Consider the following 230,686-nt stretch of genomic DNA (forward strand, 5'->3'; position numbering starts at 1 on the left):
CGCCGTCGCGCTCGGCGCCGCCGCGGCACTGGCCGCGTTGACCGCCTGCACGACGCTGCCGCCGTATTCACCGCCCGCGGTCGCCGTACCGGCGCACTATGCGGGCGCACCGACCGCATCGACCGCACCGGCTGCGCAAGCAGGCTGGCAGGTCGCGATGCCGGCCGACGCCGCCGCGCGCGGCGCGTGGTGGACCGTGTTCGGCGACGCCGACCTGAACGCCCTCGAAGCGCGCGTCGACGTATCGAACCAGACCGTCAAGAAAGCGCTCGCCGATTTGCAGCAGGCCCGCGCGATGGTCGACTACCAGCACGCGGGGTTCCTGCCGACGATCACTGCGGGCGCCGCGCAAAGCCGCGCCCGCGTGTCGCAGAACCGGCTCGGCTCGTCGCTGGCCGGCAAGACCACGCCCGACTATCAGGCCGGCGTGGCCGCGAGCTGGGAGCCCGACGTATTCGGTCGCGTGCGCGATGCGGTGGCCGGCGCGCAGGCGAACGCGGCCGCGAGCGCGGCCGACCTGCAGGCCGTGAAGCTGTCGGTGACGGCCGAGCTCGCGACCGACTATTTCGCGCTGCGCTCGCTCGACACGCAGAAGCAGCTGCTCGACGACACGGTGCACGCATACGCGGATGCGCTGACGCTGCTGAAGCAGCAACTCGCGGCCGGTGCGATCGACGCGTCGGCGGTCGCGCAGGCCGACACGCAGCTCGAAGCGACGCGCACGCAGGACACCGACATCGACGCGTCGCGCGCGCAGCTCCAGCATGCAATAGCGACGCTGGTCGGCGAAAGCGCGTCGACGTTCGCGCTGCCGCCGCGTGTGCAGTCGTACGACGTGCCGGCCATCCCACCCGGCGTGCCGTCGCAACTGCTCGAGCGTCGGCCCGACATCGCGGCGGCCGAGCGCCGCGTCGCAGCCGCGAACGCGCAGATCGGCGAGGCACGCGCGGCGTTCTTTCCGGACCTCGTGCTGTCGGCGAGCGCCGGGCTCGAAAGTTCGTTCTTTGCGCCGTGGCTCACCGCGCCGAGCCTGTTCTGGTCGCTCGGCCCGCAGCTCGCCGGCACGCTGTTCGACGGCGGGCGCCGCAGTGCGTCGCTGCGCGGCGCGCATGCGCAATACGACGGCGCGGTCGCCGATTACCGGCAAACCGTGCTGGTCGCGTTCCAGCAGGTCGAGGATCAGCTGTCGTCGCTCGATGCGCTCGCGTCGGAGGCACGCAGCCAGCAGCGCGCGACCGATGCCGCCGACCTGTCGCTGCGGCTGACGACGAACCGGTTCAACGCGGGCGCCGTCAGCTACCTGGACGTGGTGACCGCGCAGACGATCGCATTGACGAACCGACGTACGGCCGATCAGATCGACGCGCGCCGAATCGAGGCCGAAGTCGGGTTGCTGAAGGCGTTGGGCGGCGGCTGGCAGGCGAGTGCAGACACGGACGCGGATTCAGACACCGGCGCGAAGGAACACACGGTGGCCGTCCGGCCTGAACCCGGCGTCACTCAGCCGGCGGCCGGTTGAACCTGCAAGGAACGCGTGCCGCGCGCTACGCCCGCAAAAATCTTTTCGCGCTGCACTTACGATGCTGCCACTCCGCCTCGATGTCGGCCGTCTCTGCCGTTGCCAGCTGAAATCGAGTGGTTGAGCGACAACGGTTCCGGCTACACGGCCGACGAAACGCGCAGGTTTGCCGTGGATATCGGTCTGAAGCCATTGACCACGCCCGTGTGCAGCCCGCAAAGTAACGGTATGGTTGAGAGCCTCGTGAAAACAATGAAGCGCGGTTACGTGGGTTTCACACCGCGAGCGCAGCGCGCAATCTCGCTATCGCGTTCGAGCATTACAACGAGAAGCATCCGCATAACGCGTTGAAGTATCGCTCTCCACGTGAGTTCAGGCGAACCTTGGCCCGAGAGGGAATCTGATGCAACCTGATGTGGTACTACGTCTCCGTCTCAGAACCACGGCCGAAGGAGGCCGAAATGGGCCGGTGTTCATAAATCCGGGCATGCACTTCGGTTGCCCGCTGGTCATCGAAGGCCAATACTTCGATTGCCGCTGGTTGACAGACGGTCGAGTTCTCGAACTTGGTCACGAACATGATGTACCCGTAACGTTTCTGTCCTTCGCCCTGGTTGCCCCGCTTCTGGCAGTCGGAAAAAAAATCCAGATGTGGGAGGGCGAGGTCTTCGCAGATGGCGTCATTACGAACATCTGTCGAACAGCTGATTCGCAACATTGATGAGTTCGTTCTAGCGCGTGTCCGGAGATACAGGGGCAAGTCTACTGAGCAACGGCAGGCCGTTGGCGCTATGCTCTTGTCACGAGTCGCTTTCCTCATTACGCCGCTCATGAACCAAATCTGACATTGCAAGCTCTTGAAGGCGCATCAGCAAAATCTTCGCGCATACATCCCCCATTTTTTTGCGTGAGCGCAACGCGTGCAGACACGAAAAGAACGTCGCTCCCAGCCTTTGCTGACAGCACTACCACGAGTGTTCCCATTAGCAGTATCTGTGGTGACTGTTAGCAGAAACTCCAAACGGCAACAGCGATGGACCACGCTGTTGCTCGCCCCCGTTCAACTGGGCGTGACCGTCTGATGTGCGGCTTGGCTGGGCTGATTCGCTATGACGGCCAAGCGCCGGCGCAGGTCGAGCGGGTGCTCGCCATGCGCGAGCGACAACGGCATCGTGGGCCAGATGGCCGCGGCTTGTGGCATGACCAACACGCCGTGCTTGCTCACGACCGCTTGGCTTTACTCAACGCCGAGCATGGCGCGCAGCCGATGTGCAGTGCCGACCATCGTTACGTGCTGGTCTACAACGGCGAGATCTACAACTACGCTGAGCTTCGCCACGAACTGAGCGCGCGCTGGTCGTTCCGCACGAACACCGATACCGAGGTGGTGCTCGCCGCGTATGCGGTATGGGGCGAAGCGTGTCTTCGACGCTTCAACGGCATGTTCGCGTTCCTGGTGTGGGACACCCATCGTCAGCGAGCCTTTGCCGCGCGCGACCGGCTGGGCGTCAAGCCGTTCGTTTACCTGCAACAAGGGGCAGAATTCCTGTTTGCCTCGGAGGCCAAAGGACTGCTGCCTGCGATGCAGGCGCCGCGTGCAAATTTCGACGCCGTGCTTGAATACCTGGTGGCGCCGTTCTTCAGCGGCGTGGCGCGACCGATGTTCGACGGCATGGCCTACCTGCCGCCCGGGCATCTGCTGCGCCTGGATCGCGATGGCTTGCAGCTATCGCGCTGGGCGCCGGAGATTGCCGAAAACCCAGCTGCCAGGGCGGACAATATCGCCCACGCGCTGCGCGAGCGGCTGTCCGCAGCTGTCCAGCGTAGCTTGATCGCCGATACACCGGTCGGCCTATTTTTCAGCGGTGGCCTCGACTCCACGCTGATAGGCGGCCTGGCGCGAGCGGCAGGCGCGACACCGCCCTGCTTCACCATTCGCTTTGAAGATCACCATCGCTACGACTACACGCGTTCACTGATCGTGGCGTCCGATGATCAACCTTTCGCCGAACAGGCCGCAAATGAATTGGGCCTGCCACGCGAAGACGTCGCACCGACGCGCTCCGAACTGGCCCAGGATCTGCTGCAATTGGCCACGCAAAACGATGCACTGCCCGCGTGGGAACAAGAGCTGGCGCAACATTACTTGGCGCGAGCCGCCAGCACGCGCCTCAAGGCGGTATTGGTGGGCGATGCCGCCGATGAAACGCACTATGGTTATCACTTTCTGCTCGACCCGCACGCCACCCGCGATCCGACCCATATCCTGCAACGCTTGACCGCCGATCCCTATCTACGGCCCGGCTTGCTGGAGCAACCGTTGCAACACTACGGCGAGGTCTATCGCCAACTCGCGATCGCAGCCGGACATGATTGGCATACGCCCACCTCACGTTTGCGCGCCACGCAATGGCTGGTGCGCCATCGTTGGTTGCAACGGCTGTTGCATAACGGCGATATCCATGGCATGGCACATGGACTGGAAGCGCGCGTCCCCTTCAGCGATACCGAAGTTTTGGACCTGGCTGCCACCATTCCGGCCGAGCTGGCGCTACGTGATGGCGTGGAAAAGGCCATTTTGCGTGAAGCGGCGCGCGGTGCGTTGCCGGAAGCCGTGCGCCTGCGCAGGAAGTCGGCCTTACCCAAGGATCAAGGCAACGGCGAGGCATTGCGCCAGCACACCCGCGAAATACTGGCTACGGACGCCGACCGCATCGCCGGCTTGCTCGACGTACCCCGGCTGCAGCGCCGCTGCGCCGATCCATCCCCGCTGAATGAGCAAGAGCGCGCCGTCATGTTTCGGGCGTGCTCGTTGGCGCACTGGTCGCGGGTTCACGGCGTGAGCATGTCATGAGGCGAGCCTTGTTTTGCGTGGTGCCCGAGAAGGAGCATCTCGATCTTTGTATCGAACCTGACCAGCGCTTGCGAACCGGTAGGCTTCGAAGTGGCGTTCTACGCGCCCGCCATCCCAGCCTGGCCGGGTTGCTGGCGGCTGGCGGGCGAGCGCGGGCGCGAGCGCAGACGCGGAAATGAACACCGGCACGCAGGAACACGCGGTGGCCGCGCGGCCCGAACCCGCCGTCACGCTGCCGACGGCCGGCTGAACGTGAGCATGAAACGCGTGCCGGCCGCATCGCTTTCGACGCGCGCGTTCCCGCCGTGCAGCTCCATCACCGACCGCACGATCGCGAGGCCGAGCCCGGCCGTGCCGCCCGGCGCACCGCCGCTGCGCGCCGGGTCGCCGCGCACGAACCGGTCGAAGATCCGCGGCAGCAGCGCGGGATCGATCGGCTCGCCCGGATTCGCGACGACGACGCGCACCGCGTCCGGCGTTTCGTCGACGGCGAGCGTGATGACACCGCCCGCCGGGGTATAACGCAGCGCGTTCGCGAGCAGGTTGCCGATCGCGCGGCGAAACAGCTCGACATCGGCGGTCAGCTGCCCCTGCCCGTCGACGCGCAGCGTCGAGCCCGCTTCGTCGGCGAGCCCCTCGAAATACCCGGTGATGCGTTCGAGTTCGTCACGCACGTCGAACGCCCGCTGCCGCGTGACGAAGCTCGGATGCTCGGCGCGCGCGAGGAACAGCACGTTGTCGATCATCCGCGCGAGCCGGTCGTATTCCTCGAGATGCGATTCGAGCAGCGCCTGATATTCATCGGCCGGCCGCGGCCGTGCGAGCGCGACCTCGGTCGCGCCGCGCATGTTGTTCAGCGGCGTCCGCAGGTCGTGCGCGAGATCGGCGCTGAATTGCGACAGGTGCGAGAACGCCTGCTGCAGGCGGCCGAGCATCGCATTCTGCGCATCGACGAGTGCCCGCAGCTCGCGCGGCGCGCGCGACGCATCGAGGCGCGTATCGAGCTTGTCGACCGTGATCCGGCCGGTGTTGTCGACGATCTCGCGCAGCGGCTTGAGTGCCGTGCGGATCAGCCCGTAGCCGAGCAGCAACGCGAACAACGCGCCGACACCGCCGGCAAGCTTCAGCCGGTCGCGGTAACCGTCGAGCAGGGCGGCCCGGTCGCGCATATTGCGCGCGATTGCGATGTGAATCGGCGTGCGGTCGCCGAGCAAGGCCTCGATCACGACGCCGCGCATCGGCGTGCCGCCCGCCGCGATCCATGTGACGAGTCGATCGGCCGTGATCCGGTCGTCCGCGGGTATCGGCGTCGCCTTCGGCGCAAACAGCTGCGCGTCGGCCAGCGGCGCCGACGCTGCCGCACGCGTGTCGTCGAGCGCGGCGAGCGTGACGTTGTGGCGCACCAGCATGTCACCCCGCGCATCGGTGACGACCATCGACAGCGCCTCGTTGCCGAGCACCTGGCTCGTGAGCCGCTCCGTATGCGCGCGCACCGCGTCGAGCGATTCGAGCTCGCCCGCGAGCCGGCGCGTATGGCGCGCGGCGAGCACGATGTCGAGGTCGTCCTGCGTATTGACCTGCCGCTCGAGGCTCGCGTACACGTACACGCCGACGAGCGCGAACGCGGCCAGCGTGGTCGCGGCGATCGCGAGTGCGAGCGTCGCGGCAAGCGAGCGCGGCCGCGTCATGCGTCGTCCTTCGGTTCGAGCACGTAGCCGACACCGCGCACCGTGTGGATCAGCTTCACCGGGAACGCGTCGTCGATCTTCGCGCGCAGGCGCCGGATCGCGACTTCGACGACGTTGGTATCGCTGTCGAAATTCATGTCCCATACGTAGGACGCGATCTGCGTGCGGCTCAGCACCTCGCCCTGCCGGCGTGCGAGCAGTTGCAGCAGCGAGAATTCACGCGGCGTCAGGTCGATCCGCGTGGCGCCGCGCTTCACGCGGCGGCGCACGACGTCGATTTCGAGGTCGCCAACCGCGAGATGCTCGGTTTCGCGCGGCGGCCCGCGCCGCGCGAGCGTGCGGATGCGGGCGAGCAGCTCGACGAACGCGAACGGCTTCACCAGGTAATCGTCGGCGCCGAGCTCGAGGCCGTGCACGCGGTCCTGTACGTCGTCGCGCGCGGTCAGGAACAGCACCGGCGTCGTATGCGTGTCGCGCAGCCGCTTCAGCACGCCCCAGCCGTCGAGCACCGGCAGCATCACGTCGAGCACGATGACGTCGTAGCGCTCTTCCTGCGCGAGCATCAGCCCTTCGCCGCCGTCCTTCGCGAGATCGACGCTGAACCCCGATTCTTCGAGGCCTTTCTTCAGGTAGGCGCCCGTCTTCGGCTCGTCTTCAACTATCAGGATGCGCATGGCGGTTCCGTCGCGGTCGTGGTGGCATGCGGCGATGTTACCGGGAAACGGCGACGGCGCACTGCACGGTGCAAGCGAGAACGCGGTAGATGACAAAACGGTAATCGGGCGGTCAGCTAGGCGTGCGGTGGCGAACCCCCGAACCCCATTGGCGGCGCCGATTGGTATGCCGAAGGCGGGCAGCCCGGCGCACGCGGGCGCGGTGCGGACGCCGGGAACCGAGGACGGCCCCGACGACGATGTCCGCACGTCGCACGCGTCGCGAACGCGTATGCAACCGAAGTCGAAGGCGTCTTCCCGAGCCGCTGCCGCCGTTGTTGGGCGCCGGCCTGCGCGAACCCGCGCGTCGGATCGAACGCGTCGCGGATCGTCGCCGACGTGCCGGCCGTTCGCGTGGCCATCGCGTCCGGATTCTCGCGCGCGGGCCCTGCCGAAGCCGGTGCACCGCCGTCCACACCAGGCCGCCGCCCAGCACGGTAAGGCCCCCTTCCGCTCCGTTCCGATTCCTTCATGCCTGCACGCCGCACCCATTGAGCAACACCGAGCTTGCTGAGCGGCGTTTCGTCGAGCGGTTTCGCCACGGCCCGGACGAGCGCATCGGAACTGCCCCGAAAGCGAGGCCCGGCCGGATCAGGGCTTGCATCAGGCGGCATCGATAGCCCATGCCGGCACGGCCGCGCCCCGACCAAAAGTAACCGTCAGAACATCATATGATTGCATTCTCACATTTTATGTGATTTTATTATCGTATGTCGCACGCCGCCGCCGCCCACGCGCACGGCGCACCCCATACCAAGGAAGAGACGCAGATGGAGACAATCGCCGTCATCGGCAGCAACATGGTCGACCTCGTGACCTATGTCGCACGCATGCCCGCCCGGGGCGAAACGCTCGAGGCACCGAACTTCGAGCTCGGCTGCGGCGGCAAGGGGGCAAACCAGGCCGTCGCGGCCGCCCGCCTCGGCGCGCGCGTCGTGATGGTCACGAAGGTCGGCGACGACGTCTTCGCCGACAACACGATCCGCAACTTCGAGCGCGAAGGCATCGACACCACGCACGTGCGCAAGGTCGCCGGCGTGCCGAGCGGCGTCGCGCCGATCTTCGTCGAACCCGATTCGAGCAACAGCATCCTGATCGTCAAGGGCGCGAACCGCCATCTGACGCCGGCCGACATCGACGCGGCCGCGCCGCAGCTCGCCGCATGCAAGCTGATCGTGCTGCAGCTCGAGATCGAGCTCGACACCGTCTATCACGCGATCGAATTCGGCGCGCGCCACGGCATTCCGGTGCTGCTGAATCCCGCGCCCGCGGTGGCCGATCTCGATTTCGAGCGGATCCGCACCGTCGAATTCTTCGTGCCGAACGAGACCGAACTCGCGATCGTGTCGGGCATGCCGGTCGATTCGCGCGACACGGCAGCGCGCGCCGCCGAAGCGCTGATCGCGCGCGGGCTCAAGCACGTGCTCGTCACGCTCGGCAGCAACGGTTCGCTGCTGGTGTCGCGCGACGGCGTGCATCACGTGCCGGGCGTGCCGGTCGACGCGCGCGACACGACCGGCGCCGGCGATGCGTACATCGGCTGCTTCGCGCGCTGCTATGCCGCGTCCCGCGACGCACTCGACGCGATGCGTTACGCGTCCGCGTATGCCGCGCATTCGGTCACGGGCCTCGGCACGCAGAAGTCGTACGCCGACACCGCGACGTTCGAACGCTTCCTACGCGACGCCGGCTGCTGACCGGCGCCTTCATCGACGAGACAATTGGGAAGGAGACACCCATGGGCCGAGCCAGAATCGAACACACCCCCGACGGCTATTACCTGAACCGCACGCCGCTCTTCGCGTTCACGCTGCTGTGCTGCCTGTTCGCGCTGTGGGGCACCGCCGCGAACCTGAACGACGTGCTGATCGCGCAATTCAAGAAGTCGTTCTTCCTGTCCGATTTCGAATCGGCATTCGTGCAGTCCGCGTTCTATCTCGGCTACTTCTTCCTCGCGATTCCGGCCGCGACCGTCGTGAAGAAGTTCAGCTACAAGACGACGATCCTCGTCGGCCTGCTGCTCTACACGAGCGGCTGCCTGCTGTTCTTCCCGGCCGCGTCGATGGCGAAGTACGGGATGTTCCTCGTCGCGCTGTTCGTGATCGCGGCCGGCCTGTCGTTCCTCGAAACCGCGTCGAACTCGTATTCGACGCTGATGGGCCCGCGCGACACCAGCACGCGGCGGCTGAACATCTCGCAGACGTTCTATCCGTTCGGCGCGATGGCCGGCGTGTACATGGGCAGCTTCCTGATCTTCAAGGAAGGCGATGCGTCGCATGCGCAGCTCGCCGCGATGTCGGCGGCCGACGCGCACGTGCACCAGCTCGCGATGATCCAGGCCACGCTCGAGCCGTACAAGTGGCTGATCGTCGTGCTCGTGGCCGTGTTCATCGTGTTCGCGCTCACGCCCTACCCGGCCTGCAAGGGCAACGGCTCCAGCGTGGCCACGCACCGGATCGACGCGCGCGGCACGCTCGCACGCCTGTTCGGCAACCGGCGCTTCGTCGCGGGTGTCGTCGCGCAGTTCCTGTATGTCGGCGCGCAGGTCGGCGTGTGGAGCTTCACGATCCGGCTCGCGATGCAGATCGGCGGCCTCACCGAGCGCGGCGCGTCGCACTACCTGCTTGCCACGTTCTTCGCATTCTTCGTCGGCAAGCTGATCGCCACGCTCGTGATGAAGCGCGTCGGCCCGGCCAAGGTGCTGATCGTCTACGGCATCCTGTGCATCGCGCTGCTCGCCTACACGATCAGTGTGCACAACATCACGGCCGTCTATGCGGCCGTGGGCGTGAGCGTGTTCCTCGGCCCGTGCTGGCCGACGATCTACGGTCTCACGATCGACGGGCTCGGCAAGGACACCGAATATGGCGGCTCGATCCTCGTGATGAGCATCGTCGGCGGCGCGGTCGTGCCGCTGATCCAGGGGCTGATCTCCGATCACACGGGCGGCAACATGCAGCTCGCGTTCGTCGTGCCGCTCGCGTGCTTCGTCGTGATCGTCTACTACGGCTTCTACTGCCTGCGCCACCTGCCGGCCGCGACGCCCGACGCAGCCGCCGACGGTCAAGCGCCCTCGCGCTACGCCGCCACGCGCAACACGTCGGGGGCGTGATCATGCGAGGCGAAATCGAACTGCGGCGCGACGACTTCCGCGACACGCCGCGCACGCTGTACCGCACCGACGGGCTCACCGTTACCGCGTTCGCGTATCCGTCCGGCGTCGAGGCGCTAAGGCTCGAGAACCGCCGCGGCCACCTTGTCGTGCTGCCGTATCTCGGCCAGATGATCTGGGCCGCCGCGTTCGACGGCCGCGACCTGACGATGAAGCACATGTTCCGGCAGCCGAAGCGCGCGGCGTCGATCATCGATACCTACGGTTGCTTCATGTTCCACAGCGGGCTGCTGCGCAACGGCTGCCCGGGGCCGGACGACACGCATGCGCTGCACGGCGAGATGCCGTGCGCGCCGATGGATCGCGCGTGCGTCGTCGTCGGCGCGGATGCGCGCGGCGCGTTCGTCGAAGTAACCGGCGAATACGAATACGTGCAGGGTTTCGGCAGCCACTACGTGGCGCGCCCGTCGGTGCGGCTCGCCGAGCACGCCGCGCAGATGACGATCGCGATGGACGTCACGAATCTCGGCGGCACGCCGATGGACCTGATGTACATGGCGCACCTGAACTATGCGTACGTGCCGGGCGGCCGCTTCGTGCAAGCGTTGCCACGAGGCGGGTTGCGGCTGCGCGACAGCGTGCCCGCGCACGTCAGGCCGACCGCCGCGTGGCGCGACTACACGGCCACGCTCGCGCACGCACCGGAACGGCTTCACACGCTCGATGCGCCCGCGCTGTACGACCCGGAGATCGTGTTCTTCATGAACGGCGCGGAAACGGATGCGGACGGCGTCGCGCATTTCCTGCTCGAACATCCGGATGGCGGCGCATTCCACACCGCGTACCGCCCCGAGCAATTCCCGCATGCGACGCGCTGGATCCTGCACAACGCGGACCAGCAGGTCGCCGCGTTCGCGCTGCCGTCGACCTGCGAGCCGGAGGGGTATGAAGCCGAACGCCGCAAGGGCCATGTGGCGGCGCTCGCGCCGGGGGCGACGCGCCGCTTCGACGTCGTCACCGGCTACCTGAGCGCGGCGGAAGCCCGCCATGCGTGAAGCGATGCGCGGCCGCGCGGCGTCAGGTCACGAGCGCGATCCCGTGTTCGCGGATCGCCGTTTCGTAGCGGCGGCTCAGTTGCCCGTCCGAGATCACGTAGTTGAAGTCGGTCAGCTCGGCGAAATAGGCCGCGCGCACTTCGTCGAACTTCGTGTGGTCGACGAGCAGGAAGCGGTTCTGCGCGCGTTCCATTACCTTCTTCTTCGCGTCGACTTCGTGGAAGTTGAAGCAGGTCACGCCACAGCGGTCGCTCACGCCGGCGGCCGAGATGAAGGCCTTCGACACGCGCACCGTGTCGAGGATGCCCGTCTCGGCCACCGATTCGAACACCATGTTCTTGCGGTGGTACGCGCCGCCGCACAGGATCACGCTGCAGTGCGGCTTCTGCTGCAGCTTCGCGAACACGTTCAACGAATTGCAGACGGCGGTGAATTCGAGGTCGTCCGGAATGAAGTCGACGACGAACGGCGTGGTCGAGCCGCAGTCGACGAAGATCGTATCGCCGGTCGTCACGAACTGCGCGGCCAGCTTGCCGATGCGGCGCTTCTCCTCGGTCTGCCGGTTGTTCTCGGCGCTGACCACGTACTCGCCGATGTCGCTGCGCTGCGCGGCGAAGTGGCGCGTCACGTACCCGCCGATCAGGCTCAGGCCGTGCGGGTTGTCCGCGAGATCGCGGCGGATCGTCATCTCGGATACACCGAACAGCTCGGCCACTTCCTTCAGATGAATCGCGTTCTGCCCTTGCAGCACGTTCATCAATGTCTTGATCCGTTCGCCTTTCTTCGTTTCCATGCCAGTATCCTGCGTGCCCGTCGCATCCGTCGCTCGTCGTGCCGGGCGCAAGGGCCCGGCCGGAATGTCGTATTTGTAACAAACCGATGTGAAAACATCAACTTTACGTGTGCCCTTCCGGCACACGCTCCGTGGAGTCCTGAAACATGCCGCTTTCCAACGCCCAACTCGCTCAAACCATCGATCACACGCTGCTCGCGCCCGACGCGAGCGACGCGCAGATCCGCGAACTCTGCCGCCAGGCGGCCGAGCATCGCTTTTACTCGGTCTGCGTGAATTCGGCGAACGTGCCGCTCGCCGCGCGCGAGCTGGCCGATACCGGCGTGCTCGTGTGCGCGGTGGTCGGCTTTCCGCTCGGTGCCGGGTTGTCGGCCGCCAAGGCATTTGAAGCCACCGCCGCGATCGCGGCAGGCGCCGGCGAGATCGACATGGTGATCAACATCGGCGCGCTGAAGAGCGGCCGCGCCGACGACGTGAAAGCCGACATCGACGCCGTGCACCAGGCGTGCGGCGCGGTGCCGCTCAAGGTGATCCTCGAAACGGGGCTGCTGACCGACGACGAGAAAGTGCGCGTGTGCGAGATGTGCCGCGATCTCGGCGTCGCGTTCGTGAAGACGTCGACCGGGTTCGGCCACGGCGGCGCGACGCTCGCGGATGTCGCGCTGATGCGCCGCACGGTCGGCCCCGTGCTCGGCGTGAAGGCATCGGGCGGCGTGCGCGACCGCGCGGCCGCGCTGGCGATGATCGAGGCCGGCGCGACGCGGCTCGGCACGAGCTCGGGGGTGGCGATCGTCACCGATCAGGGCGGGAGCGCGGCGGCGTATTGACGGACGCCTCAAGCCGCCACACCCCGGCACGACGTCACGTCCGGCAACAACGGCAGCGTGAACATCTCGACGCTGAACACGTTCATCCGGGACACGTCCGATTTCGCACGCCGATGGCTGGATGACGGCTGCCGATCGGTGCTGTCGCCGAAACCCGGCACCCTCGCCCGAAAGAACACCACCCGCGAAGGCTGTGAAGCCCTCGCGGCTTTTTTGCCTTCAACAGCCCCGCTGTCGACCGCCAGCCGGAGGCCGGAAGCCTTCGTGCATCACTGACCGGCTCGCTCGTTCTGACGGACTGCAAGCCCCTCAAGCGGAACGGATGCCCATCGTCACGCAAGCATCGACGAACGGCGGGCGTCCATCCCGCTCCGCTCACCGGTCCGGCACGGCTTCTGCGTTGATGCGCCGGTTCTCCACTTCAGCGCGCATCGCTTGCGCACGGGCGGCCAGATGCAGACGCAGCGCCTCCGCCCGATCCGCATGGGCACGGGCGAGAAGTTGATCGCAATCGATCGGGCCCGTGGCCGGCAAACCCAGGCGCTCATACTGCTCGTCCGGTGCATGGCTGGCGCGCATCAGGTCGCGTGCAAGCGTCGCCATGCGATGCTCGACGGCGTCGTCGAACAGCGGGTGGGCCTGCCCAGGATCCGCGAGAAGATCGAATAGCAGCGTACCGGCACGATACGAGTATCCAATGGGCTGGCTGACGATCTTCATCATGCTCACGCCTTGCGAAAACGGGAACGGCCCGGCCAGCTCGATATCTTGCAGCTCTTCGACGCGGAACATCTCGCGCATGTGCGTGGGCATCAACGTATATTCATACAGCGGTGCATTGCGGTCCGGATCGGGCCCGGAGCGCATGTACACATAACGCCCGTCCGTCACGTTGACATGTTCGCCATGCATGCCGAACAGTGCCGCTTCCCGGACCGGACGATCCTCGTCGATGGTTTTCCCGAGCGCCACGCCCTGCATGCGCGGTGTCGCCGGCAAGCCGAAGAAATCCAGAAGCGTCGGTGCGATGTCGATCATCTGCACGAGAGACTGGCGCCGAACGCCCGCACGACCGGAGCGGGGATCCCAGATGAACAGCGGCGTATGCGCAAGCTCGTCGAACCAGGGTTGCGCCGTCTTGGCCCACCAACCGTGTTCTCCCAGCATGTATCCATGGTCCGTGCACACGATGAGCATGGTGTCCCGCCACAGATTCAGTTCGTCCATCAGGTCGAGAACCCGACCCAGCGAGTGATCGCACATGGAAACGAGCGCGGCATATTCGGCTCGTGCATCCCGGATGTCGTCGTCGGTTTCGTTGTCGGAAACGGGACCGTATGGCGGCCAGTCGAAATGCGCGTCCGTATTCTTTCGAGGATAAAGATCACGATACTTCGGATAACTGGTGAACGGTTCATGGGGATCGAAAGTCTCGATCTGAAGCAACCACGAATCGGCATCGTGATTTTCCCGGATGAACGCCTCGCCTGCATCGAAAGTCAGCGTTTGCGGATGGAGATCTTCGGTCGGGTAGTACTGGCGGTTGACGAAGTCCTGCCGTGCGGCTTTTTCGTTCAGCGCCCCCTTGAGCCGCACCGGCATCGGCGGCCGCCGGATTTGCCCCTTCCACGGGTCGCCCTCCTGCCCGCGGAAGCACTCCCAGCTGCTGTACCGCGTATGATAGGTCGCACCGCCATCTTCCCAGTAGTGCGGATGATCGCTGGCCAGATGCGTATGGATGCCCTTGCGTCGAAGCATGTCCGGCATCGAATCGTCGAACGGTTCGAGCGGCCCCCAGCTTCGATGCAGGAAGTTGTAGCGCCCGGTATGCAATTCCCTGCGGGCAGGGATACACGCCATGCTGCCGACATAGCAATGGTCGAACGTCGCACTCCGCTCGGCGAGTCGCTGGAAATTCGGCGCCTTTACCCATGCGTTGCCATATGGCGGAAGCATATGCCGATTAAGGCTGTCGTACATCACAAGAATCGCTTTCATGATTCGCTCATTTCGCTCCAGGATTAACGCTCATTTTTCGTACGTTCGGCGCGTCAGTTTCGTGCACGGATGCGAAGCTGGTTGCGCACCTCGCCGACACCCGGCACGCGTTGCGCCGTACCGATCGCCAGCGCGACCTGTTCCGCGTCCATCACATCGCCGGAGAGCGTGACGACGCCGCCACGCACGAAGATCAGCAAGCGGCTCGCGTCGAGCCGCTTCGTTCGCCCGAGCACACGCGCAACGCGCTTCCTCAACTGGCGATCCGCCGCCTTCTGCGCCTTGGACGGCGCCGCCGCGGGCATTGAAGAAGGCGCCGGCTCCGCTTGCTGCTCCTGCGCGGCCGCGGTCGCGGCCACCAGCGTCAGCACCGTGGCCGCAACCGCCCGGCACATCGTCATTCGAACCTGCATACATCCTCCCAAAAGTATCGATGCGCTGGCCATGCTGCGTCTCGGAGCCCGGCCGCACGTCGAATGTGTGCCTAGAATTGCGTGATCATCCCGATCGAAATACCGGTCACCGCGCGGCCGTCCGGACGAAGATTCAACGCCGACACGTTTGCGGGATCTTTCTTGTATGCACCGGAAAACCCGTTTCGGTCGAATTCGACATAGAGTTCGGAGCGCTTCGAAAGAAAGTATTCGACCATGGCATACGTCGTCATCTTCCGGCCGTCGGCACCGGCGACGTTTTTCAGATTGCTGGCGATGTCGTAGTAAGTCGCGCCTGTGAACTGCACCGTGGGCGTTACCCGATAGACGAGCCCGACTGCGGGAATATGATCGCGCCGCGCCGCCCCGGCCGCGGTCGCTGCGGAAACGTTCAGCGCGCTATAGCTCAAATACATCCGGGTCGGCCCGAGTTGCCATGTCGCGCCGCCCATTGCCGTCTCCGCCCGCTGCGAGGCACTGGCGTTGTAGGACTTCTGATACGCGGCGGCGAGCAGCAATGTCCGAAACTGGTAGCTGGTTCCGACGGCGAAGTTGGTTCCGGCGAGCGTGCTGCCAGCCACACCGCCCGGCGAATAACTCGCACGCAGCGTGAATCCTCCGCTACGCCCGACGTACTTGATCGTATTGTTGAACCGCGCGTCCAGCGTGAAGAAATTGCCGCCCCAGACAATGCCCGGCACGGTGGCCAGCGAAGGGCCATTGGCCTCGTTCGGATCGAGCTGAACGCCGATGTCTTCAGCCGCATTGAGTTGGCGACCCAGCATCACCCGGCCGAATCCACCCTCGAGCCCGACATATGCGCGCTGGGAAAAAAGCGTACTTGACGATTTCATGCCGCCCGTACCGCTGACGAATCCGCTCTGCAACATGAAGATCGCACGCCATCCCGCGCCCAGGTCCTCCGCGCCGCGCATACCGAACGAGTTGCCCGAAATCGAATTGCTGTCGAACCCGATCTGATGGCCACCTTTCACCCCATCGGTCCAGCGCACCCCTCCTCCCATCGTTCCGAACAGCGTCACGCTCGACTGCGCATACGCCCCTCCCGAGATCACCATGGCGATCACCGCTACAGCTCGTTTCCGCACACTCCCCTCCACTTAATCATTAGTTATGTTAAATAATTATCATGAAATTTCACTCGGAAAACTGCCTGGCCAATGCCGCCGCCGGCCTGAAGAGCGGAGCGCGGGGGTGTCGGCTTCGACACCCCCGCGCTCCGGCGCCGTCAACGCTCCTGCTGTTCGCGCCACTCTCCGGGGCGCGGCAAATCGACGACCGGGAATCGGGTTCCCTTGCCGGCCGGCAGAACATCCGCTGTCTCGACTTGCCATCTCAACAACGACGCGAGCATGCCGGCTTCGATCTCGGCGTATTCCGGCAGGCCGGCCAGATTCGTGGTCTCGTGCGGATCGGTCGTCCGTCGATACAATTCCGGCGCTTCGTACAATCGCCACACGTAAGTCCATTCAAGCGTGCGAACGACTGCCACCTTGCCAACCGACTCGGGATGTTCCTTTTGCTGCACGCCCTTGATGTCGTACGGGAAGCCGGCATTCTCGAAATGATCGGCTTCGCTGACGAGAAATCCGCCTTCGCTGAACACCTTCTCGCGATGCGCTGCGCCCGTCTCGCGAAGGCACCGTGCGAAGCTGCGCCCGTAGTGCGCGTGCGTGGCCTGGAGACCGGCCAGATCCAGCAAGGTCGGAAACACGTCGATCAGTTCGACCAGTGCGTCTGAAACCGTGCCTGCCACGCCGGGCGTCGATCCGCCCGACACGATCAACGGGTTTCTCAGCAGGCAGTCGTGCACACCGGATGGCCACTTTTCGGCGAGACCGAAATCGCCGAGATATTCGCCATGATCGGAGAAGAAGGTGGTGATCAGCCGTTCCGGCTCCGTCGCCTGCCCGGCCGCATTCATGATTCGCCCGACGTGATGGTCGAGTCTCGACACCATCCCGTAATACACGGCACGCAGTTCCCGCCACTGCGCGTCGGTCATGCGATCCCAGCCGTGCGCTTTCGCCAGCGCGTCGACGTAAGCCGGCATGCGTCCGGTTCCGCCGACGCGCTCCGGCACCGCCTCGCGGTCATACATCGAGAACCACGGCTCCTCGGCTTCGAACGGAGGGTGCGGCGCAAAGAGCGGGACATACAGCACCCAGGGTTCTCGCGGCGCATGCTTGAGCCAGTGCTCCGCAGTGCGGACCACCACTTCGTCATATTCGGCATTCGCCTGATCCTGCGAGCGCTGCCCACGATAGAAGGCGCGCACCATCGGGTCGTTCGGATCGCCCTGCGTCTTGCTGCGCAGAAATTCCGCCGCGCTGCGCCGCGTTTCCTCGGGCAGGAAACCGTGCTCATGCATCGACAACTCGGTCGCGCCGGCGGCAAACGAGTCGCCACGGCCGCCGGCCATGGCGACGTGGTAGCCGTTTTCCTTGAAGACGCGCAGGAAATTGGGTTCATGCGGCCCGAGCAGGTGGCCGAGTGTGCGATGACCGGCCACATGCGGATACAGGCCCGACAGGAACGACACGCGCGACGGCGAACAGACGCTGTGCTGCCCGAACGCCTGCGTAAAGGCCACCCCGTCGGCCGCGAGCCGATCCAGATTCGGCGTCAGGACGGGGGTTGACGGATGCACCGCATGCACGCAATCAGCACGCAGCTGATCCGCGACAATGACGATGAAATTGGGCTGCTTGGTCATTTCATATCCGATAGTGAAGAGACATTCGAGGTCAACGCACGGCCTTGACAAAGATGATGACGAGCGCACCGAGCGCCGTCGCACAACTCGCCGTCACGAACAACGTGTCGTAACGGATCGCACCTCCGGGTAGCGTCAGCCATGTCACGAGAAGCGACAGGACGAACTGCGGCAGCACGTTCGCGAGATGGAAGACGCCCATGTCTTTTGCCGCGGTATCGGGGTCGGGCAGCACCTCGGTCACCAGCGCCAGATCGACGGCCAGATACGCGCCCTGTGCAACGCCGATCCACACGATCACGTACAGCAGTTGCACGAGCGTCGTGCAAGCCAGCAAACCCAGTAGACCGAGCGCCATCCCCAGCCCCGCCACGAGGACGAATATCTTCCGGCGACGCAAACGATCCGACACTCGCCCGAACAGCAACGCACTGACCGTCATGGCCGCCGTGGCAACCAGCAGGCACATGAACATGGCATGAGGCGTTTCCTGTTGCGACAGGCCGATCCGGTCGCGCAAAAAGAACATCAGGTAGTGTTGCAGGCAGCTCACGCCGAACAGCACCAGCGCACGCGACAGCCACGCGACGGCAAAATCGGGGTGCTTGACCGGATTCGTCCAGAAACAGGCCGCCAGCCGTTTCCATTGCAACCGTTCAAGATGCCCCTCCTCGAGTCGCCGGTCGTTCGCAAATACGACAAAACACACTATTGCCGTAAAGGCGAGCGCACCTTGCAGCATGGCGACGGACACGAGATCGGGCGCCAGTTGCCTCACGATCCACACGCCCAGCAGGATGCCGATCGGCGGCGTGAATCCGACAATCGACGAAAAAAATCCGAGCCGCTCGGGTGGCACCTGATCCGGAAGAATCGCATTGAGACCGCTCAGGGTCGCATTGAACGACAGCGCCATCAGCGCCCATCCCAGCGCAAGCTGCGCCGGCGACCGAGCCGTTGCCAGAATCGCCATGGCGCCCAGGCCCGCCACCGCGCCTCCGAAGATCCACGGCTTGCGCATGCCCCACCGGGCGCGAGTGTGATCGCTCAGCACGCCGAAGATCGGTTGCGCGATCGATCCGACAATCGCGCCGACGGCGATCGCCTGGGCCAGCACGGTCGCCTTGGCCGTCGGCGCGATGCGCTCGGCGAGCATCGGCAGGATCATCATCGGATACGGAATCAACGCCAGCCAGACGCCGACGAAGGCCAGCGTCAGGGTAATGCCGAGATGTCCGCGGGATCGCCTGCCGGCCGCCGCAAGCACGAGTTCGTCCATAGTGTCTCCATTGCATCCGATTGGGCACGATAAAATCATCCGATCGGATAAATTATTGAGGCAGGGCGGCCACGTCAACCGCCTATGCCCGGTATGTGACCCCCCTTCCCGCTCCGAAACAGCGCGAACAGATCCAGCGCCATCGGCACAGCCGCCTGCTGCTTACCTGCCGAATTCACGATGCTCGAGCCGGACCGTCGCATCGACGACGTGATGCACCGCTGAACGGGCGAGCGCAATCCGATAGTCCCCTTCCCGGATGCGCCACCGCCCCGATGTTTCGTCGAAACAACCGAGCAAGCGTGGATCCGCGATCATGCTCACCCTGACCGACGCGCCGGCACGCAGCCAGACGCGCTCGAAACCGAGCAGGCGCATGCGCATCCCTTCGGCCGCATGGGTCAGATACAGCTGCGGAACGTCGTCGCCGTCGCGCGGGCCGGTATTGGTGACGGTAAAGCTCGCCGTTACCGTGTCGCCACCGCTCACCGCGAAATCGCTGTATGCAAAATCCGTATAGCTCATCCCGTGACCGAAAGCGAACATCGGCCGGTTGCCTCGCTGCGCGAACCAGCGGTATCCGACTTCGGCGCCTTCGTCATAGCGAACCTGAATCGGCGTGCCGAGTTCGACATCCGCGCCGGGCAAGCGCGGATGCGGTGTTTGATCGACGCTGACGGGGAACGTGACGGGCAGACGCCCAGAAGGGTTGACTTCCCCCGTCAACACTTCGGCAATCGCCTGTGCGCCGGCCTGCCCCGGGAACCAGGCCTGAACGATGGCGCGCACCTTGTCTCGCCACGGCATCGCGATCGGGTTGCCGGTCTGCAGCACGACGACGACATTCGGATTCACGCGCGCCACCGCATCGATCAAATCATCCTGGCCATACGGCAACGTCATGTCCGGACAATCGAAACGCTCCCCCTCGTGCCGGATTGCGTTCACGATCACGATTTCGGCCTTTGCAGCCAGCGCCACCGCATCGGCAATATGCGCACCGCTGTCGAAATCGATCGTGGTTCCGGGCAGGCGCGCACGCAGCTCGGCAAGTGGCGACGGCCCGGAAAAGCACATCGACGTCGCCCCGAGCAACGGATGGCTTCTGAACGGCACTTCCGCCGCGTATCCGCCGCGCGGCCGGACCTGGCTCGAACCGGACCCCGACAGGACACCGACCTGCGCGAAGCCACCGATCAGCCCGATCCGTCTCGTGTTCCGGGCGAGCGGCAACATCGCATCACGGTTCTGCAACAAGACGATGCCTTTACGGGCAATCTCCAGTGCCACGTCGTTATGCGCGTTCGCATCGATCGGCTCGGCGGCCGATTGCCGGTCGATGCCCACGGCAAAGTACGAACGCAACATGCGTTGCACCATCTCGCTGATCCGTTCCCGGGGAACACGGCCTTCGTCGAACGCGCGGCGCAACGGTTCATTGAACCATTCGCATTCGTCGAGCTGGGCGCCGGAATGCTGGTCCAGGCCCTTGAGCGCGAAATCCCAGCTGTTGACCGCACGCCAGTCGGACATCACCCAGCCCTTGAAACCCATCGCGTCCTTGACGGTGTCCTGCAGGAGCCGCTTGTTACCGCACGCATATTCGCCGTTGACGAGATTGTATGCAGCCATCAACGCGCCGGGCCGGCCATCCTCGATCGCGATCTGGAACGCGAGAAGATCGCTCTCCCGATGCGCGGCCGGATCGATGATCGCATCCAGAAAGAACTTGTTGGTTTCGCTCGCATTGAGCGATACGTGCTTCACCAACGCGACGACCCCTTCGGCCTGCGTACCGGACACCAGGCCGGCACCGAGCTTGCCCGACAGGAGCGGATCTTCCGACACGTATTCGAAATTCCTGCCGTTGCGCACCTCGCGCACCAGGTTGATGCCGCCGCCGAGCGCGACGTTGAAGCCACGCTCGCGCATTTCCTTGCCGATCAGCGACCCCGCCGCCCGCGCCAGCGCCGGATCGAACGTGGCGCCGAGCGCAAGGCCCGCCGGCAGCGCAGTGGCCGTGTCGTTCGCATCATGGGTCGCCCGCACGCCAAGACTGGTATCGGCAAGCAGCAGCGGCGGAATGCCCAGCCGCGGAACGCCCTGGACATATCCGGCGATGGCGGGAACGTGCGCCGGCACACGCGGTTCGCGCGCGTTCGTGCCGAAGATATGCATCATCAGGCTGTACAACATCGAGAACCGTTCGTCGTCCGTCATGCGGGCTTCGACTTCACGGGCGCGTTCGTCAGGATCGGCAATCGCCGCCATGGGTGAAGGCAAGGAGGATTGAAGCAACGCGTTCGAGGATTCGATGCCGGCGTCACGATCGATAAGCGTCATGGGGGGTCGTTTCATTCAATAACTATCCGAGTGGATAATTTATAGATATGCCCACGCCGCCGTCAAGCGCAATGCATATCCATCGCCCCTAGGGCTTTCCCCGACGCCCGTCGAATGCGTTGGCGATCGGGACTGACGGCGCACGCCGCCATGCATGCGGACCCGCCATGGCGTTGCGAACCATTCGGACGAAATGGCACAATCCGGATGACTCGACTCAGGAAACGTTGCGATGCAGATGGTCAGACAGGCTCAGCAGGAACGAAGCGAGCAGACGCGGGCAGAGATCCTGAGCATTGCGCTCGAGCAGTTTTCGACCCACGGCTTCGATGCGGTGAGCGTGCGCGATATCGCTGATACGGCCGGCGTCAATCACGCGATGATTCGCTACTACTTCGGTAGCAAGGAAAATCTGTGGCGGGAAAGCGTGACCTACCTCTTCGACCGCTTCATGGAACAGGCGAAGCCGCCCGGGGCGGATGTGGAGCGGATCTCCGTCGACACCGTGAAGGAATACATCCGGAACTACGTCCGGTATTGCGCGAAGTATCCGGAACACGCACGCCTGATGATGCAGGAAGCCAATCGCGACTCCGAACGATTGAAGTGGATGGCGCAGACGTTCATTCGCCCACGCCACGACCTCACCATTCCGCTGATCGAACAGGTGAGCGCGCAAACGAAGGGGCTCGAAAAGATCGATCCCGTCACGCTCCTGTACATGATCACCGCGATCGCGCAGATCCCGTATCTGCTGACCGCCGAAATCAAATACGCGCACGGCGTCAACGCGATGCGGGAAAAGGCCGTCGAAGCCCATTGCGAAGCCGTGCTGGCGTTCATCTTTCGCTGACGGCACTCCACCGGGCCCGACGGCAGGCCGTCGGGCCCGGCCTTACTTCGGCGCCGGATCGTAAGCCACGCGAAACCCCGTGTGCCCGGCGGAAGTATCCCTGGGCCGCCCTGTGCGGGCCGCGATCCGGTAGCGATAGCAATAGCTTCGATGGCACAGGTATGAGCCGCCTTTCAGCGTGTGCTCCCGATCCGAAACCGCCTGTCGATCCCTCGCCTTGCCGGCGCTCGACAACGACCTGACGCGGAACGGATCCGCGCACCACTCCCAGACGTTGCCGCTACAGTTGTAGAGGCCCGCCGAATTCGGCGCGAACGCATCGACCCGCACCGTTCCAAAGGAGCGGTCGCCGCCGCTATACCGATCGGGAAAACGGCCTTGCCAGATGTTGCAGTAGATCGCGTCTTCCGCCGGCTCCTCGTCTCCCCAGGGAAAGCGTCGGGCACCGGGGCCGCCTCGCGCCGCATGCTCCCATTCGGCCTCGGTCGGCAAACGCCCTCCGCACCAGCTGGCAAACGCGGCCGCGTCGTTCCAGGAAACATGGATGACCGGATGCATGCCGCGCCCGTCAAGCGACGAAGACGGCCCTTCCGGTGCGGCCCAGTACGCCCCCGGCACCGACCGCCACCAGGGCACGTGCGCCGGCGCCTCGGCAACGCAGTCCGGTTCGAGAAAGGCGTCGAACACGTAGCTCCATCCGAATCGCTCGGCATCCGTTTGATATCCGGTCGCCGAGACGAACGCCGCGAATCGCTCGTTCGTCACGGCATGCCGATCGATACCGAACGACCTCAGATGCACCTTCCGACGCGGCCCCTCGCCATCCGCCTTGATGACCGGCGCATCGGTGCCCACCCAACTGGCCCCGCCGTCGAACCAGACGGCGCTTTCTCCCCACGCACGCACATTCGCCGGCGCCGCATGCACCAGCCGCTCGGGCTCGGACACCGGGGCCGCAACACCTTCACATGAATTTTCACGCCGCGGCGCGCAACACGCGCGCGCGCCAGCGACCGGTCGATCCGATTCGCTCAAGTCCGTTCTCCTTCATCGGCGTCATTTATCCGATTGGATAAATATTCGCCGCGAGCACGCCCGCGGTCAAGCCGAAAAAATCGACGCAGCCCGCGGAGGAAGAAAATGGCTCGGCGGCAATCGAATGCGACAACCCGTCAACCGCCAGGCAATCTCGATGCGACGTCCACGCCGCACACTTTCGACGCCCGTCGCCTTCATCAAACGGCCGACCGTGCACCGCGCGACCTTCACACCGTCGCACAGCAACGGATGCCAGACCTTGCGCACGCCGACTACGCCATGGCGCTCGTACCGGACCGACGTGACGAGGGCCTTCAGCGCAGCACCTTGAAAGGACATGACGCACTCTGCTTTCAATGGCAAAACGGCACCCGCGTAACGATCGTCGGCCAGTGGCACTTCGTTGCCCGCAACGACTCGGGCATCGCGGCGTTCGTCGCGCAGGTCATCCACGATCTCTGACCGTCACAGGCGGACACTGACAGTTCCGACAGGGGCGCCGCGACGCCTCTTCCACCCGCTTCGCGCCACCGGCACAATGCCGCTCATGCGCCAAGACAACGCCTTTGTTTACCCATCCGCCGGCCCCATCGGCCGCCTCGTCAACCGGCTCGTCGCGAGCCGCCCGCTGCTGCGCACACGCCGCGCGCTGCTGTCGCGCCTGCCGTTTCTGCAGCTCGCGAGCGAGGTCGAGAACGTCGTGTACTGCACGTGGCTCGTCGACGTCACCGCGGTCGCCCACCTCGTGCCGCGCGGCGTCACGCTCGCGAGCCGCGACGGCCGCACGCCGTTCACGGTCCTCACCTATGCACACCGCCATTTCGGCCCGCGTATCGCGGGCCCGCTGCGACGCGTATTCCCGTCGCCGCTGCAAAGCAACTGGCGGCTTTACGTCGATGCGCTGCCGGGCGGTAGGCCGGCCGATCGCACGGTGCTGTTCGTCAAGAACGTGTTCGACCATCCGCTCTATGCGCTCGGCAGCCGGCTCTTCAGCGACGCGCTGCCGTCGCATCTTGCCGAGCGCTTCACGCATGCCGCGCAGGACGGGCGGTATCGAACGCTGCTGTCCGGCGGCAGAGGAAGCGCGCCCGATTTCCACTGCTCGGCGGCCCTGTCGGACGACTACACGCTGCCCGCGGCGTTCGCGCCTTTCTTCGAAAGCTGGCGCAACGCCATCGCTTACCTCTCGCTGCAGCACGCGGCCGTCGCGCATGTCGCGGACTGCGACGGCCTCGCCCATGCGTCGATCGACCTGCCGATCGACATCGACGCCGTTCGGCCGCTGAAGCCTGTCGAACCGATCGGCGGCGGCGAGTTCCTCACGCGCATCGGCGCGACCGGCGAACCGATGTGCTTCGTCGTCCCCGATGTCGCGTTCAAGGTATTGTCGGAACGGGTGTTGTAGCGCCCTGCTCAACCCGTGCGCCACGCGTGCGCGGGTTCGCTCCCGTCGCCCTCGTCCGCGAGCCGCCCCGCATAATCCCGCACGAACTGCGCGGCGATCCGCCCCGACCGAGCCCCCCGTTCCAGCGCCCACTGCAGCGCCGGTTCGCGCGCCGCACGAATCTGCTCCGCATCGAACCCGGCCTCGCGCAGCCGGCTGTCGACAACAGCCAGATACGCGTCCTGCGTGAACCCGTAGAACGTCACCCAGATCCCGAATCGCTCGGACAACGAAATCTTCTCCTCCACCGCGTCGCCGGGATGCAGCTCGCCGTTCTCCGCGCGCGACACATTCGCGTTGTCGCTCACCTGCTCGGGCATCAGGTGGCGGCGGTTCGACGTCGCGTACACGAGCACGTTCGACAGGTCGCTCGCGACCGAGCCGTCGAGCACCGTCTTCAGTTCCTTGTAGCCGGTCTCGCCCGCCTCGAACGACAGGTCGTCGCAGAACACGATGTATCGTTCGGACCGCGCCCGCACCAGCTCGACGATCGCCGGCAGATCGCTCAACTGCTCCTTGCCGACTTCGATCAGCCGCAGCCCGTGCGGCGCGAACGCGTGCACGCACGCCTTCACGATCGACGACTTCCCGGTGCCGCGCGCGCCGGTCAACAGCACGTGATTCGCCGCGAAGCCGCGCACGAATTGCCGCGTGTTCCGTTCGACGATCGCCACCTGTCGCTCGACGTTGCGCAGCGCATCGAACGCGATGAGCGCGGGCGCCGCGATCGGTTCGAGCGGCGCCGCTCGCGGCCCGCCATCGAAGCCGCGCCAGCGGAATGCAACGGCCGCGTCGAAGTCGACGGGTGCCGGCTGGCCGGTGCCTGCCAGCGCCTCGAGCGCGGTGGCAATCCGTTCGAGCTGATACGCGAGCCCCGGGCCGTCGACGGCTGCACGCACGTCCGGCAGCGCGCCCATCAGGTTCTGCAAATCGCGGTCGCCGCTCATTGCCGCACGCCTTGCGATGCACTCGCCTGGAACGGGAAGCGCTGCCCGATCGCGACGCCGACGAGCGCGATGCCGCCGCCGATCAGGTGATACAGCTTCAGCGATTCGCCGAGCAGCACGATCGCGCCGCCGGCCGTCATCACCGGCAACAGGTTCATGAACATCGCGCAACGGCTCGGGCCGAGCAGCCGCACGCCCTGCATCCACAGATACGGCAGCACCACCGACGCCAGCACGCCCGCATACAGGATCAGCGGCACGCTCGCACGCGTCGGCCACGCCGCCTGCGCGGGCAAGCGCAGCAGCATCGGCACCATGAAGACGAGCGCGGCAAGCGCCTGCACGTAGGTCGACTGCCACGCCGGCAGCGCACCGATACGCCAGCGCTTGAGCAGCACACCGTACAGCGCATAGGCGGCCGACGCGGCCAGCATCAGCAGGTCGCCCGTGTGCACGCCGCGCGCGGCGATCGTCGTCGGGTGCCCCTCGGCGATCAGGTAGACCACGCCCGCGAGCGACAGCACCCCGCCGCCCACCATGCCCGCGCCCGGCACATCGCCGAGCAGCAGCGAGCTGAGCAGCATCGTCATCAGCGGCACGAGCGCCGTGATGATCGCCATGTTGGTTGCGCTCGTCGTTTTCGCGGCCTCGTAGGACAGGCTCTGGAACAGCGCCATCGCGAGAAAGCCGAGCACCGCGAGCTTCGGCAGGTGCGCGACGAGCACCGCGCGATTGCGCCACGCGGAGCGCAGCGTGAACACGCTCATCAGCGCGACGGCGAGCAGCAGCCGGTAGAAGGTGATCGCCGACGGGTCGATCGTCGACGCCGACAGCTTCGACACGACCACGTTGCCGGCCCACAGCGCGATCGCGCAGAAGGGAAACAGAAAAGGAGACTTGTTCATCGCATTCGACGGATTAATATCCTGACAGGGGGCTGGCGTGGATGGGAACGCCATCGTGCCCGCCCGCCCAACTGCCTGTCTCACGCCAAAATGTCACGACTTGTCGCCAATCGGACACTCGAGTCCACTCCGCCCGGTGCCCACCTGCGCTTCGAATCGACGCCGATGCCCGTATCGGCGATGGCGGCGACGTACGCGCACGGCACGTCGATCGCGCCGCACCGGCATCGCCGCGCGCAGTTGCTCTATGCGATCGAGGGCGTGATGCACGTGCAGTCCGAAGGCGCGTCGTGGGTCGTGCCGCCGACGCGCGGCGTGTGGCTCGAAGCCGGTCTCGACCACACGGTGCAGATGAGCGGCGACGTGCAGATGCGCACCGTGTTCGTCGAACCGGGCGCGGTCGAGCACCTGCCCGCGCGGAGCTGCGTCGTGGAAGTGCATCCGCTGCTGCGCGAGCTGATCCTCGCCGCAGTGGACGTGCCGCTCGACTATGCGCCGGGCTCGCGCCACGATCACCTGATACACCTGCTGCTCGCCGAGGTGACGGTCGCGCCGCTGCTGCCGCTGTACCTGCCGTGGCCGCACGACCCGCGCCTGCGCACGATCTGCGACGCGCTCGTCGCCGCGCCCGACGACACGCGCACGATCGCAGAATGGGGCGACCTGCTCGGCCTGTCGGTCCGTACGCTGCATCGCGCGTTCCAGCGCGAGACGGGGCTCAGCTTCCGCCGCTGGCGCGAACAGGCGCGGCTGCTGCTCGCGCTCAAGCGTCTCGCGCACGGCGAGAAGGTGCTGACCGTCGCGATGGATCACGGCTACAGCAGCCAGAGCGCGTTTTCCGCGATGTTCAAGCGACATTTCGGCGTGTCGCCGTCGGCGTTCTATGCGTAGCGCATATCTCGCCCCCCGCTACCGCGCCGCGATCCCCGCGATGAAAAACACGCACGCGGCGGCCGACGCCACCGTGCGCACGTGATTCCACATCGTCCAGTCGTGCACGTAGCGCGTCCACAGCGCCGCGCCCTGCGCGGTCGACGGATCGGCCGCGGCGAGCGCATCGTTGAGCGGCACGTTGACGGCCATCGTCACCGCGAACATCCCGAACACGTACAGCACGCCGCCGGCGACGGCCAGCATCGCGCCCGGCTGCTCGCGATTGAACAGCGCGAGCACGACCAGTGCGAGCGCCATCAGCGTCGTGACAAGGAACAGCGGCATGAACGGCGAACGCACGATGTCGACGTTGATCGCGTTCATCGCGGCCACGCCGGCCTGCGGCGCGATCCGTCCGAGCGACGTCATCACGAACGTCGAGAACGCGAAATACACGCCGGCCATCAGCCCGCAGCCGATGGCCGAGCCCCACAGCAAGGCGGCGGTCGCGAACGCGATCATGATCGTGCGCTCCACACGCCGGTGGCGGCCGTCGCGCGCGCATAGTCGGTGAAATCGCGCGCCGGCCGCCCGAGCGTCTCTTCGATGCCGTGCGTCACCGCGCTGTTGCGCCCGTCGAGCACCACGCTGAACAGATCGTCGAGCAGCGCGACGACCGGTTCCGGCACGCCGACCTCGCGCAGTCCAGCGACGAACGCATCGGCCGGAATCTCGCGATAGACGACCGGCCGGCCCGCGGCCCGCGCGATTTCGGCGACCGCTTCGGCGAACGTCAGCGCGCGCGGGCCCGTGACCTCGATCACGCGGTTCGCGAAGCGCGCGTCGGTGAGCGCGGCCACCGCGACGTCCGCGATGTCGTCCGCGTCGACGAACGGCTCGCGCACCGCGCCGGCCGGCAGCGCGACTTCACCGGCCAGCACGCCGTCGATCAGGTAGCCCTCGGAGAAGTTCTGGTTGAACCAGCTCGCGCGCACCACGCCCCAATCCACGCCCGACGCCTGCAGCACAGCCTCGGCGGCCTGCGCGCGGGGCTCGCCGCGCCCGGACAGCAGCACCACGCGCTCGACGCCGCTTTTCCGCGCAAGCCGCGAGAATGCGGCGATCGCGTCCACCGCGCCTTCGACGGCCAGGTCGGGCTGGTAGGTCACGTACGCGGCCGATACGCCGTCGAGTGCGGCCGGCCACGTGTCGGGCGCCGTCCAGTCGAAGCGGACGGCCGACGTGCGCGACACGGGCCGGGTCGCGATGCCGCGCGCACGCAGCCGGGCATCGACGCGGGCGCCCGTCTTGCCCGAACCGCCGACGATGAGGGTGGGAAGTGCCGACATGACCGTCTCCTTTGACCAAAATACGAGAATGTCTCGCGTTTAAAAAACACGATAGACTCTCGCATTAGCACGGTCAAGTTTTTCTGGAGGCGGCATGGGCCGACAAAAATCGGGGCAGAACGACGGGCCTGCCGCAACTGCAGACACGGCGGATACGCCGGCACGTGCACGCCTGGTGCCGACGCAGCAGCGCAGCCGCGAGCGGTTCGAGCGCATCCTCGCATGCGCGTCGGAGGTGATGATCGAGAAAGGCTGCGATGCGTTCCGGATGAGCGACATCGTCGAACGCACGGGCATCTCGTTCGGCTCGCTGTACCAGTACTTTCCGGACAAGGCGGCCGTAATCGGCACGCTCGCGGAGCGCTACAACGAAGCCGGCCACGTCTGCGTGCGACGCGACCTCGCGACGATGAAGACGCTCGACGACCTGCACGCCACGCTCGCCCGCATCACGGACAGCTACTACCGGATGTTCGTCGACGAGCCGCTGATGCGCGACATCTGGCGGGCCACGCAGGCCGACCGCGCGTTGCAGGCACTCGACCGGGCAGACGGGGAATTCCTGGCGGGGTTGTTCGCGGATGCGCTGGGCGAAGTGGCGCCCGATATCCCGCATGCGCAACGAAGCGCATTCGCCGAGCTGATGATGATCCAGATCGCGGCGGCCGTGCGCCATGCGATCACGCTGCCGCCGAAGGCGGCGCGCGTGATTCTTGTGATGTTCAAGCGGACATTGCCGCAAGATTTATCGATGCTTGATGGCTAGGATGTGCTCGACTCTTCAAGTCGAGACATTCCGATTCATCACTCGAAATTAAATATTCGTTAATACGATTACAAAATCCATCACCGCGCAATCCGAGACCCTGACGCTCGAATCCCTGATTTTCCATCCTGATCGACTCGATAACCCGCTGCTCCCGAGAGTGCGGGTCTTTCACCGCTCGTGCGGGCAATCTACTTCGTGACACGATGCGCGTTTCGCCTTGGTGAACGCCCCTGGGCTTTATTCAGCGCCCCGGCGACCAAACGCCACCGCAGTCAACAAAGCGCATGATGGTTAACCGAAATCGATAATTCAACAAAGTGTCGACGATTAATGGAATCGATTTCAGCAAATAATTCAGATCACCAACCCCTTTGACCGTTTACTTTCCGATTTTTCTTCCGCTAAGCTTACGGCACGTTTTCAAACCCACCAAGTCGATCACCCAATTCAAAAACCCAAGCGATTTGAATTAAATCGATCGATTATTGATCATTTCCTTGAATCTAATGAGATGGAATAAATCCATAAAGACCGGCAAGCCATCATGTGATTGACCGGGCTCTCCGTGCGTCGCCCGGCGACCCGTGCCCGTCGCCCCGACCACGTCTCTTTGGCATCGCGATTCAGGTTGCGCGGGCCGGGCCCGATCCCAGGGCCCGGCCCGCGCAGCACCTCTATCGCGGACTTCACACTCACACTCTTGCGAGCGCTGACGATGGACGACTTTTGCCGCGCGAACCTGCCCCCTGCCGAAGACTGGCCGACGTTCGTCTTTGACTTGCCGGGGCTGCAGTTCCCGCCGTTTCTCAATTGTGCCGCCGCGCTGCTGGATACCGCAGTCGAGGAACGGGGCTGGGGCGATCGCGTTGCGATCAGGACCGAGTCGGGCATCACGTGGTCGTATCGCGATTTGCGCGATGCCGGTAACCGGATCGCGAACATGCTGGTCCGCGATGCGGGCCTGGTGGCCGGCAATCGGGTGCTGTTGCACGGCGCCAACCACCCGATGCTGGCCGCCGCATGGTTCGGCGTGGTCAAGGCCGGCGGCGTGGCCGTCGCGACGATGCCGAAGCTGCGCGCGGGAGAACTGGCGCCCATCATCGGGCGAGCCCGGGTCACGCACGTCATCTGCGAAGCCGGGCTCTCGGCCGAGCTCGACGCGGCGATGGCACGCACGCAGTGGCACGGCGACGTTCGGCGCTACGAGACGGACGACATGCATCCGCATGCGCGCTGGCTCGACGGATACTCGGCGGCATTCGCAGCCGCCGATACGCGCGCGGACGATCCTTGTCTCATCGCATTCACGTCGGGGACGACCGGGGAACCGAAGGCCACGGTTCATTTTCATCGCGACGTGATGGCGGCCTGCCACTGCTTTCCGCAGCACGTGCTCAAGCCCACGGCCGATGATGTCTTCTGCGGGTCGCCGCCGCTCGCGTTTACGTTCGGCCTCGGCGCGCTGCTGCTGTTTCCGATCAGTGTCGGCGCAAGCGTCGTGCTGTTGCAGAAAGCGAACCCGGAACGACTGCTGGCCGCCGTCGGCCGCCATCGGGTCAGCATCCTGTTTACGGCGCCGGCGGCCTATCGGGCCATGCTCGACCATCTCGACGGGCACGATGCGTCGTCCCTGCGCAAATGCGTGTCGGCGGGTGAAGCGCTCCCGTCGTGGACGCGCGACGCATGGCAGGCGCGCACCGGCCTGCACCTGATCGACGGAATCGGGGCGACCGAGATGCTGCATATCTTCGCGTCCACGGCCGACACCGGCGCAAAGGACGGCGCGATCGGCAAGGCGGTGCCCGGTTACCGCCTCGCCGTCGTGGACGAGCACGGCCAACGCCTGCCGCCCTACGAAATCGGTTATCTGGCCGTGCAGGGGCCGACCGGGTGCCGCTACCTGAATGACGCGCGGCAACGCGACTACGTCAAGCACGGCTGGAACCTGACGGGCGACAGCGCTTACCTCGATGAGGATGGCTATCTGTTCTATCAGGCGCGCGCCGACGACATGATCATCAGCTCCGGTTACACGGTATCCCCCGGCGAAGTGGAGCAGGCGCTGCTGCGCCATCCCGCTATCGCCGAGTGCGCCGTCGTCGGACAGATCGACGAACGGGGCGGCACGCTCATCTGCGCGCATGTGGTGCTGCGGCCGGGCGTCGATGGCTCGGAGGGGTTGACGACGCAACTGCAGCAGCACGTCAAGAGCGTGATTGCGCCGTACAAATGTCCGCATCGGATGACCTATCACGCCGGCGGCCTGCCGCGTAACGAATCGGGCAAATTGCGCCGCGCCGTGCTCCGGCAGGCCGGTCATGGCGCGACGCATCCCCTGAATCAAACCGTCCAGAACGAGCACGCCCTATGAAAATTCTCGGAGCCGCGGTGGCCATTCCGGACCCCGCGACCACCGCGCAATCCTGTGCCAACGATTACGCGATCAACGCCGCCAGGCAGGCGCTGCGGCAAGCCGGTTGCCTGCCGTCGGAACTGGATCTGATCGTCAGCCTGTCGATTTCGCCCAGCAGGATGGCGGACTCGCCAACGATCGCCGGGCCGCGGCTCGCGCACCCGGTGCAGCGCGACCTGCGTGCGCGGCATGCGGCCGTGTTCGATCTGCTCGACGCGGACTGGACGCTCGCACTCGATCTCGCGCAAAGCCATTGCAAGCAGCTCGGCTACCGGCGCGCGCTCGTCGTTCGCGCGGAGGCACTTGCGGACGTCGAACAGGCGGCCACGAGCGGCTTCGCCGACGGCGCGGGTGCGATCGTCCTGACGCCTGACGGCCAGCAGCGCGACCATCCGTGCCGCTACGCGGATCTCGACGCGCCCCCGTTCGCGACGCTCGACGCCCTTCCCCCGCGACGCGCGAACGGCGTCCTGTCACTGGCCCGCTTCGAGAGCCGGTTCAATCCCGCAACCGGTCGATTCGACGCTGAACCGGCCCATGCGGCCACCGTGGTGCGCACGATGGTCGACGCGATGCAGAGCCGCGGCGACCGGCGCGCCACTCCGCTGTTCTGCGAATCGTGGTTGAGCGGATGGCCATCGATCGCCATCGACGTGGGCCGCGATTTCCACGTCGATGTCGTCGCCGGTTCGACGGACATCCCGAACCCGTTCCAGTTGCCGGCGTGGCTCTCGTCCCGCGTCGCCCATTCGATGTCGTTGCGTGACGATGAACGTACGGTGGTCGCCATGACGCTGGATCCGTTCAGGCCGCGCATTGCCTGCAGCACGATGGAGGTCTGATAGTGCACAACGTCCGAATCGCAAGTCTCGCCTGCCGCCTGCCGGCACGCCAGGTGCCCAACGACGATCCCGTCTTCGCGGGCGTCGAGCCCATTCCGTCGGAATGGTGGCAATTCTGGGGCATCGAATCGCGCTACATGATCGATCCCGCCGCCGGCGAATCCGAGCTTGCGCTCGCCGAACGCACGGCCCGCGACGCGCTTGCCCGTGCCGGCGTGGAGGCCGCCGACCTCGATCTGGTGCTGTTCAACATGACGTCGCCGTTCGTCTCGCTCGCGGACGGCCGGCGCCGTTTCGCGCCGCGCCTGGCACGCACGCTGCGCGACCGGCTCGGCGCCACGCGCGCGCTCGACGCCGATGTCGAGATGGAATGCGCGAGCTTCGTGCTGCAACTGCAGATCGCCGCCAACCTCATCAAGCAGGGACGGGTGAAGCGTGCGCTGGTGTGCTCGTCGGAGCGCATGTCGGCGGTGGTCGACTACACCAGCAAATCGTCGACGAACTTCGGTGACGGCGCGGCCGCGGCCGTGCTCGTCGCCGAGCTAGCCGATCCCGACGGCGCCGACTGGCTGGATGCCGCGTATCGCAGCGATGCCACGCACTATGACCTCGTGACGATGCAGTGGCGTCACGCGCACGCCGCGACGGACGATGACGCCGTAACCGACGCCGACAACCCGTTCGGCGTGTATTTCACGCTCAAGCCCGAAGCGCAGGAAGCAATCGCCCGCTTCATGCCCGTGGCCATTCCCGATATCGTCGAGCAGCTGTTGCAGCGGAGCGGAACCCGCGTCGCCGATGTCGACGCGATGGTGTTCCATCAGCCGTCGGCGCTGCTCGTGCGCGCATGGGCACAACGGCTCGGGCTCAAGCCCGACCAATACGTGATTCGCGTGGCCGACTGCGCGTGCCTCGTGTCGGCCGCCGTGCCGTTTGCCCTGTACGAGTCGATCCGCGAAGGCGTGATCCGGCCGGGATCGTTGGTCGTGATTTCCGGGGCCGGCGCAGGCTGGGGCTTCGGCGCGCAATTGTGGCGCTGGGGCGAAACCGTCGTGACCGATGCGGGCGACGCCGTCGCCGCCGTGACGGAGCAGGAGGTGCAGGCATGACCGCCCGACTTGTCATCGCCGGAATGGGCCACGCGCTGCCCGACCGGATCGTCGGCAACGACGAAGTCGCCGGCATGATCGACACCAGCGACGCGTTCATTCGCGAACGCACCGGCGTCGTGGCGCGACGCTATCTCGCGCCCGATCAGGATCTGGCGGATCTCGCCTGCCCGGCCGCGGAGCGGGCGATGGCCGACGCCGGCGTCGCGGCGCACGACGTCGACCTGCTGATCGTCAATACGCTGTCGCCGGATCATCACGATCCGTCGCAGGCGTGCTACATCCAGCCCCGGCTCGGCTTGCGGGAGATTCCGTGCTTCGATATCCGCGCGCAATGCAGCGGCGGGCTCTACGGGATCGAGATCGCGCGCCATTTCCTCGCGAGCGGCCTGTATCGCAACGTGCTGCTGATCTGCGCCGAGGCTCTGTCGCGGCGAATCGACACCAGCAATGCGGGCCGCAACCTGTCGATCCTGCTGAGCGACGGCGCCGCCGCGCTGCTGCTGCAAGCGACGGACCACCCGGCGCACGGGCTGATCGACCTGACGCTCGGCGCCGACGGCACCCGGTTCGACCTGCTCAGCACCGAAGCGCCCGGCGCGCGACGCCCACGCTTCATCGACGAAGACGACATCGCGGCCGGCCGGCACCATTTCCGGATGAAAGGCGGCCCGATGTTCGAAGATGCCACGCGGCGCATCGTCGACGCGTGCCGGCAGATGCTCGACAAGCACCGGCTGACGCTGTCGGATATCGGCCTGGTCGTACCGCACCAGCCGAACCTGCGCATCCTCGACGCGGTCATCGGGCAACTCGGGCTGCCCCGCGAGCGGTGCATGATTTCCGTCGATCAGCTGGGCAACATGGCCAGTGCGGCGTTTCCGGTCGCGCTCGCCCTCGCGCGCGAGCAAGGCCGCATGCCGGCCGGGCAGCTCAACCTCCTCGTGACCTACGGTGCGGGCGCGACGTGGGCCTGCGCGCTCTATCGGAGCTGAACGACATGCTGAACGCTTCCACGGGATGGATCGAGCCGCGGCTGGCCGTCGCCGGCACGGCCGACGTGCCGCTGTACGTGATCGTCAACGACGAAGCCGCGACGCTGATCGAGGGCGGCCTGAGCGGCATGACGGAGCTCGTGTGGCAGCAGCTTCACGACCTGCTGCGGGACTTCGGCGGCATCCGGCATTTGCGCTACTGGCTGATCACCCACTCGCACTATGATCATTGCAGCCTGCTGATGACGCTCAAGTCGCGCATGCCGTGGCTTCATGTATCCGGTTCTCCCGACGCGTTCGATGCGTTCCAGAGCCCGTCGGCCTGCCGAACCATTCGTCAGCTCGACACGCACGCGTCGCGGTCTTGGCAGCTCGCAGTCGACGCGGAATTCACCGAGTTGTCCGACCTGCCGTTCTACCCGGTCAATCCGGGCACGCAGCTCGACATCGGCGCCGGGATGCAGATTCGCACGATCGCGCTGCCGGGCCACAGCCGTTGCCAGTTCGGCTACTACTGCCCGCAGCTGGACATCGGTTTCGTGTCGGATGCGCTCGGCGAGTTTCACGGCGCCACCCATTGGCTGCCGCTGGTCTTTCAGGACCTGTTCGCCTATCGGCACTCGCTGCACGTCATCGAGCAACTGCAACCGCCGCGGCTCGCCTTGGGACACCACGGCATCCTCGCCGGCGAGTTCGCCCGCTCGGCCGTCCGGCACGCACGCGCATGCCTCGATGCGCGCGAGGCCGACGCGCGGGCGGTACGCGGCAACGCCGCCGCCACGCACGAGCTGGCCCATCACTGGACTGCACGTTATGCGGCAAGGAGCGAACGGGTGGTACCGCATTTCCTGCATCTCAAAAGCATGATGCACATGATCGACCTGTTCCATCGCGCCGAATAGCCGCCTTCGGATTCCCGCCGCAGCCACGCGTGGGCGCCGCCCCGGCGCCGGGCCGCTGCTCGCTGTTTTCATTCCTCTTGCGACGACAACATGACCACTGCGATTTTGCCGACCACGCTTAGCGAACTGCTTCAGAACCGGGCCGCCGCACTCGGCGACAAGACCGCCTACGTGTTCCTGAGCGGCCCGCCCGAACAGGAACAGCCCGAATCGATGACCTTCGCGGAACTCGACGCACGCGCTCGCCGGGTCGCTGCGCTGCTGCGGCAGAACGCGATCGACATCGGCGACCGGGTCCTGCTGCTGTGCCGGCCGGGGCTCGACTACGTCAGCGCCTTCATGGGGTGCCTGTATGCGGGCGCCATCGCCGTTCCCGCCTACCCGCCGCGCAACCGGCAGCATATGGTGCGGATCGCCGGCATCGTCGAGAACGCGGGCGCGAACACGATTCTGTGTTCGGCCGAGGACCATGCGCGCTGCGCGACCTGGCTCGCCGATACCGACGCATCCGGCAGCACGCTGCTCGACGTCGGGGGCGCGCAGGTGCTGGATCCCTTGCATTCGCCCGCCAGCGTGCAGCCCTCCCAGATCGCCTTTCTGCAATACACGTCGGGAACCACGGGCAGCCCCAAGGGCGTGATGGTGTCGCACGGCAACCTGATGCACAACCTGGGGCTGATGCGCGAATGGCTCGCCTATGACGAGCAGAGCACGATCGTCAGCTGGCTGCCGCCCTACCACGACATGGGCCTGATCAGCGTGATCCTGACGTCGCTCTACGGCGGCTTCCGGAGCGTGCTGATGGCCCCGGAACGCTTCATCCAGCATCCGTACCTGTGGTTGCGTGCGATCAGCCAGTACCGGGCGGATCTGACCGGCGCGCCGGATTTCGCCTACCGGATGTGCTGCCGGCGGATCTCCGACGAGCAGCTGGCGACACTCGACCTGTCGTGCCTGCGGGTCGCCTACAACGGCGCTGAGTCGGTGCGCGCCAGCACCCTGACCGATTTCGCGCAGCGCTTCGCCGCCGCGGGTTTCGCCGCCGACGGTTTTCTGCCGTGCTACGGGCTGGCGGAGGGCACGCTGTACGTCGCCGGTCGCACGGAGCGGCATCCGATCCGGACGCTATGCGTCGACCAGGCCGCCCTCCAGCAACAATCCGTGGTGCTGCGCGGCGAATGCCTGGGCGTGTCGCAGCAGCCGCTGGATCGTCCGGGCGAACGGGTCCTGGTCAGCGTGGGCCGCACGGACGGCGAACAGCACGTGATCGTGCGCGACCTGGAGACGAACGAGCGTTGCGCCGATCGGACCATCGGCGAAATCTGCGTGGCCGGCCCGAGCGTCGCCGCCGGGTACTGGCGTCTGGACGAACAGACGCATTCGACCTTCCGGCACAGTCTGGCGGGCCATCGGGATCAGGTGTTCATGCGCACCGGCGATCTCGGCTTCATTCTGGACAACGAGCTTTACGTCACCGGCCGGCTCAAGGACATGGTGATCCTCGCCGGCCGCAACTACTACTCGGAAGACATCGAGTACGCGCTGATCGTCGGCGTGCCGGAACTCGTGCCGAACGGTTGCGCGGCCTTCATGGACGACCAGGTCGACGCGGAGCGCCTGATCGTCGTCGCGGAAGTCGAGCGCACGCAGCGCAAGGGCAATCTCGACAGCTTCATCGACGCGATTCGCCAGGCCATCTGGAACCGCCTCGACATCGGCCCGAGCGCGATCGTGCTGGTGTCGCCCGGCAGCGTGCCGAAAACGTCGAGCGGCAAGGTACGCCGCAGCACGTGCCGCACGCAACTGCACGACGGCGCGCTGACGATCCTCGCGCAGTGGGACGTCGAGGGCGGCGCACCGACACCCGCGCCCGATCGCCGGCAGCCCGCATATCCGGCAGCCGTGGCCGACCAGCCGGCAGCCAACGATCACCGGCGCGTCGACAGCGCCACCGTCGACGAACTGAACGACTGGCTCAGGCACTACGCCCGCACGCGGATCGATTCGCGAACCATCGACGAGCGTCGCACCATTCCGCCGCACGTCGTGCTCGATTTCGGGAATCGGGGCCTGCTCGGCATGCCGATCGACCGTTCGCATGGCGGTCTCGGCCTCGGCCAGCGCGACATGTCCCGCGTGCTGGCGCAGTTGGCGGCGATCGATTCGACCCTGGCTTTCTTCGTTGCCCTGAACAACACGCTCGGGATCCTGCCGATCATGCAGTATGCGCAGCCGCCATTGCGCGAGGCATTGCTGCCGAGCCTCGCGAGCGGACGGATGCTGGCCGCATTCGCGATCACGGAGCCGGGCGCGGGCTCGCATGTGCGTGCGATTGCCTCCCGCGCACGGCGCCTCGATTCCGGCGACTGGCTAGTCACGGGAAACAAGCGCTGGAGCGGCTCATCCGCATGGGCGGGAATCATCAACGTATTCGCGAAGCAGGCCGACGGTGCCGGCATGGTCGGTCTGGCGGTGCGCCCCGGCACGCCGGGCGTGCGGATCGGCGCCGAAGAACTGACGATGGGCGTGCGCGGCATGATCCAGAATTCTCTCCATCTGGATCAGGCACGAATCAGCGACGCATACCGGCTCGGCGACGTCGGGCAAGGGATGGCCGTCGCTCAGCATGCGATGAACATCGCGCGCCTTGGCATCGCCTCCGTCTGCGTGGGCGGAATGAAGCGCTGTGCGCAGCTGATGCATCGCTACGGCGCGCGGCGCCAGATCGGCACCGGCCTGCTGCTGGACAACCCGCTGAGCCGCCTGCGCCTGGGCGAGCTGCGCGACCGCATCGACGGGCTCAACGCGCTGGTCGAGCACCTGGCGACCGAACTGGACCTCGGCGTCGCGCTGCCAGAAGACTGCCTCCTGATCGCGAAGACGCTCGGCTCCGAGCTGCTGTCGCAATCCGCGGACGAGATGATGCAGTTCCTGGGTGGCCGGGGGTATATCGAAAGCAACCTCGCACCGCAGATTTTCCGGGACGCGCGCCTGACCCGCATCTTCGAGGGGCCGACCGAAACCCTGCTGGTTCACCTGGGCAGCCGCCTGCTCAACGGCGGCGACGATTTGCCGCGTTATCTCGAGGGTGCGCTGAGCGCCGGTGCGCTGGCCAGGGAACTGCGCGAGCTGGGCGCACGGCTGGCGCAGGACGGGCTCGTCAATGCGCCGAAACTCGACGGCGCCGCGCATGCCGCCGTCTGGGTCAATTACTGGCTCGGCACGATCGCGCAATGGGGATTGCTGCTGGCCGTGATCGAACGCGCGGCTGCGCAGCAGCGTATCGACGACGGCACGCTGCGCTGGGCGCAGCGCCAGTACGAACTCGCGATCGAGGCGGCGCAACGGCAGGTCGGCCGGCGATCCGCGTTGCCCACGACAGCGGAATTGAACGACTGGGCCGCGCGCACCGGGTTCGAGATCGGCTCGATCGAGCAAACGATCCCGGGCGCCAGCCAACTCGTCGACCCGTTGCTGGACGCCAATGCCGGCGCGCCCGACGCGCCCGCCGGCGACGACGCCGGTTCGGCCGCAACCCCGACCGTGAACGAACCGGCGAGCCTACTCGAGCGTCAGCAGATTCATGCCGTCGAACAATGGCTCATCGCGTGGCTGGGCGAGCGCCTCAAGCACCGCAAGCTTCGATTGACGCGCGAGTCGACGTTCGCCGAAATCGGCTTCGACTCGATCCTCGCCGTCGAAATGACGATCGTACTCAGCGAGACGTTCAGCGTGACTGTCGATCCGTCCGCGGTCTGGGACTACCCGTCCATTCGCGCGCTGGCCGCTCACCTCGCGCCGCGGACTCACGGCGCCGCGCCGGCGGTTGCCGCGGCGCACGCCGATCCGGATGCATCGTCACCCATTGCAGCCCAACCTTCGACCCTGTGAGACCGTCCACTATGCACGCCCGATTCAACCTTGGCGATTCCACCGCCGCACTGGCCCGGCAGCTCGAACACTATCTCGACGCCTATCCCGACGAAACACGCACGTTGCTCGGCCTGTCGGCCGGCACCCCGATCGGCGTCGAGGTACTCGACATGGAACTGCCGGTCAAGCTCGAGCAACACACCCACGCGGCCACGCTGCGCATCGGCCGGCACGACGCCCAGCGCGTGATGGCCTACACGCGCAGTTGCAACTGGGCGAACGGCATCGTGCTCGTGCCGACGCTGGCGCGCCTGGTGTTTGCCGGCGCGTTCCGCGGCCTGCGGGCCGGAGCGCCCCGCTCGATGCGCGCGTTCGCCACGTCCCGCCAGCCCGACCCGACCCGTAACCTGGGGATTCTGTGGGGCGCCCTCAACCTGTTGAGCCTGGCCGGCTGGCTGACCCTTGATCGCGGTGACGAAGACGCCGAATATGCGCTCACCCCGGCCGGCGAATATGTCGTCGCGTGCGTGGAGCGCGCCCGCCCGCTGTTCGAGCAACTGGCGAATGCCACGTCGGTGCTCCAGCATCTGCACGCCCTGTGTCACCGAACGCGCATGGCGGCTGAAGACAGCGTGCTGTACGCGCAGCTCGCGCGTATCTGCATAGCGGGTTGGCCGGAGCTTCCGCTCCCGGCCACCGATCTGGAGCGCCAGGTAAATGGACAGTTGCGCACGGCGATGGACGGCCTGTTGCTCGGCCCGACCTGGGTCGCACTCGACATGCCGGTGTTCGAACGGCAGCCGGATGGCCAGTACTCGCAATCGGCGCCCGGCATCCTCGGCAAGCTCGACGGTCAGCCCGACGGGGTCGCGGTCGGCGCTTGGACACAAGCCGATCCTGTCGTGCTGCACGCGGCGTGGTCGTTGATGTGCAAGTTCGGCATGGCGGAAACCGATCGGGAAAAGGTGCGCCTCACCGAGTCGGGCCGGATTCATCGTCCGATTGCAGCCCCTTACGCGGGGTTGCCCGCGTCCTATCTGCGTTCGTATGCGTTGCTCGACGAGCTCCTGTTCGGCAATCCCGATCCGCTCGATATCGATAGCGACGGCCACATCGATCGCGTGATGAACGTATATGCGTCGAGCGGTGCCGGGTCCGGGCCGGCGTCGCAGGAAATCACGACGAAAATCCTGCGCGCGTTGTTCGACGACACACCGCTGGACCGCCAGCCGGCCGGCATTGCCGACATGGGCTGCGGCGACGGCAGCGCGCTGAAGCGCCTGGCGGAATACGTCATCACGTCGACGCAGCGTGGCCGGCACCTCGCGGATTATCCGCTGCTCGTGATCGGTGCGGACTACAACGAATCCGCGCGCGGCCGCGCGGCCGCCACGCTGTCTGCGCTGAGGGACGTCTCCGGCGTGCAGGTCCGCGTGATCGCCGCCGACATTTCCCGGCCCGACCGCTACGACGAAGCCGTGGCCGAAAGCGGCCCGACCGTCAGGCAGCCGGACGGCAGCGTGCGCCCGGCGCGACTGAGCGACTTGTTGCATACCTTCATGTTCCTGGTCCACAACCGCCGGTTGAGCATTCGTCGCAAGGACGCCGCCGAAGCGATCCTCGAGCGCCATCTGCGCACCGTCGATCGCACACGCCTGCGCGCGGTTGTCGATCAGCACTATGCGGGCGTCCTGACGGTATCGGATCAGGCCGAGCTGCCGATCGCGCTCGACCCGATCAAGCGGGCGTTCAAGGTGGCATATAGCGATGCGGAAGGCCTCGTTCCCGGTTACGTGGCGGCGGCGGATCTCATCGATTTCCTGACCCGCTGGAAGCCCCACGCAAAGCACGGCTTTCTCATCGTGGAAGGGCATAGCCCGTGGGCGGAGAATCTTTGCGCGCGTGCGCCGGGCGGGCCGGACACGTGGTTGCGCACCGAGCAGCTTCCGTCGGTGTTCAACTGGGGCATGCATTTCGTGTCGCGTCAATTCATGGCGCCGTTCAACGAATTCACGCTTGCGTTGACCCTGGCCGGCCTGCGCCCCGACAGCCCGATTCACGGGCGGATTCATCCGGAGGGGTTCCCGGGGCCGGATCTGCTTGACGATTATCGTTTCTTCAGTATCGCAAACTATGTTGCCGATACCGGCACGAATCGCTAGCGCGGTGGCGGCACGTCAGGTCGACGCGCCGCGGCCCTCGAATTTCCGTTCGAGGGCCACTTCCTGCTCCCTGCTCCCTCTCGGGTGCGTCGGGCGCCACGGTGGCCGGCGCCCGATCACGCGGCGCCGGCCCGTGCCGGTCAGCGCTTCGCCGGCACCGGCGGCTCGCCCGCCGTCGTCGCGCTGCGCGCCCAGTCGGCGAACTCGGTGTCGTAGCGATTGCCGATGTACGCGACATAGTTTGCGTAGCCATCGTAATCGCCCGCCCGGAAGCGGGACACGATGGTGTCGACGTCCGCGCGATGGCGCTCGAACATGAAGCGCGTCGCCATGTAGCCCCACCGGTACGCGCGCGTGACGTAGTCGCTCGACGCGTAACGCGTGCCGAGCACGTCCGAGAACCGGTACGCGCCCGTGCGCACCGCGTCGATCGACTCCGGGTTGTCGTTCTTTCTCGACAGATACTCGGCGACGCCTTCGATCCACCACACGGTCGGCTTCGCGGTGCCCACCGAGAAGTCGCCCGCCATGTCGTAGCGGCCGTCGAGATAGTGCGTGAACTCGTGCTCGAGGTTCCACACCTTGAACTCCGGCCGCAGCCACGATGCCTCGTGCGCGATGAAGCGCGCCTGATTGCCGGGCGCGGACGGATCGCCGCCATTCGGACGCGACGGACACGCCCACCCCGGTTGCGCCGCGCGGCCGTCATGTCGGAGACGGGGCCCGACGGCCCCGGCCCCGACCATCCTTAACGCACCACGTTGATCCGGCCGCGCGAGTCCGCGAAGCAACCGATGCCGGGCCCGCAAGCGCGCGCGTTGATCGGGAACTCGCCAAGCTTGACGGCGCGAACCGAAAAGACCGGCTGGAACAGCACGACCCCGCCATTCGTATAGCCCGTAAAGTTGACGACACCGAACGGCTCGGAGTAGAGCGACATGGGCACGTTTCCGATCTGCGCCGTCGATACCCACAGGTGGACCGGCAAATCGGTGAATTGGAGGACATGAGCCAGGATCCCCGGCACGATGATCGTGATGCCCTGGTCGTTGGCGATCGCCTTCGCGGTCGCGGTCCCGCCGGCCTTCGCGGCGCGGGCGACCTCGGCCGGCATCGGGGCGGTGCTGCGGCACAGCGCGAAATCGAGGACCCGCTCGTCGATCGTCACGTCCGACTCGTCGGTCACATCGACCGCGCCGCGTTGCGCGCATTGCTGCTGCCGATGCCGCGTCGTCTCGGCCGACTGCTCGCCGCGCACGAAGCTCACGCGGCCCGGCGCGACCTGCTTCAGCACCTGTTCGACGACGACCGTCCTGCGCGCATCGGCGGGATCCGTGGTGCGGATCGAACGATAGATCTTGGTCACGCCGGCGGCATTGCCGACCGCCTGGTAATTGACGATCTCGTCCTGAGCCTTGGCGGGCGCGACGCCGTCCGCCTGCTGTGCATGAGCGGAAAGCGCGGCAACGGCCGTCGCCACTGCGATAACCCAAGCTTTGCGTTGCATGTATCCATCCTGAAGTGAGAGTGGAAACCACGCGCCCCTCATTGCCGACGGGCGCGCACCGCGGCGCCGTGGTCCGGACGACCGCGCCCCGCCGATTCGCACCGGCCTTTCACGTCCTTGAAAGCGAATAGGCGAACGACATCCGCACGATCAGAAACCGTGCTTTAATGGGTGGGATGGCAATGGATCGATTTTCAGAAAACCAGCGCAAAAATGGGCGTTGTTGCATAAATTGGACATGGGACGAGGCAAGGCCTATGTTCATGATTTCAAGTAATACGAACGGATTGCGGGCGCGCGAGGTCCGCCATGCGGTTGATCACGCCCACGCGAATGGCAATCTCAGTCGCCTGCGAGTCGATACGCAGTGCCCACAGGCAGTTACCCGTGAGCGTCTTGAAGCGATACATCGCGTTCTCCGCAAGCGAGCGTCGATGGTAGCCGCAGCCCTTCTTCCATTCGTGGCGGCCAACTCGGGCGATCGCATCGACCGCGCCGTTGCGCCATGTCGCCCCCGACGTCCTTGCCGGCCAATGAACTGCGCCCTCGCGTGGCGGAAGCGACGATGGCCGAACAGCGGCGGTTTTTTGAAGCCCCTCGTTTATTGCCACTTTATTTTCTCTCGATTGTTTTTAGGCAACCAAGATATAATATACACACTGAAACGTCAATTTAATCGATATGAAAGATATTCACCTTAATTGGTTTAATTATTTAACGATTAAAATCGATTTTCTAAATAATTCAACCGGCGGACAGAATTCGGCGAGCCACTTCCCTGAATGAAAAACGCGGGTGGCGAACCGCACCGGATGAACGACACCATCCGGCACGACTCGCCACCCGCGTTGAAGCTTTTCCAGCCCTCTGCTTACTTGCTGTAGTCGTACACCCCACGCCCGGTCTTCCGCCCGAGCCTGCCAGCCGTCACCATCTCGCGCAGCAGCGGGCATGCGCGATACTTCGGATCGCCGAAGTCCTTCACGAACACGTCCATCACCGCGAGGCACACGTCGAGGCCGACGAGGTCGGCCAGCGCGAGCGGCCCGATCGGGTGGTTCGCGCCGAGCTTCATCCCGGCGTCGATCTCCTCGGCCGACGCGATGCCTTCCGCCAGCACGAAGAACGCCTCGTTGATCATCGGCACGAGAATCCGGTTCACGACGAAGCCCGGCGAATTGCGCACGCCGATCGGCGACTTGTCGAAACGCTCGGTCAGCTCGCGCACCGCCGACGCGGTCGCGTCGCTCGTCTGCAGCCCGCGGATGATCTCGACGAGCGGCATCAGCGGCACCGGGTTGAAGAAGTGCATGCCGACGAAGCGCGCCGGATCGGCAAGCGGCGCCGCGAGCGCGGTGATCGAGATCGACGACGTGTTGGTCGCGATGATCGCTTCGGGCCGCGCGACGGCCTCGATCTGCTTCAGGATGCGCCCCTTCAGCTCGACGTTCTCGGTCGCGGCTTCGATCACGATATCGGCCGCTGCGAGCTTCGCGTAGTCGGTCGACGTCGTGATGCGCGCCAACGCCGCATCGCGCGTGGCGGCGTCGAGCTTGTCCTTCGACACGAGCCGCTCGAGGCTGCCCTTCAGCGTCGCGATGCCCTTTTCGAGCGCCGCGTCGCTGACGTCGATCATCACGACGTTGAGACCCGCAACGGCGGCGGTCTGCGCAATGCCGTTGCCCATGGTTCCGGCGCCCACGACGCCGACAATTTCGATGGCCATGAAATTTCCTGTGTGTTCGGGTGCTGAGCGTTCGATTATCAGATGTTCTCGAAGATCGCAGCAATCCCCTGGCCGCCGCCGATACACATCGTCACGAGCGCGTAACGCCCGCCGATGCGCTTCAATTCGTACAGCGCCTTGACCGTGATCAGTGCACCGGTCGCGCCGATCGGGTGACCGAGCGAGATACCCGAGCCGTTCGGGTTGACCTTCGCCGGATCGAGGCCGAGCTCCTGCGTGACGGCGCACGCCTGGGCCGCGAACGCCTCGTTCGCCTCGATCACGTCGAGATCGCTGATCTTCAGGCCCGCGCGTTCGAGCGCCTTCTGCGTGGCCGGCACCGGGCCGATGCCCATGTACGCCGGATCGACACCCGCGTGCGCATACGCAACGAGGCGGGCGAGCGGCTTCACGCCCTGCGCGCGCGCGGCGTCCGCGCTCATCATCAGCACGGCCGCGGCCGCATCGTTGATGCCCGACGCGTTGCCGGCCGTCACGGTGCCGTTCTCCTTCGCGAACACCGGGCGCAGCTTCGTGAAATCGTCCGCGCTTGCGTCGTGACGCACGTGCTCGTCGGTGTCGAACGCAACCTCGCCCTTCTTCGTGCGGATCGAGATCGGCAGGATCTGATCCTTGAAGCGCCCTTCCGCGATCGCGCGCGCCGCGCGACGATGCGATTCGAGCGCCAGCGCATCCTGCGCGTCGCGCGAGATGCCGTACTTCGCCGCGACGTTCTCTGCCGTCACGCCCATGTGGATCGTCTGGAACGGGTCGTGCAGCGCGCCGAGCATCATGTCGACGAGCTTGCCGTCACCCATGCGCTGGCCGAAGCGCACGGCCGGCACGGTGTACGGGGCGCGGCTCATGCTTTCCGAGCCGCCGCCGATCGCGATGTCGGCGTCGCCGAGCATGATCGTCTGCGCGGCCGACACGATCGCCTGCAGGCCCGAACCGCACAGGCGGTTCACGGTCAGCGCGGGCGTGTGCTGCGCCACGCCGCCGTTGATCGCCGCGACACGCGCAAGATACATGTCCTTCGGCTCGGTGTTCACGACGTGGCCGAACACGACATGCCCGACTGCGTCGCCCGACACGTTCGCACGCGACAGCACTTCGGCAACCACCTTCGCACCGAGGTCGGTCGGCGAGAAATCCTTCAGGCTGCCGCCGAAATCACCGATCGCGGTACGGACACCGCTCACCACCACGACTTCTTTCGCTGCATTGCTCATCGTCTCACTCCGGTTCGTTCGCGCCCGCAGGCGCGGGGATGCGTTGCGTTACATGTTCGGGTAGTTCGGCCCGCCGCCGCCTTCCGGCGTAACCCACACGATGTTCTGCGTCGGGTCCTTGATGTCGCAGGTCTTGCAGTGCACGCAGTTCTGCGCGTTGATCACCAGGCGGTCGCTGCCGTCGTCGTTCTTCACGAACTCGTACACGGCCGCCGGGCAGAAGCGCGCTTCCGGCCCCGCGTACGTGCGCAGGTTCACGTTCACCGGCACGTTCGCATCCTTCAGCGTCAGGTGCGCCGGCTGGTTCTCCTCGTGGTTCGTGTTCGAGATGAACACCGACGAGAGGCGATCGAACGTCAGCTTGCCGTCCGGCTTCGGATACTCGATCGGCTGGCATTGCGATGCGGGCTTCAACATCTCGTGGTCCGCGTGCTTGTGGTGCAGCGTCCACGGCACGTTGCCGCCCATCACCTTCTGCTCGAGCCCGACCATCAGCGTGCCGAGGTACAGCCCCTTGGCCATCCACTGCTTGAAATTGCGCGCGCGGTACAGCTCCGTGTACAGCCACGATTGCTTGAAGGCATCCGGGTACGCGTTGAGCTCGTCCGACTGGCGGCCGGCCTGCACCGCGTCGAATGCGGCGTCGGCTGCCAGCATGCCGGTCTTGATCGCCGCATGGCTGCCCTTGATCCGCGAAGCATTCAGGAAGCCCGCGTCGTCGCCGATCAACGCGCCGCCCGGGAACACCGTCTTCGGCAGCGACAGCAGCCCGCCGGCCGTGATTGCACGCGCGCCGTACGACACGCGCTTGCCGCCTTCCAGGAACGCGCGGATCGACGGATGCGTCTTGTAGCGCTGGAATTCCTCGAACGGCGACAGGTACGGATTCGTGTAGCCGAGGCCGACCACGAAGCCGACCACGACCTGGTTGTTGTCCATGTGATACAGGAACGAGCCGCCGTAGGTGTCCGACTTCAGCGGCCAGCCGGCCGTGTGGATCACGAGGCCCGGCTTGTGCTTGGCCGGGTCGATCTCCCACAGCTCCTTGATGCCGATCCCGTAGGCTTGCGGATCCGCGTTCGCATCGAGCTTGAACTTCGAGATCAACTGGCGGCCGAGGTGGCCACGGCAGCCTTCGGCGAACAGCGTGTACTTCGCGTGCAGCTCCATGCCGAGCTGGAAGTTCTCGGTCGGCTCGCCGTCCTTGCCCACGCCCATGTTGCCGGTCGCAACGCCCTTCACCGAGCCGTCGTCGTTGTACAGGATTTCGGCAGCGGGGAAGCCGGGGAAGATCTCGACGCCCAGCGCTTCGGCCTGTGCCCCAAGCCAGCGCGTGACGTTGCCCAGCGAAATCACGTAGTTGCCGTGGTTCTGGAAGTTGGCGGGCAGCGCCCAGTTCGGCGTGGTGACCGCGCTCTTCTCGGACAGGAACAGGAAGCGGTCTTCCGTCACCTCGACGTCGAGCGGCGCGCCGCGTTCCTTCCAGTCGGGGAACAGCTCGGTGATCGCGCGCGGGTCCATCACCGCGCCGGACAGGATGTGCGCGCCGATCTCGGAGCCCTTCTCGAGCACGCACACGCCGATCTCGGTGCCTTTCTCGGCGGCCAGCTGCTTGAGCCGGATCGCCGCCGACAGCCCGGCGGGGCCGCCGCCGACGATCACGACGTCGTATTCCATCGATTCGCGCGGGCCGTACTGCGCGAGCAAGTCCTGTGTGGTCAAAATCCTGTCTCCTCCTGCGTCCCGACCGTCAGCCGGTCAGAACTGATCTTCCGTCAACGCGAGCACGCCCTCGTTGCCCTTCGTGCCGACGATCGACGCTTCGAATGCGCCCGCCTGCACCAGCACGTGCTCCGCATAGCATTGCGCGATCGCGATCTTCGCATCGAAGAACGCCGGGTCGCTCGCGCGGTTCGCGTGCGCCGCCACCAGCGCGCGGCCCATCTGCCACCCGCACAGCACCACGCCCGCCAGCTTCAGGTACGGCACGCTGCCCGCGAACACCGCGTTCGGGTCCTGCTTCACGTTCGCCACCACGTAATCGACCACCGACGACAGCGCCTTCGCACCCTTCTCCAGCTGCGCCTTCACCGACGCAGCCGCCGCGCCGTCCAGCTTGCCCAGCGCCGCCACCGTGTCGCCGATCTCCGCGATCAGCGCCTTCGCCACCGCGCCGCCGTCGCGCATCGTCTTGCGGCCCACCAGGTCGTTCGCCTGGATCGCCGTCGTGCCTTCGTAGATCGCCAGGATACGTGCATCGCGGTAATACTGCGCCGCGCCCGTCTCCTCGATGAAGCCCATCCCGCCGTGCACCTGCACGCCCAGGCTCGCCACGTCGTTCACCATTTCCGTGCTCCAGCCCTTCACCACCGGCACCAGATACTCGTAGATTGCCTGATGACGGGCCCGCGTCGCCTCGTCCGAATGGCGGTGGGCAATGTCGCTGTGCGCGGCGGCCACGTAGGCCAATGCCCGCGCGCCTTCGGTCAGCGCGCGCATCGTGCCGAGCATGCGTCGCACGTCCGGGTGATGGATGATCGTCACCGACTGCTTGGCCGACCCGTCCACCGGGCGGCTCTGCACGCGCTCCTTCGCGAATTCGGCCGCCTTCTGGTACGCACGGTCGGCCACGCCGATGCCCTGCATGCCGACGCCGAAGCGCGCCGCGTTCATCATGATGAACATGTATTCGAGGCCGCGGTTTTCCTCGCCGACCAGGTAGCCGATCGCGCCGCCATGGTCGCCGTACTGCAGCACCGCCGTCGGGCTCGCCTTGATCCCGAGCTTGTGCTCGATCGACACGCAATGCACGTCGTTGCGCGCGCCGAGCGAGCCGTCGTCGTTGACCAGGAACTTCGGCACGATGAACAGCGAGATGCCCTTCACGCCTTCCGGCGCGTTCGGCGTGCGCGCCAGCACCAGGTGGACGATGTTGTCCGCCATGTCGTGCTCGCCCCACGTGATGAAGATCTTCGTGCCGAACACCTTGTACGTGCCGTCGCCCTGCGGCTCGGCACGCGAGCGCACCAGCGCGAGGTCGGAGCCGGCCTGCGGCTCGGTCAGGTTCATCGTGCCGGTCCATTCGCCCGAGATCAGCTTCGGCACGTAACGTTGCTTCTGCTCGTCGGTGCCGGCCGTCAGCAGCGCTTCGATCGCGCCATCGGTGAGCAGCGGACACAGCGCGAACGACAGGTTCGATGCGTTCAGCATCTCGATGCACGGCGTCGCAATCAGCTTCGGCAGCCCCTGGCCGTCGTATTCGGACGGATGCTGCAGCCCCTGCCAGCCGCCTTCGACGAACTGGCGGAATGCTTCCGCGAAGCCCGGCGTCGCGGTTACGACGCCGTCTTTCCAGCTGCTCGGGTTGCGGTCGCCTTCGACGTTCAGCGGGGCCAGCACCTCGCCGCAGAATTTCGCGGATTCGTCGAGCACGGCCTGCGCCGTGTCGTAACCGGCATCCTCGAAGCCCGGCAACTGCGCAACGGCGTCGATGCCGGCCAGTTCCTTCAGCACGAACAGCATGTCCTTGACGGGGGCGTGATAGCTCATGGTCGATGTTCCAATCAGACGATATATGAGGGGCGCGATGGGGCGAGAGGCGGTAAAACCGGCTCAGGCCCGGGCGACGACGTGAGGCATCGTAATCCTAGGGCGGGCGATTCTTATTGTCATATCCGGCCCATGTGGTGACAAAATCGGCCACGGGATTTGGGGGTTAGGCGGGGGAAGGCTGGCTGGGTGGGGGTTTGGGCGGGGGTGGGTTTTATTCTTCCGATGTATCGGCGAGCAATCCACATACCCGGCCGGGGCTATCCGAGTGGCAGCCGCGGCTGGATTGCCGCAATAGCGGTCGCGCTTGCCGGCCAAGGCGACACGTACGCCGAGATAGGTGAGACGTCCGTTTTGCGTCGGCCATCGGACACCGAGTTCCGGCCTGTTTGCGGTGGACATTGCTCATCCACGCGTTTGAGCTAAAGAATCGCCTCCGATTGCCGTAATCAGGGATCTATTGGGAAATCGAGTTTCGGGAACGACGTGAAACGGCAATTCTGGATTGGAATCGGGCTAATTTGTGCGGCGCTTAGTGGATGTGCAACCCGGCAACTTGTGGCTACGCCTTTGGTTGAATCACGGATCGGCGTGAAGAGCTACGCAGAGATGTCTTATCAGCCACTTGCACTGAACGATGCAAAGACGATTGACTTCGACGCGAGCACTTCTCCGGTGGCTCGATTTCCAGACGGCCTTGGCGTCTATGCTCCCTTCTCCCTGGATCAACAGTCCACGGCGACCACTTTGCGTGTCCGCACATGGTTTTCGAGTTCGTGGTTGCCGCTGGCAACGGTGCTGAAGCCGTATGTCATGTTCCTCGATGCTGACAAGCGCGTTATCAGCAACGTCGAGTCATTCGAGAGCACCGACGGATCGACCTTCGTGAAGGGCCACTACAGACAAACCTACTTCATCGTCCCTTCTGGCGCACGATTCTTTATCCTCTACTCGGCTTCGTCAGAATCCGATCGGATGATTCTCACGGCACAAACCGGCAAACGGTGGGCGATCCCCAATGCTTATAGCGGCACGGTAGAGGTAAAACACGAGGTTGCGCACCAATGAAAGTAAAGGCATCAGCGGCGAAACTCGTGACTCGATTGGCGATATTTGCATTCTCCTTGTCGGTGACAGGGTGTGTAACAACAAACTACATGCCACCGCCAGGCGTGCCGACTGCAAACGTTCGCTTCCGTGAAATCGGCGAAGGTACGTTCTACCTCTATCAACCCCCTCCGTTGCCGGGTTGCTACGTGCCGAGCGATCCACTGGGCGGCGAACCCATTGGCGTGGCGGGTATTCCTTTCAAAGACGACCACACGATCATTCTCTTTTCGGCGCATCGACAGCAGCCGCGGCTGGGAATGCCGATCGCCGATAAATATATCGACCAAAGTTACTTCGAACTCAGGATGCAAGCGGATCACTTGCTGACGCTGCGCGTTACCCTTCCGGGACGAGACCAATACGACAGCGCCTTTCGCTTCACCCCCAAATCCGGGGAAAATTATGAGGTAACAGTCCGTTTTGGAACGCCGATGAAGGTCGATGTGTATCACATTGACAGCCACGACGGACACTACTCCGTCGAGCGTGTTGAGGACCTCGAAATCATTCGGCGATGTTCTTGAACGTGGCGACGCGATCGACCGTTGACGAGTGAGCTCGGGTCATTCGGTCTGGCACGGGAAATGCCTGTTTCGGGCCGGCAGCGGCCGCTGCAACACCCTGTAGCGCGGGCCTCGGCTCATCTTTCTGACCGGGGCCCTTTCAAGCAAAGGACAGGCACTACCGGTCATTGAAGTACCGCTCGCAGACGCACGGGTACGTTAGCGTCCTCATAGCGCGGGAAAGGTCCACTTGACCATGCGAGTCTGCCAGCAACCACGACTCGCAAGCGCGCTCCACCGTTCGACCAGCGGCCGACGATCACAACAGGCAAGTGCCCACTCCCTGCGACCCGATTCGACCGCCCCCCGAATCAGCTCACCTACTTCACCACCACCAACGGCCCCACAAACGCCTCAAAGTGCGGCAACCAGATCGGTATCGCCTCCTTGACCGCAAACATCCCGTGCCCGTTCTTGCCAAACGGCGGCTCGACAACCATCTGCCCGCGCCCACCCGCCCCTTGAAACGCGGCAAACCAGGTCGCCACGACCTCCGGCGCGAAATACTTGTCGTTCTGCACGTAATGCCACAGCACCGGCACCCGCGTCGTGCTTGCGAAATGCCCGATCGTGTCGGCCATCTGCTTCGGATCGCACGGCATGCCGGGATGAGTCGTCGGGTTCCCCCCACGCCCACCCGAGAAATTCACCACCGCGACCACCCCTTGCGGCGCGTAGCTAGCCGCCGCGAGCGACGCAAAACCACCCGCCGATTGCCCGACCAGCACGACACGGTTTCGATCCACCTGCGGCAACATCTGTGCATACCGCACGGCCGCGAGCACATCGCGCGCGGCCTGCTGGCCGGCAGCGAGGTAATCGGGATGCCGGCACGAACCCGCATCCTCTTCATCGACCCCGCCCGTCGCCCCGTACCCGCGGCGGATCGGCACGATGACCGCGAAGCCGAGCTTTACGAACGTCCGGATCTGCGGCAACGCGCGGTAGCGGCGCACCTTCGGCCGGTCGCGCGGATCGGGCGGGCTACCGTGGCTCAGCACGATCAGCGGAAAGGGCCCGGGGCCATCCGGCATGTAGGTGGTGGCGACGATGTCCCGCGTGCTCGCCCCCTCATCGACCGGAACCTTGACGACGGTTTCATGCAGATCCGGCGCGATGGACGTGTCGTCGACCGCCGTCGCTGCACAGCCGACGACGGAAGCGACCAACGCGCCCGAGATGAGCACCCGGCACAAGCGGATGGCTATCTGCTTTCGACGAACGACGATGCTCATGGGTGATCTCTCCACGAATCCGCTGCCGACGGCCCACGCTGCCGCGACGCATACGGCGAAGGCGTCAGTGTATCCGGGCGGCGAAGGTGCACGCTGCGGCGGCGCCAGTCACGGGCGGATAGACCGGCGCGGAAGTCCTCGCGTGACACGCTTGCGCGCCGGCCCCCTTCGACATCGCCGATGGGAGCCAGTCATGGGGGCGCGTGAAGGGAGCAGGTTATGGGAGCGGACGGCTTCGACGCCGAACAGCGGCCAACCGAGTCCTCGCGTGTGAAGACGTCCAGACGTTCTCACGTATCGTCTTTCATCGTTCAGAACACTCGATCAGCGAGGACGCTGCTCTCCCAGCGTGTGCCGCCTGCGGGTCGACACTTTATCGCGTCGCCTGGAATGGCCCGGCGCTGCAACTTCAAGCCGGACCTCATCATCCCCAACGGCAGCGGGAAAACGACGATCTCGCCGCGCGCGTTCCAACGTACACCGAATCATCGTGTCATCCGATGGCCAATTACGTGCGGTAATATTGCGATTCGATGAAGTGAATAGCAGAATCCCAAGCGGACACCATGATTGAAGAACGCATACCGTCCCGCACACATCGCGCTGTTTGGCCGCTGTCTCTGTCGGCCGGGAAGGATCCCGTCGATACAAGCCCGGCCTTTTCCGGTCTCGAGCGACATCACACCTCCGGCACACCTGCCGCGGCAAACCTCGACGCACCGAGGCATGCCGCTCGCCCGCCTCGATCACACCCCTCCCTTGACGCCACAGCTATCCAACCGCACGACTGTCCCGTCGTGAATCGACGCAACGCCACGCTTGGGAGCACGAAATGAAACTCAGTGGTCTGGGCCGCAAGATTGCGGTGTCGATGGCGGAGCTGGCGCTCGGCATCATGCTGATCGTCGTGCTGATGACCTATGTGTTCTACTACGTGATGCTCCGGCACTGGGGCGAGTTCTGCCACCAGGCAAGCTGGATTCCGTCCAACCCCGAGTGGATATGCCTGGGCGTCACGCTGCTGATCGGCCTGATACTCGCCATTGTCGTGTCGACCCGGCTCGCGCATCGGATCCTGGTGCCGCTCAACTCGGTCGCGGACGGCATTCGCCGCGTCGCCAGGGGCGACCTGACCGCACGCGCCGTTGCCGGCGATCGATCGATTCGCGAAGCCGCGCTGATCGCGGACGACTTCAATGCGCTTGCCGCCCAGCTGCAGCGCATGACGGACGAGCAGGCATTCTGGAATGCCGCGATCGCGCACGAACTGCGTACGCCGGTCACGGTCCTGCGCGGGCGGTTGCAGGGTCTGGCCGAAGGCGTCTTCCAGCCGGGCGAGGCGCTGTTCCGAAGCCTGTTGACCCAGGCCGAGGGATTGACGCGCCTGATCGAGGATCTCCGCGTGATCAGCCTCGCCGAAAGCGGGCATCTGAGCGTCAGCATCCAGGAGACCGACCTGGCGATGCACGTCAAGGCGGTCGTCGACATGTTCGAGGATTCGCTGGCCGCGGCCGGGCAACACATGGTGCTCGATCTCGATACGCGGCCCGTGCGCTGCGACGCGTTCCGGATGCGCCAGGCGCTGCTCGCCCTGCTGGAGAATGCACGGCGCTACGCGGTGCCCGGTGCGATCCGCATTCACACACGGGTCGAAAACGGGGCGTGCCAGCTGGTGGTCGAAGACGAAGGGCCGGGCATCCCCGCCGATTGCGCAGCCCGGATCTTCGATGCCTTCCGGCGCGTGGACGATACGCATTCCGACCAGAAGGGCGGCAGCGGCCTGGGGCTGGCCGTGGTGGCGGCCATTGCGCAGGCGCACGACGGAGAGGCATCGTGTCGCCCAACCGCGCGCGGCGGCACGTCGTTCACGTTGCGCTGGCCCGACAGCCCCGCATCGGTGCGCGTGGCGGCGTCGAGCCGGAAGGACGTGCCGTCCGCCACGCAGCGCACCGCCGATACCGACCCACGGTAAATCTCCCGGCGAGCGGTCGACGCGCCTTGTGCGCCGGGCCGCCGCTCCGCCTTCTCGCGCCCTCCGGGCCGCCGCTGCGGCGGAACGGGAGGCGCGGCGGCCCTGATCCATGCCCGCGCCGCCCCCACCGAAGTGAACCGCGCGATCGCATCCCCCCAGGCACCGACCCGTGCATGCCGACGGCACGCACGGCCACTGGCATTTCATCAGACGATTGCGGCATTCCGGGATTCCGGCGCCGCCAACCCCGCTTCCTGATAGCGCCAGGCCGCCCCGGCGCCCGTCATCTTCCGGCTCGCCCCGCGTCCGGATCGCCCTTCCGCGAATCTTTCACCCCCTCCATCAAACCTCCATCTTTCCGCACAAAAAACTCCATCGGGCGCACGCACACTTCGATCCGAAAATGCGGGCCACTGGGTGCCTGCGTCCCATGGAGTCCACATGAAAAATCAGAAACGAGCCTGCTACGGCGCCGTGTGCGCGCTGGTGGCGGCGATGCTGGCGGGCTGCGGGCCCACCGAACAGCAGGCCGCCGCGCCGGCCACCCCGGTTGCGGCGATGACGCTGGCAGGCGCCCCCCTCGACCTGACCGAAGACCTGCCGGGCCGCGTCGCGGCCGTCCGGATCGCCGAGATCCGGCCGCAGGTCAGCGGCATCGTGCAGCGGCGGCTGTTCGAGCAGGGCACGGAAGTCCGTGCCGGCCAGCCGCTGTTCCAGATCAACCCGGCGCCGTTCAAGGCCGACATGGACACGGCCGCCGCGGCCCTGCAACGCGCGGAAGCGGCGCTCGCGCGGGCCAAGGTGCAGACCACCCGTCTCAAACCGCTGGTCGAGGCCGACGCGATCAGCCGTCAGGTGTACGACGACTCGGTGTCGCAACGCGACCAGGCGGCCGCCGACGTCGCGCAGGCGCGCGCGACGCTCGCACGCCGCCAGCTCGACCTGAAGTTCGCGACCGTCGAGGCGCCGATCACGGGCCGCATCGACCAGGCCCTCGTGACCGAGGGTGCGCTCGTCGCGAGCAGCGACAGCCAGCCGATGGCACGCATCCAGCAGATCGACCAGGTCTATGTGGACGTGCGCCAACCGGCCGCGTCGCTCGAATCGCTGCGCGGCGCGCTCGCGGCCCAGCCGGACACCGCGGGCAACGGGCTGCCGGTCGACGTGCTGCGCGACGACGACTCGCGATACGACGTGAAGGGCCGCATGCTGTTCTCGGGCGTCAACGTCGACCCGGGCACCGGCGACGTGCTGCTGCGCGTGCTGGTCGACAACCCGAAGCGCGAGCTGCTGCCGGGCATGTACGTGCGTGCCCGCATCCCGCGTGGGCACTTCGAGAACGCACTGACCGTGCCGCAACAGGCGATCGTCCGCGCGGGCGGCAAGCCGCAGGTCTGGGTGCTCGACGCGAAGAGCCAGGCGCACCTGAAGGCCATCGAAGTGGGCGAGCTGACGAACCGCAGCTATCGCGTCAAGTCGGGTCTGCAGGCGGGCCAGAAGGTCGTCGTCGAAGGCATGGAGCGCCTGAGCGACGGCGCGACCGTGACGGCGACCGCATGGAAGGCGCCTGAAGCGGTCAAGACCGCTTCGTCGCACTGAGTCACGGGGAGCATCCAGTCATGTCCCAATTCTTCATCCGGCGCCCGGTCTTCGCGTGGGTGATCGCCCTCTTCATCATCCTGCTGGGCCTGATCGCCATCCCCGAACTGCCGGTTGCGCGCTATCCGTCGGTCGCGCCGCCGACCGTCACCATTACCGCCACCTACCCGGGCGCCACGCCGCAGACGATGACCGACAGCGTGCTGAGCCTCATCGAGCGCGAGCTGTCCGGCGTCCGGAACCTGCTGTACTTCGAATCGGCGTCGGATACGTCCGGCCAAGCGAAGATCACCGCGACCTTCAAGCCGGGCACCGATTCCGCGATGGCGCAGGTCGAGGTGCAGAACAAGCTCAAGTCGGTCGAGCCGCGCCTGCCGCCCGTCGTGCGGCAAAACGGCGTGATCGTCGAGTCTGCCTCCACGGGCTTCCTGTTGTTCGTCGGCCTGAAGTCGGACAGCGGCCGCTACGACGAAAATGCGCTGGCCGACTACATGGCGCGCAACGTCGTCGAGGATCTGCGCCGTGTCGAAGGCGTCGGCAAGGTGCAGCTGTTCGGCTCCGAACAGGCAATGCGCATCTGGGTCGATCCGCAGAAGCTGATCACCTACGGCCTGTCGATGAACGACCTGACGACCGCCGTCAGCCAGCAGAACGTGCAGATCGCCCCGGGCAGCCTCGGTGCGGCGCCCGCGTTGCCGGGCCAGCGCGTCACGGTACCGCTCACCGCGCAAGGCCAGCTCACGTCGCCCGAACAGTTCGCGAAGATCGTGCTGCGCGCGAACGCGAACGGCTCGAAGGTCGTGCTCGGCGACGTCGCGCGGGTCGAGCTCGGCCCGCAGTCGTTCACCTTCGTCAACAGCGAGAACGGCAAACCCGCGACCTTCGCCGGCGTGCAGCTGGCGCCGGGCGCCAACGCGGTGAAGACCGCCGAGGCCGTGCGCGAGCAACTGGACATGATCGCCAAGACGATGCCGTCCGGCATGACCTACTCGATCCCGTTCGACACCGCGCCGTTCGTGAAGATCTCGATCGAGAAGGTGATTCACACGCTGATCGAAGCGATGGTGCTCGTGTTCCTGGTGATGTACCTGTTCCTGCAGAACGTGCGCTACACGCTGATTCCGGCGATCGTCGCGCCGGTGGCGATGCTCGGCACCTTCACGGTCATGCTGATGACAGGCTTCTCGATCAACGTGCTGACGATGTTCGGCATGGTGCTCGCGATCGGGATCATCGTCGACGATGCGATCGTCGTCGTGGAGAACGTCGAACGCCTGATGGTGGAAGAAGGCCTGTCGCCGAAGGACGCGACGATCAAGGCCATGAAGGAAATCACCGGCGCCATCATCGGCATCACGCTGGTGCTGACGGCCGTGTTCCTGCCGATGGCGATGTCGAGCGGTTCGGTCGGCGTGATCTATCAGCAGTTCACGATGTCGATGGCCGTGTCGATCCTGTTCTCGGCCCTGCTCGCGCTGACGCTGACGCCGGCCCTGTGCGCGACGATGCTCAAGCCGATCGAGCATGGCCACCACGAGAAGCGCGGCTTCTTCGGCTGGTTCAACCGCCGCTTCGACCGCATGACGAGCTGGTACGAAACGCGCGTCGGCAAGCTGGTCGGCCGCACGGGCCGCGTGATGCTGCTGTTCGTCGCGATTTCCACCGCGCTGGTGTTCGGCTTCCGCATGCTGCCGTCGTCGTTCCTGCCCGAGGAAGACCAGGGCTACTTCATGACCGGCTTCCTGCTGCCGTCGGATTCGACCGTCGAGCGCACGGGCGACGTGGTCAAGACCCTCGAGAAGCATCTCGCATCGCGTCCGGGCATCGAGTCGAGCATCTCCATCATCGGCTACGGCTTCTCCGGCCTCGGCTCCAACGCGGCACTGAACTACGCGGTGCTCAAGGACTGGGACAAGCGCGAAGGGGCAAACGCGATGGACGAAGCGATGCGCGCGCAGGCCGCGATGGGCGGCGTGACGGAAGGCACGGTCATGAGCCTGTTGCCGCCCGCGATCGACGGGCTGGGCACCAGCTCGGGCTTCACGATGCGCCTGCAGGATCGCGCGAACCAGGGCTACGCGGCGCTCAAGGCGGCTGAAGCCAAGCTGCTCGAACTGGCCGCGCAAAGCAAGGTGGTGACCGGCGTCTATCCGGACAGCCTGCCGGCCGGCACGAGCGTGAAGCTGGACATCGACCGCGAGAAGGCCGAAGCGCTCGGCGTGTCGTTCACGACCATCAGCGACACGCTGTCGGCCGCGATGGGTTCGACCTACGTGAACGACTTCCCGAACGCGGGCCGCATGCAGCAGGTGATCATCCAGGCGGATGCGCCGGCCCGCATGCAGATCGAGAACGTGATGAAGCTCTACGTGCGCAACGCGACCGGCGGCATGGTGCCGCTGTCCGAAGTGGTGCGCCCGGTCTGGTCGGAAACCCCGCTGCAGCTGGTGCGCTTCCAGGGTTACCCGTCCGCCCGTATCTCCGGCGGCTCGGCCCCCGGCTACTCCAGCGGGGCGGCCATGGCCGAGATGGAGCATCTGGCCGCGCAGTTGCCGCCGGGCTTCACGGTGGCGTGGACCGGCCAGTCGCTGCAGGAGCGTGAGTCGGCTTCGCAGGCGCCGATGCTGATGGCGCTGTCGATGGTCGTCGTGTTCCTGGTGCTCGCGGCGCTCTACGAGAGCTGGACGATTCCCCTGTCGGTGATGCTGGTGGTGCCGCTCGGCCTGATCGGCGCACTCGGCGCGGTGATGCTGCGCGGGATGCCGAACGACGTGTTCTTCAAGGTCGGGATGATCACCGTGATCGGCCTGTCGGCGAAGAACGCGATCCTGATCGTGGAAGTCGCGAAGCAGTTGCGCGAGGAAGGCATGGGGCTGATCGAGTCGGCCGTGCAGGCATCCAGGCTGCGTCTGCGCCCGATCCTGATGACCTCGCTCGCGTTCGGCCTCGGCGTCGTCCCGCTGATGATCGCGACCGGCGCGAGCGCCGAAACGCAGCACGCGATCGGCACCGGCGTGTTCGGCGGCATGGTGACCGCCACCGTGCTGGCCATTTTCTTCGTTCCGGTTTTCTACGTGTTCGTGATGAGCATCCAGGAACGCATCTCGGCATGGCGCGCATCCGGCAAGAAGCCCACCGCCGTGACCCACGAACATGAAGGTTGATGCCATGCGATTACTCATTCTCTCCGCAGCGGTTTCCGCCGCGCTCGCGCTGTCGGCGTGCTCGATGGCGCCGAAGCTGGTCAAGCCCGAGATGCCGGTGCCGACCGCCTATACGACCGCTGCCGCGGCCGACCAGCACGCGAACGCGGCCGATCTCGGCTGGCGCTCGATGTTCGGCGACCGTCGCCTGCAGCGCCTGATCGAGCTCGCGCTCGAGAACAACCGCGACCTGCGCCTGGCCGCGCTGAACGTCCAGGCTGCCGAAGCGCAGTACGGCATCCAGCGCTCCGCGCGCCTGCCGTCGATCGGCGCCGGCGCGAGCTTCACGCGCCAGCGCACGGCCGCCGACTCGCAATCGAACCCGCCGCTGCTCGAAAACACGCAGAACCAGTACGGCGTGAACATCGGCCTCAGCGCATTCGAGATCGACCTGTTCGGCCGCGTGAAGTCGCTGTCGGATGCGGCGTTCGCGCGCTACCTCGCGACCGATCACGGCCGCCGGGCGGTGCAGATCGCACTCGTCGGCTCCGTGGCCAACGCGTATTTCGCCGAGCGTCTCGCGCAAGAGCAGCGCGCGCTGTCCGAACGCACGCTGAACGACTGGCGCCAGTCGCTCGACCTCGCGCGCCGCCTGAAGCTCGCCGACCAGGCGAGCGGCGTCGACATCGCGCAGGCCGAAGGCCAGGTCGCGAGCGCCAGCGCCGATCTCGAGGCGCGTTCGCGCGCCGTCGAGCAGGCGGGCAACGCGCTGCGGCTGCTGGTCGGCACCGACCTGCCGAAGAACCTGCCCGATCCGCTGTCGCTGGAACGCCAGCCGGTGATGACCCAACTGCCGGCCGGACTCCCGTCGGAATTGCTGTACCGCCGGCCGGACATCCAGCAGGCCGAGCAGAATCTCGTCGCCGCCAACGCCGACATCGGCGCGGCGCGCGCGGCATTCTTCCCGCGCCTGTCGCTGACGTCGTCGATCGGCTTCCTCAGCCCGGGGCTGGGCAGCCTGTTCGACGGCGGTCAGCGTGTGTGGAGCTTCGCGCCGCAGGTCACGCTGCCGATCTTCCAGGGCGGCCGGCTGCGTTCCGAGCTGAATCTCGCGGAAGTGCGCAAGTCCAGCGCGGTCGTCGAGTACGAACGCTCGATCCAGACCGCGTTCCGCGAAGTGGCCGACGGCCTCGCCGGGCGCGAGACCTTCAGCCGCCAGATCGACGCGCAGACCAAGGTCGTCAAGAGCGCCGAGCGCCGTACCGATCTCGTGAACCTGCGCTATCGCGCCGGCATCGAGGATCGGCTGGAACTGCTCGACTCGCAGCGACAGCTGTATGCCGCGCGCCAGACGTTGCTGGATCTGCGCAACGCCGAACTGGGCAACGCGGTCGCGCTCTACAAGGCGCTCGGTGGCGGGCTGACCGACACCGACGTGCCTCCCGCCAACAGCGTGGCAAAAAACTGAGCAATGGGCCGTCGCCCATCCGTTCGCGACGACTGAAAGCACGGTGAAGTCCGGCGGCGCACGTGCCGCGCCGCCGGACCGCCTAGGGCCTGTTCACGCTAATAACGGGCTTGCGAACGTGCCTTTCCGCCCGCAGTGCAAGGAGAGAGGAGGCGCAATAGCCGTAGCTATTGCAACGACGAACGACGCCGCAATGCGGGCGGAAAGGCACGTTCCCCTGTTTGGAAAAATTCTTTGGTGGGGCCAGCGCAAGCCCGTTATTAGCGTGAACAGGCCCTAACGGTCACGCTCACTTCCAGTGAACCCGATGAACCCTCTGATACTCATTGCCGAAGACGATCCGGAGATCGCCGACATACTCGACGCGTACCTCGCGCACGACGGCTTTCGCACCTACCGCGTCGATCACGGCCAGGCCGTGCTCGACGTGCAGCCCGTGCTGAAGCCCGACCTGATCCTGCTCGACGTCAGGATGCCGAAGAAGGACGGCTGGGAAGTCCTGGTCGAACTGCGCCGCCGCAGCGACACGCCGATCGTCATCATCACGGCGCTCGACCGCGAGATCGATCGCTTGCAGGGGCTGCGCTTCGGCGCGGACGACTACATCACGAAGCCGTTCAATCCGGCCGAGGTGGTCGCGCGCATCCGCGCGATCCTGCGTCGTTTCGAAACGGCCACGTCCGGCCGCTTCCTCAAGGTCGGCAACATTGAAATCGACACGCAAAGCTACCTGACCACGGTCCGTACCGACACCGGAGAAACCGGCGTCTCGCTGACGCTGACCGAATTCCGGCTGCTCGCGCACCTGGCCGGCTCGCCGAACCGCGTGTTCACACGCAGCGAACTGATCGACGCCTGCCTCGCCGACGTCGATGCGCTGGAGCGCACCGTCGACAGCCACATCAGCCGGCTGCGCAAGAAGCTCGAATGCGCGGGCGCGTCCGGGATGCCGGAGGTGATGCGCGGGGTCGGCTACCGGCTGCGCAGCACCCAGTGAATGCGGGCCATGGATCGCGGCGGCACATGGCGCGGATCGTCGGACTCCTGACGGTCGCTGCCGTGCTGACGATCGCGACCGGATGGTTCGTCGCCTACGGCCTGATCCTGGCCGTTTCGTCTCCTGCGACCGACAACCCGATCGCGGTCGTGATCCGGGAGACGCCGAGCTATCTGTTGCTGGCGGCCGTACTGCTGGCCGCGCTGGTCGCGACGATCGTCGATCTCGTCAGACTGGCGCGCGGAACGGGTTCATAGCAACAGGCCGACGTTCAATGCACGCCGGCGGCCACGCTGCGATTCCCTTGTTTTCGAATCGTTATCGGAACAACGCCTTTTCCAGAGATCTGATCAACCGCATGCGCGCAGCGAGGGTCGAAATGAGCAATCAGGGCAATGTCGCTTCGTCAATCGATGGCGATTCTCGCGAACGGGAAAGCAGCGACGATTCACTGATCGGCCGCGCGACGTTGATTCCGATCGGCGCAATCGAACCGGAGGAACGCTGGCGCCACATGATGCACTCACTCAACGCATGCAGCGACGGCGCGCGCATCAACCGGCAGCGCAAGGATGGCGCACTTGATTCACGCAGAAAAATGACTTCGGGCGATCGATCGCAGTGCAGCGCGACGATCGATATTCTGGATCAACCGACGTCCAGCACGCTGGTGCTTTCGTGGCGGGATTCAACGGGCGGACATTATGGCTATCAAAACTGGCAGAAGGGATTTGCCAGGCGGCCAGGGCTATGCGCGATGAGCGGGATGCGCATCACGCCGGGCGACGAGATTTTTCGGCCGAGCGTACGACATGGCCGACCGACGAACGCGTCCGCGATGATTCTCGCGATTCACATTGCCTGCATCGACTTTGCCCTGATCACGACATAGCAGTGGCGCCCTTCCAACGCCCAGCCGGGCGCCGACGCCGTCCGGCTCCTGGAAACCCGGCCGCTCATTGCGCCTTCCGTCCGGCTGAAGCGCTCATGGGCAACGCACCACCGAAGCGCTGACAACAGAACCCTCACCATGGCTATTTTCGAATTGATGATCGCGCTGCTGCTGGCGATCCTTGTCTTGCACTATGTCGGGCATAAGCTCGGCCTCCCCCCTGCCGTCGCACTGATCATCGGCGGCGGCTTCATCGCCTTTCTGCCCGGCCTGCCCGAGGTGCATATCGATCCGGAACTGGTGCTGGTGATTTTCCTGCCCCCGTTGCTGATGGACAGCGCCCTTGGCATCTCGCTCGACCATTTGCGCCGGCACATGCTGGGCGTCGGGGCGTTGGCGATCGGTGCGGTGCTCTTCACCACGGTCGTGGTGGCCCTCATCACCCACTGGCTCGTGCCCGCCCTGCCCTGGGCGGCCTGCGCGGCCCTGGGCGCGCTGGTCGCGCCGCCGGATGCGGTGTCGGCCCGCGCCGCGCTGCAGCAGGTGAAACTGCCGCGCCGCCTCCTGATCCTGCTGGAAGGCGAGAGCCTGTTCAACGACGCAACGGGCCTCGTGCTGTTCCGCTTCGCGGTGGCAGCGGGCGTGACGGGCCTGTTCAGTCCGGCCGAAGCGCTCGGCAGCTTCGCACTGCTGGCGCTGGGCGGCGTACTGGTCGGCGCTTTCGTGGGGGGCGCGTGGGTGATCCTGATGCGCCATCTCGACGAAGACAGCCTGGTCATCGCCGCCAGCCCGCTTTGTGCGTGGGGCTCCTATCTGCTGGCCGAGCGCTTCCATGTGTCGGGGGTGATCGCCACGGTGACGACGGGCCTCATCTGCGCCTGGTTCCAGCACCGCGTACTTGGCGCGTCGGCGCGCCTGTACGGCACGGGCTTCTGGACCGTCACGATCTTCATTCTCGAGGCGTTCGTCTTCCTGATCATCGGATCCTCGCTGCACGAGTTGATCCAGCGGGGCGACGGGCTCGACACGATGCTGGCGGAGATGGGCGTACCGGTGCTGATCGTCGTGCTGTCCGTCATCCTCGCACGGTTTGCCTGGGTGTATGTGTCGGACGGCGCGCTCATCCTGTTACGGAAGTTGGGCGTGACGCGCTTCCATCCGCTCGGGCTGGCCGACGCCACGGTATTGAGCTGGGCCGGCATGCGAGGGGTGATCACCCTGGCGCTCGCCGCCAGCCTGCCGGAGAGCTTTCCGGGGCGCGATTTCATCCTCGTCACCGCCATCGCCGTCATCCTCGCCACCGTGCTGGTGCAGGGGCAGTCGCTCGGCGCCGTGATCCGCTGGACCGGGCTCGCGGCGCCGGAAAGCGACAAGCCTCGTCTGAGCATGAGCGAGGCGGAGGCCGTGATCGCCAAGGTGCAGTATGAGTTGATGGAAAAACGGGCCTACAACGAGGCAGGCGAACTCGTTCACCCGATGCTCCTGGACATTCACCGGCACAAGGCCGAGGACATGGCCCGCTATGCGCGCCACGCCGACGAATACAAGCCCCACCTCGATGCGCGTTCGGACACCGTGCTGGAATTGATCGCGGCGGGACGGGCCGAGCTCATGCGCCTCTACCGCGCCGGCGACATCGACGAGCACACGCTGCACGAACTGACGCGCGACCTCGATCTCGAGGAACTCCGCGCCATTTCCGCCAAGGCGTGAGGCGATCGCCATCGATGGAGACGCAACGCGTTCAAGCGAATCCCGGCTCCATCGTTTCTCCATCAAACCGCACAAAAGCGTCCATCGACGCCAAGCACACTGCGAAGCCATTCATCGAGTACCCATGCGCAAGCAACACGAACCCATGGACACGTTTCCGGCCCTGATCGCCTGCGAGCATTGCGACAGCGTCTACCGACGCCGCGCGCTGGCGCCGCACGAGGTCGCGCGTTGCGAGCGCTGCTCCGCCGTGCTGTTTCGCTCGAGCTGGCTCGATGTCGACCGGTGGCTCGCGCTGGCGCTTGCGGCGGGCGTGGTGTTTGCCATCGCCAACCTCTGCCCGATCATGCGGATCAGCGTGCAGGGGCTGCACAGCGAAGCCACGCTGTGGCAATCCGCGCTCGCGCTGGCCAAGGGCTTCGCCGCGCCGATCGCGATTCCGACAGCGCTCGCCATCGTGGTGGTGCCGTTCCTGCAGATCGCCACGCTGATCTGGTTGCTGGCCTTCGCCCGTGCGGGGCATCGCGCACCCGCGTTCGGCCCGCTGATGCGGCTGCTCGTCGCGCTGCGACCGTGGAGCATGATCGAGGTCGGGTTGCTCGGCATCCTGATCGCCATCATCAAGCTGTCCAGCATCATGCAGATCATTCCCGGCGCGGGCTTGTGGGCCACGGCCGTGCTGATGGTGCTGATTCCGCTGATCGCGGGCCACGACACGCGCCAGCTGTGGGACTGGGTCGTACCGGTGGAACCCGCCGGAGGCCGCCCGTGAGCCTGCCCGTGCGCGCCAGTCAGCTGGGCATGGTCGGATGCCATGCGTGCGGCCTCGTCTGCCGGACCCACGCCTCCTCCGCACAGGATGCGCACGCGCATGCCGCCGACGCGCAACGCTGCCCGCGGTGCGGGTCGGCGCTGCACGCGCGTCGCCCGGACAGCCTCGTGCGCGCATGGGCGCTCCTGATCGCCAGCCTGATCTTCTATCTCCCGGCCAACCTGTTGCCGGTGATGCGCACCACGCTGCTCGGCAGCCACAGCGAATCGACGATCCTCAGCGGCGTCGTGGTGTTCTGGAAAGCCGGCTCGTACGGCATCGCGTCGGTGATCTTCATCGCGAGCGTCGTCGTGCCGTGCACGAAGTTTCTCGCGCTCGGCGCGTTGCTCGTCACGACGGGCCGGCGCAGTGTGTCGGCCATGCGCGAGCGGGCCGTGCTGTATCGCGCCGTCGAGCTGGTCGGCTACTGGTCGATGCTCGACGTGCTGGTCGTCGCGATCATCTGTGCGCTGGTGAAGTTCGGTCCGCTGTCCGAGATCGAGCCGCGCGCCGGCATTTTGTTTTTCGGCATGGTCGTCATTCTCACGATGCTGTCCGCGATGAGTTTTGACCCACGCCTCATTTGGGACGCCGAAGAAGCATGAATCCTCCATCCGGCCCGCAAGGCCTCGAACCCCACGACCCGCCCGTGACGCGCAACCGCCTGCGGCTTTCGCTCGTCTGGCTCGTGCCGCTCGTCGCGGCATTGATCGGCCTGTCGATGGTGATCCACGCGTGGTTGTCCGTCGGACCGGAAATCACGATCACGTTCAACACCGCGCAAGGCCTCGAAGCCGGCAAGACGCCCGTCAAGTACAAGGACGTCGTGATCGGCACCGTGACCGCCATCTCGCTGAGCGACGACAGTTCGCACGTCGTCGCGACCGTGTCGTTCGTGAAGAATGCGCGCAACCTCATTCGCGACGACACGCGCTTCTGGGTCGTGCGGCCGCGCGTCGGCATGAGCGGCGTATCGGGCATCGATACGCTGTTCTCCGGCGCGTATATCGGCATGGACACGGGCCGCTCGGACCAGTCGCGGAAGGCCTACACCGGGCTCGAGACGCCGCCCACCGTCATCAACGGCACGCCGGGGACGAGCTACGCGCTGCGCGCCACCGATCTCGGCTCGCTCGATATCGGCTCGCCGGTCTACTACCGCCATCTGATGGTCGGTCATGTCGCGTCGTACAAGCTCGACATGCAGAGCCGCGACATGAACCTGCAGGTGTTCATCGATGCGCCGTACGATCGTCTGGTGACGACCGATACGCGCTTCTGGAACGCGAGCGGGATGGATCTGTCGCTCGACGCGAACGGCCTGAAGCTGAAGACCCAGTCGGTCGCGACGATCGTGGGTGGCGGCATCGCGTTCGCGACGCCGGAAGACAGCAGCGCGACCGCCGCCCCTGCCGGCAACCTGTTTACGCTCGCCGACAACGAAGCTTCCGCGATGGCTGCGCCGGACGGGCCATCCCAACTCATTCGACTCCGTTTCGAGCAGCCGTTGCGCGGGCTCGCAGTCGGGGCGCCGGTGGAATTCTCCGGCATCAACATGGGCAAGGTGGTATCGACCCAGCTCGACTTCGACCGTGCGACCCGGCGCTTTCAGTCGATCGTGATGGTGAAGGTCTATCCGTATCGGCTCGGCCCCGTCATCGAGAAGCTGCAGAAGACCGAAGGCAACGGCAATCCGCGCGCGGCCCAGTTTCTCGCGGGCCTGGTCGAGCACGGGCTCCGTGCGCAGGCGCGTACCGGCAACCTGCTGACGGAGCAGCTCTACATTTCGTTCGATTTCGTGAAGAACGCGCCGAAGGTGCCGTTCGATGCGAATGCCACGCCGCTGACCTTGCCCACTGTGCCGAGCACGTTCGACAAGCTGCCGGAGCAAGTCGCCGACATCGTCGACAAGATCAACAAGTTGCCGCTGGATTCGATCGGCAAGCATGTCGATTCGAGCCTGACGAACCTGGACGCGACGCTCAGGCAGGTCAACGGCCAGTTGCTGCCGTCGACGACGCGCGCGCTCGACCAGGCGAACCAGACGTTCGGCGCGCTGCGCCAGGGCATCGCCGAGGACGGCCCGCTTCAGGAAAACCTGGCGAACACGCTGACCGAAGTCCAGCGTACCGCGCGCTCGTTGCGCACGCTCACCGACATGCTGGGCCGCCGTCCCGACGCGCTGCTCCGGGGCACCGGCGCCGATCATGCACCGATCGCGCCTGTCGCCCCTTCCACCTCGCCTGTCCAGCAGGAGCCACGACAACCATGAGCTTCCCGATTCGCGCCAGGACGATCGCCCTGGGCGCCGGCGCCGTCATCGCGCTGACCGCCTGCGCGTCGAACCCGGTGCATTACTACACGCTGGTGTCGCCGGGCCCGTCCGCGTCCGCGACGGCGCCAGCGACAACCGCGCGCGCCGCCGCGCCACTGGCGATCAACGTGCTGCCGGTCGGCATCCCCGCCCAGCTCGACCAGCAGCAGATGGTCGTGCGCAGCGGGACGGGCACCGCGCTGATACTCGACAACGAACGCTGGGTCGCGCCGCTCGGCGACGAGCTGCGCGCGGCGCTTTCGTCGGCGCTCGTCGAGCAACTGGGCGCGCGCAACGTCACCGGCCTGCCGCGTCCGTCGAACCAGACCGTCATGAGCATCCGCACGCAGGTGCGCCGCTTCGATGCGTGGCCCGGGAGCATGGCCCGGTTCGAAGCGGATTGGGTCGTCGGCGTACAGCAGGACGCGCCGGGCGAGCGCATTTCGTGCAGCACGCGGCTCAGCGAAGCGGCACCCGGAGGCTACGCGGACATGGTGCGTGTGCAACAGCGCATGATCGAGCAGTTCGCCACGCGGATCGCGAGCACGGTGCGCAGCTTCGGCAACGGGCGTCCTGCCTGTCCCGCCGATTCGTAAACCGTCCCGCCCAGGGGAGCCGTCCATGGGAGCGCGCGAAGGTATCCGGTTATGGGAACCGGCTACCTTGAAGCTCGACGCGCCCCGTTACTCGCGCCGCCGGTAAGTACCCGGCGTACTCCCGGTCCAGTGGCGGAACGCGCGATGGAACGCGCTCGGATCGTCGAAGCCGATGTCGGCGCCGATCGCCGCGATCGTGTCGGGCGTATCGGTCAGCCGCTGGATCGCGATGTCGCGCCGCAGTTCGTCCTTGAGCACCTGGAACGTCGTGCCTTCGGCGGCCAGGTGGCGGCTCAGCGTGCGCACCGAACAATGCAGGTGCTCGGCCGCCTGGTCGATCACCGGCAGGTCGGGCAACGCTGCCGACAGGTACTGCCGCACGCGATGGCACACGAGCTGTTCGCTGAACGATTCGAAGATCCAGTCGCCCGGTGCGCGCGCGAGGAACTTGCGCAGGTTGCGCTTGCTCTGCCGGATCGGCGCGTCGAGGTAGTCCGCGCTGAAGCGCATCAGCGTGCGCTCGCAGTCGAACTGCACGGCGCCGGTGAAGAAGTACAGGTGCTCGACCGCGTGGCGCGGCCGCGGGCACGCGAACTCGATCTGCAGCAGCGGGATCTTCTGCCCGATCAGCCAGGAGCACACGCCGTGCACGAGCTTGAGCATCAGTTCCTGGCCAAGCGCGCCGATCGGGCCGATGGCGTCGTTCGGGCGCAGCACCACCTGCGCGACGAGACCGTCGCGCTTCGATTCGACGAAGAAATCGTCGAGCAGGATATGGAAGAATTGCCCGAAACGATGCAGCGCCGTTTCGAGGTTGCGCGCATCGAGCAGGCTCAGGCACAGGTACTTCAGCGTGCCGCCGCGCAGCGGGCGCGAGAAGATGCCGGGCATCTCGTCGTCGAGTTCGATCGCGAGCGTGCGGTACAGCGTCGAGAACTGCTCCTCCGTCACGCGCGCATGCGGTTCGCCGAGCAGCTCGATCGGGATGCCGGCCCCACCCAGGTAGCGCTCGACCACGTCGCGCTGCACGCCCGCGCTCGCGAGGAAGCCGTTGACGAGCGAGATCGGCACCGTCGCGCTCGGCGACGGCAGCGCACGCCCGGGTGCGGGCCCGGGCTGGGCGGAAAGTGAATCTGAACCGGTCATCGCGTCCCCGTCGATCGAACCGCTCGCATTGTACTTGAGCGGCCCGCGCGGAGCCTTCCAGGCCGTCGGCGCGCCGGGCGCTGCGCGGCGCGCCGACGCCATCAGTCGGTGCGGCTGAGTTCCCGGCGCAGGATCTTGCCGACGGTCGACTTCGGCAGCCGGTCGACGAAGCGAATCAGCTTCGGCACCTTGTAGGCCGCGAGGCTCTCGCGGCAATGCGTGACGAGTTGCGCCTCCGTGACGTAGGCGTCCTGCGCCAGCACCACGAACAGCTTGACCGCCTCCCCCGTGCGCACATCGGGCACGCCGATGCACGCGCACTCGGCCACGCCCGGCACGGCGGTCGCGACGGCTTCCACCTCGTTCGGGTACACGTTGAAGCCCGACACGATGATCATGTCCTTCTTGCGGTCGACGATCCGCAGGAAACCGGCTTCGTCGAACACGCCGACGTCGCCGGTGCGGAAATAGCCGTCGGCCGTGAACGCGGCCGCATTCGCGTCCGGTTTCTGCCAGTAGCCCCCCATCACCTGCGGCCCCTTCACGCAGATCTCGCCCGCGCCGCCGATCGCCACCTCGTTGTCCTGGTCGTCGAGCAGCTTCACGTCGGTCGACGGCAGCGGCAGGCCCGTGGTGCCCGTGAACGAATCGATCGACTGCGGGTTGAACGACACGACCGGCGACGTTTCCGACAGCCCGTAGCCCTCGCGGATGAAGTTGCCCGTCACCGCCTTCCAGCGCGACGAGATCACGTCGATCACGGCCGCGCCGCCGCCGGCCGACAGCTTCAGCCGCGACCAGTCGACTTCCGTCAGGCGCGGATGGCCGGCGAGCCCCGCGTACAGCGTGTTCACGCCGACGAACACCGTCGGCCGCGCGGCCTTCAGCACGTCGATGAAGCCGTCCATGTCGCGCGGGTTCGCGATCAGCCAGTTCTGCGCGCCGATCGCGAAGTAGGACAGGAAGTTCACCGTCAGCGCGAAGATGTGATACATCGGGATCGCCGTGACGACGACCTCCTCGCCCGGCTCGCGCGCGGCCGGCACGATCGCCCCGAACTGCTCGATGTTCGCGACGAGGTTGCGGTGCGACAGCGCCGCGCCCTTCGACAGGCCGGTCGTGCCGCCCGTGTACTGCAGCAGCAGCAGATCCGCGCCGCCGAGCGCAACCGGTTCGAACGCGAGCGATTCGCCGGCGGCAATGGCGTCCGCGAGCGGGATCGACCCGGACGGCAGCGCGTCGCATGTACCGGCCGGCGCATCGACGACACCGAGATCGCCGCGCCCGACGCTCAGCACGGTGCGCACGCGCGTGCCGCCGACCACCTCGGCGAACGTGCCCATCGACCCGCCGCACACCACGGCGACCTCGACGCCCGCGTCGTTGAGCTGATGCTCGAGCTCGCGCGCCGTGTAGAGCGGGTTCACGTTGACCTGGATCGCGCCGATCTTCGCGACCGCGACGAACGCGACCGGAAACGCAAGCACGTTGGGCAGCATCACGGCGACGCGATCGCCCTTGCGGACGCCCACGACCTGCTGCAGATAGGCGGCCAGCGCGGTCGACAGGCGGTCGACGTCGGCATAGGTCAGCGTGCGGCCATACGAGTGGAACGCCGGGCGATCGGCGAATCGGCGCATCGCGTCGTCCAGCAGCGCGCTTACGGAAGGATGGCGATCGGGATCGATCTCGGCGGGAATCGGGCCATACGACCCGAGCCAGTGTCTCTTGCTCATATAGGTATCCTTGTGCGGCCGCACACGTCGCCCGGGCGGGCGAAGGCAGCCAGTCGAGCGCTGACTATCGCCCGGCTGCCGTACTTTGCAAATGATCGGCGCGGCCGCAAAGATGATCGAAACGGACATGCGGGGCGCTCGCGCGCTTGCCGCGCAGGGCGCAACGCCCTGCCGCGTATCGCGATCACTTCGTTCGTGACACAACCTGGCGATGGGTTTTCGATGCAAAGCGCGTACGGCTCGAACGGCGACACCGGAATGCGTGGCGTTGGGACCAGATAGCGCCGGCGCGACTGATCCGTGGCTTCGATCGGCCGGTATTGTCGATTCATGACGAGGACGAGGACGACGACGAGGTGCCGTTCCGACAGGCGCAGGAACGCCATTCGAACCACATCGACGCAAGACTTCTCTCGACATGGAAACCGGGCCACCGGACGATCTTGCGCGACGAGACCGGCATTGCGGCCACGCTGGCCTTTCTGAACGAAGTCGCGTAGCCTCGTCGCGCTTCTTCACTGCGGAAAGCGCATCACCTCGATCTTATTGCTCTATGTTGACGCTATATAAATACGCGCTTGGTCCGATCCTGCTGCTTCAGGCGAGCTGGTTGCGCCGAACCGCGCTGCGCCTGCCCGAGGCCAACGGTCCACGCGAGGGGGCCGAGGGCGCGGATGATGGCTCGACGGCGCCCTTGCGCATTCTGGTGGTCGGCGATTCGTCGGCGGCAGGCGTGGGCGTGGACGAGCAGGAGCATGCACTGGCGCAGCCGGTCGCACGGCTCCTGGCACGCGCCACGGGCCGGCGGGTCGAATGGCAACTGATCGCGAAGTCCGGCGTCAATACGGATGAGGCGTTGAAGCTGTTGACGGGCAGCAAGATCGGGCCGGCCGATTATCTCGTCACGTCGCTCGGCACGAACGACGTCACGTCACAGCGCAAGCCGGGGCAATTCATCCGCGACTATATCGCGCTCGCGGATCATCTCGGACTGCACACCGGCGCCGCCGGCATCGTCGTGACAGGGTTGCCGCCGTTGCGCATCCTGCCGGCCGCACCGCATCCGCTGCGGTGGTACCTCGGCCGCTACGCCGTTCGACTCGATCGGGCCTTGCAGCGCTGGGCCGGCCTCCATCCCGCGCGACGCTACGTGTCGCTCGAGTGGGCCGCGAATCCCGCCGAGATGGCAATCGATCGGTACCATCCCGGGCCGAATCAATATCGTCGATGGGCCGAACTCGTCACCGAGAAAATTCTGACGTTGCTCGGCGAGACGAACGCGCCTTTACACGCGGGAAATTAGTCGACATCGGCCAGTACGGATCGCCGGAGGGCGATTCAGTCACGTTGCCCGATTGCGTGGCCCCCGCCAGGTGGTGGGACGACTGCCGGCGGCGGCCGCACTCAGGGTGAACCCTGTGGCGACCCGGCGCATTCAGAGGCAGAATCGCGTACCCGGAACCGGTATCGAACCGGACTCAAGACTCAGGATTCGCTCATGCTGCGCGATGCGCTGTTGAAACCGGCGGATTCACGGCGCTCCGGCGATCGGTCGCCCGGCGCCGTGCTGCCCGTCATGCTGCGCGAGAAGTGCTTCTCGCCGGCCAAGCTCGCGGTCCTGCTGCAGGTCGCGTCTGACCTGGGGCTCGACGCCGGCGAGATGCTGGCGGGAACCGATCTCGATCCCACCGCGGTCGCCGATCCGTTCACGATGACGTCGTCGCAGCAATTCCTGACCGCCGCGGGCAACGCGATCCGCGCATATGGCAATCCGGACCTCGGCGTGCGGGTCGGGCGCCGGCTACACGCATCGAGCTACGGGATGTACGGCTACGCGATGCTGTGCTCGGAATCGATGGCCCACGCGTTCGACTCGGCAGTCAAGTATCACCAGCTCGCGAACCGCATGCTCGAGATCCGCTGGGTCGTGCAGGACGACACGGTGTCATGGCTGTTTCCCGATCGGGAAACCCTGCCGCTGCCCTGCCTCGACGAGCCGCTGTACCGTTTCCTGATCGACATGCAGTTCGCGCTGCACGTGACGATCATCAAGGACGTGATGGGTGCGTGGTGCGTGCCGGCGCGCGCGCAGTTCGCGCAGCCGGAGCCGTCACACGCGGCATCGCTGGCCGACGCGCTCGAATGCCCGATCGCGTTCGACCAGCCGCATCATGTGCTCAGCTATCCGGCGGCATGGCTCACACGCGCGCCGCAGCTCGCGAATCCGATTACCGCCGCGCAGGTGTCGTCGCATTGCGCGAGCCTGCTCGATGAAATGCGCAGCCAGGCCGGCGTCACGCGGCGCGTGTACCAGGAACTCACGCGCACGCCCGGGCAGTTTCCGGACATCGGCGTGATCGCCGACAGCCTGTGCATGACTTCCCGCACGCTGCGCCGCAAGCTCGAAGCCGAAGGCACGTCGTACAGCGAACTGCTGACGAGCGTGCGCAAGGCACTCGCGATCGACTACCTCAGCACGACCACGCTCAGCACCGAGGACATCGCACTGGCGCTCGGCTTCAGCGACGCGGTCGGATTCCGTCATGCGTTCAAGCGCTGGACCGGCACGACGCCGAGCGACGTGCGGCACAAGCGCGGCAAGTAGCGCCTGCCGTCCGCGGTCAGCGCGTGCCGTCGCCGGCCGCGGGCGCGGCCACCGCCAGCGCGAACTCGAACACCGCCCCGCGCCCGGCCCGGTCGACCAGCCGGATACTGCTGCCGTTGAGCGCCAGCATCCGATGCACGATCAGCAGCCCGAGCCCCCCGCTCGTCACCGCGCCGCCGCTCATCGGCCGCTGCGGCCGCTGGAACAGCCCTTCGCGCCGCGCCACCGGAATCCCTTCACCGGTATCGGCCACGGTCACGAGCACGCGGTCGCCGCGCGGCTCCAGCGCGACCTCGACCTCACCGTGCGCGGGCGTGTGCCGCAGTGCGTTGTCGAGCAGGTTGGTCAGCACGCGCTCGATCATCCCGAGATCGGCCGACACGACCGGCACCCGCGGCGGAATCCGCGCATGCAGCGCGACGCCGCGCGCCTGCGCCGTCAGCTCGAATTTCTGGAACACGTCCTGCACGAGATCGACGAGCGAGAACGGCTCGCGCTCGGCCTGCACGCCGCCCGATTCGAGCCGCGCGAGCTCGAACAGCGCCTGCGCGAGCCGGCCGACCTTCGCGCTCTGCGCGAGCGCGATCGACAGGTAGCGCCGCCGTTCGTTCTCGGCGAGCGCGTCCGACTTCAGCGACAGCGTCTCCAGGTAGCCGTGCAGCGACGTGAGCGGCGTGCGCAGGTCGTGCGAGATGTTCGTGATCAGTTCGCGCCGCTGCTGATCCTGGTGCGTCAGCGCGCGCCACTGGTCGCCGATCCGGTCGGCCATCTGCGCGAACGCGGATTCGAGCACGACGATGTCGTCGCCGCGCCGGCCCGGCCGCGAGCGCGGCACCGGCGGCTGCGTGTCGGGCGTACCGTTCGCGTCGAAGCGGCGCATCGCGTCCGTCAGCCGGCGCAGCGGGCGCGTGATGAAGCTGAATGCCGTAAGGCCCGCGAGCAGGCCGAGCAGCGCGACCAGCGCCATCGACCACAGTGTCGTGCGCAGCACATTGCCGGCGTCGACGCGCGCGGCCAGCTGATCGTGCGCCTCGCCGAGCAGCACCACGTAGATGTAGCCCGACGGCGGCTGCCCCGCACGCTGCAGCGGCGCGGCGCTGAACACCTTGCGCGCATCCAGGCTGCGCGGGTCGTCGCCGAGGATCGGCAGCGGCTCGCCCGCGATGAAGCGCTGCACGGGCGCGAGATCGACGCGATCGCGCTTCACGTGGCCGGGCGGCGCATCGTCGCCCTTGATCCGCCCGGCGTTGTCGAGCAGGTACACCTCCACGCTCGGGTTCACGCCCATCAACTGGCCGAACAGCGTGCGTACGGCGTCCGGGCGCAGCCCGTTCGCATCCATCAGCGGTGCGCTGTGGGTCACGCTGTTGACGATATTGGCGGCCAGGTCGCGCGACAGCCCCTGCACGACTTCCTGCTCGCGCATGTCGTTCGCGCGGATCTGCAGCCACGCGGACGCGCCCGAGCACGCAAGCAGCAGCACCGAGAACACGAGCGACAGCCGCTGGGTAAGGGTGAGCTTCATCATGCGTCCCGCTGGCCGGGTGCGGCAAGCTTGTAGCCGCGGCCCCACACGGTGAGGATCCGCACGGGTTCGGCCGGATCGGCCTCGATCTTCGCGCGCAGCCGGTTGATGTGGGTGTTGACCGTGTGCTCGTAGCCTTCGTGCTGGTAGCCCCACACGGCATTGAGCAGGTCCATCCGCGAGAACACCTTGCCCGGGTGCCGCGCGAAGAAATACAGCAGGTCGAATTCGCGCGGCGTGAGGTCGATGCGCGCGCCGTCCACGCTCGCCTCGCGCGCGATCGGGTCGATCGCCAGCCCCGCGACGTCGAGCGTGCCCGCGTCGATCCGCGAATCGCGCGCGAGCGCGTCGACCCGCCGCAGCAGCGCCTTCACGCGCGCGACGAGTTCGAGCACGGAGAACGGCTTGGCCAGATAGTCGTCGGCGCCGAGCTCGAGGCCGAGGATCCGGTGCACCTCGCTCGAGCGCGCGCTGGTGATGATGATCGGCGTGTAGCGCGTCATCGCGCGCGCGCGCCGGCAGATTTCGAGGCCGTCGACGCCCGGCAGCATCAGGTCGAGGATCAGCGCATCCCAGCCGCCCTGTTCGAGCAGGCGCAGCCCTTCGGCGCCGTCCGCGCTGTGCACGACCTCGTAGCGCTCGTCGCGCAGGTGCAGGCTCAGTACGTCGGCGATATCGGCATCGTCCTCGACGATCAGGATGCGTTTCGGTTGGTCCATGGCGGCAGGCGGCGGCACGGCGGTGCCAGGTATCGGTTCGGGCCGGCCCCGGTCCGGCTGGCCGGATGCGCGGGGGCGAATGGCGGCAACGGCCGCGCTGCCGCCATTGTGCAAAATTTTGCGGCGGGAAGGGATCACAAATCGTTTAGATTTGGATCGTGCTTGCGCCCGGTGCCGATGCCCGCAAGGTTTCGCGCTCCGGCCCTTGAACTGGATTTCCTGTCGCCCGGAAAACGCTCAGGTCGAAGGTCGATGAGGCTAGCCTGGCTTCGCTCAATCATCCAGAAGGGCTGATCGAAGACCCAGATGTTGAACGAATGGATCGAAGTCGCGATCGCTATACAGCAACGAGACCCCGTTCTCAATACAGTAAGTCGCGATCAGCGTGTCGATGGTCTTGCGGATCGTCACGCCTCGCGCGCTCAACTCACGATAATTTCGCGCGGCTTGGACAGCGTTGTCGGTTCCGACCAGCGACACGACATTCATGCGCCCCGTCATCAACTGGCGGGCGACATTGAATTCGGATTCAGCCGAGAAGCCCTGCAACACCTCCGCGACGATCAGGTCGCCGGACAACAGCGCCTCGTGGCCGAGCAAAGCGTCGAGCTTGTCGGTTTCCGGCGCAACCTTGCCGCGGAAATAGTCGATCCAGACGCTCGAATCCACGAGCGTCATCGATCCTTCCTCATGGCGTCGAGATCACCTTCCCAGTGGAGTTTTCCACGGAACTGGCGAATCTGCTCTTGCTGCTTGAGCCTGATGATCGTCTTCAGACCGAGCTCGACCGCTTCGCGCTTGGTTTTGATACCGGTTGCGGCAAGCGCCTCGGCCATCAGCTTGTCGTCGATTTCAATGTTGGTACGCATGGCATACCTCTCGATGTGTATGAATTTCTAAATTATACACATCACGACCCAAAGCGTCTCGCCAACCACAACCACTGGGTGGCAAGGTCAAACAGCGCCATGGACAGTATTCCATGCTGAACGTCATCCATTTTTCAAGTGGCTCGCACCCGAAACGTGGAAGTCCCTCAATTCACGTTGATACTGGTACGTCAGCGGTCTCTCCGGTTACCCGATCCGTTTCGCCCTCCGCGTGCGGATTGAAGGAACGACGATGTCCGCGCGTTCCTCCTTCCTTGAAAGAACCCTCTCCACCACGACACCCGCGCCCGCCGGCAACTGACCGACGACTGACACCATGCACGCCATGAATGGCTCGGCGCCGGCATCACGGGTATATTCCTCGGCTGCGTGGGAGAGTGGATGATCGTGATCGGCCCCAGGCTGATGCGCACATGATCGGTCCTGTCGCTGTGTAGAGGCATGACGGGCCGACGGCATGCCGGACGTGACGCCATTCGGCTGCGTCCGGATCCGACCTTGCCCGTCGTGGACGACCGAAGTTGCACACACAAATAAACAAGAGAGATTCCGGGAAAATGCTTCGATATGCTTGCCTGTTTGCTCACGACCACCCGTCCACGCCCGACAGCGTGTGGGATATCGACAACGGCCAGATGGACGGCTGGGCCGAATGGTTCGAACAGATTCCGCAACTGTTCCTCTACCTGATCGGCGATGCGGCGCATCTGCCACAGATCGCACCGTGCGCGATATATAGCGATGTCGAGTCGCCCGCCTGCCTGATGGCGCCGATGGCCGAGGTGCGCGAGCGCTGGCATGCGCTGGATCGGCACATGCAGCCCCGGCTGCCGCAGTTGCCGGCCGATGCTCAGGCGCAATGGGCACACATGCACACGACCGTCTCCACGACGTCGCGCGAATGGCTGATCCTCGATTGCTGCCAGTTTTGCGATGCGGCCATCGGCACGCCCGACATGAACGCGTTCCTGCAGCAGACGCGACAACGCTGCGCCGAATGGGGCCCGGCACCCGAGCCGGGCTCGGGCGACCTGCCGCCCGTTCTTCTACCGTTGCTGAGCGACGCAACGGGGCAATGGGGATGGTGGAATCCGAACGTGATCGAGCGCATCTACGCGATCGAGGCGCAGCCGCATGCGGAATGGCCGGATGATCTGCGGGAAAGCTACGAGCCGGCAAAGGACTGGCAACCATGGATCGAGGAAGTGCAGGCGTACTATGTGCGGCGAATCGATCGTGCTGCCGGCGCATCGCCTTCGGCCGACGCCGATCGGCCACGCGCCCCGGCCGGGCTCGTCACGCCATATGGGCGCTGGCTGGTGCACCCCGACGAAGGAGCGGAATGGATCGACATCGAGGCAGGCTATATCGTCATCAGGCAACACGGTGACTGGCATGCCGGCGCGCCGGGCGGCCTCAAGGATCTGAATGGCCGGTGGGTCGTGCCGGTTTCCGCCGGCTACGTCAATGTGTCTCCCCTCACGCGAACGCTGGCACTGGGGCGACGTGCGCCGCTGCCGGAAGGCACGAGCGGAATCGTCGATCTGCTGCGTTGGCCCGGTGGCGAGTCGCTGTTCGACGACCTGACCGGCGGGACGCTCCACGACGACGGTCGAGTGCGCCTCTTCCATGCGGACGATACGGTGTCCGCTGTCGATGCGGCGACCGGCGAACCGCTGTTCGACACGCGTTACAAGAACGTGTTCGCGTTCCACCGGAAGCTCCGCCTCGCAGTGGTCGAGTGGTGTCGGCCCGGCGAGCATTCGCCGGACAATCCGGGCATCCTGCAGGGTGTCGTGCACGAGAGCGGACGACTGGTCATCCCCTGCGAATACGCACACGTCCATCACGCTTACCAGCAGCCGCCGAAGCTCCTGCACGGGCGCCAGTTGCTGGCGATTACCGCGGACGGGCGCCCCCATTTCTACAGCCCCGACGGCACGCTGCTGGCGGCGCCGGAGTGCGATATGAAGCCATGGATCTGGACGCCGACGGTGAAGGAAAATCAACTGTTGGCGTTCGACGGCGAAGGCATGGACGCACGCGTGATCTGGATAGCGTTGAGCGACTACAGCTTCATCGAGACCGGCGAAACCCGCGCCGATTGCTTGAACATGTTTAGAGAAGGCCTGAAAGGCTGGCTCCCGAAGTAACGGCGTTCGCGGATCGTGCATCTGCACGGTACCGTTCGGTGCGTCATGCCCGACGAGCCGTGCGCGCGTTGGCGCAGGAAAATCCTTCAATTTGTCGCCGTCGTGCCGTGATACGGGGCGACACGAAAACTACAACACGCAATGGACATTCACGACTACACGTTACTGAGCGCCATCCTGATGCGCCATGGTCAGCCCGAAGGACGCGCGATCAACGCTTACGGTACGCCGGAAGACCGCGAGGACTTCATCGATTTCACGGTCTTTCCGGATCGGTTGCAGTTTGACCTGAAACGAATCCTGACCGGTGTCGCGAGCCTGCGCTTTCGCTTCACGCTGTACGCACGAGAAGGGGCAGTACGGATAGAACGTACCCTGCTCGATGCCGAGGGCGCCAACCGCCGCATTCGCGGCGCACTGGGCGATCACTACACGAAGGACAAGATCGGTGTGCCGTTCGACGATGTGTCGGAGGACGAGCGTGAGTGGGTCGCGTCCGCGCTGCAGGCGTTCCATGCCTATTTCATGAAACCCGCGACCTCAACTTGATCGCTCGGCGATCATGACGATGACACGCCGCATGGTCCACCGCGGCGTCGCGCTTCCCCTCTCGTTACTCCGAATCCGCCTGCGCAAACCCGAGCGTCAGACCGAACGCATCGAGGATCGTCGCCGCCGTCTTGGCCATGCGCTTCGCCATTGCCTCCGGAGCCTCGCGCGTGGCGCCCTGGCGAAGCCAGTGCACCGCCGTCCAGACCAATCCCCCGCCGAGCACCGTCAGGCAATCCTGCTCGGCTTCCGTACGGATTCCTTCATAAGGCGGAAGGAGACGCCCGGAAACGAATGTCACCAGTTCATCGAAAAACGCCGATGTCGCCGCGTCGTTGAATACGGTCAGATAGAAAGGCTGATGCGCATGCAGATGCTCGAGAATCAGCGCGGTTTCCACCTCCATTGACCTGATGAAAGTGGCATTCGGCGGGTTCAGCCGTTTGCCTTGCTCCTCGACGAACGCAAACGCGTTGTCGAGCCTCACCAGCGCTGCCCGCTGAGCGGCCGACTGAAGGTCGGGAAAGTGTTGATAGAACGTCGGACGCGCGACGCCCGCGCGCTGCACCAACTGGGCAATGCTGAGCGTGTTCAGCGGCGCCTCGTCGAGCAGTTCGGTCACGGCGCGAACGAGCGCGTCGTAACTCCGTTGAAAGCGAGGATCGGCGGGATTAGGGCTTACATCAGGTGGCATAAAAAGCTCTGGACACGTGTTTTTGTCTATTTTACATTCGTTCAATAGATTGAGATGTGATGCGCTGACATACCTCTGAAAGGCTATTGAAATGAAATCCTCGTCCCTCGTCCCCCAGCCGCCCCTGAAACCCGTCATCGGTCATCTGATGGAGGTCCTCGGGCCGTCTCCACTTGCCAAGATGATGGATCTCGCGCGCACTTACGGGCCGGTCTACTGGTTCGAGGTGTTCGGGCAAGGTTACTACGTTGTCAGCGGACAAACACTCGTGAATGAAGTGTGTGATGAAAGCCGATTTCAGAAGTGTGTACACCAGTCGCTGCTCGAACTCAGACCCGCGATCGGGGACGGGTTATTTACGGCATTCGGTGACGAACCGAACTGGGGCAAGGCGCATCGTGTGCTGATGCAGGCGTTCGGCCCGCTCAGTATCTGGTCGATGTTCGACAAGATGGTCGACATCGCCGACCAGATGTTTCTCCATTGGGAGCGGTTCGGCCCGGAGACGCCGGTCGACGTGTCCGATCACATGACGCGGCTGACGCTCGATACGATTGCCCTGTGTGCGTTTGATTGCCGTTTCAACAGCTTCTATCGTGAAGATCAGCATCCGTTTGTCGATGCCATGGTCAACACCCTCAGCGAGGCCGGCAAGCGCGAGTTGCGACCCAAACTCGTTTCGAAGCTGATGATCAATCGCAGTCGAAAGTTCGACGCGGACATCGAAGTCATGCGGTCGCTGGCGACCAAAATGATCGAAGACCGGCGTAAGCACCCGCACGACAGCGAAGCGTCGATGGACCTGCTGGACCGAATGCTGAACGGCATCGATCCGGTGACGGGAGAAAAACTTGATGATGAGAACATCGTCTTCCAGATGATTACATTTCTCATCGCCGGACACGAAACGACCAGCGGGCTCCTGTCCTTCGCCACCTATTTCCTCCTCAAGAACCCGGACATCCTGCAAAAAGCACGGGACATGGTCGACGAGGTTGTCGGCAGCGAGACGCCACGGATCGAGCATCTCGCACGACTGCGTTACATCGAACACATCCTCATGGAGACGTTGCGAATCTGGCCGACAGCGCCGGCATTCGCCGTGTCACCGCTCGCCGACACCACGTTCGGCGGGAAATATGCCGTTTCCCCCGACGACATCATCATGATCCTGACGCCCATGTTGCATCGGGATGTGAGCGTCTGGGGCGAGGACGTCGAGGCGTTTCGTCCGGAGCGATTTGCCCCGGAGAATGCGGAGCAACTCCCGCCCAATTCATGGAAGCCCTTCGGCAATGGTGCACGCGCCTGTATCGGCCGCCCGTTTGCCATGCAGGAAGCCCATCTCGTCCTGATCATGCTGCTTCAGCGATTCGATTTCTCTTTCGCCGATCCGGACTACGAGCTGGACGTCGCCGAAACGCTTACGCTGAAGCCGACCGGTTTCCGGGTGAACGTGAAACCGCGGGCCCGAGGTGCGCTCAAAGTGCCCGATACGGCCGTTCGCGCCCGCTCGAGCGCTCCACGCCCGAGCGTCGCCCCGGTTCAGTCGATCCCTGCCGGCGAAGATGTGTCGACCATGCTCGTCCTCTTCGGGGGAAATACGGGCTCCGCCGAATCCTTTGCAAGACGCATTGCAGGGGACGCGAGTCGTCATGGATTTCACGCCACATGTGCGCCCCTCGACGATTTCGCGGGAAAACTCGACGGATATCCCGCCATCGTGATCGTCACCGCTTCCTACGAAGGGCAGCCGCCAGACAACGCCAGATCATTCGTCCCGTATGTCGAAGCACTCGACGAAGGGGCGCTGAACGGGGTCCATTTTTCGGTTCTCGGGTGCGGCAACAAACAATGGGCACGCACATACCAGGCGATTCCCAAGCGCGTCGATGAGGCGCTCGAGAAGGCCGGTGCCACGAGAGTGCACTTCAGGGGCGAACTCGATTCCGGTGGCGACTTCTTTGGTGAATTTGACCATTGGTACACCGAAATGTGGAGTCGCTTTGCAATCAGCGCCGGGAAGGAAGTCTCGACTGTGCAACATGGCGATACCGCACTGAAGGTCAGTTTCGCCGAGAATACCCGTGAAAAATTGCTGAACTTCGGTGACATGGCACATGCGTCCATCGTCGACAACAGAGAACTGGTCGATATCAGCGTGGCCGGCAGCCGCTCCAAAAAGCATATCGAACTGAAACTTCCGGAAGCGATGACTTATCGATCGGGAGATTACCTGGCCGTTCTGCCCCGCAACTCGAAAAACAACGTCGATCGCGTCTTGCGCCGGTTTCGCGTGAGCTGGGACACGCAGGTGGTGATTGAAGGAACGTCGAGCAATCCACGCCTTCCGCTCGGCCAGGCAATCGGCTGTGGCGAACTGTTTTCGAGCTATGTCGAACTCGCCGTTCCTGCAACCCGATCACAAGTATCCACCCTGGCCGCCGCCACGCGTTGCCCTCCCGAGAAGGTCGAGCTTGAGCGCCTGAGCACTGACGATTTCGAAAGCAAGATTCTGGGAAAACGGACAACCGTCATGGATCTGCTCGAACGCTTCGGATCCGTCGATCTGTCGCTCGAAAAGTTCCTCGATATGCTGCCCGCGCTGAAAGCACGCCAGTATTCGATCTCGTCTTCTCCGCTTTGGAAAGCAGACCATGTCACGCTGACGGTAGCCGTGGTCGATGCACCGGCGCTCTCCGGCAATGGTCGCCATGAAGGCGTGGCGTCGTCGTATCTCGCGCGACTCAACGCGGGGGACAGCCTGTCCGTTGCAGTCAGGCCATCGAATGCGCACTTTCGGCCACCCGCCGAAACCGGTCTTCCGATGATTCTGATCTGTGCCGGTTCCGGTATCGCCCCATTCCGTGGCTTTCTGCAAGAGCGCGCATTACAGAAACAGCAGGGGGAGAACGTCGGCATGTCGTTGCTCTTCTTCGGCATCGATGATCCCGACGTCGACTTTCTTTATCGCGACGAACTCGACGAATGGGCACGATGCGGTGTGGTCGAAGTGATGCCGGCGTATTCGAACCGCCCGGAGGAAGGTGCTCGATTCGTTCAAGACAAAGTCTGGCTGGAACGCGAGAAAATCGCCGCACTGTTTGCGCAAGGTGCCACCGTCTTCGTCTGCGGGGATGGAAAGAATATGGCGCCTGCCGTACGTGCCACGCTCGGCCGCATTTATCAGGAGGCGACGGGAGCAAACGATGAAAGCGCCAGCGCGTGGATCGACACGATGGAGCGGGAGCATGGCCGATATGTTGCCGACGTGTTTGCATGACGGTAACAGGGTTCATGTCGGTTCCGGTTGCTTCAGACATTTGACCTGCTCCGCCACCGCTTTCCGGAACGGTTGCGACTAGCGCTTCGATCCCGGCCTGCCCCCTGTTCTCCTTGCACCCTTCACCCCTGGTTCCGGTCGAGTTCCGACCGGAACCAGGGGTTGATCACACGCCGCATAACCGCGTCGAATCGCCCCCACGTCTTTCAATTGCGAAACGCTTCGGAAAGCGACGGGTTAACCACGATCGACCGCCGATGAACACCATGTTAACTTCATCAGCCATATGACTTGGTCATTTGATCAACATCGGTATGGACATGCCGTCCCACTGGAAACCACGTGAATCGCTCCATGCGCGCCGCCTCCGGATACGTGTAACCGATCACCCCGATGTCGCGACAAACGCGGAACGAATGCGCGTTCATCCGTCGTAGGCCACCCCATCATCACCAACGAGACAACCCATGAAGATTGACCTGACGAATCGCGTTGCAATCGTGACCGGCGCCGGTGCCGGCCTCGGGCGCGAGCATGCGCTGCTGCTTGCCCGGCTGGGGGCAAAGGTCGTGGTCAACGATCTGGGCAGCGACGTGAACGGCAGAGGCGGCTCCGCCACGGCTGCACAGCGGGTCGTCGACGAAATCGTCGCCGCCGGCGGCGAGGCGGTCGCGAACAGCGCGTCGGTGACCGATTTCGAACAGGTTCAGCACATGGTCGACCAGACGCTTCAGCGGTGGGGCCACGTCGATATCCTCGTGAACAACGCCGGCATCCTGCGCGACAAGAGCTTCAGCAAGATGACGCTCGACGACTTTCGCGCGGTGATCGACGTCCACCTGATGGGCGCGGTCAACTGCACCAAGGCCGTGTGGGAACCCATGCGGGAGCGACAGTACGGCCGCATCGTGATGACGACCTCGTCGTCGGGCCTGTACGGCAATTTCGGGCAAGCGAACTACGGCGCCGCGAAGATGGCGCTGGTCGGCCTGATGCAGACACTGGCCATCGAAGGCGAGCGATACGACATTCGCGTGAATTGCCTGGCGCCCACGGCCGGTACGCGCATGCTCGAAGGCCTCATGTCTGCGGACATCCTCGATACGCTGTCGCCTGCATCCGTCAGCCCCGCCGTCGCGGTGCTTGCCGGTGAAGCGGCGCCCACCCGGATGGTCCTGTGCGCAGGCGCGGGCAGTTTCGAGGCCGCACATATCACCTTGACGCCCGGCATCCATCTCGGCACCGACGACCAGGTTGTTCACCAACTCGCCCGACGGCTCGACGAGGTGGCAAACCGAAGCGGCGAGACGGTTCCTTCATCCGGTGCTGCCCAGGGCGATCTCGAACTCAAGAAGGCGCGCATCGCCTCTGCGAATACGAAGGAGCGTTTCGATGCGTGACGCGTCCGGGACGACGGCACGCAAACCTGGCCGCGATCCGCGGCGACCGCGTTCGCGGGCGCTTCACAATGGAACAGGTCACGGCGCGAGGCACCACGCGCATCCCGTTGGCCGTTGGCGAAATGGTGGAAATTGAGAACCGTCACAAGCCAGCCCTCGTGGCGGCGAGGACGACGCCGATCACCACATGATGTCCTTCAACGTTTCCCGAAACGACCACTTCGAAACAATAATTTCGCATTCCAGAATTTATTGAAGCAATTCGAAGTCGTGCCAAGACCCCAGACACTCACTCATTCGATTCCATGACTAGCGAACTCACCCTCTCCCGTCGCGACGTGGAGTTCATCCTTTTCGACTGGCTGCAGGTCGAATCGCTTACCCGTCGGCAACGATTTGCCGGGCAGGACCGATTCGATTACACATCCGTGCTGGATGTGTACGAATCGCTTGCCACGGATCTCTTCAAACCGCATAACAAGAAAAACGACAGCAACGAACCGGCATTCGATGGAGAACGCGTCACCGTCAACCCGGAAGTGGGTGTCGCATTGCGTGCATTTTCGGCCGCCGGCCTGATCAGCGCGTCGTTCCCCAACGAGTGGAACGGCATGAGCCTGCCGAGCACCGTGGAGCGGGCCGGCATGGCGTATTTGCTGGCAGCCAATCCAGGAACCGCGGGCTACGCGTTTCTCACGATCGCCAACGCCAATTTGCTGATGGCCCACGGCGAGCGTGACCGGGTCGAGCACTACGTCAAGGCCATGGCGGAAGGGCGATGTTTCGGCACGATGTGCCTGTCGGAGCCGCAAGCCGGGTCAAGTCTTGCAGATATCCGCACGCGCGCGGTTCCGGGCCGAGACGGTCGCTACCGCCTGTTCGGCAACAAGATGTGGATCTCCGGTGGCGATCACGAGATTTCCGAGAACATCGTCCACCTGGTATTGGCAAAGATTCCCGATGAAAACGGGCAACTTCCTCCGGGCGTTCAAGGGATATCGCTCTTCACCGTACCGCGCAAGCTGATCGGCGCCGACGGACTGCCCGGCGAGCGAAACGATGTCGTGCTCGCCGGTATCAATCACAAGATGGGATACCGCGGCACGGTAAATTGCCTGCTGAACTTTGGCGAAGGCCGCTACCGTCCGGAAGGCGAAGCGGGCGCAATCGGGGAGATCGTCGGCGAACCCGGCAAAGGGCTGGCCTACATGTTCCACATGATGAACGAGGCGCGTATCTCGGTCGGCCTCAGCGCCGCCGCGATTGGCTATACGGGCTACCTTCACTCGCTCGATTATGCGAAGACGCGCCTGCAGGGCCGGACACGCGGTGACCGGTCGCCCACGTCGGGACAGGCCCCCATCATTCGTCATGCCGATGTCCGGCGCATGCTGCTCGCGCAAAAGGCCTATGTGTCAGGTGCACTCGCGTTGTGCCTGTATGCGGCTCGACTGAGCGACGATATCCATTCGCAAGAAGACGCCAGCGACCGCGAAGAGGCGCATGGTCTGCTCGACCTGCTCACCCCCGTCGTCAAGAGCTGGTCGTCCCAATGGGGTCTCGTCGCCAACGATCTCGCCATTCAGGTTCATGGCGGCTACGGTTACACGCGCGAATACAACGTCGAGCAGTTCTATCGCGACAATCGGCTCAACCCGATACACGAAGGCACATTCGGTATCCAGGCGCTCGACCTGCTGGGTCGAAAGACGCGTGCAAACGGCGGCGCCGCCATGAATGCGCTCGACCGGAAAATCGCCACGACGGTATTCAAGGCACGGTCGATCCGTCCGCTCCAGGACCATGCCGACACGCTCGAATGCGCGTGGGAGCGCATCCGTATCGTCACCAATGAACTGCACCGGCTCGACGACCCGGAGGTCCAACTGGCGAATGCGGCGGCCTACCTCGAAGCATTTGGCCATGTCGTCGTCGGCTGGCTTTGGCTCGATCAGGCGATCGTGGCCAACACGCTCGCGAGCGGCCCCGCCGGAAGCGACTTCCATCGCGGCAAGCTCGCCGCATGCGACTACTTCTTCGGGTGGGAAATGCCCAAGGTGGCCGCGTGGCTGGCCGTGCTCAATCCGGTGGAAACCACCCCTCTGACGATGCCGGAGCACTGGTTCTGACCGTGCGCGACACCTCCGTTTCGTTGCTGTCGTTTAATTCATGAGGATGTCATATGATTGATGCTGTCATCGTTTCCACCGCGCGCACGCCGATCGGCAAGGCCTATCGCGGTGCATTCAACGTCACGCACTCACCCACCCTGCTCGGTCACGCCATCCGGCATGCCGTGCTGCGCGCCGGGATCGAACCGGATCGCATCGAGGACGCTGTCATCGGTTCGGTACTCAACGCGGGAACCGCCGGCAACAATGTCGCCCGACAAGGTGTGCTGGCGGCCGGGCTACCGGCTTCGGTCGGCGCGCAAACGCTTGACCGGCAATGTGCGTCGGGCCTGATGGCGATCGCCACGGCCGCCAAACAGATCATGTGCGACGGGATGCAGGTCGTTGTCGCGGGCGGCCAGGAAAACATCTCGGCGGTACAGACGCGCTACTTCGAGTGGACGCGCGCCGACCAGGATCCCAACGTGCTGGCCGTGCAACCCGCCGCCTACATGCCGATGCTCGAGACCGCCGAGTTCGTTTCCCGCAAGTACGGGATCGCTCGCGACGTGCAGGATCAGTACGCGCTCGATTCCCAGCTTCGCACTGCCGCCGCACAAAAGGAAGGCCGCTTCTCGAACGAAATCGTCCCGATCACGACGCAGATGCTGGTCGTCGACAAAGCGACCGGCGAAACGTGGCGGAAGGAAGTCACGCTCACGCAGGATGAGGGGAATCGCCCCGGCACGACGCTCGAATCGCTTGCCTCCCTCGCACCGGTGGTTGACGGTGGCGTCGTGACCGCCGGGAACGCAAGCCAGCTTTCGGACGGTGCAAGCGCCTGCGTCCTGATGAACGGCAAGACCGCCGAGCAGATCGGCGCAACGCCCCTCGGCATCTATCGCGGCATGACCGTCGTCGGCAATGCGCCCGAGGAGATGGGCATCGGTCCCATCTACGCGATCCCCAAACTCCTGAAGCTTCATGGCCTGACTGTCGACGACATCGGACTGTGGGAGCTCAACGAGGCATTTGCCTGCCAGGTGCTGTACTGTCGCGACAAGCTGGGAATCGATCCGGGCCGATACAACGTCAACGGCGGCAGCATTTCGATCGGCCATCCGTACGGGATGACGGGCGCCCGTCTGGTCGGACACGCGCTGATCGAAGGCAAGCGACGCGGCGCGCGCTATGTCGTCGTCTCGATGTGCGTGGGCGGCGGCATGGGTGCAGCCGGCTTGTTCGAAGTCGTCTGACGCAACGCGCCTTGACCCGCAGAACGAATGGGCGACAGCCCCGCGCCTGCGGGCCCTGCATACCTTTCGGGGGATGCTTGAGCGGACCTTATGTCGCCAGCGCGCCTGATGCACCATCGCACCAGGCGCCGGCGCGCAACGGACTCTTTCCGTGATGCCATTCGCGCGCCGGTTCGGAGAACGGGTGATGCGGACCGCTCAACCTTCCGGCATCACCTCGGTCGATCACGTCAATTGTTCGACACCCGCAACTCGCGCCGAAGGATCTTCCCGACGTTGCTCTTTGGCAGGCTGTCACGAAACTCGATGCTTTTCGGGCGCTTGTAACCCGTCAGCTGGCCTTTGCAGAACGCCATCAGGTCTTCGAACGTCAGCGCCGGATCTTTCCTGACCACGAACAGCTTGACGGCCTCTCCGGAATGCTCGTCGGGTACGCCGATGGCCGCGACCTCGAATACACCGGGGTGGTTGGCCACGACCTCTTCGATCTCGTTCGGGTAGACGTTGAAACCGGACACGAGGATCATGTCCTTCTTGCGGTCGACGATTCGCACGAAGCCCGCTTCGGAGATCGACGCAATGTCACCCGATCGGAAGAAGCCGTCCGCGGTCATCACCTTCGCGGTCTCGTCCGGCCGCTGCCAGTAACCCGCCATCACCTGCGGGCCACGAATGCACAGCTCTCCGGCTTCGCCGGGCGGCAATTCGTTGCCGTCGTCGTCCCGGATCGACACTTCCGTGGAGGGCAACGGCAGGCCGATGGTGCCGTTGAACTCACTACCGGTCACGGGATTGATCGCGACGCAAGGTGACGTCTCGGAAAGCCCGTATCCGTCGATGATCGCCGCGCCGGTCATCTCCTTCCAGCGCCTTGCGACGGCTTCTTGCGTGGCCATCCCGCCACCGCTGGCCAGCAGCAGATTGGAGAAATCGAGGCGCGAGAATTCAGGATGATGGAGCATCGCGTTAAAGAGCGTGTTGACGCCCGGAAAATTCGTGACCTTGTATCCCGCGAGCGACTTGATCATCCCCCCGATGTCCCGCGGATTCGGCACCAGTATGGAAAGCGCACCCATGTGAATCGTCAACAGGCAGCAAACATTGAGCGCAAAGATGTGATAAAGCGGAAGTGCAGCAACCGTGATGAGCTGCGTCACGTCAGGGCGCAAATCGCGAGCCGGTTTGAGCCAGACGTCCGACTGCAATACATTCGCGACGATGTTCCGATGCAACAGCGTCGCGCCTTTCGACACCCCGGTTGTCCCGCCCGTATATTGGAGAAAAGCGACATCGTCCGGCGACTGGGAAGCCGGTACGAATTTGCCCCGACGTCCCTCCTCGATCGCGTCGTCAAATGTCGTATACGGGCTCGGCTTCCGTTCCCCGCCGGAAGCGTTGCCCTGCGCGACAACCAGAGCATGCTTCACCTGTGTGTGCGCAAGGATTGCATCCAGCGTTGCCGTGCAGCCGTCGAGAATGACGATCGCCTCCGCGCCGCTGTCATTCAGCTGATGTTGCAGCTCGCGGGGCGTATAGAGCGGGTTGACGTTGACGACAACGTAGCCGGCGCGCAGGACTGCACAAATCGAGATCGGGTACTGCAACACATTCGGCATCATGATGGCAACCCGCGCACCACGCTCGAGCCCGCGTGACTGCAGCCACGCCGCCAGTGCTCCAGACATCCTGTCGAGCTCACCATAGGTGATCTGCTTTCCATCGCACGCAAACGCCGGATTCGCGTGAAACTTGCTGAAGCTTTGTTCAATCAACGCACTGATGTTTCGATACGCGCTTGAATCAAGCTCTGCCGGAACCCCCGGCGGATAGGCATCAAGCCAGATCTTTTCCATACCCAATCTCCTCTGTCCCGTTTGAATAATTGCGCGACGCAAATCCCCTCATCACGCGCGTGAACAAGCCGGGACGCCTCGAACCAGCGAGATTCATCCCTCGTCGCAACGATATGGCTGCGTGGTCGACCGACAGTCAGCGACGCCGCGGATCACGTTGTCGGCAGACAGCTGGCGGGCGACTGCCACCATCCTGTTTGTTTCGCCTCCATCGCACCCTGCCTGGCAGGCAAATTCATGCCCCCCGAGACGCGACTGCCGAGTCAGGGGGCCACATCCAAAATGGTCAATTGATATGGTCATTTGACCATACAGGGAAACTTGCAGCAACTTGGTAGTTGCACGAGGCTGCGACGCGGGACTTGTCGATGCCATACTCGAACCGAAACACGGATCATCGATGTTGAAGTTCGTAGATGTTGCTCGTGGCTTCCGTCAAAACGCACATCGTGTACGTTTATTCAGCCCATGCAGGACGACAGCCGTGACGCTTAGAAGCGGTGACGCAGGCCAACCGTTGCCGCAGTCTGGCTGACCTTCGAGCTCGGGAACGCATTGATATCGCCGTTGTAGATCGATGAACCCAAGCCGGCGCCCTTCGTACCACGCTGGTACACCGCCTGCGCGTAGACGTCCGTCCGCTTCGACAGGAAGTAGTCGGCTTGCACGCCGAACTGATTCCAGTGCGTGCTGTTGCTGTTCAGTTTCGCATTCGTGTACGTGTAGGCAGCGCCCAGGCCGAGGGCCGCCGTCAGGTTGTACTTCGCGCTGACTTCGTAGTTGTCGGCGCGCAGCGTACCCGCACCGTTCGTCCGGTTGTCGAGGCGCGATTGCGTCCATGCCGCGCCAACCAGTGCCGGGCCAAATGCATACGTTGCCGCGATGCCATAGGTGCGGCTGCGGCCCTGGATTCCGTATGCAGTGCCATTGGTCGAATCGATGGACGGGTTTACCGCGCCCGTCGCGGACAGACCCGCGTTGTTCGCTTGCGAGTAAGCCGCACCCACCTTCAGGCCTTCATACTGGTACGACACACCGCCGCTGTATGCACGGTTGTTCGCAAAGTTCGTGCTGTTCGAGAGCGAGTACGTGCCACCGAATTGCAGGCCGGCGTAGTTCACACTCGAGTACTTGATCGTATTGTTCAGCGCGACATCGCCGTTCGTGCTCAGGCGGTCATTGTTCAGCGGATGCGCGAAGTACGTGCCGCCCCACGAGCCCGTTGCCGTCAGCGGCGCCAGGTAGTCTTGCGTCGAGTCGTACTGCTTGCCGAGCGTGACCGTGCCGTATTGGCTCGACAGGCCGACGAAAGCCTGGCGGTTGAACATGCCGCCGTTGCCGTTCGCGAACTTGCCGTTACCGAGGTTGAAGCCGCTTTCCAACGTGAAGATTGCTTTCAGGCCACCGCCGAGATCTTCCGAGCCACGCAAGCCGAAACGGCTCTGGTCAATGCCCGAACCCATTGAAAAGCGCGACTTGCCCTGGCCCGATGCGTTCTGGACATTGCTTTGGTAGGTGATGCCTGCGTCCAGCACGCCATACAGCGAGACGCTGCTTTGCGCGTGTGCGACGGTAGCGAACGATGCTGCAACTGCTGCAGCGATCAGAGTCTTGTTCATTCGTGAAGCTCCATTCAAAAAAAGAGGCAGGTCTCGCGACCTCGTTCATAAACCGCCGGCAACCACCAACCGCCGGGAGGACCTTGTCCTGTTGGTCACACCCGGGTTTCCAATGCGCCCGCATTGACGGGCGCCAAAAGGCCTGGCCACCCGTCTCAACATTTCCCCGGCGCATCGGCGGCGCCGGAACCGAAGAGCTTCCGGCTCCAGTTGGACAGCCTGTCGCTGAACAGCAGTTCGTACAGCACCGGCACCATGCCGAGCGTGATCAGCGTCCCGAGCAGCAGCCCGCCCATGATGGTGACGGCCATGCCGGTCCACAGCGTGCCGGCGAACAGCAGCAGCGGAATCAAGCCGGCGATGCAGGTCAGCTTGGTCATCACGATCGGCCGCAGGCGCGCCACGGCCGCCGCGACGACCGCTTCGCGGCGCGATTTGCCGGCCGCCAACTCGACCTCGATACGTTCCAGCAGCAGCACCGCGTTGTTGACGATGATCCCGGCCAGCGACAGCAGGCCGAAGTTCGCCATGAAGCCCAACGGTTCGCGGGCGATGATCAGCGCAGGCCCGACGCCGATCATCGCGAACGGAATGATCCCGACGATCAGCAACAGCTTGCGGAACGAGCCGAACTGCCAGATGAACAGCACCAGCATCGCGACCACCGCATGCGGCAAATACTCGCTGAGCGCCACGTTGGCCTCGGCGGACTCCTCGATTTCGGCGCCCAGCTCGATCCGGTACCCCGGCGGCAACGCGATCCGGCCGATGGCCGGCGCGAGCTGATCGACCGCCTGCTGCGCGGTGCCGTGGGCATTGCGGCCCTTCACGGTGAGCGTGCGCATCAGGTCGCGGCGTCGAATCGTCGACGGCTCGGTATTCAACGTGACCGTCGCAACCGCGGACAGCGGAACCGGCGCGCCGCCCGCAGCCGGATGGATCAGCGTATTGGCGAGATCTTCCGGCCGGGCGCGCTCGGCTTCCGCGCCGCGCACGACCAGCGGCACCAGCGTATCGCCGTCTCGCAACACCGACACGTTGACGCCGGTATACCGCGTGGCCAGCGCCGTCGAGATGTCCTCGCTGCTGACGCCCAGGCGCCGTGCCTTGTTCTGGTCGATCTCGACATCGACACGCGGCACGCGCGGCCCCCAGTCGTCGTGGATCTGCACGATGCCCGGCTGCGTATGCAGCGCCGCCTGGATCTTGCCGCCGATCTCGCGCAGCACGGCTTCGTCGGGACCGGACACGCGATAAGCCACCGTGCCGGCATCGTGGGCGCTGCGCGAGAAACGCTTCGCATCGGTTCGCACCTCGGGATGGTGTTGCGTCATCCACGCCTGGGTTCGTGCGATCACGGCGTCGAGATCCTGCGGCTTCGCGACGCTGACCGTGACGTAGCCGATATGCGACGCAGGCAGCGGCGGATTGAGCACCAGGACGACACGCGGACCGCCGTCGGCGACATAGCCGATGCTGGTCGTCACCTCGGGATTGCGCTTGCGATCGTCGAGCCAACGGCTCAGGTCGCGGACCACGTCGCGCGTGAGCCGTGCATCGCTCCCGGGCTGCAGCTCGAGTTCGACCTGGAACTGCGGCCGGTCGGAAGCCGGCAGGAACCCGGCCGGACGCGTGGCCAGGATCGCGAGCGCGCCGACCAGCAAGGCCGTCATCACGACCAGGAACCGCCCCTTGTGGTCGAGGACGCGGCGAATCAGGCGGGCATAGGCACCGTAGAAGCGGCTTTGCTTGACCGTCGCGTCGGCATCGTGCTCGTGCGCTTGGCCTTCGCCGTGATGGCCGGATTTCAGGAAGAAATAGCAAAGCAGCGGTGTCACCGTCAGACAGAGCAGCCACGACCCGAGCAGCGACAGCGTGAGCACGACCACGAGCGGGCGCAGGTATTCGTTGGTGGCGGTGTCGCCGAAGAAGAACGGCGAGAACGCGAAGATGATGACCAACGATGACGTCAACAGCGGGATCGCGAGCGTGCGGCCTGCTTCGATGCACGCGTGACGGCGCTCCTCGCCCGCGGCGAGGCGGCGTTCGACGTCCTCCGCGATCACGATGCCGTTGTCGACCAGCAAGCCCAGCGCGATGATGATCGCGGCCATCGACACGATGTGCAGTTCGATGCCCAGCGAGCGCATCACGAGCAGCGTGGCCAGGATGGTCAGTGGCACGATACCGCCCACGACGACGCCGGCGCGCCAGCCGAGAAACAGCACGACGACGATCATCACGATCACGATCGTCTCCATCATCACCTGGTTCATGCGGCCCATTTCCCGCTCGACCACGTCCGCCTGGAAGGTCACGTAGTCGAGCGAAAAACCGGCGGGCAACTGCTGCTTCAATTCGTCCAGACGCGCGCGCAGCGCCTGGCCGACCGCCTTGACGTTCTGGCCTTTGCGCATCGAGATGCCGAGGACGACCGCGTCTTCGCCGCGGAAGATCGCCGCGGACTCGGGCGGATCGACGGGCCGGACCTGCACCTGGGCGATGTCGCCCAGGCGCACGGTGCCCGGCGTCGCCTCCGCGCGCGCGCCGGCCGGCGGCACGGTGAGCGTGAAATCCTGCAGCGCCTGCAGCGAGCGGATTTCGCCGGAACTGACGACCGCGCTGTTCAGGCCCGACACCACGAGCCGGCCGCCGGACTGCACGACGTTCTGCTTCTGCAGCTGTTGCATGACCGACGCGGCGGACAAATGCAGCCCCGCCATTCTGGCGCGGTCGAATTCGATATAGACGCGCTCCTCCTGCAGGCCATGAAAGCTGACGCCCTGCACGCCGGGCACGCGATACAGCCCTTCGCGCAGCAGCTTCAGCGGTTCCCGCATCTCGCTCATCGAAAACCCGGGCGCGGTCACCGCGATGGACGCGATCGCCACGCGACCGAAGTCGTCGTCGATCTGGGGAGGCAGCGTGCCGGCCGGGAACAGCGGCACCGCTTCTTCGACCTTCGCGCGCATGCGCTGCAACACCGGCATCAGTGCATGCACGTCTTCACGCAACGAAACCTGGAGGATCACGCTGCCGTCACGCACGGTGCTCGTGACGTGCTTCAGTTCGTTCAATTGACGCAGGCGCTCTTCCAGCGGCCGGGCGACGAGCTGCTCCATCCGCTCGGCCGGCACGCCGGGGTTCGCGACGAACACCAGCGCGTCGCGAACGGTCGTGGAAGGCTCTTCCTGGGACGGGAACGTGAGGAAGGTGAACGCGCCGGTCACGAGAATCAGCAGCGCGACGAAGAAGGTGAGCCGGCTGGAATTGAGTGCGGCCTGGGTCAGCTTCACGAGCGCGCTCCCTGCAGAATGGTCTGCGCCCGATACGTGACGACGGACTGGCCCTCGTTCAGGACGGCCGTCCCCGCGACCACGACCTGCTCGCCGGCGCGCAGGCCTTGCGTCACGGCGACGCGCCCACCCGGGAGCAAGTGCCCGTCCGTGCGGATCGCGCGACGCTTCAGCGTATGGCTGGCGCCGTCGATGACGAAGACGCTGCCCCGGCCGGCTTCCGTGCCGGCCATGACGGCCGTCGCCGGCAGCGTGATGTCATGCGCCTCGCCGCGCGGCAGCGCGACGGACAGCACGCCACCACTGCGCAGCCCGGAAGGGGTGCCCTGGACCCGGAAGATGGCTTGCACCAGCGAGCCGTTGTCGCTACGGCCGGACAGCCGTTCCATGGTCAGCGTCACGCGATCCGTGCCGCTGACCGCGTGGGCTTCGGCGCCGGGTGACAGCGTCGCGGCGACCGTGTCCGGCAGCATCACGACGGCTTCCAGCGCGCGGCCGGCTTCCATCTGCAGCACGCTCTGGCCTGCGGCGACATCCACGAACGGCTGGACCTGACGGGCCACGATTTCGCCGTCGAACGGGGCCGTGATGCGCGTGAACGCGAGATCGCGCCGGGCGCTCGCCACCGCGGCCTCCGCGACACCCAGCTGGCTCGCGGCCTGCTGATGCGACGCCTGTGCGGCCTGCAACGCGGGCGCGGAAATGATTCCGTCGCGGGCGAGTTCCTCCTGCTGACGCAGGTGGGTGCGACGCTCGGCCAGGGTCGCGGCGGCGGCGGCACGATCGGCCGTCGCCTTGTCGAGCCGCCAGCGTGCCGGCGCCTCGTCCAGTCGTGCGAGCACCTGCCCGGCCCGGACGCGATCGCCCACGTCGACCAGCATCGCGACGACGCGGCCCGACGACTCGAAGCCGAGGTCGGTGCGCTGGCGTGCGCGAAGCGTCGCGACGAAGGTGTCGGCATGCGCCTGGCCGGCACCGCCGGCCACTTCGACCTTGACCGGCCGCGGTACGTCGGCAACAGGCGCGGCGGATGGGTGACATGCCGACAGCAGCGTTGCCGAAATGATCGCGCAGAGCACCAGCCTGCCCGCTTGAGGCATGGAACGGGAATGCATCGTAAAACCTTCGAAATGAATGAGGGAGCTCAGGAAAGCTTGCGAATCGCGCTTTCCAGCGTGTCGCGCAACACTTGACGCTGCTCTGGCGTAAACCGGTGCAGATTGAGCACTTCGAGCAGGGCGATGCCGTCGAGGGCGACGACCAACGCGAGCACCTGCCCCGCATCGGGGCCGCTCTGCGCAACCCGTGCATAGCTGCGCGAGAAGAAATCCCGCACGGGACCGGCCAGATGCGGATACAGCGAAGTGGCCGCCAGCAGGTTGGCAAGCAGCAGGCGGCGGTCTTCCGGCATGTCGAAGGTCAGCTTCGACAGCTCGGCCAGCGACGACTTCAGCGGCTTCGCGGAATCGTCCGCCTCACGCGCCTCATTCGCCCGCAGCTCCAGCATGTCCAGTTCGCCGACCACCCGCTCGATCAGCGCAGCCAGCAAGTCGTCGCGGGTTTTGAAATGGTAGACAAGGCCTGCTTTCGTGACCTTCGCGGCAGCGGCCACGGCTTCAATGGTCAGGTTCTGGATACCCTGGCTGGCCACGAGCTCGGCCGCGGCATCGAGAAGACGGTCGCGCGAACTGCTGCGGCCGGCTCGTCGCTCGGAAGTCGACATGGTGCATCTCCTTGGGATTGAAACTACACTATACGTACAGTATAGTTTCACGAACTCCATGTCAAGACTCAAGGCAAACCCATGACGACCGTTGTTTCCCGCCCCGCTTCCGCACACCGAGCGCTGACCTGTCTTGCCCTTGCCGCGACACTCGCATTCGGCGGCTGTGCGATCGCCCCGCCCAGCCAAGTTGCCACGACGCCCGCCGTTGCGGCGCCCTCGCAATGGGCCGAGACATTGCCCGGGAATCAGGGCACCGTCGGCGACGCGTGGTGGCGTGATTTTGGCGATCCGGTGCTCGATCGCCTGGTGGACAGCGCGCTCGATGCCAATCGCGACCTGAAGGTCGCCGCGGCGCGCCTCGCGCAGGCGCGCGCGCTCGGCGACAGCGCCGAGGCGGAGCGCCGCCCGCGGCTGGATGCGATGGCCCGCGGCGAGCGCGGGCGCGAAAACAGCCTCGAGCCGCGTGCGGAGCGCAGCGGCGTCGGCTTGCGTGCCGCGTGGGAAGTCGATCTGTTCGGGCGCGGTGCATTGCTGGTGGACGCCGCACGGTCCGACAGCGATGTCGCTCGCGAGGCGCTCCGCGCGGCCCGCATCGCGCTGGCCGCGGACGTCAGTACCGCCTACTTCGAATTGCGCACGCTGGAGCGGCGCTCCGCGCTCAAGCGCGAGGCGCTCGAGGTTGCGCAAAGGCAGGCGGTCGTGGCGGCGCGCAAATTCGCCGCGGGCCAGGTGACGGCGCTGGATGTCGAACGCTGGCGTGCCGAACTGGCGCAGGAACAGGCGTCGCTTGCCCAGCTCGACGGCGAACACCGGGTGCGCTTGCATCAGCTCGCGCTGCTCGTCGGCAGCCCCCAGGCGCCCGAGCTCGGCGCGCAAGCCGTGCCGGCCGCACTGCCCGCGCCGCCCGCGACGGTGTTGCCCGCCACGCTGCTCGAGCGCAGGCCCGACGTGCAGCGTCAGGCGCGTGCACTCGACGCCGCGCTCGCACGTGCCGGCGCCGCCCGGAAAGAGGTGTATCCGCGGCTCCAGATCGAGTGGGCAGGGACGAAGGAAAGGCTGGCCGCGGTCGGCGATGGCGCCGCGCCTCGCGTGGCGGTCGGCTATGGCGTGTCGGTGACGCTGCCCATCATCGACGGTGGTCGGATTCGCGCCAACGTCGCGGTGCACGATGCGCGCGCGCAGGAAGCGATGGCCGAATACGAAAAGGCCATGCTGGCGGCGCTCGTCGACGTCGAGACGAGCCTGGCCCGATGGTCCGCATCGGATCGCTCGATGCAGGAGTGGCAGCGCGCCGAGGCAGCCGGCAAGGTCGCCGCACGCAATGCGGCCAGACTGTATGACGCAGGCCAGGCCGACATGAGCGATGTGCTCGCCGCGCGCCACGCGCACCTGCGCTCTCGCGACGCGCTGGAAACGGCAATTGGCGCGCAATGGGAAGCCGCGGTCGGCTTGCGCCGCACCTTTGCCGGGGCCGTCTAGGCTGCCAGGCCGACGAGCGTCGGTCCTTCACTTACTTCGCATGCCGGGGTTCGGCACCCGCCGGCGCGGAAGCTGCAGAAGCCGCCGCCGGCGCATTCATGTACGCCGGCGCCGCCTTCGTCTTCTGTCGGACGCCCGGCGGTGGCGCAACCGGGCGCCGCTCCATGTCGGCCAGCATCTGCCCGCACGGCAACGGGCGGCTGCGGCCCGGCTGCAGCAACGCGAGCAGACTGGCGAGCGGATTCAGCAAGCCCAGCCCGACCGCGGCACCGCCACGCGCGATCAGTGCCCCCGCCTTCACCCCGACGTGCGGTTGCTTGAAGGATCCAGTGACGTACAGCGGCGAACGTAGCGATATCACCCGGAATCCCTTGGTATGAGGATGGATCGTCAGGTTCATGGTCTCGTCCCGCAGGTTCACGTTGCCGTCCATTACGATCACCGCGTCCTCGGTGTCGAGCGCGAATACGCGCGAGTCGAGCACGCCGTTGGTGACCACGAAGTCGGCCACGCCGCAGTTGATCTTGACGTCGCGTGTGCCAAACAGTTTCTCGTACACCACGTTGGCGACGTTCAGCCCCGCGGCTTCCATCAGCAAGAGGCTCACCGTGCCGTCGGTCACCAGTGTCTTCACTTCCCCGTTGGAAGTCGCGGCGAGCGCCGCCGGCGAATTGCCGGTGGCCGATAACGCGGCATCGCCGTTGATCTCGCCGAGCGCCGTTTGCATCACCGGGAAGGTCGGGAACAGTTGCTTGAGTTTCAGATGCCGTGCCTGCAGCGAGAACCGCCCTTTGAGCGGCACGCCGCTGCCGTCCAGGTGGATGTTCGACGCAAGCGTCCCGCCCGCGACACCGAAGTTCAGCGGGTTGAGCGTCAGCACACCGTCATGCATCACGAGATGGGTCGACAGGTCGGTGATCGGCAGGCTCGCGGTCTTGACGATGCGCCGGCCGGTGAATCGAACGTCGGCGTCGATCTTTTTCCAGCGTTCCGTGCGAAATGTCTCGACCGGCAACGCCTTGTTCGCGGGCTGTGTGGCCGCGGCACCCCGCCGCGCCTTGCTGGCATTCGTGTCGGCGCCGATGAGCGGCGCAAGGTCGGAGAACTGCAGCAGCCTCGACTCCAGCGTACCGGACAACAACGGCCTCGGTTCGCGCGACACGTACACCAGCGTGCCGCCGAGATCGCTACCGCCGACGCGTCCCGTGAAGTTCTCGTACTTGAAGACGTTGCCTGACGCCCGGAACTGGCCGACCAGCCGGCCGTCGGTCGCATAGGGTGAGGTTTCGGGCAGCGTGATGCCCGTGACGTCATACAGCTTGGCCATGCTGGTGCCCGCAAGCCACAGCCGGAGATCGACCGCGGCCAGGTGAGACGGGTCCGTCAGCGTGCCGACGAGCGCCAGGTGCGTATCGCCAAAGCGCAGATCGGCCTGTACCGGAAACGGGCGTTGCGCGCCCCGCACGTCCAGCAAGTTGCCGATCTTGCCCGTGCCGGCGACCTTGCCCTTCTTGTAGGTCCCCTTGACGGTCCAGCCAATCGTGTAAGTGCCGACACCGGTGGAGGCCGCGGGCGCCGCACCCGCCGACGCACCCGAGGCCGCCGAGGCCGCCGCACCCGGTGCGGCAGCTGCGGGGGCGTTCGATACCGCGGCCGGCCCTGATGCAGCCGGGGCGATTGCGGTGCCTGATGTCGTCGCTGCCGCATGCGAAGCAGCGGCCAACGCTTGCGAAGCCGCCGCCGATGCGCGTGACGCCGCTTCGGCACCCGACGCCGGAACCACCGTTTGCGCCGAACCGGCGTGGGCCTGGGCCGCGAGCTTCTTTTGACCCGCCGGCCCGACTGCCTTTGCCGATTCGTGGTGCGCCAACGCCTCCTGCTGTTTCATCACCGCGCCGAACGGGATCGGCTGGCCGAGCGTATCGATCACCGCGCTCAGATCGAACTGCTTCTGCTGGTCGTAGTAGCCGAGATTGCCTTGGGCAAACGCGATCTCATGCAGGTCGAGCGTCCATCGGCCCGGCTGAGCGGGCTGCTTGAACTTGAACGTCCAGTTGACTCGCCCGTCCTTCAGGCGTTCGAGGTCGACGGACGGATTGACCAGGTCGATGGCCGGAATCACGATGCGGCGCGCCATCAGCGGCAGCGCCTCGACCTCGAAACTGATCGCGTCCAGCGTGACGAAATACTGCGTGCGCGCCCAGTCGGGGTTGGAGATCGTGACATTGCGTGCGACGAATCGTGGCCAGGGCACCCATGCGCGCCAGCCGTGCTCGCTCGCCGGCCGACGCCACCCGACATGCAGGTCGCCGTTGATGGCGAACTGCCGTCCGATCGCGTCCGACACCTTGTCGTCGATCCAGGGCCGGGCTCGATTCCAGTCGAACGTCACGATGACGATCACCAGCGCGGCAAGCGCCAGGGCGACGCTCACGACGAGCCACGCGGCCGCCTTGCCGACGCTGTGGCCGATGTGCATTGCTCACTCCCCGAGTTTGCTGCCCGGTATCCAGCAATGCGCGTTCCTGAATACAGAGCCTCGTTCCTGAATATAGGAGCCTTCCGCCAGATGGCGTGCCGGGAATTCGAAAATGGGGTTCGCACGACTTTTCAGTCGTCGATCTTCGCAGTAACGTTCCGGATCGACTGCTCCCCTGCCGCGCGCGGCGGGGGCAGTGGCAAGCTTGTCCGGCGCGAGAAGCGGGTGCCTGCTGCAGCGCTTCCGCATTCGTGGGATGTCGATCGGGAGGATCAATGGATCGTCGCCATTTCCTCAAGTCGTCGGCTTTTTTTACCATTGCGGCTGCAACCGTCGCCGTCACGCACGACGTTTCACCGGCGGCCCTGCCGGGCAGCCCGGTGCGCAAGAACCTCCATCGATTCCCGCAAGGTGTAGCAAGCGGTGATCCGCGCGATCGCTCCATCGTGTTCTGGACGCGATGCGTTCCGGTATCCGGCGGCGTGCAGCACGATGGAAAAGGCGCCGCGCGCGCGGTACCGCTGCGACTCGAAGTGTCGACGCTGGCGGATTTCTCGACGCTCGTCGCCAGCGTCCCGTTGCGGGCGCTGGCCACCTACGACTTCACCGTGCGCGCGAAGGTGACGGCGCTCTCGCCGAAGACCGCCTACCACTACCGATTCATCGCCGGCGACGACGTCAGCATGACGGGTGTCGCGCGCACGGCGCCGGCGGCAAACGAGGCCAACGAACAGGTTCGCTTCGCGTGGCTCACCTGCCAGGACTGGAGCGTCAACCACTGGCAAGCGATGACGCTGCTGGCCGACGAGCGCGACCTCGATTTCGTCGTGCACGTGGGCGACTACATCTATGAAACGGTCGGAACCTCTCCCCCCGGCCGTGCCGAACCGGCGCATCATCCGCTGCACCTGAACGGCGGCAAGCTGCTCGCGGACGGCCGCGCGTATGCCGAGACGCTCGAAGACTACCGGACGCTCTATCGCACCTATCGGACCGATCCGCGCCTGCAGACGCTGCACCAGCGCCTGCCGATGATTGCGATCTGGGACGACCACGAATTTTCCGACGACTGCTGGCAGGACCATCAGGTCTACACCAACGAGGAGCGGCAGGAAACCGCGCGGCGGCGCAGCGCCAGTCGCGCGTGGGCGGAGTACATGCCGGTGGATTGGGACGATGTGCGCTTCGAGCCGGACAATCCGGCGTACACGAACATTCGCATCTACCGCGATTTTCGTTTCGGCATGCTGATGCATCTGGTGATGACGGACGAGCGGCTGTATCGCGACGACCACGTCGTGAGCGAAGCCGCTATCGCACGTGCGCACGGGCACGACCCGGTGCATGGGGACGACGCGGCCGGCTCGCGCTACTTCGTCAAGCAGGACATGCTGCAACGTGACGAGGCGCGCGACACCCGGCAGTTCGGCCGCCCGCCGTCGATCCTCGGTCCGGAACAGACACGATGGTGGAAAACCTTGATGAAGGACTCGCCGGCAACCTGGAAGGTATGGGGCAACGAAGTGATGTTGAACCGTCTGTGGTTCGTGATGCCAGGCGCACCCGGGACACCGGCGGCCCGCCTCGTGGTGGATTGCGACGCATGGGACGGCTATCCCGCGCACAAGCACGAACTGCTCGCTTACTTGAGGGAGCACGGGATCCGTAACGTCGTCGCGATCACCGGGGACCTGCATGCCTTTCAGGGCGGCGTCGTGCGGGACGATCCCGATCCCGCGACGGGGGTGCCGGTCATCGTCGATTTCGTCTGCGCCGGCATCAGCAGCATGTCCTTCTATTCCTACCTGAAAGCCGCGTGGAACGGTACACCACTCGCGTCGATCGCGGCGACCCCGGCCAGACTCGACCGCTTCCTGATGGCGAACAACCCCGATCTGTGCCACGCCGACCACGACGCGCAGGGTTATGCGTCGGCCATCGTCACACCGGAATACTTTTCCGTCACGTTCAACAAGGTGAAGCCGTTGAACCCGGACGGCACCGCGCCCGCGGACGCACTGCTTGGCCGCACGCGATTGACGGTGCCCCGGGATTCAGTCGAGGTACGCGTCGAACCTATCTAGACTCCGATGCGGCGCGTCAGTGGAAATGTCCGCCGAAAAGCCCGAGCAGTCCAATGACGATCAGGTAGATTGCAACGATGTAGTTCAGCAGGCGCGGTACCACCAGAATGAGAATCCCGGCGATCAGCGAGACCAATGGGCTCCAGTTCGTGAATGTGTGCATGGCGTTGCCCTCATGACAATAGATCGCGAAATCGCTGAGTGAAGCGCCTCTCGAGCAGGCGATCTGAACGACAGACATGCGTCGTGCAGCGTTCGTTGGCGGACCGGAGCGATTTCCGTGCCTGGCTCAGCATGCGAGCCGCCGTGAAAATACCGGCATGCCTTCGCGCAATGGCGTTTGCACATCTCACGGCGCTTCATCTTGCAGAAGACGTAACGCGCCGCGATGTCGGGACAGAATTGACAAGCGCTTGAAAAATCGTCCGCGGATCGGCCGAGGTCCGGTCGTGTGCGCCCGACCGGGCACGGGATGGATGGCTCGCTTCGTGCGTGGGCGCTTTCGACGAGCGAGCAACTTGCGTGCCCGATCGCCTGGCTCGCGCCGCTCCTATTTTGCAGAGGATGTTAAAGCAACACCATGAGCCGCCTCCGAGCATGTCTGCTCAAAACAGTACAAGCCACTTTTTAAAATCGAGTATCACGCATTGAGCCGCTCGACCATCGGCTTGAGTCAAAACCGGCTCGTTCCCGATATTTGTGACGATAGCGTTCCCGCGCAGCGAGTCCGGGCCCATCACCAACGATGCGCGTTCGATTCGGTACAGGCGTGACACACGTCCGGCAACTTTCTACACCATTCAAACGCGACGGGTTAACCATGATCGACCGTCGAAAAACGCCATGTTAACTTCCTCGATCATACGACTTGGTCAATTGACCTGATTCGTCACGAATACGGCAGCTCAGCGGAAACCCTGGTGAATGGCGCCATGTCCGTCGCCTCTGGATCTGGAAACAGGTACTGAACCACCCGGAGGTCGCGACAACGTCGGGAACAACGTGCGCGTTCCGTCAACTGGCGTGAAAGCAACGTATGGCAGATGGCGAAGGTATATGCAGTCAAATGACTCAGTCAAAAACTCGACTTGATGTCTGGATCACACCCGAATCAGAACGTGATGCCGCGTCTGATTTACCCGTCCACGCAACTTTGAGGCAAACATGAACGCAAATATTCAGAACATTCAGGGCTCCCTCCCTACCGTCCCCAAGCAGACCAGCGCGCAAGAAATCGTGTCGCTCATGAATCAATACGGTGGAGTCCGGATCAAGAACTATCTGACCCAGGAGCAGGTCGCGAACATCAACCGTGAGGTCGATGCTCCGCTCGAGCGGCTTCGCGAGGGGTCGTCGCACGATAACGAACTGATCAAGGAATTCCACGGCACCTATACGAAGCGCCTGACGAACATGGTCACGCACAGCAAGACTTTCGGAGACGTGCTGGACGACGATCTCTTTCATGAACTCGGCGAGGTGCTCTACCGTGAAGAGTCCGGCGACTGGTGGCTTTCGACCGCGCAGGTCATCGACATCGGCCCGGGCAACACGGCACAGATGCTGCATCGCGATGTCGGCAATTTTCCGCCCCTGTGTGCGCTCGGAGTCAACGGGCCGACGGTGTTCACCAATCTCATGATTGCCCTGACGCGCTTCACCGAGGAAAACGGTGCCACCCGAATTATTCCGGGGAGCCAGAACTGGGACGAGGACTACTTCGACAGCAAGGGCACGCCCGACATGACCATTCCCGCCGAGATGGACGCCGGCGACGCGTTGCTGTTCAGCGGCAAGGTGATCCACGGTGGCGGCGCGAACGTGACGAAGAATGAGCGCCGACGCGGGCTCACGATTCCGATGCAACCGTCCTACCTGACGCCGGAGGAAGCGTATCCGTTCATCGTCGAGATGGACACCGTGCGACGCCTGTCGAAACGCGTTCAGCGAATCATCGGCTTCCGCTCGCAATATCCCGCCGGCACGCCGGGCCTGTGGCAAGTCGACTACGACGATATCGCCACGCACCTCGGCCTCTGAGCCGCGAACGGGCGCACGCATCGGTCCGGGAGGGTTGATCCCCTCCCCCGGATTCCCTGATGCACGTGCGCGGGCCACGACAGCATCGCCACCAGCGAGACACCCCATGAAGATCGACCTGACGAATCGCGTTGCGACCGTGACCGACGACCAGGTCGCTCACCAGTTCGCCCAACGCCAAGAATCGACTTTCTATTGCACCTCATCCAACTCAGGAGCGTGATCATGGTGAAGCGTTTATTTGTCGCAATCTCTCTCGTTGCCGGGCTCCTTCTTGTATTAAGCCCGGGATTCATGGTCCTCTACCATATCGAGCATTACGACTCGAGCCAATAGCTCCACCTGGAAAGATCGAGCATGCCGGCGTTGCCTTGCGTGCGGATCGTATCGAACACGATCCGCGTAGCGCATGGCTCGCACTTCGATCGGCGGCTTTCTGTCTCGAACCGGCCCGACGGTTAGTGGGTCCATGCATCGAGGACGCGCGGGCCCGCGCGCTGCGGATACTTCCGACTGCGTCGATCAGTCTGCCCCTGCCATGCGTGCATCGTGCGTCTGAACACGCCCGTACACACCACGCTTTCCGGCTGCGAAACCTTCTGGCAGAAGTACACCGCCGCCCCCAGTCAGCATCCCCACCTTGATCGCCCTGCATCCCTGCTCGAAGGTTGAGCGGGGATTGTCTTTATGCAGATCAGATAGCGACGTCGCACAGCACACGCCGACGAATTGCCGCTGCTCGACTCGCCTCCCCCATCGCCATGGCATGCCGAGCGAGACGTTGAGCCACCGCCGTGCGGGACTAGTGGAAAACGCCAATTTCCGTCTGGATGACATTTGCAGACACTGGACTTGGTCATATGACCAACTCTAGAAAAGCGACGGCAGAGGCCCAAGCGGGTGACGCAGCGACGCTGCATTCGCGACGCGAGGCCGGACAGCGCGTTGATCCAACGACGGGACGCGAGATTTCGGAAGCAGCATTTCCCAAAATTCCGGGGTTCCAATACTTGGTCATATGACTCAGTCACGAGACTTGATACCGGATCTGACATTCCCAGAACGAATTTTTCACAAGGAGTCGAGCATGGACAGGCTGGCAAGGAAGAACGAGTGGTTCGCAAGAGCCGAAAAGGTCATCCCGGGCGGGATGTACGGTCACCAGAGCGTCAAGTACCTGACGGAAGATTTCCCGTTGTACTTTGCGAAAGCGAAAGGTACCCATCTCTGGGACGTCGACGGCAACAAGTACATCGACTACGTGTGTGGCTACGGCACGAACCTGTTCGGCTACGGCAACGAGCGGATCGAGCAGGCCGCTGCCCTCCAGTTGCAGAAGATCGACACGGCGACGGGCCCCAGCGAGGTGATGGTTCAGCTTGCCGAGGCGCTCACGCAACAGGTCAGCCACGCAGATTGGGCGATGTTCTGCAAGAACGGCTCGGACGCCACGTCGATGGCCATGGTGATCTCGCGCGCCTATCGCGAGAAGCGCAAGATTCTCGTTGCGCGCGGCACGTACCATGGTGCGTCTCCGTGGAACGTGCCCTATACGACGGGGATCACCAAGGAAGACCGGGCTCACGTCGTCTACTTCGAGTACAACGATATCGAGAGCCTCAATGCCGCCGTCAAGAGCGTCGACGGTGACGTAGCGGCCATCTACGCAACGCCGTTCCGGCACGAAGTGCTCTACGATCAGTTTTTCCCGTCGATCGAGTACGCGAAGGAATGCCGTCGCCTCGCGGACGAGCAGGAAGCGCTTCTGGTCGTCGACGAGGTCCGCACGGGGCTGCGCCTGTCGCGTGATTGCTCGTGGTCGGACTGGGGTGTGCACCCGGACCTCAGCTGCTGGGGCAAGGCCATCGGCGGCGGCTATGCGATCGCGGCGGTGCTCGGTTCGGACAAGGCACGAGAGGCCGCGACGAACATTTTCGTCACGGGCTCCTACTGGCTCTCGGCCGTGCCGATGGCCGCGGCCATCGAAACGCTGCGCCTGGTACGAGAAACGGACTACCTCGAACACACGAAGCGGTTGGCGGACAAGCTGCGCGCCGGCATCGCCGAGCAAGCCGAGCGGCATGGCTTCGAACTCAAGCAGACCGGGCCGAGCGTCATGCCCCAGATGCTGTTCGCGGGTGACGACGAGCTCGTGTCGCGCGGCCGGGCGTGGACGTCGGAAGTCATCAAGAATGGCGCCTATCTCCACCCGTGGCACAACATGTTCTTCACGGCAAGCCATACCGACGAAGACATCGCGCGTACGCTCGAAGCGACCGAGGTGGCATTTGGCGCGATCAAGCAGAAGGCGGTTGCAGTGAGCCGCCTGGACATTCTGGACACCGTGCAGCGTTGATGCCGGATGTTGGATGAGCCTTCGGCCTGCGGCCGAAGGCTGTATTGCCGAGTGCATTCGCCCCGCGTCAAAACCCTGAGCGGCCGATCGGCATTCTGCTTCGAAGGTCTTGTATCTTCGTCGTCGAGGCCCGAGCGCATGTGTCCATGCGGACACTTTGTCTCAGACCTTCTTTCCCTCGTAGACGAGGTTTCGGTCGTCGACGACTCGGTCAATCGCCGGCGCGGAAGATCGCCGGCTGGACGTTGGTGAAGTTCGGCACATCGCCGACCACCTCGGCTGTTCCGGCCGAGGCCAGCGCGGCGTCGATTCCGGCCTGCTCGCTGAAACGCAACACGGTTACGCATGCATCGGGCTGCGGCCCCGGCGCCGGAAACAGGATCTCCGCCGATTGCAGGCCAAACTCTCCCCAAGCTGCCCGTACCAGCGAGATATGCGTTGCACGATAGTACTCGCGATCAAATTTCATACCCTCTACTGCGGGATAACGCACGATCAAGGTAGCCATATCCGTTCTCTCGGATGAAGATATAAATACATTCCCGAAGGAACGCGACAATTACTGCGGCTTTCGCTCCAGGCGGCCAAGGGTATAACCTCGAAGCAGATTCCCTTCCTTTTCCTGCACCCTTTCCAGCGCACAATAGGCGTAATACAACGAAACCGACATATAAGACCACGACAGCAATGCGAATATATAGAAAATCATGTGATCGCTGTCGCCCGGGATATGATAGAAGTCGTAGATGCTCGCAATAATCTGCGTGGATACGAGTGTCAGGATCACACCAGCAGCATTACGATACTCTCCGGCATTCGCCAATTTCTTGACGACGTAAATGAGGTAAAGCGAGAACAAAGACCACATCACCAGATAGAAATACGGCTTGGGTCCAACCATGAAATCCGCGGTCCACAAAATAACCGTCCCCACCAGTGCACCAACCGCATACAACACGTCGCCGACAATCGACGGTTTATATCGATGCGTAACCGACATCATGCCCGCAACGATGATGATCGGTACGCCGAAGCCTCTTGAAAACGCGTCGCAGAAAAGCGAGATATTTAAAAAGATCGCCTTGCCGGTCAAGGCATTGATCATCAAATTCGTTGCCGAGAACGTCACGACCAGCGACTCGAATCCGAGGAGGCCGTTGCGCTTCCCGAAGTACTTCACGCCACATATGAACGAAGTCACGATCAACGCGAGATCGGCCAGGCAATAAAGATAGAACTTGAGTTCCATGAAAAAATTCCGCGATCGTCGAGAAATGGGTCTGCCGCTACGTTCGTCATCCACGTTCACGGCAGTTTTTTGCGCTGCCTGTCGACGCGAACGGGCTCTTTCGAGAGATGTCTGCTCCGCTCCGGCATGTCAGGCATGCTGGCGCCGCCCAGGTACCGGTGCGGTCAGTGCGGCCACGCTCGGTTGACAGCTTCGCCGTGCACGTCAGGCGACAGCGGCTTCGGCATGTCTTGCCTTGAACTGCCGGATCGCCACGCTGGTCAGAAAGATCGGCACCACCAGCAACCCGACGGAGAGCCAGCCGACCGCGCGCAAACCGGCCACGCTGAACACCGTGCCGGCAATCGCCGGGCCCACGGCCAGGCCAAGATTGATTGCCGACGCACAGGTCGCGGTGCTTCTTCCGCTGGCATCCATTTGCGAAAGTGCCCCCACCATGTAAGGGGCAACCAGCGTCGCGCCGGCACTGACGAGCGCCGTTGCCACGAGAAACGCCCACCTGCCGCCCACGCAATACATGCCCAGGCTGCATGCAATCAACAGCGCGAGTCCAAGGGCAATCGGCTTGAACAGACCAAAGCGATCGCCCAGCCAGTTGACCGCCACGCCCACCGGCAACTGGAGGGCCGCATTGAGCATGAACAGCATGCCGAGTTGCTCCGCTTCGACGCCCCGGGTTGCGGCGACCTCGGCGGCAAATCCCATGAGGGCCGTCTGCGAGACGTAGATGAAGAATGCGCTGATCAGAATCCCTCGGACGTCACTGGATTTGATGGCGTCCTTCGCGACCTCTTCCTCGCTTGTGTTGACGGCAGGATGCATGAACGCGCCGAAAAACAGCGCCGCCACGACCACGACGAGCTGGACGGCATCCACACCGATACTGCCCATCTTCACATTCAGGATCGGTACGACGTACATCGCACAGGAAAATATGATGGCCATCGCCACAGCGACTTGCGCCGCGACCTTCTCCGGGTGCTTGACGTGTGCAATCACCCCATACGCGCACACACAGCTGACGCCCAAGGCGACGCCGAGAACCAGCTTCGCGGCGACGAATACATAGAAATTATGTGAAAACATCGCACACGTCGACAGAACGGCCAGCGCTGCCGCAGCGAGCGCACCCGTTCTCTTGTTCAACGTCGCCGTGTGACGACCGAAAAAGATGATGGAAAGCGAAAGACAGAGCAGCACCGCGGACGCAAGCCAACCAGCGGTGCTTTCGGACAGCCCGAACCGGGCCATCGATTCTTCGATGCTGAATGGGAGCAGATAGGTGGGAGTCCAGACCACAGCCCCTGTATAAAGTAGCGCGATTCTTCGGATTCCCTTGATTTCGTAACTCACGATCGACTCCTTGTCGTTTGCACGAATACGAGATCGCGACGAGGCATCGAACCGCCTCTTGCTCGCATTCATGCTGGCACTGTTTCGAAGACTGCTGCATCCCACCGAAAAATCGCAATATCGAAATTGCTCGCGCTTCACCGCCCCCAGCATCCCGTCGACCGACTACGATGCCTTCAGGTGATGGAATCGCCCTATCTCCGCGTGAAAACCGGGCCAGGATTCCACCACCCCTCCCGACCGTTAATCGAAATGCCCGACCTCGAGGAAATCCTTCATTTTCAACAGGTCGTTCGGGTCCGACATTTGACCGTTACGCTCGACGAAGCCGGCAAAAGTCGTGCCGTACGTCCAGCCGAGCAGGCGCTGCAGCTCTTCCGGATAGCGCTTCACGCGTTCGATGGGCAGCGTGAGGTACTGGTTTTCTTCCTGCCGGAGGATCGCCAGGTCATACGACATCGTCAGGCCGGTGCGCGGTGCATTGCTGGTGTTCTTCCCGCCGCCGTGATAGGTGGAGCCGATGAAGAACAGCGCATCGCCAGCCGACATGGTCGCGGGAATGGCTTCCTCCTGCCTGGGCATGCGCTCGTCGTCCCACTTGTGGCTACCCGGGATGACGAGCGTGGCGCCGTTTTCCGCCGTAAAGTCCGATACGGCCACCATCACCTGAAACCGGGCCTCGCGCCCATAGTTCGGATGCCGCCAGAGCCATACGGAATCGTCACGATGCAACGGCTGCAGGCCCTGACCCGGCAGAATCTGGATGGCTTGCGTCACCCCCACCTGAATATCGGGCGCGACATCGACCTGGTTTTCGCCGCTCCAGATCTTGATCGGCGTCTGCAGGATGCTGCGCGCCGCGCCCAGATAGAGCGGATGCAACGCAACCTCGGCCATCCAGTCGGTACGCGCGAAGAGGCGCGAGACGCGACGCGTCTGTGTCCCGGCGAAGTAATCGTCTACTCCGTTCGGAGCGGACTCGAGCGTGTCGAAGAGCGTACGCTGGATTCGCGCAAGCAAATCGGAATCGAGAAAGTTTTTGACGATCGCCCCGCCATCCTGCCTGACTGCATTGGCAAGATCGTCAGGAGTGCTATTACTTGAAAGGCGTTGCAAAGACATGATGATTCCTCTAACAGGTTGTCAATGATTGAAGAGTGCGGCGTACCCTCGGTCACCACTGCCTGCTGCAATGGATGACAGGATGCGCTCGCGCAGCGCCTTCAGAACTCGCGGCGGCTGCCCGATATCTTCGTGCGCCTGCTGGAACAACCCGGTCGCTCGCGCGTAGATGTCCAGGTCTGCGCCTCGTGGTTGATAGTCGGAAGCCGCCACGGATTCGAACAGACCTTCGATGAAGTGCGTCTGCCCGGCGATATAGGTTGGAATCAGGTCGCGAATCTCGTCGATCGAAACACCGGAATTCACCACGAACCTGAGACCTTCCAGGAACGCTGCGCCGGCACCAAAAACGAAGGTGCCCGTCAACCCGGCATCGAGCACGTTCGGCACATCGGGTCGTGTGCTGACGTAGGTGGATTGCGGCGCGATCTTTCGAAGCAGAGGCTCAACTTCGTTCCAGATCTTCTCGTCGCCACCGAAAAGGATGACCGCGCTCTCTCGGCCGATATCCGGCGGGAAGCACTGGATTGTTCCACTGATGAATTTGGCTCCGGCGCCACTCACGATTTGAGCCAGCTTCAGGACCTCGGACGGGCGCCCCGTAGCCAGATTGACCACCGTTTTCCCTTTCAGGCGCTCGCCCAGTTCTTCAAAATCCGCCGCGAGGTCAATCGGCGTTGCAGTCACGACGACGATGACGTCTGCCTGATCGCAGGCCGCAGTGGCATGCTCGGCAACCCGGGCTCCCAGCTCGCGCAGACGCTGCGCCTTTTCCGCCTTCCTGTTCCAGACGACGACTTCCGCGCCATCGTCAACCAGGGAAGCGGCAATGGCAGACCCCATCACCCCCAGGCCCAAGACAGCAATCACGTTGCTCATTCGTATTCCCTATCGTTGTCGTTGACCACACTACCGAGAAATATCCTTCATTCAAGTCAACCACTCGAATCATTTGACTGGGTCATACGACTATCAAGCAAGCCGTATGCCAATCGGATCCGAGTGTTCGCCCGCCGTGAAGTGCGGCTGACGCGGCCGGTGGTGATACGCATGCCCCGGCACGGGGAATCCGCCGCACCAAGTGATGCTCAGCGTCACGATAGCGGTGCAGACAAGTTGACTTGATCAAATGACCACGAATCTACAGGCACGAGTCTTATGCTTCGACAGGACATTGGGAATACGGAGTTTCCATTAGCTTCGTCATGACGGCACCGTACGAGCCAATGCAGTGACGTCCTTCCAGGACACGCACGGCTGCTTAACCGTGCACGTGCGATGGTCACCGTACCTGCGCATCTGCGAAACAGCCTCGTCGAAGCAGAACCGCAAGCGCCGCTCGACGAGCGGCGCACCCCTTGATGCGCCGGGCCGATCCACGATGAGCGAGTCCGCCTCCAGGTTCGCGAAGCCTGCCGCCGAATCGCCTCGCCGTCGTGATGTTCGTCCGGCGTCGCGACGCAGCGACGCCATCACCATGCCCGGCACGTACCTGCGAACGGCATTTCTCACGCCGCCATGGCGGCGCAACATCCGGGCAGGCCAATGCCTCACATTGCTGGCGAAATGCCGCCCATCGTCATGCTAATATCCGAGGATTCGACTACCCTGCACGGGTAGCGCCTTTGGACGAAGACACAAAACGGAGCGCTGGCCTATGCAGAGAGTACGGGCTGAAGTCCGCCGCCAGGACCTCGTGGCGGCGACTGTCGCGGTGATTGCCGAGCACGGTGTGAAGGGTGCCACGACCCGCCGCATCGCCGAGGCTGCAGGATGCCCACTGGCTTCCCTGCACTACGTCTTTCACTCAAAGGACGAGCTGTTGTTCGCCGTCTACGAGTCACTGATCGACCTGATCCGCTCGGATAGCCCCGAGGCTCCGGAGCACGGCACCCTGTCGGACCTGGCGGAGTTCAACCTGCGCTCCGTCATGACCTGGTTCGAAGCCAACCCGACCTACGCGAAGACCCAGTCGGAGTTGTACACATGGGCGCTCAGGCATCAGCCCGACATGGCCGTCGGCGCCCTTCGCATCTCCCAGGAAGGTGCCCGCAGCAACCTGGCCACCGCCGAGCCCCGTGCAGATGCCAAGGCGCTGGACGCCATCGCGCGGCTGACCATCGTCCTGATCGACGGCCTGCTCTTCTCGTGGTTTGCCCAGGAAGATTCGAAGCGTCTGGCCGTCGATGTCGACCACGCCTGCAAGATGCTGGCCGCCTACGCGGCGACACTGTCGGATGCCCGCCCTGCCGCCAAGCCCCCTCGCAAGTCAGTACGGAAGCACTGAACCGCTGCCACCTGCGCGGAGGCACAGGCCCCCCGGTGCCCTCACAGCGGCAGCGTCGCCGCTTCAAATGACCGCACGGCTCGCGGCGCATGACGTTGCAATCTCAACCATGCGCCGCCCTGCGCACACGCTCTGCTCGAAGGTGCTTTCAGGAACCCTCGTTCGCGTTCGACCGCGACACGTGCGACGTGAAGTAACCGGCACCACCGAGAATCCACACCGGCTGCAGCCAAGCACCTTGCTTCCATTCGCACGGAAACCCGACGCTCCCGACAGGCAGCCCCCGGTCTTACGTCGCAGTGCTCGCGCTCACGGGTTTACCTCCATCGACAGCGCCTCTCTGTCTGCTTAACGTTGACCGATCAAATGATCAAGTCAACCGATCGCATTTTCCAGAATCAGCTGAAACAAGCGAACTGAAGATTCAGGGCACCCGTGGCCCGGCCCATTCATGGACAAACTTTCAAGAAGCCGACATAATTCACGAGCGTTATGGTCACTTGACCATGTATCACGGATAAACACTACACCTGTGTCTGACGTGAACGGAAGAGGATTTTCGGGTACCGGAGTTTACCAATGACAAGAGTTCGCGCTGCGTTGCGGCGACAAGATTTTGTTGACGCTGCCGTTGAAGTCATCGCCGCGCACGGCGTCGCTGGAGCTACCACGCGGCGAATCGCTGAAGCCGCAAGCTGCCCCCTGGCGTCGCTGCATTATGTATTCCATACCAAGGACGATCTGTTCGACGCGGTTTACGAATCCCTGTTCGACCTTCTCGCGGCGAATGCCCCCGCTGACAAGGAATTTCATTCTTTCGGCGAACTCGCCGGATGGCAGCTGCGCAAGATGGTCGAATGGCTCGTGCAGCATCCTTCGTACGCCCGGGCACAGTCTGAACTGATCCAGTGGGCCGAGCGTCATCGCCCCGAGTTCGCGTTGAAAACCTATGTCCAGACCATCGAGCGAACGATCGCTTACCTCGGCAAGTGCGCGCCGCAAGTCAACCATGACGCGATCGAATCCATCGCCAGAATGAGCATCATCCTGATCGACGGATTGCTGAACAGTTGGCACGGAGACACGAATATGCGCCAGCTCAGGGCGAACCTGGACAGCGCAAGCTCAGCGCTGGAGGCGTTTGCCACCTCCCTCTCGAACTCGACGGTACAGGCTTGAGCGTCGCCGCGGCATGTCATTGCACCCATCGCCGGCAACACGACGAAGCCCATCCGCACGACGCCTCATGGCTGGCTTCGATCTTGCCGCCTTTCCGTAGACGGACGTCCGCGGACCGCCGGGCGCCCGTCGTCGATTCCCGCTAGCTGGCGGCGCCCGGCGCCGCGCCGAACATCGACTTCGTCTCCAGGAACTCCTCGATGCCGGCGTAACCCCACTCTCGCCCGTTACCGGACTGCTTGTACCCACCGAACGGCGCCGCGATATCGACGGGTGCGCCGTTCAGATGCACCATCCCGGTCCGCAACTTTCTGGCGACTCGCTCCGACTGTTCGATCGAGTCGCCATAGACGTAGCCGGACAATCCGTACGGCGAGTCGTTGGCAATGGCGACAGCGTCCGATTCGTCCTGATAGGGGATGATCACCAAGACGGGGCCGAAAATCTCCTCGGTTGCGATCTTCATGCGATTGTTCACGCGGCTGAAGACCGTCGGCTTGACGTAGTAGCCTCGTTCAAGCCCGGCGGGATTGCCGAGCCCACCCGACACGAGCACCGCACCTTCGTCGATCCCCGTCTGGATCATCTCCTGCACCTTTCGATGCTGGCGCTGGTTCGCCATCGGCCCCATGGTCGTACCGGGATCGCGCGGATCGCCGACGACGACCTGCCCGCATGCGGCAACTGCGATCTGCTCCGCCTCCTCGAGCCGATGCGCCGGCACCAGCATGCGCGAGGGCGCGGTGCACGTCTGGCCGGAGTTGGCCATCATCTGGAGCACGCCATGCGTGACGCCCTGCTGAAAGTTTTCGCTGTCCAGAATGATGTTCGCCGACTTTCCGCCCAGCTCCAGCGTCACCCGCTTGATCGTCGTCGCGGCGGCCTGAGCGACCTCCACGCCCGCGCTCGTCGAACCCGTCAGCGACACCATGTCGAAGAGCGGGCTGGACGCGATTGCCCTGCCCAGGCGCTGCCCGGAGCCCTGCACGAGATTGAATACGCCGGGAGGGACGCCGGCCTTCTCGAGGATCTCGGCGAGAACGATGGCTGAATACGGCGCATTCTGACTCGGCTTCAACACGATCGTGCAACCCGCCACCAGCGCCGGCGCCACCTTGCACATGACCTGGTTCATCGGCCAGTTCCACGGTGTAATCAACCCGCACACCCCTACCGGCTCCTTCACGATCCGCGACGTGCCCTGGGTTCGTTCGAACGGATACTGCTTCGCAACTTCCAGGGTCGTATGGAGGTGCCAGAGCCCCAACGCCGCCTGAAGCGGGCGAGAAATGGCGTCCATCGGCGCACCCATCTCGAGCGTGATGGCGTCCGCCATATCCTGCAACCGCTCGGTGTATACGCCGATCACGCGCTCGAGCAGCGCGAGCCGCTCGACGAGGGGCGTGCTCGAGAATGCCGCGAAGGCGTCGCGCGCCGCCTCCGCGGCCAGGTTCACATCGGCTTCATCAGAGAACAGCAACACGCCGGAGACTTCGCCGGTCGCCGGATTGATGATGTCGTGCTCAATGCCACCGTTCACCGGCTCCACCCAGCGGCCGCCAATGAACGCCCTGCGGAGATGGTCTGCTTCGAAAATCGGCATCTGCTCGCTCCATGTCAGTTGGTATCGAGGGCGAGTCTTCAGCCTTCTGGATCGCCCGGGAAGATTCATACTATCGTCTTTTTTGATCATTTGGCCAAGTCACGCGACTCAGTAATAATCAGTATTGCCACCGGCACGCCGAAGGAAGACGCTTCAGGAAACGAACAGTCATGCTGCTACAAAGCATCTGCAGTGGGTGTGACCGGATGATGATGGAGACGGGACCACGAGTCGGCTTCCGGCGAAGCGCGCACCACGCCGAAGCCACTTTCCTCAGGCGGATCGGTTTGGTCTACCGGAACGGACATTCGACCATCACGGCCGGCAAACACGGGTCTGCTCGCCGCTCGAGTATCCAGCCACGCATCACAGAGGGTTAACCTTCATCGACAAGGAATTTTTCGAGCAATACTTTCTACTACACGGTCATTTGATCAAGTCATATGGCAGACTTCACGCCGGATCGGCAGGCAGTAAGCAATCCGCAAAGAAGCGCACCGCGATCCGGTCGCTTTTGACGTCAACATCGAACGACAACTCTCCCTCGGGAGCGAAGGGTAATTACCATGGCAATCATTCAAGTCCAGCAGATCATGCACGAGAACCCGCTGCATGCTCGCGCTCCGCATGAACCCCGCTATGAAGACGGCAGTGCCTTCTGTGACGGGAAATACGTCCCCATCACCGAAGCGACCGTCCCGCTCGTCGACGCGGGATTCCTGCATGCCGACGCGGCCTACGATGTCGTCACCGTCTCCCGCGGCAACTTCTTTCGGCTCGACGATCACCTCGCGCGCATGGAAGAGTCGTCGGCGAAGTTCTTCCTCGAGAATCCGTTCAATCGCGACCAGGTCCGGGAAATTCTCCACAATCTCGTGCGCAACGCCGGCCTGAAGGACGCGTATGTCTGGTGGTGCGTCACCCGCGGCCCGCTGAGCGTCGACCGCCGCGACCGCAGCGCAATGAAGAACGCGATGTTCGCGTTTGCCGTGCCGTTCTTCTTCCAGGCCGACGACGAGGTCCGCACGCGCGGCTCGAACCTGCTGATCAGCAAGCGGTACAACCGCATTTCCGCGAAGGCGGTCGATCCCACGGCGAAGAACTTCCACTGGATGGACATGAAGCTCGCGCTCTTCGAAGCCATGACGCAGGAGAAGGACTGGGCGGTTCTCGTGGACGAACATGACAACCTCACCGAGGCAGCCGGTGCGAACGTCTTCTTCGTCAAGAACGGGGAGCTCTACACCCCCGCGGAAGGCTGCCTGCTGGGCATCACGCGCCAGAGCGTCTTCGATATCGCCGCCGAGCTCGGCATCAAGGTGAACATCGGCAAGTACACCGCGACCCAGCTGCGCGAGGCCGACGAAGCATTCACCTCGTCGTCGGCGGGCGGGATCATGCCCGTCAGCGCAGTGGACGACCAACCGCTTGGCAACCACAAAGGCCCCGGCCCGATCTCCGAGAAGATTCACAACCTCTACTGGGAGAAGCGCTGGGCAGGATGGCACGCTCAGCCGGCTGAATACTTCTCGTCGGTCCCGGCATAAGCCGGAAGTCGCTCAACAGCGGCGCGCGTACGGAGCAGGTCCTGCCTGACAAGCCGCATCCTGCTTCGTCGGGCGCCCAATAGCTGCAGGTATCAGCCATACCGTCCGGCACGCCGTCAGGCAGCCGGACAACACGAACGCCAGCGTGACAGCAATGACCTGGGGTTCGCCGATTCACCAAATCAAAGCAAAACGCACCCTCATTCATTTCGCATAGCTAACAAACGGGCAGGACTATCGGTACCTTCATCCGTTTTCACCTATGCACAACCCTTTGGCGGGCGCACGTCACCTGGTCAAGGTCAAGGAGATAGCCGTGGTCAAGACTCATGCTTTCAAGAAATCTGCTTCGCTCATCCGATCGGCAGCGAAATTGTCCGTCATCGCTTCCGCAGTCGCGATGTCTTTGACCGGTGCGCTTGCGGAAGGTACGGATTCGTCACATACGCCATCGGGCGCCGAAGTCGCCGGCACCGCGAGCGGCATTCCCGCCTGGGCTCCCGTGGGCAACGTCGGGGCGGGCTGGAGTTACGGCAAGCGCCGCGCGGATTTCTTCAAATACAAATCCGACAAGCCGCTGTATACGATCGACGCCAGCAATGTCGACAAGTACGCGGACAAGCTCAACCCGGGCCAGATTGCGCTGCTGAAGAACCTGAAGGGCTTCACGATGCCGGTCTATCCGTCCCGGCGCACGTGCGGCGTCCCCGATTTCGTCGCGGAGAACACGAAGAACAACGCGGGCTTCGCCAAGATGTCGGCTGACGGATCGGAACTCGCCGATGCGCACCTGCCCGGCTACCCGTTCCCTGCGCCCAAGACCGGCGCGGAAGTGATGTGGAACGCGAAGGTGCACTACCGCGGCGCCGGCGTCGAGATGCGCGACATCATCACCGTCGTCTCCCCGCGCAAGGGCGCGTCCGACTGGATCAAGAACGTGTCCGACGCGTGGATCTACCAGCCGTGGGGCGACAAGGCCGGCACGACGTTCGCGAAGGTCAACCAGGTCGAAGGCAACGCCTACTACGCGTACAAGTCCCCGGCGGCGATTGCCGGCCAGGCCGCGATCTTTACGACCTACGCCGGCAAGCCGACGGAAGTCTTCTACTACTTCCCGGGGCAGCGCCGCACCCGTCGCATGCCGTCGTATGCATACGATGCGCCGCAGATCGGCTTCGACAACCAGTACAACATGGATGAAGCGCTGGTCTTCTCCGGACAGACGGACCGGTTCTCGTGGAAGCTGCTCGGCAAGAAGGAAATGGTCGTGACGTACAACGATCTCGGCATGTACGACTTCTCGGAAAAATTTGAAGATGCCTACGGCCCCGACTTCGTGAACCCGGCGAAGCGTCGCTACGAACTCCATCGCGTGTGGGTCGTGGAAGCCACGGTCAAGCAGGGGATGCGCCATACCGCGCCCAAGCGCCTGTTCTACGTCGACGAAGACAGCTGGAGCTACCTCGGCGCGGTGGACTACGACGCGCAGGGCAACATCTCGAAGGTCCGCGAGGGTTACATCATTCCGGTGTACGAAACGGGGAGCTGCGACACGCTCGCATTCGCTCAATACAACCTCGTCGACGGCCGGTACCTCGTGGACGGTTCGATGCTCGCGGCCGGACGGGACGCGAAGTGGTCGGTCGACTCGTCGGCGGACCAACACTACAAGCCGAGCTTCTACAACGCCGATAATCTCCGCGCGTTGAGCGAGCGTTGACAGGGGCCGAAACAAAATGGCTACCACCTCCTCATTACAGCCCCGCTCCAGCGTGGTGTTCGTGCGCGCGGCGATCGCGGCGCTCGTCGCCGTCGGGTGCGGCGGCGCGCAAGCGTTCACGTTCACGATCGGCAACGTCGAAGGCAGTTTCGATTCGACGATATCGGCGGGCGTCGGCATTCGAACGGCGTCGCCGAGCAGCAATCTCGTCTCGCCGACCTACAACGTGGCCACCGGTGCGCAGACCGGTGGCGGCCGGCTCGGTCAGTTGAGCGGCCTCTCCGATCAGGGCGACATCAACTACGGCAAGGGAGATCCGTTCACGAGCTATCTCAAGGGCAACCACGAGCTGGTCCTGAAGATGCCGTCGCAAGGGCTCACGTTCATGGCGCGCGGCACCTGGCAATACGACTACTCCGGTACCCGCACGACAGGCGCAACCAGCGGACAGGACCTGTTCTACAACCCTGCCCCCAGCCTGAGCGGCGGGCTCCCGTCCGATGCCGAGAAGAACATCCGCTTCAAGCCACGCCTGCTCGACCTGTGGGTCAGCAAGCAGTTCAACGTAGGCGACCAAATTGCCCGCGTCCGTGTGGGTAACCAGGTGGTCAGCTGGGGCGAAAGCATCTGGGAAATCGGCGGGGTCAATGCGACGAACGCGATCGACGTGAATCGCGCGTCGCAACCCGGGGCGCAGGTCAAGGAGATCATCCTGCCCGCGCCGATCGTGAGTGTCGCATCCGGCGTCGGGCACGGCGTGAACGTCGAAGGGTACTACCAGAGCAACTGGAACCAGAATTACCTTCCGCCGGTTGGCAGCTATTGGTCGAATCAGATCGTCGGGCCCGGCAACAACACGTACGGCGTCTCGACCATCCATCCGAAGAACGGCGGGCAGTATGGTTTTTCCATTCGCTACCAGCCGGCGGGAACGGACCTGAATCTCGGCTTCTACACGATCGCGTACCACGACAAGTTCCCGCAAGTCTCGCTGAGTTCGACGGGCGGGACGGTCTTCCGATTTCCGGAAGACCGTCACATGATCGGTGTCAGCGCCAACTTCCCCGTGGGCGACTGGGCGATCGGTACCGAACTCTCGTACCGGCCGCGAGATGCCGTTCCCCTGAATCCGGCCAGCGGATGCGTCGCGCAAGGGGGGAACTGCTGGGTCGACGAGAAGCGATTCCAGTGGCACCTGACGACCCTCTACTCGCTGCAGCCCGGCAATTCCGCAGCATTCCTGAAGCTGCTCGGCGCCCAGACCGCCACGCTGACGACCGAGACGGTGATCATTGCTTATCCGGGGCTTCACAAGAGCTACGGCGGGTCGCCGATTTCGCCTGGCGCGCTTCTGTGGGGGAACGAATTCAACGACCTGTTCGCGAGCGGCGCACTCAACTCTCCGGGTAGCGCCCAGGGCACGAAATACTCCGGCGGGATCGACGTCGACTTCAACTGGGTTTACGACGGCACAGTCATTCCCGGGTGGCAGGTCAATCCGGGGATATTCGTCCGATACGGCCTCTTCGGCAATACGCCGAACGTGAATGCCCAGTTCATGCGCGGCGTGACGGCCATGAACCTGTATGTGAACTTCATACAGAACCCGGCGAACTGGCAGGTCGCCTTGAACTACACCCGCTTCATGGGCCCGACCAACCCGCTCGCCAACCCGCTACGTGACCGAGACTTCGTGGCAATCGTCGCATCTCGAAATTTCTGAGGTCAATATGAATCAAACGCCTGTTTCCGACGCAGCCCGACCCAGCAAGCTGCTAAGAATTCTTCATTCGCTGGAAAATACGCTGTTCGGTCACAGGCGTCTCGTGCTGGGGCTTCTGGTTCTTTTCACGGTCGTCATGGCCTGCTTCGCCGTCAAGCTGCGCATGGATGCCGGGTTCGAGAAGCAGCTTCCGCTGGGCCACGAATACACGCAGACGTTCAACGAGTATCGCGGTGACCTGCTCGGCGCCAACCGTCTGATCGTCGTCGTCAAGGCCCGCAAGGGCAGCATCTGGACGCCGGCTGCGTTGAAGCGCCTGTATGAAGTCACCCAGGCGGTCACCTTCCTGCCGAACGTGTCTCGCAGCAGCGTCCAGTCGCTCTGGACTCCGAATTCATTCGTCAACGAGATCACCGAAGACGGATTCCGGGCCGACCCGCTCATTCCCGGCACCGTGACGCCCGATCAGCTCGACGGCAACACGGTCGGCGCCATTTCGCGCTCGACCGCGCAGGGCGGCTTCGTCGGCAGCCTCGTGTCGCGCGACCAGAGCAGCGCAATGGTCACCGCCGATCTCAACGAGCTGGATGCGAAGGGTGAGCGGGTCGACTACGTGGCATTCGACAAGGCGCTCGAATCGCAATTGCGCGCCAAGTTCGAGGATGCGAACTATGAAATCCAGATCATCGGTTTCGCGAAACAGATCGGTGATATTGCAAACGGCGCATCGTCCGTCCTGAAGTTCTGCGCGATCGCCCTGCTCCTGACCGCGTTGGCCGTCTACTGGTACTGCCGCTCCGTTCGCCTGACGATCCTGCCGCTGACCTGCTCGCTCGTCTCGCTCGTCTGGCAGTTCGGCACGCTGCATCTCCTCGGCTACGGGCTCGACCCGTTGGGCGTGCTGGTTCCGTTCCTGGTGTTCGCGATCGGCGTGTCACACGGCGTCCAGCAGATCAATTTCATCGTGCGCGAGATCTCCCACGGGAAGTCGGTGGAGCAAGCCGCCCGATCCAGCTTCAGCGGGCTGCTGATTCCCGGCACGCTCGCGCTGGTGACCGCTTTCGTGTCCTTCGTCACGCTGATCCTGATTCCGATCCCGATGGTGCGCGAGCTCGCGATCACCGCTTCGCTCGGCGTGGCGTACAAGATCGTCACGAACCTGGTGATGCTGCCGCTCGCCGCGTCGTTGCTCAAGGTCGACGGCAATTATGCAAAGAATGCGGAACTGCATGCCGTCCGTCGTGGCCGCGTGCTCCGCGTGCTCGCAAAAGTCGCCATTCCGCGCAATGCGGCGATCGTCCTGCTGGCGGCCGTCGTGGTGTTCGGCGTGGCGGCGTGGGAAAGTCGGGACCGCGTGGTCGGCACGCTGCAGGCCGGCGCGCCCGAGCTGCGTGCCGACGCCCGGTTCAACAAGGATTCGGTGTCGATTGCGTCGAGCTACGACGTCGGCCTGGACTGGATTTCCATCGTCTTCGAAGCGCCGCCCCAGTCTTGCAACAACGTGGAGGTCGGCGCCTACCAGGACCGCTTCGTCTGGTCGATGCGTGCCGTCCCCGGCGTATTGTCGGTCGTTTCGTTTTCCTCGTTGCTGCGGCAATACAACGAGGGATACAACGAAGGCAATCCGAAGATGTCCGCGATCCCCATCGACCCCGACAACTATTCGTCGCTGGCCGGTGAGGTGGCCCGCACGCCCGGCGTCATGCGCAAGGACTGCAGCATGACCGCGGTGAACATCTATCTGGCCGACCACAAGGCGACCACGATCACCCAGGTGATCAACGCCGCGAAGCATTTCCGCGATACGAACAAGCTGCCGGGCGTGAAGATCCGGCTCGCGTCCGGCAATGCCGGCGTGCTAGCCGCGGTCAACGACGAAATCGAGCGCAGCGAATTGCCGATGATGCTTTACGTCTATACGACCATCGTCCTGCTCGTCCTCGTCACGTACCGTGACCTGCGCGCGGTGCTCGCCTGCTGCCTGCCGCTGACGATCGGCACGTTCATCGGGTATTGGTTCATGAAGGAGCTGCAGATCGGCCTGACCGTCGCCACGTTGCCCGTGATGGTGCTGGCGGTGGGCATCGGCGTCGACTATGCGTTCTATATCTACAACCGGCTGCAGCTGCATCTCGCCAACGGCGTCGGCATCGTCAAGGCGCTCGAACAATCGATCCTCGAGATCGGGACGGCCACCATCTTCACGGCGATCACGCTCGCGATCGGCGTCGCCACCTGGTCGTTCTCCGAGCTGAAGTTCCAGGCGGACATGGGCAAGCTGCTGGCGTTCATGTTCATCGTCAACATGGTCATGGCCATGACGGTTCTGCCCGCCTTCGCCGTCTGGCTCGAGCGCATCTTCCCGCGGCGCAAGCCCGCCCGTGCCCCCGGCCTGCTCGCCCATTGAAGAAAAAGAGGATTCCATGACCCTGTATCGCAAGGTTCTCTCCCTGTCGGCCGGCGCCGTCGTCCTTGGCGCGCTGCTGGGCAGCATGCCAGGCGCGGTGTCCGCATCGGAACTCCGGCCCGTTCCGGCCGTCCAGTCCAGCATCGCGACCCAGTCCCCCGTGCTGGATGCCACCTGGGCCGGCCAGCGGGTCGTGAGTGTCGGCGCGAACGGCATCATCCTGCTGTCCGACAACCGCGGCGCGACGTACCGTCAGGCCAAGTCCGTGCCCGTGAGCTCGACGCTGACGTCGGTCAGTTTCATCGACGCCAGGACAGGGTGGGCAGTCGGCCACTGGGGCGCGATCCTGAAGACGATCGACGGCGGCGAGACGTGGGAGGTTCAACGTCTCGCGACGAGCGAGGATCGCCCGCTGTTCGGCGTGCACTTCATCGATGCCGACCACGGCGTGGCCGTCGGACTCTGGTCGCTCATCCTCGTCACCGATGACGGCGGCAAGACCTGGACCAAAAAAGAAGCCGTGCTCCCGAACGGCAAGAAGTCGGACCTGAATCTGTTCGGCCTTTTTTCGAACGGCAATGGCGAGATCTTTGCCACGGCCGAGAAGGGGCAGCTCCTGATTTCCAGGGACAAGGGCAACACGTGGGAAAGCGTGGAGACCGGTTACAAGGGGTCGTTCTGGTGCGGCGTGGCGCTGCCCGACGGTGTGCTGCTGGTCGGCGGGCTGCGCGGCACGCTGATGCGAAGCGAGGACAACGGCCATACCTGGTCACGCGCGACGCTCGACACCAGGAATTCCATTACCGCGCTTGCGTCCCGAGGCTCCACGGTACTGGCGGTAGGGGTCGACGGGCTGCAGGCTCAAAGCACCGATGATGGCAAGACGTTCCAGCGCCTGCGCACCCAGGCCGGGACGACGTACACTGCGGCGCTCCCCTCGACTGGCGACAAGTGGCTGATCTTTTCTCGCGACGGGGTCATCGCGCAGTAACTGTCGGATGTCTGATTCGCGCAGCGGGCCGCGATCGTGAATCGCGGCCCGCTGTGTCGAAACCTGCCTGACCTCGGATGGACGGTGGGGCCAAACGGCAATCAAGTTCTCCCGTCCCCCGGGAACACGGATCACTCGAAGAAGAAGCGGCTTACGGACGAACCGCCGTGTCACGCAGGAAGCCGGGGCCAGGCGGTTACGGTCAATGATCTGCGCGGGCGCCGCACCGGCTCGGAACCGACGATCGGCCCGCGTTGCCCCCATCTCTGCTGCATACACGTCCGCGCCGCATGCACACGCAACGAACAGCGGATTCCGACCGCGAGCGACGCCCTCCCCCGTCAGCCGGATTTTCGAAGTCGATAGCCGATGCCGTGCACGCTTTCCACGATGCCCGACGCCCCTGCGGCCGCCAGCTTTCTCCGTAACCGGCTCATGTGGCTGTCGACGGTGCGCGTGGATGCGCTCACGTCTGCCATGCACGCATTGAGCAATTCGATGCGCGTAAATGCGCGATTCGGCAGCCTGGCCATGTGAGCCAGCAGGCGGAATTCGACGAGTGTCACGGAAACCGGCGTTTCGCCGGAGGACGTTCTCACGCACGCCATATAGCTTTCCGTATCGACTTCGAGCGCGCCCACCCGGAGACGACGTTCGGGCGCGAGCGCACCGGAGCGGCGAAGAACCGTGCGCAATCGCGCGACGATCACGTCCGGGTTGAACGGCCTGACGATGTAGTCGTCGGCGCCGGCGTGCAGTGCGCGCAACTGCGCCCTGTCCAGGTCACATGCCGATATGACGACGATGGGGGTATCGCTTTGTCGTCGAAGCCTGGCGAGCAGGTCCAAGGTATCCGCACGCAGCTCACGGACGTCGAGAATGACCAGATCCGGCTTCAGGTTCAGTTGCGTGCCCAGCACGGTCTGGGAGCGGTTGGTCTGGAATGTTCGAAACCCGTTGCGAGTCAGGCAGGTATCGAGCGTTGACGACATTTCCGGCGCGTCATCCGCGATGAGTATGAGCGAGTTCATGATTGAATATCCGCGTCGTTGCCTTTCGTGCACGCAGACACCTTCCGGACAGTTTCAGGCGCCGCATAGGGGTCCCCGTTCACGGGCATGGCTCGTCGAATTGAAGACGGCGTTCGGCATGACACACGCCGAAGCCGTCGGGATAGCGGCGGGTGAAGAACATTTCCCGCACCCGGACCGGGCCTCACGCCGAGCGAGGTCGATCGGCTGATGGGTTCGTCGGTGGCTGCGGCTCGTCGCCGCGAAGCAGGCACCGGTCTTTCTCCGGTTGTTGACGCACACAGGCCGCCACCCGGCATCTGCACCTCGGGTGGCGGCCTCTCTTTCCTCGTGCTCGCGTTGCTCTTCAAAGAGCAAGGATGTATTCATAATCGGCGGTTGGCTGCGTCAGCAGACCTCACCACTCGAGCGCTCGATGCCCCGGCAGCGTCCAGTCTTGCCACAACCGGCCGGCGAGCCCTTGCCTTCAGGTCGTGGACGTCGCCGCACACATCATGCTCGCGACGTCCCTGTCCGATTGAGGCCCTCGCACCGACGAACGTCGGTACGAGAGAAGGCCACTCAAACCGCGTTTTCCGGTATCGCGGACGGGAATCGGGAGATCCTCCGAATCAGATCCGAGGCTTTCTCACCGATCATGATCGTGGGCGCGTTCGTGTTTGCGCCCACCAGCGTCGGCATGATCGATGCATCAACCACACGCAAGCCTTCCGTTCCCCGTACGCGCAACTGGGAATCCACGACGGCGAGCGCGTCGTTCCCCATGCGACACGTTCCGACCGGGTGGTACACGGTGTCGGTCCGCTCGCGCAGCAACGCACGAATGTCGTCGTCCGATCGCGACCGGGACGCGAACAGGTCCTCCGTCACGAACTGGGCCATCGCCGGCGCCGCCATCAACCGCCGGGTCAGCTTGTAGCCCTCGACCAGGACCTCGAGATCATCCGCATGCTCGAGGAATGCCGGGTCGATCAACGGCGCGTCCAGCGGATCGGCGCTTCGCAGCTTGACCGATCCACGGCTTTTCGGCCTCAGCAGGCACACGTGGCAGGAAAGACCATGGCCGAGATGCACCTTCCTTCCGTGATCGCTGACGGGCCCGACGACGAAGTGCATCTGAACGTCCGGTCGATCCAGATCGGGACGCGTCTTCAGGAACGCGCCGCCCTCGGCGAAGTTGGTGGTCAGGGTGCCGGTCCGCGAGTTCCGGTATTGCCGGATGTCGCCCAGCGTCTTGATCGCGCCGCGTACCGATACGCCGAGCGCATCCAGGCTGTTCGTCTTGTAGCTGACGACGAAGTCCGGGTGATCCTGCAGGTTCTCTCCCACGCCCGGGAGATCGGCGACGACCTGGATCCCGTGACGCTCGAGTTCGTCCTTCGGCCCGACGCCGGACAACATCAGCAACTGAGGCGATTGAAACGCGCCCGCGGAAAGGATCACCTCCTTCTTCGCCCAGACCGTCTCGACATTGCCCCCACGCGTGACTTCGACACCGACGGCCCTCTTGCCGTCGAACACGATGCGCCTGACCTGCGCGCCCGTCTCCACCGTCAGGTTGCCGCGCGTCTTCATGTGCGGAAAAAGATAGGCACGTGCCGCACTCCAGCGCTCGCCATTCTTCTGCGTCACCTGGTAAATGCCGACGCCTTCCTGCTCCGCACCGTTGAAATCGTCCGTGACGGGCAGGCCGCACTCGCGTGCGGCGTCCAGCCAACGCGCCTGGAACGGATTGTCCGTCCGCAGGTCGCTGACCCACAGCGGGCCGTCGCGCCCGTGCCATTCATTGCCAAGCCGCTCGTTATGCTCGCTGCGCTTGAAATACGGGAAGACGTCGTTCCAGCCCCAGCCTTCGTTGCCGAGCGCAGCCCAATCGTCGTAGTCGGCATGATGGCCGCGCGTGTACACCATTGCATTGATCGCGGACGATCCACCCAGCGCCTTGCCACGCGGCTGGTAGCCGCGCCGCCCCTGCAGCCCCTTCTGGGGCACCGTCTCGAACGCCCAGTTGTTCAGCCGGGACGGGATCATCAGCACCAGGGCGGCCGGCACGTTGACGGGCCAACCATCGCCCGTGCCGCCAGCTTCGAAGAGGCACAGCGTCACATCGGGATCTTCGGTCAAACGCGAAGCCAGCACGCTGCCTGCCGAGCCGCCGCCTACAACAAGATAATCGAATGAGTTCTTCACGGGTCTGTGTCCTCGATAGATGCTTGAGCGCTTCGCAAGCAACTACCTGATGCATCGATTCCGTCACTCACGCCGCGGCCTCAGCGAGCCGTCGCGCGATCGGCTTCATACCGTCATGCATCAGCACTGCGTGGCCGCATCGGCAGCGTTGGAGGTCATCCATCGATCCGCGTGCGGCCACGAAATGGCGAAAAGCGAAAATCAAGTCGCTTCCGCCAACGTATCAACGGTGCTGCGCGCCGCCGAGTATCTTTCGAAAACTCGCGATGCCCTTCTCGATCCACGCCTGGGCGCCTGGGGAAATCGCCCCCATGTCGAAGAACCCGTGAATCATGCCGTCGCACCGGATCGTGTCGACCTTGACGCCGCTCGCGTGGAGCAAGCGGCCGTAGGCCTCGCCCTCGTCGCGCAGCGGATCGAATTCGGCGGTCAGGATGACGGCAGGCGGCAACCCGGCAAGGTCCTTCGCTCGGATCGGCGCCAGTCGCGGATCCTCCCTGTCGGTACCGTCGGGCACGTAATGTCGCTCGAACCAGGCGATCGTCTCGAGGTCGAGAAAGTAGCCTTCGCCGTTTTCCTTGAAGGAAGGAAAGCCGGCGCGATCCTGCGCGACCGCGGGGTAGATCAGGAACTGGGCGGACAGCGCAATGCCGTCGGCGTGCAGTTGCTGGGTCACGACCGCGGCAAGATTGCCGCCGGCGCTGTCTCCGGCCACCGCCACGACGTCGCTTCCGCCCAGCTCACCCGCGTTCGCGATCACCCATTGGGTCGCGGCAATCGCGTCGTCCGCCGCGGCCGGATACGGATGTTCGGGTGCCAGCCGGTAGTCCACCGAGACGACGACCGCGTTCGCGCCGCGCGCCAGCTCGCGGCAAATGTTGTCGTGCGTATCCAGGTCGCCGATGACGAACCCGCCGCCATGGAGATAGACGACCGTCGGCAGATGACGCTCCTGCGTCGGACGATACAGCCGCGCCCGCAGCGATCCGGCCGCGCCGGGAATGGTCAGGTCTTCCACGCCGTGAACGTCGACAACGGCCTCCGGTGCGCGAACGGCGCGAGCCAGATGCTGCATCAATCCGCGCGCCTCTTCCGGGGCTGACTGCGGCAGCGGTTTCGCGCCGGACCCGGCTAAGGATTCGAGAAAGCCAGCGAGGTGCAAATCGAGTGCCATAACATCACCTTTATTCGAACGTTGCTCGGAGATCAGCGGTACACGAGGACTTCGGCATCCGGGCTCAATTCCGGAATGGTCTGGCGCTCCTCCTCGTACTCGAAGTGGTGCTGCCACGGCATGCGATCGCCACGCAAGTGCATCTGGTGTTGCGAGCGCATCACGTAACCGGCGTTGAAGTTGTTCGGGTCCGTCCAGGGCAGCCGCTGCATGTCGGCGTCTTCGGCGCGCAGGCGCGGCTCCACCGTCTTCGCCCCCACCTTGTCCATATGCGCGAGAACGCGGCAGGTGAATTCGCAGACGAGATCAGCGCGCAGCGTCCAGCTCGACCGGTAGTAGCCGTAGATGAACGCCATGTTCGGGATACCCTCGATCATCATTCCCCGATACGAGACCCGCTTGGTCATGTCGACCGGATCTCCGTCGATGTGGAAGGCGATCTGGCCGAAAGCGCTCATGTCGAAGCCGGTCGCCGTCACGACGATGTCCGCCTGCAGGTGCTCGCCCGACGCCAACACAATGCCGCTTTCGTCGAACGACTCGATGGTGTCCGTCACGACGGAGGCTTTACCCTCCCGGATGGCCGTGAAGAGGTCGCCCTCCGGCACCGCCGCCACGCGCTGCTGCCACGGGCGATAGCTGGGGTTGAAGTGCTTGTCGACGTCGAACCCTTCCGGCAGCTGTTGGCGGGTCTCGTTGATCAGCCAGTCGCGAACGGCGTCCGGGTTCGCTGAGGACAGGTTGATCAGGTCGAACGTCTGCTTCAGGTGCGCACGCCGCAGAATCTCGGAGCGCCACTCCTCGGGCAGGTTCAGTTCGCGAAGCGTCGTGTCCAGCTGGTGGGTCCAGGGAACCGCCGTGAAGAACGTCGGCGACCGTTGCAGCATCGTCACATGCGCCGCGGTGCCGGCCATCGCCGGAATCAGCGTCGCGGCGGTCGCGCCCGAACCGATCACGACCACCCGCTTGCCGGCATAGTCGAGGTCCTTCGGCCAGTGCTGCGGATGAACGACCGTTCCCTTGAAGCGATCGAACCCGTTCCACTTCGGCGTAAAGCCCTTGCGATGGTCGTAGTACCCCGCCCCCAGCCACAGGAAGTCGGTGGTGATCGAGAAGTGTTCGCCCGTATCGTTGCGCGACACCTCGACCGTCCAGCGCTTCTGTTCGCTCGACCAGCTCACCGTTTGAACACGATGCCCGTAGTGGATCTTCGAGCCGAGGTCATATTCCTTGATGACATCGCCCAGATAGCTGTGGATCTCCTCCGCCGTGGCGATCGAGCGGCCCTGCCACGGGCGGAATCCGAACGCATACGTGTACAGGTCGCTGTCGGAACGCGCGCCGGGGTAGCGATGGGTCCACCATGTCCCGCCGAATCCATCCATGGCTTCCAGGATGGCGAACGAGCGGTCCGGCAAGTTCATGCGAAGATGACAAGCGGCATCGATCCCCGAGATCCCCGCCCCGATGATTAGTACCTCTACGTGCTCAGGCAAAACCGAATCTGCTTGATTCTTAGTCATGAGATCCCTCCGATGACCAGTTATTGAAAATATCCGTAACGCCGCACGACTAGATCAATAGACTTGGTCATGTGACTACGAAGGAAAAAGACGCTCGCACGTGCATGCCAGCGACAACGCTTCAAACCAGCACGAGACAACCACCGGTGCACCCGGCCGGACATGCACGCATCATTGATGTGCACGCCCCGGTTTAACTGGTCACCCCGAACATGATCAATTGACCAAGTTGTACGGTTCCCAGTCTATGCAGTCGAGGGACAATTTGAATCAGGAGTTTCCATTACTCGATCGGTCGCGACGGTTGCATGCAGCGGCCCGCGCGACGATCGATGCGTCAAACCTCGAAGCCGTCCGTTTCGGCAAGCCGCCGGACAAAGGAAGCGGCGCGATCCAGCAGACAGGTCGCTGCCGGGATCGTCCGGGCGGCGGTGACGATGCCGTGATGATGCCCGGGCAGATGGTGATGCTCGACCGTGCTCCCGGCGCGGGCCGCGCATGACGCGTAGGCAATGCCTTCGTCGCACAGCGGATCCAGCCCCACCGTGGCAATGAACATCGGCGGCTGCCGCCGGCCTTCCGCATGCAGCAGCGGGGACAGGCGTGGAAGATCGAATGGCGTGCCGGCCGGCACGTAGTGTTCCCGGAACCAGAGCATCGACTCGGCGACCAGCGGAAATCCGCCTTGAATGCGCTGGTATGACGGCAGCGAAGCCGTCAGGTCCGTCACGGGATAAAACAGGATCTGCCCGATGATCGCGGGTCCCACCGCCGACGCCGCATTGGCGATGAGGGTCGCCATATTGCCGCCGGCGCTGTCGCCCGCCAGGATCACCCGAGACGCATTGATGGCGAGCGCAGATGCGTTGGCCGCCAGGTAGGCCAATGCCCGCTCGCAATCGTCGAGCGGGACCGGCCACCGGTGCTCCGGCGCCAGCCGGTACTCCACTGACGCGACAGCACACCCGCCGTGCCGTGCGAGATGACGGCAGATGCCGTCATGCGTGTCCACGCTGCCGATCACCCACCCGCCGCCGTGAATGAACACGACCAGCGGGGCGCCGTCGGCTCCGGCCCCGGCGGGCGGACGATAGAGCCGCACCCGAATGCTGCCGTCCGCGACGGGAACATCGATGTCTTCATGGGCGACGGCCGCGTCACCCGTGAGGCCGTTCAATTCGCAGGCCCGCACGAAGTTCACGCGCGACTGGTCGACGGAAAAGCTGCCGTAGTGTCGTCCGCCCAGTTCGCGGAACGCCCGAACGGCGTCCCGAGCATCGTCAGCCACCTCGGTCAGCGGCAACCAGTGCACCGATGTCATGTGCCTCTCCGCTCAGATCGCAGCGAACACGCTTTGATCCCATTGCGTCGCGGCGCGGTATTCTTCCACCGTGCCCGGCCAGTTGTTGATCACCTTGCCTTGCGCGTTCTTGTACCAGCTCGAGCAGCCTGCCGAAAACGCCGAGCCGGCCATCGCCGACTGCAGCTTGTCGTTGTATTCGTCAAACACGGCCCGATCGACGTCGACGGCCTTCACGCCAGCCGAAGCCATGCCGCCGATCGCGTCGATGATGTAGTTCTGCTGGATCTCGAGCATCGACACGATGGAGTTGTGGTTCAGGTTCGTATTCGGCCCATACAACATGAACATGTTCGGAAAACCCGGCACGGTCATGCCCAGATAGGCTTCCGGGCCGTCTGCCCACGCCTGGGCCAACGTGCGGTCCGTTCCACGCACCTGCAGGCTGCCCTGGAAAGCCTGACTCTCGAATCCGGTGCCGAACACGACCACGTCGAACGGAAGCAGGCGGCCGTCCCGGGTCACGATGCCCTCGTCGACGAACGATTCCACCCCCGCCGTCTCCAGCGCGACGTTGTCGCGCATGAGCGCCGGATAGTAGTCGTCCGATCGCAGAATCCGTTTGCACGCGTATTCATAGTCCGGCGTCAGTTGCTCACGCAGTACCGGGTCGGGCACCTGGCGATGAAGGTGGGCCAACGCGAGACTCTTGCCTTCCTGCTGCGCGTTGGAACCCATCCGGGTCCGCTCGAACCCGGACTCGCGGAACGCGTGCAGCGATTTCCGGCTTTCCTCGAAGAGATGGGGCTCGCGCTCGTAGGCATCGAGCTGCTCCGCCGAGAAGACGATCTGGTTGCGCGGCATGATCCAGTTCGCGCTTCGCTGGAATACCGTCAGGTGATCGACCTTCGGCGCGATGAGCGGCACATACTGCACGGCGCTGGCCGCGTTGCCGATGCTTGCCACCCGCTTGCCGCTCAGGTCCACGTCGTGCCGCCACTCGGCGGAGTGGAAATACTCGCCGTTGAAATCCGCCAGGCCGCGAACCGCGGGGATCATCGGACGGTTCAGTTGCCCCCATGCCGGCACGAAGAATCGTGAGGTCATCCGGGAGCCGTCACTCAGCGCGAACCGCCAGAGGCTGGCGCCGGCATCCCATTCTGCACTCCGAATCTCGATGTTGAATCGCAGGTGTTCCGTCAGGTCGAACCGCGTGGCAAGCGATTTCAGATAGTGCAGCAGCTCGTTCCGGCCGGCATACATCGCGCTCACGCGCAGATGCGGATGGAAGCTGTAGCAGTACAGGTGCGATTCGGTATCGCATGCCGCGCCGGGATACGAATTGTCCAGCCAGACGCCGCCGAGATCGGGACGCTTCTCCAGCACGACAAAGTCGTCGATGCCCGCGATTTTCATGCGAGCGGCCATGCCGAGGCCTCCGAAGCCTGCACCCAGGATAACGATCTCGTGGTGCTCAATCCTTTCTACATTGTTCACGGTGCACTCTCTCTATTTACGTTACGGCGACTGCGGATTTGCCGGCGTCGGTTCAATAGGCCTGTTCGTACAGGCGCAATGCGTCCGACTCCGTGACGACGACCGGATTGTTCAACAGCAAGCGCTGCTGCTTCATCGCGTCGGCCGCGAGGGTCGGCAGGCTCGATTGCGTGACACCCACGTCGCGCAGACGTCGCGGCGCGCCGGAGCGGTCCATCAGGTCTTCGAGGAATGCGATGAACGCCGCCGTACGCGCCGTGGCGTCACCCTTTCCACCCGCGCCGACGACGTCCGCCAGTTCCGAATAGTGCGAAGCCGCCGCTTCGGCGTTGAAACGCAGCACGGGCGCCAGCATCAACGCGTTGGACAAGCCGTGCGGGATATGGAAATGGCCCCCCAACGGATACGCCAGTGCATGGACCGCGGCCACCGGGGCATTGGCGAAGGCTTGCCCCGCCAGCGTGGCGCCCAGCAGCATCGCCTCGCGTGCGCGCCGGTCTTCGCCGTTTTCGCAAGCCGGGATCAGGTTGCTCACCAGCAGTCGCAGCGCCTCACGCGCGAGCGCGTCGGAGATGGCATTCTTCTTGTGCTTGCTCGTATAGGCCTCGATGGCGTGAACCATCGCGTCGATGCCCGTCGCAGCGGTATGGCTGCGCGGCAGACCGACCGTCAGCTCGGCGTCCAGGATCACTTTGTCGGCATACAACTGACGTGCGACGATGCCCATCTTGGTTGTTTCGTCAACCGAAACGATGGAGATGTTGGTGACTTCCGACCCGGTACCCGCCGTCGTAGGGATCTGCACCAACGGCAGGCGCGCCCCCTGAACGTTGCCGATTCCGTACATTTCCGCGAGCGATTGCCGCGAGACGGTGAGCACGGCGGCCAGTTTTGCGATGTCCATCGACGAGCCGCCGCCCAGGCCAATGACGACGTCCGCCTCGGCACTGCGTGCAAACTCGACGCAGCGCAAGACCACCTTCTCCGGCGGGTCGGCCACGACCTCGTCAAAAACCGCCACGCGGAATCCCTCGGCGGCCAACGACGCTTTCGCCGGCTCCAGCACACCGGCCTTGTGCAGCCCTGCATCGGTCACGATCAGGACACGGCGGCGCTCCGTCCATGCCGCCATCACCTGACCCAGGCGGCGCGCACAACCCCATTCCTGGAGAATGGACGGAACAGTTTCGAAGAGCATCGATTGCGGGGACATTTCCATTGACGTTTCCTTGATGCGGACGTTGGCCGTTAGACCTGGGTGCACATGTACTTGATTTCCAGGTATTCCTCGATGCCGTAACGGGAACCCTCACGGCCCAGGCCCGATTGCTTGACGCCGCCGAACGGCGCGACCTCGTTGGAAATCACGCCGGTATTCAGGCCGACCATGCCGTACTCGAGCGCCTCACCCACACGCCAGATGCGGCCGTGGTCGCGTGTATAGAGATAGGCCGCGAGCCCGTACTCGGTGTCGTTGGCCATCGCGATCGCTTCTGCTTCATCCTCGAAGCGGAACACCGGGCCGACGGGCCCGAAGAGCTCCTCGCGCGCGAGACGCATGGCCGGCGTCGCATCGGCAATGACGGTCGGCTCGAAAAACGTGCCCCCAAGCGGATGGCCTTTCCCGCCCGTGACGATTCGTGCGCCCTTGCTCACGGCATCGTCGATCAGCTGATTCAGGTGGTCGCAGGCGGACTGCTGGATCAGCGGCCCCTGCTGCACCCCCGGTTCGACACCGTTTCCTACCTTGAGCGCCTGGACTCGCCGGGTGAGCGCGTCGACGAAGCGGTCATGAATGCCTGCCTGGACGAGAAAGCGATTGGCGCACACACAGGTCTGGCCGCTATTCCGGTACTTCGACGCCATCGCACCTTCAATCGCGGCGTCGAGATCCGCGTCGTCGAACACGATGAAAGGCGCGTTGCCGCCGAGCTCGAGAGAGAGTCGCTTGATCGTCCCGGACGATTGGCTCATGAGCACGCGGCCGACTTCGGTCGAACCGGTGAACGAAAGCTTGCGCACGACCGGGCTGGCCGTGAGCACCGCGCCGATCTCGCGCGACGGGCCGCACACCACTTGCAGGACACCCGCCGGAATGCCCGCCCGCTCGGCCAGGACGGCGAGCGCAAGCGCCGTGAGCGGCGTCAGGTCCGCGGGGCGCACGATGATGGAGCAGCCGGCAGCCAGTGCCGGCGCGGCCTTGCGCGTGATCATCGCGGCAGGAAAATTCCACGGCGTGATCGCGGCACACACGCCGATCGGCTGACGAATGACGAGGATGCGCTTGTCGCCTTGCGGGTGCGGAATGACGTCGCCGTAGACACGCTTCGCTTCTTCGGCGAACCACTCCACGAAAGAAGCCGCATACATGATTTCGCCGCGAGCCTCCGCCAGCGGCTTGCCCTGCTCCGACGTCATGATCAGTGCGAGATCGTCGGCGTTCGCCACGATCAGGTCGTACCAGGCGCGCAGTATCTTCGCGCGCTCGTGGCTGGTGCGTTTCTGCCAGCCTTGTTGCGCAAGCGCCGACGAGGCAATGGCCTGCTCGACCTCCGCGGCGCCGAGGCTGGCCACGCGGGCCAGGATGTCACCCGTGGCCGGATTCGTTACGGGAAACGAACGGCCATCCGTGCCCTCCGCCCATCCCGACGCAAGCCACGCACGCGTCTCCAGCAACGCGCCGTCTCGCAGTTGGGCGCGTAGCGCCGAGGGATCGATCGCTTGGTTCATCCTGCTGTGCATTTCGTTCACTAGCACCGTCTCCAGAAATTCTTGTTTTTTCCACCTGGGCGCTTTCAGCCGACAGGCAAGAACCGCTCAGGCATCCATACGCGAACGCCTGCTCCATCGCCCAGGATTTCGCCTGACTTCCGGGAGTGGGGGTGGCCAATGGCTCCGCCACGCGGAAGTCTTCGCAAAATGTTGCCCACGCGGAGGAAGTCCACGATCGAGCGGTGACTTCCAATTGGGGATGAAACAGGCATGTAGATCACTTGACATGGTCATTTGACCATAAACCATTTTCCGCGGCAACTCAGTAGTTCCACGGGCTGTCGGCGACGCTTCGGGAGATGGCGACGCAAGGTTGAGACAGTCAGACAAGTCGATCGCCCGGGACCTGTGTTGCCAAGGCGAACCCGGCGGATATGCTCGGCAGCGTACTGCGCGAAGGCGCCGCCGATCACCTTGCGAAAGCACGCGACTCGCGCGCAGCGGGCACAGCGGGGACGGCTTCGCTGCCGGCGTCGGATACAAAATCGCCCGCAGCGGACGAGGCCACGGCCTGTGCGCAGTGCCACAAGCCGATGGCCGCCGACGACCTGTTCTGCGGCGAATGCGGTGCACGCCGTCACGCTTGACGCAGCGTGATCGCGCATCGAAGCGCGGCCCGCGGTCAGGTATCGCCGCGGGTCGCGGGTTTCGGGCAAACGACAGGCACGTATCGACGGCCGGTTTCCTGAACGCGGTTGATCGGTTCGCGCAACACGTCGCGCCTGCCGGCGTGATGACGAAGGCGCGACGCTGCGCGAACATCCCGGGCTCGCGTACCCGGTCAACCGGCCCGCGCAAGCGGCGTGAACGCCCGCCGCATGTCGTTTGCGCAACAGCGAGCCGGCAGCGTGACCCGACGCTCGCCTTCGCGACCGTGACAGCGACAGCGGACGCCGGCAGCGAACAACCCTGCCTACACCCTCCCCGCCAGATGAAACCGTGACGCCGGATGCCACAGCTGCACCGACGTCGCGACCTGCCCGCCGACCCACGTGCGCCGCCGCAGCAGCAGACACGGTTCGCCGATTTCCATCACGAGGTGCCGGCGCACCTGCGCATCGGGCTTCTGCGCGTAGATGCGGAACTCCGCACGCTGGATCGGCGCGAGCCGCACCATGTAGTGGTTCGGGGTCTCGACCGTGAAATCCTGCTCGAGATAGGCGGGAAACAGCGCCGGATTGACGTAGCGATCCTCGAACTGGATCGGCTCGCCCTCCTCGCAATGCACGATGCGCGAATGAAACACCGGCCCCGCGCGAAGCCCGAGCGCTTCGATCGCTTCGGGATCGTCGCTGCTTTCGATCATCAGCACGCGCGCGCTGTGCCGATGGCCGCGCTCGGCGATCTCGTCCGCGATGTTGCGGATCTCGAGCACCGTCGATTCGTAATGACGGCGCTCGACAAAGGTGCCCGCCCCCTGGATGCGGGTCAGCACACGCTCGGCGGTCAGCTCGCGCAGCGCACGCGACACGGTCATCCGCGCCACGCCGAACTCCTTGACCAGTTCGGCTTCGGTCGGAATCGCGCCACCGGGCTTCCAGTCTCCGTTCGCGATCCGCTCGACCACGTAGCGCTTGATCTGCTGGTAGGCCGGCAGCGCGCGCGCCGGCACGTCGTCGCCCGGTACGGCCCCCGGCCGGGCCGCCGTATATCGTTCCGCTTCGTTCATGCGCCCTCGATCGAATGAAGATGGGATGACCTGCCGACCGTCGTACCGCCGCTGCGTCACCCCAGCGACGGCGGCACGCCCGCGACGATGGCGGCCGCGCTCGCGATGTCGTCCGCGAGCGGCCGGTCGTCGTAATACGCCGGCACGCGGTCGCGCACGTAACGCCACAGCGCGTCGGTCGGCGCCGCCCGTGACGCTTCGTTTTCCTGCAAATCGTACGCCTGCGCGGCGGCCAGCAACTCGATCGCGAGCACGCGCGTGGTGTTCTCGATGATGTCGAGCGCCTTCAGCGCGGCCGGCGTCGCATGGCACAGGTGGTCTTCCTGCAGGCCCGACGTGATGCCGCCGTCGAGGCTCGCAGGCGCGGCGAGCCGCTGGTTCTGCGCAACCAGCGCGACCGCGGTGTACTGCGCGATCATGAACCCGGAACACGTGCCGCCCGGCGCCGCGAGAAACGCCGGCAGCCCGCTCACGAGCGGATTGACGAGCCGGTCGAGCCGCCGCTCGGCAATCGCCGCGACCTGCGCCATCGCGGCCGCGAGGCTGTCCATCGCGAGCGCGATGCCCGCGCCGACCGCATGCGCCTGCGAATGGACGGTCGGCGCGTCGCGCGTGCCCGCGACGATCGGATTGTCGGTCACGGACGCGAGCTCGCGGTCGACGACCTCCGCCGTGACCGCCAGCACGTCGCGCGCCGCGCCGTGCACGTGCGGAATCGTGCGCAGGCTGAGCGGGTCCTGCGTATGTCGCCCGTTCGCCGCGGCGAGCATCGCGCTGTCGGCGAGCATCGCGCGCAGGCGCGCACCGACGTGTCCGATGCCGGGCGAAATGCGCAGCGCCAGCGATGCCGGATCGAACGCGGCGAGCTGGCCGCCGAGATTCTCGAAGCTCGTCGCCGCGATCCAGTCGGCCCAGTCGAGCAGCCGCTCCGCGCGGGCGAGCGCGAGCGCGGCGAGCCCCGTCACGCACGGCGTGCCGTTGACCAGGCTCAGCCCCTCCTTGGCGCCGAGCGCCAGCGGCTCGCGGCCGATGCGGCGCAGCGCTTCGTCGCCACGTATGCGTTCGCCGCCGTGCCGTGCGTGGCCGTGCCCGATACAGACGAGCGCGACGTGCGCCATGTGGGTCAGGTAGCCGACCGACCCGTGCGCCGGCACTTCCGGCAGGCAATCGTGCTCGAGCAGTGCGACCAGCTGGTCGACGATGTCGGCCCGCACACCGGAATGCCCGTGGGCGTAATTGTTGATCGCGGCCGCGATGATCGCGCGCGTTTCCGCCGCACCGAGCGGCGCGCCGACGCCAACCGCGTGGCTCATCAGGATGTTGCGCGACAGCGTACCCTGCTGCGCGGGCGACACGATCACGTCGCATAGCGCACCGACGCCCGTGTTGACGCCATACGCGCGAATGCCGCGCGCGACGATTGCGTCGACGAGTTCGCGCGCCGCGACGACTCGCCCGCGCGCATCGTCGGTCAACGCGAGCGGCGCGCCGGCCGCCACCGCCGCGATCTGCCGCCAGTCGAGCGGCCGGGCCGAACGGAATACGGTCATGGCGGCCTCAGTTCGCGGCACGGTCATGATGGCTCGACACGAACTGGCGGAAGCGTTCGGAGCACTGGCCGCCGAACAGTTCGCCAGGCGTTCCGTCCGCATCGACCTCGCCCTGATGCAGGAACATCACGCGATTCGACACATGCCGCGCGAAGCCCATTTCGTGCGTGACGACCAGCATAGTGCGCCCTTCCTCCGCGAGCGAGCGCATCACGCGCAGCACCTCGCCGACCAGCTCCGGATCGAGCGCCGACGTCGGTTCGTCGAACAGCATCACCTTCGGATGCATCGCGAGCGCCCGTGCGATCGCGACCCGCTGCTGCTGGCCGCCCGACAGATGGGCCGGATAGTAGCCGCGCTTGTCCGCGAGGCCGACGCGCGCGAGCAGCGCCTCGGCCTCCTCGACCGCCTCCGCGCGACTGCGCTTCTGCACGCGCAGCGGCCCTTCGACGAGATTGTCGAGCACGGTCATGTGCGACCACAGGTTGAAGTTCTGGAACACCATCCCGAGCTGCGAGCGGATGCGATCAACCTGGCGCCGGTCACCCGGATGCAGCTTGCCGTCGCGCGCGCGTTTCATCTTCAGTTCCTCGCCGGCGAGCGCGACCGAGCCGTCGTCGGGCGTTTCGAGCAGGTTCAGGCAGCGCAGGAAAGTACTCTTGCCCGATCCGCTCGCACCGAGGATCGAGATGACGTCGCCTTCGTGCGCATCGAGCGAAATGCCCTTCAGCACGTGGTGATCGCCGAACGACTTGTGGATATTCCTGACCGACAGGGCGACGGGAGCAGCGGTGTTCATCGATTTCTCCTGGAAGGAAGGACGCGGTCAGGATGCGACACGCCGCGCATTGCGTGCGTCGGCCGCGGGTGCGCCGGACGGCTTCGGCGCGCGCAGGTGGCCCGACAGCCGCCATTCGAGCGCGCCGAGCAGGCGTACGACGATGAAGTTCAGGCCCAGGTAGATGAGGGCCGCACACACGAACACCTCGGTCGTCCGGTAGGTTTGCTGAATGATCTGCTGCGCGACGCCCGTCACCTCCCACACGGTCACGAGGCTGGCGAGCGCGGTCGACTTCACCAGCAGCACGGCTTCGGTCGAATACGCAGGCAGGCACTGGCGCAGCGCGATCGGGCCGATCACCCGGCGCAGCAGCGCGAAGCCCGACAGGCCGATCGAATAGCCTGCCTCGATCTGCCCGACCGGCACGGCCATCAGCCCGCCGCGCAGGATCTCGGCCGTGTAGCCGGCCGTACACAGCGCGAGCGACAGCACCGCGCATACGTACGGCTCGCGCAGCAGCGGCCACATGAAGCTCTCGCGGATCACGCCGAACTGGCCGAGCCCGTAGTACACGAGAAACATCTGGATCAGCAGCGGCGAGCCGCGAAATACCAGGATGTATGCACGCGCGAAGCGGTTCGGCAGCCAGCGCGGCGATACGCGCATCGTGACGATCACGAGCGACAGCAGGCCGCCGAGCACGAGCGACGCGAAGAACAGGCCGAGCGTGGTCGGTACCGCCGCGAGCAGCTGGCGCAGCGTGTCGAACAGGAAGTCGAAATCGAGTGACATGGGCGCTCCGTCAGTTGCGTGCGAAGTTGCGGCGGAACGACCGGCCGACGATCGCTTCCGCCCGGTTGAACACGCGGTTCGACAGCCCCGTCATGACCAGGTAGAGCGCGCCGCCCGCGACGAAGAACACGAAATACTGGTGGGTCGAATTCGCCGCGATCTGGCTCGTGCGCAGCAGCTCGGCGAGCCCGGTGACCGAGATCAGCGCCGAATCCTTCAGGCTCAGCTGCCACACGTTGCCGATGCCGGGCAACGCGAAGCGCAGGACCTGCGGAATCAGGATGCGGCGCAGCACCATGCTGCGCGGCATGCCGATCGAGCGCGCCGCTTCGAGCTCGCCCTTCGACACCGCGAGCACGGCCGCGCGATACACCTCGGCCTGGTACGCGCCGGAAATCATCCCCACCGCGAGCGCGCCGATCACGAACGGCGGCACGCCGATGAAGCCTTCCGCACCGAACCACTGGCCCACGGCCGTGACGAGCGTCGAGCCGCCGAAATAGAACAGGTAGATGACGAGCAGTTCGGGCACGCCGCGAAACACCGTCGTATACAGGTCGCCGAGCAGGCGGGCGCTGCGAAAGCGCGACAGCTTCGCGGCCGCGACGCCCGCGCCGATCACGGCACCGACCGCGAGCGCGGCAAGCGTCAGCGCAACCGTCATCAGCGCGGCGAGCAGCAGCACGCCGCCCCAGCCTTCGGTTCCGAAGCCCAGCATTTCAAGGATCGCCATGCGTGCCTCCCGGCAAGCGTTGATAGGATCGGCAGGATGCGCGCCGCCGCGCGTCGCTCATGCCGCTTGCGCGGCGGCGGCCGGACCTGCGCTTACGGGGTGACGTCGGTCTTGAACCACTTGTCGGCGAGCTTCTTCACGGTGCCGTCCGCGAGCGCGGCGCCGATCGCCGTATCGAACTTCGTCTTCAGGTCGGCATCCTGCTTGCGGAACGCGAGCCCTTCGCCCGGCCCCCAGATCGGCCCGCCGAGCTTCGGGCCCGCGAGCACGATCGATGCGTTATCCTTCTTCGCGTTGTTCGCCGCGTAGTACGTGACGTCGTCGAACGAGGCGTCGATGCGGCCGGCGACGAGGTCGAGATCGCGCTCGGGCGAGGTCTTGTACACGCGGATCGACGCGATGTCCTTGAAGCTGTCGTTGATGAACTTCGTGTAGACGGTGCCCGACTGGATGCCGATCGTCTTGCCCTTCAGCTGCTTGCGCAGCGCGTCGACAGTCGATTTGTCGGCATTCGCGTCGCCCGACAGCTTGACGATCGGCGCGCCCGGCGCCGCCTTCGGCAGGATCTTCGTATCGGTGACGGCGAACGTCGCGGGCGTCGCGGCATACGGACGCGAGAACAGCAGGATCTTCTCCCGCTCCGGCGTAATCGAGATCGCATCCATCAGGACATCGAACTTGCCGGCCTGAAGCCCCGGAATCATTCCGTCCCAGTCCTGCGCGACCATGTTGCACTGCACCTTGATACGCTCGCACACGTTGGCGAGCAGTTCGGGCTCGAAGCCGCCGAGCTTGCCGCCCGGCAGCGTGAGGTTCCACGGCGCGTAGCCGCCTTCGAGCGCCACCGTCACCGTCTTCCATTCCTTCGCCTGCACCGGCGCGGAAAGCGTGGCCGCTGCCGCTGCGATGATGCCGATCGTCCTGACTGCCCACTTGATGCGCTTGCCGTTCACGAGTTTTCTCCTTGCGTTGAAGATCGTCATCCCTTCGGTCATGCAAGCGGCCTCAGGAATTTGTCTATACAAGCATGCAAGAAGAAAAAACGAGCGACAAGCGTTGATCAAAAAAAACCGGGCAAACGCGGGAAATCCCCTAATTCCGGGGCTCTGACGTGCCTCGCGGTGGTGATCTGCGGCACGAACATGGTGCATTTCATCTGATCTTTCGATCAGGATGACTAGACAAATTCCTGATTCGACTGTTTCGCTAAACACGCTAAAAGTGCCGACCGAATCCTGCAGTCATGCCGGCAGGCGCATCGGTCGCGCGCATCCCGCGAACCCGGCGACTGCGCGACGCGCATACCCCGCCTTCACCACGCGGCAAACACGTCCTGCGCGATCCCGAAGCCCGTGCTCATCCCGGCGCCGCTCGTCACGACGACGACGCGCGTGCCGTCATCCGGCGCCTCGATCACGCAATCGGCATCGGCTGCCGACGGATAGCTGCCGGTCCAGCGTTCGACGATGTCCAGTTCCGGCACATCGAGCGTCTCGTGCAGCAGGCGCAGGATCTGCGCATCGATCTCCTGCGTCGCGAACGGCAGCGGTGCGGCGCCGTATTCGTGCGAATCGCCCACCACGAGGCTACCGTCGGCGCTCTGCACCGCGATCAGGTGGATGCCGTAACCTTGGCACACGGGTTCCTCCGCCTTCAGGCGCGTGCGCAATGCGTCGGCGGCGGGCAGCGCCGCGAAACCCGCGTAACGCAGCAGGCTCAGGTCGCTCATCACCGCGGCGCGCAGCGCCAGCGGGCGGCGCGGCCGCACGCGCAGCATCTGCAACTGGCACAGCCGCACCGCATGCCGCGCGAACCAGTCGCCGTACAAGTGACGGCTGTCCGCATTGCCGCAGACGATCACGCGCTCCGCGTGCAACACGCCGCGCGACGTGCGCACGGTCGGCGTGCGCACCTCGTGCACCATCTCGCCGTAACGAAACGTCACGCCGAAGCGTTCCGCCAGCCAGGACGCCAGCAACCCGATCGCGGTACGCGGCTCGATGCGCAGTTCATGCGGGCTGTGCAGCACGCCTTGCGCGCCGTCGAGCCGCAACGCCGGCGCCACGGCCGCCGCTTCACCGGGTGTCATGACCCGGCAGCCGTCGGCCATGCCGGTCTGCATGAAGGCATCGATCAGATGCATCGCCTCGGGGCGACGCGCAATCAGGTGGAGGCCCTTGTGCAGCACGTCGATGCCGGCTTGCGGCGCGACGTCCGCCCAGACGTCGCGGCTCGCCCGCGCACGCCGCCAGCTGTGTTCGGCGTGCTGCCCGGTGACGGTGACGAAGCCGAAATTGCGGATCGACGCGCCCACGCATGCGGCATCGCGTTCGATCACGCAGACGCGCAGCCCCTTGAGCACTGCCGTATAGGCATGGGCGAGGCCGACGATACCGGCGCCGACGATGACCACGTCATAAGAGTCTGCCGCTGTGATGGCGTTCACGATTGCACGTTCCTTCTGTCGAGATGACGCGCGCCGCCCTGTCGGGGCGCGCGTATCGGTTGCTGCTTGCCGCGTCCCATGGATGTATTCCCGCGTGCGAGGCGAACCGGCCGGCTCGCGTCGTTCGTTCCCGGGACTGGCGCACGATTCCGCACTGTCGCGACGCGAGATGACATCCGAATGAAAAGCCACAAAACAGCATGAATTGGCAAATTTTGCCACTGAGTCACATGGCGGAAGTTCGCGTCGCCCCGTCGGCTCGCCGCATGGATATGCGCTGTCATCACGTCAAATCGTCGCGCTAGCTGCAGACGCGCAAGATCGCGCCGCTTCCGGTCATCCTCGTCGGCGAAGCAGACTGGCGCCGCGCGGTCGACACCTGGCGTTTCTCGCGGACGAAGGAATGATCGACCGCCGCGACCTCGAGCTGTTCACCTATTGCGAATCCGCCGCGCAGATCTGGCAGGCCATCGGAAGCGGGTATGCGCTGCGTCGGGAACGCGCGCCGGCGCGCTGCGATGCGGGCTCGAAGCGGCGCGCCGTGCAGGAATCCGCCGACGGCATCTGCACGATTCCAACCGCAGCTTCAGGCAAGGCCGATTGAATCGCCCCGTGCCGACGACGATAATGAAATCACCGAGAACGGTTGCACGACCACTCGATCGCAGGCACGAGGAGAGACGTCATGTCACACGCCAACACCCGCACCGCCCCTGACCATGCGTCCGACGCAGCCGCCCTCGACACGCAGGCGCTCGCCGCCCTCGCGCGCGATGCCGGCATGCTCGTGATCCTCGACGGACAGATCGGGCGCGAACGCGACGAAAGCGTGACAGGATCGTTCGCGACGCTGGCCCGTTTCGTGCAGGCGCTGCAACTGTCCGCGCTCAAGGCCGCTTGACGCAGTACGTGGCCGTGCCGCCCCGCCGGCATCCGGTGCGACGGCGGCGGCCCCGTCATCCGATGCAATGGCCGTTCTCCCGCTACCGCTTCATCCGTGCGCCCGGGTTGCCCGCCTCCCGATGACCGTGCGCGGGCCGGCGCCTGCCACGCCTTTCGCCCGGTCGTCTCGGGGATGACGCCGCGATGAACCGGCCCCTGTCCGAGCGCGTCGCCCACCTGCTGCCGGGTGTTGCGCTGCTCATGAACTACCGGCGTTCATGGCTCCCGCGCGACCTCTATGCGGGCCTCACACTGTCCGCCGTGCTGGTGCCGGTCGGCATGAGCTACGCGCAGGCGGCCGGCTTGCCGGCCATCACCGGGCTCCATGCATCGATCGCCGCGTTGCTCGCGTATGCGCTGCTGGGCCCGAGCCGGATCCTCGTGCTCGGCCCCGATTCGGCGCTGGCCGCGCTGATTGCCGGCGCGATCGCGCCGCTCGTCGGCCACGATCCGCAGCGCGCCGTCGCGCTGGCCGGCGCGCTGGCGCTGTCGGCCGGCACGATCTGCATCCTGCTCGGCACGCTCCGCCTCGGCTTCGTCACCGACCTGCTGTCGCGTCCGATCCAGTACGGTTACCTGAACGGCATCGCCGTTGCGCTCGCGATCGGCCGGTTGCCGGAACTGCTGGGCATGCCGGTATCGGGCGGCGACGTGTTCGGCAGCGTGCCGCGCATCGCGCATGCCCTCGTCGAACGCCGGTTCTCCATCGCTTCGGCCCTGCTGGGCATCGGGGTGCTCGCGACCATTTTCCTGATGAAACGCGCGATGCCGCGGGCGCCCGGCATACTGATCGCCGTGCTGGCGGCGACCGTGATCGCGCAGGTGTCGCCGCTGCACGGCGTCGCGACGGTCGGCCTGTTGCCGGCCGGCGCGCCCGTTGCGCACCTCCCGGCCGTCTCCTTCTCCGACCTGGCCACGCTCGCGTCCGGCGCAATCGCCGTCGCGCTGGTGTCGTTCGCCGACATCAGCATGCTGTCGCGCGCCCTTTCCACGCGCGCACGCGATACGCCGGACCGCAACCAGGAACTGGTCGCACTGGGCGGCGCCAATCTGCTGGCCGGCGTGATGCAGGGCTGCGCCGTCAGCAGCAGCGCGTCCCGTACGCCCGTCGCGATTGCCGCGGGCGCGCAAAGCCAGGTCACGAATCTCGTCGCGGCGGCGTGCATCGCGATTCTGCTCGTTGCCGCACCGGCGCTGCTGACCCTGGTCCCGCGCCCGGCGCTGGCCGCCATCGTGATCTACGCGGCGTTCGGCATCGCGGACGTCCGCAGCGTCGTCCGGCTGTACCGGATGCGCCGCGGCGAATGCCTGATTTCGGTGCTCTGCTTTGCCGGCGTGATCGGCATGGGCGTCGTGCCCGGCATCCTGCTTGCCAGCGCGCTGTCGCTGCTGTCGTTCGTGTGGCGCGCGTGGCATCCGTACGATGCGGTGCTGGGCCGGCTGGCCGGCGTGCGCGGCTATCACGACATCGCACGGCATCCCGACGCGATACAGACGCCGGGGCTCGTGCTGTTCCGCTGGGATGCGCCGCTCTTCTACGCGAACGTCGAGATCTTCTGCGAGCATCTGCATGCTGCCATTGCGGCGTCGGCGTCGGCGTCCCCGGTCACGCGCATCGTCGTCGCGTCCGAGCCCATCACCGATATTGACGTCAGTGCCGCGGACCGGCTCGTGGCGCTGTGCGAGGAACTCCGGGAGCAGAAGATCGCGCTGGGCTTCGCGGAGATGAAAGGCCCGGTAAAGGACCGCCTGCGCGCCTACGGGCTGTTCGACGTATTCGGTCCCGCCTGCTTCTTTCCGACCGTGACCGATGCGGTCGCGCATCATGTCGGGGGGCAACGCGAACAGGCGTGCGACGACGAACCGGTCTCGCGTCCCGCTGCGCCGCCTGCCGACGGAGATCAGGCGAACGACTAGGCACATCGCTGCATGCGCGATGCGGCGTGCATTGCATCGGATGACGAACGAAATGCCGGCGCCCGTGCGACACGCTCGCGATCACCGCTGCCGCCGCTTCAGACTGCAAACGTGTTCGACTTCCTCATCTCGACCCACGTCATCCCGACACGCAACCCGTCCAGCGCGGCCTCGCGCTCGGCGTCATGGGTCCGGCTGTGTCGGCGTTCGCCGGAAGCGGGCGTTGACGGAGGTCAACGGTTCGAAATCGTGCGGAAACCGGCAGGCGCCTGGACGCGAGACGCCGGATCATCGCGGCACGCCGCTCACTCGAACCGGCACGCCGCGCGCGGCAGCGCCGCGAGCGTGTCGCTCGACAGTTTCAGAATGCCGTCGAAATTGGCCTGGTTGTCCGCCGGGCAGAAATCCGCGAGCGTCATGCCGTCCGGACGCGTGTATTCGACATTGAACACGGCCTTGTTCAGCGCGACGAAGCCGGCGTAGTCGCCGCACTCGTGGAACCTGTTGCATTGCTCGTTGAGCGCCCAGTCGGCCACTTTCGCCATGACGGCAGCGATACCCGAGCCGTTCTTGAGGCCCATCGACATCCCGCGATCGTGCGCGGCGGCGATCAGCGCCGTGTTGTACCGCAGCTGGTCGTCACACGTCAGCGGAAAGCCGGTTTCCTGGCGATAGCTGTCGTCGAGGTCCGGCTCGATGCCGTCGCAACCCTTTTTCTTCGCCTGGTCGAGCCGCGCCAGCATCAGCGGCATCAGGATCGTGGTCTGGCGAATGTCCAGCCAGCGTTCGTGATCCTCGTATCCTTCGACGGGGTTGCCGAGCACGCTGTCCGGAAACTTGCCGGCGTCGCCACGGGTGTCCTCCCGCCCGCCCACCTCCATGTAGCAGACGACATAGATGCCCTTCGCCTTCAGGCGCTGGATCGTGCCGGCATCGGTCAGCTCCATGTCGACGTCGAACATCTTGCGCGGGTTGTTCACGCCGTCCAGCACGCTCTCGTTGATCCGGTTGCCGTCAATCTGCCATTGCCAGCTCGTGCCGGGCACGAGCGGTTTCCACGCGGTGGCCTGCGACGCGCGCGCCGAGGCCGCTGCAACGGCACTGCCCGGCACGGACGAATCGGAGTCGCCTCCGCACGCCGCGAGCAGCAGCATCAGCACGAATGAAGCGAACGATCTTGCGGACATGACGAATCCTTTGCCTGTTGGCGGCTTGTCAGGATGCGAAGGGGCGAGGAAGACGCGTGCAGCGGGATGCGGGCCAAGGATCTGCCGGTGCTGCGGTGGTACGGGAATGCGCGAGGTACGTGCGGATGGTAGGCGTGTTCGCCGCGCCGATCTGTTCCGATTTGTCGAATTTTGTGGGCGTGGTGGGCACCGGCAAGCCGTCAACCTCGTGATGGCCGAGAACCGCCGACGCGCGGCGACCGCAGCTGGAAAAAATCGGAGTTTTTACGTTGAACACCGTTAACGCATCAAAAACAAAAATAAAACAACTTGGTTTTTCAGAACCAGAAATTGAACCGATGTCACGACATCTTTATTTACAGCATTTCAACCACTCCAATGAATTATTCAATTCCTTAAGGCAATTCGTGGATGCCACCATCATCTCTTCAATCCATTTTCAGGCGACACGAGACACCCTCCCCGAGACCCGCCACACAAGAGAATATCAGCCATTCACTTCATGACTTCACGCTCATTTTCGACAACCATCATCCTCATCATTCAAATGAAATAAACAATGAATAAATGGATTTAATTTGATTGACAATCAAACGTAAGGATAATTAAAGTCGTCGCCGACGATGCGCGGGTCGCCTCTCGATTCGCGCAACCACCCACCATCACCAGGGCAAGCAAGGCGATGAATTCAATTTACGGCAGCACCGCGGGCGGGAACAGCGTCGAGCCCAACGGCGCCCGCCACCGGCAACTCCGGATACGCCGCGGAACGGTGTCGGACACATCGGGAATCTGCGCGCTGTTCGAACGGGAATACGGCGACTCGTCACACCCCTGTCTCGATGCGAGCTATGTGAGGCACGCCGTCTCGAACAAATCGGAACTGTGGTTTGTCGCCGAAGAGGAGACGCAAGCCACGATCGGTTGCATGAGCGTCAGCTACAACGCGCAGAATCGCTCGTGGGAATACGGCCGCGCGATGATTTCCCCGCACCATCGTCACCTGGGCGTCCTGTCGGCGCTGATGCAATTCGCGATCGACACGATGCCGGCCGCGGATCACGACCTGGCATTCGCGATTGCCCGCACCGATATCGCGCTGCGTGCGTTGCTGCGTCATCTCGATGGCGTCGTGGTCGGACACGACGGGTCACCCGACAGCGCGCATGGCGTGCGTGAACATCACGTCATCGCGCTCGAGAAATTCCGCTCGCCGCGCTTCAGGCATTGCCTGCCGCTCTCCCCGATCTTCCGCGAGTCCGAGATCCTGCGCAGCGCGATCCTCGAACCGCTCGGTGTCGCCGGTACGCCGGCACCGTATCCCGATACCTGTTTCTGGGGGCATGGGGACGAGTGTTCCGACGACTTCACGTTTCGTGTCGACGAGCGGGCCGATGCGATCTATCTCTGCCAGCATGCAGGCGGCCCGTTCATGACCGAGCGCGACGTCACGGGCGACCTGCTGCGTTTCCTGAAACGGCGCGGCACGACGACCTATGTCGGCGCGATCGTGCTCGCCGACAAGCTGACCCTGGTCAAGGCGATGCTCGAAGCCGGATTCCGGATCACGGCCTATTTGCCGGCGTGGCACTGGAGCCGCGGCGCGCGCTACGACTGCCTGCTGCTCGCCCGGCGAGACAACGGCTTCGCGAGCAAGAACGGACTCGACGCACACATCGACGTGCTCGATGCAGCCTACCGCGAGATCGGCCAACGCATCCTGTCCACCTGACATCCGCGCCGGCCGCGCGCTGCGCCCCCCATCAATCCACTCAATCGAGGTAGCACATGACCCAAGACGAATGGCGCTCGGTCAAGGCGACATTGCCGAACGGACCCACGGGACACCTGACGCTCGCGCTCTGGTTCGCCGATGTCGCATTGCTTGCCGCTGCGTGGGTGCTTTGGCTCGCCGGCGGGCCCGGACGCATCGCCGCGCTCGTCCTCGCCACGCTCGCGCTGATTCACCTCTATCTGATCATGCACGAGGCACTGCACAACGCCGCATCGCGTACGCGCGCCTGCAACGAGGCCATCGGCCATCTCTGCGGATGGATCATCGGGTTGCCGTACCTGCCGCGACGCAGAACGCATCTGGGCCATCACGCGTGGACCGCGCACCCGACACGGGATCCGGAGAATCGCAAGATGATCCAGAAGTTTTCCGTGATGACGGAACGCGGCGCGCGTACGCTCGAATTCATCTGGCGGCACTGGATCCCGATGATGGCGTTCAATCATTTCCTCAGCCACTGGATCGCACCGTTCCTGCAACGCGACACGCCTGCGCATCGCGCGAAATCAAATACCGAGATCGCATTCAGCGCGATCTACCTGGCCGGTTATGCGGCGGTCGGCGCGCTGGCGTATCGTGCGGGCGTGCTCGGCAGCCTCATCGCGTTCTCGACGATCCTGTGGATCGTGTTGCTGATGGCCGTCGAACTGCTCAACCTTCCGCATCACGCCGAGATCCCGCTGCTGGCCGACGACGCGGCACGCCCGCCGCTCTGGGAGCAGGACGTGGTGTCGCACAGCTGCGCCAACGTTCCCCTCTGGTCACGCTGGGTGATCCTGAATTTCAACCTTCACGTCGCTCATCATGCGTACCCATGGTTGCCGTGGTACGACCTGCCTCGCGCACAACGGCTGCTCGATGCAGTCTCGACGGCCGAGGCGCCGCGCCAGACCCACGAGTGGGCATTCGCCGTGACCAAGCGACGCCGGCCGCTGCTCGAACTGATGGGGCACTTCTTCGACAAGCGTGGCGCGTCGTCCCAGGGCGGACGCTGACCCGCCGCTCCGGCGAGCGCATCCGTCGCGCGCCGGCGGCCCAGCCCTCGACGACAGCGGCGTCCGGTTGCCGGTCGCGGAAATTGGAGACCACGGGAAACGTCATCGCAATGATGCTGGTGCAGACGGCCCGCATGGTCTCCTCCGTGGCGCGGCTTCGTTCACCGGCCAGGCGCCAGGCCGTTGGCAAACCGGTTCGTATAACCGAGCGTACCGACGCCGCCGATGGAGTTGCACGTCGACGATGCGGCGCCGGGCGGACAATCGACGTCACGGTCGAACGACCAGAAGTGGACACCCGCGAGACCATTCTGTTTCACGAACTGCGCAACGGTGTCCGCATCCGCCGGCGTAAAGGTTTCGCCGACCACATCGTTGCCGCCGATCATCGGCGTCAGCTCGATCTGGCTGTACGGTACGCCCCAGTGATCGTGCAGGTTCATCGCCGCCTGGAGCGCCGACTGTCCCATCTGGCAGGTACCGTTCGCGACCACGCAGTTCCCCGCCCCGGCCGACCCGTAGTCCATCGTCATCAGGTCGATGGTGTAGTTCTTCAGGCCGACCGCCTGAATCGCCTGCATGACCCAGTCGCCATACACGTTGAAGCTGTCGGGGGCGCTGGCGCCCCACGAGCTGGCCGTGGTCGCGCCCTGCTGGGAAGGGGCCAGTGTCGCGAGCGTGAAGCTGAAACGCAGGCCGGGATATTTCTGCTGGGCGACTGCCACGCGCCGGACGAGATCGTTGATCACCTGTTGCGTCTGCCCGCCCTCGATATCGAAATCGATCCCGATCAGGTTGTTCGACGCATAGCGATCGATGAAGGCCGCCATGCCCGCATCCGTCCCGCACGTGAACATGCCGGCCGCGCCGCCGGTGGAAATCACGTAATTCACATTGGCCGCGGTGAAAAGCGGCACATTGGCGGCCGCCATCGCGCCGCCGTCGACGCCCGCCCAGTTCTCGCTGCCGCATTCACCGGTCGCGAATGCGAGCGTCAGCGTACGGACACCGGTTGGCAGCACCGACAGCACCGGGCTCATCTGCCCCGTGACGTTCGTCGAGATGACGTTCGTGTTCCAGTTCATCGAAATCGTCGCATCCTTGTACGGGCTATAGACGAATGCCGGCGCCGTGCCGGTGCTCGTCCCAGCCGCCGCGGCAGCGCCGGCGCCGAAAGACGCCCCTGCCAGCAGAAGCGCCAGCGCGCCCCCCACGGTCGATCGCTTCATGAATCCGGTTTTGTTGTTCCTCATTTTCATGCCCTCCATTCCGATTTGGTTCATGGTTTCCTCTTTTTCGATTGACAAAGCTCCGCCCAGGTCGAATTCAAAAGAAATCAACCTTACAAATTGCCATTCGATGAAAAATTTCTATACTGATTCTGCTTTTTATATCAACGACGAAAAACGCCACGACTTCGGTCGATGTTAATGAAGCATGTCATCCCCACTTTCGTTCAGAACCGGATGTCCCCGACAACGTGATGCAAGCGGTATCGTTAAATCGTCACGCCGGCCCGAGATGGTGGGTCTGCCGCAAGGTGGCCAATGTAGTAAAGCTTCAATCCGGCGCCCCCGCGTCGTTTTGTTATACTACATAATCATCAGGCAGCAACCCTGGAACCGATTATTTCCATTCATATCGAAACCTGAAAATATTCAGGCGATCACATTGCCATCTTGCAATTGTCGCCATTCGATAATTCAAACAGATATCTCGCAGCCATTTGGCCGATTGTTTGAATCGGCGAAATTCAGATGACATGCTTTTGCCTCATTGTTTTGACGACCGACCTGTGATGACGTGACGTTGCCGTTCCCACCCTTGATTCATCCACCGAACCCGGAGGCCGAACATGACCGTCAATGTCGCCACCCAAGCGTCGACCCGCACCGCCCAACTGGTCACCCGGGTGTACGCGAGACTCCTGCTGGTCGGCTTCGCGCTGGCGCCTGGCTATCTGATCGCCTACCTGTACTTCTTCCAGGATCCGTCGCTGAGATTCGAGAATCACGCCTTTCACGAACTGGCGATCGCGGCCGCCACGCTCGAAGGCGCGTTCGTCACGTATGTCTGCTGGCGCTGCTATCGCCTGTCGGGCGAGCCGTTGCTGCGCTGGTTGACGCTCGGCTTTCTCGGCTTTTCCGTCATCTACGCGTTGCACGGCGCGTTCACCGGCATGGCGCATCACAATATCTGGCTGTTCCTGCTGTACGGACCGGCGTCGCGCCTGACCATGTCGATCCTGATCCTCGTCGGGCAGCTTACCTACAGTCACAAGGCCGACAGCGCGACAACCCGCGCCAATCCCCGCATCTGGTTACCGTGGCTCGCCCTGTTCGGGCTCGTCGACGTCGCGGTCGCCGTGATCGCCTACTCGCCGGTGGCCGGCCACCCGTGGGTACGCCTGTCGATGGAGGGCGGCGCATTGCTGCTTTCGGCCGTGAACGTCATCGCGCTGGTCATGCGCCGCATCCGCTCGCCGCTGATGACGATCTACGGCATTTCGGTCACCGCGTTCGCGCTCTCCTCGCTCGCCTTCATCCTCGGGCGGCCGTGGAATCACATGTGGTGGCTGGCGCATGCGATTTTCGCGGCCGGCTTTTTCCTGCTCAGTTTCGGCGTGGTGCAGGCCTTTCAAACGACCCGTTCGTTTTCGAAGATCTACAGCCAGGAAGAACTGTTTGCCCGGTTGAGGGAAGCGATGGCGAGAACGGAGCACGCGCTGCAGGCACTTCAACGGACCAACGAAAAGCTCGAGCATCTGGCGGCCACGGACCCGCTCACGGGCGCGACCAACCGGCGCCAATTCATCGAAAGCGTCCAAGCGGAAATCAACCGCGCAAAGCGCCATGGCGCGCCGTTCTCGTTGCTCGCGCTCGATCTCGACCACTTCAAGGCGATCAACGACAGTTACGGCCATCAGGCGGGCGATCAGGTGTTGCAACGCTTCGTCAACAAATGCGCCGATGCGATCCGTCCGTACGATGGCGTGGCGCGGATGGGTGGAGAGGAATTCATGGTGTTGCTGCCGCAAGCCGCCCTGGACACCGCCCGGTCGATCGGCGAACGCATCCGCGCGGCGATCGCGGACGCGCCGTTCGAGGCCGGCGTCGGCGAACCGGTCAAGGTCACCGTCAGCGTCGGCGCCTCCGAATTCGGCCGGGACGGCGAGACGATCGACGCGATCCTGCGCAAGGCGGACGAACGCCTGTACCGCGCGAAGCATCAAGGTCGCAACCGGGTGGTCGCCGGGTAGCAGGTCGGCGTGTCGATGCCGTCAACCGCGTCCGTGTCAGGCGTTCTTCACTCCATGACGCCCCGGCCATCGCCGGGCGCGCCATGTCGCAGCCGTATCAGAACGGACTGCGTGTCGAATCGCCATTGGTGAACGTCGCGTCGACGACCTGATAGAACGCCATCGCCGTATCCGCGACTTCCCAGACCGCGAGGATCACGTGGTAACCGCTACGCATCGGCAACCGGCATTGATGAATGGTCGGCTGCTGCGGCACCAGGTTCGCGTTCGGATCCCAGTAAGGCTGGCCGGGATTCTGGATCGTGCAGAACGGCGTGGGCTCGAACTGCGCGCGCGTCAGCTTTTCCGACGGGTTCCAGTCGGCGCGTGTAATGAAGTAGTTCCAGCGACGCGTCTTGTGCACGGCGCTGAATTCCCATTTGAAATTCTGCAACGCGCCCGGCCGCAGCGGGATCTTCTGCCAGCGGCTCGGCGACTGCTCGTTCAGCACGGGCAGCGGGCCATTCGTGCTGGCGCCGGCGATTTCGCCGTCCGGCGGCGGTGCGGCATTCTTCGCGTCGGCCGGCGCGAACGGATCGGACAGGCCGCTTTGCGTCGCGGGGAAGAACTTGCCGTTCTCCATCGCGTTCGCGTGCCAGGCGTCGACGTGACAGTCCGGATTCTGCCCTTGCGTGCACAGCACGATGCGCGAAGGCGGTTCGGTCAAACGGCCGTGCGCGTGAGCACCGGCCGCCGCGACCAGCAATGCCACGCCGGTCAACGAGCGTGACATCACGGAAGCAGCATATCTGCGGATGATCTTGTTCATGAGCCCTCATGCCATGGATATCGGAACGGATATGCGCGCATCGCGCCTGCCGCAAGATCCCGGGCAGGGATGCCTGTCGACGCGTCGTCGCGCACACGGATCGGCAAAAGCGGCAGCCAGATGAAGCCACGGCAAGCGATGATTCATCGCCACGCTTTCTGACAAATCACTTTCACCGAACCGAACCTTATCCACAAAAATCGGAAAAATAAACGTCCCGCATGGATAGCTTTTTAATTTTAATCAAACACCTGAATCGTTTTCCATTCCGACCTTCTTTTATCCATATTTAAATCCTGATATTGAACAAATCGCCATTTCATTTAAAAATCCGATAGCGATCGTTCGGCAGGCCGATTTGCCTTTTGGCACTCGTTGTCGAATATCGCGACGAGGCGTGGACGGATTACACAGGACCTGCGCGAATCACACGGCTAGCCTTGACTTCAGGCACGGCATTTCGCTCGCCAGGGGTCATCATTCCGTTCGCATTCCGAATGCTTCTGGATTGTCATCCGATCACCCGAGCGTGATGCCGACCGATTCGCCGCTGGCCGCCGACGTCTTCGTTCACGAATTCGTCAAGCAGCCAATCCCGTCGACGAAGCAACCGTGAGATCCCGGTTGAACTGCGTCATGCAGTTCAGGTCGAGCGCGCGAATCTGCTCGGTCATGAAATCGACGAAGATGCGGATGCGCGTCGGCAGGTGTTGCCGGCTCAAATAGCAGATGTAGTGGCCGCGATCGTCCGGCACATGCTTCGCCAGCGCGACGACGAGTTCGTTCGACGCGAGATGGTCGCGAATCTGGTAGCCGGCCATCTGCGCGATCCCCGCTCCGTTCAGCACCGCGCGCAATACCAGGTCCGAGTCGTTGAACGTGAGGCGCGAGGTCGGCAGGTACTTCCGCGGGCGGCCGTCGACATTGAACTCCCATTCGAACAGGCGTCCGCTCGCGAACCTGAAATTGATGCACGCGTGCCGGTCGAGGTCTTCCAGGCTCTGCGGCAGCCCGTGCCTCGCCACGTACGACGGCGCCGCGCAGAGCGCCATCTGCATCGGAATCAACTGGCGGGCGATGATGCTGGAATCCTCGATGCGCCCGTTGCGGAACGACACGTCGATCCGTTCGGACACCAGGTCGATCGGCCGGTCGTCGAGCAGCAGGTCGATGACGATGTCCGGGTACGCGTCCGCGAATTTTGCCAGCAACGGCGCCACGACCTTCCTGCCGAATCCCACGGCCGAGCTGATGCGAATGAGGCCGCGCGGCGGCCCTTGCCGCAACTCGAGCATGTCGTTCATGGCTTCCACGATCTGCGCCACGCCCTGATGGCAGTTCTCGAAGAATCGCCGGCCCTCGCACGTCAGTTCGGTCGTGCGCGTGGTCCGCTGGAACAGCCGCGTGCTCAGCTGGGCCTCCAGCTTCTGGACGTTCCGGCTCACGGCCGGCCGCCCGACGCCGAGCCGTTCGGCGGCCTTGGTGAAGCTTCCCTCGCTCGCGACGGCAACGAATGCCAGGATGCCCGCATAGCTCGCACCAAAGCTCGCCGACAGGGCATCGGCACGACCGGCCAGGTCGCGCCGCACGCTGTACTCCGATGGTTCCGAATGATTCATTTCCCGCTGCCCCCATGCCAATCATCCCGATTGCCCGCTCTCCGCGGGTGCCCGCGAACCGTCACACGTGCGAACGCGAATCAGCCTCGTGCCAGCCACTGGTCGAGGCCGATGCGGCCGAGTCGCGCATTCCCGAGCGGCACCAGCGAGGTTTCCTCGACGCGGCCGCCGTAGTAGCGGGCCTCGCGATCGGTCACCACCGCGCGCGGATCGCCGACCGACTTCAGGTAGCGCGCGACGATCTCCGCGAACGGCGCGCGATCCGGGCCCGCGATCTCGACCGTGCCGTTCTGCGGCACGGCGAGCGCGATCTGCGCGACGAGCGCCGACACGTCTTTCGCGGCGATCGGCTGAAACAGGCCGTCGCCGATGCGGACCGTGCCGTCCTGCGTGCTGAAGTCCGCAATGCCGCCGATGAATTCCATGAATTGCGTCGCGCGCACGATCGTGTACGGCACGCCCGCCGCTTCGATCGCCTGTTCCTGCGCGACCTTGGCCAGGAAATAGCCGTTCTCCGGCATCCGGTCGCAGCCGACGATCGACAGCGCGACGTGATGGCGCACGCCCGCGGCCACTTCGGCCTTGCCGAGATTGCGTGCCGACGTGCGGAAGAAGTCCAGTACCGCCTGCGGCTCCCACGACGGCGCGTTCGTCACGTCCACCACGACATCCGCGTCCGTCAATGCATCGGTCAGCCCCTCTCCCGTGACGGTATTGACGCCGGTGCGCGGCGAGGCGGCCAGCGCCTGATGACCCGCTTCGGCGAGCAACGTGACGACACGCGAGCCGATCAGGCCCGAACCACCGATGACAACGATCTTCATCGCACAATCTCCTGACGAATGGATTTGACTGGAATGCGACAGGGCGTGACGGGCGCCGGATCCGGAGAAGGCGCTCACGACCGTCGCATCGCGTGACGCAATTGTGGAAGAATCATGTCCTATCCATCAGTGCCAAGAATCGGCGATCGGACTAGTCCAAGCGGGATCCGATCCTGTCCCTGCGCTCATTACCAGAGAGGCCGTGATGTCCACGCCCACCCTTCCGCTGACCATCGAAATCGACCGGCAGCACCAGTTGCCGCTCTATCTGCAGATCTGCGAGCGGTTCAGGGCCGCGATCGCCGCCGGTCACCTGCGCCCCGGCGACCGCGTACCCGCGCTGCGCGGCCTGGCGACGCAACTGAACACGGCGCGCGGCACCGTCGAACAGGCCTACACGATCCTGGTCGACGAGGGCTATCTGCAAATGCGCGGCGCGGCAGGCACGTTCGTCTCGCCGTCCCTGCCGATCTCGCTGACCCGCACGTCGCCTCCGCGCACCGGCGCACCGACGAATCGGTCCGGCGAACAGGCGGGCCCGCCTCGGGCGTCGGCGCCGCCGGCCCCGTCGATCCCGCCCGCCCACATCCTGCCGCCGCGGCGCCCGCAGCCGATCGCCGTCGCGCTGAGCGGCGAGCCGAGCCCGCTGCAACCCGGGCTCCCAGCACTCGACGCGTTTCCGCGCAAGGTCTGGCACCGGCTCGTGTCGCTGCGCGCGCGCAGCGGCGAACGCGCGCTGCTCGGCTATCCGAATCCGGCCGGCTACCGGCCGCTGCGCGAACACATCGCCACCTATCTGACGCTGTCGCGCGGCGTCACCTGCGTGCCGGACCAGGTCTTCGTCACCGGCGGCTACCGCGCCACGCTGGAACTCATGCTGCGCAGCCTCGCCCGGGCGAACGATCGCGTGTGGTTCGAGGATCCCGGCTATCTGCTCGCCCGCGGCTTCCTGTCCGAGACCGGCGTGCAACTCGTCCCCGTGCCGGTGGACGACGAAGGGATCGACGTCGCGCGCGGCATGCAACTGGACCCGCAAGCCCGCTTCGCACTGGTGACGCCGTCGCATCAGAGCCCGCTCGGGCATACGCTGTCGCTGTCCCGCCGCATCGCGCTGCTGGACTGGGCCGCCAAAACGTCGGGGTGGATCATCGAGGACGACTACGACAGCGAGTTTCGTTATCTCGGCCGCCCGCTGCCGGCGTTGAAGAGCCTTGACCGACGCGATCACGTGATCTATTGCAGTACCTTCAGCAAGGCGATGTATCCCGGCCTGCGGCTCGCCTACGCGGTCGTGCCCGAGCGCGCGGTGGAGCGGGTCGAGCGCGTGGCATGCAGCATGAATGCCGGTTCGCCGCCCCTCCTGCAGGCCGCCCTCGCCGACTTCATCGAACAGGGTCATTTTGCGCGGCACCTGAAGCGGATGCGCGCGCTGTACGTCGAGCGCCGCATGCTGATCGTGCACGCGCTGCGGCAGGCGTTCGGCGAGCGGCTGATCGTCGAATTGCCGGCGGGCGGCATCCAGTTCGCGGTGCAGTTCACCGACGGGCCCGACGGGCCGGTCGACGACGTCGCCGTCGCTGCCCGCGCGCGCGAAGCCGGCCTGGCGGTCCTGCCGCTGTCGATCTGGTATACGAACAGCCACACGCGGCAAACGCCGCGCGGCCTCGTCATCGGGTTCGCGAACATCGTCGACGCGGACGAAGCGCAACGTCACGCGCGAACGCTGCGCGCCTGCCTGGACCGCTGACGCGCAGCGCGCAACGGCCGGGCGCCGCGTCACGATCCCGATTGGTGCCCGAAGGGAAACATTGATTCGCCCGGGACGGCCATACCGCCGCCGCTCGTGCTCCTCTAGCATGGAGCCGTTTTCCCGTAAGCCCGCCAGGGCTCGTGCCGCACCGGAAGATCGCCGCATGGCTCGTGCGATCGTGCGCGCCACGCGTCCCTGGCGACGATATCTGCCCGGGGCCGCGCCGCCCCCGTTCGCAACACGCTTCGACGCACGACTGACCGGGAATCGAAGCGGCGCCGAACTCGAGCACGCATCATGGACGACAAGAAGCTCAAGGCCCCTGCGCTTTCCCTCCTCGACCGGTATCGGGGCGAGGCGTTTCAGCCGCTCTATACGACGAGCGTCACCGTGACCGGCGGCGAGACGGGACACGGCCGCGCGTCGGGCGTCGTTCGATCCGACGACGGCAACCTCGCCCTCGATCTGCGCTTGCCCGCCGAACTCGGTGGCCCGGGCGGCGGCACCAATCCCGAACAGCTGCTCGCCGCCGGCTACGCCGCGTGCTTTCACGGCGCGCTGAACCTGCTCGAGCAACGCGCCGGCACGGCGCCGGCCGAGACCGACGTGGAGGTCCGGGTTTCGTTCGGCCGTGATCCGATGGACGGCGGTCATGCGTTGATCTTCGAGGTTCGTGTCCGGATGCGCGGCGTCGAGCGAAGCATCGCCGAAGAGCGGGTTCGCGCCGCGGAGCGCCTGTGCCCGTACGCCAAGATGGCCAGGCAAGGCGCCGCGAATGTCGTGACCGTCGTCGACTGACCCGACGCGCGTCGTGCGCCGCCGCGCGGTGCGCCCCCTGCCTTCGCCGCCGTCGCCTCGTGCCTGGCCGCCCCCGCTACGCGTCTCGCGACACGCTGAGTCCTCGATGAGGCCAAAGACATGCATCTCGGAAAATCCTACAAGCTGGCGGAATTCCTGATCTGGACGCGCTGGAAAGTTTACGAGCTCCTCGTTTTCGGGACCGTCCCGGTCGTCCTGTACACGTTCTTTTCGGTCAGGTGCTTGTCGATCCCGCTGACGATCGTGGCGCTCCTCGGCACCGCGACGTCGTTCATCGTCGGCTTCAAGAATGTCCAGACGTACAACCGCGCCGCGGACGCGCTGGACATCTGGACCGGCATCCTGGGCAAGAGCCGTCGCTGGGGCCAGGTCGTGCAGGACTTCGTCGGCGACGAAGAGATCGCGCGAACCCTGGTCTATCGCCACCTTGCCTGGCTCACCGCGCTGCGCTACGACTTGCGCCGCCCGCGCGTCTGGGAAAGCACGAACAAGCGCTACAACGCGGAATACCGCCGGTTCTATCGCGTTCCGGAGTGGGAAAAGGACATCCGGGAGCTGCTCCCGGCATACCTGCCGCCGTCTGAAGCGGCACAGGCGTGCGCGTCCGCGTCGATCGCGATGTTCGTACTGAGCCTGCAACGCCGCACGCTCACGATGCTGCACACGGCCGGCCGCCTCGAAACGAGCTTCTACATGGACCTGCACAAGACGATCGGGGATTTCACCGACCTTCAGTCGCGCGCGGAGCGTTTCAAGAATTTCCCGTATCCGCGCCAGTACGCGACCGTCAGCTCGCTGTTCGTCCGATTCTTCTGCCTGTCTTTGCCGTTCGGTCTGCTGAACGAATTCAACCGGCTGAACGACGGCGTGAGCGGTTTCATGCACGGCTACATGGTCTGGCTGGTGGTGCCGTGCAGTGTCGCGGTGTCGTGGATGTACACCTCGCTCGACCAGGTCGGCGAGAGCACCGAGAACCCGTTCGAGGGCGGCGCGAACGACGTGCCCATTTCAACGCTGTGCGGCACGATCGAACGCGATCTCAGGGCGATGCTCGGGGAACACGCGGGTGCGCCGTGCGGCGACACGATCATCGCGCTGTAGCGAACCGCGCGCCTTCCCGCTGCGCTCGCCATCGCGCCGCCGAGCGTCTCGTGGAACGGCGCGATGGCCTGCGCGCAGGCGGGGTCGTTCACGCTCGACTGCCCGGCATGCCGGGCAGCGTGCAGGGTCGTCCGGTTGTTCCGGCCGGTCGAGATCGGCGACGTGCCGACGCCCCCGGCATGGATTGGTGCCGAAGCGGCAACAGAATGCGCACCTGTCGGGCACTTCTGGCCCGCGGGGCCCGCGATTACGATGGTGGTCAGGCAGGCCGTGCGTGGGGCGCCACATGCACGGCCGGCAGTAGCGATTCCACATTTAAGGAGAACGGATCATGACCCAACGTATCAACTACTTCCAGCAATCGCCGGAACTGACCAAGAAGCTCGTCGAACTCGACGGGCTGTTTCAGAAGACGACGATCGAGACGCCGATCCGCGAGCTCGTCGAGATTCGCGCGTCGCAGCTCAACGGCTGCGCGTTCTGCGTCGACATGCACACCAAGATGGCAAAGATCCACGGCGAGCGCGAACTGCGCCTGCATCACGTCGCGATCTGGCGCGAGTCGACGCTGTTCTCGCCGCGCGAGCGCGCCGCGCTCGCATGGACCGAAGCGCTGACGCAGATCCCGTCGCACGGCGTGCCCGACGAGCTCTACGAACGCGTGCGGGGCCACTATTCCGAGAAGGAGCTGTCGGATCTCACCGTCCTCGTGGGCGCCATCAACTGCTGGAACCGGCTGAACGTCGCGTTCCGCGTCGTGCCCGGCTCGTTCGACAAGATGTTCGGGCTCGACAAGGCCAACCTGGAGTAACGACATGAAACGCCTCATGCTCGCGCTTGCACCGCTCGCGCTGTCGCTCCTGGCTCCCGTTCAGCCGGCCGCCGCCGCCCCGCACGCCACGGTGACGCAACTGACCACGGAGCCGTTGCCCGAGTATCCGGGCAAGGAAGTGGAGATGATCGCCGTGGACTATCCGCCCGGCGCCGTCGATCCCGTGCATCGCCACGATGCACACGCATTCGTCTACGTGCTCGACGGCAGCATCGTGATGGGCCTGAACGGCGGGAAAACGGTCACGCTCCATGCCGGCGACACGTACCATGAAGGACCGGACGACGTGCACACGGTCGGACGAAACGCCAGCAGCACGAAGCCGGCGAAATTCATCGTGGTTCTGCTCAAGAACAAGGGCGCGCCGGTTCTTACCCCGGTGAAGTAAAGCGATCGCCGCCTGGGCCCGGCAATGCCGGGCCGCCACGCAGGCATCCTGACGGCAAGCATGGGGCGCCGCCGGGCAAAGCGCGATCGGGCTTGCACGCTGAGGCCATCGAGCGCACGCAAGCACCGGGCGGTCCCGCTCGAACGGCGTACAACCTCTGCCAAACGGCGGCACAAGGTGACAGAAGGCGACATCGTCCCGCCATGACTGCGGACCGCGCGCATGCGTGCGGTCCCGCCGCCGCCCAGTATCGCCACGACGATCATGCGGCACCATCCCACTGGCGTCGCCGCGGGCTACAGCATCGCCTGGCTGACGAGCGCGTACTGTCCGCAGGCCGGGTCGGCCGGCCCTTCGTGCGCCGACGCCGGCGCGTTGCGCACCATCTTCGAACACGTATCGACCCGCGCCAAACCCTGTTCGGCCAGCCAGCCCGGCAAACTGGTCCCGTCCGGCACGTCGATGCGGACGAATTCGCCTTCCCGTTGCGTCAGCCAATGGCTGACGAGCGCCTTCGCATACGCATCGTCGCTCGCGCGCGGTGCGACCACCGGGCCGATCACGTCGCCGCGCCCGAAGCGCCGCAGCACCGAAAACCCGACCACCTCGCCGTCGCGTTCGAGCACGACGCTTTCACCGCGCTGGAACAGCGCGGCCATCAGCGCATCGCGCTGGAGGCCGGACGCGCGCGCGTCCAGCTCGACGAGGCGCGGCCAGTCGGCCGGCGATCCGGCCCGCAGCCGCACGCCTTCGGGCAGAACCACGTCGGCCGGCCGCACCACGTTCCCCTGATATTGGCCCAGCGATCCACACACGTTGAAGCCGAGCTTCTCGTACAGCGGCCGGCCGGCCGGCGTCGCATGCAGAAACGTGATGCGCGGCCCCAGCTCGTCGATGAGCATCTCCATCAGCTTGCGGCCGATGCCTCGCCCCTGATGCGCGTCGGACACGATGACATGCCCGATTGCGCCGCGATCGGCACCGTACTTCCAGCACATCGCCGTGCCGATCACCACGCCGTTTTCCTCGGCCGCGAACGCGGTCGACGTGTCCGCGGAAAACTGCCAGTCTTCCGCCCTGAACGGCCAGCGAAGCGCGATGGTAAGCGCATGGGCCGCGGGGACGTCCGCCGCGGTGAAGCGCCGGTAGCGAAGCGCCGGCATCGTATCGGAATCGTTCATCTCGTTTTCCCGTTTCATCAAGCAATCAAAAGTGTCGTCGTGCGCCACGGCCCGACTTCAATGCCGGCTTCGCGCGTCACGGCGATCGCGTGAAGTAATGCTGCGCCAACGCGACCCAATAGCGGACGCCGGCCGGAATGATCTCGTCGTTGAAGTCGTATTTCGGGTGGTGCAGCGCCGGTGCGCTCGCGCCGTCCTGCGCATTGCCGATCAGCACGTAAGCGCCCGGCCGTTCTTCGAGCATGAAGCCGAAGTCCTCGGACGTCATGTTCGGCGGCACGTCGCGGTCGACGCGCGCGTCGCCGAACGTGTCGCGAATCACCGCTTCGCACAGCGCCGTCTCGGCCGGCGTGTTGACCGTCGCCGGGTAGTACTGAAAAAATTCCACGTCGACCTGCGCGCCATAGGCCCCCGCAAGCCCTTCGCACGCGAGCCGCACGTCGCGCTGCAGCTTCTGCTGCAATGCCGATGACAGCGTGCGGATCGTGCCGCGCAGCTCGGCGGTGTCCGGAATCACGTTGTCCGTCGTGCCCGCATGGAACATGCAGACGGAGATGACCGCGGGATCCACCGGATCCTTGTGCCGCGCGGCGATGGTCTGGCACTGCAGCACCATCGAGCACGCGAGCGGCACCGGATCGATGCCCAGATGCGGCTGCGCCGCGTGCGCACCCTTGCCCGTCACCGTGATCCTGAAGCGCGAGCCCGCGGCCATGATCGGGCCCGTGCGCAACCCGAAATGCCCGGCCGGCAACCCGGGCCAGTTGTGCATGCCGAATACCGCTTCCGTCGGGTATTGCTCGAACAGCCCGTCGTCGATCATCCTGCGCGCGCCCGCGCCGCCCTCTTCGCCCGGCTGAAACACGAAATGGACGGTGCCGGGCAACTGCGGCAGTTCCTTCAGCACGCGTGCGGCGCCGAGCAACATCACGGTATGGCCGTCATGGCCGCACGCGTGCATGATCCCGTGCGTGCACGATGCATGCGCGAAGTCGTTGGCTTCGTGGATCGGCAACGCGTCCATGTCGGCGCGCAGCACGATGCCGCGGCGCGGATCCGCGCCGGGCAGGCTCGCGACGACGCCCGTGCCGCCCAGCCCGCGCGACACCGCATAGCCGAGCGCTTCGAGCTCGCGCGCGACGACGTCGGCCGTCCGGTGTTCTTCGAATCGCAACTCGGGATGCGCATGCAGGTCGCGGCGCAGCTTCGCCCAGTGCGCGTGATGCGCATGCAGCAACGGGTCGGGGATGACGGGGTTATCCAATTCCAATTTCGGCACCTGCGGAAAGTAAAAGGGTTCAGCCGTACTGCCGGCGCGATCGCGCGCGGCCGCCGTGTCAGTCGTAAAAGCCGACGATCGACTTGATCTCCATATACTCCTCCATCCCTTCGATCCCGTACTCGCGGCCGTTGCCCGACTGCTTGTACCCGCCGAACGGCGCCTGAGGGTCCCATGCCGGGTAGTTCAGATGCACCTGCCCCGCCCGGATGCGGGCAGCCACCGCGCGTACGTGTTCCTTGTCGGTGCCCTGCACGTGCGCGCCGAGCCCGTAGACCGTGTCGTTCGCGATCGCGATCGCTTCATCGACGGTGTCGTAAGGCAGGATCGCGAGCACCGGGCCGAAGATCTCCTGCTGCGCGATCGCCATGTCGGTGCGCACGTCGGAGAAAATCGTCGGCCGCGCATAAAAGCCGCGGTCGAGACCCGCGGGCCGCCCAGGGCCGCCGGCGATCAGCTTCGCGCGTTCGTCGATGCCCACGTCGATCATCTGCGCAACCCGCCCGAACTGCGCGCGATTGGCCAGCGGCCCGTGCGTGGTGGCTTCGTCGAACGGATCGCCGACCACGAGCGTTTGCGCGGTCGCGACGGCCAGCGCCTCGACCGCGCCGAGCACGGCGCGCGGCACGATCATGCGGGTCGGCGCGCTGCACGACTGCCCCATGTTGCGGAACGCGGCGGCGACGCCGGGCGGAATCGCACGCGACAGGTCCGCATCCGGCAACACGATATTCGGCGACTTGCCGCCGAGCTCCTGCGCGACGCGCTTGACGGTCGTCGCCGCCGCCTGCGCGACGAGCACGCCGGCGCGCGTCGATCCGGTGATCGACACCATGTCGACGTCCGGGTGCGACGACAGCGCGGCGCCCACCGTTTCGCCGCTGCCGCTCACGAGATTGAATACGCCGGCAGGCACGCCCGCATCGGCGATCACTTCCGCGAACAGCAGCGCGCTGAGCGGCGACAGCTCGCTCGGCTTCAGCACCACCGTGCAGCCTGCCGCGAGCGCCGGCCCGACCTTCGCGGTGATCTGGTAGATCGGCCAGTTCCACGGCGTGATCAGCGCGCACACGCCGATCGGCTCGCGCACGACCGCGGTCGTGCCGCGCCGCTCGACGAACGGGTAGCGCGCGAGGTTGTCGCGCGCGACGCGAATATGTTCGGCCGCGAGCGGCACGTGCGCGGCGCGTGCATAGCTGATCGGTGCCCCCATTTCCATCGCGAGCGCGGTGGCGAACAGCTCCGCACGCTCCAGGATCAGCGCATGGATGCGGTCGAGCAGCGCGGCGCGTTCTTGCGGTGAAGTCGCGGACCAGCGTTCGAACGCGCGGCGCGCGGCCTGCACCGCGCGGTCGGCATCGCGCGCGCTGCCGAGCGGGATCTCGCCCAGCGTGTCTTCGGTGGACGGGCTGACGACCGCGAACCGGTCGCTGCCGTCGGGCAGCACCCAGTCGCCGTCGATGAAAAAGCGATCGAGCCGGCCGGCTTGCATCAGGTGAACAACAGGGGAATTCATTGCAGCTTGTCCTTGAGTCGATACCAGGCGCCGACGAACGGCAGGAACCACGGTTTGCCGAAGTGACCCGGAATCGCGGGCCAGTCGAAACCTTTCCACGGGTTGAGGTCAGCGCGTCCGTCCATGATCTCGGCCATCAACGTGCCCATCAGCGTGGCCATGTGCGTACCGTGGCCGCTGTAGCCCATCGAGTAGTAAACGCCGTCCCGCTCGCCCGCGCGCGGCAGCCGGTTGGCCGTCATGTCGACCATTCCGCCCCAGCAATAGTCGATGCGCACGCTGGCCAGTTCGGGAAACACGGCGGCCAGTTGACGCCGCAGAATCGCGCCGCTCTTTTCGTCCGAACGCGGGTTCGACGTCGCGAACCGCGCGCGGCCGCCGAACAGCAGACGGCCGTCGGGCGTCGTACGGAAGAAATTGACGAAGTTCTTCGTGTCGGTGGCCATCCGGCGCGTCGGCAGCAGGCGATCGAGCCGCTCGCGCGGCAGCTGCTCGGTGACGATGATGAAGGCGCCCACGGGCACGACCCTGCGGCGAATCCAGCCGAACGGCCCGACGTGCGAAATGCCGCTCGCGAGCAGGACCTGGCGCGCACGGATCTCGCCGAGCGGGGTCCGCGCCGCATAGGTGCCGCGCGTGTCCCGCTTCAATTCCAGCACCGGCGCCTGCTCGACGATGTGCGCGCCGCGCGCCTGTGCAGCGCGCGCCAGGCCGCGTACGTAACGGCCGACATGCATCCCCGCGCTCTTGCCGAACAGCAGCCCGCCGTGATAACGATCCGAGCCGATCTCGTCGCGCAGTTCGGCCTTCGTCACGAGGCGCGTGTCGGGGTCCACGCTCGCCGCGAGCAATGCCTGGCTGCGCGCGAGCTTGTCGTAGTGCTCGGGCTTCGCCGCGAGCTTCAGCTTGCCGGTGCGGGCGAAATTGCAATCGATCGACTCTTCCCTGACGAGCCGCTCGACCGTGTCGACGCCCGCGTCGAACGCCAGATAGAGCCGGTTCGCCAGTTCCGTGCCGAGGCGTTGCGACAGCGACGCGTAGTCCTGCGCGAAGCCGTTGTTGCACATGCCGCCGTTGCGACCCGACGCCGCCTGGCCGACGGTGCCCGCCTCGCAGACGATCACGCGCGCGCCCTTCCTGGCCAGCGCCAGCGCGGCGGCCGATCCCGTGATCCCGCCGCCCACCACCAGCACGTCGCAGTTGCCGTCGGGCAACTCCGGCGAGTGGCTCACGAATGGCTCCGACGTATCGAGCCAGTACGAACTGAAACGCATCAGGCACTCCCAAGCTGTCGCATCGCACTGTCGGACCGGCGAACGCTCACCGCACCGATCCGGCCGCGCGCGGGCGGTCCGGCTCGATGCACGTCGGATACAAGCGGCCTCTCATCCATGTGACGGCGTTGCATCAGAAATCGGCGACCTTGCCCCACGCGGACTCGCTGAACCGGCCGGGCCGGTAAGGCGCCGGGTCCACGAAAGGTTGCGCACCGGACGCCAGATCGGCGATCAGGTGCCCGGCGCCCGGCCCGATCCCGAAGCCGTGCCCCGAGAAACCCGCCGCAAGGATCAGCCCCGGCACGCCCGGCACTTCGCCAATGCCCGGCACGCCGTCCGGCGTGCTGTCGACGAAGCCGGCCCACGCGTGCGTGATCTTCGCGTCGCGCAGTTCGGGCAACAGTTCGGCCGCGCGGCGGTACGTTTCGGCGACCGTCGGCATGTCGGGCTTCGGATCGAGAATGCGCACGGCTTCCATCGGCGTCGGCGCGTCGAGGCGCCAGCGCTTCAACGTTTCGTGGCCGCCGCGCACGCCTTCGAGGCCGCCCGGCAGCAGGTTGCGCCAGCGCTTCGCGAACATCGGCACGAATTGCGGCGCGAAGCGCAGGAACTGCGGCGTCAGGTCCACGCGCGCGCGGCCGCTGATCGCCAATGCATAGCGTCCGTCGCTGCGGCGCGTGACCGACACGCCGGACGTGTACATCGCATCCGGCAGCGGCGTGTCGACGGGCGACACGCTCAGGATCGACTGACGGATCGACGCTTGCGGAAACCGGATGCCGAGCTGGCGGCAGAACGACGACGCCCATGCACCGCCGGCCATCACGACCGTCCTCGTCTTGATGACGCCGGCCTCCGTGACGACGCCTGCGACGCGGCCGCCTTCGAGTTCGATGCCGCGCGCCGCGCAGTGCTGGTGGACACTGCCGCCCAGCTTCATCAGCGCGGCGGCCACGGCCGGCGCGGCCTTGCCTGGATCGGCCGTGCCGTCGGTCGGCGAGAACACGCCGCCCTTCCACTGCCGCCCGGTTGCCCGTCCGCGTTCGGCGGCCTGCTTGCTGTCGAGCATGTACGTGGTCACGCCTGCCGTCTTCGCGAATTCGCCCCAGCTGGCCCAGCGGGACAGCTCGGCCTCGTCATTGCTGAGATACAGCAGCCCGCAGCGATGAAAGCCCGTGTCTTCTCCGGATTCGGCGGCGAATCGTTCCCACAGATCGATGCTCTTGCTCGCCATCGGCAACTCGCGCGCATCGCGGTTCTGCTGGCGGCACCAGCCCCAGTTGCGGCTCGACTGTTCGGCGCCGATGCGCCCCTTCTCGACGAGCGCGACCGAGATGCCGCGGCGGGCCAGGTAGTAGGCGGTGAAGACGCCGATGATGCCGCCGCCGATCACGACGACGTCGGCCGCGGCCGGCGGCGTGGACAAGGTTTCGATATGGCGCAGCGGAGGGGACATGCTCAGTCTCGTTCGGTGGAGGGTTTGACGTTCTGCATCACGTAGAACTTCGCGACGCGTTCGCTGCTTTCCCACCCGATCGACGCGCCGCGCGGTACGAACAGCGCATCGCCGGTACCGAGCGACTGCACGCTGCCGTCGGGCGCCGCGAACCGGACGCCGCCGTCCAGCAGGAACATGAACTCGTTGGCGCGATGCGGCCGGACGATCCGGTGATACGGCGTCGAATCCCACGTGCCCGCGCAGTATCCGGCGCCGTCGTCGGTGAATACGCTGTCGCTGCGGCATTGCGGTGCGGGGCCGAGCAGCACCTCGGCCGGCAGCGTGGCGGACGGCTTGAAGTCCGCGTCGGCGCGCAGTTCGAAGAGGCCGCGTTTCGTCGGTTGCGCGCACGCTGCCGCGCAGAACGTCAGCAGCACCGGCGATTGCGCGGCGATGCGCAGTGCGGTGCCGCCGCCGATGACGGCACCCTGTCCCGGGCCGACCACCAGCGGTGCGGCCTCGGCCGCTTCGAGCGTCAGCTCGCCCTGGATGACGACGACGGTTTCGATGTGCGGAAAGCTCGACACGTCCAGTTCGCCGACGAAAACGATCCGCCCCGCGGCCATCGCGTCGGGGCCTTCCCACGCGATCTCGCGATGCGACGCGAACGGATCGCTCGCGCCGAACGCCTCCTTGCGGAACGCGGTGGAAGACGGTGCGCCGTCGGCCCGGTGCAACACGAAAACTGCGGTCATTTCTGCTCCTGTGCAGTGCGTGACGGATTCGTTCAAAAGCCGTCACGCGATATCGGAAATCGTCGTTCGCCGGCGCTTCTGCCGGACATCCTCAGCGGGGCGTGTCGTCCATGCGTGCGCTTATGCCGCGTGACACGATGCTTCGCGGCGTTCGGCGCGCAGGCGCGTCGATGGCGTTCGCACCGGCGCGCCGCCCGTTCGGGCGACCACGTAATCGCGCGGCGTGATCCCGAGCACGCGCCGGAAATGCCGGCACAGATGGCTCTGATCGAAGAAGCCGACGTCGGTCGCGACGACCGACGGTGCGAGACCGGCGCGCAACAGGTCCTGCGCCCGCCGTATCCGCACGAGACATAGATACCGGTGCGGCGACAGCCCGGTTTCGCTGCGAAAACGCGCGGTGAAACGCGACACGCTCAACCCGGCCACCGCCGCGAGCGTGTCCAGGTTCAGCGGCTGCGCGAACGATGCGTCGATCGTGCGCAGCACGTCGCCGATCGCCGGCGAGACCGGCTGCGCGACACGTGGCGAGCCAACGAATTGCACTGTCATATCGAATTCTCCCGGCGCTCGCTTCAATGCAGGAAATCCTGCATCCGGTAATACGCGCCGACGAGCGGCAAGAACCACGCGTGCCCGAAATGGCCCGGTATCGCCGGCCATTCGAGCTCGCGCCACGGGTTCGACGCGGCCGCGCCATACAGCACGTCGGCCATCACGCGGCCCATGTGCACCGACATCTGCACGCCGTGGCCGCTGTAGCCCATCGAGTAATAGAGGCCGTCGTGCTGGCCCGCGCGCGGCAGCCGGTCGGCGGTGATGTCGACGAGGCCGCCCCAGCAGTAGTCGAGCCGCACGCCGGCCAGTTCCGGGAAGTAGCCGGCCATGCCGGCACGCAGGACGTCGCCGCTCTTCGCGTCGGAGCGCGGGCTCGACATCGCGAAGCGCGCACGGCCGCCGAACAGCAGCCGGTTGTCGGGCGTCACGCGGAAGTAGTTGCCGATCTGGCGCGACGTCACGTATGCGCGGCGATGCGGAAACAGCCGGTTCAACTGCGCGTCGGGCAGCGGCTCGGTCACGACGATGAAGCTGCCGACCGGCGCGATGCGTCGCCGGAACCACGCGAACGGCCCGTGCTGCGATGCGCCGGTCGCGACCAGCACGCGGTCGGCGACGATCGTGCCGCGGGCGCTGGTGATCCGGTGGCGCTCGCCGTCCAGCCTGTCGAGCTGCGTGACGGCCGCGTGTTCGTACACGCGTGCGCCGGCGCGCACGGCCGCTTGCGCGAGGCCGACGCCGAACTTGCCCATGTGCATCTGCGCGCCGTTGCGCTGCAGGAGCCCACCGTAGAAACCGTCGGAGCCGACTTCGTCGCGGATGTGCGACGGCTCGATCAGTTCGATGTCCGGATCGACGTCGCGCCGCAACGCGTTGAAGGTCTTTTCAAGCCCCGCGAAATGCTGCGGCTTCGCGGCGAGCTTCAGCTTGCCGGCGCGCCGGAAATCGCAGTCGATCGCCTGTTCGGTCACGATCGTCTCGACGCTCTTCACCGCGCTTTCGTAGGCGCGATAGAACTGCTTCGCCTGCGCGGCGCCGATGCGCGCGGCCAGCGACGCGTAGTCCTGCGCGACGCCCGTATTGCACTGGCCGCCGTTGCGGCCGGACGCTTCGCCGGCGACCTGCGCGGCTTCGAGCACGACCACCGAGACGCCGCGCTGCGCGAGCGCGAGCGCCGCCGACAAGCCGGTGAAACCGCCGCCGATCACCACGACGTCGGCCCGCCCTTCGACGGGGCCAACGCTTCCGGCGCGAAACGCGGGACGGGTATCCAGCCAGTACGATTCCAGTTTCATCGAATTCTTCTCGAGCATTCCGGCGACGACGATCGGCGACCGTCCAATGAGAATCATTTAATCACCGTCAAAAACCGCAGTTGCCGCGTATTCGCGCGCGGCACGCGTACAAGTTGCCGTTTTGCGCGACCGCCGCAGCAGACTATGCGGCGGCCTGTTCACCGCACCGCACGATGAACGGTTCGCGCGCCACGCACTACAGCTGCACCGGCGTGACACCAGCGGCAATCGGCTCCGCCTGGAAGCGCGCGAGATCCTCCTCGCTGCGATGGCACAGCACCTGCGCGCCGTTGCCGAGCGTGCGCAGCGACGGGGCCGTCCGGTTGCACACGCCGTCCACGCGCATCGCGCAGCGCGACAGGAACGGACACAGCTCGGCCTCGTTCTCGCGCTCGCCGATCGGCACCAGCGGCCGATGGCAACGCTCGGCCGCATCGTCGAGCCAGCCCGCGCGCAGTTCCGGCGCGGACGACACCAGCAGATGCGAATACGGGTGATAAGGCGGCGCGCACAGCGCGTCGCGGCTGCCCGTCTCCACGCGGCGGCCCGCATACAGCACGACGATGTCGTCGCTGATCGCGCGCACCTTCGCGATGTCGTGCGTGATGAACACGTACGACACGCCGAGCTTCGCCTGCAGGTCGCGCAGCAGCTCGATGATCGCGGCGCCGACCACGGTGTCGAGCGCCGACGTGACCTCGTCGCACAGGATCAGGTCGGGCTCGGCCGCGAGCGCACGCGCGAGGTTCACGCGCTGCTTCTGCCCGCCCGACAGCTCGCCGGTACGCCGCGAGGCGACCGCCGGCGGCAACCGCACGAGTTCGAGCAACTCCGCGACGCGCTGGCGTGCACGCGCGCCCTTGATCCCGTGGTAGAACGCGAGCGGCCGCGCGAGCGTGCGCTCGACGGTATGCACCGGATTGAGCGCGGTATCGGCGTTCTGGAACACGATCTGCACGCGGCGGTGCTGCTCCTTGGTGCGCTTGACGATATCGCGCGCGAGCGGCTCGCCGTCGAGCAGGATCGCGCCGCCGGTCGCCGGCACGAGGCCCGCGATCACCTTCGCGAGCGTCGTCTTGCCGGAACCCGATTCGCCGATCACGCCGACCGTCTGCCCGCGCCCGATGCGCAGGTCGACTTCATGCAGGATCACCTTCGCGGGCCAGCCCTTCGCGGTGCGCCCGCCATAGCCCGCGATCGCGCCGCGCACGTCGAGCAGCGGCGCCGGCGCGGCCGGCTCCTGTGCTTGCGCCTGCGCGTCGCGTTCGGCGTCGTTCGGCGTGACCGCCGCGATCAAGCTCTGCGTGTACGGATGCGTCGGCGCATGCAGGATCTGTTCGGTGTCGCCCGCCTCGCGGATCACGCCATCGCTCAGCACGATGATCCGGTCGGCCATCTGCGCGACCACGGCCAGGTCGTGCGACACGTACACCGCACTCATCCCGTAGCGCCGGATCACGCTCTTGAACGCCTGCAGCACATCGATCTGCGTGGTCACGTCGAGCGCGGTGGTCGGTTCGTCGAGGATCACCAGCTCCGGGTCGGTGATCAGCGCCATCGCGGCCATCAGCCGCTGCAGCTGACCGCCCGACACCTGGTGCGGATAGCGCTTGCCGATCGTCTCCGGCTCCGGCAGCGCGAGCGCGCGAAACAGCTCGATCGCCTTCGCCTGCGCGTCGCGCTTCGTCATCGTCTTGTGGATCAGCGCGCTCTCGATCACCTGGTCGAGAATCGTGCGCGACGGGTTGAACGCGGCGGCCGCGCTCTGCGCGATATACGCGACCTTGCGGCCGCGCAGCGCGGTCAGCGCCTCTGCGGAAAGCGTGCACACGTCGGTGCCGTCGAGCTTCACCGAGCCGCCGGCGATCCGGCATCCGGCGCGCGCATGGCCCATCAGCGACAACGCGATCGTCGTCTTGCCGGAGCCCGATTCGCCGATCAGCGCGAGCACCTCGCCGCGCCCGATGTCGAAGTCGACGCCGTGGACGATCGTCGTTTCCTCGCCGCCCGGCCGGCCGCCGACCACGCGCAGCCCGCGCACCTCGACGAGCGGGTTCGATTCGTGTCGCATCAGTGTCCTCCGGCGGCGCCGGCCGCGCCCTTGCGGCGGCCGCGATGCGGCAAGCCGTCGATCATCAGGTTGACGCCCACCGTCAGGATCGCGATCGCGACCGCGGGCATGATCGCGACGGCCGAGCCGTCGCCAAGGCTCGCGATGTTCTCGCGCACGAGCGAGCCGAGGTCCGCATACGGCGGCTGCACGCCGAGCCCGAGAAAGCTCAGGCCGCTCAGCAGCAGCACGACGAACGTGAAGCGCAGCCCGGTGTCCGCCAGCATCGGGTGGATCATGTTCGGCAGCATCTCGACGCACGCGATGTACAGCGCGCTTTCGCCGCGCGCCTTGGCCACCTGCACGAATTCGAGCGTGCTGATGTTGACGGCCAGCGCGCGCGCGATCCGGTACGAGCCGGGCATGTAGCTGATCGCGGCGGTGAGCACCAGCAGCGGCAGCGACGAGCCGAACGCGGCGACGAGCATCAGCGCGAACATCTTCGACGGAATCGACGTGAGCGCATCGAGCAGCCGGCTCATCGTCTCGTCGACCGCGCGGCCCGACACGGTCGCGAGGAGCCCGAGCGTCGTGCCGGTCACGGCGGCGAGCAACACCGCGGCCAGCGCGAGCAGCACGGTCAGCCGCGTGCCGTACAGGATCCGGCTCAGCATGTCGCGGCCGAGGAAGTCGGAGCCGAACGGCAACTTCGCGCTGAACGACGCGAACACGTCGGGCGTGACGATCGCGCCGACGTCATGCGGCGCGATCAGCGGCCCGAACACGGCGACGAACAGCATCAGGCCGACCATCGACGCGCCGACGCGGCCTCCGGTCGTCAACGCGATGCGCGCGGCGCGGCGCTTGCGCGGCTGGTCGGGAGCAGGCGCGGCAGGCGGCACGCTGCCCCGCCCCAGGGGCGGATCGCCGGAGGGCGGCAGCGCGCTGCTGCGTTGTACGGGTTCGATCGGTTGCATGGGCGACATCTCGGAAAAAAGACGAAACACTCAGGTGCGCAGTCGCGGGTTCGACACGATCGAGCACAGGTCGGCGAACAGCACGAGCGTCAGGTAAGCGACGCAGAAGATCAGCGTGCACGCCTGGACCAACGGGAAATCGCGGTTGCTGACGGCGTCGACCATCAGGCTCGCGAGGCCCGGATAGTTGAAGATCGTCTCGACGACGATCACGCCGCCGAGCAGATACGACAGGCTCAGCGCGATCGCATTGGCGATCGGGCCGATCGCGTTGGGCAACGCATGGCGCAGCACGACGCGTGCGGGGCTCGCGCCCTTCAACGTGGCCATCTCGACGTACGACGCGCTCAATTGCTCGATCACCGCGGCGCGCGTCATCCGCGCCATCTGCGCGATCACGACCGCGCACAGCGTCAGCACCGGCATCGCGTACGCGCGCAGGAAATCGTGCAGGCTTTCGATCGGGCCGCTGTACGACAATGCGGACAGCCAGCGCAGCTTCACCGCGAACACGAGCACGGCGACCGTCGCGATCAGGAATTCCGGCGTCGCGACGAGCGACAGCGTGCCGAGGCTGATCACGCGGTCGATCACCGACTCGCGCTTGACCGCCGCGAGGATCCCGAGCAACAGCGCGATCGGCACCGACACGGCGGTCGTGATCGCTGCCAGCGTGAGCGACTTCGGCAGGCGCCCGCCGATCAGCTCCGACACCGGCATGTCGCCGGATAGCGACCGGCCGAAATCGCCGTGCAACAGGCCGGTGAGCCAGTGCACGTAACGCACGTGCGCCGGCATGTCGAGGCCGAACTGCTGGCGCAGCGCGGCGACCGTCTCCGGCGTCGCCGACTGGCCGAGCGCGGCCTGCGCGGCGTCGCCCGGCAGCAGGTTCGTGATCGTGAAGATGATCGCGGACACGATCAGCAGCGTCAGCGCGGTGACCGCGATACGCCGGCCGATCAGCCCGATGAGAATTCGGTTCATGGTGCGGCACTCCAGAAAAAACCGCGCGTGGCCGGCGCGGTGGTCCGCACCGGCCGCGCGACGGCGGCCAGCCACAACGTCATGCGTTCCACCACACGTTCTCGGCGAACGTGAAGCCCATCATCGGCCCGGTGGGGATCGAGCCGAGGCCCGCGAGCCGCTTGTCATAGCCGTCGAGGAAGCTGATGAACGCCGGAATGCCGACCCGGCCCTGCTGCGCCACGATCACCTGCATGTCGCCGTACATCTGCTTGCGCTTCGCGTCGTCGGTTTCCGAGCGCGCGGCGAGCAGCAGCTGGTCGAACTTCGCGTTCTTCCAGCCCGACTCGTTCCACGGCGCATCCGACTTGAAGAACTGCGTGAACAGCACGTCGGCGCTCGAGCGCGGGTTGATGTTGCCGAAGGTGAGCGGGTGCTTCATCCAGTGGTTCGACCAGTAGCCGTCGGGCGACGCGCGGTTGACCTGCAGGTTCAGCCCGATCTTCTGGCCGGCCTGCTGCAGCAGCACCGCCATTTCGATCGACCCGTTCGCGTCGGACGTCGCATAGATCGGCGGCAGTGACGCGCCCAGCGCGCCGGCCTTCTGCAGCAGGAACTTCGCCTTGTCCGGATCGTGCGGCCGCTGCGGCAGCGACGCGTTGAAGTAGCGGTGCCCCGGCGGAATCGGCTGGTCGTTGCCGATTACCGAGTAGCCGCGGAACACCGCGGTGCGGAGCTGCTCGCGATCGAACAGGTACTTCATCCCTTCGACGAAATCGGGGTTCGCGACGATCGGGTTGTCGCTGCGCATGATCAGGTCGGTATAGAGGCCCGACTTGGTTTCCTTCAGTGCGTAGCCCGGCGTCGACGAGACGCGCTGCGTCGAGCGCGGGTCGATCGCGTTGATCAGGTGCACGTCCCCCGACAGCAGCGCGTTCAGGCGCGCGGCGCTGTCGCTGATGCCGATCAGCTCGATCTCGTCGAGATACGGCTTGCCCGGCTTGAAGTAGCTGTCGTTGCGCACGCCGACGGTCGACACGCCCGGCTTGAACGACTTCAGCTTGTACGGGCCGCAGCCGATGCCCGTCGAGAAGTCGGTCGTGCCGTCCTTGACGATCACGAGCTGCGGCGTCGCGAGGATCACCGGCAGATCGGCGTTCGCGCTGGCGAGCGTCAACGTGACTTCGTCCGGGCCGGTCGCCTTCGCATCCGTGAACTGTTCGGCAAGCGTCTTGACCTTCGACGCCGTGGCCGGGTTCTTGTGGCGCATCAGCGAAAACACCACGTCGGCCGGGCCGACCGGCTTGCCGTCGTGGAACGTGACGCCCTTGCGCAGCTTGATGATCCAGGTCTTCGCATCGGTCGTCTGCAGCGATTCGGCGAGGTTCATCTGCGGCGTCAGGCTCGCATCGAGCTGCGTGAGGCCGCTGTAGAACATGAAGAAGCGCGTGTAGTCCGCGCCCGTCGAGCCCTTGGCCGGGTCGAGCGTATCGGCCGTCGAGCCGGCTTCGTTCGCGACCCGGATCTTGCCGCCGCGCTTCGGCGCGGGTGCGGCGAATACAGAGCCGGGGGTCATCAGCAGTCCGCCGGCGCCGGCGGCCATCATGCCGCTCGCCGCCATGACCTTCATCATGTCGCGGCGCGTGAAGCCGCCCTTGCCGCCATTGTCGATATCGTCGCTCATCCGAACTGCTCCTGACTGTGGAAAGTGGGGTCTTGGGTCCAGCGTGTTCTCGAATCCCGCCGCGCCCGCGTGCTGGTGGCGGTCGCAACGTCGTCATGCAATTCATTTAAGCATCGCCAAAATGCGGTTTGTCGCGATTCGGGCGGCCCGCACGATACGAATCGACCGTTTTGAGCCGCCCGCGCAGCATGAATTGCTGCGTGCGCATCCGAGTCGCCGTGTGCCCGGCGGCGTGTCGCGGCGGCTGCCGAACCCGTGTCGATGCAGGAAATCGTAAGGCCGCAGCCGCCGCAGATTGCGCCGACAAAATTGCCCGTTCGGCATCCGGCGCGCGTTTGGCTCACGCAAACCACACGTTTGTGTCGAATGCACGCGCGCCTGCCCACGACGGCCGAAACGAGCGGCACGTTGCGGCAGATCGCCGCATGCACGGGCGGCGAAGGTGGGGATCGCGACGGGACGTCGCGCAGGAAAGTTCAGAAGAATGCCGCTCGATCGGAACGGCTTTGGGGAAGACGGAAGATGACAGGACTGCCCGGAAACCGGGCCCGTGCAGCCGTCAGGAACCGCGCCGCCATGCGGCGGCGCGTCCATCGCCGGCATGTCGGCGCGCACGCCGGGCGTGTGCCGGCGCGGCGCACCGAAGGCAGGAGGACGCGCCAGCCGCGGGCGGACGGCGCGAAGCCGTCACGCAGCGAGCCGGAATACCGATACGGCGGCCCGCAGGCGCGCCGCCTGCTCGTCCAGCGACGAGGCGGCCGCAGCCGCCTGCTCGACGAGTGCGGCGTTCTGCTGGGTGACTTCGTCCATTTGCGCGACCGCCAGCCCGATCTGTTCGATGCCGGTGCTTTGCTCGGCCGATGCCGCCGAAATCTCGCCCATGATGTCGGCCACCCGGTCGATCGACCGGACGATCTCCGTCATGCGCGCGCCGGCCGTCTCGACGAGCCGGCTGCCACTGCCGGCCCGCTCGACCGACGCGTCGATCAATCCCTTGATGTCCTTCGCGGCCGCGGCGCTGCGTTGCGCGAGCGAGCGGACTTCCGACGCGACGACGGCGAACCCGCGCCCCTCCTCGCCGGCCCGCGCGGCTTCCACCGCGGCGTTGAGCGCGAGAATGTTGGTCTGGAACGCGATGCTTTCGATGACGACGGTAATGTCGGCGATCCGCACCGATCCGTCCGAAATCTGCCGCATCGTTTCGACGACCGCCTGCACGGCAGCGCCGCCGAGTTCGGTCGCACCCTTCGCCTGGGCCACCAGCGCATTCGCCTGGCGCGCGTTGTCGGCGTTCTGTTTGACCGTCGACGTGATCTGCTCCATGCTCGCGGCCGTTTCCTGCAGCGACGCGGCCTGCTGCTCCGTGCGCTGCGACAGATCCAGGTTGCCTTGCGCGATCTCGCCGGTGCCGGTGGCGATCGAGTGGGTCGTGGTCTGGATCTCGGCGATGGTGTCGGTCAGCCGCGCCTTCATGTCGCCCAGCGCGACGAGCAGGCTGCCGGGCGCCGCGTGCGCCGTATCGAACTGCACGTCCAGTTCGCCGGCGGCGATGCGGGCGGCGATCTGCGTCGCATGCGCGGGCTCGCCGCCCAGCGTGCGCCTGACACTGCGCAGCACGCCCCATGCGATGGCCGCGAGCGCCGCGGCGATGACGAGCGCGACGGCGCCGAGCACCATCGCGAGCCGGGCAAACGCCGCATTGATGTCGTCGTAGAAAAATCCGGTGCCGATCCACCAGTTCCAGTCGGGAATCGCGACCACGCCCTGCAGCTTCGGCTCCAGGTCCGCGTCGGGGCTGCGCTTGATCAGCACGTCGACGAGCGCGAAATGCGACTGCGCCATGCCCGCGCGGTACGCCTCGCTGTCGGTCAGGCCGCTGGTCGTGCGGTTGCCTTTCGCGCGCGTGCCGATGAATTTCGCGTTCGGGTGGACGAGGTTGACGCCGTCGGACGTCGTGACCCAGAAGTAGCTCTTCGAATTCGCGTTGAGCGCCGCCAGCGCGGCCTTGGCCTGCTGCTGCGCCTGCTCCTGCGTGAGCGTGCCGTTGGTCTGCATCGCGCGATACGAATCGACCAGATGCTCGGCCTTGGTCAGCAGAATGACGATCTCTTCGCGGCGGCTGTCGATCAGCGCGTCGCGCAGCGTGTGCAGCGACAACGCGGCGAGCAGGACGACGCCGAGCAGCGCCGCGGCGACGAGCATCAGCAGTTTGGTGGACAACTTCATGCGGGGGGCCTCGAAATATTAACCGTTCGGTACATATATCGGCCCGGGCGGCCCCGCCTTGAACGACTCGATATCGGTAATTACCCTCGTTTCGTGCGCTGATCGAACGCGCGACAGGACGCGACGGGCGCCGACGGCATCGCGGTCGAGTCCCGTCCCGTCGCGCCGATCGATGAATCGGCCGGCGCAGGCGATTTACAGGCCAAGCTGCGTCGCCAGTTGGTCGATGCCCGACACTTCGTAATAGTTGTAGAACGGCGTGCCCGGCTCGTGGCCGCGGTTCACGAACGCCTTGTGCTTGATCCCGAGATCCTCGGCCGTCATCAGGTCGTAGCGCAGGCTCGACGACACGTGCAGCACGTCCTCCGGCTTGCAGCCGAGCTTGTCGAACATGTATTCGAAGCCCTGCATCCGCGGCTTGTACGATTGCGCCTGCTGCGCGGTGAACACCGCGTGGAACGGCGCGCCGAGCTTGTCGACGTTGCTCATGATCTGGTCGTCCATCGCGTTCGACAGGATCACCAGCTTGTACTTCGACGCCAGCCGCGACAGCCCGGCCGGCACGTCCGGGTGCGGGCCCCACGTCGGCACCGCGTGATAGAACAGCTCGGCCTCGGCTTCGTCGAACGTCACGCCGAGCCGCGCGCAGGTGCGGCGGACCGAGTTGACGACGACATCGCGGTACGGCTTCCACGCACCGAGCACCTCGTCGAGCCGATAGGCGGCGAACGCGCGCACGAAGGCCTCCATCGTGGCCGGCGACAACCGATCCGCATAGATTTCGCGCGCCGTCTCGGCCATCCGGAAATGGGTCAGCGTGCCGTAGCAGTCGAAGGTGATGTACTTCGGTTCAAACTGGATCATGGTCAGGTCCTGTCGGTGTGAAGCCCCGGCACGGCCGGGGATGGGCTGGGTTTAACGAAATTGAATCAGGGCAAAAAGTCGTTCGCGCATCGTTCGGCGCCGCTCAAAACGCACAATCGCCGCAAGTTGCCCGGCACATGCAGCACGATCTGCGGTGCGATCGGGCGCGGCGGGGCAGGGCCGGCCGGTGGGCGCCGTGCTGCCGCAGCGGGCTCGCCTACCGGTGCGGCCCTCCGGCAGGCGGCAGCGCCGCCGTGCATTAATCGTAGTGGCGTTTCCACAGCACGAGTGGCGGGATTGACCAGCCGCGCCGGCACGATCCGCGCGTTCGTCCGCGTCGATCGAACGGGTTTGCGTCGATCTCGCGGGCGCGCCCGTCACCGCCGGAAAACAGGCGAATCGTCCTATCCGCGCCCGTGGGTCACTGGCAGAGTCGATAGGTCATTTCTACCCATCCGGAGTCCGGCGTGTCCGACCTCAATTCTTCCCGCACGCTCACCTATCGCCCGTTCGCCGAAACCGACCTGCCCGCCGCCCATCGGCTGTCGGAGGCGGTCAAGTGGCCGCACCGGCTCGAGGACTGGCGCTTCGTGCTCCAGCTCGGCGGCGGCATCGTGGCCGAAGACGAGACCGGCGTCGTGGGGACCGCGCTGGGCTGGCGCCTCGGCGAATCGCACGCGGCGCTCGGCATGGTGATCGTGTCGCCCGAGCGCGCGGGCGGCGGCATCGAGCGCGAGCTGCTCGCCCGCGCGCTCGACGGCTTCGGCACACGAACCGTCTTTCTGCATGCGATGCCGGGACGCGAGCCGCTGTACGCGGCGTTCGGCTTCGAGCCGATCGATACGATCAACCAGCATCAGGGCGCGGCGTTCCGGCCGCCGCTGATCTCGCTGCCGCCCGGCGAGCGCCTCCGCCCGCTCGGCACCAACGACGGGCCGCGCCTCGCCGCGCTCGCGTCGCGCGCGGCCGGCTACGAACGCGGCGCGGTGACCGATGCGCTGCTCGACGTCGCGAACGGCATCGCGCTCGATCGCGACGGCGAACTGCTCGGCTTCGCGCTGTTCCGCCGCTTCGGCCCCGGCCACGTGATCGGCCCGGTGATCGCGCCGGATGCGCTGCGCGCGCAGGCGCTGATCAGCCACTGGCTCGCGCTGAACGAAGGGATGTTCGTGCGGGTCGACTTGCCGAGCGACAGCGGGCTGTCCGACTGGCTGGACGGGCTCGGGCTGCCGCGCGTCGATACCGTCGTCACGATGGCGCGCGGCACGACGCCCGCGCGCGACCCGGAACTGCGCGCGTTCGCGATCGTGAGCCAGGCGCTCGGCTGAACGGGACACACGATGAGCTTTCTCTACAAGGCCGACCCGGTGCGCGGCGCGCAGTGGGCGGCGCGCTTCGCGCAACAGGCGCCCGATCTGCCGTTCCGGATCTGGCCGGACCTCGGCGACGCCGCAGCCGTCCGCTATCTCGCCGCATGGCAGCCGCCGGACGATCCGGTCGCGCTGTTGCCGAATCTCGAAGTCGTGTTCTCCGTCGGCGCCGGCATCGACCAGTTCGACCTGTCGCGCGTGCCCGCGCACATTCCGGTCGTGCGGATGATCGAGCCGGGCATCGTCGAAGGGATGGTCGAATACGTGACGCAGGCCGTGCTGACGATCCATCGCGACCTGTTCGACTATGCGGCCCAGCAGCGCGACCAGGTATGGCACGAGAAACCCGTACGGGCGGCGGCATCGCGGCGCATCGGCGTGCTCGGGCTCGGCACACTCGGCCAGGCCGTGCTCGACACGCTGCGGCGCTTCGGTTTCCCGTGCGCCGGCTGGAGCCGCACGCCGCGCACGCTCGACGGCGTCGAGTGCTACGCGGGCGACGCGGCGCTCGACGCGTTCCTCGCCCGCACCGACATCCTGATCTGCCTGCTGCCGCTCACCGACAGCACGCGCGGGCTGCTCGGCGCACGCGTGTTCGATGCGCTGCCGGCCGGCGCGTCGCTGGTGCAGGTCGGGCGCGGCCCGCAGCTCGATGAAGCCGCGCTGCTCGCCGCGCTCGCGAGCGGCCGGCTCGACAGCGCGATCCTCGACGTGACGGACCCCGAACCGCTGCCGGCCGGCCATCCGTTCTGGACCCATCCGCGCATCCGGATCACGCCGCACATCGCCAGCGCGACGCGGCCGGATACCGCGGTCGACGCGGTGCTCGCGAACCTCGCGCGCCATCGCGCGGGCCAGCCGATGATCGGCGTCGTCGATCGCGCGCGCGGCTACTGACCTGGCGCGCGCCCGGCCCGCCGGGCGCGCAGCAGAAAATGCCGAAGCGCCCCGCACAAACGCCGCGCGCATACGTTTCGGGCCGCAAATTGAAGACGCATCCGGATTTCTCGCCCGTTAGCATGAACTCACCGCTGACACCTGACGAGAGTCCCGCCTTCCCATGAACCAAGCCGCGCTGATCGAAGCCGATCGTCAACACCTGATCCACCCCGTCGTCAATTACCGTGCGCACGAAGCGCGCGGCGTCACCGTGCTCGAATCCGCGGACGGCGTGTTCCTGCGCGATGCCGCGGGCCACACGCTGCTCGACGCGTTCTCGGGCCTGTGGTGCGTGAACGTCGGCTACGGCCGCGAGAGCATCGTGAAGGCCGCCGCCGACCAGTTGGCGAAGCTGCCCTACGCGACCGGTTATTTCCATTTCGGCTCGCAGCCGGCGATCGAACTCGCCGAACGGCTCGCCGCGCTCGCGCCGCCGTCGCTGAATCGTGTGTACTTCACGCTGGGTGGCTCGGACGCGGTCGATTCCGCGATCCGTTTCATCACGCACTATTTCAACGCGACCGGCCGCCCGTCGAAAAAGCAGATGATCGCGCTGGAGCGCGGCTATCACGGCTCGTCGTCGATCGGCGCCGGGCTCACCGCGCTGCCCGCGTTCCACCGCCATTTCGACCTGCCGCGCGCGGACCAGCACCATATTCCGTCGCCCTACCCGTACCGCCATCCGCTCGGCGACGATCCGCAGGCACTGATCGCCGCGTCGGTCGCCGCGCTCGAAGCGAAGGTCGCCGAACTCGGCGCGGACAACGTCGCCGCGTTCTTCTGCGAGCCCGTGCAGGGTTCCGGCGGCGTGATCGTGCCGCCGGCCGGCTGGCTGAAGGCGATGCGCGACGCGTGCCGGCGCCTCGGCATCCTGTTCGTCGCCGACGAGGTGATCACCGGCTTCGGCCGCACGGGCCCGCTGTTCGCCTGCGAGGCCGAACAGGTCGATCCGGACCTGATGACCGTCGCGAAGGGCCTGACGGCCGGCTATGCGCCGATGGGCGCGGTGCTGATGTCCGACGAAATCTACGAAGGGATCGCGGGCGACCGCGCCGATTCGCCGGTGGTCGGCCACGGCCATACGTATTCCGCGCATCCGGTGAGCGCGGCGATCGGCCTCGAAGTGCTGAAGCTCTATCACGAAGGTGGGCTGCTCGCGAACGGCCAGGCGCTGGCGCCGCGCTTCGCCGCGGGGCTCGATGCGCTGCGCGCGCATCCGCTCGTCGGCGATGCGCGTTCGGTCGGCCTGCTCGGCGCGCTCGAACTGGTGGCCGACAAGGCGCACAAGACGCGCTTCGACCCGGCGCTGAACGTGCCGGACAAGATCGCGGCCGCCGCGTACGCGAACGGCGTGGTGTTCCGCGCGTTCGGCGACGGCGTGCTCGGTTTCGCGCCGGCGCTGAGCTTCACCGCGGGCGAGTTCGACCTGCTGTTCGAACGCGTGCGCAAGACGCTCGACGACGTGCTGGCCGACGCGGGCGTGCAGCGCGCGCTCGACGCCGCGCACGCGCAGCCGGCCTGACCGGCCAAGGGAAAGCCGGGCTTGTGGCCGTCATCGTTCGACTCTAAAGTAACCGGACATTCCATTTTTCCGACTCCCGACGCACGTGAACATGACGGACAGCAAGCTGGATCGCATCGACCTGCGCATCCTCTCCCAGTTGCAGAAGCGCGGCCGCATGACCAACGTCGAGCTGGCCGATGCGGTCGGGCTGTCGCCCAGTCCATGCCTGATCCGCGTGAAGCGGCTCGAGAAGGCCGGCTACATCGGCGGCTACGGCGCGCACATCCAGCTCGAGAAACTCGGCGACGTGCAGGTCGTGTTCACCGAGGTCACGCTGGCCGACCACCGGCGCGAGGATTTCGACCGCTTCGTCGCGGCGATCCGCAACGTCGACGAGATCGTCGAATGCCACCTCGCGAGCGGCGGCTACGACTATCTGCTGAAGTTCATCACGCGCAGCGTGAGCCATTACCAGACGATCGTCGAAGGGCTGCTCGAGCAGAACATCGGCATCGAGAAGTATTTCAGTTACGTGATCATCAAGTCGCCGTTCGTCAAACGGCACTACCCGCTCGAATCGCTGTTCGGCGAACGTCACTGATACCCGGCATGCGTCACCCCGTCACGCGGCAGCCCGCTGTCCGCGCGGGGGGAGTCGCGCCCGCGCCGGGCCGCCGTCGTCGCCGAACCGCTTCATTCAAGGACCTGTCATGCCGCTTACGCTGTCCCGAACCGAACTCGTTCGCACCGCCAACCTGATCGACGGCACCTGGCGCGATGCGCTCGACGGCCGCCGCTTCGCCGTCACCGATCCGGCCACGCTCGAGACCGTTGCCCACGCACCCGACAGCGGCGCCGCCGACGCACGCGCGGCGACCGACGCGGCAGCCCGCGCACTGCCCGCGTGGCGCGCGACGCCCGCGCGCGACCGCGCCGCGATCCTGCGGGCATGGCATGCGGCGATCGTCGCGCACACCGACGATCTCGCGAAGCTGATGTCGCGCGAACAGGGCAAGCCGCTTGCCGAAGCGCGCGGCGAAGTCGCGTACGGTGCGTCGTACGTGCTGTGGTTCGCCGAGGAAGCGACCCGCACGTATGGCGACCTGATTCCGCAGCAGCAGCGCGGCAAGCGGCTCAGCGCGGTGAAGGAGCCGATCGGCGTCGTCGCCGCGATCACGCCGTGGAATTTCCCGCTCGCGATGATCGCGCGCAAGATCGCGCCTGCGCTCGCGGCCGGCTGCACGGTCGTCGCGAAGCCGGCGGAGGACACGCCGCTGACCGCGCTCGCGCTCGCGTTTCTCGCGCAGGAAGCCGGCGTGCCGGCCGGCGTGCTGAACCTGGTTACCGCGTCGCGCGAACGCGGCGTCGAAGCCGCGGCCGACTGGCTCGCCGACGGCCGCGTGCGCAAGATCACGTTCACCGGCTCGACGGCCGTCGGCAAGCTGCTCGCGCGCGATTCGGCCGCGACGCTGAAGAAGCTGTCGCTGGAGTTGGGCGGCAATGCGCCGTTCATCGTGTTCGACGATGCCGAGCTCGACGCCGCGGTCGACGGGCTGATGGCCGCCAAGTTCCGCAACGGCGGGCAGACGTGTGTATCGCCGAACCGCGTGTACGTGCAGGCCGGCGTTTACGATGCGTTCGCGCAGAAGCTCGCCGCGCGCGTCGCCTCGTTGAAGGTCGCGCCGGCGACCGACCCGGCCGCGCAGATCGGCCCGATGATCAACGCGCGCGCGGTGGACAAGATCGCGCGTCACGTCGGCGATGCCGTTGAACGCGGCGCGCGCGTGCTGACGGGCGGCAAGCGCCTGACCGAGCTCGGCGCGAACTATTACGCGCCGACGGTGCTCGCCGACGCCACCGCCGACATGCAACTGACCTGCGAGGAAACCTTCGGCCCGGTCGCCGCGCTGTTTCGCTTCGATACCGAGGACGAAGCGGTCGACGCCGCGAACGACACGCCGTTCGGGCTCGCCGCGTATTTCTACACGCAGGACGTGCGGCGCATCGCGCGCGTGTCGGCACGCCTCGAAACGGGCATCGTCGGGATCAACGAAGGCGCGCTCGCGAGCGAGGCCGCGCCGTTCGGCGGCGTGAAGGAATCGGGCTACGGCCGCGAAGGTTCACGCTACGGCCTCGACGATTACCTGTCGATCAAGTATCTGTGCCAGGGCGGGCTCGACTGAGCCGGTGTTGCCGTCCGCGAGGGCGGCCCGCCGTGTCCCCGGCCGGAATGCACGTGTCGACACGGGAATCGATCGGTTCGATCCGGCCCGGGATGCACTCGCCCACGTGGTCGACCGTCTCGCGGCGGCGGAGTGGCGGCGGTCGTTTCGATCCGCCCACGTGTTGCCCGTCGCGTCCGCTGCAGGGTCGGCGCGACGCGCAAACCCCGAGATACAACGGACTGCGACGCCCTCACCGGCTGACCGGCGGCTGCAGCACGTCGCGCGGAATCAGTGCGATCAGCACGCAGCTGACCAGCAGGCAGGCGCCCAGCGCATAGGTGCCGTTGTTGATGTTGCCGGTCATTTCCTTGGCCATGCCGGTGATCATCGAGCCCGTGAAGCCGGACAGGTTGCCCACCGAATTGATCAGCGCAATGCCGGCGGCCGCAGCCGTGCCGGACAGGATCTGCCCCGGAAAGGTCCAATAGATCGGCATCAACGCGAGAATGCCGCAGGTAGCGACGGTCAGGAATACGATCGACAGCGCCACGTTGTGCGCGAATGCCGCGCTGAGGATCAGGAAGACGCCACCGATCAGCGCGGGAATCGCCGCGTGCAGGCGGCGTTCGCCGGTCTTGCGCGAGTGCGACGCGTTCCACACCATCGCGAAGATGGCCGTCAGGTACGGAATGGCCGTCAGCACACCGATATGCAGCGGGCTGTGCACGCCTGACGCGCGAATGATCGACGGCAGCCAGAACGCCAGCCCGTAGAAGCCGGTATTGAAGGTGAGCAGGATGAAGGTGAGCAGCCAGACACGCGGGCTGCGCAGCGCGGCCCCGATACTGTGCGACTTGTGCGTCGCCTCGGATTCGAGATTGCGCGACAGGACGGCCTTTTCGTCCGCGGACAGCCACTTCGCCGACTTCGGTCCGTCGCCCAGGCACGCCAGCACGATGAACGCCACCACGATCGACGGCAGCCCTTCGAGCAGCAGCATCCATTGCCAGCCGCTCATGCCCGACAGGCCGTGCGTCTGCTCCATCAGCCAGCCGGACACCACGCTGCCGAGTGTGAGGCTCAGCGGGATCGCCACCAGGAATCCCGACATGGCCACACTCTGGCGGCGCGCCGGAAACCAGTAGTTCATGTAGAGGATCACGCCCGGGAAAAAGCCGGCTTCGCACAGGCCCAGCAGGAAGCGCAGCGTGTAGAACATGGTGGTCGTCTGCACGTGGAAGAACTGCGCGAGCGGCACGATGAACGCCATCGACGACGAGACGATGCCCCACGTGATCATGATCCGCGCGATCCAGAAGCGCGCGCCGTAACGATGCAGCAGCAGGTTGCTGGGCATCTCGAACAGGAAATAGCCCCAGAAGAAGACGCTGGCGCCGAGCGCATAGACGCTGTCGCTCAAGCTCAGCTCGTCGAGCATCTGCAGCTTCGCGAAGCCGACGTTGACGCGGTCCAGGTAGGCCACGACGTAGCAGAGCAGCAGCAACGGCAGGATGCGCCGCATGACCTTGCGATAGAGCGCGTCTTCGGATGAGTCGGCCGCGGCCGGCGCGGCAGCGGTCTGCGTGATGGACGGCATCGGTCTGTCTCCTGATTGTGTAGGTCTTCTTCGTACCGGCGGGTTCTCTGACGCATCGATGTTACCGATAACATTCCACGACCAAAAAAAGCGCCAATGGGGCGACGGGAGAAACGGGCATGCTGATACCGGTAACAAGCAGCACGGTAGCATGTCGCGACAGGCGTGTTCAAGCGTCGCCGAACGCGTGGTTTCCCTAGTGCGGACAGCGCTGCGACGGGCGCGCCGCGGGCGGCCTGCACCGTACGCCGCACCGGTATGATGTAGCCTTTCCAGGCTTTCCCGATCGCGATCCGATGCCCAGCCCCACCGCCGTCCGGCCTGCCGGACCGCCCCGCATGTCCGACGTAGCGCGCCTCGCCGGCGTATCGAAGATGACCGTGTCGCGCGTGCTTGCCGGCCACAGCGTGGCAGCCGAGACGCGCGCACGCGTCTGCCAGGCCATCGACCAGCTCGGCTACGTGGCCGACGCGGCCGCCGGTGCGTTGTCGTCGGGGCGTTCGGAATTCGTCGCGGTGCTGGTGCCGTCGCTGTCGAGCTCCAACTTCTCCGACACGGTGCGCGGCCTGACCGATGCGCTCGAACCGCATGGCCTGCAACTGTTGCTCGGCGACACCGATTACGACCTGGAACGCGAAGAACGCCTGGTCCGTTCGATGCTGCGTCACCAGCCGCGCTGCGTCGCGCTGACCGGTGCGCAGCACACCGATGCAACGCGCAAGGTGCTCGCGCGCTCGGCCATTCCCGTGGTCGAGATGTGGGACCTGCCTACGCATCCCATCGACACCGCCGTGGGCTTCTCGAACGTGCGCGCCGCACGTGCGATGGTGCGGCACCTGGCCGAGCGCGGTTACCGGCGCATCGGCTTTCTCGGCGGCGCCAGCGAACTGGATCGCCGCGGCCTGGACCGGCTCAAGGGATACCAGGCGGAAATCAAGGCGCTGCGGTTGGGCGAGCCGCGCGTCGTGCGGCTCGGCGATTCGCCGATCACCATGAGCCACGGCGGGCCCGCGATGGCGGCCCTGCTCGCGCAGTGGCCGGACACCGATGCCGTGATGTGCGTCAGCGACATGTCGGCATTCGGCGCGATCATGGAATGCCACCGGCGCGGGCTGTCCGTGCCCACGGACATCGCAGTGGCCGGCTTCGGCAACTTCGAAGTGGCGACGTGCTGCCACCCTGCCATCACGACCGTGTCGGTCGACGCATACGGCATCGGCCTGCGCACGGGCGAGGCGCTGCTGGCCGCGCTGCACGCGCGCGACGGCGGCGAGCCGGTCGATTCGCACAGCATCCGTATCGACTACACGATCGTCGCGCGGGAAAGCGCGTGACGGGCCCGCGCCGGCCGGTCGCGCCCGGCGAGAACCGGCGTGCCCTCGAGGCGCGCGCGAACTGCGCGATCGCGTACCGTCCCCTTGCCCTCACGCCGCCCCCGCCGTCGCATGACGACAAGGCCGGGTTGACGGCCGATGCGCGTCGATACGGTGCCGTTCGACGGGATCGAAATCCGGTGCATCGCGCGCAGCGCTTTCTCCCTCCCCTGCGCCTCCCGCACACAAAATTCTGTTCCTCCACGCAAAAACCCCGTGCTAACATCCGCCCAATGTTACCGGTACCAATCCGGTACACAACAATGAACGAGGCCCCTTCGGAGACAGCCCGCCATGTCACAGACCCCGCGCCGTCTGCGCAGCCAGGAGTGGTTCGACGACCCCGCGCACGCGGACATGACCGCGCTTTATGTCGAGCGTTTCATGAACTACGGGTTGACGCGCGATGAACTGCAATCGGGCCGCCCCGTCATCGGCATCGCCCAGACGGGCAGCGACCTGGCGCCGTGCAACCGCCACCACATCGAACTGGCCGAGCGGACCAAGGCGGGCATTCGCGACGCGGGCGGCATTCCGATGGAATTCCCCGTGCATCCGCTGGCCGAACAAAGCCGCCGGCCCACCGCCGCGCTCGACCGCAACCTGGCCTATCTCGGGCTGGTGGAAGTGCTGCATGGCTTCCCGCTGGATGGCGTGGTCCTGACGACCGGTTGCGACAAGACCACCCCCGCCTGCCTGATGGCGGCCGCCACCGTGGACATGCCGGCCATCGTGCTGTCGGGCGGACCGATGCTCGACGGCTGGCACGAGGGCAAGCGCGTCGGCTCGGGCACCGTGATCTGGCATGCCCGCAACCTGCTGGCGGCCGGCGAGATCGACTACGAAGGCTTCATGAAGCTGACCACGGCATCGTCGCCGTCGATCGGCCATTGCAACACCATGGGCACGGCGCTGTCGATGAACAGCCTGGCCGAGGCGCTGGGCATGTCGCTGCCGGGGTGTGCGAGCATTCCCGCCGCCTATCGCGAGCGCGGCCAGATGGCCTACGCCACCGGCAAGCGCGCTGTCGAACTCGTTCGGGAGGACCTGCGGCCGTCGAAGATCATGACCCGCGCGGCGTTCGAGAATGCCATCGTCGTCGCGTCCGCGCTCGGCGCATCGACCAACTGCCCGCCGCACCTGATCGCCATTGCGCGCCACATGGGCGTCGAACTGAGCCTGGACGACTGGCAGCGCCTCGGTGAATCCGTGCCGCTGCTGGTCAACTGCATGCCGGCAGGCGAATACCTCGGGGAGAGCTTCCACCGCGCCGGTGGTGTGCCCGCGGTGCTGCGCCAACTCGATGCGGCCCGCCTGCTGCGGCGCGACTCCCTGACCGTGTCCGGCCGTGCGATCGGCGAGATCGCCGACACGGCGCAGGACGCCGACCGCGACGTGATCCACACGCCCGACGCACCGCTCAAGCATGGCGCCGGCTTCATGGTGCTGTCGGGCAACTTCTTCGACAGCGCGATCATGAAGATGTCGGTGGTCGGCGAGGCCTTCCGCCGGACCTACCTTGCCGAGCCGGGCGCGGAGAATACGTTCGAGGCCCGCGCCATCGTCTTCGACGGCCCGGAGGACTACCACGCCCGCATCAACGACCCCGGGCTCGGTATCGACGAGCGTTGCATCCTGGTGATCCGCGGCTGCGGCACGGTCGGCTACCCGGGCAGTTCCGAAGTCGTCAACATGGCGCCGCCTGCCGATCTGGTGAAGCGCGGCGTGACGTCGCTGCCGTGCCTGGGCGACGGGCGCCAGAGCGGCACGTCGGCCAGCCCGTCGATCCTGAACGTGTCGCCGGAGGCGGCGGTCGGCGGCGGCCTCGCGCTGCTGCGCACGAACGACCGCATTCGCGTGGACCTGAATCGCCGCAGCGTCGACGTGCTCGTCGATGACGACGAACTCGCACGCCGCCGCGAGACGGCAAGCTTCACCGTGCCGCAAGCGCAAACGCCCTGGCAGGCACTCTACCGGCAGTTGGTGGGCCAGTTGTCCACCGGCGGCTGCCTCGAACCGGCCACGCTGTATCTGAAGGTGATCGAGCAGCGCGGCAACCCGCGCCATTCGCACTGATCCAACCGCCCCCCCTTGCCGAGCCGACCATGCGTACTCTTTCCGTTTCCGACAGCCTGCCGCACGACCTGGCACGGGCCCTGTTGATCGGCCGTGTCTGGCGCCACGATGGGGCCCGTTCGGGCCCGAGCGTCGTCGCCGTGCGCGGCGGAGAAGTGTTCGACATCACGCGTACCGTGGCGACCACCGCGGACCTGTTCGACCGGCCCGACGCCGTCGCCGTCGCCCGCACCGCCCCGGGTGAATCGCTCGGCCGCGTCGAGCCGTTGCTGCAGGCGGCGCTGGATGGCGCGCCCGGCGCCACGCACCTGCTCGCACCATGCGACGTGCAGGCCATCAAGGCCTGCGGCGTGACCTTCGCCGTCAGCCTCATCGAACGCGTCATCGAAGAACAGGCCGGCGGCGACCCCGCCAAGGCGAGGGACGTGCGCGAGACCCTGGCCGCGACCCTCGGCACCGACCTGTCGAAGCTCGTCCCCGGTTCGGAAGCCGCGATGCGCCTGAAGGCGGAACTCGAACGCCGCGGCGCGTGGTCGCAATACATGGAGGTCGGAATCGGCCCGGACGCCGAGGTGTTCTCGAAGTCGCAGCCGATGTCCGCCGTGGGCTTCGGGGCAGACGTGGGCCTGCTGCCCGTGTCGGTGTGGAACAACCCGGAACCGGAGATCGTGCTGGCGGTCGGCAGCGACGGCAGGCCGGTGGGCGCCACGCTCGGCAACGACGTGAACCTGCGCGACATCGAAGGCCGCTCGGCGCTGCTGCTCGGCAAATGCAAGGACAACAACGGCTCGTGCGCGATCGGCCCGTTCGTGCGGCTGTTCGACGACGGTTTCACGCTGGACGACGTACGGCAGGCCAGCGTGTCGCTGCGCGTCGAAGGCGCGGACGACGGCTTCGTCCTCGACGGCATCAGCCACATGCGCGAGATCAGCCGCGATCCGGCCGACCTCGTCGCGCAGACCTGCGGCGCGCATCATCAGTATCCGGACGGCTTCATGCTGTTCCTCGGCACGATGTTCTCGCCGATCCAGGACCGCGACGCGCCCGGCGGCGGATTCACGCATCACCTGGGCGACCGCGTCACCATCTCCACGCCCGCACTCGGCGCACTCGTCAACACCGTGCGGCTGTGCACCGAGATCGCGCCGTGGACCTTCGGCGTGCGCGCGCTATACGCCAATCTGGCCGCACGCGGCCTGCTTGCGCCCTAAGGCCCGGGCCTCGACGATCCCATCGGTATCGACGAACAGCGGATCGACGGCAAGACCGCCCCCTCACGCACGCGGTTGCGGTCACGCATTGCGCGGATGCGTGCCGCGCCGATACGGTCGGACCGGCGAAATCATGCAAAATACGCCCCATCTGAGATGCGGAGACGCGCCCGTGGGGATCAACTTCGACTTGAACGACTTGCAGGCGTTTCGCGCGGTCGTGGAAACGGGCAGCTTCCGAAAGGCCGCGGAATCGGTCAGCATTTCGCAGCCCGCGTTGAGTCGCCGGATCGACAAGCTCGAGGAAGCGCTCGGCGTGCGCCTCTTCGAGCGCACCACGCGTCGCGTGGCGCTCACCACGGTCGGTCGCGTGTTCGCGCAGAGCGCCGAACAGCTGCTCGACGATCTCGACGCGGCCCTGCTCGGCATTCGCGACGTGTCGTCGAGCCGCCTGGGCCATGTGACCATTGCGTGCGTGCCCTCGGTGGCCTACTACTTTCTGCCGGCCACCATCGCGCGCTATCATCAGCGCTTTCCGCGCATCCGGGTCAAGCTGCTGGACGCGAGCGCGAACGAGGTGCTGGGCGCCGTCATCAGCGGCGAAGCCGATTTCGGCGTGAGCTTCATGGGCAGCCAGGAATCCGAGATCGAGTTCAAGATGCTGCTCCAGGAGCGGTTCGTCGCTGCGTGCCGCCGCGACCATCCGCTCGCGCGCAAGAAGCGCGTCACCTGGAACGAACTGTACGAGCACGATTACGTGTCGGTGGACAAGACTTCCGGGAACCGCCTGTTGCTCGACCAGGCGCTTGCCGCCGTGGCGCCGCGCGGGCCGAGCGTGTGCGAAGCGCGCCACGTGACGACCCTGCTCGGATTGATCGAGGCGGGGCTCGGCGTCGCCGCGGTGCCCTCGATGGCGATGCCCGGGCACGACCATCCCATTCTCACGAGCGTGCCGCTCGTCGAGCCGGTCGTCAAACGCCGGGTGGGCATCGTCAAGCGGCGCGGACGACCGCTCACGCCGGCCGCCGAAGCGTTTCACCGGATGATCGTCGACGCGAAGCGCGACGGTATCGCAAGCAGCGATGCATCGGTGTGACAACGACACAAGAGACACGAAGGAAGACCGTCCCGTGAGGTTGGCCAGGCTGCTCAAATCGCTCTACGTGCAGGTCCTGCTCGCGATGATGCTCGGCGTGACCGTCGGTCACGTATGGCCGGCCGCAGGCGCGATGCTCAAGCCCCTCAGCGACGCGTTCGTCGGCCTCGTGCGGATGACCATCGCGCCGATCGTCTTTTGCACGATCGTCTCGGGCATCACGTCACTCGCGAACGGGAAGGCCATCGGCCGCACGATCGTTCGGGCACTGGCGCTCTTCTATCTGCTGACCGCCGTCGCGCTCGCGATCGGGCTCGCCATCGCGTTCGTGCTGCGCCCCGGCGCCGGCCTGCACATCGACGTGCACCATCTCGATTCGAGCATCGTCGCGCAGTACGCGAAGGATGCGCAGCCAAGCGGGCTCGTGGCATTCGGGCTGAGCGTGATCCCCGATACGATGCTCGGCGCGTTCGAGCAAGGCGAGGTGTTGCCGGTGCTGCTGCTGTCGCTGCTGTTCGGCTTCTCGCTGAATGCGCACCGGCAGGCCGGCCAGCCCGTGCTTGCGCTGATCGACGGTGTCGCCCAGGTTGTCTTTCGCGTGCTCGCGATGATCATGCGGCTCGCACCGCTCGGCGCGTTCGGCGCGATGGCCTTCACAGTGGGCCGCTTCGGGATCGGTTCGGTCGGCTCGCTCGCGAAGCTGGTGGTGTCCTTCTATGCGGCATGCGCGCTGTTCGTCGCACTCGTGCTCGCACCGCTCGCACGCCTGCACGGCTTCGCGCTGTGGCGGCTGTTGCGCTACCTGCGCGAAGAGTTGCTCATCGTCCTCGCGACGTCCTCGTCGGAGCCCGTTCTGCCGCGTCTGATCGTCAAGCTGGAATCGCTCGGATGCGACAAGGGCGTCGTGGGGCTCGTGCTGCCGGCGGGCTATTCGTTCAACCTGGACGGCACGGCGATCTATCTGACGCTCGCTGCGTTGTTCATCGCGCAGGCATGTGACGTGCCCCTTTCCGCGTCGCAGATCGCGGTGATGCTCGCCGTCATGCTGCTCACGTCCAAGGGCGCAGCCGGTGTTTCCGGTAGCGGGCTGGTGGCGCTGGTCGCCACGCTCGTCGTCATCCCCGACCTGCCCGTCGCCGGCGTGGCACTGCTGGTCGGCATCGATCGCTTCATGTCCGAGGCACGCGCACTGACGAGCGTGATCAGCAATGCGTGCGCGGTGATCTTCGTATCGATGTGGGAAGGTGCATGCGATCGTGCGCGTCTTGCGCAGCGGCTCGCTGCAGGGGGGCCGGTATCCCCGAACGGGGTCGATGCAGACCGTGCCGCCGCCGACGCCGACGGTGACGGGAAGGCGGTATGACGCAAACCTTCCCGTCGATCAGGCTCAATGAGCGGGGACGGAATCCAGCCCGGTCGATTTCACGTCGGCCTGAACATCCGGCGACGCAAGATAGTCGAGCAGCGCCTTCGCTTCCGCCGGATGCTGCGCGCCGACGGGGATGCCGGCCGCGAAGCGCGTGACCGACTGCAGCGATTCGGGAATCTTGCCGACGAAGGTCGCCCCCTTGACCGGCAGCAGCTCGCTCACCTGCTGGAAGCCGATTTCGTAGTCGCCGTTCGCGACGACCGATGCCACTGGAATCCGCGGAATCATCTTCGCCTTCGACTTCACCTGGTCCTCGATGCCGAGCTTCCTGAACAGCTCGCGTTCGATATACACGCCGCTCGCGCTGTCCGAGTAGGCGATCGACTTCGCGTGCAGCAGCGCCTGCTTGAGACCTTCGGGGGAACCGATGTCGGGTTTTGCCGAGCCGTCGCGCACGACCACGCCGATACGCGAGTCGGCCAGCTCGACCCGCGATCCGGGGATGACCTTGCCTTGCTTGATCAGGTCGTCCAGCGCGTAGCCGACCATGATGACCGCGTCGGCGGGCTCGCCGCGCGCGAGCCGGTTCGGAATCGCCTCGGGCGACTTGCCCATCGACGGGCCGAGCGCGGTATCGAGCGTATTGCCCGTCGTCGACGCAAATCGGGGGCCGAGCAGCTTGTAGGCGGCGGTGAAGCCGCCCGAGCTCATCACGTGCAGTTCGGCGGCCTGCACGTTGGCAGCCACGGCCGTGGCAAGGACGAGCGCGGCCGCGCAATACTTCAGGAACGGATTTCTCATGGTCGTGTTCATGCGGATTCGTGTCGGTTCGTTCGGGTCCCGGAGCATTCGGGATGGTGGCGGCATCAATGCGCAGGCGTCAGCGTCGCTGGGTGGCGACGATAGAGCGCGAACGTCGCAAGCAGCGCGCACACGGCGGCGAAGCTCATCCAGTAGCCCGGTGCGGCCTTGTCGCCCGTCGCGTGAATGAGCGCGGTCGAAATGGCCGGCGTGAAGCCGCCGAACACGGCCGTCGCGAGGCTGTACGCGAGCGAGAAGCCTGCAACGCGCACCTGCACCGGCATCACCTCGGTGAGCGCCACGACCATCGCACCGTTATAGATCCCGTACATGAACGAGAGCCACAGGAGGACGAGCAGCATGTTGACGAACGACGGCGCGTGAGCAAGCAACGACAGCGCCGGGTAGGCGGTCACGACGGTGAGCACCGTCATGCCGACCAGCAGCGGCCGGCGGCCGATCCGGTCGGACAGCGCACCGCCGATCGGCAGCCACACGAAGTTCGACACGCCGACGCAGAGCGTCACGAGCAGGCTGTCGGCGGTGCTCAGGTGCAGCACCGTCTTGCCGAAGGTCGGTGCGTAGACCGTGATCAGATAGAAGCTCGTGGTGGTCATCGCGACCAGCATCATGCCGGCCACGACGACGCCCCAGTTCTGAACCAGCGTACCGAACACTTCCTTCATGCCCGGACGATGCTTGCGCGCCTTGAATTCCTGGGTTTCCTCCAGGTTGCGGCGCAGCATGAAGATGAACGGCACGATCATGCAGCCGACGAAGAACGGCGCGCGCCATCCCCATGCGGCGATGGCCGACGCGCTCAGCCATTGATTGAGTGCAAAGCCCAGGGCCGCCGCGACGACGATCGCCACCTGCTGGCTGGCGGATTGCCAGCTCGTGAAGAACCCCTTGCGGCCGGGCGTCGCCAGTTCGGCGAGATAGACCGATACGCCGCCCAGTTCCGCGCCGGCGGAGAAGCCCTGCAGCAGCCGCCCGAGCAGCACGAGCGCGGGCGCCAGCAGGCCGATCGTCGCGTAGCCCGGCACGAACGCGATCAGGATGGTGCCGCTCGCCATGATGGACAGCGTGACGATCAGGCCCTTGCGGCGGCCGACGTCGTCGATGTACGCGCCCAGCACGATGGCGCCCAGCGGCCGCATCAGGAAGCCGGCGCCGAACACGGCGAAGGTCATCATCAGCGACGCGAACTCGCTTTGCGCGGGAAAGAAAACGTTGGCGATCTGCGTGGCGTAGAAGCCGAACAGGAAGAAGTCGAACTGCTCGAGAAAATTCCCGGCGGTGACGCGGAAAACTGCAGCGGCCTTCGAACGTTCGTTCGGAAGGCTGGACGAGGGGTGCATCGGGGTGTCTCCTGAAAATCCGGAAATACGCGGGAGGTGGATCGATTGTCGTTTTCCGGCATGTTCGCTCGTCGCCAGGCAAACGATAAGTGCAATTTTTGGAAGGATTGATGTCGATGGGTTATCAATCGACGTGCCGGCGGCGCGTGTCGCCGCATATCGTTCCGGGCGGCGGCACGCGCCCGATGCACGACTTTGCAGGACCGGCCGGACGAACTCGCACACGTTTGCGCTTCCATGCGCGATCGCACGCGTCCACTGGCGGACTCGATTTTCTGTTAACCGTGCCGTTAACCCGGATTTGACCCGCGTCGGCGCCGTTGCAGCCGGCTTCCCATACGAGCATGAGCATGCCCGCATTCACCTCGATCGAGAAAATTGCCGACTGGGCCGGACGCAACCATCTTGTCGTCGGGGCATTGGGCACGTTGATGTCGCTGGCGGCGCTCGGGATCAGCGCGGCGACACTGTGGGTCGGGCGCAACGAAGTGATCGAACACGCTCACGAGACGTCGCGCAACGTCGCAGCCGTCCTGGTGAGCCAGATCGCGCGCACCGTCGAAACGTCGAACAACGCGCTGGTCGCACTCGCGTCCGATCTCGGCAAGCCCGCGGTGCGGCGGATGGATGCCGGGCTGCGGCACGACCTGCTGTTCGAGCGCACCGCCGCGCAATACGTGACCGGCATGGGCGTGACCGACCGGCACGGCCAGATGATCGACGGATGCTGCGGCACGACCCATCATTGGGATTTCAGCGATCGCGACTACTTCAAGGTCCATCGCGACGCCGACAACGTCGGCCTCTACGTGTCCGAGGCCTATCGCGCGCGCTCGCGCGGCGGCAAGGAATCCATCGCGCTGTCGCGGCGCATCGAACGGCCGGATCACACGTTCAACGGCATCGCGGTGGTCGCCATCGACATCGCCTATTTCGAGCAGGTCCTGTCCGGTCTCGATGTCGGGCCGAACGGGGTCAGCGCGATCCTGCGCGCGGACGGCGCGATCCTCGCGCGAAATCCGTCGTTGAACGACAACCAGATGAACCACCTGCGTCGCTCGAAAGCCTTCGACCGGATGGTGCACAGTGAATCGGGCTTCTACCCCGCTCGTTCGACCATCGACGGCGTCATGCGGCTGTATACGTACCAGCGGGTGCCGGGCACGCCGCTGATCGCCGTCGTCGCGCCGGCCGAGGGCGACGTGCTGGCGAGCATCACGCGCCTGTCGTGGACGGTGGGGGTGTCCGCCACCGTGATCAGCGCATTCTTCTGCGCGGTGGTCTGGCTGCTTGCGTTTGCGCTACGCGACAACCTGCGCAAGCAGACGCTGCTCATGGATCTCACGCGGACCGATCCGCTGACGGGCCTGTGCAACCGCCGCGCCCTCGATATCGCGCTGGCCGACGAATGGGAACGGCTGCAGCGGGGCAGCAACGGCAGCCTGTCGATCCTGTTCATCGATGCCGACCACTTCAAGCAGTACAACGACCGGCACGGGCATGCGGAAGGCGACACGGCACTGCGCTTTCTCGCCGAATGCATCCGCACCCATACGCGACGGCGCGGCGATCTCGCCGCACGCTACGGCGGCGAGGAGTTCGTCGCGGTGCTGCCGGATACGGACGAAAGCGGTGCCGCGCAGGTCGCGGAGGCGATTCGCCGCGAAGTCGAACGCAACCGGCTCGACGGGTTCGCGGAAACCGTTCCGGCCTTCACCGTCAGCATCGGCTGCGCGACCGGTCATCGCGCGCGCCCCCCGTCCGTGCATGCGCTGTCGCATCAGGCGGACATGGCGCTTTATCGGGCGAAGCGCGAAGGCCGCAACCGGGTGTGTTGCGCGGAAACCGAGCCAATCGCTCGCCTGGCTTGACCGGCCACGGCTCGGGTCTGCATTTTTTTCGGCAGCGGAGTAGACGCAAACGATTGCTTCGGACAACGGTCCTAAATTGTTCATGTACCGATCCGATAATAAGGAAAGCTATTTGAATCAATGAAACCGGACGGCTCACATGAATAATCAACGATTAACGGTTCGCACGAAGCTGACCCTGGCCTTCAGCCTCCTGACGTGCATGGTCCTGCTCGTCTCCATTCTCGGCATCGTATCGCTCGGCAATGCGAACGCGGCATTCGAAAATTACGTCAACGGCACCAACGCCCGTGCAATCCTGGCGGACAAGGTTCGCGTCGCGGTCGACCGGCGCGCGATCGCCGCCCGCAACCAGGTGCTCGCGACCGCGCCGCGCGACGCGGACCTCGAGAAGGACGCGGCGCTGCAGGCCGACCGCGAAGTCGGCGCGCTGCTCGGCGAACTGACGAATGCAGTCCACGAGGGAAGCGGCGCCACCGACAAGTCCCGCGAACTGGTCCGGCAAATCGGCGCGGTCGAAGCGCAGTACGGCCCGGTGGCGCGCGCCATCGTCGATGCGGCGGCGAACAACCGGCGCGATCAGGCCATCACGATGATCAACGAACAGTGTCGACCGCTGCTGGCCAGGCTCGTCGCCGCCACCGACGCCTATGCGACGTACGCCCGCACGCTGGGCGCGCAACTCGTGACGGAATCGGCCGACCGCTATGCATCACAACGACTGATGCTGATCGTCATGTGTATCGTGGCGGCAGCCGCCGCCGCGATCCTGGGCGTCTTCATCACCCGCGGCCTGCTGCGCTCGCTCGGCACGGAGCCTGCCGCGCTCAGCGACATCGCGCGCTGTATCGCCGCCGGCGATCTCGGCATGGAACCCTCGACCGGTGCCGCGCCGGCCGGCAGCGTACTGGCTTCCATGCGGGACATGCAGGCGAACCTGACCCGCCTGATCTCGGAAGTCCGGACCGCATCCGGCAACGTCGCGACAGGCGCCGGCGAAATCGCGTCCGGCAACCAGGACCTCTCCTCCCGCACGGAACAGCAAGCCGCATCGCTGCAGGAGACCGCATCGAGCATGGAGCAGCTGACCTCCACCGTGCGCCTGAACGCCGACAATGCGCAGCAGGCGAGCGGGCTGGCCAACAACGCATCGGAGGTCGCCCAGCGCGGCAGCACGGCAGTCGGCCTGATGGTCGACACGATGACGGACATCAGCGCCGGCTCCGCCAAAATCGCCGAGATCACCGCGATCATCGAAGGGATCGCATTCCAGACCAACATCCTCGCGCTCAACGCGGCCGTGGAGGCCGCCCGCGCCGGCGAACAGGGCCGCGGCTTTGCCGTGGTGGCCAGCGAAGTCCGAAGTCTTGCGCAGCGCTCGTCGAGCGCCGCGAAGGAAATCCGCGAGCTGATCTCGCAATCGGTCCGGAAAATCCAGGACGGCTCGCAAATCGCGAACAACGCGGGCGAGACGATGACCCAGGTCACGCACGCGATCGCGCGCGTGACCGACATCATGGGCGAGATCGCTGCCGCGTCGAACGAGCAGAGCCGCGGCATCGAGCAGGTGAACCTGGCCATTACGCAAATGGATGAAGTCACCCAGCAGAACGCGGCGCTCGTCGAACAGGCAGCCGCTGCATCGAGGTCGCTCGAAGAACAGGGAGGCCGGCTTGCCGAGGCGGTATCGCTGTTCCGGCTCGACACGCGGGCGGCGGGCGCCTAGCCGCCCGCCGCCCGCGTGCCCTCGACGGACGCATCGAATCCGGCGCCCGACATGCTCAGCACCCGAAATTAACCAGATAGTGGGAATTCGCGCGCATTGAATCCGGCGCGAAACAAATCCGTAACGGCCGCGTAACGATCCATCACCACAATTCGCCATCTTCGACCATCAGGATGGAGTCTTGCATGTTTGCGTCACGAAGCCGTTTCCCGCTGCACGTCGCAGCCTTGTCGAGTGCGATCGTGCTGGCTGCGTGCGGCGGCGGCGATGACGTCGCGTCGACCAGCACCCTGGCCGCGGCCGTTCCCGCGCCGCCCGCCGACCCCGGCTTCGTCGACAGTGCGCCGATCCCGAGCGCGCCCGCTTTCGTCGACAACATCGCGACCAATCAGCGCGGCGACGCGCGCTATGCGACGCTGTCGACCAATGCCGCGGTGCGCGTGGTGAGCCGTTTCCTCGATCTTTGGCAGCCGTCGACGATGCTGGTCGATGCGGGCGTGAGCGCGGCGGCCAACGGCGCGTTTCCGGCCATCTCGCCGTCCACGTGCTCCGGGCTGCCGAACAGCGGCGTATCGTGCGGCACGATCCTGAACGATGCGGTGCTGTCGGCCAACGTGCAGTACGTGGTCAACGCGACGACCGCCCGCACGCAGCAGCAGGCCGATGCCGCGTACTACGACGACCGGCGCGGCAAGGGTTACAGCGTGACCGACGGCATGGGCCCGCTCACCGCCGCGTGGCGCACCGCGGCCCAGCAGACGACCAGCATCACCAGCATTCCGTCCGACGCGACGACGGTGCTGTACAACGACTCGGGCAACAACGTCGGCGTCGGCAGCAGCAGCGGCAACGCCAGCTTCGGGAAGGTTGTCGACCTGCTCAACGAAATGGGCAACAACGCGTCGACCGAGCCTTCGAAGCGCTTCTTCAAATATGCGCGCCCGTACCGCTGGAGCACGAGCGTGGTGGTCGCGCCGACGCTCGTGCCGGCGGAAAGCACGACGCCCGCGACCGACGGCGGCTTCATCAGCGGCCACACGGCCGAGGCGGTGCGCGATGCGACGACGATGGCGTGGCTCGTGCCGGAACGCTTCCAGGAGATGATCAGCCGCGGCCTCGAGCTCGGCGAGAACCGGATCCTCGCCGGCATGCACTCGCCGCTCGACGTGATCGGCGGCCGCATGCTCGCGCTGGCAGTTAGCGCGGCGAACCTGACCGCGTACGCCAATGACGCACAGACCGCCTACACGCAAGCCCACCAGGCGCTGCAGCAACTGACGGGGACGAGCGCCGCGACGTTCTCCGCCTTCGCGCACTCCGGTACGGCGACGACCGACCGGTTCGCCGACTACGCGACGAACAAGGCCGCATTCCTGCGCCGCATGACGTTCGGCTTCGGCGCGATCGAATCGACGGACGCGCCGCCGGTCGTGCCGAAGGGCGCGGAGATCCTGCTGCAGACGCGCTTCCCGTACCTGAGCGCCGACCAGCGGCGCGTCGTGCTGAAGACGACCGAACTGCCGTCCGGCTATCCGGTCATGGACGATGCGGAAGGCTGGGGGCGCCTGAACCTGTTCGCGGCCGCCGACGGCTACGGCGCGTTCAACGGCAACGTGATCGTGTCGATGGATGCGTCGCAGGGCGGGCTCAGTGCGGCCGACCTGTGGCGCAACGACGTCGCGGGCGCCGGCAAGCTGACGCTGCAAGGCAGCGGCACGTTGACGCTGGCGGGCAACAACAGCTACACGGGCGGCACGCAGGTGAGCGGCGGCACGCTCGCGGCCGCGTCGACGACGGCGTTCGGCAAGGGCGACGTGTACGTCGGCCCGGGCGGCGGCGTGAAGATCGCGGCCAATGCACCGGTGACGATCGCGACCCGCTATACGCAGCTCGACAACACGACGCTCGAACTCGACATCGACGGCAACGGCGGCGGCCGCCTGCGCGTGGGCGGCCCGCTCACCGTCACGGGCGGCACGCTGCACGTGAAATTCGTGAACGGCTACGCGCCGAAGGCCGGCGACACCATCGCGCTGATCGACGGCGCGGCGGCGGCCGCGAAGTTCGCGACGGTGACGGTCGACGGGTTCAAGGCAACGCCCGTTTATACCGCGACGGGTGTGTCGGTCACGCTGTCGGCGGCGTAACCGGCGCCGGGCATCGATCCTGGCAGCGAGGCCGCTCGGGGGCGGCTTCGCGTGGGCCCCGGCTCACATGAAACGGGCGGGCGCCGCCGTGCCGGCTTCGCCCGACGGGCAAGACCGCGTGCCGAAGCGTCGCTGCAGCTCGATGATCGTCGGCAGGTTGAAGTCGTGGACATCGGGCGTGGCGCCGCCCTGTCGCCGGTTCACCTCGACACAGAGTTCCAGCGCACGCGCGCGTCTCGGCGAGCAAGCCCTTCTCCGGTTCCGACAGCCGATCGCCGCGGCCAGTACATCGAGACCCATTCGAAGCTGCGGATCGTCGGCCCGTACTACTCGCAATCGCAAATGGCGACCGCGCCGAACCGGACGACCGACGGGCTGTCGGGCTCATCTCAAAATTACGATTGCAAATGCCTCTCATTTGCATTAAATTGCCGCGCGAATGTACTGTTTGGAACACCGATGTCGGCGCAAGGCCGCCCGCCGTGCCCGAACGCGAACGAGACAAAAAGGGACAGGTATGAGCAGGAGGAACTGGGCGGCCGCACCGATGGCCATCGTCGTCGGCACGGCCGGCATGGGCGCAGCCGACGCACAGGAAACGGCGCTGCCTGCCATCGAGGTGTCCGCGCAACGCGCGACGGCGCCGTTCCGCACGCGCGAATCGACGAGCGCGACGCGCAGCGAGGCGGACGTGATGGACATTCCGTTCGCGGTCAGCAGTGTCGATACGAAGCTGATCCAGACCGTGGCCGCCACGCGCGGCGACGATCTTTACGACTGGGTCGCGGGCGTGTCGCGCCAGAACAACTTCGGCGGCCTGTGGGACAACTACGCGGTGCGCGGTTTCGCCGGCGACGGCAGCACGTCCGGCACCGACTACCTGGTCAACGGCTTTTCGTGGAATCGCGGGATGAGCGTGCCGCGCGACACCGTCAACCTCGAGCGCATGGAAGTGCTCAAGGGGCCGGCGTCCGCGCTGTATGGCCGCGGCGATCCGGGCGGGATCATCAGCTATACGACGAAGCAGCCGCAGTTCGCACGCGCGAACACCATCGGCGTGTCGGCCGGCAGCTACGGCGCATTGCGTCAGACACTCGATTCGACCGGCCCCGTCACGAAATCGCTCGCGTACCGCTTCGTCGCGATGAACGAGAACAACGGCAGCTTCCGCGACACGGTATCGAGCAAACGCTACCTGTTCTCGCCGTCGTTCACGTGGGACATCGGCGCGGACACGACGCTCCATTACGAGTTCGAGAGCGCCCGTCAGCGCGCGCCGCTCGATCGCGGCGTGCTGGCGGTCAACGGGCAGCTTGGCGTGATCCCCGCGTCGCGCTTCCTCGGCGAGCCGCGCGACGGCGACTACGACGTGCGCAACACGGGCCACCAGTTCACGCTCGAACATCGCATCGATTCAGCCTGGTCGATCAACGCGGGCGTCGCGCAACGCAACACCGACCTGTCGGGGCGCTCGTCCGAGGCGTTCGCATTGCAGCCGGACGGCCGCACACTGTGGCGCCGTTACCGGCAAGTCGCGTTTCACTCGAACGACCTGCAAGGCCGCCTCGAGACGACCGGCACGTTCCGCACGGGCGGCATCGGCCATACGCTCGTGATGGGCGTCGATGCGTATCGCTTCAACTACGACCAGTTCGTCACGCGCTCCACGCCGAGCGCCGCGGCGCCCTATGCGATCGACATCTTCGATCCGGTCTACGGCCAGCCCGCGCCGACGCCGCGCACCGCGACCAACCTGCTCGAACGCGACGACGGTCAAGGCGTCTACGCGCAGGACACGCTCGCGTTCGGGCCGCACTGGAAAATCCTGGCCGGGCTGCGCTGGGATCGCTTCCACCAGTCGATCGACAACCGCCTGAAGGGTGTGACGACGAGCCAGTTGCAGACCGCGGTGAGCCCGCGTATCGGCGTCGTGTATGAAATGAGCCCCGCGTGGTCGCTGTATGCGAACACCGCGTACTCGTTCCGGCCGAACAACGGCGCCGACGTCGGCGGCAACGCGTTCGATCCCGAAAAGGGCCACGGCTACGAAGCCGGCGCGAAATGGGCGGGCGCGCGCTCGCTCACGACCATCTCGGCGTTCTACGTGACCAAGCGCAACGTGCTCACCGCCGATCCCGCGAATGCCGGCTTCTCGCGCGCGGCCGGCGAAGTGCGCAGCCGCGGTGTCGAATTCGAATGGAGCGGCGACCTCGGTCACGGCCTGCGCGGCATCGCGAACTTCGCGTACGTCGACGCCGAGGTCACGCGCGATACCGTGCTGGCGCCCGGCTCACGCCTCGTCGACGTACCGCGGCTGAGCGGCAGCGCGCTGCTGATGTACGAGACGACCCTTCCGTTCGCGGACAAGGCCGGCGCCGGCGCCGGCGTGATCTATGTCGGGCGCCGCGCCGGCAACACGGCCAACACGCAGGACGGGTTCGAACTGCCGGCCTACGCGACCGTCCAGCTCAACGGCTACGTTCAGGTCAACAAGCACCTGCGTGCGTCGGTCGTGCTGAACAATCTGTTCAACCGCACGACCTACGTCAGCTCGTATAACAGCCTGTGGGTCACGCCGGGCGCGCCGCGCAGCCTGTTTGCTTCGCTGGCCTATTCGTTCTAGGTCGAATCGGCCGCCTGACGCGTCGATGCGCATCAGGCGCCGAGCGCGAGCCGCGTCGCCAGCGCGACCACCAACGCCGGCATCATTACGCACGCGGCGGTGACGCATCCCGCGGCCGCGGTCAGCGCGAAGTCGCTCGCATCGGGCCTCGGTCGATCGCGTTCGTCCGCCATCCGCATCGCGAACGCGAGCACTTCGGCGCGCTCCCGCAGCAGCGCGCGCAGCGCATCCGCCATGATGCGCCGGTCGCGCGGATTGCCCAGACCGAGCCCCGCCTCACCGCCGATTGGACCGCGACACCACGTCGATCCACACGGCCAGCACCAGCACGGCGCCCTTGACGATCATCTGCCAGTACGCGTCGACGTCCAGCATCGACATCCCGTTGTCGAGGCTCGCCATTACGAGCGCCCCGATCAGCGCGCCGTAGACGGTGCCTGACCCGCCGCGCATCGACGTGCCGCCGATGAAGCACGCGGCGATCGCATCGAGTTCGCCCATCGTGCCGGCGGACGGTGACCCCGCCGCCAGCCGCGCCGTGTTCACCAGGCCGGCAAACGCACACATCAGCCCCATCAGCGCGAAGATCGCGAGCTTCACGCGATCGGTATCGACGCCCGACAGCCGCGTCGCCTCCAGGTTGGAACCGACGGCGTAGATGCGCCGGCCGAACACGGTCTGCGTCGCGATCCACGTGAACGCACCGAGCAGCACGAGCAGCAGCAGTACGGGCACCGGGATACCGCCGTAGCGGTCGAGCGTCGCGACGAAGGCGAACAGCACCGCGCCGGCGCCGACGACCTTCGCGACGTCCTGCCACCGCGGCGCGACCGCGAGCCGGTAGCGCCGCCGCGTCGCGCGCTGCCGCACCACCAGCAGCAACACGAGCCCGAACAGCAGGATCGCGAGGCCGTCGCCCACCAGGCGCGGCAGATAACCCTGCCCGATGAACACGAAGCCGTCCGACACGGGCGCGATCGTCGAGCCGCCCGTCACGCCGAGCAAGATCCCGCGAAACGCGAGCATCCCGCCCAGCCCGACGATGAACGACGGCACGCGCCGATAGGTCGACCACCAGCCGTTGAAGAGCCCGATCAGCACGCCGAGCGCGAGCACGGCCGGGATCGTCGCCGCGACCGGCCAGTGGCGGTTGACGTCGAGGATCGCCGCGACGCCGCCGAGCAGCCCGAGCAGCGAGCCGACCGACAGGTCGATCTCGCCCGCGATGATGACGAACACCATCCCGCACGCGAGCATGCCGGTGATCGACATCTGCCGCAGCAGGTTCGATACGTTGCGTGGTGTGACGAACGCGCCGTCCGTCAACACCGAGAAAAACGTCCAGATCACGACGACCGCCAGCAGCAGCGCAAGCAGCTTGTAGCGCGCGAAGATCTGGCGAAGCGGCAGCCCCGCCGGGCGGCCGTCGGAACGATGCGCTTCGGCATCCGGCGTCGCCGGGGTCGAGGAAGAGAGTTCGGAATTCATGTCGCGCTCATTGCGGTGGGTTCGGTGGACAGCCGCGCGGGCTTCAGCGCGGCGCCGAGAATCTGTTCCTGCGTGAGGCCCTGGTTGACGAAATCGCCGCGCAGCTCGCCTTCGCCGATCACCAGCACGCGATCGGCCAGCCCGAGCACCTCGGGCAGCTCCGACGACACGACGATCAGCGCGACGCCACGCTTCGCCAGCGCGAAGATCAGCCGGTAGATCTCCACCTTCGCGCCCACGTCGACGCCGCGCGTCGGCTCGTCGAGGATCAGCACCTGCGGCTCGGCCAGCAGCATCTTGGCGAGCACCGCCTTCTGCTGGTTGCCGCCCGACAGGCTCGCGATCGGCAGGAACGGATGCGCGGCGCGCACCGAGAGCCGCTGCATCTCGGTGCGGATCGCATCGAGTTCGGCGGCCGCGTCGATCCGCCCGCGCGCCGCGAAGCGCCGCAGCACCGCCAGCGTGATGTTGTGGCCCACGCCGAGCTGCGGCACGATGCCATGGCGCTTGCGGTCCTCCGGCACCATCGCGATCCCGGCGCGGATCGCGTCGGCCGGCGAACGGATCGACAACACCCGGCCGTTCATCAGCACGGTCGCCGTGCACGCGCCCGGATACGCGCCGAAGATCGCCTGCATCAGCTCGGTGCGGCCCGCGCCCACGAGCCCGGCGACGCCGAGGATCTCGCCGCGCCGCACGCTGAACGACACGTCGTCGACCCGCTTGCGGCGCGCGTTCGTCACGTCGCGACAGGTCACGTTCCGCGCCTCCAGCACGACCTCGCCAATCTCGTGCGGCTCGCGCGGATACAGGTCGCGGATCTCGCGGCCGACCATCATCGCGATGATCCGGTCAGTGGTCAGCGCGCGCATCGGCTCGGTCGCGACATGCCGGCCGTCGCGGATCACGGTGACCGTGTCGCAGACGGCCGCGACCTCGTCGAGCTTGTGCGAGATGTACACGCACGCGACGCCGCGGCGCTTCAGGTCACGCACGATGTCGAGCAGGATGCGCGTTTCGGCGGCGCTCAGCGACGACGACGGTTCGTCGAGAATCAGCAGCTTCGCGTCCTTGTTCAAGGCCTTCGCGATCTCGATCAACTGCTGGTGGCCGCCGCCATAATTCATGACCGGCTGCGCGACGTTGATCGAGTCGATCCGCAATTCGTGCAGCAGCGCCTCGGCGCGCCGGACCATCGCGGCGAAGTTCATGCGCCCGCCCGGCAGCGTGATCTCGTTGCCGAGGAAGATGTTCTCGGCAACCGACAGTTCGGGCACGAGCATCAGCTCCTGGTGGATGATCACGATGCCCGCCCGCTCCGTGTCGCGCACGCCGGTTGCCGCGAGCGGCGCGCCTTCCCAGCGGATTTCGCCGTCCCACGTGCCGTGCGGATAGACGCCCGACAGCACTTTCATCAGCGTCGACTTGCCCGCGCCGTTCTCGCCGCACAGCCCGACGCATTCGCCGGGCCGCACGGTGAGGTCGATGCCGTCGAGCGCTTTCACGCCGTCGAATGCCTTGACGATGCCGCGCATCGTCAGCAAGGGTTCCGTCATTCGTTCATGCCTCGCAGTAAGCGCGGCCGCCGTCGCGGCGGCCGCGCATCGCGTCCGTCGTACGCTTACTGGCTCGCCAGCTGCGCCTGGGTATAGAAGCCGTCCTTCACGACGACGTCGACGTTGCGCTTGGTCAGCAGCGTCGGCTGCAGCAGCACCGTGTCGACCTTCTTCTTGCCGTTGTCGTATTGCGCGTTGAACGCGGGCTTCGCGCCCTTCGCGAGATCGACCGCCAGCTTCGCCGCTTCGCTCGCGATCAGCTTGAGCGGCTTGTAGACGGTCATCGTCTGCGTGCCGGCGATCACGCGCTTGACCGCCGCGAGATCCGCGTCCTGCCCGGACACCGGCACCTTGCCGGCCAGATGCTGTGCGGCGAGCGCCTGGATCGCGCCGCCGGCCGTGCCGTCGTTCGACGCGACGATCGCGTCGATCCGGTTGTTGTTCGCGGTCAGCGCATCCTCGGTGATGCGCAGCGCGGTCGACGCGCTCCATTCGGGCACCCACTGCTGGCCGACGATCTTGATGTCGCCGCGATCGATCGCCGGCTTCAGCACCTTCAGTTGTCCTTCGCGCAGCATCTTCGCGTTGTTGTCGGTCGGCGCGCCGCCGAGCAGGAAGTAGTTGCCCTTCGGCTTCGCATCGAACACGCCCTGCGCCTGCAGCTCGCCGACCTTCTCGTTGTCGAACGAGATATACGCGTCGACGTCCGCATCGAGGATCAGCCGGTCGTACGACACGACCTTGATGCCGGCCTTCCTCGCTTCGGCGACGACGTTGCCGAGCGTCTTCGAGTTGAACGGCACGATCACGATCACGTCGACGCCGCGCGAGATCAGGTTCTCGATCTGCGAAATCTGCCGCTCCTCGCTCGCGTCGGCCGACTGCACCGACACCTTCGCGCCGAGCTTCGTCGCGGCCGCGACGAAATAATCGCGATCGCGCGACCAGCGCTCGACGCGCAGGTCGTCGATGCAGAAGCCGATTTCGGGCTTGTCCTTGCTCGCATGCGCGAGCGGCGTGCCCAGCGCGAGGATCGCCAGCGCAGCGGCGCTGGCAAGCGAACTCAATACGGTACGACGCGTCACGGATCTCATGTCTCCACTCCTTGTTTTTGGACAACTTCACGAACGCCGGGCGAACGCCGAAATGCGCCGCCCGCATCGAGTCACTGCAAAGCACGGCATCGTGCGACGAGAATCGCGTCAGCGATCCGCACGTCAAACGCCCGTGGCAAACACCGGTTCGAGCGCATGGTAAAGCGCGCGAAACGTCGACCGCCGCATGTCGCGATACCACGCGTGGCGCGCCATGTCCGGCTCGCGCACCGCGATGATCGGCGGCTGCGGGCACACGTCGTCGAGCGGCGCATCCGGTTCGAGCGCGAGATGCGCGAGGCGCGCGGCGCCCAGCGCCGGCCCCACCTCGCCGCCCGCGCGCAAGGTCAGCGCACGGCCGCTCAGGTCGGCGAGCATCTGCGTCCAGTACGCGCTGCGCGAGCCGCCGCCGATCACCGTGATGCTGTCGGGCGCGAGCCCGGCCGCATGCAACGCGTCGATGCCGTCGAGCAGCGCGAAGCCGACGCCTTCGAGCGTCGCGTTCGCGAGATCCGCGCGCTGCGTGTCGGGCGTGAGCCCATAGAACACGCCCTTCGCATTCACGTCGTTGTGCGGCGTACGCTCGCCGCTGAGGTAAGGCAAAAACCACGGGCGGCTCTCGCGTGCATTCGTCTCGGCATCGTTGAGCAGCGCCGCGACGCCGTCATAGCCGGCCAGTTGCGCGGTGAAGTCGATACAGCCGGCCGCGTTCAGCATCACCGACATCAGGTGCCACGTCTCCGGCAGCGCGTGACAGAAGCTGTGCACGGCCGATTCGGGATTCGCGCGGAACCCGTCCGACACCGCGAAATAGACGCCCGACGTCCCGAGCGACAGCAGCGCATCGCCGGGCCGCACGATGCCGACGCCCACCGCGCCGGCGGCGTTGTCGCCGCCGCCCGCCACCACCGGGATCTCGCGCAGCCCGAGCGCGCGCGCGACGGCCGGCAACAGGGTGCCGGTGACGCGATTGCCCTCGAACACGGCCGGCATCTGCGCGCGCGACAGCCCGCATGTGGCAAGCAGCGTGTCGTCGTAGTCGCGCTTCGCGACGTCGAGCCACAGCGTGCCGACGGCATCCGACGGATCGGTCGCGAACGCGCCGGTCAGCCGGTAGCGCAGGTAGTCCTTCGGCAGCAGCACATGGGCGATGCGCGCGAACACGTCAGGTTCGTGACGACGCACCCACAGCAGCTTCGGTGCGGTGAAACCCGGCATCGCAATGTTGCCGGCCACGGCGCGCAGCGTGGGCGCGAGCCGTTCGAGTTCCGCGCACTCCGCATCCGCGCGGCCGTCGTTCCACAGAATCGCGGGGCGCAGCACGGCGCCGTGCGCGTCGAGCAGTGTCGCGCCATGCATCTGGCCGGTCAGTCCGAGTGCGTCGATGTCGCGCGGATCGATACCCGCCGTGCGCGCATCCGAGACGAGTGCGGCCAGCACGCTGCAGGCAGCGTCCCACCAGTCACGCGGGGCCTGCTCGGACCAGCGCGGCCGCGGCCGGCTCACCGCGAGCGGGCGGCTCGCGCTCGCGCGCACCGCGCCGTCGCGGTCGAGCAGCACCGCCTTCACGCCCGACGTGCCGAGATCGAGTCCGATGTACATGGCGTCAGCGCAGCCCGTAGATCGCCTGGTTCACGATGTTCTCGCACCGCTCCTGCGCGCCGCTCGCATGCCGCGGGTTCACACCGCGCGCGAGCGCCTCGGCCGCGAGCGACTCCAGCGTATAGTCGCCCGACAGGATCTTGCGGCCGAACGCGTCGTCCCACTGCGCATAGCGTTGCCGGCGCAGCGCGTCGAGCCGGTCGTTCTCGACCAGCACCGCCGCGCGTTCGAGCGCGAGCGCGAGCACGTCGATCGCGCCGACGTGGCCGTAGAACAGATCTTCCGGATCGCTGCTCTGGCGGCGCACCTTCGCGTCGAAGTTCATCCCGCCGGTCGTGAAGCCGCCGTGACGCAGGATTTCGTAGAACGCGAGCGTCAGCTCCTCGACGCTGTTCGGGAACTGGTCGGTGTCCCAGCCGTTCTGCGGATCGCCGCGGTTCGCATCGACGCTGCCGAACACGCCGAGCGCGAACGCGTTCGCGATCTCGTGATGGAACGAGTGGCCGGCGAGCGTCGCGTGGTTCGCCTCGATGTTCACGCGGATTTCGTTCTGCAATCCGTACTGCACGAGAAAGCCGTGCACCGTCGCGACGTCGTAGTCGTACTGGTGCTTGGTCGGCTCCTGCGGCTTCGGCTCGATCAGCAGCGCGCCCGTGAAGCCGATCCGGTGCTTGTGCTCGACGACCATCGACAGGAAGCGGGCAAACTGCTCGCGTTCGCGCTTCAGGTCGGTGTTGAGCAGCGTCTCGTACCCTTCCCGGCCGCCCCACAGCACATAGTTCTCGCCGCCGAGCCGGTGCGTCGCATCGAGCGCATGACATACCTGGGTCGCGGCCCACGCGAACACGTCGGGGTTCGGGTTCGTCGCGGCGCCGGCCGCGAAGCGCGGGTGCGAGAACAGGTTCGCGGTGCCCCACAGGAGCCGCACGCCGCTCGCCTGCTGACGCTCGCCGAGATAGTCGACCATCCGCGCGAAATTCGCCGCATATTCCCGCAGGCTGTCGCCTTCCGGTGCGACGTCGGTGTCATGGAACGTATAGAAAGGCGTGCCGAGCTTCGTGAAGAACTCGAACGCCGCATCGGCCTTCATCCGCGCCCGCTCGAGCGCATCGCCCGGCTGCTGCCACGGCCGCTGGAACGCGCCCTGCCCGAAGATGTCGTGCCCCGGCCACACGAACGTGTGCCAGTAGCACACCGCGATCCGCAGATGCTCGGCGAGCGTCTTGCCCAGCACGCGCCGCTCGGGGTCGTAATGGTGGTACGCGAGCGGATTGTCCGACTGCGGGCCTTCGTAGCGAATTGCGGGAATGTGTTCGAAATACGACATGGCGTCTCCGTGCAGGGTCTTGTTGCGGCGCAACGCGCGTCGTGGTGACGCACGCGGCCGAATTCGGTAGGCTGGATCGTGCCCGCGCCCCTGCCGGGCGGCAATTGCGAAATTGCGCAGCACGCTTAATGTTTCTTGCCAGCCGCTGCGCGCGGCGCACGTTCCGCCCTACAATCGCCAAACACCAGACACCGCGCGCCGCCGACCCGGGCGCGCCCCGGAGACAACGGCACGGCGCCCCCGACGCGCGTGCCCCGAGATCGAGATGACACGCGTCCCTTCCGCCCAGACACCGCATCGCATCGCGCTGCTGTTCAACGCGAACAAGGTCTACGACCGCGAGATCATCAGCGGCATCGGCCAGTACCTGCACACGACGCGCGTGGTGTGGGACCTGTTCCTCGAAGACGACTTCCGCTGCCGCCTCACCGGCATCGAGCGATTCGACGGCGACGGCATCATCGCGGACTTCGACGATCCCGCCGTTGCCGACGCGCTCGCCGGCTCGCCGCTGCCGATCGTCGCGGTCGGCTCGTCGTACGAGGATCCGGCCCAGTATCCTGACGATGTCCCATATATTGCGACGGACAACCCGAAGCTCGTGTCGCTCGCGTATACGCACCTGATCGGTGCGGGACTCGCGCATTTCGCGATGTACAGCCTGCCGATCGCGCAGGAAAACCGCTGGGCGCAGCAGCGCGAGCTCGCGTTCGACCGGCTCGCACGCGCGGACGGGCTCGATGCGCCGATCTACCGCGGGCTGTCGACGAGCGCGTCGGGCTGGAATCACGCGATCGAGCAACTGATCGGCTGGCTGCATGCGCTGCCGAAGCCCGTCGGCGTGATCGCCGTGACCGATGCGCGTGCGCGGCACCTGCTGCAGGCCTGCCTGATCGCCGGGATCGCGGTGCCGGAACAGGTGGCGATCATCGGCATCGACAACGATCCGCTCACGCGCACGCTGACGCGCATTCCGCTGTCGTCGGTCATCCAGGGCACCGAGGAAATGGGCCGCACCGCCGCGCACCTGCTGCACCGGATGCTGCGCGGCGCGCGCTTTCCCGGGCAGCGCATTCTCGTGCCGCCGGTCGGCATCAACGTGCTCGAATCGACGCGCCACCAGCCGCTGGCGAGCCCGCACGTGATGCGCGCGCGGCATTTCATCCGCCAGTACGCGTGCCAGGGGATCAAGACCGAACAGGTCGCCGACTATGTCGGCGTATCGCGTTCGCTGCTCGAAGAGCACTTCCGGCGCGAATTGCAGCGCACCGTGCACCAGGAAATCCTGCGCCACAAGCTCGAAGCCGCGCAGGCGCTGCTCGCCGGCCGGCAGGCGTCGAGCGCCGAGGTCGCGATCCGTTGCGGGTTCACGTCGCTCCAGTACATGTACGCAGTGTTCAGGCGCGAGCTGGGCTGCACGCCGCGCGAATACCAGGAACGCGCGGCCGCCTCAGCGTCATACTGACGGCCGCCGCCCATCTGACCTCCTCCCATGCACATCGATACCGATTCTTCATCCCTGACGCACGGCGCGGCGCGCGTGCCTTCCGAGCCGTGGGGCACGCTGCCCGACGGCGAGCCCGTTCGGCGCTACACGCTGCGCAACGCGCACGGCATGCGCGTCGGCATCAGCGACCTCGGCGCGACCGTCGTGTCGTGGCTCGCTCCCGACCGCACGGGGCGCTTTGCCGATATCGTGCTCGCACACGACACGCCGGCCGAGTACCTCGAATCCGGTGCCTACCTCGGCGCGACGATCGGCCGATGGGCGAACCGGATCGCCGGTGCGCGCTTCGAACTCGACGGCATCGGCTACCCGCTCGACCGCAACGAGAACGGCAACCTGCTGCACGGCGGCGCGAACGGTTTTCATCGCGCGCGCTGGGACGTGATCGACGACTGCGGCGGGCTGACGCTTCGGCTCGATTCGCCGGAAGGCGACGCGGGTTTTCCGGGCAACGTGACCGTGCAGGTTCGCTACACACTCGACGACGACGGCACGCTGACAATCGACTACGCGGGGTGGACCGATGCACCGACACCGTTGAACCTGACGAATCACAGCTACTTCAACCTGAACGGGCGTCCGGGCAGCGATGTGCGCGGCCATCTGCTGCAGATCGACGCCGACGCGTTTCTCGAAGTGGACGATGCGCTGATCCCGACCGGCACGGCCGACGTGACGGGTACCGCGTTCGATTTCCGGCACAGCGCACCGATCGGCGCGCGCCTCGACTGGCCGCACGCGCAACTGGCCCGCGCGCGCGGCTTCGATCATTGCTTCGTCCTGCGCGACGGCGCGCACGAGGCCCGGCCCGTCGCACGCGTCTACGATCCGGAAAGCGGCCGCGAACTGATCGTGTCGACCGATCAGCGGGGCCTGCAACTCTATACGGGCAACTATCTCGATGGCGTACACGTGAGCGGTGGTACACGGTGCACGCAACACGCGGCGCTGTGCCTGGAGGCGGGCGGCTTTCCGGATCAGGTCAACATGGCCGGCCTGAGCGGCGACGTGATCCTTTATCCGGACGCCGTCTATCGGCAAACCACGCGGTATCGGGTAGCCGTTCACGCATAGTGTGCGCGGGCCGCATCGTCGCGCCCCCGTCCGCTTCGCACCGGCTTCTGCCGATCGCCCCACCCGCCGGATCGACAGGCAGCGTGCCCACCACGGCCGAATTGGGCACGCGCGCACCGGGTGCTCGCGGTGCCTGCTTCCCGTCAACGCACACGGCGCTTGCGGTGCCCGACAGCTTGCCCGTCGTCACGCCTGAATCGGCAAGCCCAGCCGCCAGCTCAGATTCCTGCGCGCAGGCGCCTCACACCGCGTATGGAAAAAGTCGGTCTGATAGATCCGCGGGCGGACGAGCAGCCAGCGAAGAATCGTCCGTTCGTGAAGGTCGTAAGCGCGGTCGTCGAGATCGGGGCGCTCTGCCCGGAGCAGGCGGCCGTCTTCGCGAAATCGCCGGTGAGACGCGCCCAGCTCGGCCAGGTCGATGTCGCATACGAAACGGGTGTCCGGATCCGCGGCGATTCCGACGTGGGTCGTCGCGAGAATCATCGCGCAGATCCGGTCGCACGCATCGATGCGCCCCGCGGCCAGGTGCCGGAACCAGTCGGCGCTGCGCTGCTCGTTGTTCTTCGCGCCCGGGACGTAGATCACGTCGTGGAACCACAGCGCGAGTTCGACCGCATCCGGATCGGGCATCGCGCCGCGCGCGAGGTCGACCTGACGCAAGCAGCGTTTCACATGTGCGAGCGTATGGTAATGCCGCATCGGCTCCGAATAGCCTTCCGCCAGCAGACGATAGACCTCCTCGGCATGGGTCCCGCCGCTGCCCGACCACAACGCGACGAACCGCGCCTGCGTCTGGTTCACGTTCGCTCCTTGGCGCGTGGCGGCGGCACAAGTGCGCCCCGCGCCGACGTTACCGCCCTGCGCTCAGAGAAAATCCCGGCGTATGTCGATGCTCGACCGCTGTCCGATGTTGCCGTAGTGATGCGCGAGCCATGTATCCGCTTCGCGTCGCCCGTGGTCATGCAGCTCGCTCAGAAATCCCCAGTCCGCGTTGTACTTGCTCGATACGCTCAACGCGCTCAGCGCATCGTCGGCGCGAATGGAATGGATCAGCATTTCCTTCATCTCGCCGCGCTTGATCGTGCCTTGCTGGATCAGGTCGGTGACGAACGCGATGGCGCGCATCTCGCGCATCAGCGACGAGTTGAAGCTGATCTCGCTGATCCGGTTCAGGATTTCCGCCGCCGTGACGGGCACCCCGCGGCGCACGAGCGGATTGATGTGCACGATCACGACGTCGCGCGTCGAGCAGTTGTAGATCAGCGGATAAATGGCCGGATTGCCCATGTAGCCGCCATCCCAGTAGTACTCGCCGTCGATCGAGACCGCCTGGAACAAGGTCGGCACGCAGGCCGACGCCAGCACCGCGTCGGCAGATACGTCCGCTCCCGTGAAGACGCGGATCTTCCCCGTCTCGACGTTGGTTGCGCAGAGATACAGCCGGATCGGACAGTGCTTGCGCAGCGCGTCGAAGTCGACCTGGCGCTCGAGCACTTCGCGCAACGGATTCAGGTTGTTCGGATTGAACTGATACGGCGAGAACACGCGCAGCATCATGTCGGTGAACGCATAAAGCGGCGAATGATCGAGCCCGAAGCTGTGCGTCCCCTTCAACCACGGCACCCAGCGCAACGGGTTGTAGCGCTCCGCCGATCGCGCGACCGCCTGCCAGAAGTCGTGCAGCGCCTCGCGCGCACCGTCCTCGCCGCCCTTCAGCAGCCCGCACGCGAGCACGGCCGCATTCATCGCGCCGGCGCTGGTCGCACAGACGCCCTCGATGTCGAGCCGGCCGTCTTCGAGCAGCCGGTCGAGCACGCCCCAGGTGAATGCGCCGTGCATCCCGCCACCCTGCAGCGCCAGCGCGATCGGTTTGCGCGGGCCATCGTGGCGGCGTCTCGCGTGCGTGGTTGTCATGCCCGTCTCCTCGAGCAGCGGCGGTTCGCGGACGGCACGGGGTCACACGATGCGTCGTCATTCGCCGCGGGTCCAGTCATCCTGTGTGCGCGCCCAATGCGTCCAGCAGCGCTTTTGCTTCTTGCAAGTCGCGTGTATCGAAGCCTTCGGTGAACCAGGTGTAGACGTCGCGCAGCACTTGCGTGGCCTCCGCGGTCTTCCCCTGCCGTTGCAACAGCCGCGCGAAGTCCGACGCTGCCCGCAGTTCCAGCGCCCGGGCGCCCTGCCGGCGCGCTCGCGCGATCGCCCGGTGAAAGCAGTCGATGGCTGCGTCGACGCATTCAGGCTCCGTGCCTTCCTGGTCGGCCCCGCCGGCCAGATAGAGGCCCGTTAGACGGAACAGTTCGGCCTCGTAGCAGTGCTCGCCGGATTGCTCGACGACCGCCATGGCCTCTTCCAGCATGTCCAGTGCCGCCTTCCTGTCACCCGCGCGCCAGTAACTGTCGGCGAGCAACGCGAGGGAATAAGGGCGCTGGTCTTCGCCCCCGGCCGCCCGCTGCGCGTCGAGGCCCAGCCGCATCTGCGCGATGCCGTCCGGGAGGTTGCCTTGCGCGCTCGTCGCCCAGCCCCGCAGCAGCGTTCCCCATGCGAGCCAGTACGGCAATCCGTGCTCGGTCGATACGGCAATGACCGCTTCCGCGCGCTCGGCGGCCAGCATCGGCTCCCGCCGCAGTTGATGCAGGTGCGCCGTGTAGGTCAGGCTGAACGCCAGGGAGGGTCCATAGGAAAAGTTCCGTGCGAGCGCAAGCGCTTCGGCACTGCGTTTGAGCGCCTGGTCGGGATACCCCTGTATCCACAGAATCAGCACCAGGAAACTGAGGGCCCGGATGCCGGGATCCACCCCGTGTGCAAAGACATGCGCCTGATGCTGCTCGGGATCGTAGAGCGCGAGCGCCCGTTCCATCTGGGTGCGAGCCGCGTCGAAGTCGCCCTGCAGGAAAAGGCACGAACCCAGCGCGCTATGTGCCTCGGTGAGGAAGCCTGCATCGTTCGCATCCCGCGCCGTACTGAGCATCTGCATGCCCAGCTCGATGGCGAGCGCATACTCGCCCCGCACCACGTGATGCATCCGCAATCCCAGCTGCGTCGCGAAACGCTGCGATGCGTCGCCGGTGCGCTCGCACAGCTCGAGCGCGCGCCGGTAGATCGGGCCCACCTCGTTCGCGCCATACCCGCGCACATCCATCAGGACCGGCCCGAGGGAAAGCAGCAGTGTCAGTTCCCAATGCGCGCGCACCGGTGTGTCCGGCAAGCCCTTCAATAACGCCAGCGCCGATTCGAGGTGATTCATCGCATCGTGATGGGCGGCATGGCGCAACGCCTGCTGAGCCGCTCGATGCAGGTATTCGACCGCCTTCGGAATGTTCCCGCTCTGACTGTAGTGATGCGCGAGTTCGCTGCAGTAATCGGCGATGCGAGTCGGGAACAGCACCTCGATCGCCTGCGCGGTGCGCTCGTGCAGCGTGGTACGCCGCTCGGTGAGCAACGAGCGCCCTGCCACTTCCTGGGTCAGCGCGTGCTTGAACGAGTAATTGACTTCGGGGAAGGCGGGGCACTCGTAGATGAACTCCGCCGCCTCCAAATGCGCGAGGAGACGCCGCAGTTCGTCGTCCCGCGCCGGCGCCTCGCCGCAAATGCGCCGGATCAGGCTGAACGGAAACTCGTGGCCGATCACCGCGAGTGCCTGCAGCAGTTCCTTTTCGTCGACCGGAAGCCGGTCGATCCGAGCCGCGAGCACGCCCTGCACGGTGGTCGGAATGTGCAGCGTGGCGGGTGTCTCCACGACGCGATAGCGGCCGGGCTCGCCGAGCAGCGACCGCTCCTCGACGAGCGTCTGGACCACTTCCTCCATGAAGAACGGGTTGCCCTCCGTCTTCTCCAGGATGCGCTGTTTCAGCGGCACGAGCGTGCGATCCTCGCCGAGCAGCGCCGCGAGCAGTCCTTGCGCATCGGCGGGGCCGAGCGGTTCGAGCCGCAGCGTGCTGCAATGCGCCGCGCGCGCCCACACGGGCTGATACTCGGGCCGGTAGTTCACCAGCAGCAGGATGCGTGCGTCCGGCACGTGGTCGATCAGGCCGGTGAGGAAAGCTTCCGTTTCGCGGTCCAGCCATTGCAGATCCTCGAACAGCAGATGGACCGGCTGATTCCGGCTCTCCCGCGCGAGCAGCTGCCTGATCGCGTCGAAGGTACGCTCGCGGCGGATCTGCGGATCCATCTCGACGAGTACCGGCTCGCCTTCGCCGATGCCGAGCAGATAGAGGACGTACGGTACGAGATCCTCGAAGCTACGCTCGAGCGCGAGCGCCTTGCCGATGACCTTTTCGCGGCAGCGCCGCTCGTCGTCCTGAGTCGTGATCTGGAAATAGTTCTTCAGGAGTTCGATGAGCGGCAGATTCGAATACGCCTTGCCGTGCGATACGGAAAACGTCTCCAGCACCAGCGCGCCACGCCGCGATCGCTCCTTGAACTCGTGGAACAGGCGGGATTTTCCGACGCCGGCCTCGCCTGCCACGCCGACCACGCGCCCCTGCCCGGCGCTCACGGTCTCCCGCGCCCGGTTCAGGTGTTCCATTTCCGTTTCACGGCCGACGAAGCGCGCGAGACCGCGGTGCGCCGCCAGCTGCAGGCGCGTGCGCAACGCACCGAGGCCAAGCACCTCGTATACGCGCAGCGGTGCGGGAATACCCTTGAGCTGCGTCGCGCCCAGCGCCTTGAACTCGAAATAGCCTTCGGCCAGCTTGTGAGTGGACTCACTGACGAGAATCGACGTCGGCGCAGCAATGCCCTCGATCCGCGACGCGATGTGGATCGTATGCCCGAGCGGATCGTAATCGGTGTGCAGGTCGTCGGTGCGGATCGAACGCACGACGACCTCGCCGGTATGGACGCCGACGCGAATCTGCAGCGGAATGCCTTCCTGCAGACGAATGCGATCGCCGTGTTGCCGCATCGCCTGCTGCATGCGCAATGCCGCGAAGAGCGCGCGCTGCGCATGGTCTTCGTGGGCAATCGGTGCGCCGAACAGCGCGAGGATGCCGTCGCCGAGCGATTTGGCTACGTATCCTTCGTAGTAATGGACCGCTTCCATCATCAGCTCGACCACGGGCACGATCAGGCGATGCGCCACTTCGGGATCGAGATCGTGGATCAGCGCGGTCGACCCCGCCATGTCCGCAAACAGCGCGGTCACGGTCTTGCGCTCACCGGCGGGTTCGCCACGCGCCGCCATGGCCGCATGTTCGGCACGGATGCGCTCGGCAAGATGGTCGGGCGTGTAATGAACGGGCGTGGGCGGCGGCTCCCGTCCCGATGGCCGGGACGGCGTCGATGCCGCCGTGGGCGCGGCCAGCGGCGCACCGCAATTGCTGCAGAAGCGGGCCGCCGACGCCACGTCGTGTCCGCATTGCGGACACGTGCGGGACAGCACGGCCTGGCATTCCTGGCAGAACCTCGCACCGGGAGGATTCTCGGAACCGCATAGGGCGCAGCGCATAAAACCCTCTTCCAGCCAAGGGTCGACATCAAAATATTATGCGCCACTCCCCGGGGATATTCAGGGTGACTATGCGATTTCGCATGGCGACCGGCGTCGCGTGCACAGCGCCCCGCGCGAACGCGACTCCGCCATGCACGGCACTCATGCCGCGCATGAAAACTAATCGATTGTTGGCACCCCGGATCGACGCCGACAATCCGCGTCATGCCCCCTCGTTTGCGGTTCGGGCCATTCACCCTCCCAATCGACACACCACGATCCATGAACCATCCCGCCACCGTTTCCTCCATCGCCGGGGCCCGCAAGGCCACGGCAGCGCCCTGCCATGCCCGCCCCCGCACGTGCGGTGAAGCGCTCGTCGACCTCCTCGAACGCCACGGCGTCGAATGCGTGTTCGGCATTCCCGGCGTGCATACCGTCGAGCTCTATCGCGGCCTCGCCGCATCGTCGATCCGCCACGTGACGCCGCGCCACGAACAGGGGGCCGGCTTCATGGCCGACGGCTATGCACGCGTCACGGGCCGGCCGGGCGTCTGCTTCATCATCACCGGGCCGGGGATGACCAATATCGCGACCGCGATGGCACAGGCCTACGCGGATTCGATCCCGATGCTGGTGATCTCGAGCGTCAACGCCCGGCGCGAACTCGGCCGCGGCGACGGCCGCCTGCACGAGCTGCCGTCCCAGCGCGACGTGTTCGCGGGACTCACCGCGTTCTCGCACACGCTGCTCGACGCGGCCGACCTGCCGCAGGTCCTCGCGCGCGCCTTCGCGGTCTTCGCCAGCGCGCGGCCGCGGCCCGTGCATATCGAGATTCCGCTCGACGTGATCGTGATGCCGGCGCCCGCGCTGTCCGACGCCCCGCCCGCGCTGCCGGCGCGGCCCGCGCCGGATGCGAACGCGCTCGCCGCAGCCGCCGACCTGCTCGCGCACGCGCGCCGGCCGCTGATCCTCGCCGGTGGCGGCGCGATCCACGCGGCGGCGGAATTGCGCGAACTCGCCGAACGCCTGCACGCGCCGGTCGCGCTGACGATCAACGCGAAGGGGCTGCTGCCGGCCGGCCACCCGCTGCTGATCGGCTCGACCCAGTCACTGCCTGCCACCCGTGCGGCGATCCGCGATGCCGACGTGGTACTCGCCGTCGGCACCGAGCTGGGCGAAACCGATTACGACGTCACGTTCGACGGCGGCTTCGCGATCGATGGCCGGCTGATCCGCATCGACATCGACGCGCAGCAGCTGATGCGCAACGCCCGCGCCGAGATCGCCATCGCCGGGGATGCTCAGCTGGCACTCGGCGCGCTGTCGACCCGCCTGCACGAGACGCCGGCACCGACACCCGACGCCGACTGGGGCGCGCCGCGGGTGGCCGCCGTGCGCGCCGCGATCGCGTCCATGCACGACGGCGCCGCGCAGTCGCAGGCGCGGCTGATCGATACGATCGTCGCCACGCTGCCCGGCGCGATCATCGCCGGCGATTCAACGAGCCCCGTCTACGTCGGCAATTTCACCCACGATGCACCGGCGCCGCGCAGCTGGTTCAACTCGTCGACCGGCTACGGCACGCTCGGCTACGGGCTGCCCGCCGCGATCGGCGCCAAGCTCGCCGCGCCCGCGCGTCCGGTCGTGTGCCTGATCGGCGACGGCGGCCTGCAGTTCACGCTGCCGGAGCTCGCGAGCGCGGTCGAGGCGCGGCTGCCGGTGATCGTGATCGTCTGGAACAACCGCGGCTACGGCGAGATCCGCAAATACATGGTTGCGCGCGACATCACGCCGGTCGGCGTCGATCCGTATACGCCCGATTTCCAGGCGCTCGCACGCGGCTTCGGCTGCGCGGCGCACACGGCCGCGACACCCGGCGCGCTGGCCGCCGCGCTGCGCGACGCCGCGGCGCGCGCGATCCCGACCGTGATCGAAATCGACGAGGCAACCTGGTTCGAACAGGTGCAGCGATGAGCACGACCCCCGATCTCGCATTCGATCCGCCGCTGCACACGCGCCACTTCATCGACGGGTCCTGGCGTGCGAGCGTCGACGGCGCGACGTTGCCCGTCGTCGATCCGTCGACGGAAGCCGTGCTCGCCAACGTCTGCGCAGGCGGCGAGGCGGACGTCGAGCACGCCGTGCAGGCCGCATCGCGCGCGTTTCCCGGCTGGAAACGCACGACGGGCGCCACGCGTGCGGCGCTGCTCCGCGCGATCGCGCGCGGCGTCGACGCCCGTCGCACGCGGCTCGCCACCCTGCAGTCGCTCAACAATGGCAAGCCGTTCGCCGAAGCCGCGATCGACGTCGCGGACGTGATCGCCACCTTCGACTACTACGCGAGCCTCGCGGACCGCCTCGACACCGACGGCGAAACCGAGATCGCGCTGCCCGATGCCGACCATCGCGCGTGGATCCGGCGCGAGCCGGCCGGCGTCGCCGCGCTGATCGTGCCGTGGAATTTCCCGATGGTGACGACGGCGTGGAAGCTCGCGCCCGCGCTCGCGGCCGGCTGCACCGTGGTGCTGAAGCCGTCCGAGATCACGCCGCTGCCCGAGCTCGAACTCGCCGCGATCGCCGCCGAAGCGGGGCTGCCGCCCGGCGTGCTGAACGTCGTGACGGGCACCGGCCACGACGTCGGCGCCCGACTGTGCGCGCATCCGCTCGTCGCGAAGGTGTCGTTCACCGGCAGCACCGCAGTCGGTGCGCAGGTCATGAAGACGGCCGCCGACACGATCAAGGGTGTCGGCCTCGAACTCGGCGGCAAGTCGTCGATCATCGTGTTCGACGACGCCGATCTCGATCACGCGGTCGAACTCGTCACGGGCGGCGGCCTGTTCAACGCCGGGCAGATGTGTTCGGCGACCTCGCGCGTACTCGTCGCCGCGCCGCTCGCCGACGACCTGATCGCGCGCGTCGCACGGCGCATCGACGCGACCGTCGTCGGGCCGCCGTTCGCCCCGGGCGTGCAGATGGGCCCGCTGACGAATCGCGCGCAATACGAACGGGTGAAACGCCACATCGCGCAGGGCCGGGCCGACGGCGCGCGGCTCGTGACGGGCGGCCACGCGCTCGACGGCCCCGGCTATTTCATCCGACCGGCACTGTTCGCCGACGTGCCGGCCGACAGCTCGCTATGGTGTGAAGAAATCTTCGGCCCGGTGCTGTGTGTCCGCGCATTCGACACCGAGGACGATGCGATCGCGGCCGCCAACGATACCGAATACGGGCTCGTCGCCACCGTCGTCACGCGTGACACGGCACGCGCCAGGCGGGTGGCCGACGCGCTCCAGGCGGGCGTCGTGTGGATCAACACGCCGCAGCTGATCTATCCGCAAACCTCATGGGGCGGCTACAAGCGCAGCAGCATCGGACGCGAACTCGGCCCGTTCGGGCTCGCTGCATTTCAGGAGATCAAGCAGGTCATGATGCCGGCCGGCTGAGGTCGCCGGGCCATGCGTTTATGTCATGCCGCGCATGCGGATATTTCGTTTGTTGCGGAAATTTGACCTCCCTACAGTTCATCCACACCCCGCGCCGCAGTCGGCGCCCGGCATCGAACCACACGGCATCGTTCATCAGGAGACGGCCATGCAACACTTCAAGGCGGGCAGAAGGCAGGTGATCAAAACCCTCGGCACGGCGCTCGCTGCATCCGCCCTTCCGATGCCATTCATCAGTACTGCGAAGGCACAGTCGAGCAGTTTCTCAGGCAAGACGCTGCGCCTGCTCACGTGGTCCGACGATACCGGTGCGGCCGCGCTGCGCAACATCGCGGAAAGCTTCAGCAAGCAGACCGGTGCACGCGTGATCGCCGATCGCGCGGACGGCACGTCGGGGATGGTCGCGAAGGTCAAGGCCGCGGGCGAGCGGCCGACCTACGACGTCATCACGCTCGCCGGCGTCGGCGCGGCCGGTCTCGCGGAAGCGGGCCTGCTCGCGAAGCCCGACCTGAACCGGCTGCCGAACCTGAAGGACGTCGCGCCGCAATACCGCACCGGCGCGAACGGCTTCGGCATCGGCTACCTGCTGTGGTCGGACGGGCTGATCTACAACACGGCGACCGTGAAGAGCGCGCCGTCGAGCTACGAGGCGCTGTGGGATCCGAAGTATGCGGGCCGCCTGTTCCTGCCGCCGCCCGAGTGGGCCGAAGCGGTCGACCTCGCGATCATCGCGGCGAAGCTGGCCGGCGGGTCGCAGCAGAACATCGACCCGGGATTCCGGAAGCTCGCGCAACTGAAGGACCGCGTGATGACCCTCGGCGAAAACCCGAACCAGGTCGCCGACCTGTTCCGCACGGGCTCGCTCGACCTCGGCGGCATCTATTCGCCCGCATTCTTCCCGGACCAGATCCGCAAGCCCGACTACAAGATGGGCGTGACGTACGGGATGAAGGAAGGCTTCGCGACGCAGCTGATGTTCACCGTGATCCCGAAGGCGCACCCGGGCGACCTCGACCTGATCCACGCGTTCATCAATCATTCGCTCGACGCCGGCGTACAGGGCCGGATGGCGGCCGACGTCCTGAACGGCCCTGTGAACGGCAAGGCCGTGATTCCCGCGGAAAGCCGCGCGTTCGTGCCGTCGCCGCAGCAGATCGCGGAGAAAGCCGTGCTGCATGACGACAAGGCGCTCGCGGCCGTGCAGCCGGCCTGGATCAAGCGCTACACGGGCCTCTTCTCGGCGTAACGACATGGCCTCCCTGCCCTCTCCCCGAGACGCCGCGCCGGCCGTCGCCGGCACGGCCGGCGCGGGCGCCGATGCGCCCGCGCTGCCCGGCGTGCCGCCCTGGCTGCTGCTCGCGCCGATCCTCGCGTTCCTCGCGGTGCTCGCCGCCGCGACGGTCACGGTATTGCGCATGAGCGTCGGCGTGTCCGGTGACGAATGGCGGACCTTCACGCTGCAGAACTACGTCGACCTCGCGGACCCGTACTTCACGACGTCGTTGTGGCTCACGCTGCGCCTCGCGTTCCAGAGCATGGTGTGCGCGGTGCTGCTGGCGATCCCGGTGGCGCTCGCGATGGCGCGGACCGAATCGCGGCTCGCGCGCCGGTTGCTGCTCGCCGGTGTCCTGTTGCCGCTGCTCGTGAACCTGCTGCTGCAAGGCTACGGCTGGCTCGTGATGCTCGGCCCGGCCGGGTTGCTCAACCGCGCGCTGCTGGCCAGCGGCGTGATCGGGCGGCCGCTGCAGTTGCTGTACCGCGAGCACGGCGTGCTGCTCGGCCTGATCCAGACCGCGTTCCCGCTCGCCGTGCTGCCGCTGTCGAGCGCGCTGCGCGCGGTGTCCCGCGCCTACGACGAAGCCGCCGCGACGCTCGGCGCGAGCCGCTGGCAGACGCTGCGGCACGTGACCTTGCCGCTCGCGATGCCCGGCCTCGTCTCCGGCGCGCTGCTCGTGTTCGCGTACAACGCCAGCGCGTTCGCGGTGCCGCTGCTGCTCGGCGGCCGGCGCGTGCCGATGCTCGCCGTGCTCGTGCACGACCAGGTCGCACCGCTGCTCAACTGGCCCGCCGCGTCGGCATCCGGCGTCGTGCTGATGGGCGCGACGCTCGTCGTGATGGCGGTTTCGCAGCGCCTCGTGCGCACCCTGCAACGTGCCGACGAGGTGAACCGATGAATGCCCTGCTCCTGCGCGCGCCCATGCCCGGCCGCCTCGGACGCGTGACCGGCGCGCTCGCGACGCTCGTGCTGCTGCTCGCGTCGCTGCCGATCCTGACGATGATCACGATGTCGTTCGGCGCATCGGGCACGCTCGAATTCCCGCCGCGCGAATTCAGCCTGCACTGGTATCGCGCCGCGTGGCAGACGTTCGTGTCGTCCGATGCGGGCAGCGCGCAATCGATGGGCGCCGCGCTGACGACGAGCCTCGTCGTCGCGGTCGCGACGATGCTGATCGCGACCGCCGTGTCGGTGCCCGCGGCTTACGCGCTGTCCCGTTACCGCTTTCGCGGCCGGGCGCTCGTCGAGCAGCTCGTCGCGTTGCCGATCGTCTATCCGCTCGTGATGCTCGGCCTCGCGCTGCTGATCGTGTTCAACGCGCTGCCGGTCGAACTCGGCATCGTGCGGCTCGTCGTCGCGCACGTGATCCTGACGCTGCCGTTCACGGTGAAGAACTGCGCGGCCTCGGTCGCATCGATCGGCCCCGATTTCGAGGAAGCCGCGTGCCTGATGGGCGCGAGCCCGCGCCGCGCGCTCGTCGACGTCGTGCTGCCGCTGATGCGGCCGGGCATCCTCGCCGGGATGCTGTTCGCCTTCATCGTGTCGTTCAACGAATTCACGGTGACGTTCTTCCTGTACAGCATCGACACGATGACGCTGCCGGTCTGGCTCTACAGCCGCACCGTCTCGTCGCTCGACCCGACCGTGTTCTGCTTCGCCGTGTTCACCGTCGCGATCGACTTCGCGCTGATCTGGATGCTCGAAAAACTCGTCGGCGACAAGGGTGTCGCGCTCTGACGCGCACGCCGCCCCGCCCTCGCCCGTGCAAGGAACCCTCATGACCCAGCTCATCCTCCAGAACGTGACGAAGCGCTTCCATCACGCGTATGCGGTCGATCACGTCGACCTGTCGGTGCCGGACGGCAAGCTCGTCTGCTTTCTCGGCCCGTCCGGCTGCGGCAAGACCACGCTGATGCGGATCATCGCCGGCCTCGAAACGCCGACCTCTGGCACGCTGACGTTCGCCGGCCGCGACCTCACGCGCGTACCCGCCAACCGGCGCGACTTCGGCATGGTGTTCCAGTCGCTCGCGCTGTTTCCGCACATGACGGTCGCGCAGAACATCGCGTATCCGCTGCGGCTGCGCAAGACGGACAAGGCCGCGCAGGCACGGCGCGTGGCCGAGCTGCTCGAGCTGATCCAGCTGCCGCACATGGCTGACCGGCTCGTCACGCAACTGTCGGGCGGGCAGCGCCAGCGCGTCGCGATCGCGCGTGCGATCGCATCGTCGCCGCGCCTGCTGCTGCTCGACGAACCGCTGTCGGCACTCGACGCGAAGCTGCGCGAGGCGATGCAGGTCGAGATCCGGCTGCTCCAGCAACGGCTCGGCATCACGACGATCATGGTCACGCACGACCAGCGCGAAGCGATGACGATGGCCGACGAGATCGTCGTGATGGAAAAAGGCCGGATCCAGCAGGTCGGCCGGCCGCTCGACATCTATCGCGATCCGGTCAACGAATTCGTTGCCGACTTCATCGGCCTCGGCAACATCCTGCCGGTCGCGTGCGACGGCGACGACGCCATCGTGCTGCCCGGTGGGCAGCGTCTCGCGATCCGGCGCGCACCGGACACGCCGCGCGCGACCGACGCCGTGCGCCTGCTGATTCGTCCCGAGGACGTCTGCGTGCGCCCCGGCCAGCCGGCTGCGGCACCGAATACGCTGGCCGGCACGATCACGTTCGTGCGCGACGTCGGCGCGTCGATCGAAGCGACGATCGACTGCCGCGGCTTCACGCTGACGGCCGCGACGACGCCGCGCGAGACGCCCGACCTCCGCGTCGGCATGCCGGTGCTCGCGGAACTGCCCGCCCATGCCTGCAAGCTCATCGCCGCCCGCGGCGCCTGATTCCCTTCCTTTCTCCCGCGCACTCCCGCACAGCCACGAGGATCTCACCATGAACGCAACGTCCCAAGCCACCCGCCACGTGCAGCGCCTGCTCGCCCGTACCGTCCTCCTCTGCGCCTGCGCCGGCACCGCGGCCCTTGCCGCGTTCGCGCCGCTCGCGCATGCCGACGCACTCGACACGATCGCGAAATCGGGCGTCGTGCGCATCGGCGTGTTCGAGGACTACCCGCCGTTCGGCTCGATCGGCCCCGACATGAAGCCGCAAGGCTACGACATCGACATGGCGAACCTGATCGGCAAGGCACTCAACGCGAAAGTCGAACTCGTGCAGGTCACCGGCGACAACCGGATGGCCTATCTCGCCGACCGCAAGACCGACATGCTGCTATCGGTCGGGCAGACGCCGGAACGCGCGAAGGTGATCGACTTCTCGAGCGCGTATGCACCGTACTACCTCGCGGTGTTCGGCCCGAAATCGCTGGCCGTGAAGGGCAACGCCGATCTCGCCGGCAAGTCGGTCGCGGTCGCGCGCGGCACGCTCGAGGATCTGAGCGTCAGCAAGGTCGCGCCGCCGAGCGCGACGATCAAGCGCTTCGACGATCCGAACGGCGCGATCGCGGCGTTCCTGTCGGGGCAGGCGCAACTGCTCGTGGTCGGCAACGACGTCGGCGCGACGATCATCGCGCGCCATCCGTCGATCGATCCGGAGCAGAAGTTCTCGCTGTTCAGCTCGCCCGATCACGTCGGCCTGAACAAGAACGAGCCGCGCCTGATGCAGAAGGTCAACGACGCGATTGCCGGCGCCCGCAAGAGCGGCACGTTGAATGCGTTGTCGCAGAAATGGCTGCACGCGGCACTGCCGGCCGACCTGTAATGCGCGCCGCCCCCGCCCCGCATTCACGACGAAAGGCATCGCGATGACCTACGTGTTCGACTTCAGCGATTTCGGCCTGTACGCCGGCATGCTCGCGCGCGGCATCGGCGTGACGCTCGGCCTCACCGCGGCCGCCACCGTGCTGGGCGGCCTGATCGGCACCACCGGCGCGTGGGTCGCGCTCGCCGGCCCGCGCTGGGCGCGCTTGCTCGTCGCGGCCTACGTCGAGCTGATCCGCAATACGCCGTTCCTGGTCCAGCTGTTCTTCATCTTCTTCGGGCTGCCCGGGATCGGCGTGCACATCGACGAAGCCCAGGCGGCCGTGCTGGCGATGACGGTCAACCTGGGCGCGTACGCGGTCGAGATCCTGCGCGCCGGCATCGAATCGGTGCCGCACGGGCAGGTGCAGGCGGCGCGCGCGCTCGGGCTGCACGGCCGGCAGGTGTTCGGCCACGTCGTGCTGCCGCAGGCGCTCGCGAACGTGTACCCCGCGCTGCTCGGACAGGTGCTGATCGTGATGCTCGGCTCGGCGGTCGTGTCGCAGATCTCGGTGCCCGACCTGACCTATGCGGCGAACTTCATCCAGTCGCGCAATTTCCGTGCGTTCGAGATCTATATCGTCGTGACCGCGATCTACCTGCTGCTGTCGATCGCGCTGCGCATGCTGCTCAATCGTATCGGCCGGCGCCTGTTCTCGGGCCGCACGCAGCGCGGCGCGGCGGCCGCGCCTCGGCGCGGCTGTCTTGGCCGCCTCGCGTGGCGGGCCCGTTCCCCTGAAACCCGCCTGTCGACGGAGCGTGCACGATGATCGAATTCACCTTCCAGGACATCGCGTGGAACCTGCTGCTCGCCGCGCGCTGGACCCTGCTGCTGTCGCTGATCACGTTCGTCGGCGGCAGCGTCGCCGGGTTCGCGCTGCTGGCAATGCGCATCTCGGCGTCGGCCGCGCTGCGTCGCTTCGTGATCCTGTACGTCGAGGTGTTCCAGGGCACGCCGTTGCTGATGCAGCTGTTCCTCGGCTTCTTCGGCCTGCCGCTCGTCGGCATCGACGTGACGCCCTGGGTTGCCGCGTCGGTCGTGCTGACGCTGAACGCCAGCGCGTATCTGACCGACATCTGGCGCGGCTGCGTGGACGCGGTACCGCGCGGCCAGTGGAACGCGGCGGCCAGCCTCGGCATGACGTGGACCCAGCAGCTGCGCTACGTGGTGTGGCCGCAGGCGTGGAAGATCGCGCTGCCGCCGACCGTCGGCTTCCTCGTACAGTCAGTCAAGAGCACCGCGCTGACGTCAATCATCGGGCTGACCGAACTGACCAAGACGGGCAACATCATCACCAACGCGGTATTCAAGCCGTTTCCGATCTACGCGATGGTCGCGCTGCTCTACTTCGCGACGTGCTTCCCGCTGACGTGTTATGCCCGCGTGCTCGAACGTCGCTATCGCGTCGCGAAGGCCCGCTGAACCGGCGCCGCGCGCGCTTCATTACGATCCAGGAACTTCCATGATTTCCATCAGCAACGTTTCGAAGTGGTACGGCCCGTTTCAGGTCCTCACCGACTGCACGACCGAGGTCAGGAAAGGTGAAGTGGTCGTCGTGTGCGGCCCGTCGGGTTCGGGCAAATCCACGCTGATCAAGACCGTGAACGGCCTCGAGCCGTTCCAGCAGGGTGGGATCCTCGTGAACGGCCAGTCGGTCGGCGACAGGAAGACGAACCTGTCGAAACTGCGTTCGAAGGTCGGGATGGTG

General features: G+C 65.7%; 177 protein-coding genes and 6 pseudogenes (1 of these 183 cut by a window edge). 92 read left to right on the plus strand and 91 right to left on the minus strand.

All coding sequences use genetic code 11. The annotated features are described in order from the left end of the window. Both F3J15_RS01145 and F3J15_RS01150 read left to right on the plus strand, forming a co-directional pair. Positions 1-1,519 (plus strand): efflux transporter outer membrane subunit (locus F3J15_RS01145; RefSeq protein ID WP_166886708.1); only part of this gene is annotated, 1,519 nt, incomplete at its 5' end. Positions 1,520-1,621: 102 nt separating this feature from the next. Further along, positions 1,622-1,923 (plus strand): annotated as a pseudogene (locus F3J15_RS01150) (integrase core domain-containing protein); the annotation flags it as partial. A gap of 17 nt (positions 1,924-1,940) precedes the next feature. On the opposite strand, the gene F3J15_RS01155 reads toward F3J15_RS01150, so the two are convergent. Further along, positions 1,941-2,237 carry a hypothetical protein gene (locus F3J15_RS01155; RefSeq protein WP_166886711.1) on the minus strand — a complete coding sequence of 99 codons (297 nt, stop codon included), beginning with the start codon at positions 2,235-2,237 and terminating at the stop codon, positions 1,941-1,943. A 315-nt stretch (positions 2,238-2,552) separates the two neighbouring features. On the opposite strand from F3J15_RS01155, the gene asnB reads away from it, so the two are divergent. Then, positions 2,553-4,373 (plus strand): asparagine synthase (glutamine-hydrolyzing), encoded by a 1,821-nt coding sequence (asnB, locus tag F3J15_RS01160; RefSeq protein WP_166886714.1) that lies wholly within the window; start codon positions 2,553-2,555, stop codon positions 4,371-4,373. A 227-nt stretch (positions 4,374-4,600) separates the two neighbouring features. On the opposite strand, the gene F3J15_RS01165 is transcribed toward asnB, so the two are convergent. Both F3J15_RS01165 and F3J15_RS01170 read right to left on the minus strand, forming a co-directional pair. Beyond that, a complete protein-coding gene (locus F3J15_RS01165) occupies positions 4,601-6,061 on the minus strand; it encodes a heavy metal sensor histidine kinase (RefSeq protein WP_166886717.1) in 1,461 nt (486 codons plus the stop codon). Continuing rightward, positions 6,058-6,735, minus strand: a complete 678-nt coding sequence (locus tag F3J15_RS01170; protein WP_166886720.1) for a heavy metal response regulator transcription factor — start codon at positions 6,733-6,735, stop codon at positions 6,058-6,060. Before F3J15_RS01170 ends, F3J15_RS01165 begins: the two co-directional genes overlap by 4 nt. An 809-nt stretch (positions 6,736-7,544) precedes the next feature. Here F3J15_RS01170 and rbsK point away from each other — a divergent pair. The 3 genes from rbsK to F3J15_RS01185 are packed head-to-tail and all read left to right on the plus strand — an operon-like array spanning position 7,545 to position 10,941. Beyond that, complete coding sequence (gene rbsK, locus F3J15_RS01175) at positions 7,545-8,471, plus strand: ribokinase (protein ID WP_166886723.1); 927 nt, start codon at positions 7,545-7,547, stop codon at positions 8,469-8,471. A gap of 41 nt (positions 8,472-8,512) precedes the next feature. Continuing rightward, the gene (fucP, locus tag F3J15_RS01180; protein ID WP_166886726.1) at positions 8,513-9,886 is read left to right on the plus strand and encodes an L-fucose:H+ symporter permease; all 1,374 of its coding nucleotides are present in this window, start codon (positions 8,513-8,515) and stop codon (positions 9,884-9,886) included. Positions 9,887-9,888: 2 nt separating this feature from the next. Beyond that, on the plus strand, positions 9,889-10,941 hold the full coding sequence (locus F3J15_RS01185; protein ID WP_166886729.1) for an aldose 1-epimerase family protein: 1,053 nt from the start codon (positions 9,889-9,891) through the stop codon (positions 10,939-10,941). A 22-nt stretch (positions 10,942-10,963) separates the two neighbouring features. Here the strand turns inward: F3J15_RS01185 and deoR are convergent, their stop codons facing one another. Further along, complete coding sequence (gene deoR, locus F3J15_RS01190; RefSeq protein WP_122950476.1) at positions 10,964-11,734, minus strand: DNA-binding transcriptional repressor DeoR; 771 nt, start codon at positions 11,732-11,734, stop codon at positions 10,964-10,966. Between the two features lie 146 nt (positions 11,735-11,880). Between deoR and deoC the strand changes: the two genes are divergently transcribed. Further along, the gene (deoC, locus tag F3J15_RS01195) at positions 11,881-12,561 is read left to right on the plus strand and encodes a deoxyribose-phosphate aldolase (protein ID WP_166886732.1); all 681 of its coding nucleotides are present in this window, start codon (positions 11,881-11,883) and stop codon (positions 12,559-12,561) included. Positions 12,562-12,618: 57 nt separating this feature from the next. Beyond that, positions 12,619-12,837: a hypothetical protein gene (locus tag F3J15_RS01200; RefSeq protein WP_166886735.1), complete on the plus strand. Its 219-nt coding sequence runs from the start codon at positions 12,619-12,621 to the stop codon at positions 12,835-12,837. A gap of 99 nt (positions 12,838-12,936) precedes the next feature. Here F3J15_RS01200 and F3J15_RS01205 read toward each other — a convergent pair whose 3' ends face one another. The 6 genes from F3J15_RS01205 to F3J15_RS38190 all read right to left on the minus strand — a co-directional run bounded on the left by F3J15_RS01205 (position 12,937) and on the right by F3J15_RS38190 (position 21,367). Continuing rightward, complete coding sequence (locus F3J15_RS01205; protein WP_166886737.1) at positions 12,937-14,559, minus strand: sulfatase; 1,623 nt, start codon at positions 14,557-14,559, stop codon at positions 12,937-12,939. 53 nt (positions 14,560-14,612) lie between these two features. Next, on the minus strand, positions 14,613-15,005 hold the full coding sequence (locus F3J15_RS01210) for a BON domain-containing protein (RefSeq protein ID WP_240158620.1): 393 nt from the start codon (positions 15,003-15,005) through the stop codon (positions 14,613-14,615). 38 nt (positions 15,006-15,043) lie between these two features. Further along, a complete protein-coding gene (locus tag F3J15_RS01215) occupies positions 15,044-16,081 on the minus strand; it encodes a porin (RefSeq protein WP_345891463.1) in 1,038 nt (345 codons plus the stop codon). 161 nt (positions 16,082-16,242) lie between these two features. Beyond that, positions 16,243-17,799: a sulfatase-like hydrolase/transferase gene (locus F3J15_RS01220; protein ID WP_345891462.1), complete on the minus strand. Its 1,557-nt coding sequence runs from the start codon at positions 17,797-17,799 to the stop codon at positions 16,243-16,245. Beyond that, complete coding sequence (locus tag F3J15_RS01225; protein ID WP_166886740.1) at positions 17,762-19,009, minus strand: MFS transporter; 1,248 nt, start codon at positions 19,007-19,009, stop codon at positions 17,762-17,764. Before F3J15_RS01225 ends, F3J15_RS01220 begins: the two co-directional genes overlap by 38 nt. A 162-nt stretch (positions 19,010-19,171) precedes the next feature. Further along, a complete protein-coding gene (locus F3J15_RS38190) occupies positions 19,172-21,367 on the minus strand; it encodes a glycoside hydrolase family 3 protein (RefSeq protein ID WP_205190634.1) in 2,196 nt (731 codons plus the stop codon). Between the two features lie 217 nt (positions 21,368-21,584). Between F3J15_RS38190 and F3J15_RS01235 the strand changes: the two genes are divergently transcribed. Continuing rightward, the gene (locus F3J15_RS01235; protein ID WP_089449313.1) at positions 21,585-22,205 is read left to right on the plus strand and encodes a TetR family transcriptional regulator; all 621 of its coding nucleotides are present in this window, start codon (positions 21,585-21,587) and stop codon (positions 22,203-22,205) included. A gap of 42 nt (positions 22,206-22,247) precedes the next feature. Here the strand turns inward: F3J15_RS01235 and F3J15_RS01240 are convergent, their stop codons facing one another. Both F3J15_RS01240 and F3J15_RS37655 read right to left on the minus strand, forming a co-directional pair. Continuing rightward, positions 22,248-23,240 carry a formylglycine-generating enzyme family protein gene (locus F3J15_RS01240; RefSeq protein ID WP_166886743.1) on the minus strand — a complete coding sequence of 331 codons (993 nt, stop codon included), beginning with the start codon at positions 23,238-23,240 and terminating at the stop codon, positions 22,248-22,250. Between the two features lie 156 nt (positions 23,241-23,396). After that, positions 23,397-23,519 (minus strand): annotated as a pseudogene (locus F3J15_RS37655) (IS3 family transposase); the annotation flags it as partial. Positions 23,520-23,781: 262 nt separating this feature from the next. Here F3J15_RS37655 and F3J15_RS01250 point away from each other — a divergent pair. Beyond that, complete coding sequence (locus F3J15_RS01250; protein ID WP_166886749.1) at positions 23,782-24,648, plus strand: DUF2071 domain-containing protein; 867 nt, start codon at positions 23,782-23,784, stop codon at positions 24,646-24,648. An 8-nt stretch (positions 24,649-24,656) separates the two neighbouring features. Here F3J15_RS01250 and F3J15_RS01255 read toward each other — a convergent pair whose 3' ends face one another. Together F3J15_RS01255 and F3J15_RS01260 are read right to left on the minus strand one after the other, a co-directional pair. After that, a complete protein-coding gene (locus F3J15_RS01255) occupies positions 24,657-25,604 on the minus strand; it encodes an ATP-binding protein (RefSeq protein ID WP_205190643.1) in 948 nt (315 codons plus the stop codon). Between the two features lie 26 nt (positions 25,605-25,630). Then, complete coding sequence (locus F3J15_RS01260) at positions 25,631-26,539, minus strand: DMT family transporter (protein ID WP_166886755.1); 909 nt, start codon at positions 26,537-26,539, stop codon at positions 25,631-25,633. A 90-nt stretch (positions 26,540-26,629) separates the two neighbouring features. On the opposite strand from F3J15_RS01260, the gene F3J15_RS01265 reads away from it, so the two are divergent. Next, on the plus strand, positions 26,630-27,430 hold the full coding sequence (locus F3J15_RS01265) for a helix-turn-helix transcriptional regulator (RefSeq protein WP_166886758.1): 801 nt from the start codon (positions 26,630-26,632) through the stop codon (positions 27,428-27,430). An 18-nt stretch (positions 27,431-27,448) separates the two neighbouring features. Here F3J15_RS01265 and F3J15_RS01270 read toward each other — a convergent pair whose 3' ends face one another. Next, positions 27,449-27,934 (minus strand): anthrone oxygenase family protein, encoded by a 486-nt coding sequence (locus F3J15_RS01270; RefSeq protein WP_166886761.1) that lies wholly within the window; start codon positions 27,932-27,934, stop codon positions 27,449-27,451. Next, positions 27,931-28,761 (minus strand): NAD(P)H-binding protein, encoded by an 831-nt coding sequence (locus F3J15_RS01275; RefSeq protein WP_166886764.1) that lies wholly within the window; start codon positions 28,759-28,761, stop codon positions 27,931-27,933. The genes F3J15_RS01270 and F3J15_RS01275 overlap by 4 nt, the downstream gene beginning before the upstream one ends. A 94-nt stretch (positions 28,762-28,855) precedes the next feature. Here F3J15_RS01275 and F3J15_RS01280 point away from each other — a divergent pair, with 94 nt between their 5' ends. The 8 genes from F3J15_RS01280 to F3J15_RS01315 all read left to right on the plus strand — a co-directional run bounded on the left by F3J15_RS01280 (position 28,856) and on the right by F3J15_RS01315 (position 41,826). Further along, positions 28,856-29,527, plus strand: a complete 672-nt coding sequence (locus F3J15_RS01280) for a TetR/AcrR family transcriptional regulator (protein WP_166886767.1) — start codon at positions 28,856-28,858, stop codon at positions 29,525-29,527. 718 nt (positions 29,528-30,245) lie between these two features. After that, complete coding sequence (locus tag F3J15_RS01285) at positions 30,246-31,901, plus strand: AMP-binding protein (RefSeq protein ID WP_069250186.1); 1,656 nt, start codon at positions 30,246-30,248, stop codon at positions 31,899-31,901. After that, positions 31,898-32,785: a hypothetical protein gene (locus tag F3J15_RS01290; RefSeq protein ID WP_069250185.1), complete on the plus strand. Its 888-nt coding sequence runs from the start codon at positions 31,898-31,900 to the stop codon at positions 32,783-32,785. Before F3J15_RS01285 ends, F3J15_RS01290 begins: the two co-directional genes overlap by 4 nt. After that, on the plus strand, positions 32,785-33,894 hold the full coding sequence (locus F3J15_RS01295; protein WP_166887180.1) for a 3-oxoacyl-ACP synthase III family protein: 1,110 nt from the start codon (positions 32,785-32,787) through the stop codon (positions 33,892-33,894). Before F3J15_RS01290 ends, F3J15_RS01295 begins: the two co-directional genes overlap by 1 nt. Beyond that, complete coding sequence (locus F3J15_RS01300) at positions 33,891-34,889, plus strand: ketoacyl-ACP synthase III (RefSeq protein WP_069250183.1); 999 nt, start codon at positions 33,891-33,893, stop codon at positions 34,887-34,889. The genes F3J15_RS01295 and F3J15_RS01300 overlap by 4 nt, the downstream gene beginning before the upstream one ends. A gap of 5 nt (positions 34,890-34,894) precedes the next feature. Further along, positions 34,895-35,791, plus strand: coding sequence for an MBL fold metallo-hydrolase (locus F3J15_RS01305; RefSeq protein ID WP_166886770.1), 897 nt, complete (start codon positions 34,895-34,897; stop codon positions 35,789-35,791). Between the two features lie 90 nt (positions 35,792-35,881). Then, positions 35,882-39,682 (plus strand): AMP-binding protein, encoded by a 3,801-nt coding sequence (locus F3J15_RS01310; protein ID WP_166886773.1) that lies wholly within the window; start codon positions 35,882-35,884, stop codon positions 39,680-39,682. A gap of 11 nt (positions 39,683-39,693) precedes the next feature. Continuing rightward, positions 39,694-41,826: a class I SAM-dependent methyltransferase gene (locus F3J15_RS01315; protein ID WP_166887182.1), complete on the plus strand. Its 2,133-nt coding sequence runs from the start codon at positions 39,694-39,696 to the stop codon at positions 41,824-41,826. A gap of 140 nt (positions 41,827-41,966) precedes the next feature. On the opposite strand, the pseudogene F3J15_RS01320 reads toward F3J15_RS01315, so the two are convergent. The 7 genes and pseudogenes from F3J15_RS01320 to F3J15_RS01350 form a co-directional block, all read right to left on the minus strand. After that, positions 41,967-42,482, minus strand: a pseudogene (locus tag F3J15_RS01320) (collagenase); the annotation flags it as partial. Between the two features lie 92 nt (positions 42,483-42,574). Next, positions 42,575-43,375 (minus strand): hypothetical protein, encoded by an 801-nt coding sequence (locus F3J15_RS01325; RefSeq protein WP_166886775.1) that lies wholly within the window; start codon positions 43,373-43,375, stop codon positions 42,575-42,577. A gap of 227 nt (positions 43,376-43,602) precedes the next feature. Continuing rightward, positions 43,603-43,896: pseudogene (locus F3J15_RS01330) on the minus strand (IS5/IS1182 family transposase); the annotation flags it as partial. A 308-nt stretch (positions 43,897-44,204) separates the two neighbouring features. Further along, on the minus strand, positions 44,205-45,059 hold the full coding sequence (locus F3J15_RS01335) for a 3-hydroxybutyryl-CoA dehydrogenase (protein WP_089429495.1): 855 nt from the start codon (positions 45,057-45,059) through the stop codon (positions 44,205-44,207). A 38-nt stretch (positions 45,060-45,097) separates the two neighbouring features. Next, a complete protein-coding gene (bktB, locus tag F3J15_RS01340; protein WP_166886778.1) occupies positions 45,098-46,291 on the minus strand; it encodes a beta-ketothiolase BktB in 1,194 nt (397 codons plus the stop codon). 48 nt (positions 46,292-46,339) lie between these two features. Continuing rightward, positions 46,340-48,013 (minus strand): electron transfer flavoprotein-ubiquinone oxidoreductase, encoded by a 1,674-nt coding sequence (locus tag F3J15_RS01345; protein ID WP_166886781.1) that lies wholly within the window; start codon positions 48,011-48,013, stop codon positions 46,340-46,342. Positions 48,014-48,049: 36 nt separating this feature from the next. Beyond that, positions 48,050-49,840, minus strand: coding sequence for an acyl-CoA dehydrogenase (locus F3J15_RS01350; RefSeq protein WP_166886784.1), 1,791 nt, complete (start codon positions 49,838-49,840; stop codon positions 48,050-48,052). A 486-nt stretch (positions 49,841-50,326) separates the two neighbouring features. Here F3J15_RS01350 and F3J15_RS01355 point away from each other — a divergent pair, with 486 nt between their 5' ends. After that, positions 50,327-50,908 carry a hypothetical protein gene (locus tag F3J15_RS01355; protein ID WP_166886787.1) on the plus strand — a complete coding sequence of 194 codons (582 nt, stop codon included), beginning with the start codon at positions 50,327-50,329 and terminating at the stop codon, positions 50,906-50,908. Then, the gene (locus F3J15_RS01360) at positions 50,905-51,474 is read left to right on the plus strand and encodes a hypothetical protein (RefSeq protein ID WP_166886790.1); all 570 of its coding nucleotides are present in this window, start codon (positions 50,905-50,907) and stop codon (positions 51,472-51,474) included. Before F3J15_RS01355 ends, F3J15_RS01360 begins: the two co-directional genes overlap by 4 nt. Positions 51,475-51,833: 359 nt before the next feature. Here the strand turns inward: F3J15_RS01360 and F3J15_RS01365 are convergent, their stop codons facing one another. Next, on the minus strand, positions 51,834-52,748 hold the full coding sequence (locus F3J15_RS01365; RefSeq protein WP_166886793.1) for a prolyl oligopeptidase family serine peptidase: 915 nt from the start codon (positions 52,746-52,748) through the stop codon (positions 51,834-51,836). An 832-nt stretch (positions 52,749-53,580) separates the two neighbouring features. On the opposite strand from F3J15_RS01365, the gene F3J15_RS01370 reads away from it, so the two are divergent. From F3J15_RS01370 to F3J15_RS01425, 12 genes are all read left to right on the plus strand, one after another. Beyond that, entirely contained in the window at positions 53,581-54,720 is a 1,140-nt protein-coding gene (locus F3J15_RS01370; RefSeq protein WP_166886796.1) for an ATP-binding protein, read from the plus strand. A gap of 441 nt (positions 54,721-55,161) precedes the next feature. Next, positions 55,162-56,319, plus strand: a complete 1,158-nt coding sequence (locus F3J15_RS01375; RefSeq protein ID WP_089449286.1) for an efflux RND transporter periplasmic adaptor subunit — start codon at positions 55,162-55,164, stop codon at positions 56,317-56,319. Between the two features lie 20 nt (positions 56,320-56,339). Continuing rightward, positions 56,340-59,483 (plus strand): multidrug efflux RND transporter permease subunit, encoded by a 3,144-nt coding sequence (locus F3J15_RS01380; protein ID WP_166886801.1) that lies wholly within the window; start codon positions 56,340-56,342, stop codon positions 59,481-59,483. 4 nt (positions 59,484-59,487) lie between these two features. Next, positions 59,488-60,930 carry an efflux transporter outer membrane subunit gene (locus tag F3J15_RS01385; protein WP_166886804.1) on the plus strand — a complete coding sequence of 481 codons (1,443 nt, stop codon included), beginning with the start codon at positions 59,488-59,490 and terminating at the stop codon, positions 60,928-60,930. Between the two features lie 307 nt (positions 60,931-61,237). Then, positions 61,238-61,927 (plus strand): response regulator, encoded by a 690-nt coding sequence (locus tag F3J15_RS01390; protein ID WP_069250154.1) that lies wholly within the window; start codon positions 61,238-61,240, stop codon positions 61,925-61,927. A gap of 26 nt (positions 61,928-61,953) precedes the next feature. Beyond that, the gene (locus F3J15_RS01395) at positions 61,954-62,184 is read left to right on the plus strand and encodes a hypothetical protein (RefSeq protein ID WP_166886807.1); all 231 of its coding nucleotides are present in this window, start codon (positions 61,954-61,956) and stop codon (positions 62,182-62,184) included. 17 nt (positions 62,185-62,201) lie between these two features. Continuing rightward, on the plus strand, positions 62,202-62,819 hold the full coding sequence (locus F3J15_RS01400; RefSeq protein WP_166886810.1) for a DUF3331 domain-containing protein: 618 nt from the start codon (positions 62,202-62,204) through the stop codon (positions 62,817-62,819). A 138-nt stretch (positions 62,820-62,957) separates the two neighbouring features. After that, complete coding sequence (locus F3J15_RS01405) at positions 62,958-64,532, plus strand: Na+/H+ antiporter (RefSeq protein ID WP_166886813.1); 1,575 nt, start codon at positions 62,958-62,960, stop codon at positions 64,530-64,532. A 124-nt stretch (positions 64,533-64,656) separates the two neighbouring features. Then, positions 64,657-65,304: a paraquat-inducible protein A gene (locus F3J15_RS01410; protein WP_089449281.1), complete on the plus strand. Its 648-nt coding sequence runs from the start codon at positions 64,657-64,659 to the stop codon at positions 65,302-65,304. Continuing rightward, positions 65,301-65,948: a paraquat-inducible protein A gene (locus tag F3J15_RS01415; protein ID WP_166886816.1), complete on the plus strand. Its 648-nt coding sequence runs from the start codon at positions 65,301-65,303 to the stop codon at positions 65,946-65,948. The genes F3J15_RS01410 and F3J15_RS01415 overlap by 4 nt, the downstream gene beginning before the upstream one ends. Then, a complete protein-coding gene (locus F3J15_RS01420) occupies positions 65,945-67,615 on the plus strand; it encodes an MlaD family protein (RefSeq protein ID WP_166886819.1) in 1,671 nt (556 codons plus the stop codon). The genes F3J15_RS01415 and F3J15_RS01420 overlap by 4 nt, the downstream gene beginning before the upstream one ends. Continuing rightward, a complete protein-coding gene (locus F3J15_RS01425) occupies positions 67,612-68,253 on the plus strand; it encodes a PqiC family protein (RefSeq protein ID WP_166886823.1) in 642 nt (213 codons plus the stop codon). The genes F3J15_RS01420 and F3J15_RS01425 overlap by 4 nt, the downstream gene beginning before the upstream one ends. Before the next feature lie 87 nt (positions 68,254-68,340). On the opposite strand, the gene F3J15_RS01430 is transcribed toward F3J15_RS01425, so the two are convergent. Together F3J15_RS01430 and F3J15_RS01435 are read right to left on the minus strand one after the other, a co-directional pair. Further along, complete coding sequence (locus tag F3J15_RS01430; RefSeq protein ID WP_166886826.1) at positions 68,341-69,501, minus strand: AraC family transcriptional regulator; 1,161 nt, start codon at positions 69,499-69,501, stop codon at positions 68,341-68,343. Continuing rightward, positions 69,501-71,135, minus strand: coding sequence for an AMP-binding protein (locus tag F3J15_RS01435; protein WP_166886829.1), 1,635 nt, complete (start codon positions 71,133-71,135; stop codon positions 69,501-69,503). The genes F3J15_RS01430 and F3J15_RS01435 overlap by 1 nt, the downstream gene beginning before the upstream one ends. Before the next feature lie 320 nt (positions 71,136-71,455). Between F3J15_RS01435 and F3J15_RS01440 the strand changes: the two genes are divergently transcribed. The 3 genes from F3J15_RS01440 (at position 71,456) to F3J15_RS01450 (ending at position 73,740) form a co-directional block, all read left to right on the plus strand. Next, entirely contained in the window at positions 71,456-71,635 is a 180-nt protein-coding gene (locus F3J15_RS01440; protein WP_166886834.1) for a hypothetical protein, read from the plus strand. A gap of 110 nt (positions 71,636-71,745) precedes the next feature. Beyond that, complete coding sequence (locus F3J15_RS01445) at positions 71,746-72,438, plus strand: SGNH/GDSL hydrolase family protein (protein WP_240158613.1); 693 nt, start codon at positions 71,746-71,748, stop codon at positions 72,436-72,438. A gap of 195 nt (positions 72,439-72,633) precedes the next feature. Next, a complete protein-coding gene (locus tag F3J15_RS01450) occupies positions 72,634-73,740 on the plus strand; it encodes an AraC family transcriptional regulator (RefSeq protein WP_166886837.1) in 1,107 nt (368 codons plus the stop codon). Positions 73,741-73,756: 16 nt separating this feature from the next. Here F3J15_RS01450 and F3J15_RS01455 read toward each other — a convergent pair whose 3' ends face one another. The 4 genes from F3J15_RS01455 to F3J15_RS01470 form a co-directional block, all read right to left on the minus strand. Further along, the gene (locus F3J15_RS01455; RefSeq protein WP_166886841.1) at positions 73,757-75,265 is read right to left on the minus strand and encodes a HAMP domain-containing sensor histidine kinase; all 1,509 of its coding nucleotides are present in this window, start codon (positions 75,263-75,265) and stop codon (positions 73,757-73,759) included. Beyond that, positions 75,265-75,984 (minus strand): response regulator transcription factor, encoded by a 720-nt coding sequence (locus F3J15_RS01460; RefSeq protein WP_039353478.1) that lies wholly within the window; start codon positions 75,982-75,984, stop codon positions 75,265-75,267. Before F3J15_RS01460 ends, F3J15_RS01455 begins: the two co-directional genes overlap by 1 nt. A gap of 273 nt (positions 75,985-76,257) precedes the next feature. After that, entirely contained in the window at positions 76,258-76,662 is a 405-nt protein-coding gene (locus tag F3J15_RS01465; RefSeq protein ID WP_166886844.1) for a PIN domain nuclease, read from the minus strand. After that, entirely contained in the window at positions 76,659-76,853 is a 195-nt protein-coding gene (locus tag F3J15_RS01470) for a type II toxin-antitoxin system VapB family antitoxin (RefSeq protein WP_060196924.1), read from the minus strand. Before F3J15_RS01470 ends, F3J15_RS01465 begins: the two co-directional genes overlap by 4 nt. Before the next feature lie 794 nt (positions 76,854-77,647). Between F3J15_RS01470 and F3J15_RS01475 the strand changes: the two genes are divergently transcribed. Next, positions 77,648-79,027 carry a hypothetical protein gene (locus tag F3J15_RS01475; RefSeq protein WP_166886847.1) on the plus strand — a complete coding sequence of 460 codons (1,380 nt, stop codon included), beginning with the start codon at positions 77,648-77,650 and terminating at the stop codon, positions 79,025-79,027. Positions 79,028-79,168: 141 nt separating this feature from the next. Continuing rightward, positions 79,169-79,576, plus strand: a complete 408-nt coding sequence (locus F3J15_RS01480; protein WP_166886850.1) for a hypothetical protein — start codon at positions 79,169-79,171, stop codon at positions 79,574-79,576. Positions 79,577-79,640: 64 nt separating this feature from the next. Here F3J15_RS01480 and F3J15_RS01485 read toward each other — a convergent pair whose 3' ends face one another. After that, positions 79,641-80,198 carry a TetR/AcrR family transcriptional regulator gene (locus F3J15_RS01485; RefSeq protein ID WP_345891461.1) on the minus strand — a complete coding sequence of 186 codons (558 nt, stop codon included), beginning with the start codon at positions 80,196-80,198 and terminating at the stop codon, positions 79,641-79,643. A gap of 163 nt (positions 80,199-80,361) precedes the next feature. On the opposite strand from F3J15_RS01485, the gene F3J15_RS01490 reads away from it, so the two are divergent. From F3J15_RS01490 to F3J15_RS01505, 4 genes are all read left to right on the plus strand, one after another. Further along, on the plus strand, positions 80,362-83,553 hold the full coding sequence (locus F3J15_RS01490; RefSeq protein ID WP_166886872.1) for a cytochrome P450: 3,192 nt from the start codon (positions 80,362-80,364) through the stop codon (positions 83,551-83,553). Positions 83,554-84,020: 467 nt separating this feature from the next. Then, positions 84,021-84,953: an SDR family NAD(P)-dependent oxidoreductase gene (locus tag F3J15_RS01495; protein ID WP_166886875.1), complete on the plus strand. Its 933-nt coding sequence runs from the start codon at positions 84,021-84,023 to the stop codon at positions 84,951-84,953. 305 nt (positions 84,954-85,258) lie between these two features. After that, positions 85,259-87,082: an acyl-CoA dehydrogenase gene (locus F3J15_RS01500; RefSeq protein WP_166886878.1), complete on the plus strand. Its 1,824-nt coding sequence runs from the start codon at positions 85,259-85,261 to the stop codon at positions 87,080-87,082. 53 nt (positions 87,083-87,135) lie between these two features. Continuing rightward, positions 87,136-88,320: an acetyl-CoA C-acyltransferase gene (locus F3J15_RS01505; protein WP_166886881.1), complete on the plus strand. Its 1,185-nt coding sequence runs from the start codon at positions 87,136-87,138 to the stop codon at positions 88,318-88,320. 230 nt (positions 88,321-88,550) lie between these two features. Here the strand turns inward: F3J15_RS01505 and F3J15_RS01510 are convergent, their stop codons facing one another. The 5 genes from F3J15_RS01510 to F3J15_RS01530 all read right to left on the minus strand — a co-directional run bounded on the left by F3J15_RS01510 (position 88,551) and on the right by F3J15_RS01530 (position 96,811). Then, the gene (locus F3J15_RS01510) at positions 88,551-90,173 is read right to left on the minus strand and encodes an AMP-binding protein (RefSeq protein ID WP_166886884.1); all 1,623 of its coding nucleotides are present in this window, start codon (positions 90,171-90,173) and stop codon (positions 88,551-88,553) included. Between the two features lie 491 nt (positions 90,174-90,664). Beyond that, the gene (locus tag F3J15_RS01515; protein ID WP_166886887.1) at positions 90,665-91,792 is read right to left on the minus strand and encodes a porin; all 1,128 of its coding nucleotides are present in this window, start codon (positions 91,790-91,792) and stop codon (positions 90,665-90,667) included. A gap of 155 nt (positions 91,793-91,947) precedes the next feature. Beyond that, entirely contained in the window at positions 91,948-95,088 is a 3,141-nt protein-coding gene (locus F3J15_RS01520) for an efflux RND transporter permease subunit (RefSeq protein ID WP_166886890.1), read from the minus strand. Then, positions 95,085-96,074, minus strand: a complete 990-nt coding sequence (locus F3J15_RS01525) for an efflux RND transporter periplasmic adaptor subunit (protein WP_345891460.1) — start codon at positions 96,072-96,074, stop codon at positions 95,085-95,087. Before F3J15_RS01525 ends, F3J15_RS01520 begins: the two co-directional genes overlap by 4 nt. Before the next feature lie 158 nt (positions 96,075-96,232). Continuing rightward, complete coding sequence (locus F3J15_RS01530; RefSeq protein WP_166886897.1) at positions 96,233-96,811, minus strand: TetR/AcrR family transcriptional regulator; 579 nt, start codon at positions 96,809-96,811, stop codon at positions 96,233-96,235. Between the two features lie 81 nt (positions 96,812-96,892). On the opposite strand from F3J15_RS01530, the gene F3J15_RS01535 reads away from it, so the two are divergent. Beyond that, positions 96,893-98,293: a TolC family protein gene (locus F3J15_RS01535; protein ID WP_166886900.1), complete on the plus strand. Its 1,401-nt coding sequence runs from the start codon at positions 96,893-96,895 to the stop codon at positions 98,291-98,293. Between the two features lie 31 nt (positions 98,294-98,324). Here F3J15_RS01535 and F3J15_RS01540 read toward each other — a convergent pair whose 3' ends face one another. Then, positions 98,325-100,772 carry an AsmA family protein gene (locus F3J15_RS01540; protein WP_166886903.1) on the minus strand — a complete coding sequence of 816 codons (2,448 nt, stop codon included), beginning with the start codon at positions 100,770-100,772 and terminating at the stop codon, positions 98,325-98,327. A 275-nt stretch (positions 100,773-101,047) separates the two neighbouring features. On the opposite strand from F3J15_RS01540, the gene F3J15_RS01545 reads away from it, so the two are divergent. Then, positions 101,048-102,856 carry an alkaline phosphatase D family protein gene (locus F3J15_RS01545; protein WP_166887188.1) on the plus strand — a complete coding sequence of 603 codons (1,809 nt, stop codon included), beginning with the start codon at positions 101,048-101,050 and terminating at the stop codon, positions 102,854-102,856. A gap of 16 nt (positions 102,857-102,872) precedes the next feature. On the opposite strand, the gene F3J15_RS01550 is transcribed toward F3J15_RS01545, so the two are convergent. Next, a complete protein-coding gene (locus F3J15_RS01550) occupies positions 102,873-103,019 on the minus strand; it encodes a DUF3096 domain-containing protein (protein WP_076841491.1) in 147 nt (48 codons plus the stop codon). 1,001 nt (positions 103,020-104,020) lie between these two features. Here F3J15_RS01550 and F3J15_RS01555 point away from each other — a divergent pair. After that, positions 104,021-104,896, plus strand: a complete 876-nt coding sequence (locus F3J15_RS01555) for a phytanoyl-CoA dioxygenase family protein (protein WP_166886906.1) — start codon at positions 104,021-104,023, stop codon at positions 104,894-104,896. 1,036 nt (positions 104,897-105,932) lie between these two features. After that, positions 105,933-107,252: an aminotransferase class III-fold pyridoxal phosphate-dependent enzyme gene (locus F3J15_RS01560; protein WP_240158611.1), complete on the plus strand. Its 1,320-nt coding sequence runs from the start codon at positions 105,933-105,935 to the stop codon at positions 107,250-107,252. 211 nt (positions 107,253-107,463) lie between these two features. Here F3J15_RS01560 and F3J15_RS01565 read toward each other — a convergent pair whose 3' ends face one another. The 5 genes from F3J15_RS01565 to F3J15_RS01585 form a co-directional block, all read right to left on the minus strand. Next, positions 107,464-107,760, minus strand: coding sequence for an EthD family reductase (locus tag F3J15_RS01565; protein WP_166886909.1), 297 nt, complete (start codon positions 107,758-107,760; stop codon positions 107,464-107,466). Between the two features lie 51 nt (positions 107,761-107,811). Continuing rightward, positions 107,812-108,501, minus strand: a complete 690-nt coding sequence (locus F3J15_RS01570) for a hypothetical protein (protein ID WP_166886912.1) — start codon at positions 108,499-108,501, stop codon at positions 107,812-107,814. Between the two features lie 204 nt (positions 108,502-108,705). Further along, complete coding sequence (locus F3J15_RS01575) at positions 108,706-109,926, minus strand: MFS transporter (protein ID WP_205190635.1); 1,221 nt, start codon at positions 109,924-109,926, stop codon at positions 108,706-108,708. A 171-nt stretch (positions 109,927-110,097) separates the two neighbouring features. Then, a complete protein-coding gene (locus F3J15_RS01580) occupies positions 110,098-110,976 on the minus strand; it encodes a phytanoyl-CoA dioxygenase family protein (RefSeq protein ID WP_089487362.1) in 879 nt (292 codons plus the stop codon). Between the two features lie 21 nt (positions 110,977-110,997). Continuing rightward, positions 110,998-111,855 carry an NAD(P)-binding domain-containing protein gene (locus F3J15_RS01585; RefSeq protein WP_205190636.1) on the minus strand — a complete coding sequence of 286 codons (858 nt, stop codon included), beginning with the start codon at positions 111,853-111,855 and terminating at the stop codon, positions 110,998-111,000. 778 nt (positions 111,856-112,633) lie between these two features. Between F3J15_RS01585 and F3J15_RS01590 the strand changes: the two genes are divergently transcribed. Further along, a complete protein-coding gene (locus F3J15_RS01590; RefSeq protein ID WP_089449252.1) occupies positions 112,634-113,263 on the plus strand; it encodes a TetR/AcrR family transcriptional regulator in 630 nt (209 codons plus the stop codon). 579 nt (positions 113,264-113,842) lie between these two features. Beyond that, the gene (locus F3J15_RS01595; RefSeq protein WP_166886915.1) at positions 113,843-114,442 is read left to right on the plus strand and encodes a TetR/AcrR family transcriptional regulator; all 600 of its coding nucleotides are present in this window, start codon (positions 113,843-113,845) and stop codon (positions 114,440-114,442) included. 142 nt (positions 114,443-114,584) lie between these two features. Here F3J15_RS01595 and F3J15_RS01600 read toward each other — a convergent pair whose 3' ends face one another. Next, a complete protein-coding gene (locus F3J15_RS01600; protein ID WP_089449250.1) occupies positions 114,585-116,045 on the minus strand; it encodes an aldehyde dehydrogenase family protein in 1,461 nt (486 codons plus the stop codon). Between the two features lie 566 nt (positions 116,046-116,611). Between F3J15_RS01600 and F3J15_RS01605 the strand changes: the two genes are divergently transcribed. From F3J15_RS01605 to F3J15_RS01625, 5 genes are all read left to right on the plus strand, one after another. Continuing rightward, complete coding sequence (locus F3J15_RS01605) at positions 116,612-117,592, plus strand: aminotransferase class IV (RefSeq protein ID WP_166886919.1); 981 nt, start codon at positions 116,612-116,614, stop codon at positions 117,590-117,592. A 400-nt stretch (positions 117,593-117,992) separates the two neighbouring features. Continuing rightward, a complete protein-coding gene (locus tag F3J15_RS01610) occupies positions 117,993-119,312 on the plus strand; it encodes a DUF1329 domain-containing protein (RefSeq protein ID WP_166886922.1) in 1,320 nt (439 codons plus the stop codon). Between the two features lie 16 nt (positions 119,313-119,328). Next, the gene (locus F3J15_RS01615) at positions 119,329-121,035 is read left to right on the plus strand and encodes a DUF1302 family protein (protein ID WP_166886925.1); all 1,707 of its coding nucleotides are present in this window, start codon (positions 119,329-119,331) and stop codon (positions 121,033-121,035) included. Between the two features lie 7 nt (positions 121,036-121,042). Continuing rightward, positions 121,043-123,442, plus strand: coding sequence for an MMPL family transporter (locus F3J15_RS01620; RefSeq protein WP_166886928.1), 2,400 nt, complete (start codon positions 121,043-121,045; stop codon positions 123,440-123,442). A gap of 16 nt (positions 123,443-123,458) precedes the next feature. Further along, entirely contained in the window at positions 123,459-124,433 is a 975-nt protein-coding gene (locus tag F3J15_RS01625; protein WP_205190638.1) for a YCF48-related protein, read from the plus strand. Positions 124,434-124,774: 341 nt separating this feature from the next. Here F3J15_RS01625 and F3J15_RS01630 read toward each other — a convergent pair whose 3' ends face one another. The 15 genes from F3J15_RS01630 to F3J15_RS01700 all read right to left on the minus strand — a co-directional run bounded on the left by F3J15_RS01630 (position 124,775) and on the right by F3J15_RS01700 (position 143,891). Next, entirely contained in the window at positions 124,775-125,464 is a 690-nt protein-coding gene (locus F3J15_RS01630) for a response regulator transcription factor (RefSeq protein ID WP_166886931.1), read from the minus strand. Positions 125,465-126,025: 561 nt separating this feature from the next. After that, positions 126,026-127,654 (minus strand): choline dehydrogenase, encoded by a 1,629-nt coding sequence (locus F3J15_RS01635; protein ID WP_089449245.1) that lies wholly within the window; start codon positions 127,652-127,654, stop codon positions 126,026-126,028. Between the two features lie 223 nt (positions 127,655-127,877). After that, complete coding sequence (locus F3J15_RS01640) at positions 127,878-128,828, minus strand: alpha/beta hydrolase (RefSeq protein WP_166886934.1); 951 nt, start codon at positions 128,826-128,828, stop codon at positions 127,878-127,880. Between the two features lie 32 nt (positions 128,829-128,860). Further along, entirely contained in the window at positions 128,861-130,351 is a 1,491-nt protein-coding gene (locus F3J15_RS01645; protein ID WP_083265999.1) for an NAD(P)/FAD-dependent oxidoreductase, read from the minus strand. Positions 130,352-130,688: 337 nt separating this feature from the next. Then, entirely contained in the window at positions 130,689-131,672 is a 984-nt protein-coding gene (locus F3J15_RS01650; protein ID WP_166886937.1) for an alpha/beta hydrolase, read from the minus strand. 12 nt (positions 131,673-131,684) lie between these two features. After that, positions 131,685-133,148 (minus strand): NAD(P)/FAD-dependent oxidoreductase, encoded by a 1,464-nt coding sequence (locus F3J15_RS01655; RefSeq protein ID WP_069250109.1) that lies wholly within the window; start codon positions 133,146-133,148, stop codon positions 131,685-131,687. Between the two features lie 52 nt (positions 133,149-133,200). Further along, positions 133,201-134,361 (minus strand): iron-containing alcohol dehydrogenase, encoded by a 1,161-nt coding sequence (locus F3J15_RS01660; protein WP_205190649.1) that lies wholly within the window; start codon positions 134,359-134,361, stop codon positions 133,201-133,203. A gap of 35 nt (positions 134,362-134,396) precedes the next feature. Continuing rightward, positions 134,397-135,878, minus strand: coding sequence for an NAD-dependent succinate-semialdehyde dehydrogenase (locus F3J15_RS01665; protein WP_166886943.1), 1,482 nt, complete (start codon positions 135,876-135,878; stop codon positions 134,397-134,399). 955 nt (positions 135,879-136,833) lie between these two features. Next, positions 136,834-137,589 carry a histidine utilization repressor gene (hutC, locus tag F3J15_RS01670; RefSeq protein WP_089449236.1) on the minus strand — a complete coding sequence of 252 codons (756 nt, stop codon included), beginning with the start codon at positions 137,587-137,589 and terminating at the stop codon, positions 136,834-136,836. A gap of 56 nt (positions 137,590-137,645) precedes the next feature. After that, positions 137,646-139,139 (minus strand): histidine ammonia-lyase, encoded by a 1,494-nt coding sequence (gene hutH / locus F3J15_RS01675; protein WP_166886946.1) that lies wholly within the window; start codon positions 139,137-139,139, stop codon positions 137,646-137,648. 7 nt (positions 139,140-139,146) lie between these two features. Beyond that, positions 139,147-139,938 (minus strand): ATP-binding cassette domain-containing protein, encoded by a 792-nt coding sequence (locus F3J15_RS01680; protein ID WP_039353363.1) that lies wholly within the window; start codon positions 139,936-139,938, stop codon positions 139,147-139,149. A 27-nt stretch (positions 139,939-139,965) separates the two neighbouring features. Then, the gene (locus tag F3J15_RS01685) at positions 139,966-140,712 is read right to left on the minus strand and encodes an ABC transporter permease subunit (RefSeq protein ID WP_039353366.1); all 747 of its coding nucleotides are present in this window, start codon (positions 140,710-140,712) and stop codon (positions 139,966-139,968) included. Between the two features lie 10 nt (positions 140,713-140,722). Next, complete coding sequence (locus F3J15_RS01690; RefSeq protein ID WP_166886949.1) at positions 140,723-141,445, minus strand: ABC transporter permease subunit; 723 nt, start codon at positions 141,443-141,445, stop codon at positions 140,723-140,725. 92 nt (positions 141,446-141,537) lie between these two features. Then, positions 141,538-142,398 carry a transporter substrate-binding domain-containing protein gene (locus tag F3J15_RS01695; RefSeq protein ID WP_069250334.1) on the minus strand — a complete coding sequence of 287 codons (861 nt, stop codon included), beginning with the start codon at positions 142,396-142,398 and terminating at the stop codon, positions 141,538-141,540. 359 nt (positions 142,399-142,757) lie between these two features. Continuing rightward, complete coding sequence (locus tag F3J15_RS01700) at positions 142,758-143,891, minus strand: TIGR03364 family FAD-dependent oxidoreductase (RefSeq protein ID WP_345891459.1); 1,134 nt, start codon at positions 143,889-143,891, stop codon at positions 142,758-142,760. A 305-nt stretch (positions 143,892-144,196) separates the two neighbouring features. Between F3J15_RS01700 and F3J15_RS01705 the strand changes: the two are divergent. The 3 genes and pseudogenes from F3J15_RS01705 to F3J15_RS01715 form a co-directional block, all read left to right on the plus strand. Beyond that, positions 144,197-144,495: pseudogene (locus tag F3J15_RS01705) on the plus strand (hypothetical protein); the annotation flags it as partial. Positions 144,496-144,576: 81 nt separating this feature from the next. After that, on the plus strand, positions 144,577-144,792 hold the full coding sequence (locus tag F3J15_RS01710; RefSeq protein WP_166886952.1) for a hypothetical protein: 216 nt from the start codon (positions 144,577-144,579) through the stop codon (positions 144,790-144,792). Positions 144,793-144,977: 185 nt separating this feature from the next. Further along, complete coding sequence (locus tag F3J15_RS01715) at positions 144,978-146,750, plus strand: SulP family inorganic anion transporter (RefSeq protein WP_166886955.1); 1,773 nt, start codon at positions 144,978-144,980, stop codon at positions 146,748-146,750. Positions 146,751-147,055: 305 nt separating this feature from the next. On the opposite strand, the gene F3J15_RS01720 is transcribed toward F3J15_RS01715, so the two are convergent. Continuing rightward, positions 147,056-147,937 carry an endo alpha-1,4 polygalactosaminidase gene (locus F3J15_RS01720; RefSeq protein WP_166886959.1) on the minus strand — a complete coding sequence of 294 codons (882 nt, stop codon included), beginning with the start codon at positions 147,935-147,937 and terminating at the stop codon, positions 147,056-147,058. Between the two features lie 269 nt (positions 147,938-148,206). Here F3J15_RS01720 and F3J15_RS01725 point away from each other — a divergent pair, with 269 nt between their 5' ends. The 3 genes from F3J15_RS01725 (at position 148,207) to F3J15_RS01735 (ending at position 150,727) form a co-directional block, all read left to right on the plus strand. Next, on the plus strand, positions 148,207-148,443 hold the full coding sequence (locus tag F3J15_RS01725) for a hypothetical protein (protein ID WP_166886962.1): 237 nt from the start codon (positions 148,207-148,209) through the stop codon (positions 148,441-148,443). 266 nt (positions 148,444-148,709) lie between these two features. Beyond that, a complete protein-coding gene (locus tag F3J15_RS01730; protein WP_345891458.1) occupies positions 148,710-149,669 on the plus strand; it encodes a GNAT family N-acetyltransferase in 960 nt (319 codons plus the stop codon). Positions 149,670-149,725: 56 nt separating this feature from the next. Beyond that, complete coding sequence (locus F3J15_RS01735) at positions 149,726-150,727, plus strand: fatty acid desaturase (protein WP_089487406.1); 1,002 nt, start codon at positions 149,726-149,728, stop codon at positions 150,725-150,727. Positions 150,728-150,888: 161 nt separating this feature from the next. Here the strand turns inward: F3J15_RS01735 and F3J15_RS01740 are convergent, their stop codons facing one another. After that, positions 150,889-152,067: a glycosyl hydrolase gene (locus tag F3J15_RS01740; protein WP_240158609.1), complete on the minus strand. Its 1,179-nt coding sequence runs from the start codon at positions 152,065-152,067 to the stop codon at positions 150,889-150,891. A 515-nt stretch (positions 152,068-152,582) separates the two neighbouring features. Between F3J15_RS01740 and F3J15_RS01745 the strand changes: the two genes are divergently transcribed. Then, positions 152,583-153,986, plus strand: coding sequence for a GGDEF domain-containing protein (locus F3J15_RS01745; RefSeq protein ID WP_166886968.1), 1,404 nt, complete (start codon positions 152,583-152,585; stop codon positions 153,984-153,986). A 97-nt stretch (positions 153,987-154,083) separates the two neighbouring features. Here F3J15_RS01745 and F3J15_RS01750 read toward each other — a convergent pair whose 3' ends face one another. The 3 genes from F3J15_RS01750 to F3J15_RS01760 form a co-directional block, all read right to left on the minus strand. After that, positions 154,084-154,758: a lytic polysaccharide monooxygenase gene (locus tag F3J15_RS01750; protein WP_089449550.1), complete on the minus strand. Its 675-nt coding sequence runs from the start codon at positions 154,756-154,758 to the stop codon at positions 154,084-154,086. Positions 154,759-155,375: 617 nt separating this feature from the next. Further along, positions 155,376-156,413, minus strand: coding sequence for a LysR family transcriptional regulator (locus tag F3J15_RS01755; RefSeq protein ID WP_166886971.1), 1,038 nt, complete (start codon positions 156,411-156,413; stop codon positions 155,376-155,378). An 80-nt stretch (positions 156,414-156,493) separates the two neighbouring features. Continuing rightward, positions 156,494-157,237 carry an SDR family oxidoreductase gene (locus F3J15_RS01760; RefSeq protein ID WP_166886973.1) on the minus strand — a complete coding sequence of 248 codons (744 nt, stop codon included), beginning with the start codon at positions 157,235-157,237 and terminating at the stop codon, positions 156,494-156,496. Between the two features lie 205 nt (positions 157,238-157,442). Here F3J15_RS01760 and F3J15_RS01765 point away from each other — a divergent pair, with 205 nt between their 5' ends. The 5 genes from F3J15_RS01765 to F3J15_RS01785 all read left to right on the plus strand — a co-directional run bounded on the left by F3J15_RS01765 (position 157,443) and on the right by F3J15_RS01785 (position 162,127). Further along, on the plus strand, positions 157,443-158,984 hold the full coding sequence (locus F3J15_RS01765; RefSeq protein WP_166886976.1) for a PLP-dependent aminotransferase family protein: 1,542 nt from the start codon (positions 157,443-157,445) through the stop codon (positions 158,982-158,984). 300 nt (positions 158,985-159,284) lie between these two features. Beyond that, positions 159,285-159,785, plus strand: coding sequence for an Ohr family peroxiredoxin (locus F3J15_RS01770; protein ID WP_166886979.1), 501 nt, complete (start codon positions 159,285-159,287; stop codon positions 159,783-159,785). 120 nt (positions 159,786-159,905) lie between these two features. Then, on the plus strand, positions 159,906-160,907 hold the full coding sequence (locus F3J15_RS01775; protein ID WP_166886982.1) for a bestrophin family ion channel: 1,002 nt from the start codon (positions 159,906-159,908) through the stop codon (positions 160,905-160,907). Positions 160,908-161,238: 331 nt separating this feature from the next. Further along, the gene (locus F3J15_RS01780; RefSeq protein WP_069250092.1) at positions 161,239-161,718 is read left to right on the plus strand and encodes a carboxymuconolactone decarboxylase family protein; all 480 of its coding nucleotides are present in this window, start codon (positions 161,239-161,241) and stop codon (positions 161,716-161,718) included. Between the two features lie 4 nt (positions 161,719-161,722). After that, entirely contained in the window at positions 161,723-162,127 is a 405-nt protein-coding gene (locus F3J15_RS01785) for a cupin domain-containing protein (RefSeq protein ID WP_089487414.1), read from the plus strand. A gap of 296 nt (positions 162,128-162,423) precedes the next feature. Here F3J15_RS01785 and F3J15_RS01790 read toward each other — a convergent pair whose 3' ends face one another. From F3J15_RS01790 to F3J15_RS01855, 14 genes are all read right to left on the minus strand, one after another. Further along, positions 162,424-163,308, minus strand: coding sequence for a GNAT family N-acetyltransferase (locus F3J15_RS01790; protein ID WP_240158607.1), 885 nt, complete (start codon positions 163,306-163,308; stop codon positions 162,424-162,426). Positions 163,309-163,384: 76 nt separating this feature from the next. Next, positions 163,385-164,572 carry a M20 aminoacylase family protein gene (locus F3J15_RS01795; RefSeq protein WP_166886988.1) on the minus strand — a complete coding sequence of 396 codons (1,188 nt, stop codon included), beginning with the start codon at positions 164,570-164,572 and terminating at the stop codon, positions 163,385-163,387. A 73-nt stretch (positions 164,573-164,645) separates the two neighbouring features. Next, a complete protein-coding gene (locus F3J15_RS01800; RefSeq protein WP_166886990.1) occupies positions 164,646-166,103 on the minus strand; it encodes an aldehyde dehydrogenase family protein in 1,458 nt (485 codons plus the stop codon). Next, the gene (locus F3J15_RS01805; protein ID WP_166886992.1) at positions 166,100-167,377 is read right to left on the minus strand and encodes an FAD-binding oxidoreductase; all 1,278 of its coding nucleotides are present in this window, start codon (positions 167,375-167,377) and stop codon (positions 166,100-166,102) included. Before F3J15_RS01805 ends, F3J15_RS01800 begins: the two co-directional genes overlap by 4 nt. Positions 167,378-167,510: 133 nt before the next feature. Then, positions 167,511-168,836: an FAD-binding oxidoreductase gene (locus F3J15_RS01810; RefSeq protein WP_166886995.1), complete on the minus strand. Its 1,326-nt coding sequence runs from the start codon at positions 168,834-168,836 to the stop codon at positions 167,511-167,513. Between the two features lie 2 nt (positions 168,837-168,838). Next, the gene (locus tag F3J15_RS01815) at positions 168,839-169,573 is read right to left on the minus strand and encodes a cupin domain-containing protein (protein WP_166886997.1); all 735 of its coding nucleotides are present in this window, start codon (positions 169,571-169,573) and stop codon (positions 168,839-168,841) included. Between the two features lie 120 nt (positions 169,574-169,693). Further along, on the minus strand, positions 169,694-170,125 hold the full coding sequence (locus tag F3J15_RS01820; protein WP_166887000.1) for an AraC family transcriptional regulator: 432 nt from the start codon (positions 170,123-170,125) through the stop codon (positions 169,694-169,696). A gap of 23 nt (positions 170,126-170,148) precedes the next feature. Continuing rightward, the gene (locus tag F3J15_RS01825) at positions 170,149-171,483 is read right to left on the minus strand and encodes an FAD-dependent oxidoreductase (RefSeq protein ID WP_205190640.1); all 1,335 of its coding nucleotides are present in this window, start codon (positions 171,481-171,483) and stop codon (positions 170,149-170,151) included. Between the two features lie 139 nt (positions 171,484-171,622). Further along, on the minus strand, positions 171,623-173,497 hold the full coding sequence (locus F3J15_RS01830; RefSeq protein WP_166887007.1) for an ABC transporter ATP-binding protein: 1,875 nt from the start codon (positions 173,495-173,497) through the stop codon (positions 171,623-171,625). After that, positions 173,497-174,453, minus strand: a complete 957-nt coding sequence (locus F3J15_RS01835) for an ABC transporter permease (RefSeq protein WP_069250082.1) — start codon at positions 174,451-174,453, stop codon at positions 173,497-173,499. The genes F3J15_RS01830 and F3J15_RS01835 overlap by 1 nt, the downstream gene beginning before the upstream one ends. A gap of 30 nt (positions 174,454-174,483) precedes the next feature. Next, a complete protein-coding gene (locus F3J15_RS01840; RefSeq protein WP_069250081.1) occupies positions 174,484-175,437 on the minus strand; it encodes an ABC transporter permease in 954 nt (317 codons plus the stop codon). A 79-nt stretch (positions 175,438-175,516) separates the two neighbouring features. Next, positions 175,517-177,100: an ABC transporter substrate-binding protein gene (locus F3J15_RS01845; protein ID WP_166887011.1), complete on the minus strand. Its 1,584-nt coding sequence runs from the start codon at positions 177,098-177,100 to the stop codon at positions 175,517-175,519. Positions 177,101-177,787: 687 nt separating this feature from the next. Beyond that, positions 177,788-179,326: a methyl-accepting chemotaxis protein gene (locus tag F3J15_RS01850; RefSeq protein WP_166887014.1), complete on the minus strand. Its 1,539-nt coding sequence runs from the start codon at positions 179,324-179,326 to the stop codon at positions 177,788-177,790. A gap of 195 nt (positions 179,327-179,521) precedes the next feature. After that, the gene (locus tag F3J15_RS01855) at positions 179,522-180,190 is read right to left on the minus strand and encodes a haloacid dehalogenase type II (protein WP_166887017.1); all 669 of its coding nucleotides are present in this window, start codon (positions 180,188-180,190) and stop codon (positions 179,522-179,524) included. Between the two features lie 467 nt (positions 180,191-180,657). Between F3J15_RS01855 and F3J15_RS01860 the strand changes: the two genes are divergently transcribed. The 5 genes from F3J15_RS01860 to F3J15_RS01880 all read left to right on the plus strand — a co-directional run bounded on the left by F3J15_RS01860 (position 180,658) and on the right by F3J15_RS01880 (position 186,186). After that, the gene (locus tag F3J15_RS01860; RefSeq protein ID WP_166887020.1) at positions 180,658-181,518 is read left to right on the plus strand and encodes a GNAT family N-acetyltransferase; all 861 of its coding nucleotides are present in this window, start codon (positions 180,658-180,660) and stop codon (positions 181,516-181,518) included. Between the two features lie 12 nt (positions 181,519-181,530). Then, the gene (locus F3J15_RS01865; RefSeq protein WP_166887023.1) at positions 181,531-182,457 is read left to right on the plus strand and encodes a glyoxylate/hydroxypyruvate reductase A; all 927 of its coding nucleotides are present in this window, start codon (positions 181,531-181,533) and stop codon (positions 182,455-182,457) included. A gap of 163 nt (positions 182,458-182,620) precedes the next feature. Continuing rightward, positions 182,621-184,021 (plus strand): aspartate aminotransferase family protein, encoded by a 1,401-nt coding sequence (locus tag F3J15_RS01870; protein WP_089449211.1) that lies wholly within the window; start codon positions 182,621-182,623, stop codon positions 184,019-184,021. A 91-nt stretch (positions 184,022-184,112) separates the two neighbouring features. Continuing rightward, a complete protein-coding gene (locus F3J15_RS01875) occupies positions 184,113-184,604 on the plus strand; it encodes a winged helix-turn-helix transcriptional regulator (protein WP_006749694.1) in 492 nt (163 codons plus the stop codon). Between the two features lie 109 nt (positions 184,605-184,713). Next, positions 184,714-186,186, plus strand: coding sequence for an NAD-dependent succinate-semialdehyde dehydrogenase (locus tag F3J15_RS01880; protein WP_166887026.1), 1,473 nt, complete (start codon positions 184,714-184,716; stop codon positions 186,184-186,186). 232 nt (positions 186,187-186,418) lie between these two features. Here F3J15_RS01880 and F3J15_RS01885 read toward each other — a convergent pair whose 3' ends face one another. Continuing rightward, entirely contained in the window at positions 186,419-187,765 is a 1,347-nt protein-coding gene (locus F3J15_RS01885) for an MFS transporter (RefSeq protein ID WP_166887030.1), read from the minus strand. Between the two features lie 296 nt (positions 187,766-188,061). Here F3J15_RS01885 and F3J15_RS01890 point away from each other — a divergent pair, with 296 nt between their 5' ends. The 5 genes from F3J15_RS01890 (at position 188,062) to dctA (ending at position 194,884) form a co-directional block, all read left to right on the plus strand. Then, a complete protein-coding gene (locus F3J15_RS01890) occupies positions 188,062-189,099 on the plus strand; it encodes a LacI family DNA-binding transcriptional regulator (RefSeq protein WP_166887033.1) in 1,038 nt (345 codons plus the stop codon). A 333-nt stretch (positions 189,100-189,432) separates the two neighbouring features. Beyond that, entirely contained in the window at positions 189,433-191,214 is a 1,782-nt protein-coding gene (locus F3J15_RS01895; protein WP_166887036.1) for an IlvD/Edd family dehydratase, read from the plus strand. Positions 191,215-191,243: 29 nt separating this feature from the next. Next, on the plus strand, positions 191,244-192,425 hold the full coding sequence (locus tag F3J15_RS01900; protein WP_166887039.1) for a fumarylacetoacetate hydrolase family protein: 1,182 nt from the start codon (positions 191,244-191,246) through the stop codon (positions 192,423-192,425). A gap of 172 nt (positions 192,426-192,597) precedes the next feature. Beyond that, entirely contained in the window at positions 192,598-193,521 is a 924-nt protein-coding gene (locus tag F3J15_RS01905) for a LysR family transcriptional regulator (protein WP_166887201.1), read from the plus strand. A 34-nt stretch (positions 193,522-193,555) separates the two neighbouring features. Beyond that, positions 193,556-194,884, plus strand: coding sequence for a C4-dicarboxylate transporter DctA (gene dctA, locus F3J15_RS01910; RefSeq protein ID WP_166887042.1), 1,329 nt, complete (start codon positions 193,556-193,558; stop codon positions 194,882-194,884). 24 nt (positions 194,885-194,908) lie between these two features. Here the strand turns inward: dctA and F3J15_RS01915 are convergent, their stop codons facing one another. Both F3J15_RS01915 and F3J15_RS01920 read right to left on the minus strand, forming a co-directional pair. Continuing rightward, positions 194,909-195,691, minus strand: a complete 783-nt coding sequence (locus F3J15_RS01915; RefSeq protein WP_166887203.1) for a substrate-binding domain-containing protein — start codon at positions 195,689-195,691, stop codon at positions 194,909-194,911. A 65-nt stretch (positions 195,692-195,756) separates the two neighbouring features. Next, positions 195,757-197,052 (minus strand): MFS transporter, encoded by a 1,296-nt coding sequence (locus F3J15_RS01920; protein WP_166887045.1) that lies wholly within the window; start codon positions 197,050-197,052, stop codon positions 195,757-195,759. A 350-nt stretch (positions 197,053-197,402) separates the two neighbouring features. Here F3J15_RS01920 and F3J15_RS01925 point away from each other — a divergent pair, with 350 nt between their 5' ends. The 3 genes from F3J15_RS01925 to F3J15_RS01935 all read left to right on the plus strand — a co-directional run bounded on the left by F3J15_RS01925 (position 197,403) and on the right by F3J15_RS01935 (position 202,796). Beyond that, positions 197,403-198,923, plus strand: coding sequence for a sensor domain-containing diguanylate cyclase (locus F3J15_RS01925; RefSeq protein WP_166887048.1), 1,521 nt, complete (start codon positions 197,403-197,405; stop codon positions 198,921-198,923). A gap of 139 nt (positions 198,924-199,062) precedes the next feature. Then, positions 199,063-200,649 carry a methyl-accepting chemotaxis protein gene (locus tag F3J15_RS01930; RefSeq protein WP_166887050.1) on the plus strand — a complete coding sequence of 529 codons (1,587 nt, stop codon included), beginning with the start codon at positions 199,063-199,065 and terminating at the stop codon, positions 200,647-200,649. Positions 200,650-200,834: 185 nt separating this feature from the next. Further along, entirely contained in the window at positions 200,835-202,796 is a 1,962-nt protein-coding gene (locus F3J15_RS01935; RefSeq protein WP_166887052.1) for a phosphatase PAP2 family protein, read from the plus strand. 63 nt (positions 202,797-202,859) lie between these two features. Here the strand turns inward: F3J15_RS01935 and F3J15_RS01940 are convergent, their stop codons facing one another. After that, positions 202,860-203,000 carry a hypothetical protein gene (locus F3J15_RS01940; RefSeq protein WP_166886702.1) on the minus strand — a complete coding sequence of 47 codons (141 nt, stop codon included), beginning with the start codon at positions 202,998-203,000 and terminating at the stop codon, positions 202,860-202,862. Between the two features lie 78 nt (positions 203,001-203,078). Here F3J15_RS01940 and F3J15_RS37660 point away from each other — a divergent pair. Beyond that, a pseudogene (locus F3J15_RS37660) lies at positions 203,079-203,177 on the plus strand (LacI family transcriptional regulator); the annotation flags it as partial. A gap of 136 nt (positions 203,178-203,313) precedes the next feature. Then, complete coding sequence (locus tag F3J15_RS01950; RefSeq protein ID WP_166887054.1) at positions 203,314-205,419, plus strand: TonB-dependent receptor; 2,106 nt, start codon at positions 203,314-203,316, stop codon at positions 205,417-205,419. A gap of 32 nt (positions 205,420-205,451) precedes the next feature. Here F3J15_RS01950 and F3J15_RS01955 read toward each other — a convergent pair whose 3' ends face one another. From F3J15_RS01955 to xylA, 6 genes are all read right to left on the minus strand, one after another. After that, on the minus strand, positions 205,452-205,655 hold the full coding sequence (locus tag F3J15_RS01955) for a hypothetical protein (RefSeq protein WP_166887057.1): 204 nt from the start codon (positions 205,653-205,655) through the stop codon (positions 205,452-205,454). 40 nt (positions 205,656-205,695) lie between these two features. Then, positions 205,696-206,907 carry a sugar ABC transporter permease gene (locus F3J15_RS01960; protein WP_166887059.1) on the minus strand — a complete coding sequence of 404 codons (1,212 nt, stop codon included), beginning with the start codon at positions 206,905-206,907 and terminating at the stop codon, positions 205,696-205,698. Then, on the minus strand, positions 206,904-208,463 hold the full coding sequence (gene xylG, locus F3J15_RS01965) for a D-xylose ABC transporter ATP-binding protein (protein ID WP_089487441.1): 1,560 nt from the start codon (positions 208,461-208,463) through the stop codon (positions 206,904-206,906). The genes F3J15_RS01960 and xylG overlap by 4 nt, the downstream gene beginning before the upstream one ends. A 65-nt stretch (positions 208,464-208,528) precedes the next feature. Next, positions 208,529-209,557 carry a D-xylose ABC transporter substrate-binding protein gene (gene xylF, locus F3J15_RS01970; RefSeq protein WP_166887060.1) on the minus strand — a complete coding sequence of 343 codons (1,029 nt, stop codon included), beginning with the start codon at positions 209,555-209,557 and terminating at the stop codon, positions 208,529-208,531. Between the two features lie 123 nt (positions 209,558-209,680). Then, the gene (gene xylB / locus F3J15_RS01975; RefSeq protein ID WP_166887062.1) at positions 209,681-211,159 is read right to left on the minus strand and encodes a xylulokinase; all 1,479 of its coding nucleotides are present in this window, start codon (positions 211,157-211,159) and stop codon (positions 209,681-209,683) included. A gap of 4 nt (positions 211,160-211,163) precedes the next feature. Further along, the gene (xylA, locus tag F3J15_RS01980; protein WP_166887066.1) at positions 211,164-212,486 is read right to left on the minus strand and encodes a xylose isomerase; all 1,323 of its coding nucleotides are present in this window, start codon (positions 212,484-212,486) and stop codon (positions 211,164-211,166) included. A 265-nt stretch (positions 212,487-212,751) separates the two neighbouring features. On the opposite strand from xylA, the gene F3J15_RS01985 reads away from it, so the two are divergent. Together F3J15_RS01985 and F3J15_RS01990 are read left to right on the plus strand one after the other, a co-directional pair. Then, the gene (locus tag F3J15_RS01985; RefSeq protein WP_069250059.1) at positions 212,752-213,951 is read left to right on the plus strand and encodes a DNA-binding transcriptional regulator; all 1,200 of its coding nucleotides are present in this window, start codon (positions 212,752-212,754) and stop codon (positions 213,949-213,951) included. A gap of 27 nt (positions 213,952-213,978) precedes the next feature. Next, positions 213,979-215,067, plus strand: coding sequence for an aldose epimerase family protein (locus tag F3J15_RS01990; RefSeq protein ID WP_166887069.1), 1,089 nt, complete (start codon positions 213,979-213,981; stop codon positions 215,065-215,067). A gap of 186 nt (positions 215,068-215,253) precedes the next feature. On the opposite strand, the gene F3J15_RS01995 is transcribed toward F3J15_RS01990, so the two are convergent. From F3J15_RS01995 to F3J15_RS02005, 3 genes are all read right to left on the minus strand, one after another. Continuing rightward, a complete protein-coding gene (locus F3J15_RS01995; RefSeq protein ID WP_205190653.1) occupies positions 215,254-215,793 on the minus strand; it encodes a hypothetical protein in 540 nt (179 codons plus the stop codon). Between the two features lie 138 nt (positions 215,794-215,931). After that, positions 215,932-216,981 (minus strand): patatin-like phospholipase family protein, encoded by a 1,050-nt coding sequence (locus F3J15_RS02000; protein ID WP_166887075.1) that lies wholly within the window; start codon positions 216,979-216,981, stop codon positions 215,932-215,934. Between the two features lie 76 nt (positions 216,982-217,057). Next, positions 217,058-220,513 carry an adenylate/guanylate cyclase domain-containing protein gene (locus F3J15_RS02005; protein WP_166887077.1) on the minus strand — a complete coding sequence of 1,152 codons (3,456 nt, stop codon included), beginning with the start codon at positions 220,511-220,513 and terminating at the stop codon, positions 217,058-217,060. A 264-nt stretch (positions 220,514-220,777) separates the two neighbouring features. Here F3J15_RS02005 and F3J15_RS02010 point away from each other — a divergent pair, with 264 nt between their 5' ends. From F3J15_RS02010 to F3J15_RS02055, 10 genes are all read left to right on the plus strand, one after another. Beyond that, entirely contained in the window at positions 220,778-222,472 is a 1,695-nt protein-coding gene (locus F3J15_RS02010) for a 5-guanidino-2-oxopentanoate decarboxylase (protein WP_205190642.1), read from the plus strand. Beyond that, complete coding sequence (locus tag F3J15_RS02015) at positions 222,469-223,941, plus strand: aldehyde dehydrogenase family protein (protein ID WP_166887082.1); 1,473 nt, start codon at positions 222,469-222,471, stop codon at positions 223,939-223,941. The genes F3J15_RS02010 and F3J15_RS02015 overlap by 4 nt, the downstream gene beginning before the upstream one ends. A 148-nt stretch (positions 223,942-224,089) precedes the next feature. Further along, positions 224,090-225,187 (plus strand): extracellular solute-binding protein, encoded by a 1,098-nt coding sequence (locus tag F3J15_RS02020; protein ID WP_166887085.1) that lies wholly within the window; start codon positions 224,090-224,092, stop codon positions 225,185-225,187. 4 nt (positions 225,188-225,191) lie between these two features. Further along, a complete protein-coding gene (locus F3J15_RS02025; protein ID WP_166887088.1) occupies positions 225,192-226,115 on the plus strand; it encodes an ABC transporter permease in 924 nt (307 codons plus the stop codon). After that, positions 226,112-226,954 carry an ABC transporter permease gene (locus F3J15_RS02030; protein WP_166887091.1) on the plus strand — a complete coding sequence of 281 codons (843 nt, stop codon included), beginning with the start codon at positions 226,112-226,114 and terminating at the stop codon, positions 226,952-226,954. The genes F3J15_RS02025 and F3J15_RS02030 overlap by 4 nt, the downstream gene beginning before the upstream one ends. A gap of 40 nt (positions 226,955-226,994) precedes the next feature. Further along, the gene (locus tag F3J15_RS02035) at positions 226,995-228,065 is read left to right on the plus strand and encodes an ABC transporter ATP-binding protein (RefSeq protein ID WP_166887094.1); all 1,071 of its coding nucleotides are present in this window, start codon (positions 226,995-226,997) and stop codon (positions 228,063-228,065) included. Positions 228,066-228,114: 49 nt separating this feature from the next. Beyond that, entirely contained in the window at positions 228,115-228,939 is an 825-nt protein-coding gene (locus tag F3J15_RS02040) for a transporter substrate-binding domain-containing protein (RefSeq protein WP_156814585.1), read from the plus strand. A 43-nt stretch (positions 228,940-228,982) separates the two neighbouring features. Continuing rightward, on the plus strand, positions 228,983-229,747 hold the full coding sequence (locus tag F3J15_RS02045) for an amino acid ABC transporter permease (RefSeq protein ID WP_166887097.1): 765 nt from the start codon (positions 228,983-228,985) through the stop codon (positions 229,745-229,747). Continuing rightward, positions 229,744-230,400, plus strand: a complete 657-nt coding sequence (locus F3J15_RS02050; protein ID WP_166887100.1) for an amino acid ABC transporter permease — start codon at positions 229,744-229,746, stop codon at positions 230,398-230,400. Before F3J15_RS02045 ends, F3J15_RS02050 begins: the two co-directional genes overlap by 4 nt. 40 nt (positions 230,401-230,440) lie before the next feature. After that, positions 230,441-230,686: the 5' portion of an amino acid ABC transporter ATP-binding protein gene (locus F3J15_RS02055; RefSeq protein ID WP_089449181.1), read on the plus strand. 480 nt of this gene lie beyond the right edge of the window; 246 of the gene's 726 nt are visible here — the first part of the coding sequence; the start codon lies at positions 230,441-230,443; the stop codon falls past the right edge of the window.

The sequence above is a fragment of the Burkholderia sp. Ap-955 genome, from assembly GCF_011753045.1.
Classification (GTDB): domain Bacteria; phylum Pseudomonadota; class Gammaproteobacteria; order Burkholderiales; family Burkholderiaceae; genus Burkholderia; species Burkholderia lata_D.

Bases quoted from the DNA above. Each gene is read 5' to 3' on its own strand.
- F3J15_RS01155 (WP_166886711.1), bottom strand. From the start codon at position 2,237: ATGTTGCGAATCAGCTGTTCGACAGATGTTCGTAATGACGCCATCTGC.
- asnB (WP_166886714.1), top strand. From the start codon at position 2,553: ATGGACCACGCTGTTGCTCGCCCCCGTTCAACTGGGCGTGACCGTCTG.
- F3J15_RS01165 (WP_166886717.1), bottom strand. From the start codon at position 6,061: ATGACGCGGCCGCGCTCGCTTGCCGCGACGCTCGCACTCGCGATCGCC.
- F3J15_RS01170 (WP_166886720.1), bottom strand. From the start codon at position 6,735: ATGCGCATCCTGATAGTTGAAGACGAGCCGAAGACGGGCGCCTACCTG.
- rbsK (WP_166886723.1), top strand. From the start codon at position 7,545: ATGGAGACAATCGCCGTCATCGGCAGCAACATGGTCGACCTCGTGACC.
- fucP (WP_166886726.1), top strand. From the start codon at position 8,513: ATGGGCCGAGCCAGAATCGAACACACCCCCGACGGCTATTACCTGAAC.
- F3J15_RS01185 (WP_166886729.1), top strand. From the start codon at position 9,889: ATGCGAGGCGAAATCGAACTGCGGCGCGACGACTTCCGCGACACGCCG.
- deoR (WP_122950476.1), bottom strand. From the start codon at position 11,734: ATGGAAACGAAGAAAGGCGAACGGATCAAGACATTGATGAACGTGCTG.
- deoC (WP_166886732.1), top strand. From the start codon at position 11,881: ATGCCGCTTTCCAACGCCCAACTCGCTCAAACCATCGATCACACGCTG.
- F3J15_RS01205 (WP_166886737.1), bottom strand. From the start codon at position 14,559: ATGAAAGCGATTCTTGTGATGTACGACAGCCTTAATCGGCATATGCTT.
- F3J15_RS01210 (WP_240158620.1), bottom strand. From the start codon at position 15,005: ATGGCCAGCGCATCGATACTTTTGGGAGGATGTATGCAGGTTCGAATG.
- F3J15_RS01225 (WP_166886740.1), bottom strand. From the start codon at position 19,009: ATGGACGAACTCGTGCTTGCGGCGGCCGGCAGGCGATCCCGCGGACAT.
- F3J15_RS38190 (WP_205190634.1), bottom strand. From the start codon at position 21,367: ATGAAACGACCCCCCATGACGCTTATCGATCGTGACGCCGGCATCGAA.
- F3J15_RS01235 (WP_089449313.1), top strand. From the start codon at position 21,585: ATGCAGATGGTCAGACAGGCTCAGCAGGAACGAAGCGAGCAGACGCGG.
- F3J15_RS01250 (WP_166886749.1), top strand. From the start codon at position 23,782: ATGCCGCTCATGCGCCAAGACAACGCCTTTGTTTACCCATCCGCCGGC.
- F3J15_RS01255 (WP_205190643.1), bottom strand. From the start codon at position 25,604: ATGGGCGCGCTGCCGGACGTGCGTGCAGCCGTCGACGGCCCGGGGCTC.
- F3J15_RS01260 (WP_166886755.1), bottom strand. From the start codon at position 26,539: ATGAACAAGTCTCCTTTTCTGTTTCCCTTCTGCGCGATCGCGCTGTGG.
- F3J15_RS01265 (WP_166886758.1), top strand. From the start codon at position 26,630: ATGTCACGACTTGTCGCCAATCGGACACTCGAGTCCACTCCGCCCGGT.
- F3J15_RS01270 (WP_166886761.1), bottom strand. From the start codon at position 27,934: ATGATCGCGTTCGCGACCGCCGCCTTGCTGTGGGGCTCGGCCATCGGC.
- F3J15_RS01275 (WP_166886764.1), bottom strand. From the start codon at position 28,761: ATGTCGGCACTTCCCACCCTCATCGTCGGCGGTTCGGGCAAGACGGGC.
- F3J15_RS01280 (WP_166886767.1), top strand. From the start codon at position 28,856: ATGGGCCGACAAAAATCGGGGCAGAACGACGGGCCTGCCGCAACTGCA.
- F3J15_RS01285 (WP_069250186.1), top strand. From the start codon at position 30,246: ATGGACGACTTTTGCCGCGCGAACCTGCCCCCTGCCGAAGACTGGCCG.
- F3J15_RS01290 (WP_069250185.1), top strand. From the start codon at position 31,898: ATGAAAATTCTCGGAGCCGCGGTGGCCATTCCGGACCCCGCGACCACC.
- F3J15_RS01300 (WP_069250183.1), top strand. From the start codon at position 33,891: ATGACCGCCCGACTTGTCATCGCCGGAATGGGCCACGCGCTGCCCGAC.
- F3J15_RS01305 (WP_166886770.1), top strand. From the start codon at position 34,895: ATGCTGAACGCTTCCACGGGATGGATCGAGCCGCGGCTGGCCGTCGCC.
- F3J15_RS01310 (WP_166886773.1), top strand. From the start codon at position 35,882: ATGACCACTGCGATTTTGCCGACCACGCTTAGCGAACTGCTTCAGAAC.
- F3J15_RS01315 (WP_166887182.1), top strand. From the start codon at position 39,694: ATGCACGCCCGATTCAACCTTGGCGATTCCACCGCCGCACTGGCCCGG.
- F3J15_RS01325 (WP_166886775.1), bottom strand. From the start codon at position 43,375: ATGAGGGGCGCGTGGTTTCCACTCTCACTTCAGGATGGATACATGCAA.
- F3J15_RS01335 (WP_089429495.1), bottom strand. From the start codon at position 45,059: ATGGCCATCGAAATTGTCGGCGTCGTGGGCGCCGGAACCATGGGCAAC.
- bktB (WP_166886778.1), bottom strand. From the start codon at position 46,291: ATGAGCAATGCAGCGAAAGAAGTCGTGGTGGTGAGCGGTGTCCGTACC.
- F3J15_RS01350 (WP_166886784.1), bottom strand. From the start codon at position 49,840: ATGAGCTATCACGCCCCCGTCAAGGACATGCTGTTCGTGCTGAAGGAA.
- F3J15_RS01360 (WP_166886790.1), top strand. From the start codon at position 50,905: ATGAAAGTAAAGGCATCAGCGGCGAAACTCGTGACTCGATTGGCGATA.
- F3J15_RS01365 (WP_166886793.1), bottom strand. From the start codon at position 52,748: ATGAGCATCGTCGTTCGTCGAAAGCAGATAGCCATCCGCTTGTGCCGG.
- F3J15_RS01370 (WP_166886796.1), top strand. From the start codon at position 53,581: ATGAAACTCAGTGGTCTGGGCCGCAAGATTGCGGTGTCGATGGCGGAG.
- F3J15_RS01375 (WP_089449286.1), top strand. From the start codon at position 55,162: ATGAAAAATCAGAAACGAGCCTGCTACGGCGCCGTGTGCGCGCTGGTG.
- F3J15_RS01380 (WP_166886801.1), top strand. From the start codon at position 56,340: ATGTCCCAATTCTTCATCCGGCGCCCGGTCTTCGCGTGGGTGATCGCC.
- F3J15_RS01385 (WP_166886804.1), top strand. From the start codon at position 59,488: ATGCGATTACTCATTCTCTCCGCAGCGGTTTCCGCCGCGCTCGCGCTG.
- F3J15_RS01390 (WP_069250154.1), top strand. From the start codon at position 61,238: ATGAACCCTCTGATACTCATTGCCGAAGACGATCCGGAGATCGCCGAC.
- F3J15_RS01395 (WP_166886807.1), top strand. From the start codon at position 61,954: ATGGCGCGGATCGTCGGACTCCTGACGGTCGCTGCCGTGCTGACGATC.
- F3J15_RS01400 (WP_166886810.1), top strand. From the start codon at position 62,202: ATGCACGCCGGCGGCCACGCTGCGATTCCCTTGTTTTCGAATCGTTAT.
- F3J15_RS01405 (WP_166886813.1), top strand. From the start codon at position 62,958: ATGGCTATTTTCGAATTGATGATCGCGCTGCTGCTGGCGATCCTTGTC.
- F3J15_RS01410 (WP_089449281.1), top strand. From the start codon at position 64,657: ATGCGCAAGCAACACGAACCCATGGACACGTTTCCGGCCCTGATCGCC.
- F3J15_RS01420 (WP_166886819.1), top strand. From the start codon at position 65,945: ATGAATCCTCCATCCGGCCCGCAAGGCCTCGAACCCCACGACCCGCCC.
- F3J15_RS01425 (WP_166886823.1), top strand. From the start codon at position 67,612: ATGAGCTTCCCGATTCGCGCCAGGACGATCGCCCTGGGCGCCGGCGCC.
- F3J15_RS01430 (WP_166886826.1), bottom strand. From the start codon at position 69,501: ATGGCGTCGGCGCGCCGCGCAGCGCCCGGCGCGCCGACGGCCTGGAAG.
- F3J15_RS01435 (WP_166886829.1), bottom strand. From the start codon at position 71,135: ATGAGCAAGAGACACTGGCTCGGGTCGTATGGCCCGATTCCCGCCGAG.
- F3J15_RS01450 (WP_166886837.1), top strand. From the start codon at position 72,634: ATGCTGCGCGATGCGCTGTTGAAACCGGCGGATTCACGGCGCTCCGGC.
- F3J15_RS01455 (WP_166886841.1), bottom strand. From the start codon at position 75,265: ATGAAGCTCACCCTTACCCAGCGGCTGTCGCTCGTGTTCTCGGTGCTG.
- F3J15_RS01460 (WP_039353478.1), bottom strand. From the start codon at position 75,984: ATGGACCAACCGAAACGCATCCTGATCGTCGAGGACGATGCCGATATC.
- F3J15_RS01465 (WP_166886844.1), bottom strand. From the start codon at position 76,662: ATGACGCTCGTGGATTCGAGCGTCTGGATCGACTATTTCCGCGGCAAG.
- F3J15_RS01470 (WP_060196924.1), bottom strand. From the start codon at position 76,853: ATGCGTACCAACATTGAAATCGACGACAAGCTGATGGCCGAGGCGCTT.
- F3J15_RS01475 (WP_166886847.1), top strand. From the start codon at position 77,648: ATGGCCGAGGTGCGCGAGCGCTGGCATGCGCTGGATCGGCACATGCAG.
- F3J15_RS01480 (WP_166886850.1), top strand. From the start codon at position 79,169: ATGGACATTCACGACTACACGTTACTGAGCGCCATCCTGATGCGCCAT.
- F3J15_RS01490 (WP_166886872.1), top strand. From the start codon at position 80,362: ATGAAATCCTCGTCCCTCGTCCCCCAGCCGCCCCTGAAACCCGTCATC.
- F3J15_RS01495 (WP_166886875.1), top strand. From the start codon at position 84,021: ATGAAGATTGACCTGACGAATCGCGTTGCAATCGTGACCGGCGCCGGT.
- F3J15_RS01500 (WP_166886878.1), top strand. From the start codon at position 85,259: ATGACTAGCGAACTCACCCTCTCCCGTCGCGACGTGGAGTTCATCCTT.
- F3J15_RS01505 (WP_166886881.1), top strand. From the start codon at position 87,136: ATGATTGATGCTGTCATCGTTTCCACCGCGCGCACGCCGATCGGCAAG.
- F3J15_RS01510 (WP_166886884.1), bottom strand. From the start codon at position 90,173: ATGGAAAAGATCTGGCTTGATGCCTATCCGCCGGGGGTTCCGGCAGAG.
- F3J15_RS01515 (WP_166886887.1), bottom strand. From the start codon at position 91,792: ATGAACAAGACTCTGATCGCTGCAGCAGTTGCAGCATCGTTCGCTACC.
- F3J15_RS01530 (WP_166886897.1), bottom strand. From the start codon at position 96,811: ATGTCGACTTCCGAGCGACGAGCCGGCCGCAGCAGTTCGCGCGACCGT.
- F3J15_RS01535 (WP_166886900.1), top strand. From the start codon at position 96,893: ATGACGACCGTTGTTTCCCGCCCCGCTTCCGCACACCGAGCGCTGACC.
- F3J15_RS01540 (WP_166886903.1), bottom strand. From the start codon at position 100,772: ATGCACATCGGCCACAGCGTCGGCAAGGCGGCCGCGTGGCTCGTCGTG.
- F3J15_RS01545 (WP_166887188.1), top strand. From the start codon at position 101,048: ATGGATCGTCGCCATTTCCTCAAGTCGTCGGCTTTTTTTACCATTGCG.
- F3J15_RS01550 (WP_076841491.1), bottom strand. From the start codon at position 103,019: ATGCACACATTCACGAACTGGAGCCCATTGGTCTCGCTGATCGCCGGG.
- F3J15_RS01555 (WP_166886906.1), top strand. From the start codon at position 104,021: ATGAACGCAAATATTCAGAACATTCAGGGCTCCCTCCCTACCGTCCCC.
- F3J15_RS01565 (WP_166886909.1), bottom strand. From the start codon at position 107,760: ATGGCTACCTTGATCGTGCGTTATCCCGCAGTAGAGGGTATGAAATTT.
- F3J15_RS01570 (WP_166886912.1), bottom strand. From the start codon at position 108,501: ATGGAACTCAAGTTCTATCTTTATTGCCTGGCCGATCTCGCGTTGATC.
- F3J15_RS01575 (WP_205190635.1), bottom strand. From the start codon at position 109,926: ATGAATGCGAGCAAGAGGCGGTTCGATGCCTCGTCGCGATCTCGTATT.
- F3J15_RS01580 (WP_089487362.1), bottom strand. From the start codon at position 110,976: ATGTCTTTGCAACGCCTTTCAAGTAATAGCACTCCTGACGATCTTGCC.
- F3J15_RS01585 (WP_205190636.1), bottom strand. From the start codon at position 111,855: ATGAGCAACGTGATTGCTGTCTTGGGCCTGGGGGTGATGGGGTCTGCC.
- F3J15_RS01590 (WP_089449252.1), top strand. From the start codon at position 112,634: ATGCAGAGAGTACGGGCTGAAGTCCGCCGCCAGGACCTCGTGGCGGCG.
- F3J15_RS01595 (WP_166886915.1), top strand. From the start codon at position 113,843: ATGACAAGAGTTCGCGCTGCGTTGCGGCGACAAGATTTTGTTGACGCT.
- F3J15_RS01600 (WP_089449250.1), bottom strand. From the start codon at position 116,045: ATGCCGATTTTCGAAGCAGACCATCTCCGCAGGGCGTTCATTGGCGGC.
- F3J15_RS01605 (WP_166886919.1), top strand. From the start codon at position 116,612: ATGGCAATCATTCAAGTCCAGCAGATCATGCACGAGAACCCGCTGCAT.
- F3J15_RS01610 (WP_166886922.1), top strand. From the start codon at position 117,993: ATGTCTTTGACCGGTGCGCTTGCGGAAGGTACGGATTCGTCACATACG.
- F3J15_RS01615 (WP_166886925.1), top strand. From the start codon at position 119,329: ATGGCTACCACCTCCTCATTACAGCCCCGCTCCAGCGTGGTGTTCGTG.
- F3J15_RS01620 (WP_166886928.1), top strand. From the start codon at position 121,043: ATGAATCAAACGCCTGTTTCCGACGCAGCCCGACCCAGCAAGCTGCTA.
- F3J15_RS01625 (WP_205190638.1), top strand. From the start codon at position 123,459: ATGACCCTGTATCGCAAGGTTCTCTCCCTGTCGGCCGGCGCCGTCGTC.
- F3J15_RS01630 (WP_166886931.1), bottom strand. From the start codon at position 125,464: ATGAACTCGCTCATACTCATCGCGGATGACGCGCCGGAAATGTCGTCA.
- F3J15_RS01640 (WP_166886934.1), bottom strand. From the start codon at position 128,828: ATGGCACTCGATTTGCACCTCGCTGGCTTTCTCGAATCCTTAGCCGGG.
- F3J15_RS01645 (WP_083265999.1), bottom strand. From the start codon at position 130,351: ATGACTAAGAATCAAGCAGATTCGGTTTTGCCTGAGCACGTAGAGGTA.
- F3J15_RS01650 (WP_166886937.1), bottom strand. From the start codon at position 131,672: ATGACATCGGTGCACTGGTTGCCGCTGACCGAGGTGGCTGACGATGCT.
- F3J15_RS01660 (WP_205190649.1), bottom strand. From the start codon at position 134,361: ATGTCCCCGCAATCGATGCTCTTCGAAACTGTTCCGTCCATTCTCCAG.
- F3J15_RS01665 (WP_166886943.1), bottom strand. From the start codon at position 135,878: ATGAACCAAGCGATCGATCCCTCGGCGCTACGCGCCCAACTGCGAGAC.
- hutC (WP_089449236.1), bottom strand. From the start codon at position 137,589: ATGAACGAAGCGGAACGATATACGGCGGCCCGGCCGGGGGCCGTACCG.
- hutH (WP_166886946.1), bottom strand. From the start codon at position 139,139: ATGACCGTATTCCGTTCGGCCCGGCCGCTCGACTGGCGGCAGATCGCG.
- F3J15_RS01680 (WP_039353363.1), bottom strand. From the start codon at position 139,938: ATGAACACCGCTGCTCCCGTCGCCCTGTCGGTCAGGAATATCCACAAG.
- F3J15_RS01685 (WP_039353366.1), bottom strand. From the start codon at position 140,712: ATGTCACTCGATTTCGACTTCCTGTTCGACACGCTGCGCCAGCTGCTC.
- F3J15_RS01690 (WP_166886949.1), bottom strand. From the start codon at position 141,445: ATGGCGATCCTTGAAATGCTGGGCTTCGGAACCGAAGGCTGGGGCGGC.
- F3J15_RS01710 (WP_166886952.1), top strand. From the start codon at position 144,577: ATGTCACACGCCAACACCCGCACCGCCCCTGACCATGCGTCCGACGCA.
- F3J15_RS01715 (WP_166886955.1), top strand. From the start codon at position 144,978: ATGAACCGGCCCCTGTCCGAGCGCGTCGCCCACCTGCTGCCGGGTGTT.
- F3J15_RS01720 (WP_166886959.1), bottom strand. From the start codon at position 147,937: ATGTCCGCAAGATCGTTCGCTTCATTCGTGCTGATGCTGCTGCTCGCG.
- F3J15_RS01735 (WP_089487406.1), top strand. From the start codon at position 149,726: ATGACCCAAGACGAATGGCGCTCGGTCAAGGCGACATTGCCGAACGGA.
- F3J15_RS01745 (WP_166886968.1), top strand. From the start codon at position 152,583: ATGACCGTCAATGTCGCCACCCAAGCGTCGACCCGCACCGCCCAACTG.
- F3J15_RS01750 (WP_089449550.1), bottom strand. From the start codon at position 154,758: ATGTCACGCTCGTTGACCGGCGTGGCATTGCTGGTCGCGGCGGCCGGT.
- F3J15_RS01755 (WP_166886971.1), bottom strand. From the start codon at position 156,413: ATGAATCATTCGGAACCATCGGAGTACAGCGTGCGGCGCGACCTGGCC.
- F3J15_RS01760 (WP_166886973.1), bottom strand. From the start codon at position 157,237: ATGAAGATCGTTGTCATCGGTGGTTCGGGCCTGATCGGCTCGCGTGTC.
- F3J15_RS01765 (WP_166886976.1), top strand. From the start codon at position 157,443: ATGTCCACGCCCACCCTTCCGCTGACCATCGAAATCGACCGGCAGCAC.
- F3J15_RS01770 (WP_166886979.1), top strand. From the start codon at position 159,285: ATGGACGACAAGAAGCTCAAGGCCCCTGCGCTTTCCCTCCTCGACCGG.
- F3J15_RS01775 (WP_166886982.1), top strand. From the start codon at position 159,906: ATGCATCTCGGAAAATCCTACAAGCTGGCGGAATTCCTGATCTGGACG.
- F3J15_RS01780 (WP_069250092.1), top strand. From the start codon at position 161,239: ATGACCCAACGTATCAACTACTTCCAGCAATCGCCGGAACTGACCAAG.
- F3J15_RS01785 (WP_089487414.1), top strand. From the start codon at position 161,723: ATGAAACGCCTCATGCTCGCGCTTGCACCGCTCGCGCTGTCGCTCCTG.
- F3J15_RS01790 (WP_240158607.1), bottom strand. From the start codon at position 163,308: ATGAACGATTCCGATACGATGCCGGCGCTTCGCTACCGGCGCTTCACC.
- F3J15_RS01800 (WP_166886990.1), bottom strand. From the start codon at position 166,103: ATGAATTCCCCTGTTGTTCACCTGATGCAAGCCGGCCGGCTCGATCGC.
- F3J15_RS01805 (WP_166886992.1), bottom strand. From the start codon at position 167,377: ATGCGTTTCAGTTCGTACTGGCTCGATACGTCGGAGCCATTCGTGAGC.
- F3J15_RS01810 (WP_166886995.1), bottom strand. From the start codon at position 168,836: ATGTCCCCTCCGCTGCGCCATATCGAAACCTTGTCCACGCCGCCGGCC.
- F3J15_RS01815 (WP_166886997.1), bottom strand. From the start codon at position 169,573: ATGACCGCAGTTTTCGTGTTGCACCGGGCCGACGGCGCACCGTCTTCC.
- F3J15_RS01820 (WP_166887000.1), bottom strand. From the start codon at position 170,125: ATGACAGTGCAATTCGTTGGCTCGCCACGTGTCGCGCAGCCGGTCTCG.
- F3J15_RS01825 (WP_205190640.1), bottom strand. From the start codon at position 171,483: ATGATTCTCATTGGACGGTCGCCGATCGTCGTCGCCGGAATGCTCGAG.
- F3J15_RS01830 (WP_166887007.1), bottom strand. From the start codon at position 173,497: ATGCGACACGAATCGAACCCGCTCGTCGAGGTGCGCGGGCTGCGCGTG.
- F3J15_RS01835 (WP_069250082.1), bottom strand. From the start codon at position 174,453: ATGCAACCGATCGAACCCGTACAACGCAGCAGCGCGCTGCCGCCCTCC.
- F3J15_RS01840 (WP_069250081.1), bottom strand. From the start codon at position 175,437: ATGAACCGAATTCTCATCGGGCTGATCGGCCGGCGTATCGCGGTCACC.
- F3J15_RS01845 (WP_166887011.1), bottom strand. From the start codon at position 177,100: ATGAGCGACGATATCGACAATGGCGGCAAGGGCGGCTTCACGCGCCGC.
- F3J15_RS01850 (WP_166887014.1), bottom strand. From the start codon at position 179,326: ATGAAGTTGTCCACCAAACTGCTGATGCTCGTCGCCGCGGCGCTGCTC.
- F3J15_RS01855 (WP_166887017.1), bottom strand. From the start codon at position 180,190: ATGATCCAGTTTGAACCGAAGTACATCACCTTCGACTGCTACGGCACG.
- F3J15_RS01865 (WP_166887023.1), top strand. From the start codon at position 181,531: ATGAGCTTTCTCTACAAGGCCGACCCGGTGCGCGGCGCGCAGTGGGCG.
- F3J15_RS01870 (WP_089449211.1), top strand. From the start codon at position 182,621: ATGAACCAAGCCGCGCTGATCGAAGCCGATCGTCAACACCTGATCCAC.
- F3J15_RS01875 (WP_006749694.1), top strand. From the start codon at position 184,113: ATGACGGACAGCAAGCTGGATCGCATCGACCTGCGCATCCTCTCCCAG.
- F3J15_RS01880 (WP_166887026.1), top strand. From the start codon at position 184,714: ATGCCGCTTACGCTGTCCCGAACCGAACTCGTTCGCACCGCCAACCTG.
- F3J15_RS01885 (WP_166887030.1), bottom strand. From the start codon at position 187,765: ATGCCGTCCATCACGCAGACCGCTGCCGCGCCGGCCGCGGCCGACTCA.
- F3J15_RS01890 (WP_166887033.1), top strand. From the start codon at position 188,062: ATGCCCAGCCCCACCGCCGTCCGGCCTGCCGGACCGCCCCGCATGTCC.
- F3J15_RS01895 (WP_166887036.1), top strand. From the start codon at position 189,433: ATGTCACAGACCCCGCGCCGTCTGCGCAGCCAGGAGTGGTTCGACGAC.
- F3J15_RS01900 (WP_166887039.1), top strand. From the start codon at position 191,244: ATGCGTACTCTTTCCGTTTCCGACAGCCTGCCGCACGACCTGGCACGG.
- F3J15_RS01915 (WP_166887203.1), bottom strand. From the start codon at position 195,691: ATGAGAAATCCGTTCCTGAAGTATTGCGCGGCCGCGCTCGTCCTTGCC.
- F3J15_RS01920 (WP_166887045.1), bottom strand. From the start codon at position 197,052: ATGCACCCCTCGTCCAGCCTTCCGAACGAACGTTCGAAGGCCGCTGCA.
- F3J15_RS01925 (WP_166887048.1), top strand. From the start codon at position 197,403: ATGCCCGCATTCACCTCGATCGAGAAAATTGCCGACTGGGCCGGACGC.
- F3J15_RS01930 (WP_166887050.1), top strand. From the start codon at position 199,063: ATGAATAATCAACGATTAACGGTTCGCACGAAGCTGACCCTGGCCTTC.
- F3J15_RS01935 (WP_166887052.1), top strand. From the start codon at position 200,835: ATGTTTGCGTCACGAAGCCGTTTCCCGCTGCACGTCGCAGCCTTGTCG.
- F3J15_RS01950 (WP_166887054.1), top strand. From the start codon at position 203,314: ATGAGCAGGAGGAACTGGGCGGCCGCACCGATGGCCATCGTCGTCGGC.
- F3J15_RS01955 (WP_166887057.1), bottom strand. From the start codon at position 205,655: ATGGCGGATGCGCTGCGCGCGCTGCTGCGGGAGCGCGCCGAAGTGCTC.
- F3J15_RS01960 (WP_166887059.1), bottom strand. From the start codon at position 206,907: ATGAATTCCGAACTCTCTTCCTCGACCCCGGCGACGCCGGATGCCGAA.
- xylG (WP_089487441.1), bottom strand. From the start codon at position 208,463: ATGACGGAACCCTTGCTGACGATGCGCGGCATCGTCAAGGCATTCGAC.
- xylF (WP_166887060.1), bottom strand. From the start codon at position 209,557: ATGAGATCCGTGACGCGTCGTACCGTATTGAGTTCGCTTGCCAGCGCC.
- xylB (WP_166887062.1), bottom strand. From the start codon at position 211,159: ATGTACATCGGACTCGATCTCGGCACGTCGGGCGTGAAGGCGGTGCTG.
- xylA (WP_166887066.1), bottom strand. From the start codon at position 212,486: ATGTCGTATTTCGAACACATTCCCGCAATTCGCTACGAAGGCCCGCAG.
- F3J15_RS01985 (WP_069250059.1), top strand. From the start codon at position 212,752: ATGACACGCGTCCCTTCCGCCCAGACACCGCATCGCATCGCGCTGCTG.
- F3J15_RS01990 (WP_166887069.1), top strand. From the start codon at position 213,979: ATGCACATCGATACCGATTCTTCATCCCTGACGCACGGCGCGGCGCGC.
- F3J15_RS02000 (WP_166887075.1), bottom strand. From the start codon at position 216,981: ATGACAACCACGCACGCGAGACGCCGCCACGATGGCCCGCGCAAACCG.
- F3J15_RS02005 (WP_166887077.1), bottom strand. From the start codon at position 220,513: ATGCGCTGCGCCCTATGCGGTTCCGAGAATCCTCCCGGTGCGAGGTTC.
- F3J15_RS02010 (WP_205190642.1), top strand. From the start codon at position 220,778: ATGAACCATCCCGCCACCGTTTCCTCCATCGCCGGGGCCCGCAAGGCC.
- F3J15_RS02015 (WP_166887082.1), top strand. From the start codon at position 222,469: ATGAGCACGACCCCCGATCTCGCATTCGATCCGCCGCTGCACACGCGC.
- F3J15_RS02020 (WP_166887085.1), top strand. From the start codon at position 224,090: ATGCAACACTTCAAGGCGGGCAGAAGGCAGGTGATCAAAACCCTCGGC.
- F3J15_RS02025 (WP_166887088.1), top strand. From the start codon at position 225,192: ATGGCCTCCCTGCCCTCTCCCCGAGACGCCGCGCCGGCCGTCGCCGGC.
- F3J15_RS02030 (WP_166887091.1), top strand. From the start codon at position 226,112: ATGAATGCCCTGCTCCTGCGCGCGCCCATGCCCGGCCGCCTCGGACGC.
- F3J15_RS02035 (WP_166887094.1), top strand. From the start codon at position 226,995: ATGACCCAGCTCATCCTCCAGAACGTGACGAAGCGCTTCCATCACGCG.
- F3J15_RS02040 (WP_156814585.1), top strand. From the start codon at position 228,115: ATGAACGCAACGTCCCAAGCCACCCGCCACGTGCAGCGCCTGCTCGCC.
- F3J15_RS02045 (WP_166887097.1), top strand. From the start codon at position 228,983: ATGACCTACGTGTTCGACTTCAGCGATTTCGGCCTGTACGCCGGCATG.
- F3J15_RS02050 (WP_166887100.1), top strand. From the start codon at position 229,744: ATGATCGAATTCACCTTCCAGGACATCGCGTGGAACCTGCTGCTCGCC.